Origin of the sequence: Streptomyces atratus, from assembly GCF_900119365.1 — a bacterium.
GTDB classification, from domain to species: Bacteria; Actinomycetota; Actinomycetes; order Streptomycetales; family Streptomycetaceae; genus Streptomyces; species Streptomyces atratus_B.
Window position 1 is genome coordinate 462,499 of record NZ_FPJO01000001.1, and the last position, 225,974, is coordinate 688,472.

Sequence of the window (225,974 nt, forward strand, 5' to 3'; positions counted from 1 at the left end):
GGCGCACAGACCGGCCAAGGCGGCGGCAACGTCCTGCAACAGGGCGCACAGACCGGCCAAGAAGGCGGCGGCGGCAACGTCCTGCAACAGGGCGCACAGACGTGACCTCTGTCGCGTGCTGACCACGCCGAACCTGCCGACCGAAATCGGTAGCGCGAACCCGCCACTGGACAGTGGCGGGTTCACCGACTCCGCGAACTCGCTCACGGCGTAGTCGGGTGGCGGTGTCCGTTTGGTCTGGCCCCTGCGGTGCAAACCACGCAGGGGCCAGACCGGGTTCAACGACGGGAACCCACAGCTACGGGCAGCTACGGGGATCCGTTACCAGGGCGCGACTGCTGCAGTTCGGACACCAGCCGGCGCAGCCGCGGTGTGGGCCGGAGTCCCAGCTCGTCGCGGAGGTGCTGCTCGTAGCGTTCGAAGTCGTACAGCGCCTCGGACCGATTGTCCTCCGCCAGGTGGGCGCGGATCAGCGAAGCCTGACTGCTCTCCCGCAGCGGATCCGCCTGGACGGCCGCGTGGGCGGCGGTCACGGCCCAGGCGAACTCCTTCGTGTCGATGAAAGCTCCCGTCATTGCCTCAAGGGCATGAAGTCGAAGCTGCCGCCACTGTTCCGCCTCCGGCAACATCCACTCGTCGTACCAGCCGGGCAGCAAATCGGCGGACAGCTGGTCGACGGCCGCCGCATTGAGGTCGAGCTCCTCGGCCGGGACATGGGGATCGAGTATGCGCTGGGCCAACGACCGGGCTCGGAACAGGTCGACGGTGACCTCCCGCGCGAGGCGCACCTCGGCGGGGCAGATGTTCAGTGCTTGCTTCCCGAGGCTCTGGAGGCGTGACAATGCCGACCGCAGGTTCGTGTTCGCGCCTTGCTCGGATGCTTCGGGCCAAAGGCTCCCGGCAACCAGAGTTCGAGGGACAGCGGCCCGGTATTGTAGCGCGATAAACGCCAGTAGTCGCTTCGAGCCGACTGGGACGGTCACTGGTTCGTCGCCGACTACGATGTCGAAACCGCCGAGAAGAGAGATCCTCACGGACGGCCCGGACCTGGTGGGCGGCGGAGAGAAAGCGAGATCATATGCGCTCATGGCCTTGTGATCGCGTAGGGTCCGTCTACCCGGCGCCCGTCGACTGGCCGCGCCGTCTTTGCTGGGGGCCAGCGATCTGTACACCTCCCGCATAGCCATGCTGCTCTACCCGCCAAGAGATGTCGAATTGTCCTGATCGGGGCCAAGAACTGGTGCCCTCGGCCGAGCTTCCGCGGTTATGGCGCACGGGTTGAACCGACGGACGGTGGGCACGGTCGCCGTGCCGGGAGCGGCTGCGGCCCAGGACGTGGGCATCTTCATGAGCGCGACGAACGGCGGGAGCGGGCAGCGCGGCACGGCCGGGTTCAGCGGGTGGCAACTGCGCTGAGGCGGCGGCCCGTTGCGCCGCAAGCGGACGGGCCGGGGTGACCATCGCACGATTCGCTCGTTCTGCTGAACGTGCGTCCACTGCCAGAAGTACCTTCCGCAGCCGCCCCGGCCGACGGGGAGCAGGCCGCGGCGGCGCTCGTCGAGCACTATCCGCGGCTGGTCCGGCTCGGCTATCTCGTGCTGCCGCCGACCCTCGGCAGCCACCGCCGGGTGCTGAAGGCGCACGCGCTGGCCCAGCGGTGCCTGCTGTCCGGACGCCGGGCGGGGTCCCGGGGCGGGGTCCCGGGGCCGCGTTGGCCCGGCGGTGCGGCGGCGGTTGATCCGTCCTATGCGCTCGCCCGCCGGCGGGTGCTGCGTGCGGCGCTCGCGGCGGACCGGCCGCGGCGCGGCTTCGGCCGCGTCCAACTGCCCCCGCTCCTCCCGCTCGTGTGGGGGCTGCGGCTGTTCCCGCACTCGGGCGGATCGAACGGGCTCGCCCTGGAGAACGCCCTGGCGGCGCTCTCCGGTCCGGGGCGCGCCGCCCATGCCCTGCGCGGCCTGGAGGGGCTGGCCGCCGCGGAGGTGCGGCGGGTGCTCGCGGACGCCGGGGTCGCGGACCCGCATGCGGCGCTCGCGGCGGCTCAGGACGCTCCGACTCCGTACGCGCTCCTCGGCTCCCCGGAGTTCGACCCCTGCTCGCTCCAGGCCCGGTCGCCGGACCTGCTGCGCCGCAGACAGCACGCGAAGGCGGCGCTGGCGGCCGTCGCGGCGCTGCTGGTGTGCGGGGCGCTGCTGGGGCTGCCGGGCAACGGCTGGGGGCGCGACGCCCGGACCACGTCGTCGTACACCCATGACGCCGCTGTGGAACAGTCCCTGGATCCGGACAGGTTGAGCCGGGTGTCCGCGGACTTCTGGCGGCGCTCGCCGCGTACCGACTTCACCGCCTGGCCCACCCGCGGCAACCGCGCCGAGGACACCGGGCTGCTGCGCCGTGCGCTCGCCGGCTGGGCGCACCCGGACGGCGAGGTGCGTATCTCGGCGACGCCGGAGACCCCCATCGGGCCTCCGATGGGTGCGCCGCAACTGCTGTACGCGGGCGAGGTGGACCGGGTGGCGGTGGTGCTGTTCTACGACGGGCTGCGCGTCGTGCGGTACGCGGAGCCCGGTGCCGCCGGCCGGGACGGGGGTGTCGCGCTGGACTTCGCCCGGGCCGACGGTGCGGACATGGCGTCGGCCGCCGCCCTGATCGTGGCGCGCGCCGACGACCGGGTCCGCTATCTCACCGCGCCCTGGGTGACCTCGGTGTCGGTGCGGGACCTGCTGGCACCGGACGGCGCCCCGCGGCCGCTGCGGCGCGGCCCCGACGGGGTGACCACCGCGCTGACCAGCCCGGCGACGGCCCGCGACTGCCGTGCCTGGCAGGCGATCGAGATCCGCGACGGCTCGGCGGCCCGGCTGATGGCGGACCTCGGTGAGCTGGCCCCGGCCCGGCTGACCTCGGGCCCGCCGTCGGCGCCGCACGACGTCGCCGGGCGGGCGGAGCGGGACAGTTGGGCGCGGACCGCCTGTCTGCTGCCAGCGGTGCGCTCGCGCGGGGTGCGGTCGGTGAACTCCTGGCAGTACGCCGAGCAGCCGCTGCCCGAGGGCAATGGTTCCGCGCGCTGGCTCTGCACCAGGGCGGAGACCTGGCGGGGTACCGGAAGCCGGGTCCTCGCCCAGTTCCAGGCCCCGTCGGCGCCGGCCGTCGCGACGGGCGGGCCGCCCGGGGCGGTCGCGGCCAGGGCCGAGGACTCCCCGGCCTGCGGGGTGCGCGACCCCCGGGTACTGGCCGGGGTGCTCTGGAAGTCGCAGGGCGGCCGTTGGTACGTACTGGCGGCGGGCAGTGAGCAGTTCGCCTCGCTGACCGCGTCGGGCGGGGTGGAAGGGCGCTCCGACAGCCGTCTTCTCGCCGTGCCGGCCAGAGCGGGCGACCGGGCGCGGCTGAACGGGACGCTGGTGGACGGCAGTCGGGTGGGCGGGCTGCGCTGACGGCCCGCCCTCGTGGGCGTCAGAAAGTCGCCGCACGCCCCCTGTTCCCGCGATTTACCTCTCAGTACATTGACAGCATGTCTAATACGCAGCCAGCGCCGGTCGCGTCGGAGCGGACGCCCCTCAAGGCGCGCAAGGTCTCCTTCGCCTGGGAGAAGACTCCTCTGCACTGGGTGCCGGGTGATCCGTTCACCACGCACACCATCAATGTGCTCCACCTCCTGCTGCCCGCCGGGGAACGGTGGTTCATCCACGTGTACCGGCAGGTGCTGCCGTACATCCACGACGAGCAGCTGCGCCAGGACGTCATCGGCTTCATCGGTCAGGAGGCCGTGCACTCCCAGGCGCACGACGACGTCCTGCCCCGCCTGAAGGAGCTCGGTCTCGACCCGACGCCGTACACCGCGCAGGTCGACTGGTTCTTCGAGAAGCTGCTCGGCGACCGGACGCTGCCGCCGGGCAGGGCGCGCACGTGGTGGCTGATGGAGCGGGTGGCGCTGATCGCGGCGATCGTGGTCCACGAGCGGCTCCGCGAGGGCGAGGAGGTGGAGGTCCGCGACCCGCGCAACCGCTTCCCGCTCGCCGAGGCCCCCGCGTACCTGTTCGTCGCGGGCGGCATAGGCATCACTCCGATCCTGCCGATGCTGCGGTCGGTCGCCGCCTCGGGCGCCGACTGGCGGCTGCTGTACGGCGGGCGGAGCCGCGCCACGATGCCGTTCCTGGACGAGATCGAGAAGCTGGGCGCCGAGGGCGGCCGGGTGACGGTCGTCGCCGAGGACGAGGCGGGCCACCCGGACGCCGCCGCGGCCCTGGCGGACACGGTGGAGGGCACGGCCGTCCACTGCTGCGGCCCCGAGCCCCTGATGGACGCGGTCGGCGCCGCACTCCCGCCCGGCCGCACCCTCCATCTGGAACGCTTCACCGCGGCGGCCGCGGCGTCGACCGGCTCCGCCCCCTTCGAGGTCGAGCTGCGCCGCTCCGGCCGTACGGTCCGGGTGCCGGCGGACCGGTCGGTGCTGGCGGCGGTGCGCGACGAGCTTCCGTACGTCTCGTACTCCTGCGAACAGGGCTTCTGCGGAACGTGCCAACAGCGCGTCCTGGAGGGCGAGATCGACCACCGCGACGAGCTCCTGACGGACTCCGAGCGGGACGACTCGATGCTGATCTGCGTGTCCCGGTGCCGGGGCGAACGGCTGGTACTGGACCTTTAGTGCCTCCCGCCCGAGTCCGGAGCGGCGGGGCCGGGGCCGCCCGCCGCCCCTCCCCCGCCGCTCCACTCGGTACGCTGTCCACCATGACGACCGGGGTGCGGCGCAGGATGGGCGTCGAGGAGCGCAGACAGCAATTGATCGGTGTCGCGCTGGAGTTGTTCAGTCACCGCGCCCCGGACGAGGTGTCGATCGACGAGATCGCGGCCGCCGCGGGAATCTCGCGGCCCTTGGTCTACCACTACTTCCCGGGGAAGCAGAGCCTGTACGAGGCCGCGCTGCGACGGGCGGCCGACGAGCTGGCCGCCCGGTTCGTGGAGCCCCGCGAAGGGCCGCTCGGGGCCCGGCTGTTGCGGGTGATGCACCGGTTCTTCGACTTCGTCGACGAGCACGGGCCCGGCTTCTCGGCGCTGATGCGGGGCGGGCCCGCGGTGGGGTCCTCGACCGCGAACGCGATGATCGACGAGGTGCGGCAGGCCGCCTGCGAGCAGATCCTGGCCCATCTGGGGGTCGAGAATCCCCCGGCACGGCTGGAGCTGGTCGTGCGGTCGTGGGTGTCGCTGGCCGAGTCGACGGCGCTGATCTGGCTGGACGGGCGGCGGATTCCGCGCGAGGAGCTGGAGTTGCAGCTGGTGCACGACTTCGCCGCACTGGCGGTGGTGAGTGCCGCGTACAACACGGAGATGGCGGGCGTCGTGCTGCGGGTGCTCGGCCAGGAGCCGGCGGACGGGCCGTTCGGCGAGCTGCTGAACCGGCTCTCCGACCTGGCCCCCGCCGTACCGGCCGTTCCCCCGCAGCGGCTGGCGTAGAACCGGCTCCGGGAGGTACGGGCCGGGTCGCGCTACATGAGCAGCTCGCCCTGGAGTGCGGCGGCCAGGCCCACTTCCGCGTTGTCCGCCCGGCCCCGTTCGAAGGCCCGCTGGTAGGCGGCGTCGCCGACGGCCTCGCGGGCCTGGCGTTCGCATGCCTCGCGCAGCGGTTCCAGTTCCGGGGTGCCGCGTTGCGGATGGCCGACCATGCGCCAGTACACCTGTCCCGTGCCGTACACCCGGGCGGCGCGGGCGCCCGCGCCCTGGGCGGCGATCGCCGCGGCCAGGATGTCCAGGCCCAGCGCGATGCCGAAGCGGTCACGCATGCGGTGCTTGCCCGCGAGCATCGAGCGGGCGTGGGCGGCGGAGGTTTCGGCGTCCCCCCGGAGCAGGGCGATCAGGGCGAGCTGGTAGTCGACGTAGCTGCGGGTCCAGCACTCGTCCTGGGCCTCGCAGACCGCGCGCAGGACCGCGGCCGCCTCCGCCGCCTCGTCCAGCCGGCCGAGCCCGGTCAGGGCGAAGACCGTGATGAGCCGGCACCGCAGCCGGTAGGCCTTCTCCAGCGGGGTGGCGGTGCCGGTCGAGCGCAGGACCCGGTCGACCCCGCGCAGGCCCGCCTCGGGGCGGCCGGTCATCAGATCGGTGAGGCCGCACAGATAGGCAGCGGCGAGGATGCCCTCGTCGGTGCCGTCGCGCGCCGCTTCCCTGGTGCACTCCCGGCCCAGCCGGCGGGCGGCCGGGTAGTCGCCCTGGAGCATGACGGTGATGCCCAGCACCCACAGGGCGCGGGTGCGGTGGGGTCCCTCGGCCGGTCCGGCGGCCAGGGCGCGCCGGGCGTACTCGCGGGTCTGCGGAAGGTGGCCGCAGCAGCACCAGAAGAAGCCGGTCCGTCCCGCCATCTCCTGGGCGGCCACGGTGTCGTGGGCCAGCAGGTGGTCGAGGGCGGCGCAGAGGTCGGCGTGCGCCTCGGCGATGCGGTGGTACCAGCTGATCTGGTCGTCGCCGGTCCAGCCGGCGTGGGCCTTGCGGGCCAGGCCGAGGAAGCAGGCGGCGTGCCGGTCGGCGGCGGCCCGTTCCTCGCCGAGCTCGGCGAGCCACATCCGTCCGTACTCGCGGATGGTGTCGAGCATGCGGTGCCGTGCGCCGTCCCGGCCGACGACGGACTTGGCGACCAGGCCGTTCAGCGCCCCGGACACCCCGTCCGCGGTGAGCGGTCCCCCGGCGCAGACCTCGCGGGCGGCCGCCTCGTCGAAGTCGCCGCGCAGGACGGTCAGCCGGGCCCAGAGCAGCCGTTCCGGCGGAGTGCACAGCTCATGGCTCCAGCCGATGGCGGTGCGCAGGGTGCGGTGGCGCGGCGGCCAGAGCGAGGCGTCGGCGGGTACGTCGAAGCAGGACCTGATCCGTGCGGCGACCTGCTGGACGGTGTCCCGGCCGAGGGCTCCCGCCGCGAGTTCGATGGCGAGCGGAATGCCTTCGAAGCGGCGGCAGATCTCGGCGGCGGCCTCCGCGTTGCCCGGCTCGTCGAGGGCGAGGCCCGGGGCCGCCGCGGCCGCCCGGTCCCGGAACAGCGTCAGGGCATCGGCCGCGCCCTCGACGGGCAGCGGGTCCACCTCGACGACCTGCTCGCCCCTGATGTCCAGGGGCTGCCGGCTGGTGGCGAGCACGGTGAGGCCGGGGGACGTGGTGAGGATCTCGCCGAGCAGGTGCGCGCAGGCGGAGCGCAGATGCTCGCACGAGTCGAGGACCAGCAGCAGTTCCTTGTCGACCAGCCATTCGCACAGCGCGTCGATGGGCATGCGCAGGGTGTGGTCGGAGAGCCCGACCGCGTCGGAGACGGTCGCGATGAGCAGTCCGTCGTCGTGGAGCGGTGACAGGTCCGCCCACCACGCGCCGTCGCGATGCGCGGCCGCCGACTGCCGGGCCGCGCGGACGGCGAGCCTGGTCTTGCCGACGCCGCCGCTGCCGGTGAGCGTGGTCAGCCGGTGCGTGGCGAGTGTGTGCTCCAGCCTGGCAAGTTCCGCTTTCCGTCCGACAAAGCTGCTTGTCTCCTCGGGGATGTTGCTCGCCATGGTCACCGTCGCCGAAACAGGTGGACCGGCCGGTCCCGGCCCCTGGTTCCCGCACGGAGCAGGCATACGAGGACGCCTGGCGTACCGGAGAGGGGCCGGGCCCGGCCGGGGGGTGGGAGAGCGCGCCGGGGGTGCGGTGCTGCGGCATTCCCCGACGGCTGCTGCCTCCCAACGTAGTCCCGTCATGGCTCAGTTCAGGGAAAACACCGCCACGGTACGACCCGGGACGGTGAACCTTCCCGAACTCCTCTCGTACGAGGACTTCTTGACAGTAGAATCCGCGCCCGCAGCCTGGACCGGGTGCAGTGCGTACTCCTTCCCCGCCAGCGCGGGGACCGTCTGGGTCTCGGTGCCGGGGGCCGCGTTGAGGACGACCACCAGCTTCCCGAGCCGCATGGTGATCACGCCCGGTGTCTCGTCCTTGCCGGAGAGCGGGAAGGACAGGGCGGACTGCGCCTGCTCGGTGGTGGAGAGGCCGAAGTCCTGCTCCGTGGAGCGGATGGTGAGCAGGTCCCGGTACGCGGCGGACGCGCCGTCGATCTGCGCGCAGCCGGGGCGGAGCGCGGCGTCGGCCAGCAGCGGCTTCGCGTAGGACCACTTGGACTCGTTGTCGGCGGCCGGCGGCAGTCCGCGGCCGAAGCCGTTGCCGTCGCGGCAGTCCCAGTGCAGGGCGTTGAACCAGTCGCCGCTGTCGTACGAGTTGCGGTCCAGGGACTTGGAGCGCAGCAGGTCGGTGCCCGCCTGGGAGAGCGAGGGCCCCTGCGAGAGGGTGGCCGTCGCCATGGCCAGGACCTGCATGCGGGCCCGGTCGGCCGCCGGGGTGCCCGCCGGGAGTTTGAAGGCGAGCGCGTCGTAGAGCGACTCGTTGTCGTGGGCGTCCGCGTAGGCGAGGGCGTCGCCGGGGGCGGCGGCGTATCCGGCGGGGGCGCCGTTGTAGTCGACGCCGGAGCCCTTGACCGTGTTCCCGGCGGAGTCGGTGAAGGTGTAGTCGGCGAGGTTGCCGGTGAGACCGACCTTGATCAGGTCCTGGTAGTGCAGCAGCCGGGCCTTCTGTTCGGCACGCGTCCCGTTGGCGGCCGAGGTGTTGGGGTCGGTGTAGAGGCCGGTGGCGAAGCCCTGCACGCCCGGGTCCTCGTCGAAGGGGCTGCCGCCGCGGACGGCGTCGCGGGCCCGGTCGGAGAAGGTGGCGATGCCGGTGCCGGCCATGTTCTTCTGGGTGGCCTGGACGAAGCGGGCGTCGTCGGCGATCTCGCCGAAGTTCCAGCCCTCCCCGTACAGGATGATCTTCTTCCCGTCCACGCCGTCCTTCGCCGGGGTCAGCGCGTCCAGCGCCTTGCGGACGGCGAGGATGTTGGCCTTGGGGTGGTGGCCCATCAGATCGAAGCGGAAGCCGTCGACCTTGTACTCCTTGGCCCAGGTGACGACCGAGTCGACGACCAGCTTGCCCATCATGGTGTTCTCGGGCGCCGTGTTGGCGCAGCAGGTGGAGGTGGCCACGGTGCCGTCGTCCAGCAGCCGCTGGTAGTAGCCGGGCACGATCCGGTCGAGTACGGACTTGTCGTCCTGGCCGGAGGCGACGGTGTGGTTGTAGACCACGTCCATGACCGTGCGCAGCCCCGCGCCGTTCAGCCCCTGCACCATCTGCCGGAACTCGACGGTGCGCCGGGTGCCGTCCGGGTCAGAGGCGTAGGAGCCCTCCGGAACGGTGTAGTGCAGCGGGTCGTAGCCCCAGTTGAAGCCGTCCTTCGCCGCGGCCTTCGCCACGCAGGCCTGCTGCTCCTCGGAGTCGGGGGCGTACGCGGACAGGTCGCAGGCCGGTTTCTGCTGTGCGGACTTCTTCTCGGGGATGGTGCCGATGTCGAAGGCGGGCAGCAGATGGACGTAACTCGTGCCGGAGTCCGCGAGCCGCTTGAGGTGCTTCATCCCGTCGGAGCCGGTGTCGGTGAAGGCGAGGTACTCGCCGGGGTGCTTCGAGGTGCGGTCCGCGATCGAGAAGTCACGGATGTGCAGCTCCTGGATCCGGGCGTCGCGCAGCGGGACGGCGGCGGGCTTCTTCAGCCCGGACCAGCCCTTCGGGGCGAGGGCCGGGGCGTCGAGGTCGACGACGAGGCTGCGCGCGGAGTCCGTGGTCAGGGCGGTGGAGTACGGGTCGGTGACCTTGTTGGTGACCATCTTGCCGACGGTGGGCGCCCAGACGTCCACCACGTAGCGGTAGGGCTTGCCCCTCCACTGCTTGGTGCCCGTGACGGACCAGACACCCGTGCGGTCGTCGCGCCGCATCGGGATGTTCTTCCCGTCGAGTTCGAGGGCGACGGTCCGCGCGGTGGGGGCCCAGACGGACAGGGTGGGACGGCCGCGGTGGTCGAAGACCGGGCCGAGCGAGGCCCCGGCCGCGTTCTTCCCGTACAGGTCGTCGAGCACGCCCGCGCTCTGTACGCCGGTGGCCGCGAGCAGGGCGCCGTTGGCGGCGCGCTGGGTGGCGATCAGCTGGCCGCGCAGCGCGTCGCGGACCCGGTCCCGGTCCCGGACGTCGACGGTGAACGCCGGGTAGTCCTTGAGGTTCGGATGCTTCGCCTTCTGTGCGCCGGTCAGCGCGGAGGGGGTGAGCCGCAGCCACCGGCCCTCGTCGGAGAGCGCCCCGTCGACGACGGAGATCCCGCCGCGCGGTGCGTGGACGAGTTGCTGGCTGGTGGCCGCGGTGGCCTTCACCTTCCATACGACGGTGTCGGCGTCGATCCACTGTGCCTCGGCCCTGCCGAGGTCGGGGGTGGGTACGCCGCCGGCCTGGGGCAGCAGGTAGCCGGGCGTGGCGCCGAGCATCCAGACCTCGTGCCCGTAGGTGGCGATGTCGAGCGACTGGTCGCTGGGGAGGTCCTTCTCGTCGCCCTTGTGCAGGATGTAGCCGAGCGAGGTGGCGCCGTCGGTGAGCGGCACCTCGAAGGTGACGCCGGAGGCGTCCTTCTTCACCGGCTGGAGCGGCCTGGCCCAGTCGGTGGGGTCCTTGGCGCCGGTCCAGGTGTGCAGCCCCCAGCCGTCGTAGTCGCCGTCGGGCCGGTAGTAGTGCAGTACGGCCTTGGTGGTGTCCTGCGGCGGGTAGGCGCCGTCGGGGGCCGTGTCGGCCTGGCCGTCCTTGCCCTGCTCGATCCAGACCTGTCCGGTCCTCGCGAGTTCGACGGTGCGCTGCGGCCCGTCGGCGGTGCCGTCCTTCTCGACGGTGTACGTGACGGTGGACGCGTCCTCGTCGAGCTTCAGCCAGGCGAAGGCCCCGTAGGCGTCGCGCCCGGTGAAGCCGGCCGTGGTGTCGCCGGACCTGAGCTTCCAGCCGTCGTAGTCGCCGTCCGCGCGCTTGTAGTGGACCACGGCGTAGTCGCGCTGGACGGCCACCGGCTTCGTCTCGGCGGGGGCCTGCCCCGCGGTGGTCGCGGCGAGGGCGCTCGCGGTGCGGCCGGCGCGGTCGACGACGACCGCCTTGTAGCGCAGCGGTGTTCCGGTCGCCACCTTGCCGTCCAGGTGCTGGGTGACCTTGTACGGGGCGTGGTCGGCGGAACCGAGCGTGACCCACTTGCCGTTGCCGGTCTGCGCGGCGAAGACGACGCGGTTCAGCTGTCCGCCGTCGACGTCGGCGGAGAGCTCCACGGTGCCGGTGGCTCCGGCGGCGGGTGCCTTCAGGGTGATCGAGGGCTTGGTGGCGGGGGCGCCCATCGGCTTCTCGGCGCGCAGCACGAGGCTGGAGAGGGCGGGCACGGTGACGGTGATCTTCTTGTCGGCGCCGCTGCGGAGGGTCGAAGAACCGCCGTACAGGGTACGGAAGTTCATGCCCCCGGATGCGGTGGGAAGCTCGACGGTCTTCGGGGCGGTGCTGTTGTTGGTGGCTACGAGGTACTCGTTGGGCTTCTCGGGGTCCGTGCGGGAGAAGGCGTGGACGGAGTCCTGCGCGTACCGCTCGGTCTGGACGCCGTCGCGCAGTGCCGGGTTCTTCCGGGTGAGTTCGGAGAGCGCGGCGATGTTCCGGTACAGCGGGTGCTTCGTGTCGTACGCGTCGGCGGCGTGGGTGCGGTCGGTGCCCAGTTCGTCGTCGTCGAGGTAGTCGGCGGTCTTCGAGGCGAACATGGTCTGCCGGGCGTCCCGGTCGCCGCCCGCGCCGGTGAAGCCCTGCTCGTCGCCGTAGTAGACGACGGGGTTCCCGCGGCCGAGGAACATCAGCTCGTTGGCGAGCTCCGCGCGTCGGACGAGTTCCGTGTCGCCGGCCTTCGGGTTGTCCTGCTTCAGGAATGCCCCGATGCGGCCCATGTCGTGGTTGCCGAGGAAGGTCACCTGCTCGTAGGCGTTGGCCTTGTCGGTGGTGTAGCGGTAGTCGTCACCGAACACCGCCGCGAGCTGCGCGGCCGGGGCGCCCTGCGAGGCGTACTGGCGTGCCGCTTCCTGGAAGGGGAAGTCGAGCGTGGCGTCGAGCCGGCCCCGGGTGACGTAGGGCGAGGTGACGGCGGTGTCGGCGGAGTAGACCTCGCCGAACATGAAGAAGTCCTTGCGGCCGCGCTTGGCCGCGTAGGTGTCCAGGGCCGTCGCCCACTGGGTCCAGAAGTCCAGGTCGACGTGTTTGACGGTGTCGATCCGGAAACCGTCGATGCCGAAGTCCCGGACCCATTTCTCGTAGATCTTCTCCATGCCGGCGACGACCTCGGGCCGCTCGGTCCACAGGTCGTCCAGCCCGGAGAAGTCGCCGTAGGTGGCGGACTCGCCGGCGAAGGTCGAGTCGCCGCGGTTGTGGTACATCGTCGGGTCGTTGAGCCAGGAGGGGACCTTGGTCCCGGTGTTCTTCGGGGTGTACGGGAACGAGTCCGCGTCCACCTTCGCCAGGCCCTTGGCGTCGTCGAACGGGCGGCCGTCCTTGTCCAGGTACGGGTAGGCGCCCTTCGGCCGGTAGCCGTAGGCCTTCTCGGCGTAGTCGACGGTGTCCGCGGTGTGGTTGGTGATGACGTCGAAGAAGACCTTCATGCCCTTGGCGTGGGCCCTGTCGATCAGCTTCGACAGGTCGGCGTTGGTGCCGAAGTGGGGGTCGACCTGGGTGAAGTCGGTGATCCAGTAGCCGTGGTAGCCGGCCGAGGCGTCCTTGCCGGTGCCCTGGACGGGGCGGTTCTTGAAGATCGGGGCGAGCCAGATGGCGGTGGTGCCGAGGCCTTTGATGTAGTCGAGCCGGTCGGTCAGGCCCTTGAGGTCGCCGCCCTGGTAGAAGCCCTTGTCCGTGGGGTCGTAGCCGGTGTCCAGGCGCGAACCGGTGAGCCCGCCGCGGTCGTTGGCGGTGTCGCCGTTGGCGAACCGGTCCGGCATGACGAAGTAGAACTGTTCGCGCGTCAGGTCGTGACGTGCGGGTTCGGCGGCCAGCCGGGCATCCGAGGGCGGCCCCGGAGGTCTCGGCGCGGCGGACGCGGATGCCGCCGGGACGACGGGGAGGAGCGCCGCGCAGAGTGCGGCGACGGCTCCACGTCTGAGGGTGGAACGGGACACGGGCTGGGTCTCCTTGTGTGCGGGTGGGGGTTCTCGGGGGTGGGCGGGCTTGTCGGGTGGCGGGTGGGGCGGGGGCCCGCCAGGGCGTCTCCTCGGACGGCGCGGACTCGTCCGGCACCGCGGGTGAGCCGTTCCATTACTGCGTCGTCCTGCGGGGATCGCCCCGGTACGCCCCCGCCCCGGTCGCCGCGCATCATGGGCCGGGGCACCACGATCGGGTGGCGGTGCACCGGGAGGGGACGTATCGGGGTGATCCCCGCAGGGTGTGTGCGGCGCGTCTGCGTCACCCGAGGAGACGCCCCGGTACGCCCCCGGGCCCCGGGGCACTGCCGGACCGGGCGCCGAAGGTCAGCCGGTGGACGCGCAGTTACGGGCGTTCACCTGGAGCGCCACCGCCGTGTTCGCGCCCAGGGTCGCGGTGAACTGGCCCGAGCCGTTCACCGTGACGCCGTTGCCGGACTGGATGTCGCAGTAGTCGCCGGCGGGCAGCGAGGTCTGGAACGTACGGGTCAGCGAGGAGCCCTCGTGGTTGATCGCGACGTACGCCTTGGAGCCGCGGCCGAACGCGATCCGGTCCCCGCCGTCGTCCCACCAGTCGGTGACGGACTCGCCGCGCGCCGTGTTGCGGAAGCCGACCATGGAGGAGATCTCGCGCCAGGCGTGCTGGCACTTCCACCCGTCGCTGTAACAGGCGTTCACCGTGCCGCCGTTGGGCGGGCCCGCGTCCTTGTCGGACCACTCGTAGCCGGAGTGGACGTCGGGCGAGCCGTACGGCCAGGCCAGCATGAAGACATTGGCGAGGGTGTAGTTCGCGCCGTCCTTGTAGTTCAGCGTGTCGCCGCCGCGCTCGGTGTCGTGGTTGTCGACGAAGACCGCGGCCTTCGACGAGGGCATGAAGCCCCAGCCCTCGCCGTAGTTCTTCAGATAGGCGAGGTTCTCGTTGTTGAAGATCTGCTTGAGGCCGCGGGCGTAGCGGAATTCCTGGACGTCCCCGGTGCCGGTGTACTCGTCGGGCTGGACGGCCTCGCCCGCCCCGTGGATGGCCTCCTGCTTCCAGTAGGCACCGGGGTTGCTCAGCCGCGACTTGATGTCGGCGAGGTCGGCCGCGGGCATGTGCTTGGCGGCGTCGATGCGGAGACCGTCGACGCCCAGGGAGAGCAGGTCGTTGAGGTATCCGGCGATCCTGCCGCGTACGTAGTCCTCGCCGGTGTCCAGGTCGGCGAGGCCGACGAGTTCGCAGTTCTGGACGTTGACGCGGTCCTGGTAGTTGCTGATCTGCGCGGTGCAGTCGTCCATGTCGGCGGCGGAGTAGACGCCGGGGTAGTCGTACTTGGTGTACGAGGAGCCGCCGGTGCCGGTGCCCGATCCGGCCGACATGTGGTTGATGACGGAGTCGGCGACCACCTTGACGCCCGCGCCGTGGCAGGTGCTGATCATGTTGGCGAAGGAGGCGCGGTCGCCGAGCCGTCCGGCGATCCTGTAGCTGACGGGCTGGTACGAGGTCCACCACTGGCTGCCCTGTATGTGCTCCTGGGGCGGCGAGACCTGTACGTAGCCGTAGCCGGCCGGGCCGAGCGAGTCCGTGCACGCCTTGGCCACGGAGTCGAATTTCCACTCGAAGAGGACGGCGGTGACGTCCTTGTCTCCGGGGGCGGCGGCCTGAGCGGTCGAGGTGGGGGCCACGAGGGCGGCGGCGCCTGCTGCCAGGACGAGCGCCGCGGACAGTGGTCTGCGTGCCATGTTTCCTCCTGCTGTGGGGGAAATGCGGGTGACGGTGCAGCCTCACATGGCAACGCGCCCTGCCTTCAAGGCTCCTGAAGGTTCTTGCTGCAAGAATGCAAACCTTGCCGCGACGCCGACCGTACGAGCCTGTCAGTCCCCGGTCAACCCTTTGGACACCGTCCGCTCACATCCAGGAAATACGGCAGTTTTCTTCCTGTAAGGACTTACGCAAAACATTGCAGCGCTGTTAAGTTTCTCCCGACTCCGGTCCGGTCGGCCGGGGTTCCGGCGACCCCGGACCCCACGCGCCCGGCCGGCCGGTCCGGTCACGGACAAGAGAGGCACCCGGAGTCGCTCACTCCCCGCCGGCCCATTCAGGGCCGACTCCCGGTGCCTCTCCTGTACGCCCGGACCGGCCACTCGGCTCTCAGACTCCCCGGACCGCCGCGGTGGATCCCCGTACCACCAGCTCCGGCTGGAACACGTACTCCGTACGTTGCACCGGGCTGCCGCCGATCTCCTCCAGCAGGGCGCTCACCGCTGCCGCCGCCATCGCCTGCACGGGCTGGCGCACCGTCGTCAGCGGCGGATCGGTGAACGCGATGAGCTGCGAGTCGTCGAAGCCCACCACCGACACGTCGCGCGGCACGCCGAGCCCGCGTTCCCGGGCCGCGCGCACCACGCCCAGCGCCATCAGGTCACTGCCGCAGACGATGCCCGTACACCCCTGGTCGAGCAGCGCACCCGCGGCGACCTGGCCGCCCTCGACGCTGAACAGCGTGGGACAGACGAGGAGTTCGGCCTCGGCCCGGTCCAGGCCCAGCAGGTTCACCGAGGCGTCCAGGAAGCCCTCGCGCTTGCGGCGGGACGGCACATAGCGCTGCGGCCCGATCGCCAGACCGATCCTGCTGTGGCCGAGCTCGGCGAGGTGCCCGACGGCCATCCGCACGGCGGCGGAGTCGTCGGGCGAGACGAACGGCGCGCTGACCCGTTCGTTGTAGCCGTTGATCAGGACGAACGGCACGCCGCGTTCGGTGAGCGCGGCATACCGGGCCGGGTCGGCCGACATGTCGGCGTGCAGCCCGGAGATGAAGACGATCCCGCCGACGCCGCGCTCGACGAGCTGCTCGACGAGTTCGTCCTCGGTGGCACCGCCGGGCAGCTGGGTGCAGAGCACCGGGGTGTAGCCGTGCCCGGCCAGCACCTGCTCGACGGACTGCGCGAACGCCGGGAAGATCGGGTTGGTGAGCTCGGGCGTCACCAGTCCGATCAGCCCGGCGCTGCGCCTGCGCAGCCGCACGGGGCGTTCGTAGCCGAGGATGTCCAGCGCCGCGAGCACCCGCTGCCGGGTGGGGTCCGCGACGCCCGGTTTCCCGTTGAGCACCCGGCTGACGGTCGCCTCGCTGACCGCTGCCTGGCCGGCGATGTCCGAGAGCCTCGGCGCACCGCCGGTCCTGGGCAGGGGGACGGTCACACCGTCCACCACACCGTGGTGTCCGCGGGCAGCTCGATCCCGGCGCCGTCGGTGACGACCGGGCTGCTGGACACCAGGACGGTGCCGCGCACCGGGATGCGCACCGGGCGGCCCGTCGTGTTGACGGTGCAGACGAAGCCGGGGCGGGCGAAGATCAGCAGCCCGTCGGGGGACCCCAGCCACTCCACCGCCGTTCCGGCGCCGAGCCCCGGGTGCGCCCGGCGGGCGGCGATCGCGGACCGGTAGAGCTCCAGCGTCGAGTCGGCGTCGCCGGTCTGCGCCTGGACGCTCAGCTCGCCCCAGCCGTCGGGCTGGGGCAGCCAGCTGCCGCCGTCGCCGAAGCCGTACGAGCTGCCGTCGCGGGTCCACGGGACCGGCACCCGGCAGCCGTCGCGGAAGCCGTCCTGGCCCTCCGCGCGGAAGAACGACGGGTCCTGGCGGACCTCGTCGGGCAGGTCGGTGACGTCGGGCAGGCCGAGCTCCTCGCCCTGGTAGACGTAGGCGGAGCCGGGCAGCGCCAGCATCAGCAGGGTGGCGGCGCGGGCCCGGCGCAGGCCCAGCTCGCGGTCGCCTGCCTCGCGGATCTGGGTGCCGAGGCCGGGCGGGTTGGCGAACCGGGTGGTGTGCCGGGTCACGTCGTGGTTGGAGAGCACCCAGGTGGCGGGGGCGCCGACCGGGCGCATCGCGTCGAGCGAGGTGTCGATGACCTTGCGGAGCTCGGCCGCGTCCCAGGCGGTGGAGAGGTACTGGAAGTTGAACGCCTGGTGCATCTCGTCGGGGCGTACGTAGTTGGCGGTGCGCTCGACGGTGGGGGTCCATGCCTCGGCGACGGCGATGCGGTCGCCGGGGTACTCGTCGAGGATGGTGCGCCAGGAGCGGTAGATCTCGTGCACCCCGTCCTGGTCGAAGAACGGCATGACGTCGTTGCCGAGCAGCTTGAGCTGATCGTGGCTGCCGAGGTCGGGCAGGCCGGCGGCCTTGACGAGGCCGTGGGCGACGTCGACCCGGAAGCCGTCGACGCCCATGTCGAGCCAGAAGCGCAGGATCGAGCGGAACTCGTCGGCGACGGCCGGGTGTTCCCAGTTGAAGTCGGGCTGCTCGGGTGCGAAGAGGTGGAGGTACCAGTCGCCCGGGGTGCCGTCCGGGTCGGTGGTCCGGGTCCAGGCGGGGCCGCCGAAGACGGACTCCCAGTCGTTGGGCGGCAGTTCGCCGTCAGCGCCCTTGCCGGGGCGGAAGTGGTAGCGCTCGCGCAGCGCGGAGCCGGGGCCCTCGGCGAGTGCGCGCTTGAACCAGTCGTGCTGGTCCGAGGAGTGGTTGGGCACCAGGTCCACGATGATCCGCAGGCCCAGGTCATGGGCGTCCCGGATCAGCCCGTCGGCGTCCAGCAGGGTGCCGAACATGGGGTCGACTGCACGGTAGTCGGCGACGTCGTAGCCCGCGTCGGCCTGCGGGGAGGCGTAGAACGGGCTGAGCCAGACCGCGTCCACACCGAGGTCCTTGAGGTACGGGAGTCTGCCGCGTACGCCTGCGAGATCGCCCATGCCGTCGCCGTTGCCGTCGGCGAAGCTCCGTGGATAGACCTGGTAGATCACCGCGTCCTGCCACCAGCGGGTCTGGTGGGCCGGAGCGGCGCCGGACGTGCCGGTGGAGGGGGCAGCGAGGTGCTGGGTCATGTCGTCCCTGAGGTGTCGGGGTGGGAGGCGGCGCCGGGACCGGGTCGGGACACCGGCGGCCGCCGTGACTTGGTGCGTGCGGGTCGTGCGGGGGTGCGCCGGCTCAGCCCTTGACGGCTCCGGCGGACATGCCGGTGACCAGGTGGCGCTGGGCGAAGAGGAAGACCAGGGCCGCGGGTATCGCGATCAGCACGGACGCCGCGGTCATCGGCCCCCACTGGGCGCCGTACCGGTTGACGAAGAGCTGCAGTCCGCCCGCGAGGGTGAGGTTGTCCTCGCCGACCATGAAGGCGGAGGCGTAGGCCACTTCGCCCCAGGCGGTGATGAAGGAGTAGAACGCGGTGACGGCGAGTCCGGGCTTGGCGAGCGGCAGGACGAGCCGCCAGAAGGTGCCGAACGGGGTGAGGCCGTCGACCTGGCCCGACTCGTCGATCTCGCGCGGAATGGTGTCGAAGAAGCCCTTCATCATCCAGGCGCAGAACGGCACCGAGATGGTGAGGTAGGTGATGACGAGGCCGGCCGGCTGATTCAGCAGCCCCATGCCCGCCATGATGTTGTAGATCGGCACGATGAGGACGGCCACCGGGAACATCTGGGTGACCAGGAGCGTCCACATCAGCCCGCGCTTGCCGGGGAAGCGGAAGCGGCTGACGGCGTAGCCGGTGGAGGCGGAGATGATGACGCCGAGGAGCGTGGTGAGCCCCGCGACGAGCAGGGAGTTGCCGAACCAGGTGAGGAACTTCGTGTTCTGGATCAGGTTCGTGTAGTTGTGGAACGTCGTCTCTTTGAAGAAGTCCGTGGTGGTCGCGTACGCGGCGGGCTTCAGCGAGGTGAGCAGGACCCACAGCACGGGGAAGACGGCGATCACGGACGCCACGATGAGCGTGAGGTGCAGCGCGGCGGAGGCGATCGGCGAACGCTCGCCGCGCAGCCGGACCTTGCGTGCGGCGGGGGCGGTGGGTGCGGGGGCGGTGGTCACCAGTCGTCTCCCTGGGTGCGCAGGACTCGTCGGTAGACGGCGGCGAAGATCAGCAGGAGCACGAGGATCAGTACGCCCCAGGTGGAGGACTGCGCGAAGTCGCGCGGGCTGATCTCGAAGGAGAACTTGTACGCCTGGGTGACCAGGATCTGGGTGGCCTCGCCGGGTCCGCCGCGGGTCAGCAGGAAGATCACCGGGAACATGTTGAAGGTCCAGATGGTGGAGAGCAGGATCACCGTGGTGGAGACCGGCCGCAGTCCGGGCAGCGTGATGTGGCGGAAGCGCTGCCAGGCGGTGGCGCCGTCCATCTCGGCGGCCTCGTAGTGCTCGCTGGGGATCGACTGCAGTCCGCCGAGCAGGGCGACCATCATGAACGGCACACCGAGCCAGACGTTGACGGCGATGACGGAGAACTTCGCCCAGGTGGGGTCGTTCAGCCACGGTATGGCGTCGATCCCTCCGCCGGAGAGGATCTTGTTGAGCAGCCCGCGGTCCTCGTTGTAGAGGAAGCGCCAGGCGAAGACGGAGACGAAGCCGGGGATGGCCCAGGGCAGGATGAGCGCCATCCGGTACGCGGAGCGGCCGGCGATGCGGCGGTTGAGGATGTTGGCGAGGGCCATGCCGAGGCAGAAGGTGATGGCCACACAGGAGACCGTCCACACCAGGGTCCAGCCGAGCGTGCCGAGGAACTGGTCGCCCGTGAGGGCGTCGGTGTAGTTGTCCAGGCCCACGAACTCGTACGTGGCGGGCATGTGGTTGACACCGATGGACCGTTCGACGTTGCGCTCGTTGGCGTCGGTCATCGACAGGTAGATGCCGCGGACCAGCGGATACCCGATGATCACGCCGATCACGACGATGACCGGGGCGACCATGGTCCAGGCGTACCAGTGGGTCGACAGGGCCCGTCGGATCCTGCTCGGCGGCGGGGGGTTGCCAGTACCGCGGCTCCGGCCGCGGGCGACGTCGTCGCCCGCGGCCTTCGCCACCGACTGGCTGGTGTGGACAGCCATCAGCCGGCCTGCCTTCCTGTTACTTCCAGCCCTTGAGGAGCTTGCGGTAGGAGTCGCCGGTCGTCTTGACGGCCTTCTCCGGCGAGGTCTGGCCGGTGAGGACCTTGGTGTACTCGGTGACGAGCGGGGCGAAGAGGCTGCCGGTCTCCGGGATCCAGGGGCGCTCGACGGCGGTCTCGACGACGGGCTTGAAGAAGCCGACGATCTCGTTGTCGACGACGTCCTGCCGGGCGTAGGCGGAGGTGCGGGTCGGCAGGAGGCTCAGTTCCTTGGTGACCTTGGCCTGGGTCTCCGCGGACGTCATGTAGTCGACGAAGGCGTAGGAGGCGTCGAGGTTCTTGGAGCCCGCGTAGACGGCGAGGTTGTGACCGCCCTGCGGGGCGCCCTGCGCGGCGGAGCCGGCCGGGACCGGGGCGATGCCCAGGTTGGCCTTGTCCTTGAACTCCTTGCCGGAGTAGGTGTCGGCGACGGCCCAGGGGCCGTTGATCATCATGGCGACCTTGCCGTCCTTGAAGGACGCCTGCATGTTCTCCCAGCCGTCCGTGGCATCGGTCTTGGCGGCACCCGAGTCGACGAGGTCCTTGACGACCTTCATCGCCTTGACGCCCTCGGGGTTGTCGATGGTGACGGACTTGGTGGAGGCGTCGACCATGTCGCCGCCCTCGCCGTACAGGAAGGAGAGGAACCAGTAGGCGTCGTCGCCGCGCAGGTACATACCGGTCTTGCCGGTCTTGTCCTTGATCTTCTTGGAGACGGTCTTCAGCTCGTCGACGGTCTCGGGGACCTCGACACCGGCCTCCTTGAAGATCTTCTTGTTGTAGAAGATGCCCATGGAGTCGATGACCTGCGGCACCGCGTACGTCTTGTCCTTGTACTTGGTGGACGCGGCGGCCTGCTTCAGGAAGTCGTCCGAGTTCTTCAGCGCGGCGGTGTCGTCGAGCGGGGCGAGGTAGCCGAGGTCGGCGAACTCGGGGGTCCAGGCGACCTCGGAGCGGATGACGTCGGGGGCGTCGGAGCCGGCCTGGGCCGCGTTCTTGAACTTGTTCTGCGCGTCGCCGAAGGGGACGTTGACGTACTTGACGTGGACCTTCGGGTGCTTCTTGGTGAAGTCCTCGGCGATCTTCTTGAAGACCTTGTCCTCGCTGCCCGCGGTGGAGGTGTCCCACCACGTCACCGTGCCGGAGAGCTCGCCCGAGCTCTTGCTCGTGCCGTCGGACTCGCTGTCGCTGCCGCAGGCGGTCGCCGCGAGCGCCAGGGCCGCGACCAGGGCGGTGGCCGTTATGCCACGTCGCATCTGAACTCCTTCAACTGCCGTACCGCTCCGTCGCGGCGCCGGGTCGACGAGAACGTAACAAGGATGAAAGAACGCCGAAAGAGTTTGCGGAAGATTTCTGCAAGAGCCGACGATCGTTACATTCGCGTGTCCTCACGGTTGCCGTCAAGCCTCTTGACGCCCGGCGTCGCTCCCTGGCAGCAGCAGGCCACAGCCCGCAACCCGCGCGGTGCGACGATCGGACCGCTGTCCGCGAACCCGGTCCGCAAGAGCTTGCAAGAGGTTGCCGGGAATCCACCGCGGGCCGCCGCAGGAGTGCGGTCGTCCGATTCATGCGCATGGTGGGCAATCCGACATACGCCCGGTACAGTCCACTCCCATGACCGCACGGCTTGCCGATATCGCAACTCAGGCGGGGGTCAGCGAAGCGACGGTCAGCCGCGTACTGAACGGCAAGCCCGGTGTTGCAGCGGCCACCCGCGAATCCGTTCTCGCCGCGCTCGACGTTCTCGGCTACGAACGGCCCGTACGGCTGCGCAGGCGCAGCGCGGGGCTGGTCGGGCTGATCACGCCCGAGCTGGAGAACCCCATCTTTCCCGCCCTGGCCCAGGTGATCGGCCAGGCCTTGACACGGCAGGGCTACACACCGGTACTGGCGACCCAGACCCCCGGCGGCTCCACCGAGGACGAGCTGACCGAGATGCTGGTCGACCGCGGTGTCTCGGGCATCATCTTCGTCTCCGGGCTGCACGCCGACACCTCGGCCGACATGCAGCGCTATGAGCAACTGCGCGCCAAGGGTGTCCCGTTCGTCCTGGTCAACGGCTTCTCGCCCAAGGTCCAGGCACCGTTCATCTCTCCGGACGACCGGGCGGCGATGCGGCTCGCGGTGACGCACCTGGTGTCGCTGGGACATCAGCGGATCGGTCTGGCGGTCGGCCCGAAGCGGTTCGTGCCGGTCCTGCGGAAGATCGAGGGATTCCGCGCCACGATGCAGGAGCAGTTGAACCTCGCGCCGGACGAGGCGGAGGAGCTGATCCAGCATTCGCTGTTCACTCTGGAGGGTGGACAGGCCGCGGCGTCGGCACTGATGGAGCGGGGCTGCACGGCGGTGGTGTGCGCGAGCGACATGATGGCGCTCGGCGCGATCCGGGCCGCCCGCCGGCTGTCGATGGAGGTGCCGCGCGATCTGTCGGTGGTCGGCTACGACGATTCGCCGCTCATAGCGTTCACCGATCCGCCGCTGACCACGATCCGTCAGCCGGTGACGGCGATGGGCCAGGCCGCCGTGCGTACGCTCCTGGAGGAGGTCGGCGGCACGCCCGCCCCGCACAGCGAGTTCGTCTTCATGCCCGAACTGGTCGTTCGCGGTTCAACGGCCGCCGGCCCCGGGCCCGCTCCGGCCGTCACCGCCTGACCCGCCCAGGATCCCACGCCCGTTCCCGGCGCGCAGTTCGGGCCCTCGTTCCCGCCGCTTGTGGTGTGCGGCCCGGACTCGGCCGGAGGATCATCGGGCGGAGGGGCAATTTCTGGCAGACTCTGTGCCTATGGGTGAATTGAGCGTGACGTCACAGGAAGGCCGGTCGGAGGCCACCCCGTCACCCATCGTGGACGAGGCGGCCCCCGCGGCGAACCCGAAGCGGAACACCGGACGGCGCAACAGCGGCCCGGCGAGAATGCGTTCCCTGCGCTGCCCCCGCCGACCGCGCATCTGGTTCGAAGTCCTGCTCGTGGCGGCCAGTTACTGGGTGTACTCGCTGGTGCGCAATGCTGTCCCGGAGCAGCGGACCGCGGCCCTGCGCAACGCCGACTGGATCTGGTCGGCCGAGCGGTACCTGGGCATCGCTGTGGAACAGACGGTCAACCACGCGGTGAATTCAGTGACATGGCTGATCGTCTCGATGAACTACTACTACGCGACACTGCACTTCGTCGTCACCGTCTGCGTGCTGGTGTGGCTGTTCCGCTACCACCCCGGCCGTTACACGGCGGCCAGGCTGGCCCTGTTCGCGACGACCGGTGTGGCGCTGCTCGGTTACTATCTGTATCCGCTGGCGCCGCCCCGTCTGATGAGCGGCGGCCACTTCATCGACACCGTCCTGGTCCATCACACCTGGGGTTCGATGGCCTCGGGCAACTTCAAGAACATGTCGAACCAGTACGCGGCGATGCCTTCGATGCACATCGGCTGGTCGCTCTGGTGCGGCCTGACCGTCTTCGCGCTGGCCTCCGCGCCCTGGGCGCGCATCCTGGCCCTGCTCTACCCGACGCTGACCCTGGTCGTCATCGTGTCGACCGCCAACCACTTCTGGCTGGACGCGCTGGGCGGCATGGCCTGCCTGACCTTCGGTTACGCGGTGTCGTACGCCTGGTACGGCTCGCTGCCGCACCACCTCCCGAAGCGGGTGCCGCTGCCGGGCGGGAGTGCGCGGCTGGCCTGCCTGTCCGCGGGTGCGCCGGTCCGGACGCGGCACCCGGCGGCGGACGCGGCGGCGGGCCGCCGCTGAGGCAGCGCCCGGCCCGCCCGCCCGGCCCGCTCGTCGCCGGGCCCAGGTCCGTCTCCTCCACGGCGGCCAGCAGTTTCGGCCCGCCTCACGCCCCGTAGAACCGCTCCTCCACCACCGCCCGCGCCCGCCGGGTGATCCGCCGGTAGTCGTCCAGCATGTCTCCGACATGCCCCGGCTCGTACCCCAAGTACCGCCCCACCGCGGTGAGTTCACGCGGACCCGACGGGAAGGTGTCGCCCGGCCGGCCGCGTACCAGCATCACCGCGTTGCGCACCCGGGTCGCCAGCACCCACGCCTCGTCCAGCGTAGCCGCGTCCTCGCCGGAGATCAGCTCCGCGGCGCAGGCCGCGGCCAGTGCCTCGCGGGTGCGGGTCGTCCGCAGCCCCGGTTCCGCCCAGCCGTGCTGCATCTGCATCAGCTGGACCGTCCACTCGACATCGCTCAGCCCGCCGCGCCCCAGCTTGGTGTGGAGCGTCGGATCGGCGCCGCGCGGCAGCCGCTCGGACTCCATCCGGGCCTTCAGGCGCCGGATCTCGCGGACCGCGTCCTCGCCCAGGCCCTCCATCGGGTAACGCAGCGGATCGATCAACTCGATGAACTCACGGCCGAGTTCGATGTCGCCCGCGACCGGCTCGGCGCGCAGCAGCGCCTGACTCTCCCAGACCAGCGACCAGCGCCGGTAATAGGCCTCGTACGACGCCAGCGTCCGCACCATCGGTCCGCTCTTGCCCTCCGGGCGCAGATCCGCGTCGATGATCAACGGCGGGTCGGCAGTGGGCAGTTGGAGCAGTCGGCGCATCTCGGAGACCACCGCGTTCGCGGCCCGGGCCGCCTCCTGCTCGTCGACGCCCTCGCGCGGCAAGTGGACGAACAGCACATCGGCGTCGGAGCCGTAGCCGAGCTCGTGGCCGCCGAATCGGCCCATGCCGATGACCGCGAACCGGGTGGGGAGGGTGTCCCCCCACTGCTCGCGCACGGCGGCACGCAGGGCGCCCGCGATCGTGACCGCGTTCAGATCGGTGACCGCGCTGCCCACCCGGTCGACCAGGGCCCCCGGGTCTTCTTCGGCGGGGTTCTCCTCCGTGCCGTACGAGCCGATGAGGTCCGCGGCCGTGGTCCGGAACAGTTCGCGCCGACGTACCGCGCGCACCACCGCGACGGCGGACTCGGCACCGTCCGCGCGCCCCACCGCGGCCAGCACCTCCTGCTCCAGGTGCTCCCGGGTGCGCGGCTTCAGCCCCTGCGGGTCGCCGAGGAGCGCCACCGCCTCCGGGGCGCGCAGCAGCAGGTCGGGGGCGAGCCGGCCGGCCGACAGGACCCGGGCGAGGTTCTCCGCGGCGGCGCCCTCGTCCCGCAGCAGCCGCAGGTACCAGGGGGTCTTGCCGAGGGCGTCGGACACCTTGCGGAATCCGAGCAGCCCGGCGTCCGGGTCCGCGGAGTCGGCGAACCAGCCGAGCAGCACCGGCAGCAGGGTGCGCTGGATGGCGGCCTTGCGGGACACCCCGGACGACAGCGCCTCCAGGTGCCGGAGCGCGGCGGCCGGGTCGGCGTAGCCGAGCGCTTCGAGCCGGTGCCCGGCCGCCTTCGCGCTGAGCCGGGACTCACCGGGCGCGAGCTGGGCGACGGCGTCGAGCAGCGGCCGGTAGAACAGCTTCTCGTGCAGCCGCCGCACCACGGACGCGTGCCGCTTCCACGCCTGGTTGAGCTCGGTGATCGGGTCCGTGCGCATCCCGAGGGAGCGCCCGAGCCGCCGCAGGTCCGGGGCGGACTCCGGGACCAGGTGGGTGCGGCGCAGCCGGTAGAGCTGGATGCGGTGCTCCATGGCGCGCAGGAAGCGGTAGGCGTCGTCCAGTTGGGCGGCGTCCACCCGGCCGACGTAGCCGCCCTCGGCGAGTGCGCGCAGGGCCGCCAGCGTGGTGCCGCTGCGCAGGGTGGCGTCGCTGCGGCCGTGCACCAGCTGGAGGAGCTGTACGGCGAATTCGACGTCCCGCAGCCCGCCGGGGCCGAGCTTGATCTCGCGGTCGACGCGGTCGGCGGGGATGTTGTCGACGACGCGGCGGCGCATCTTCTGCACGTCGGGCACGAAGTTCTCGCGGTCCGCGGCCTGCCAGACGAGCGGCGAGACGGCCTCGACGTACTCCGCGCCGAGCTCGGGGTCGCCGGCCACCGGCCGGGCCTTGAGCAGCGCCTGGAACTCCCAGGTCTTGGCCCAGCGCTGGTAGTACGCGAGGTGCGAGGACAGGGTGCGCACCAGGGGGCCGCTGCGGCCCTCGGGGCGGAGGTTGGCGTCGACGGGCCAGATGGTGCCCTCGACGGTCGTGTCGGAACAGATCCGCATCATGTGTGCGGCCAGCCGGGTGGCGGCCCGCACGGCCGCGCTCTCCTCGAAGCCGTCGATCGGTTCAGCGACGAAGATCACGTCGACGTCGGAGACGTAGTTCAGCTCGTGACCGCCGCACTTGCCCATCGCGATGACGGCGAGCCGGCACTGGGCGGCGTCGGCGGGTGCGGCCGTACGGGCGATGGCGAGCGCCGCCCGCAGGGTCGCGGTGGCCAGGTCGGCCAGTTCGGCGGCGGCCTCGGCGACGTCCGTCGTACCGCACACGTCACGGGCCGCTATGGCCAGCAGGCAGCGGCGGTAGGCGACGCGCAGCGAGTCGGGGTCGTCGGCCCCGGCGAGGCCCTGCTCGAACTCGGCCAGGCCGGGGTGGAGGTCGGCGGCCTCGTAGGTGACGAGGGCCTGCCAGTCGCGGGGGTGGCGGGCGAGGTGGTCGCCGAGCGCCTCGGAGGCCCCCAGCACCCCGAGCAGCCGGTCCCGCAGCGGTTTGGCGGTGACCAGCGTGTCCAGCAGGATCTGGCGCTCGTCCGCCTCCTCGGCCTCCACCAGCCGGGCGAGCCCCCGCAGGGCCAGATCGGGGTCGGCGGTGGCGCCGAGGGCTTCGAGCAGGACCGGGTCGGAGCGTACGGAGGACAGCTCGGGCAGGTCGAGGAGCCGCTCGGCGGCGGAGGGGTCGGTGAAGCCGTGCCGCAGCAGTCGGGTGAACGTGCTGCTCCTGCGCCCCGGCACCGTCGTCATTCCGTGCTCTCCCGCTCGCCGCTCACACACCATTCAGCGTTCCGAGCCTAGCCCCGCTCCGGGGAATCCGGAGCGGGTGTGCGGTCCGCGCTTCGCGGGCACGATCATTTTCAGGAGCAGACCGGGAGGCCCACATGTCCGGATTCGAACCCTACGCCGAGCTGGACGGCGACTACAGCGACAAGAACGCGACGGCCTGCCCGTGGTCGGCGGCCAGGGACCTGCTGACCAGGGCGGAGCTGTACTGGCTGTCCACGGTCCGCCCGGACGGCCGCCCGCATGTCACTCCGCTGATCGGGGTGTGGGCGGACAGCGCGCTGCACTTCGCCACCGGCGCCGAGGAGCGCAAGGCCCGGAACCTGGCCGCCAACCCCGAGGTGGTGCTGACGACCGGCAACAACACCATGTCGGAGGGGCTCGACGTGGTGGTCGAGGGCCGGGCGGAACGGGTGACGGACGAGGACCGGCTGAAGCTGCTGGCCACGGCCTGGGAGGCGAAGTACGGCCCGGAGTGGCACTTCGACGTCCGGGCCGGCACGTTCGTGAACGCGGGGCACTCGGCGCTGGTGTTCCAGGTGCGCCCCCGCAAGGCCTTCGGCTTCGGCAAGGGCGCCCGCTACAGCCAGACGCGGTGGCGGTTCAGCTGACCGTGTCGCCCCCGCGAGGGGCGGCCGGGCCGGGTCTGGTGGCGATGACGACGGTCGCGTAGAGCTCCTCGGAGCGGACCACACGCGGGATCAGGCCGCTGCGGGCGACGGTCTCCTCGGCCCGTGCCGCCTGCCGTTCGCTCGTCTCGACCAGCAGATGCCCGCCCGGTGCCAGCCATCGCGGGGCCTCGGCGGTGACCCGTCGCAGGACGTCGAGACCGTCGAGGCCGCCGTCGAGCGCCACCCGCGGTTCATGGATACGGGCCTCCGGGGGGAGCAGCTCGACGTCGTCCGTGGGCACGTACGGCACATTGGCGAGCAGGATCTCCACCCGGCCGCGCAGCGATCCGGGCAGCGGCCCGAAGAGGTCGCCCTCGTACACCTCGCCCGCCTCGCCGATGTTGCGGCGGGCGTACCGCACGGCGGCGGGTTCGACGTCCGCGGCGTGCAGTTCGACCCGGCCCCGTCTCGCGGCGAGCGCGGCGCCGAGCGCTCCCGAACCGCAGCAGAGGTCGACGACGACCGCTCCGGGCCCGGCGAGGGCGGCGGCCTGCCGGACCAGGAACTCGGTGCGGCGGCGGGGTACGAAGACGCCGGGGCCGACGGCGATCCGCAGACCGCCGAACTCGGCCCAGCCGAGGACGTGTTCCAGGGGGAGGCCGGCGATACGCCGTTCGACCATGGCGGCGACTTCGGCGGGGCCGGTGGCCGTGGAGAAGATGAGTTCCGCCTCGTCCTCGGCGAATACGCAGCCTGCGGCGCGGAGGGTGGTGACGACGGTGGAGACGGCGAGCGGTGTGGTGGGAACCGGCATGAGCGGAGCCTTTCGGAGAAGCCGATGGGCGCTCCGCAGCCGCACAGACCCTATGTCGGGTCGACCACGCGGTCGCGAGGGATGAGCACCCAGCCTGATACAGCGGTAATGGGTCTCACCTCCTCGGTCGGTCCCCGTGCGGGGATGCGTCACACTACACCGGTCGCCGGACGGGCACCGGCCCGCCTCCCCACTCAGCGCGCGGGCCCCGCCACCGCCACCGGTGACGACCCTCCCTCCACGGCCACGCGGGGCGTTCCCGTCCCGTCCGCCGGGACGGTCCAGACGTCGCTCCCCCGGCCCGACCCGCCCGGCAGCGCGTAGGCGAGCGTGTCGTCGTCCACCCAGGCAGCCTGGTCGTCGACGCTGTGCTGTTCCGCGAGCGGGGTCTCGCGCATGGTCCGCAGGTCGAGTACGTACAGCCGCCAGGGCGCCGCCGCGTCGTCGGAGACCTTCTTCTTGAAGGCGAGCCGGGTGTTGTCGGGCGACAGGGAGGGGCACTCGACGTTCTGCCGCAGCGCCTTCGCCGTCCAGTCCCGCATGTTCCCCTCGACGAGGTAGGTGCGGCCCTTGGTGGAGACGGTCGCGTAGAAGCGGTTGTCGTCGCGGGCGAAGGTCACGCCCCAGTAGTTGACGTCGGGGGCGTGGTAACGGGCGCCGTCGATGGTGAGCTGGATGTTCTCGATGGACTTGATGAGGTAGCCGGTGCGCAGATCGAGGATGGCGGTGCGGGTGGAGAAGGAGGTGGTGGCGTACGAGTCGCCGGTCGCGAACACCGTCCAGGACAGCATCCGTCCGGAGGCGGAGACCCGGGCGCGGGTGGGCACGCCCGGCACGATGATCCGGCGTTTCTCGCGCAACTGCCGGTCGAGGACGATCGCGTACGTCTTCGGCAGCACCCCGGGCCTGGCGCGCAGACAGAGCGCGCCGTCCTCGGAGGCGTAGAACCGGTCGCAGGTGGGCCCGCCGGTGGTGCGGGCCGCGGAGGTACGGGCGCCCGCGGTACGGACTCCGGGGGCGCCGGCCAGCGGCTGACGGGCGACGCGTCCGCTGGCCGTGTCGCGGAAGTACAGCGCGGGCCCGGTGAGGGCGAACGAGGCGTCGGCCTCGGTCCGTTCGCCCTTCGTCCGCTGCTGCGCGTGCATCACGTACCCGACGGAACCGCCCGCGAGGAGCAGCACCGCGGCCACCACGACGGCGATCCGGGCCCGGGGGCCCAGCGGGTTCGCGGTTCCGGGGAACCTGGCACTCATGCGGTCCGCCTTTCGGGGATCTGGGCTCCCGGCTCTTCGGGAGCGGGGGCGCCGGACGGGTTGCGCGGCAGCAGCGCCCAGCCGCCCGCGAGGGCGAGAAGCAGGGCCGAGACCGCCGCCCACAGTGCGGGGCCGGGCCCCCACAGGGTCCAGGCGGCGCCGAAGCCCGCCGCGGCGAGCATCCGGGCCAGCGCCTGACCGGTCTGGAGCACGGCGAGTCCGCCCGCCCGGCCGTCGGCGGGCAGCACGGGTCCGGCGAGGGCCATCAGCACTCCGTCGGTGGTGGCGTAGAAGACGCCGAGCAGTGCGAGGACGGGCACCAGGAGCAGCAGGGCCGGTCCGCCGACGGGGGCGAGGAGCGTGGCGTACACGCCGAGCAGCGCGAGGTGTCCGTACAGGAACGGCAGCCGCCGGCCGACCCGGTCGGCGATCCGGCCTGCCGGGACGGCCAGCAGCAGGTAGCAGGCGGCGGCGCCGAGCGGCAGCAGCGGGAACCAGCTGACGGGGAGGTCGAGCCGGCGCTGGAGCAGGAGGTAGACGAAGGCGTCGCCGACGGTGGCGGCACCGAGCAGGGAGGCGGCCGCGAGGATCCGCCGGAAGGCGGGGTCGCAAAGTGCCGTGAAAGCCTTGCGTCTGCGGGGCGCCTGGATCGGGGGTGCCGGTGCCGGCTGGTGCCCGGGGACGTACAGGACGAGGAGCAGCACCCCGAGCAGGCCGACGCAGAAGCTGACGACGAACACCGCGTCGTAGGCGTCGGCGGTCGCCCAGAGCAGGGCGAACGCGGCGAGCGGGCCGAGCAGGGCGCCCGTGGTGTCCATCGCCCGGTGCACGCCGAAGGAGCGGCCGAGCGCCTCGGGCGGGCTGCTCAGGGTGATCAGCGCGTCGCGGGGTGCCGTGCGGATGCCCTTGCCGACCCGGTCGGTGGCGAGGGCGGCCGCGATCCCGGCGGTGGCACCGCCCGCGAGCAGCAGGCCGATCCGGGAGAGGGCGGAGAGGGCGTAGCCGAGCCCGGCGACCCGTTTGTGGCCGCGGCCGCGGTCGGCGGCGTACCCGCCGAGCAGCCGTACGACGGCGGCGGCGCCGTTGAACAGGCCGTCCAGGAAGCCGAATTGGAGGGGTGAGAGACCGAGTCCGAGGACGAGGTAGAGCGGCAGCACCGCGGTGACCATCTCGGAGGAGATGTCGGTGACGAGGCTGACCGCGCCGAGTGCGAGGACGGTGCCGGGGACCCGCCGGCCCGCCCCGCCGGTGCGGGGCGGGGCCGGCGTGTCCCGGCGGCCTGTGGTCGCCAGGTACATCAGTGGCAGGTGTACTTCGGGCTGGTGTCCTTGTTCTTGCCGTCGGTGCCGACGTAGTTCCAGCTGTAGCCGGAGTCGGTGAAGTCCATCTTCAGGACGCCGTATTCGCCGCTGATCCGCTTCTGGCTGTTGGGCTGGACCTCTTCGATGGGGTAGGGCTCGGCGCCGCCCATCCCGCCGACGATCTCGGTGATCCCGTCGGCGACGGCCTTCCCGTCGGGGTTCTGCGGGGCGAACCGCTCGTAGTGGTGGTCGTGTCCGTTGAGCACGAGGTCGGCCTTGGCCCCGTAGAGGATCTTCCAGACCGGCCTGCTGACCGGGTCGTTGCCGTGTCCGCCCGAGGAGTACAGCGGGTGGTGCCAGTAGGCGGCGATGCACGCCTTGCTGTTCTTGGCGAGGTCGGCCTTGAGCCAGTCGATCTGCGCGCTCTGGTCGAAGGAGTTGGAGTCGAGGGCGATGAAGTGCCAGTTGCCCTCGTCGTAGCTGTAGTAGCTCTTGCCCTGGGGGTACGCGATGGCCCCGAAGTACGCCTTGTAGCCGGCCAGCGCCCCGGCCGGGTCGTACGTTTCGTGGTTGCCGGGCACCGGGCGCGTCTTGTCCTTGAAGGCGCCCCAGGTCTTGTCGTAGTAGGCGCGGAAGTCGGCGATCCGGGCGTCGTCGTACTGGTTGTCGCCCATCGTCAGATAGAACTTCGGGTTGATCTTCTGGGCCAGCGCCGCGGTCTTGGGGTGGGCGCAGTCGCTGTCGGACGCGGTGCACTGGGCTGCGATGTCACCGGCGGCGACCGCGGTGAAGGCGCCGGTCTGCGGGAGCTCGCTGCCGGGGGTGCCGTACACCTCCACCTCGTAGAGCGAGTACCCGTAGGCGGTGCCGCGCGCGGTGCCGTACACGCGCAGGTAGCGGCCCTTGCCGGAGAGGGAGGCCCAGTCGTCGGTGCCGCCGTTCCCGGCCGTCTCGTCGGCGAGCCGGGTCCAGCTGGTGCCGTCGGCGGAGATCTCGATCCGGTACGCCTTGGCGTACGCGTCCTCCCAGCTCAGCTTGACCCGCGTGACCTCGGCACCGGCGCCGAGGTCGACGCTCAGCCACTGCGGGTCCTTGCCCTCGACGCTCGCCCAGCGGGTGGCCGGGTCGCCGTCGAAGGCGTTCTGCGCTCCGAAGCCGGAGCCTTCGTCGGAGGAGGAGGTGGCGGTCCTGCCGCGCGAGATGAGGGGGTCGGCGGCGGCCCCGGCCCGTTCGGGGTAGGCGAGCAACAGGCCGCCGATGAGGACGAGTACGGCGGCGAGGACCACGCCCACCGTACGGCGCCGCGTGGGCGTGAGGAGCAAAGCTGAGCCGTTCGGATGCATCCCTGGACTCCTGGCCTTGTGGGGGTGGCGAGAGCTGTGCATCGGTACGTGTGACCCCGCACTCCCGAGTACAGGCAAGTGGCGGGGACCCGGTGGCCGGGCCAGAGCTCTCACTGAGCGCGTCATGCCCGCACGACGGACACCGCGCCAGGCCACCGCCGGGAATGCTAGCGAACAGTAAACTTTCCTACCAGTCCCCCAACTTGCTTCATTCCACGCTCTGTTCGGTACTCCGTTCGACTCTTGCCGACGGCTGGACGCGATCCGGGCCGGAGGCATGCCGCCTCCGGCCCGGATCGTCGTCGCGTCGCCGCGAAGTGGCTACAGCACCGGCAGCAGTGCCTTCAGCTCGAAGGCGGTGACCTCGCTGCGGTACTCCTCCCACTCCTGCTTCTTGTTGCGCAGGAAGAAGTCGAAGACGTGCTCGCCGAGCGTCTCGGCGACCAGTTCGCTCTTCTCCATCAGCGCGATCGCCTCGCCCAGGTTCTGCGGCAGCGGCTCGATGCCCATCGCGCGGCGCTCCGCGTCGGACAGCGCCCAGACGTCGTCGTCGGCGCCGGCCGGGAGTTCGTAGCCTTCCTCGATGCCCTTGAGGCCCGCGGCGAGGAGCACCGCGTACGTCAGGTAGGGGTTGGCGCCGGAGTCGATGGAGCGGACCTCCACCCGGGCGGAGCCGGTCTTGCCGGGCTTGTACATCGGGACGCGGATGAGCGCGGAGCGGTTGTTGTGGCCCCAGCAGATGTACGAGGGGGCCTCTCCGCCGGCTCCAGCGGCGCGGGAGGAGCCGCCCCAGATGCGCTTGTAGGAGTTGACCCACTGGTTGGTGACGGCGGAGATCTCCGCCGCGTGGGTGAGCAGGCCGGCGATGAAGGAGCGGCCGACCTTGGAGAGCTGGTACTCGGCGCCCGACTCGTAGAAGGCGTTGCGGTCGCCCTCGAAGAGGGAGAGGTGGGTGTGCATGCCCGAGCCGGGGTACTCGGAGAACGGCTTCGGCATGAACGTCGCCTGCACGCCCTGTTCCAGCGCGACCTGCTTCATCACCAGGCGGAAGGTCATGATGTTGTCGGCGGTGGAGAGCGCGTCCGCGTACCGCAGGTCGATCTCCTGCTGGCCGGGGGCGCCCTCGTGGTGGCTGAACTCGACCGAGATGCCCATGGATTCGAGCATGGTGATCGCCTGGCGGCGGAAGTCCATGCCGACGTTCTGCGGGGTGTGGTCGAAGTAGCCGGAGCTGTCGGCCGGGGTGGGGCGGCTGCCGTCCACCGGCTTGTCCTTCAGCAGGAAGAACTCGATCTCCGGGTGGGTGTAGAAGGTGAAGCCCAGGTCGGAGGTCTTGGCGAGGATGCGCTTGAGGACATAGCGCGGGTCGGCGAAGGACGGCGAGCCGTCGGGCATGAGGATGTCGCAGAACATCCGGGCCGTGCCGGGGGCCTCCGCGCGCCACGGAAGGATCTGGAACGTGCCCGGGTCCGGCTTGGCGATCATGTCGGATTCGTACACCCGGGCGAAGCCCTCGATGGCCGAGCCGTCGAAGCCGATGCCCTCGTCGAACGCCTGTTCCAGCTCGGCGGGGGCCACGGCGACGGATTTGAGGTAGCCGAGGACATCGGTGAACCACAGCCGTACGAAGCGGATGTCGCGCTCCTCAAGCGTCCTGAGGACGAATTCCTGCTGCTTGTCCATAGCCACATCCTTGCAGTTCAGACGGTCCGTGCACCACCGCCCGGGGTAGGGGAGAAGCTCCAGTATCACGACCCGGGATTTCACCCAGATTACGCACACGAAGTGAGATGGAGCACTCGGCCACCCACTACGATCGGCGGCCATGGCGCACCGGGGGTGGAGCGGCTTCGCGACGGCCCCGCGCACGCCGGTTCTCCCAGGGTCTCCCCTTCGGATCCGGCCGGATCCGAATGTAAGGGCCCCGGTCTCCCGCCAGCCGTTCCCGCCCCTTCCCAGAAGGACCTGACGACATGAGCTTCGACCCCAGGACCCCCATGGTTCGGCAGCACGACACCCACCGCGCGCGGCAGCGCCGCGACCGTGCCCTGGCCATAAGCCTGAGCGTGCTCGTCGTCGTGGGCCTGGTCGGCTTCGGCTCCTACATGGTGCTGGAGAAGTCCGAGGCGTCCGAGCTGAAGCGGGCCGCCCCGACGGCGGACGCCAAGGCGCCCTCGGCGGAGCAGAAGAAGCCCGCCGACGGGTCGATCGCGGGGCTGCGGACGTGGGACGCGACGAAGCTGACCCGCAACCACGTCACCGGGACCGTCGCGTACCCGATGAAGCCGCCGGTCGGCGGTGACCACAACCCCGTATGGATGAATTGCGACGGCGAGGTGTACACCAAGGCCCTGCCCGATGTGAACGCCGTGCACTCGCTGGAGCACGGATCGGTGTGGGTGACGTACACGGACAAGGCCCCGGAGGCCGATGTGGCGAAGCTCGCCGAGCGGGTCGGCCGGACGCCGTACTCGCTGATGAGTCCGTACGAGGGCCAGTCCGGGGCGATCATGCTGACCGCCTGGGGCAAGCAGGTGACGGTGGACGGCGCCGACGACCCGCGGGTCGACCAGTTCTTCTCGCAGTTCGTGCAGGGGCCGCAGACGCCCGAGCCCGGTGCGACCTGCACGGGCGGGCTGGGGGCGCAGTGACCGGTGTGAAACGTGTCCGGCGCGTGCGGTGGGCGGCCGGCTCCGCCGTGGCGCTCGCGCTGCTGGTCGCGGGGGTGGCGACGGTCGCCTCCGCGCGCGAGGGCGGGAGCGGGGCGGACCGTGCCGCGGCCGCGCCGCGCACGCCCGCGGTGGAATCGGCGGACGCCGGGTTCGCCCGCGACATGGCGGTCCACCACCAGCAGGCCGTGGAGATGTCCTTCATCGTGCGTGACCGTACGAAGGACGAGGAGGTGCGCCGGCTCGCGTACGACATCGCCAATACGCAGGCCAATCAGCGCGGCATGCTGCTCGGCTGGCTGGACCTGTGGGAGCTGCCGAAGGTGGCCGCCGGACAGGAGCCGATGGGCTGGATGGCGGCCGGGCACGCAGGGCACTCGATGAAAGGCATGGACGGGATGAAAGGCATGGGGACCGGCTACCGGGCCCATGACGGCTCCCTCATGCCCGGCATGGCCACCAGGACCGAGCTGAACCGGCTCCGTTCGGCGAGCGGCAGAGCGGCCGAGGTGCTGTACCTCCGGCTGATGACCGCGCACCACAAGGGCGGCGTCGACATGGCCCGCGGCTGCGCCGGGCTGTGCACGGTGCCGGCGGAGAAGCGGCTCGCCCGGGGAATGGTCGAGGCCCAGCAGTCGGAGCTGGACGCGATGGCCCAGATGCTGGCGGCGCGAGGCGCCGGACCCCGGTCCTGAAAGATTCCCTCCGGGCCGCAGGTGCACCCGAACGGGTGACAGCGGTCGCGTCCCCCGAACGGGCCCATGACGATGGGTTCGCTCGGGGTCGTACAGCATGCCCATCGGCACGCAGGAGGAATCCCTCATGACCACTGCCAAGGACATCATGCACACCGGGGCCACCTGGATCCCCGCGCACGAGACGCTCGACCGGGCCGCGCAGCTGATGCGCGACCACAAGGTCGGCGCGCTGCCCATCTCGGCCAAAGGCGAACGGGACCGGATGATCGGCATCCTCACGGACCGGGACATCGTGGTCGGCTGTGTGGCCATGGGCCACGATCCGTCGAAGATGACGGCGGGCGACCTCGCCCAGGGAACCCCTCGCTGGATCGACTCGGAAGCGAATGTGGAGATGGTTCTGGAGGAGATGCAGACCCATCGGATCCGCCGGCTTCCGGTGGTCGAGAACAAGATGCTGATCGGCATGATCAGCGAAGCCGACCTGGCGCAGCACCTCACCGAGGAGCAGATCGCCGGCTGGGCGGAGAAGGTCTACGCGCGCGGCTGACGCCCGCGCCGACCCGGTCCGCAGTCCCGCGCCGATGGCCCGGTGCCCCCTGCACGAGGGGTGCCGGGCCATTGCGCTGCCCTCCCCCGCCGGAGCCCGTACCGCTGCGGCGAAACGTCTCCGCGCGCGCCGGATACCCGGCGGGGGTAGGGTGCTCGACATGACCCTGAGTGGATGTGCGACATACGGACAGTTGTTGCTGTGTGTCTCGCTGCTCATCGGGATCCTCCACCTTCTCAGGGGCGTCGCGGTCCGGGTCGCTCCCCGGCCGGGGCCGGGTCACCGGCCGGGCGCCGTCCGTCCCGCCCCGTTGTCGGTGCTGCGCATATAGAGGGGGCGCGCCTCCCCCTCTCCCAGCAGACCGAAATACCGACAACACCCCGAGGTGCACTCCGTCATGCGCACTCCACCCACCCGACGCGCCGTGCTCGGCGCCGCTTTCGCGACCGCCGGTTCGGCGGTGCTGGCCGCCTGCTCCGACGAATCCGAGACCGGCCACGGCGGCAAGAAGACCGGCAGCGCGAACGCCGGTGACACGAGCCACGGCAGCGTGAACCACGGGACCTCCCCCCGCAGGAAGTCCGATGGCGAATACGTCTCCCCCGACGGGAAGGAGGTCGCGGCCGCCGAGGCCAAGCGGGGCTCCGGCCCCGTACGGAGGGTCGACCTCGTCGCCACCCCGTCCCGGCTCGATCTGGGCGGCGGGCTCACCGTCGGCTCCTGGGCGTACGACGCCCGGCTGCCCGGAAAGGAGCTGCGGGTCACGATGGGTGACACCCTGGCCCTCACCCTCGCCAACCGCCTGCCTGCGGAAACGACTCTGCACTGGCACGGGCTCAATGTGCGCAACGACATGGACGGGGTGCCCGATCTGACCCAGGCGCCCATCAAGCCCGGTGCGGAGTTCGCCTACCGGTTCAAGGTTCCGCACGCGGGGACGTACTGGTTCCACCCGCACACGGGCGTCCAGCAGGACCGCGGACTGTACGCACCGCTGATCGTCGAGGACCCCAAGGAGCCGCTCAAGTACGACAAGGAGTGGGTCGTCGTCCTGGACGACTGGGTCGACGGGGTGGACGGTTCGACGCCGGACTCGGTGCTGTACGAGCTCAGCAAGGGCAGAGGCGGCATGGACCACGGCGGCGGCTCGCACGGAGCCCCCGCCAAGCCCTCCAAGGGCCGCACCGGCCCCTCGCGACTGGAGAAGGACTCCTTCAGCGAACTGCTCAACAGCCACGGGGGCGATGTCGCCTACCCGTACTACCTGATCAACGGCCGCGCCGCGAAGTCCCCCACGTCCTTCGCCGCCAAGCCCGGCGACCGGATCCGGCTGCGCATCATCAACGCGGGCGGCGACACCGCCTTCCGGGTGGCGCTCGGCGGCCACCGGATGACGATCACCCACACCGACGGCTACCCCGTCCGGCACAGAACGACGGACGCCCTGCTGCTGGGCATGGGCGAGCGGTACGACGTGATGGTCACCGCCGGCGACGGGGTGTTCCCGCTGACGGCGCTCGCGGAGGGCAAGCGGGCCTCGGCGCTGGCCCTGCTCCGTACCGGCATGGGGAAGGCGCCCACCGCGTCCGTACGGCCCGAGGAGTTGTACGGAGAGCTGGTGGAAGCGTACGAACTGATGCCGGACAGGTCCGTGGAGCTGTCCTCGCGCAAACCCGACCGGACCATCCGGTTCAGGATGACCGGCAGCATGAAGGCGTACGACTGGGCCTTCGACCACGAGCCCTACAACCCCCACCAGCGCCATCCGGTGCGGGCGGGCGAGCGGGTCAGGCTGGAGTTCTTCAACGTCACGGAGATGTGGCACCCCATCCATCTGCACGGGCACTCGTTCGGCCTGGTGGGACCGGTGGGGCCGTCCCACCGGGCCACCCGGCGGGGCAGGGCCCACTGGGCGCACAAAGACACCGCGATCATCCGGCCCAACAGCTCCCTGGCCGTCGAGTTCGACGCGGACAACCCGGGGCTGTGGATGCTCCACTGCCACAACATCTACCACTCGGACGTGGGCATGATGACGGTCCTCGGCTACCGCCGCTAGGCACTGTCCGACCCGGTCGCTGGCGGGCCGCGGCCTTGATTCCGCGGCCCGCCAGGACATTGCGTCAGTCAGACGATTACACTGGTGCGCGTGCCTCAACTACGTCTCGCACTGAATCAGATCGACTCGACCGTCGGTGATCTCTCCGGCAACTCCGAGGCGATCGTCCACTGGACCCGCCACTCCGCCGAACAGGGCGCCCATCTGGTGGCGTTCCCGGAGATGGTGCTGACCGGCTACCCCGTCGAGGACCTGGCCCTGCGCCCGTCCTTCGTCGAGGCCTCGCGGCAGGCGCTGCGCGCGCTCGCCGCCCGGCTCGACGCGGAGGGCTTCGGGGAGCTGCCGGTCGTGGTCGGCTACCTCGACCGCTCCGAGACGGCCCAGCCCCGCTACGGCCAGCCCGCCGGCTCCCCGCAGAACGCCGCGGCGGTGCTGCACCGCGGGCAGGTCGCGCTGGCCTTCGCCAAGCACCACCTCCCCAACTACGGCGTCTTCGACGAGTTCCGGTACTTCGTGCCGGGCGACTCGATGCCGGTCGTGCGGGTCCACGGCGTGGACGTGGCGCTCGCGATCTGCGAGGACCTCTGGCAGGACGGCGGCCGGGTGCCGGCCGCGCGGGCCGCCGGCGCCGGGCTGCTGCTGTCGATCAACGCCTCGCCGTACGAGCGGGACAAGGACGACACCCGGCTGGAACTGGTCCGCAAGCGGGCCCAGGAAGCCGGCTGCACCACCGCGTACCTGGCGATGATCGGCGGCCAGGACGAGCTGGTCTTCGACGGCGACTCGATCGTGGTCGACCAGGACGGCGAAGTGATCGCCCGCGCCCCGCAGTTCGCCGAGGGCAGCGTCGTACTCGACCTGGAGCTGCCGGCCGCCGCCGCCGAGCCGCCGTCCGGTGTCGTCAACGACGGGCTGCGGATCGACCACGTGGTGCTCTCCGAGGAGCCCCTCGCGGCATACCCGGCGGAGCTGACCGGCGGGTACGCGGAGCGGCTGGACGACGACGAGGAGCTGTACTCGGCGCTGGTCGTGGGCCTGCGGGCGTACGCCGCCAAGAACGGCTTCAGCAGTGTGCTGATCGGGCTCTCCGGCGGGATCGACTCGGCGCTGGTCGCGGCGATCGCCTGCGACGCGCTGGGCGCGCAGAACGTGTACGGCATCTCGATGCCGTCGAAGTACTCCTCGGACCACTCCAAGGGCGACGCGGCCGAGCTGGCCCGCCGTACCGGGCTGAACTTCCGCACCGTACCGATCGAGCCGATGTTCGACGCGTACATGGGCTCGCTGGGGCTCACCGGTCTCGCCGAGGAGAACCTGCAGTCCCGGCTGCGCGGCACGATGCTGATGGCCGTCTCCAACCAGGAGGGCCAGATCGTCCTCGCGCCGGGCAACAAGTCCGAGCTGGCGGTCGGCTACTCGACGCTGTACGGCGACTCGGTCGGGGCGTACGGCCCGATCAAGGACGTCTACAAGACGTCGATCTTCCGCCTCGCGAAGTGGCGCAACCGGGCCGCCGAGGAGCGCGGGCAGACCCCGCCGATCCCGGAGGCGTCCATCACCAAGCCGCCCAGCGCCGAGCTGCGCCCGGGCCAGGTCGACACGGACTCGCTGCCCGACTACGACGTACTGGACCGGATCCTGGAGCTGTACGTCGACCGGGACCAGGGGCTGGACGAGATCGTCGCGGCCGGGTTCGACGCGGCGCTGGTGGCGAAGACGCTGCGGATGGTGGACACGGCGGAGTACAAGCGGCGGCAGTACCCGCCGGGCACGAAGATCTCCCCGAAGGGCTTCGGCAAGGACCGGCGGCTGCCGATCACCAACCGGTGGCGCGAGTCGGGCTGAGCGGGGCGTGGACGCGGTGACCGGGCGGGACGGGGCGCGGCCGGACCGGCACCATCGCCGGACGCCCTTGGTTCCTGAACGGAGCAAATGCTCTCGGACGGTTTGTTCCGGCGGGTGAACGGACCGTTCCGTCAGCGTCCGCACCCGGTGGCGGAACGGCTCACCGCGTCACAGCTCCACGCGCGCCACGATCGGCAGGTGGTCGCTCTCCGTCGCCGCGAGCGTCCACGAGGACATCGGCTCGACGCCCTTCACCAGGATCTGGTCGATCCGCGCCATGGGGAACGAGGCCGGCCAGCTGAAGCCGAAGCCGTCGCCGGCCGCGCCCTGGGTGGAGCGCATCTGGGCGCTGACGCCGTTCAGCGCGCGGTCGTTCATCGTGCCGTTGAGGTCGCCGAGCAGGATGACCCTGCCGAGCCGTTCGTGGGCGATGGCCTCGCCCAGGGCGTCCGCGCTGTCGTCGCGCTGGTTGGCGGTGAATCCGGCGTGCAGCTTGACCCGTACGGACGGCAGATGGGCCACGTAGACGGCGACCTCGCCCTTCGGGGTCGTCACCGTGGAGCGCATCGCCCGGGTCCAGCCCATCTTGATGTCGACCGGCCCGGTGTCGCTCATCGGGTACTTGCTCCACAGGCCGACGGTGCCCTGCACCGAGTGGTACCGGTAGCGGTCGGCGAGGGCCGCCTCGTACGCCGCCACCTTGCCGCTCGGCAGCTCCTCCAGGGCGATGACGTCGGCGCCGGAGGCCGCGACCTTCCGGGCGGTGCCCGCGGGGTCGGGGTTGTCGGCGTTGACGTTGTGGGTGGCCACGGTGAGGTCGCCGCCGCTGCCGGACTTGTCGGTGGGCAGGCCGCCGAAGACGTGGAACCAGACCACGACCGGCAGCAGCAGGGCGATCAGTGCGGTCGCCGAGCGGCGCACCAGGCCGAGAACCAGCAGCAGCGGGACGAACACCCCGCACCACGGCAGGAACGTCTCGGAGAGGCTGCCCAGGTTGCCGATGGCGTTCGGGATCTCGGCGTGGAAGGCCATCACGAGGGTGAGCAGGACCGAGCAGAGGGCGAGGACGATGCCGCGCCGCCAGATGCCCGGGTCCCGGGTCCACCTGTCGCGCAGGTCCCGGAAGCGGGAGCCGGGCCCGGCTCCCGCCGGCTCCGGGCCCCGCTCCGCACGGTCGTTCCCGGTGTCCGCTCCGTACGCCTGCACCATCGCGCTGTCCTCACTGCCTTGCCGTGCATGTCGCCGCGTCCACGACCCTAGGCGATGGGCGGCGGGTTTCCTGCCGTCGACGACGGCCGTACTGCCACGAGGACGAAGGGCGGGGTCCGGAGGGTTCCGGCCGGGCGGGGTCCGGAGGGGCTTGTGACAGAACGATCACAATCGGGCGGGTCCGGTTCCGGTTCCGGAATTGTCGGGTGTACGGGGGTGCCGGGCGCCCGGGTGTGTCAGGCGCCGGCGGCCGGGCGGGGCGCCAGGCCCTCGACCAGGATCTGGACGATGCGGTCGGCGAGGTCCTCGGGCAGCGGCGCGTCGGGCCGGTGGATGGTGCGTACGAGCATGGGCCCCAGGAACAGGTCGTCCATCAGCCCCACGTCCAGGTCCGCGCGGAGTTCCCCGGCGTCGACCGCGCGCTGCACGGCGGCCAGCATGGCGACGCGGCGGGGCGCGATGACATTGCAGTGGTACTCCGCCCACAGCTTGGGGTGGCTCTTCATCTGCGCGAACACGTTGTGCAGCAGGACCGAGGAGCGCTGGGCCAGGCCGCGCCTGCGCAGCGACTCCAGCAGCAGCCGCAGGTCGTCGAGTCCGGCGGTGCCGGAGACGGCGGGCTCCGGCGGTTCCATGTCCCTCAGGACGTCGACGAAGAGTTCCTCCTTGCCGCTCCACCGCCGGTAGATGGTCGCCTTGCCGACGCCGGCGGTCCGGGCTATCCGCTCGATGGACAGGCCCGCCAGGGGCTCACCGGCCTCCAGCAGTTCGACGACGGCATCCAGGATCGCCCGCTCGGCCGCCGCGCTGCGCGGTCGGCCCCGTCGCGGTTCCGGTTCCTCCCGGACCGTCCGGTTCCGGCCTTCCGCCTGTGCCTGTACCCGCACGTCGCTCCACTCCTCAGTTCTTCCGGGCCGCCGGTCTCACCGGCCCGCCCCCGCCGCACGCACCGAGCGGTCGTCCTCGCCCGATCCGCCGGGCCCCTGTCCGGCGGGCGGCTTCCCCGGCAGGAACAGCGCGACGACGAGGGTGCCCACCAGGGCGACGCTCGCCGAACCGGCGGCGGTGACGTGCATGGCCTTCAGGAACGCGTCGTTCGCCGCGGCGACCAGCGGGGCGCCCGCCGGTCCCAGCTTGTCAGCAATGCCGAGCGTCGCCTCGATCGATTCCCCCGCCGCCTGTCTGGCACCGGCCGGGACCGCGCCGAGGTGCCCCTCGATGTCGCCCCGGTAGACGGTGGAGAGCACCGAGCCGAGCACGGCGACCCCGAGTGCCCCGCCGACCTGCCGGAAGGTGTTGTTGACGGCCGATCCGGAGCCGGCCTTCTCGCGGGGCAGCGCCTGCATCACCGAGACGGTGACCGGCGTCATCACATGGGCCATGCCGGTGCCCTGGACGAAGAAGAGCAGACACAGCACCCAGACCGGTGTGGTGCCGTCGAACAGCGCGAACGCCGCCAGCCCGACCGCGACCAGCAGCATGCCGCCGGTGCAGGTGGCGCGGGCGCCGAAGCGGTCGACGAACAGCCGGGCCCGGGGCGCGAAGATCATCTGGGCGGCGGCCAGCGGCAGCAGCATCAGACCCGCCTGGAGCGCGCTCCAGCCGCGCACGCTCTGCATGTAGAAGGCGGAGAAGAAGGTCACCCCCATCAGCGCGAAGAAGACCAGCGCTATGGCGGCGACGGCAGCGGCGAACGACGGCTCCTTGAAGTACGAGATGTCGAGGGCCGGGTGGGTGCTGCGCTTCTCGTGCCAGACGAACCCGGCCAGGACGAGCAGGCCGCCGAGGCTCGACAGCAGCACGACGGGGTCGGCGAAGTCGGCGAGCTGGCCGCCGCGGATGATGCCGTACACCAGCAGCACCAGGCCGACGATGGAGAGCGCGACGCCGAGCGGGTCGGTCCGGCCCGGGTTCGGGTCCCTGGAGTCCGGCACCAGCAGCATCATCGCGATCAGCGCCACGACCACCACGGGCACATTGACCAGGAAGATCGAGCCCCACCAGAAGTGTTCGAGCAGCAGCCCGCCGGTGATCGGGCCGATCGCGATGGCCACACCGACGCTGCCCGCCCAGATGCCGATGGCCCTGGGCTGCTCCTCGCGCTCGAAGACGTTCATCAGGACCGCGAGGGTGGCCGGCATGACGAACGCGGCGCCGAAGCCCATCACAGCACGCCAGGTGATCAGCTGGGCGGGCGAGCCGGACATGGCGGCCAGCGCGGAGCCGGCGCCGAACAGCAGGATGCCGAAGAGCAGCACCTTCTTGCGGCCGATGCGGTCGCCGAGCAGGCCCGCGGTGAACAGGAGTCCGGCGAAGACGAGCGTGTAGGCGTTGATCGCCCACTCCAGCTCGCTCTGGGTGGCCCCGAGGCCCGTGGGTGCGGGGCTGGCGATGGTCTTGACCGCGACGTTCAGGATCGAGTTGTCCAGCACGACGATGAGCAGGCTGAACATCAGGACGACCAGGATCGCCCAGCGGCGGCGGTGGACCGCCTCCGGGATCTGGGGCACGGCAGCGCGAGCACCGGACGGCATCGACATGACAAGGAGCTTATCCGATTTCGATACGGAACCGTCTCGTATTGCAAACACATGACCGTTCGGGGTCGCCTTCCGGCCATGCCCGCACGGGCGTGTGCGGACCCACTTCCCGTGGACCGCGGGGGGATGCCACCATGGAAGGGATCCGGGGACGCCGTCAGGGCGCCTCGAGATGACGAAGGAGCCGTTCGCAATGTCGCTTCAGGCTGCGCGGAATCAGTCCGCACCATCCCCCGCGGGAGCCCCCGCCGACAGCAGCAAGGCGCTGTACGGAGGCAAGAGCACCCGCCGCATCTCCGTCCATGACATCGCCGCCGCCACCGGGCGCGGCGAGAAGTGGCCCATGCTCACCGCCTACGACGCGATGACCGCGTCCGTCTTCGACGAGGCCGGGATCCCGGTCATGCTCGTCGGCGACTCCATGGGCAACTGCCATCTCGGCTACGAGACCACCGTGCCCGTCACGATGGACGAGATCGCGATCCTCTCGGCCGCCGTCGTACGGGGCACCAGGCGTGCCCTGATCGTCGCCGACCTGCCCTTCGGGGCGTACCAGGAGGGCCCCGTCCAGGCCCTGCGCAACGCCACCCGGCTGATCAAGGAGTCCGGCGTCGGCGCGGTCAAGCTGGAGGGCGGCGAGCGCAGCCACGAGCAGATCAAGCTGCTGGTAGACGCCGGTATCCCGGTCATGGCCCATATCGGCCTGACCCCGCAGTCCGTCAACGCGATGGGCTACCGGGTGCAGGGCCGCGGCGAGGAGGCCGCCCAGCAGATGCTGCGCGACGCCAAGGCCGTGCAGGACGCGGGCGCGTTCGCCGTCGTCCTGGAGCTCGTACCGGCCGAGCTGGCCGCCGAGGTCACCCGTACCCTGCACATCCCGACCGTCGGCATCGGCGCCGGTCCCGACACCGACGCCCAGGTGCTGGTGTACACCGACATGGTCGGGCTGACCGGAGGCAAGGTGCCGCGCTTCACCAAGCAGTACGCGAACCTGCGCCAGGTGCTGGGCGACGCGGCGAAGGAGTTCGCGGAAGAGGTCGTGGGCGGCGCCTTCCCGGCCGCCGAGCACACCTTCCACTAGCTCTGCCGGTTCGTTCCGCCTGAACCACTGCCCGCACCACCGACAGCCCGCCGACATCCCCCATCGGCGGGCTGTCGGCCTGCTGTCGGCGGGCTGTCGGTGGCGGCTGGTCCCATGGTGGACATGACGCGAATCGACAAGAACCCCAGGAGCGGCTCGAACGCCGTGGAGGTCCGGGGACTGGTCAAGCACTACGGCTCGACCAAGGCGCTGGACGGCGTGGACCTCGATGTCCGCGAAGGCACCGTGCTCGGTGTCCTCGGCCCCAATGGAGCAGGCAAGACCACGCTCGTACGCTGCCTGTCCACCCTGATAGTTCCCGACGCCGGACACGCCACCGTGGCGGGCTACGACGTGGTGAAGCAGCCCCGGCAGCTGCGCCGCACCATCGGTCTGACCGGGCAGTACGCCTCGGTCGACGAGAAGCTCTCCGGCTGGGAGAACCTCTACATGATCGGGCGGCTGCTCGATCTGCCCCGCAGGACCGCCCGGTCCCGGGCCGACGAGCTGCTGGAGCGGTTCTCGCTCACCGAAGCGGCCCGGAAGGCCGCGATGGACTACTCCGGCGGCATGCGGCGCCGGCTCGACCTGGCCGCCTCGATGATCGGCAGCCCGGCCGTGCTGTACCTGGACGAGCCGACGACGGGGCTGGACCCCCGGACCCGTAACGAGGTCTGGGACGAGGTGCAGCGGATGGTCGCGGAGGGGGCGACCGTGCTGCTCACCACCCAGTACATGGAAGAGGCCGAGCAGCTCGCCAGCGAGCTGACCGTCATCGACAAGGGGAAGATCATCGCCCGCGGCGGGGTCGACGAGCTGAAGGCGAAGGTCGGCGGCCGCACCCTGCAGATCCGGCCCTCGGACCCGGCGCAGCTGCCCGCGATGGCGCAGGCGATCCGCGAGGCGGGGCTCGACGGGGTCTCGGGCGCGCAGGCCGTCCCGGACGAGGGACTGCTGTACGTACCGATCCTCAGCGACGAGCAGCTGACCGCTGTCATAGGCCTGCTCGGCACCCGGGGCTTCTCGCTGGCGCACGTCGCCACCGCGCTGCCCAGCCTGGACGAGGTCTTCCTGGCCATCACCGGCGAGAAGTCCGCTTCCGCCGCCGACACGATCCCCGAGGAGGTCGCGGCATGAGCACGGCGACTCTGACACCCACGCCCACGCCCACCGAGTCCGCCCGGGCGAAGACGGTCCACGACGAGGGCCGGATAGGGCTGCGGAACAACCTGCGCCACATCGGGGCGCTGGTGCGGCGCAACATGCTCCAGATCAAGAAGGATCCGGAGTCGATGTTCGACGCGCTCCTGACGCCCATCATCTTCACGCTGCTGTTCGTGTACGTCTTCGGCGGATCGGTCGGCGGCAGCATGGGCGGCGGCCGGCAGGAGTATCTGAACTACCTGATCCCCGGGCTGATGGCGATGATGGGCATGAACATCGCCATGGCGGTCGGCTCCGGTGTCAACGACGACTTCCGCAAGGGCGTCATGGACCGGTTCCGGACGATGCCGATCGCCCGTTCCTCGGTGCTCATCGCCAAGATCGTGGTCGAGCTGGGCCGGATGATGGTCGCCACCCTCATCCTGCTGGCCATGGGCTTCGCGCTCGGCATGGAGCTCCAGGAGTCGGTGCTCGGGCTGATCGGGGCGATCGCGCTGTCGGCCGTGTTCGGCGCCGCCATCATGTGGATCTTCATCCTGCTCGGGCTGACCATGAAGACGGCCCAGGCGGTTCAGGGAATGGGGATGCTCGTACTGATGCCGCTCCAGTTCGGTTCCTCGATCTTCGCCCCGACGAAGACGATGCCCGGCTGGCTCCAGACGTTCACCGACTACAACCCGCTGTCCAACCTGGCCGACGCCGCGCGCGCCCTGATGATGGGCGGCCCGCTCGCCCACTCGGTCCTGGTGACGCTCGGCTGGACCGTGGTCATCACCGCGGTGATGGCCCCGCTCGCGGTCTCCAGGTTCCGCAAGAAGTCCTGACCGCCGGGGTCATTCCCGGTACGCGTCCACGAGGGCGGTGGCCTCCTCCAGGGAGAGGCCGCCGCCCTCGGCGTACGCGGTCTCGTAGGCGGCCCGGCCGAGCACGGCGACGGCCAGTGCCTCCGCCCGGGCCCAGTCGTCCCGCTCCATCGACGTCGGCACGTGACCCCGGGGCAGCAGCCCCCGGCCCGCCCCCAGCAGCCGGGCCGCGGTGGCGGCCCGCCGCTCGCCGCCGATGCCGGCCAGCGAGCGGGCGAGGGAGACGAGCTGGATGACGGACATCTGCGGCGCCACCAACTGCGACAGCCGGTCGTGGGACCGCTCCAGCGCCACCAGGCCCCGGGGCAGCGCCTCCGCGTACAGCCCGTCCTGGTTGTCCAGCCAGGACAGCGCGCCCAGCACCACCCCTTCGAAGATCGCCATGGTCTCGGGGTGGAACTCCTCGCGCAGCACGGCCAGTTGCTCGCGCGCCTCACCGGTGCGGCCGCCGCGCCCCAGCCACATGGCCAGATGGAGCCGGGCCATGGACCTGGCGTCGTGCCCCTCGACGACCACCTCGCGCAGGATCTCCTCGCCCTCGGCGCCGCGGTCCATCTCGGTGAGCACGGCCGCGTATCTGGTGCGCAGGACCGCCACCTGGGAGGGTGCGCCCAGCTCCTTCGCGTAGCCGATGGCGACCTGGTAGTCCTCGGCCGCGCGCGCGTGCTCGCCCCTGCGCTCGTTGGCCTCGGCCCGTGCCGAGAGCGCTTCCGCGACGCCCCAGTCGTCACCGATCCGGCTGAAGAGCTCCAGGCTCTCGTCGGCGTCCGTGCGCGCCTCGCCCGCCCATTCGGGCCGGTTGGCCAGCACGTTGGCCCGCGTCTGGAGGGCCCCGGCGAGCTCCCATTCGTAGCCGAAGTCCCGGCAGGCGCGGACCGTTTCGTCCAGCAGCTCGCGCAGCCTGCCGGTCTCCCCGACGAGCATGACCGCGAAGAACCAGAGCGATGCCGGGACCCGGCAGGTCTGCGGCTGACCGGCCCGGTAGGTGTTCGCGATGACCCGCAGCCGGGCCATGCTCGCCTCGTCGGTCCACCTCTCCGCGGCGTGGTCCATGCTGACCAGCCGGATCAGGCCCGCCTGGCGGCGTGCCTCCTGGAGCAGCTCGGGCCCCATGGGCGGCGGTGCGTCGGTGCAGCGTTCGTGGATGGAGGGCGCGGGCTCGGCGGGCGGGGCGAAGGGGTCGGGGCCCAGCGCGGCGGCGGCGTCGGCCCAGTGCAGCGCGTCGCCGCTCAGGTTGCGCATCTGCCAGTACCAGCACAGCGAGAGCACCATGCAGAGCGCCTCCTGCTCGTCGCGGGCGGCGACGGCGCTGCGCAGGGCGGTGCGGATGTTCTCGTACTCGCGCTGGAGGAGTTCGATGGCGGACCGCTGTCCGGCGCCGCGGAGCCGGGGCTCCGTGGTGCGGACCAGTTCCCGGAAGAACACCAGGTGGCGCCGGACCACGGGGTCCCGCTCCGCCGCCTCGTCGAGCCGGGCGGCGGCGTACTCGCCGACGGTCTCCAGCAGCCGGTAGCGCATCTCGCCGTCCTCGGCGGGCGCGGCCACGACGAGCGATTTGTCGACGAGGGAGCCGAGCAGCCCGGCGACCTCGCGCGCGCCCTGCGGCCCGTCCGCGCAGACCGCCTCGGCGGCGGTCAGGGTGCAGCCACCCGCGAAGACGGAGAGCCGGCGCAGCACGGCGCGTTCGGGTTCGTCGAGCAGGTCCCAGGACCAGTCGACGACGGCACGCAGGGTCTGCTGCCGGGGCAGGACGGTGCGGGCACCGCTGGTGAGCAGGCGGAACCGGTCGTCGAGCCGGTCGGCGATCTGGCGCGGGGTGAGCATCCGCAGCCGGGCGGCGGCGAGTTCGATGGCGAGCGGCAGTCCGTCGAGGCGGCGGCAGATCTCCGCGGCGGCGGCCGCGGTCGCCTCGTCCGCGTCGGTCCAGAAGCCCGGCCGGGCGGCGGCGCCGCGTTCGGCGAACAGGCGCAGCGCCATCGGGTCGGGCAGCGGTTCGACGGGGCGGACGAACTCGCCCGGCACGCCGAGGGGTTCACGACTGGTGGCGAGCACGGTGAGGTGCGGGCAGTGGGCGAGCAGGTGGTCGGCGAGCGCGGCGGCGGCCCCGACGAGGTGTTCGCAGTTGTCCAGGAGCAGCAGCATGCGGCGCCGGGAGCAGTGCTCGGTGAGGCGTACGAGGGGGTCGTTCGCGATTCCCTCGGCGGCCCTGAGCTCCTCGGCGCCTGCACCGCGCAGCACGGTCTCGCGGGCGCCGAGCGCGGTCAGTACGGCCTCCGGCACCGCCTCGGGGTCGTCGACGGGGGCGAGTTCGGCCAGCCAGACGCCGTCCGGCCAGGCGGGCGCGGCGGATTCGGCGGTCTCCTGGGAGAGCCGGGTCTTGCCCGCGCCGCCGGGGCCCAGGAGGGTGACGAGACGGGCGTGCGAGAGGTCCTCGCGCAGGGTGTCGATGTCGCCCTCGCGCCCGACGAAGCTGGTGAGCCGGGCCCGGAGGTTGCCCTGCCGTGCGGTGCGGGCGGGCGGGGCGGGCGGGGCGGCCGGTGCGGGCGGGCGCGCCGGGTCCTGGCGGAGCAGCTCGGCGTGGAGCGAGCGCAGTTCGGGTCCGGGGTCGGTGCCGAGGCGGTCGGCGAGCACGGTGCGGACCTCGTCGTAGGCGGCCAGTGCCTGGGCCGTGCGCCCGGCGTCGCGCAGGGCCCGCATCCGCAGCGCCTGAAGGGGTTCGTCGATGGGGTGCTCGGCGCACAGGGCGACCAGTTCGGGCAGGGCCTCGTCCGCGCGGCCGAGCGCGAGGGCCGCGCGGAGCCTGTTGCGGCGGGCTTCCAGGCGCCGGGCCTCCCAGCGGGCCGCGACCGCGTCGCGGTCGGGCAGATCGGCCAGGACCGGCCCGCCCCACAGGCCGAGCGCGTCGTCGAGCACGGCCTTGGCCTTCGCCGGGTCGTCCTCCTCCAGCGCCCGTGCGCCCTCCCCCGCGAGCCGTTCGAAGCGGTGGAGGTCGATGGCGTCCGGCTCGGCGGCCAGTCGGTAGCCGCTGTCCGCGGAGAGGACCGCGTCGTGGCCGACGGCGCGCCGGAGCCGGCCGACGAGCGCATGCAGGGCGCCCACCGCGTCGGCGGGCGGTTCGCCGTCCCACACCTCGTCGACGAGCACGGCGGCGGGGACGGTGCGTCCGGGGCGCAGCGCGAGGACGGTGAGCAGGGCGCGCAGCCGCGCCCCGCCGAGGGCGATGGCCGTGCCGTCGTCGCGGAGTGCCCGGGTCGTTCCGAGGATGCAGTAGCGCACCGGCCTATTCTCCGTGACCGGGACCGGGATGGGCACACGTGTCCGGCCGCACCCCTGTGCGCCGCGTTCCGGGATCGCTCGTCATGCCCCCACCCTTTCCGGAACCACCGCCCCGGCGCGAGACGTTTGTGACGTGTCGGCGGTACGGTCGGGCTCGCCGCCCGCCGCTCGGTCCCCCTTCCGGCCGCCCGTCAGGAGTTCGCCGATGACCACCGCAAGCGCCCGCAGCGACCGGCGGATCAGCCCGGTCTTCCTCGGGATCGTCGCCGTGGCGGCGGTGTCGGGCTGGGCGGTGTGGACGGGCACCGGATATCCGTACGGGCTCGCGGTCTTCGTCTTCGTCACGGCGGCATGGGTGGTCTCGCTCTGCCTCCACGAGTACGCGCACGCCCGTACCGCGCTGCACAGCGGGGACATCTCGGTCGGCGCGAAGGGGTATCTCACCCTCAATCCGCTCGCCTACACGCACGCCCTGCTCAGCATCGTGCTGCCGGTGCTGTTCGTGATCATGGGCGGGATCGGGCTGCCCGGCGGCGCCGTCTTCATCGAGCGGGGGCGGATCCGGGGGCGCTGGAGGCACAGTCTGATCTCGGCGGCGGGCCCGCTGACGAATGTGCTGTTCGCGCTGGTGTGCACGGCTCCGTTCTGGCTGCACGCGCTGGACGGCGTCCCGAGGGAGTTCCGGTACGCGCTGGCGTTCCTGGCCCTGCTCCAGGTCACCGCGGCGATCCTGAACTTCCTGCCGGTCCCCGGGCTGGACGGGTACGGGCTGATCGAGCCCTGGCTGTCGTACCGGATCCGGCGCCGGGTGGAGCCGTTCGCGCAGTTCGGACTGCTCGCGGTGTTCGGCGTGCTGTGGATCCCGGAGGTCAACCATGTCTTCTTCGACCTGGTCCACGGCGTGCTGGACTCACTGGGCGTGAGCGGCCTGGAGACGGAGTGCGGCCGCGCCGCCTACCGGTTCTGGGAGAACTGGAACGAGGAGTATCCGGTCTGCGCGGTCAGCCCGTAGGAGCCACCCGCCTCATTCGGCGGTCCGCGCCCGCTGCCGGCGCAGGTAGAACCACGCCATGTTGGACGAGAGCCCGGCCAGCAGCACCCAGACGATCCCGAGCAGGCTGCCCTGGACGAACGAGATCACGGCCGCGACGACCGCCAGGACACAGACGGCGATGGCGTAGAGAGCGAGTCGGGGCATGGCGGGCGGCTCCTGTCGGGGGTGATGCGCGGTCCCGTCCAGTGTCCCCCATGCCCCTTTTCGCTCGCCGCAGGGTGGGTCCGCGAGCGGGCCCGGCCCGGACGCCGGTGGTGGCCGGTCCGGCTCAGACGTCGGTGGTACGGAGCCCGGCGTGCGCCTTGTAGCGGCGGTTGACCGAGATCAGGTTGGCGACCAGCGACTCGACCTGGTGCGCGTTGCGCAGCCGTCCGGCGAAGATGCCGCGCATGCCGGGGATCCGGCCCGCCAGCGCCTGTACGAGGTCGGTGTCGGCGCGGGCCTCGCCCAGCACCAGCACATCGGTGTCGATCTCCTCGACGGTCTCGTCCTGCAGCAGCACCGCCGAGAGGTGGTGGAAGGCGGCGGTGACCCGGGACTCCGGCAGCAGGGCGGCGGCCTGCTCGGCGGCGCTGCCCTCCTCGGGCTTCAGCGCGTAGGCGCCCTTCTTGTCGAAGCCGAGCGGGTTGACGCAGTCGATGACGAGCTTGCCCGCGAGTTCGTCCCGCAGCGACTCCAGGGTCTTGGCGTGGCCGTCCCACGGCACGGCGACGATCACGATGTCGCTGCGGCGGGCGCACTCCGCGTTGTCCGCGCCCTCCACGCCGTGGCCCAGCTCCTCGGCGGCGCCGCGCGCGCGGTCGGCGGCCCGGGAGCCGATGATCACCTGCTGCCCGGCGCGGGCGAACCGGTAGGCGAGGCCGCGTCCCTGGGGTCCGGTGCCACCGAGCACGCCGACAGTCAGCCCGGAGACGTCGGGGAGGTCCCAGGGGTCCTTGGCGGGGGGCTTGGCCGCGCTGTCACTGCCATTCGTAGTCATGGCTCCGACATTACTGCCCGCCACGGAGCGGGCCCCGGTGTCACCCCTCTTTCCCCGTTCGGCTGGTCCGGAGCCGTTCTCCGGTGCCGGGCGGGGCTCCTCGGGCATGATGCCGGGCCATGGATGCCGTACGCGTGGCCCTGCTCCGTGAAGTACTCGCCGGGACCGAGTGGCCCGCCGCGACCCGGCGGTTCGCCGGGGCGCTGAGATCCTCCGTCGTCCCGCACGGCGGCGGTCTGCTGCTGGTGGGGACGGCGGCGTACGAGCCGTGGCACCTGGCGGCCCATCTGGTCGACGAGTCCACCTGGTCCGGGCTGCCGGAGCTGGCCCCCACCCTGGTACGCCACCGGGTGGAGCCGGGCGGCCCCGCGCATCTGGCCGTCGGTCTGGGCCGGATCGAGGCGGCCGGGCGGGGCGAGACGCTGCTCCTGGTGGCCCCGGAGCGGCCCGGCGCGGGGCTGCTGGAGCGGGTGCACGACGCGCGGCGCGCCGGGGCCACGGTGCTCTCGCTGAACGACGGCGACCCGGAGGTGCGCGGGCTCGCCCACGAGACGCTCACGGTGACCGGCGGCGACGACGTGGACCTGGACACCGTGCAGCATCTGGTGAGCGCGGCGGCCGGGGAGAACAGCGCCCCCGCGCCGCGCGGCCGCCGCGGCTTCCGGGACCGGCTGTCCCGGCTCGCCGATCAGCTGACGGCGCCGCCTCCTGCCCGCTGGTGACAGCCCGGGGCCGGCCCGCCGCGGAAATTCCGTTGCGACGGCCCCCGCGGCGCCGGAGCATGGCCTTCCGTGACTTCTGCCCCGTCCCCGGCCTCCCGGCTGGCCGCCCTGCTGCCCGATCTCTCGCCCCTGCGCTCCTCCACCGACTTCCGGCTGCTGTGGATCCAGGGCGTGGTGACGTACTTCGGCAGCTTCATGGCGATGATCGCGCTGCCGCTCCAGATCAAGGAGCTGACGGGTTCGCCGCTGGCCGTCGGTGTGATGGGCGCGGTCGAGCTGGTGCCGCTGGTGGTCTTCGGCCTGTACGGCGGGGCGCTCGCGGACGCCGTGGACCGCCGCAAGGTGATCCTGGCCACCGAGGCGGGGCTGGGGCTGCTCGCCCTGGTGCTCCTGGTCAACGCGGCGCTGCCCACCCCGATGCTCTGGCCGCTCTACCTGGTGGCGGCCGGGGTCTCCGCGCTTGCCGGGCTCCAGCGGCCCGCGCTGGACTCCCTGATGGCCCGGATCGTGCCGCACGAGCAGCTGACCGCGGCCGCCGCGCTGAACTCGCTGCGCTGGCAGTTCGGCGCGATCACCGGCCCGGCGGTGGCGGGGCTGGTGGTCGCCTACGCCGGGCACGCCACGGCGTACACGGTCACGGTGGCCACCTTCGCCGTCTCCGTGCTCCTGTGTCTGCGTCTGGCGCCCGCGCCGCCCGCCCGGGACAACGCGAAGCCGTCGCTGCGCGGCATCGTGGAGGGCGCGAAGTACGCCTGGAGCCGGCCGGTGCTGCTGGGGACGTACGCGGTCGACATGGCCGCGATGTTCTTCGCCTTCCCGAACGCGATCTTCCCGTTCCTGGCGGACGACCTGCACGCCGACTGGTCGCTGGGCCTGATGTACGCCGCGGACTCGGTCGGATCGCTGGTGCTGGGGCTGACCAGCGGCTGGACGTCGCGGGTGCGGCGGCACGGGCTGTTCGTGGTGTTCGGGGCCGCGGTCTGGGGGCTGGCGATCGCGGGGGCCGGGTGGTTCGGCAATGTGTGGCTGGTGCTGGTCTGCCTGGCGGTGGCGGGCGCGGGCGACATGCTCAGCGGACTGGGCCGCTCCACGATCTGGAACCAGACGATCCCGGAGGAGCTGCGGGGCCGGCTGGCGGGCATCGAGGTGCTCTCGTACAGCGTCGGCCCGCAGCTGGGTCAGGTGCGGGCCGGTGCGATGGCGGGCTGGACGGGGACCCGGTCGGCGATCTGGAGCGGCGGCGTGGCCTGCGTGGCCTCGGTCGCGCTGCTCGCGGCAGCGCTTCCGAAGCTGCTCACCTACGACTCCGAGACGGACGAGGACGCGCTGCGCAGACGGGAGTCCAGGGGGTCCAGCCCGTCCGCGGCCTGAGAAACGGGCCCCCGGGAGGCGGGAGCCCGGGGGCGGGTGGCCCCGGTCAGGCCTCCGGATCGCGCGGTGTGCCCCCGTCGTGCCACTTGGGGTCGTTCTCCCACTCCAGGTTCCGCTCCCGTGCGGTGTCCATGGCGTGCTGGGCCTCCTCGCGGGAGGTGTACGGCCCGAAACGGTCCTTGGCCGGGCACTCGGGGCCCTCCTCGACCTTGTGATGCTCCAGGCAGTAGTACCACTCGCCCGGCTTGCCGACCGTGCGCTTCTTGAACAGGGCCATCAGCGGCTCCTTCCCTCGGGGCCATGCTGCCCCAAGCGCGCTGGTTAGACTCGCTGACATGTCTGGCCAGTCGCTGCTCGCACCCGGGGAGATCACTCCCATCCGCTCCGTGCCCGGAAGGATCCGCCGCCCCGAATACGTGGGCAAGCCGGGCCCCACCCCGTACACCGGTCCGGAGATCCAGGACACCGACACCGTCGAGCGCATGCGCATCGCGGGCCGGATCGCCGCGCAGGCGATGGCGGAGGCCGCGAAGCACATCGCCCCGGGCGTCACGACGGACGAACTCGACCGGGTCGCCCATGAGTTCATGTGCGATCACGGCGCGTACCCGTCGACGCTCGGCTACCGCGGATTCCCCAAGTCGCTCTGCACCTCGCTCAACGAGGTGATCTGCCACGGCATCCCGGACTCCACGGTGCTGCGCGACGGCGACATCGTGAACCTCGACGTCACGGCGTACATCAACGGTGTGCACGGCGACAACAACGCCACGTATCTCTGCGGAGACGTGGACGAGGAGTCCCGGCTGCTCGTGGAGCGCACCGAGGAGTCGCTGAACCGGGCCATCAAGGCGGTCCGGCCGGGGCGGCAGATCAATGTGATCGGGCGGGTCATCGAGTCGTACGCCAAGCGCTTCGGCTACGGCGTGGTGCGGGACTTCACCGGGCACGGGATCAGTTCCTCGTTCCACTCCGGCCTGATCATCCCGCACTACGACAGCCCGCACGCGACCACCGTGATGCGGCCCGGGATGACGTTCACCATCGAGCCGATGCTGACGCTGGGCAGCCATGACTACGACATGTGGGACGACGGCTGGACCGTGGTGACGAAGGACCGCAAGCGCACCGCGCAGTTCGAGCACACGCTGGTGGTGACGGAGACGGGCGCCGAGATCCTGACGCTCCCGTAGCCCCCACCCGGACAGTTCCTCCCCGAAGCGGCCGCCCCCGAAGCGGCCGCTTTCGCGTGCCCGGCTGTTCTCACACACCTGTTCTCACGCACCCGGCGCGGAGGCGGAACCAGGCGTATCGTTTTTACCGACAGAGTGTCGGGAAGTCATTGACTTAGGTAAGCCTAAGCAGGAAGATCGGAGTTGCCGACAGCAATCGCCGCGATACGCGGTGGCTGCCGACATTTCTTTCTCTTCCAGGACTTTTCCGTCCCCTCGGTCCCCGGAGGCCCGCTTTGGACGCAACCGCCGCCACCACGCCCTTCTCGACGCTCATCCGCACCGCGTCGCACGAGCAGCACACCGAGGCGGAGACCTCGACCTTCATGAGCGACCTGCTGGGCGGGCGGCTCGGAGTGGACGCGTACACGCGCTACACCGAGCAGCTGTGGTTCGTGTACCGGGCGCTGGAGGACGGCGCGCAGGCACTGCACGGCGATCCGGTCGCCGGTCCCTTCATCCGGCCCGAGCTGATGCGCACCGCCGAGCTGGAGCGCGATCTGGCCCATCTGCGGGGTGCGGACTGGCGCGAGGGCCTGGAGCCGCTGCCCGCCACGGCCGCGTACGCCGCCCGGGTCGCCGAGTGCGCCCGCAGCTGGCCGGCCGGCTACGTCGCGCACCACTACACCCGCTACCTCGGCGACCTCTCCGGCGGCCAGATCATCCGCGACCGGGCGGAGCGGACCTGGGGCTTCGCGCGCAAGGGCGACGGGGTCCGGTTCTACGTCTTCGAGGAGATATCCAACCCCGCCTCGTTCAAGCGGGACTACCGCGAGCTGCTGGACGCGGTGGACGCGGACGACCTGGAGAAGCAGCGGATCGTCGACGAGTGCAAGCGCGCGTTCGCGCTGAACACGGCGGTGTTCCTGGAGCTGGGCGAGGTGTTCCCGCTCAGCGCGTAGTGCCCTCGGCCCGGTTCAGTACCGGGCCCGGACGGCGGCGAGTGCCACGCGGCCCCCGATCTCCACCGTGCCGTCGGGTGCGGGAGCGGTGAGGATCTGGGAGCCGCGTCCTTGCGTGATATTGAGGGCGCGCCCCAGCTCCGCGCTGAGCAGCAGCGCCGCCGCGCCCGTCGCCTCGTCCTCCACGATGTTGTCGTCGCGCCGTGGGAAGGCCCGCGCCCTGACCCGGCCGGCCGCCTCGTCCTCCCAGGCCCATACGTACAGCCGGCCCTCCCCCGGCGGCGGCCCGGTGAGCTCCTCGACCTCGGCGGCCGAGCCGTACCGCTCCAGCGTGCGCGGGGGCGCCCACTCCGGGCGGGCGCCGATCCAGCTGAGACCGACCGGCAATTGGGGGGTGGGTGAAGGAGCGGGGCTGGGTGCGTGCAGCTGCAAGGCGGAGGATTGAGGCAACGCGGAGCGTTGTTGATTGACGACAACGCGGCAGATGTGCGTGCCCAGCCCCGCGACGCCGCCCCCCTATTGCCGGTCGGTCTGAACTCGCCGTCCTGGCGGGCGAAGACCTCCCCGACCGGAAGCTCCAGGATCTCCAGGTCGAGCAGCCAGGCCGTGCCGACGAGCGGATGCCCGGCGAACGGAAGCCGCTGTCCCGGGGTGTAGATGTCGACGTGCCCGCGCTCGGGGTCGTCGACGAACACCGTCTCGCTGAAGCCCAGCCGGCGGGCCAGCTCCTGCCGGGAGGCCCGGTCCGGGTACGTACGCCCGTCGCGCACCACGCCGAGGGCGTTGCCGTGCCGGCCGTCGGGGCCGCAGAACACGCGCAGTACGTCGATGCCGGCGGGTACGCCGAAGTCGCTGTCGCTCACATGGGCATTCAAGCACCGCCCGGACGGCGGCCGTTCGGCCGGTTCGTCCGGGCGGTGCTGTCGTGGGACGCGGACGCGTCAGGCGGTACGGCGGCGGGCCACGACCACGGCTCCGGCGCCGGCCCGCTCCCGGCAGATCCGCAGCGCTGACCGCCGGTCTGCCCGCCGCCGGCGGCGCGGTGTCGGGGCCGCCCGCCGAGGTGTTCACCGGCGAACTGCTCGGCGAGGTCTACCGGCAGCCGGTCGAGGTGTTCCCGCATCCGCGGACCGGGGCGCCGCTGGTCGCGCCGGAACGAGGGGCTTGACCATTGCTTGACCTTTCCATGGGGCACCCATGGGGTGCCCGTGATCACCCCGTTCCCGGAGGCCCGGGATGAGAGCTGAATCACTGCGCAAGTGGGTACTGCTCAGGTAAGCCTCGGTTAAGTTAGGTCCGCCTCACCTGCTTTTGTCCGAATCTTCACCCGCTTCTCCTTCGTCCTCATGTGGAGCCCGTATGCGAGCCGTTCGTTTCTCCGTCGTCACCGCTGCCGCCACCGTGGCCGCTCTGACCGCCGTCACGGGCTGCGCAGAGAAGAGCGACGGCAAGGGCGACGGTGCCGTGCAGGTCGTCGCGAAGGACGACTCCTGCGAGGTGTCGAAGAAGAAGCTCCCGGCCGGTCACATCGAACTGGCCGTGCAGAACAAGGGCTCCAAGGTCACCGAGGTCTACGTGCTCTTCCCGGACGACCGCATCGTCGCCGAGCGCGAGAACATCGGCCCCGGCACCAAGGCCAACATCACGGCCGAGATCAAGGCCGGTTCGTACGAGATCGCCTGCAAGCCCGGCATGAAGGGCCACGGCATCCGGCAGAAGCTGGAGATCACCGGCGCCAACGCGGCCAAGCGCAGCCCCGAGATGGACAAGGCCGTCGCGGAGTACCGCACCTACGTCCAGGCCCAGGCCGACGAGACGCTGCCGAAGGCCAAGAAGTTCACGGACGCCGTCGCCGCCGGTGACATCGAGGCCGCCAAGAAGTTCTACGCCGACTCCCGCCTCGGATGGGAGCGCACCGAGCCGGTCGCCGAGTCCTTCGGCGACATCGACCCGAAGGTCGACATCCGCGAGGACGGCCTGGAGGACGGCCAGAAGTGGACCGGCTGGCACCGCCTGGAGAAGGCGCTGTGGCAGGACAAGAAGCTGGGCGCCGAGGAGAAGGCCCTCGCCCCGCTGCTCCACAAGGACCTGCTCGACTGGCAGAAGCGGGTCGGCACGGCGGAGATCACCCCGACCTCGATGGCCAACGGTGCCAAGGAGCTCCTCGACGAGGTCGCCACCGGCAAGGTCACCGGTGAGGAGGAGCGCTACAGCCACACCGACCTGGTCGACTTCAAGGGCAATGTCGAGGGCGCCGAGAAGTCCTACGAGCTGCTGAAGCCGATCGCCTCGAAGAACGACGCGGCTCTGACCGCCACCCTGGACAAGCGGTTCGCGGAGCTGAACACGCTGCTGGACAAGTACCGCAAGGACAAGAGCTCCTACGAGTTCACCTCGTACGAGAAGGTCGGCAAGGCGGACCGCAAGGAGCTTTCGGACGCGGTCAACGCGCTGGCCGAGCCGCTGTCCCGGCTCGCCGCCGCGGTGACGAAGTAACGGGCGGGAGGGCTTCGGTCATGTCCGATCAGACACAGGTGAGCGAAACCCCGGCGGAGACCTCCGGTCCCGCCCCGTCCCGCCGGGCGCTGCTCGGCTGGGGCGGCGCGGGTCTCGCGCTGGGCGCCGTCGCGGCCGGCGGCGCGGTCGCCGCGGTGCGCACGCAGAGCGACCCGGTGCCGGCCGCGGACAGCGGTGCGGCCGTGCCGTTCCACGGTGCGCACCAGGCCGGTATCGCCACCGCCGTACAGGACAGGCTGCACTTCGCCGCGTTCGACGTGACGACGAAGGACCGCGGCGAGCTGATCGCGCTGCTCAAGGAGTGGACGCGGGCGGCGGAGCGGATGACGGCCGGTCACGCGGTCGGCGACGGGGCGTACGGCGGTCTCCCCGAGGCCCCGCCGGACGACACGGGCGAGGCTCTGGGGCTCAAGCCGTCCCGGCTCACGCTCACCATCGGCTTCGGGCCCTCGCTCTTCGCCAAGGGCCGGTTCGGCCTTCAGGACAAGCGGCCCGAGGCGCTCGTCGACCTGCCGAAGTTCCCCGGCGACAACCTCGACGCGGCCCGCAGCGGCGGCGACATCTGCGTCCAGGCGTGCGCGGACGACCCGCAGGTCGCGGTGCACGCCATCCGCAACCTCGCCAGGATCGGCATGGGCCGCACCGCGATCCGCTGGTCCCAGCTGGGCTTCGGCAAGACGTCCTCGACCACGCCGGACGCCCAGACCCCGCGCAACATGTTCGGCTTCAAGGACGGCACCCGGAACATCTCCGGCACCGACACCGCCGCCCTGGACAAGCACGTATGGGTGGGCGAGAAGGACGACGCGGGCTGGATGGCCGGGGGTTCGTACCTGGTGGCCCGCCGCATCCGGATGCACATCGAGACCTGGGACCGTACCGCGCTCCAGGAGCAGGAGGACGTCTTCGGCCGCGACAAGGGCGAGGGAGCTGCGGTCGGCAAGTCCAAGGAGCACGACGAGCCGTTCCTGAAGGCGATGCTGCCGACCGCGCACGTGCGCCTCTCCCACCCGGACAGCAACGGCGGTGCGACGATCCTGCGCCGCGGTTACTCCTTCACCGACGGCACGGACGGCCTCGGCCGGCTCGACGCCGGACTGTTCTTCATCGCCTACCAGAGCGACGTCCGCAAGGCGTTCATTCCGCTCCAGCGGCGCCTGGCGGCGCACGACGCGCTCAACGAGTACATCCAGCACGTGGGTTCGGCGCACTTCGCCGTCCCGCCGGGCGTCCGCGACAAGGACGACTGGTGGGGCCGGGCACTGTTCTCGTAACGGGCCGAAGCAGAAAAGGAGAACGGAAACGTGTTCAGCAACTTCCTGATCGGCCTGCGCGAGGGCCTTGAGGCCAGCCTGGTCGTCTGCATCCTCATCGCCTATCTGGTGAAGACCGGCAACAGGAACAAGCTGGTGCCGATCTGGACCGGTGTCGGTATCGCGATCGTCGTCAGCCTGGCGTTCGGCGCCGGGCTCGAATTCGGTTCGCAGGAGATGACGTTCAAGGCCCAGGAGGCGCTGGGCGGTTCGCTGTCGATCGTCTCCGTCGGCCTGGTCACCTGGATGGTCTTCTGGATGCGGCGCACCGCGAGGCACCTGAAGACGGAGCTGCACGGCAAGCTCGACGCGGCGCTCGCGATGGGCACCGGCGCGCTGGTCGCCACGGCGCTCCTGGCGGTGGGCCGGGAGGGCCTGGAGACCTCGCTGTTCGTGTGGCGTGCGGTGCACGCGGCGGACGACGGCTGGCATCCGATGATCGGCGCGCTCCTCGGCATCGCCTCCGCCGTCGTGCTGGGCTGGCTGTTCTACCGGGGCGCTCTGAAGATCAATCTGTCGAAGTTCTTCACCTGGACCGGCGGCATGCTGGTGATCGTCGCCGCGGGCGTGCTCGCGTACGGCGTCCACGACCTCCAGGAAGCGGAGTTCATCGGCGGCCTCCACAACCAGGCGTTCGACATCAGCGCCACGATTCCGCCGGACAGCTGGTACGGCACGCTGCTGAAGGGCACGTTCAACTTCCAGCCCGACCCGACCGTTCTCCAGGTCACGGTGTGGGCGCTGTATCTGGTCCCCACCCTCGCGCTGTTCCTCGCCCCGGTAGGGTTCGGACGGTCAGTGGGGGCGACGGATCGGAAGGCGCGGAAAGCAGCGGATGAGAAGCCTGAGGCCGGTTCGGCTGATGACGGGGCTCGCGACGGCGACGGTGCTGTCCGTGACGGCGAGCGGCTGCGTGACGGTGCACGGCGAGCTGGAAGTGGTGCCGGGGGCAACCAGGTCTGAGGCCGCGAAGGCCCTGGCGGACTTCACCACCTCGTACAACGCGGCGGACAAGGCCTACGATCCGGCCCTGGACGCGGACCGGGTCACCGGTTCGCTCGGTGCGATCAACCAGGCCGGGCTGAAGGCGCGGCAGAAGAACCATCCGGACGGCAACCCGGACCATTCGCCGCTGGAGCTGACCGACGCCAGGTATGTCATCCCGAAGAAGGCCGGCTGGCCGCGGTGGTTCCTCGCGGACACCGACTCCAACCGCGACCAGGACGGCGGGAAGCTGGACACCCGCTGGCTGGTCGTCTTCGTCAAGTCCGGGCCCGACGCCGGGTGGAAGGCCTCCTATCTGTCGGTCGTCGCGCCCTCCCGGATGCCCGCCCTCGCGAAGGACGGCGACGGCCGGGCCAAGCCGGTGGCCGTCGACAGCACGGAACTGGCCGTGGCGCCGGAGGACTTGAGCACCCAGTACACGCAGTACCTGCAGAAGGGCACCCCGGACGTCTTCGCCCCCGGCTCCGCCACCTCGGGCTGGCGGGAGGCGCGCCGGACCACCCGGCGGGCGGGGTTCTCGTACCAGTACATCGACCAGCCGCTGGACAGCGGTACGTTCGGCCCGCTCGGCCTGGAGACGGACGACGGCGGGGCGCTGGTCTTCTTCAGCAGCAAGCACTTCGAGCGGCAGACCGCGGCGAAGGGGTTGCGCCCGCCGGTCGACCAGGACGTGGAGGCACTGCTGACCGGTGAGGTGCGGTCCACCCTCACCAAGGAGCGGATCTCCAGCGAGATGGTGTACGTCCCGAAGAAGGGCTCGACGAAGGACGGCGGCAAGGTGGTCGTGCTGAACCGGCTGCCGGGTCTGACGGCGGCGAAGGGCTCGTGACAAAACCGGGGCCGCCCCGCGTTCGGGAACGGCCCCGGCATGATCCGAGAGCCGGCCTCATGGCCGAGTACATCTAGCGGCTGAGCGGCCAGGCCACCGAGTCGTGGTCGAGATCGCTCTGGTCCGCCTCGTCCGCGTACTGCGCGCACGCATCGGTGAGCGTCTCCAGCAGGGTCAGTGGATCGGGCAGCGGGTTCTCCGGCCCGCGCACCCATCGCACGTCCAGTTCGCCGGGGAGCCGGGCCGGCGGCAGCAGCACATAGCTGCCGCGGCAGTGCCACCGCAGCCCCGGATGCTCGTCCATGGTCTCGGGGTGGCAGTCGAGCTCGCACGGCCACCATTCGTCCTCGTCCTCGGGCGTGCCTCGGGTGGCGGTGAAGAAGAGCATCCGGTCGTCGCCGGACCGGGCGACCGGGCCGACGTCGATGCCGGCGGCGAGGAGCCGTTCCAGTGCCTGGGCGCCCGCGGACAACGGCACGTCGAGCACGTCGTGGAGCATGCCGGTCGCGGTGATGAAGTTGGCCTGCGGCTGGCTGCGGGCCCAGCGCTCGATCTGGGCCCGGTCGGTGGTGGACTGCGTCTGCCAGGCGAAGGAGATCGGGTGCCGGGCGGGGGTGGGACAGCCGATGCGTTCGCACGAACATCGGTATCCGACGGGGTGTGCGGCCGGCGCAATCGGCATTCCGGCCTCGGCGACGGCCAGGAGCAGTGCCTCCCGGGCGGTGTCGTCGACCTCGCTCTGGTGCGGTTTGGGTCGGCGGCGAAGCCATTGGGAAAATTTGCTCTCTGAGCCGCGATAACGGCCGAAATCGGCGCCCATCTATCCCCTTACCTCAGCGTTGCCCCAACCCATGGTCCCACCATCCTGCGCCTCGGGTGGCCGGAGTTCCGAAGCGGGGTACGGGCGACGATGCCGTGAGCTGGGCACTATGCCACTTCTTGTCAAGAAATGACGGGTGCGTCTCAAGGTGCCAGCCCGCGCAGGGCGTGGTCGACGATCGCATCCGCGTACTCATGGGTGAGCGGGAGGGTACGCAGCAGCCAACGGTGGTACCAGCGGTAGATCGTCTGCTTGCCGACACCGGCCCGCGCGGCGATGGCATCGATGGTGGTCCTGGGGTAACCCACCTCCGCGACCAGGGCGAGCGCCGCGTCGTGGATCGCGCGGCGCGAGCGCTCGCTGCGGCGGCCGGCGTCGGGCGACCGGTTCTCTGCCATGCCGGCCAATCCAGCAGCCGGACGAGGCGGTACGTATCGTCTCCCGGTCGCACGGAACCACCCGATCGGATCACTGCGCGCGGGCTCCGGGAAGCGGACCATGGGCTCACGCACACACCCGTGCGATGTCCCGGCAGGCAACCCCTGCCTTTCGTGAGGAGCCTTCCTTGCCTCGTGAAGCCGCACCCCGCCGCTACCTGATGTGCGCGCCCACGCACTTCAGGGTGACGTACTCCATCAATCCCTGGATGGACCCCAGCAAGCCCGTGGACCTCCCCCTGGCCCAGACGCAGTGGGAGGACCTGCGCGACCGGTACCGCGCCCTCGGGCACACCGTGGAGCTGATCGCCCCCCGCCCCGAGCTGCCCGACATGGTGTTCGCCGCCAACGGCGCCACCGTCATCGACGGCCGGGTGCTGGGGGCCCGCTTCGCGTACCGGGAGCGGTACGAGGAGGCCGGGGCCCATCGCGAGTGGTTCCGGGCGAACGGCTTCACCGAGATCCATGAACCGGACCATGTCAACGAGGGCGAGGGCGACTTCGCGGTGACCGCCTCGTACGTCCTGGCCGGCCGGGGCTTCCGGTCCAGCCCGCTCTCGCACGGCGAGGCGCAGGAGTTCTTCGGGCGGCCGGTGATCGGGCTCGATCTGGTCGACCCGCGCTACTACCACCTGGACACGGCGCTGTCGGTGCTCGACGACGCGGGCGACGAGATCATGTACTACCCGGGCGCCTTCTCGCCGGGCAGCCGGTCGGTGCTGGCCCGGCTCTTCCCCGGTGCGCTGATCGCCGAGGAGGCGGACGCCGCGGCGCTCGGTCTGAACGCGGTGAGCGACGGTCTGAACGTACTGCTGCCGCAGGCCGCGACGGGGCTCTTCGACCCGCTGCGGGCGCGGGGCTTCGAACCGGTGCCGATGGACCTGGGCGAGCTGCTCAAGGGCGGCGGCAGTGTGAAGTGCTGCACGCAGGAGCTGCGGGGGTGAGCGGGCCGGCCGCCCTCAGGTGTCCTGGCCGGGCGGCCACTCGTCGCCCCACGCGACGTCCCGGGCAGCCCGGTACAGCTCGCCGTGCCGCTTGGTGACCGTGGCACGCCGCAGGGCCTCGTCGCGGGTGCACAGGTCCAGCAGCACCTGCCCCTTGCGGATCTGCGGCTTGCGGGTGACCCGCGCCGAGACGGGCTCCGTCCCGAAGCGGGTCGCCACGACATAGCTGAACTTCTCGTCCTCGTACGGCAGCGAGCCGCCCTTGACCTGCCGGTGCAGCGAGGAGCGGCTGACCCGGGCCGAGAAGTGGCACCAGTCCGTGCCCGGCTCGATCGGGCAGGCCTCGCTGTGCGGGCAGGGCGCGGCGACCTTCAGCCCGGCGGCGATCAGCCGGTCGCGGGCCTCGATGATCCGGGCGTAGCCGTCGGGGGTGCCGGGTTCGACGACCACGACCGCCTGCGCCGCGGCCGCGGCGGTGTCGACGAGGGCGGCGCGGACGTCCGCCGTCAGTTCCTTGAGTACGTAGGAGACGGTGATCAGGTCGGTGGGGGCGAGTTCCTGGCCCGCGCCGATCCGGGCCCGGCGCCACTCGGCGGCGCGCAGGGCGGGGACGCCGGAGCGCTCCGCCAGTTCGCGGCCGAGGGCGAGTGCGGGCTCGGCCCAGTCCAGCACGGTGGTGCGCGGCCCCTCCCAGGTCCCTGCCACGGCCCAGCTCGCCGCTCCGGTGCCGCCGCCGATGTCGGTGTGCGTGACGGGCACCCAGTCCGGGGCGGCCTCCCGGAACGCGGCGAGGGCGGCCCGTACCGCTTCGAAGGTGGCGGGCATCCGGTACGCGGCGTACGCGGCGACGTCGGAGCGGTCGCGGAGCACCGGAGCGTCGGTCGGGGTGGTCCCGCGGTAGTTGGCGATGAGCCGTTCGACGGCCTGGGCGGCCTGCTTGGGCGGCAGCCCGTCGAGCAGTCCGGCCAGCGCCGCGCGCAGGTCTTCCGCGGTGGGGAGGGTGGCGTTCACCGACGAATTGTAGGCAAAGGCGGACCACCTGCTTCCGCCCCGGCTTCGGCACCGAACCGCAACCCTTCCGAACTGCCGCAGCACCTGCGCAAGTTGCTACGCTGACCGCCGCGAGGTCGGGATTGCCCATCGAGGGAAGCCATGAGACAGAAGATCGTGCGCCTGGTTCTGGTCGGCGGAGTGCTCGTGCTTGTCATGCTTCTTCTGCTCGCCACGTGCGGCAGCGGTAAGGAGCACAAGGACGGGCCCGAGAAGCAGACCAGGAAGAGCCCGACCCGGGTGACTCAGCTCACCGTTCCCTCCGCGTACGCGACGGAGCACGGCTGGGAGCTCATCGGGACCTCGCCCGACTATGCGATCTCCCGGACGACGGGCCGTCTCGCCTATCTGGTGCGGGAGTCGGAGACCAAGTACCAGCTGCGGACCATCGACGCCAAGACGGGGCAGGCGGGCTGGCACGGCGAGAGCTGGCGGCCCCCGTCCCCGCACCAGTTCCCGAAGCTCCTCCAGGTCACCGTCGACGACCACGAGTACTTCGTGACATGGGCGTACGGGAAGGTCGGCGAGAACGCGCTGACCCCCGCCGACACGATCGTCTCGCTGGACGTCTACGACGTGGAGGACGGCTCCCGGCGGCGCGTCGAGGTGCCGTGGAACTCCGTGCCCACGGTCTCGACGACCGGCCCCGGCATCCTCATCAGCGACGGCCGGACGAACAGCGCGGTGGTCGACCCGGTGACCGGCCGGGTGTCGAAGGTCGAGGCTTCCTCGCTCAAGTACCCGAAGGGCTGCAAGACCTGCAAGCAGCTCACCGAGGTGCGCGGGCTGACACAGAAGGGCCTGCTGGTCAGCGGGTCCAAGGAGTTCTGGGTGCAGGGCGGCTGGTTCAGCCGCAATATCGCCCCCAAGGGCACGGACAAGCAGAGCGGGATCCCGACGTCGGTGATCCCGGGGCTGTTCCTGGCGAAGTGGCAGCTCGCGAAGGGCGCCAAGCGCGCCACCACCCACGACATGTGGGCGGTGCACGACATGGAGACGGGCAAGCCCCTGGCTTCGGTGGAGTGCAGCAAGCCCGCGATAAAGCCGGGCCAGTACCCGCAGCTCGTCTCCGCGCCCTCGGGCTCCTACCTGGTGGCCGGTCCGCTCGCCTTCGACCTGGCCACGAAGCGGGGCTTCTGCTTCGAGGGCGCGGACGGCACGAAGCCGCTGACCCTGGCCTCCGTGAACGACGAGGGCACCGCGTACGGCGCGGCGAGCGCCCGCAACGCGGCGGACGTCCTGGCCGGCGGCGGCGCCCCGGTCGCGGTCGCCGTCAGAAGCGGTTCGACGGGCGCCCTGCCCTCGAACGTCCGGGTTCCGGGCATGGAGACCGCGGACGGTGTGGGCCTGTTCCGCTGGACGGACGAGAAGAACCGCCCGCACCTGATCGGCTACCCGAGGTCGTCGTAGCGTCGTGGGGCGGCGGGGCCATGATCCGGCCCCGCCGCCCCACGTCACGAGCCCCGAGTCACGACGCGCACATCACGCCGTTTGCCGCCAGGGCCGGCACAGGCCGAGGAAGCAGGCCATCGCGCCGACCGCGCAGACCAGCTGGACGACGGCCATCGGGACGGCCGTGTCCTCGCCCGCGATCCCGACGAGGGGCGAGGCGATGGCTCCGATCAGGAAGGACGAGGTGCCGAGCAGCGCGGAGGCGGAGCCGGCGGCGTGCTTCGTGCGCATCAGTGCCTGCGCGTTCGTGTTCGGCATCGCCATGCCCATCGCCGACATCAGCACGAACAGCCCGGCGGCGACCGGGGCCAGGCCCACCTCTCCGAAGACGCCGGTCGTCATCAGCAGCAGCGCGAGCGCGGCGAGTGTGATGACACAGAGCCCGAAGGCGAGCGCCTTGTCCAGGCTGACCCGGCCGACCAGGATCCTGCCGTTGATCTGGCCGACGATGATCATGCCGACCGAGTTGATGCCGAAGAGCAGGCTGAACGTCTGCGGCGATGCCCCGTAGATCTCCTGCACGACGAACGGCGAGGCGCTCACGTACGAGAAGAGGGTGGCGAAGGCGAGGCTGCCCGCGATCATGTAGCCGGTGAAGACCCGGTCGGCGAGCAGTCCGCGCATGGTGCGCAGCGCGTCGCCGAGGCCGCCGGTGTGCCGGTCCTGCGGGGGCATGGTCTCGCCCAGCCACTTCCAGACGACGAGGGTGAGCACCAGGCCGACGACGGTGAGGACGGCGAAGATTCCGCGCCAGTCGGTGAACCGCAGCACCTGGCCGCCGATCAGCGGGGCGACGATCGGCGCGACGCCGGAGATGAGCATCAGGGTGGAGAAGAACCTGGCCATCTCCACGCCGTCGTACATGTCGCGCACCACGGCACGGGCGATGACGATGCCCGCCGCACCGGCCAGGCCCTGGAGGAGGCGGAAGCCGATGAGGAGCCCGGTGGTGGGCGCGAAGACGCACATCGCGGTGGCGACGACGTAGATCATCATCCCGAGGAGCAGCGGCCTGCGCCTCCCCCACCGGTCGCTCAGCGGTCCGATGACGACCTGTCCGAGCGCCAGGCCGGTCAGGCATGCGGTGAGGGTGAGCTGGACGGTGGCGGCGGGCGCGTGCAGGGACTCGGTGACCGCGGGCAGGGCGGGGAGGTACATGTCCATGGAGAGCGGCGGAACCGCGGTGAGACCGCCGAGGACGAGGGTGACGAGAAGTCCGGTGCGCCGGGCCGCCGGGGCGGCCGGTGCTTTGGGTGGGGTGCCGGTGGTTCCGGGCTCCGTGGCCCCTGCTCCGGCGGTCGGTATGTGTGTGCGTTCCTGCTGGGCCCGGCTTGCGCCGCTCTCCGGCATTCTCATCTCCATGTCGTTGAATCCGCATCTATGCTCTCAGCTCAGCCGGACTGGTCGAGACCTCTTGGGGAGCAGGCATGACAGGCATCAGCGGCACTGTGCGGTGGGGTGTACTGGCGACCGGCGGTATCGCCACGGCGTTCACCGAGGATCTCCGGTCGATGCCGGACACGGAAGTGGTGGCCGTCGCATCTCGGACAGACGCCTCGGCGCAGGCGTTCGCCGAGCGGTTCGGGATACCCCGGGCGTACGGCAGCTGGGCCGCTCTCGCCGCCGACGACGAGGTCGATGTGGTGTACGTCGCGACGCCGCACTCGGCGCACCGGGAGGCGGCGGCGCTCTGTCTGGAGGCCGGGAAGCACGTGCTGTGCGAGAAGGCGTTCACGCTCAACGCGCGGGAGGCGGACGAGCTGGTGAAGCTCGCCCGGGACCGGGGCCTCTTCCTGATGGAGGCGATGTGGACGTACTGCAACCCGGTGATCCGGCGCATGACGGAGCTGGTGCGGGACGGTGCCATCGGCGAGATCCGCACCGTGCAGGCCGACTTCGGGCTCGCGGGCCCCTTCGGCCCCGAACACCGGCTGCGCGACCGGGCGCTGGGCGGCGGCGCGCTGCTGGACCTCGGGGTCTATCCGGTGTCGTTCGCGCAGCTGGTGCTGGGTGAGCCGGACCGGGTGCAGGCCGACGCGGTGCTCTCCCCCGAGGGCGTCGACCTGCACACGGCGATGCTGCTGGGCTGGTCGGAGGCGGGCGCCTCGGCGCTGCTGAACTGCTCGATCGTCGCGGACACCCCCCAGACCGCGGCGGTCACGGGCTCGAAGGGCCGGATCGAGTTCCCGCGCGGCTTCTTCTACCCGGAGCGGTTCGTGCTGCACCGGCCCGGACACGAACCCGAGGAGTTCACCGCCGGAACCGGAGGCGGTGTACTGCGCGGCCTGCAGTTCGAGCAGGCCGAGGTGATGCGGGCACTGCGGGCGGGCGAGACGGAGTCGCCGCTGGTGCCGCTGGACGGCTCGCTCGCCGTGATGCGGACGCTCGACGCGGTACGTGACCGCATCGGCGTCCGATACCCGGCGGACGGCCTCACGCAGGGGTGAGGCCCTGGTTCCCGACCTCGGTGACGAACGACGCGGCCGTCGCGAGGGGCGCGCCGGGCGAGGTGACGGCGGACACCGTGCGGTAGTCGGCGCGCGCCTGCTCCCGGCCCAGCGTGACGACGGCGTATCCGCGCCGGCCGTTGAAGAACTTCATGTGCGGGTTGGCCTGCATCTGGTTGTTCCAGCTGCCGGGCCGGTCCGAGCCGTCCTTGCCGCTGGTGATGGAGGTGGCGACGATCTCCGTGCCGACGGTGCGGGAGGCGGGGTCGTCGAAGTTCTTCTTCAGATCGAAGCCGTAGCCGACGTGCACATCGCCGGTCAGCACCATCAGGTTGTCGACCCCGGCGGCCTCGGCGCCCTTCAGGATGCGGCCGCGGGAGGCGGGGTAGCCGTCCCACGCGTCCATGGACAGCTTGAAGGCGTCGGTGGGCACGTCGCGCCGCTGGGCGAAGGTGACCTGCTGCGGCACGACGTTCCAGGTGGCCTGCGAGGCGTGCCAGCCGTCGATCAGCCAGCGCTCCTGGGTGGCGCCGGTCATGGTGCGCGACGGGTCCTGGGACTCCGGTCCGGGCGTCTGCCAGCCGTCGCCGTACGCCTGGTCGCTGCGGTACTGGCGGGTGTCGAGGATGTCGAACTGGGCGAGCCGGCCGAAGCGCAGGCGCCGGTAGAGCTTCATGTCCGGGCCGGTGGGGCGCTGCGGGGCGCGCAGCGGCTGGTTCTCCCAGTACGCGCGGTACGCGGCGGCGCGGCGCAGCAGGAACTCCTCCGGCGGGACGTCGTTCTCGGGGGTTTCGCCCGCGTAGTTGTTCTCGGTCTCGTGGTCGTCCCAGGTGACGACGAAGGGGTGTGCGGCGTGGGCGGCGCGCAGATCGGGGTCGGATTTGTAGAGGGCGTACCGCAGCCGGTAGTCCTCCAGCGTGACCGTCTCCCGGTTGAAGTGGGCGGGGAGCCTGCGGTCGGTGTGGTTGCGGGCGCCGCCGGTCGCGTTGACGGCGTACTCGTAGAGGTAGTCGCCGAGGTGGAAGACGACGTCGACGTCCTCCTGGGCGAGGTGCTTGTACGCGGTGAAGTAGCCGTCGTGGTACGCCTGGCAGGAGACGGCGGCCAGGCTCAGCGAGTTGTTGCGGGCGCCGCGGGCGGGTGCGGTGCGGGTCCGGCCGACGGGGCTGGTCCAGCTTCCGGTGCGGAAGCGGTAGTAGAAGACCCGGTCGGCTTCGAGGCCCTTGACCTCGACGTGGACGCTGTGGTCGAACTCCGGGTGAGCGGTGGCCGATCCGCGCCGTACGACGCGGGAGAAGCGCTCGTCGCGGGCGAGTTCCCAGCGCACCTGCACCCGGGCCCGGGGCAGTCCGCTGCCGGGCTCGTAGGGGCGCGGTGCGAGTCTCGTCCACAGCAGGACCGAGTCGGGAAGCGGGTCGCCGGAGGCGACGCCGAGGGTGAACGGGTCATCGCCGATCCTCTTCGCGTCCAGCTCGGCGGCGCTCGCGGTACCCGCGGTGGGCAGGTTGACCGAGAAGGCGAGCGCGGCGGCGGCGCCGGTGACGGTGAGGAAACGGCGGCGCCCGACCTGCTTCGCGGCGTCGCGCATCTCCTGCTGGTGCGATGAGTCTGTCATCTGGCCCTCCCCTGGCTGGTGGTGTACGTGGGCAGTTCACCGGCTCAGCACATCGAGCGGCTGTCGTGTTCGCGTCGCTGGGGCGTCGTGTGGATGAGGAATGCGGCAGCAATGGGTCCACGGAGACAAAGCGCGCATCCACGACAGGGCAGTGATCATCTTCTGCGGCCGACCGGAGCGCGAACGCGCCGCCCCACGCGCCGTCTTGACCCCATGTGGCCTCACGCGCCCCCCGGGAGGGAAGGGCGTACGCTGCGGCCCCATGAGCAACAAACTGTTGAATTCCGCTGCGAAGTCGGCGGTCGTGACGGGCGCGGGTTCCGGGATCGGCCGCGCGGTGGCGCTCGCCCTGACCGACGCCGGCTGGTCGGTGGCGCTCGCGGGCCGGCGCCCGGAACCCCTCGCCGAGACCGCCGCGCTGGCCGGGGAGCACGCCCGGGTGATCACCGTCCCCGCCGACGTGTCCCGCCCCGACGACGTGACCGCGCTGTTCTCCTCGGTACGGGAGTGCTTCGGCCGCCTCGATCTGCTCTTCAACAACGCCGGTGCGTTCGGCCCGCGTTCCGTCCCGGTGGAGGACCTCTCGGTGGCGGACTGGCACTCGGTGGTGGACGTGAACGTGACGGGCGCGTTCCTGTGCGCACAGGCGGCGTACCGGCTGATGAAGGACCAGGACCCGCAGGGCGGCCGGATCATCAACAACGGCTCGGTCTCCGCCCACGCGCCGCGCCCCCACTCGGTCGCCTACACCACGACCAAGCACGCGATGACGGGGCTGACGAAGTCCCTCTCGCTGGACGGTCGTCCGTACCGGATCGCCTGCGGGCAGATCGACATCGGCAACGCGGCCACGGACATGACCGAGCAGATGCGGACCGGCATCCTCCAGGCCAATGGCGAACTCGCGGTCGAGCCGGTGATGGCGGCGGCGGATGTGGCCCGGACGGTGCTCCACATGGCGGAGCTGCCGCTGGAGGCGAACGTGCAGTTCGCGACGGTACTGGCGACGGCGATGCCGTACGTGGGACGCGGCTGACGGAGCGCGGTCGGCCGGACATTCCGACGAGCACCCCGGCGCGGGCGCTCACCCCCGCGCGCCGGGATGCCGTGCGCTGCCCTTATGCTGACACTCCTTCACCAAAACTCCACACAAGGAACACGACATGCGCATACGCACCGCGGCCCCCCTCGCCCTGGCAGCCGCCACCGCCCTGGCCGGCTCGCTGCTCGTCGCGGCCCCCGCCTCGGCCGCACCGCACCAGGGCGGGCTGCACCTCGGCAAGATCCAGTACGACAGCCCCGGCAAGGACACCCGGAGCAACTCGTCCCTCAACGCCGAGTGGGTGGACATCCACAACAACAACAAGTCGAAGCTCCAGCTCAAGGGCTACAAGCTCAAGGACAACACCGGTTACACGTACACCTTCGGCAGCTACACGATCGGCGCGGGCAAGACCGTCAGGGTCCACACCGGCCGGGGCAAGAACGCCTCGGGCAACGTGTACTGGAACCGCGGTTCGTACGTCTGGAACAACACCGGCGACAAGGCCCGGCTGATCAAGCCGAACGGCAAGCTCCAGGACTCCTGCTCCTGGACGAAGTCGGGCAAGGGCGCCAAGAACTGCCACTGAGCCGGGCGACCGCGGCCCGGGCACATCTCTGGCCGACGAGGGGAATGCCCCGGGCCGCGGCAGGGTTGACCTGCGGCATGAGCCAGATTCCAGGTATCGAGGTCCGGCGCGTCTCGAAGCCCCGGTGCACCGACTGGACCTGACGACCCTTCAGCTGGTGTGGCGGGCGGCGCCGGCCGTCTTCCATGTCCGTGACCCGTTCCCGGTCGGCGGAGTCGTCGAGGACCCCGCCACCGGCGCGGCGGCGGCCGCCTTCGGCGCCTGTCTGCGCGCCGGGGGCCTCGTCCCCGACGCCGCGGTCCTCACCCTCCACCAGGGCGAGGACATGGGCCGCCCCGGTACCCTCACGGTCGAACTGCGGGCGGGCGACGCCCGCGTGCGGGTGAGCGGGACCGGAACCCGCATCGGGGGCTGACAGGCCCTGGCAGGCTGAGCACCATGGACCAGCAGAGCACCCACGGCCACGAGGACCGGGACCACGGCACCTGGCGGACGATCGACGAGCTGCACGGCTGGCTCGAAGCGGAGACCGGTATCCCGCCCGAGCAGGATCTGCTGCTGCGGATGCTGAAGCTGTCGGAGGAGGTGGGCGAGGTCGCCCAGGCCGTCATCGGGGCGACCGGCCAGAACCCGCGCAAGGGCGCCACCCATTCCTGGCAGGACGTGGAGGCCGAGCTCTGCGACGTCATCGTGACGGCGATGGTCGCGCTGCGCACCCTCACTCCCGACGCGGCGGCCGTCTTCGACCGGCACGTACGGCGCCTCGCGGCACGCCCGCGCACCCCGCTCCCCCCACCCCCGCAGGCCCCCGGCACCGCGCCCCGGACGAGGGCCACGGGGCATGGCGGGGCGGCAACGGGTGGCTGAACAACGGGCGACCATCGCTTGGGGCTACGATCACGGGCACCGCAGCGAGACCAGGAGTGCCGACCGTGTCCGAACCGCGCATCGCCGTTTCCATCGTCACCATGGGCGATCGCCCGCAGGAGGTCGAGGCCCTGCTGGCCTCGGTGGCCGGGCAGGACGTCCGCCCGGCCCGCCTCGTCGTCGTGGGCAACGGATCGCCCCTCCCGGACTTCGCCGCGTTTCCCGGCCTGTCCGATCTGCCCGGCGGTGTGACGACGATCGAGCTGCCGGAGAACCTGGGCTGCCCCGGCGGCCGCAACGTCGCCCTCGCCAAGCTGGCGGAGTTCGGCGACGTGGACGTCGTCATCGAGCTCGACGACGACGGACTCCTGGTCGACAACGGGGTGTTCCGCAAGGTCCGGGAGCTGTTCGCCGCCGACCCGCGGCTCGGCATCATCGGCTTCCGGATCGCCGACGAGCGCGGCGAGACCCAGCGCCGTCACGTACCGCGGCTGCGCGCCGGCGACCCGATGCGGCGCGGACCGGTCACCGCGTTCCTGGGCGGCGGCCACGCCTTCTCCATGAAGATGCTCGCCCAGACGGGGCCCTGGCCCGCGGAGTTCTTCTTCACGCACGAGGAGACGGACCTGTCCTGGCGGGCGCTCGACGCGGGCTGGAAGATCCTCTACGAGCCCGATCTGCTGCTCCAGCACCCCAAGACCTCCCCGGCCAGGCACTCCGTCTACTACCGGATGACGGCCCGCAACCGGGTCTGGCTGGCCCGCCGGAACCTGCCCCTCCCCCTGGTCCCGGCCTACCTGGGCACCTGGACCCTGCTCACCGTGGCCCGCACCCGCTCGGCGACGGGCCTGCGCGCCTGGGCCGGCGGCTTCGCCGAGGGAGTCCGTACTCCGTGCGGGCGAAGGCAGCCGATGCGCTGGCGCACGGTGTGGCAGATGACCAAACTGGGACGGCCGCCGGTCATCTGACCCGCGCCGGGTCCGGCGACGACGGGTGGCACGGAGTCAGTCCCGTGACAGGAGTTGCCGATGTCCGTCCGCAGAATCGTCCCCAACATCCGGACCGCGGGCGGCCCCGCCGCCGAAGGGATGGAGCGGAGCGCGGAGTTCTACGGTCTGCTGGGCCTGGAGGAGGTCATGAACCACGGCTGGATCGTGACGCTCGCCTCCGCCTCCCACCCCTCGGTCCAGCTCAGCGTCATGGGGGCCGACGCGACCGCCCCGGTCGCACCGGACCTGAGCATCGAGGTCGAGGACGTGGACGCGGCGCACACGGCCATGCGGGAGAACGGCGCGGAGATCGTGTACCCGTTGCGCGACGAGGAATGGGGCGTACGCCGCTTCTTCGTCCGCGACCCGAACGGACGCGTCGTCAATGTGCTGGGCCACCGCTGACGGCCCCCTCCCGGCCGGCACCGTTCCCGTCGTCGCCCTCGCCGTCGTACGGAAGGATCTGCCGCAGCAGGCCCCTGGGGTGGCCGCGCTTGCGCCACTCCCTCGGGTAACCGAGGGAGACCTCCTCGAAGCGCACTCCGTCGTACCAGGTCGTACGGGGTATGTGCAGATGGCCGTAGACCACGGCCGCCACGTTGAAGCGCCGGTGCCAGTCGGCGGTGAGCCGTGTACCGCACCACTGGGCGAACTCGGGGTACCACAGGACGTCCATCGGTTCGCGCACCAGGGGCCAGTGGCCGGCGATGACCAGCGGGATCTCCGGATCGTGTGCCTCCAGGCGCCGTTCGGTCTCCGCCACCCGCGCCCGGCACCAGGCCTCGCGGCTCGGGTACGGGTCGGGGTGCAGCAGGAACTCGTCGGTGCACACCACCCCTGTCCGGCGCGCGTACGCCAGGGACTCCTCCTTGGTCGTGGTGCCCGGCGCCCGGAAGCTGTAGTCGTACAGCACGAACACGGGCGCCACGGCCACCGGCCCGCCGGGTCCGGGCCACAGGGGGTACGGGTCCTGCGGGGTGCTCACCCCGAGGCTCCGGCACAGCTCGACCAGGTGCTCGTAGCGCTCCTGGCCCCGCAGCCGGACCGGATCGCGCTCGGGCGTCCACAACTCGTGGTTCCCCGGGGCCCAGACCACCCGCCTGAAGCGGCCCGCGAGCAGCCGCAGCGCCCACTCCACGTCCGCCATCCGCTCCGCGACATCACCGGCGACGATCAGCCAGTCCTCGTCCGATCCGGGCCGCAGGGACTCGATGAGGGGACGGTTGTCCGCCATCCCCGCATGAAGGTCACTCACCGCCAGCAGGGCGCCGGGGCTTCCATCGGTTCGATCGGACATCCAGAACCTTCCCGCGGGTCGACTGAACGAAATAGTGCCTCACCGCGGACCGCCCCGGTCGAGGACGGCCCGAACCGGGCCCCGCGACCGGCTCGCCGGAACTGGCGGGCGGAACGAGCGGAGGGATGATGGAGACGTCCGTGGACACGGCGCGGGACCGTCGGCAGGGCCGTGAAAGGGAGCTGAGAACGAGGTGGACGGCATGACCCTCCCGGGCGCACCCGGGCACAACGGGCTCCCGTTCGCGGACAGCGCGGCCGGGGCCCTGCTCGATGCGGACGGACTGATCATCGGCTGGACACCCGCGGCGGAGGAGCTGTTCGGGCTTCCGGCCGAGCAGGTCTGCGGCCGTCCCGCCCTGGAACTGCTCGCGGACCCGGCCGCCGGTCCCGAACCGCCGGCCGGATATCAGGAGACCGCCTGGTCCGGCGAGGCCGTGGTGCGCACCGGCCGGGGCAAGGACATGGGCATCGTCTTCCACGCGCTGCCGCTGGCGACCGCCGGCGGCACGGCCCGGTACTTCGTGCTCTGGGCCCCGGTCGGGACGGTCGACCGCTGGCGGCAGGACCAGGCGTTCACCCAGGAGCTCTTCCTGCAGGACCGGCTGGGTCTCGCCGTGTTCGACGCGGAGCTGCGACTGGTCAGGACCAACACCCATCTGCTGCCGTACACCGGCCTCCTGCCGGATCTGCGCGGCCTGCGCCTGGGGGACTTCCTGCAGGCCGAGGGCGCCGCGGCGGTCGAGCGCCGGCTGAGCGAGGTGCTGCGGACCGGCCGGCCGCTGATCCTGGCGGAGGAGACGGTACGGACCATCGAGGACCCCGGCGGCGGGGTGGTGATGGCCGTCTCGGCGTTCCGGCTCCAGGCACCGGACGGGCAGGTCTTCGGCGTCACCGCGCTGTTCACGGACGTCACCGAGCAGCGCCGCTCGGACGAGCGGCTGGCGATTCTGCATCACGCCACCGCGGGCGTCGGCGGATCGCTGTCCGTCTCCGGCACCGGTGAGGAACTGGCCGCCGTGCTGGTGCCCGAACTGGCCGACCTCGCCGTGGTGGAGATCGCGGAGGCGGTGTTCACGGGCGAGGAACCGGCTCCCGGCGAGGACGGGCTGCTGCCGCTGCGCCGGACCGCGACGGCCGGCGAGAGCGCGGCGGAACCGCCGGCCGGCGCCGTGGTCCCGGCCGATGCCGACTGTGCCCCGGCCCTCGGCCACTCCCCCACGTCGATGACCGCCCCGCTGCGGGCCCGGGGCATCTTCCTCGGCCGGGTGACCGTCCGGCGCGGCCCCGGCCGGCCCGACTACGCACCGGCCGACCTGGACCTGCTCTGCGAGATCGCCGCCCGCTCGGCCCTCGCCCTGGACAACGCCCGCCGCTACACCCGCGAACACCGGGCCGCCGTCGGCCTGCAGCGCAGCCTGCTGCCGCCCGCGCAGGCCGAGACCGTCGCCGTGACCACCTCCGGCTTCTATCTCCCGGCCGACACCGCCACCGGCGTCGGCGGCGACTGGTTCGACGTGATCCCGCTGTCCTCCGCCCGGGTCGCCCTGGTCGCCGGGGACGTGGTGGGCCACGGGCTGGCGGCCACCGCCACCATGGGCCGGCTCCGTACCGCCGTCCGCACCCTCGCCGACCTCGATCTCGAACCGGACGAGCTGATGGTCCATCTCGACGACCTGGTCTCCCAGCTCCGCGACGAGCCCGACGAGTCCGGCCGGCCGGGCGGACCCGTTCGGCCCAGCCGCCTCACCCGGGCGGACGAAGGCGGGGCAGACGGCGACCACCGGGCCGACCCGGTCGGCGCCACCTGTCTGTACGCCGTCTACGACCCGGTCTCCCGGTGCTGCGCGATGGTCTCCGCCGGACACCCGCCGCCCGCCGTCGCGGATCCGGACGGGACCGTCTCGTACGTCCCCCTGAACCCCGGCCCGCCGCTGGGTGTCAACGGTCTGCCCTTCGAGGTGACCGAGGTCGAACTGGCGCCCGGCAGCCTCCTCGTGCTCTACACCGACGGGCTGATCGAGGGACGCGACAGCGACCTCGACGAGGGCATGGCCGAACTGAGCCGCCGGCTGGCCCGGCCCGGCGCCACCACCGCACCGCTGCGGGAACTGGGCCAGGAGATCATCTCCGCCCGTCCCCCGCACCAACTCGCCGACGACGTGACGCTGTTGCTCGCCCGCACCCATGCGGTGCCGCCCGCGAACACCGCGGTCTGGCCGGTGGACGCCGACCCGGTCGCCGTCGCCCAGGTCCGGCGGGAAGCGGCCCGGCAACTGCGCGAGTGGGGGCTGGAGGAGCTCGTCTTCACCACCGAACTGGTGCTGAGCGAGCTGGTCACCAACGCCATCCGCCATGCCGGCGGCCCGGTCGAGGTGCGGCTGATCCGCGCCGGACAGCTGACCTGCGAGGTCTCCGACCCCAGCGCCACGCAGCCCCGCATGCGCCGGGCCCTCCTCACCGACGAGGGCGGCCGCGGCCTGTATCTGGTCGCCCAGCTCACCAGCCGCTGGGGCAGCCGCTACACCCGGCGCGGCAAGACGATCTGGGCCGAGCAGCCGCTCCCGGACGCCCCGCACGCCCAAAGCGGCTGATCCGCCCGCGCTCCCTCTCCCTCAGGACCCCGGCCGCGCGCTCGCACCAGTCGCGGTTGCCCTCCTCGAAGGCCAGGCCGCGGGTGCAGGCCGGACAGGGGCCTACGCGGTCGCCGTGGAGCAGGAACTCCTCCTCCGCGCGGTCGCCCCGCATGGTGCGCAGCAGATTCCCGAACAGGTCGATCCTGGCCCGGGCGGTGGCGGCCCGCTCGGTGAGCTGCGCGATCAGGGTCCGGGCGTCGACGTGGTCGGCGGCCTGATCGCGGACGGACTCGTTCCGGCACCGGCCGATCAGCAGGGGCAGCCCGCCTGCCCGTCCTCGTCCAGGACTTCGCACTACCGCCTCGGAGGGGTGGACCAGGGCTCGGGCGACCCCTTGAGTACCCCAACGCCCCCATGCTAGAAAACGCTTACCACGCTGGCATTCCCGCACTGGTTCACTCTTCCTCCGGAGCTTCGATGACAACTGCCTGGTCCCGTCGTGCCCTGCTGGCCACGGGCGGCGGTGCGGCGCTCGCCCTCGGCCTGCCGACCGCCGCGTCCGCATCCGACTCCGCCTCCCGCCCGGCCGCCTCGCCCTCCGCCGCCGACGACGAGTTCGCCGCCCTGCGTGCGAAGTGGCGCGATCTGTACCTGGGAACGGGATTCAGTCCGACCGCCGAGCCCTTCAAGTCCAAGCTCGCCGACCTCGGCACCCGGGCAACCGGTTACCTCTCCACGATGGCCCCCACGCGCGGCTCCCTCTGGCCGGACCTGGTCCATCTCGACCCCGAACCGGACACCGACACCGAATCGTTCAACTTCTCCGCCAACATGAACACCGGCTACAACCGGCTGCGCACCATGGCGGAGGCGTACGCCCAGCCCGGCACCGGAGTCACCGGCGACACCGGCCTCCGGGACGCGGTCATCACCGGCCTCGACCACCTGTACGCCGATGTCTTCAATGAGACGACCACCCGTTACGGGAACTGGTGGAACTGGCAGATCGGCGCGCCCCAGGCCCTCATGGACACCTGCGTGCTGCTCTACGACGCCCTGTCGGAAACCCAGAAGGCCAACTACTGCGGGGCCGTCGACAAGTTCCTGCCCGACTCGGCCGTCGATTCGTACACCGGCACCAGCACCGGCGCCAACCGCGTCGACCTGTGCCGGGGCATGATCCTGCGCGGCATCGTCGGCGCCAGTACCGCCAAGATCGCGCGGGCGGTCGCCGCGCTCTCGCCGGTCTTCCCGTACGTCACGACCGGCGACGGCTTCTACGCGGACGGCTCCTTCGTCCAGCACACCTCCATCCCGTACATCGGTGGCTACGGCGCGGTCCTCAACGACGGGCTCGGCCGGCTCTTCGCCCTGCTGCGCGGCTCGACCTGGGAGATCAGCGATCCGGGCAGCCGGCAGTTCCTCGACACCATCGACGCGGCCATCGCCCCGTTCATCTACGACGGCCTGATGATGGACAACGTATCGGGCCGCGGCATCACCCGCGTCGGCTCAAGCGACCACACCCGCGCCCATGGCGTCATGGCCTCCATCGTGCTGCTCGGCATGGGCGCCGGCCCCGAGGAGAACGCCCGCTGGCGCGCCATGGTCAAGGGCTGGCTCCAGCGCGACTACTACGCCCCGGCGCTCAAGGCCGGCTCCCTGAGCCTGGTCAACACCGCCCGGCTCCAGTCCCTGCTGGACGACACCACCGTCACCGCGTCCCCGGAGCCGTCCGCGCACCGCGTCTTCCACAACATGGACCGGGTCACCCACCGCCGCCGCGGCTGGGGCGCCGGTCTCTCCATGGCCTCCGAGCGGATCGCCCACTACGAGTTCGGCAACGGGGAGAACAAGCGCGGCTGGCACACCGGCGCGGGCTGGCTCCAGTGGTGGGGCGACGGCGCGCGTCTCGACCAGTACTCGGACGCGTACTGGCCGACCGTCGACCCGTACCGGCTGCCCGGCATCACCGTCTCCCGGAAGCGGCTCGCGGACGGGCAGGGCGGCGCCTGGGCCAACCCGAAGCCGGGCACGGGGTGGGTCGGCGGCACCGGCGACGGCGAGTTCGGCACCACCGGCCAGCACCTCCAGGGCCTGGCGAGCACGATGCACGCCCGCAAGTCGTGGTTCTGGCTGGACGACTGCGTGGTCTGCCTCGGCTCCGGCATCACCTCCGCCGACGGCGCGGGCGTGGAGACGGTCGTCGACAACCGCTGCCTCGGCGCGGGCGGCACGCAGCGGCTGCTGCTCGACGGCGTGGCACAGCCCACCGCCCAGGGCTGGACCACCACCCGCACCACCACCTGGGCCCACCTCGACCGGCATGCCGGATACGTCTTCCCCGGCGGCACCGAACTGCACGCCCTGCGCGAGGAGCGCACCGGCGCCTGGAAGGACATCAACGACGGCGGCACCGACACGGCCAACACCCGCCGGTACCTGACCCTTTGGCAGGACCACGGCACCGACCCGGCGGACAGCTCCTACGCGTACATCCTGCTGCCGGGCGCGAGCAGCAGGCGCACCGCCGACCGCGCCAAGGACACCGGCTGGCTGCAGATCCTCGCCAATGACGCCCGGCGCACCGGCATCCGGGTCCCCTCCCTCGGTTTCACCGGCGTCAACTTCTGGGCGGCGGGCACGGCGGGCAAGGTCACGGCGAGCGCGCCGGTCTGCGTGCAGATCCACGAGAAGCGCGACGGCACCGCGACGATCTGCGTCTGCGACCCGTCCCGGACCGTCACCGGGCTCACCCTCACCTGGCAGCGGCCGGTCAAGTCCGTCCTGTCCAAGGCGGACAGCGTCAGCGATGTCCGGACCGGCTCGTCGGTGACCGTGACCTACGGCGATCTGAGCAAGAGCCGGGGCGCCACGCACACGGTGCGCGTCCGGGTGCGGTGATCGCGGGCCGGTCCGGCCGGCCGCGGGCGTGCCCGCGTACCGGCGGAATGCCATCGAGGCGTACGTCACGGCCCGGCTGAGCCGAGCCGTACGGGGGGTGCCGTCGCGGGAACGGATCCGCGGCGGCACCCCCCGTGCCCCGTACCGGCATGGAACGGTTACGAGGGGATGTACTGGGCCACCCACCAGGCCCGTTGGGACAGTGTGAACGCGGGATTCCGGCCGTGGCCGTCGGCGGACCGCCGCCCCTTTCAGGCCGCGGCCTTTTCCGGCATGTCGCCGCTGCCCGCGTCCCCGGCGGGTGCGGTGCGCAGGGTCAGCAGGGCGGCGAGGGCGCCGGCCACGGCGAGGGCCGCGGCTCCGAGGAAGGCGGCGGAGAAGCCGTTGGTGAGGGCCACCGGGTCCCCGGGTTCGCGGGCGCCGTGCGCGGCGGCGATCGCGGTCATGGCGGCGAGGCCGAGGGCGGAACCGACCTGGTAGCTGGTGTTGACGATCCCCGAGGCGAGGCCGCCCTCCTCCGGGCGGGCGCTGGAGAGCGCGGTGCCGAGCGAGGGGATGAACGCCAGCGACATGCCCACCGCCGAGAGCAGCGAGGCGGGCAGGACGTCGACGAGGAAGTTTCCGTCCGGGCGGGCGAGCGAGAGCCAGAACATGCCCGCGCCGAGCGCGAACAGCCCGATGACGATGAGGGGCTTGGGTCCGAACCGGGAGATCAGGCGCGGCGCCAGGACGATCATCATGATCATGATGGCGACGGTCATGGGCAGCAGCGCGGAGCCGGAGGCGAAGGCGCCCAGTCCCAGGACCTGCTGCAGGTAGAGGTTGAGGAAGAACCACATGGGTATCCACGCGGCGGCCATGAGCAGTTGGGCGATGTTGGCACCGGCCAGGTTGGGCGCCCGCCAGATCCCCAGCCGCATCAGCGGTTCGCGCCGCCTGGACTGGATCGCGACGAACGCGGCGATCAGCGCCACGCCGGCCAGGAGGACCAGCCAGGTCTCGGCGGAGCCCCAACCGGTCTCGGGAGCACGGACGATGGCGTAGACGGCGGCGGCGAGACCCGCCGTGACGGTGACCGCGCCGGCCAGGTCGATGGAGCCGCGCCGTCCCGCACCCGAGGGCATGACGGCGGGCGCGGCGGCCAGGACGATCAGGGCGACGGGGATGTTGATGTAGAACACCCAGGGCCAGCTGGCGTACTGGGTGATGACCCCGCCGAGGAAGACTCCGGCGGTACCGCCGGCCGGGGCGGCCGCACCGTACAGTGCGAAGGCCTTCCCCAGCTCCTTGGGCCGGGAGCCGAACAGCGTCATCAGCAGGGTGAGGGCCGACGGGGCGATCAGCGCGGCACCCACGCCCTGCAGGGCCCGCCCGGTCAGCTCGACCCAGACCTCACCCGCGAGGCCCGCGGTCAGGGAGCCCGCGGCGAGGACGACCCATCCGGCACTGAACAGGCGCCTGGCGCCGAGCAGGTCCGACAGCCGTCCACCGAGCAGCAACAGCCCTCCGAAGGCGACGACATAGGCGTTGAACACCCACGACAGGTTCTCCTGGGAGAAGCCCAGGTCGGCCTGCATCTCGGGCAGGGCCACGCCGATGATCGACGTATCCATGATGACGATGAACTGGGCCAGGGCGATCAGCGCGAGCGCGGACCATCTCCGCGAATCGGTTGACGCGGTTGGTGCGGCTGACACGGTCATTGCAAGCACTCCTATACGGGAGGGGGGTATCTACACATCGAGAAGTTACCCCCTAGGGGTATATATGGCCAGTGCCGGCGGCACGAAGACGAGTGGCGGGATCCAGCCGGAGCCGAATGACCCACCGGGTCTTCGCTCGATAGCTTGGGCACGGAAGTTGACTGATCGTCACGGATCCTGATCAACCAGATGGAACCCGCACGGAAAGGAGCAAAAATGACAGAGACGTATCGCGCGGTGGAGTTCTCGGAGTACGGAGGTCCCGAGGTCTTACGCGTGGTGGACCGCGAGCTGCCCCACCCGGGTCCCGGGCAGGTACTGGTGGAGGTCCGCGCCGCCGGGGTGAATCCGCTGGACTGGCAGCTGCGCAGCGGGGCCGTCGCGGCGATGATGCCGGTGGAGTTCCCCTCGGTGCCCGGCGGTGACGTCGCCGGTGTCGTCGCGGAGGCCGGTGCGGACGTGACCGACTTCGCCGCGGGCGACGAGGTCTTCGGTTCGATCGGCTCCGGCGGCTACGCCGAGTTCGCGCTGGCGCCCGCGGCACAGCTCGCGCGGAAGCCCGGGGGCCTGTCCTGGGAGGTCGCGGCCGGACTGCCGGTGGCCGTCAACACGGCGTACCAGGTGCTCGCGGACCTCGGGGTGAAGGCCGGGGAGACCCTGGTGGTGGACGGGGCGGCCGGTGGCGTCGGGTCCGTGGCCGTGCAGATCGCCAGGCATCTCGGCGTGACCGTGATCGGTACGGCCGGCGAGCACAATCACGCGTATCTGCGCTCGCTCGGCGCCGAGCCCGCGACGTACGGCGAGGGTTTCGCCGAGCGGGCCCGTGCCGTCGCGGTGAAGGGCGTGGACGCGGCGTTCGACGCCGCCGGAAAGGGATCGCTGCCGGCTCTCGTCGAATTGACCGGCGACCCGGCGCGCGTGGTCACCATCGCCGACCATCGGGCGGCGGAGCACGGCGTGCGCTTCGCCTTCGCCGGCCCCGACACCGTCCGCGAGCGCCTGGAGCAGGCAGCCGCACTGACCCTGAGCGGCGAGCTCGGCCTGTCCGTGGCCCGGACGTACTCCCTGTCACAGGCGGCAGACGCCCACCGGGAGAGCGCGGGCGGCCATGTGCGCGGCAAGCTGATCATCGTGCCGGACTGACGCCTGGACGCCACGCGCCGGGGCGGCACTTCGCCTGCGCTTTACGGGCACCCGGCGGCCGGCCTCGCCGTCATCGCCCCGGCCGGTCCCGCAGCCCCGCCCCGCCAGGATCCACCCCCACCGGCGGGCCGATCGAAGCCGGAGGTGCGTGCGCGTGCGCATCTCCTGTCTCCTTCTGCGGCCATCGAGCCTACTGTTAAAGGATGAGTAAAGCCGAGCATGAGACCGGTCCTCAAGGGGTGCTTGTCTGCCCGGTCTGCAAGCAGCCCGTGACCGCGACTGTGAAGAGACGGCACAAGAGTCTCGGAATCTTCGTGCCCGTGTGGCACCCCGGCCCCTGCCGTAACCCCGAATGCCCTGCATACCTGGAGGCCCCGGAGCAACCCGACCACCAGGACACCTGACACGGCCGAGTCCGGGGTGTCGCCCACCTGTGCCCTCTCCCCCGGCGTTCGCACCCGTGCCGAACCTGAGCGTCTACGCCGCCACCAAGGCGTTCGTGACCGGCGAGGCTCTCCACGAATCCACTAATTGCGAAATTCTGCAATTCACTACATGCTGGGTTGACCGTGTCCACAGGTAGCCGTGGGCACGGCCATCAGGGCATCCCGGGACGTCGGGGTGGTGAAGGGAGTCGAGGACCGTGCCGGTTCCGCTGTACCAGGCCAAGGCCGAGTTCTTCCGGATGCTCGGACACCCGGTCCGTATACGCGTACTGGAGCTGCTGCAGGAAGGCCCGATGCCGGTGCGGGATCTGCTGAGCGCGATCGAGGTGGAGCCGTCGACGCTGTCCCAGCAGCTGGCCGTGTTGCGCCGCTCCGGCATCGTGGCCTCGGCCAGGGAGGGCTCGACCGTGGTGTACGAGCTGTCCGGCGGGGACGTGGCGGAGCTGATGCGGGCCGCGCGCCGGATCCTGACCGAGATGCTGGCCGGGCAGAACGAGCTCCTGGCCGAGCTGCGGGGAGCCGAGGTCGCGGCGGAGTGAGTACCGTGCTCTCCCGGTCCTGGGGCCGGGTCGCCTCCCTGCTGCCCGCCCGCGCCGACTTCGCGGTCATGGGCCGCAACCCGCGTCGCGATCTGCTCGCCGGGCTGACCGTCGCGATCGTCGCACTGCCGCTCGCACTGGGCTTCGGCGTCTCCTCCGGGCTCGGTGCCGAGGCGGGGCTGGCGACCGCCGTGGTGGCGGGCGCGCTGGCGGCGCTGTTCGGTGGCTCCAACCTCCAGGTGTCCGGGCCGACCGGGGCGATGACGGTGGTGCTGGTGCCGATCGTGGCCCAGTACGGGCCGGGCGGGGTGCTGACGGTCGGGCTGATGGCCGGCGTGCTGCTGATCATGCTCGCGCTGCTGAAGGCCGGCCGCTGCATGCGCTACATCCCGGCGCCGGTGGTGGAGGGCTTCACGTTCGGTATCGCGTGCGTCATCGGTCTCCAGCAGGTGCCGAACGCGCTGGGAGTGGCCAAGCCGGAGGGCGACAAGGTCCTGGTGGTGGCCTGGCGCGCGGTCGAGGAGTTCGTACGGACCCCGAACTGGACGGCCGTCGCCCTCGCGGCGGGCGTGGCGGCCGTGATGCTGCTGGGTGCCCGGTGGCGGCCCACCGTCCCGTTCTCCATCGTCGCGGTGATCGCCGCCACCCTCGCGGCTCAGCTCTTCCACCTGGACGCGGCCGTCCCGATCGGCGACCTGCCCTCCGGGCTGCCCGCGCCCTCCCTCGGCTTCCTCGACCTGTCCGCGCTGGGGTCGCTGCTCGCTCCGGCCGTCGCGGTCGCGGCGCTGGCCGCGTTGGAGTCGCTGCTGTCGGCGACTGTCGCGGACGGCATGACGGTGGGTCAGCAGCACGACCCGGACAAGGAGTTGTTCGGGCAGGGCATCGCGAACCTGGCGGCTCCGCTGTTCGGCGGGGTCCCCGCCACCGCGGCGATCGCCCGTACCGCTGTCAACGTCCGGACCGGCGCGGGCTCGCGGCTCGCCGCCCTCACCCACGCCGCCGTCCTGGCCGTGATCGTCTTCGCCGCCGCCCCGCTCGTCTCCAGGATCCCGCTGGCTGCGCTCGCCGGGGTGCTGTTGGCGACCGCGATCCGAATGGTGGAGGTCGGTGCGCTGCGGGCGATGGCCCGTGCGACCCGCTCGGACGCGATCGTGCTGGTGCTGACCGCCGTCGCCACGCTCGCGCTCGACCTGGTCCACGCGGTGATCATCGGCCTGGTCGTGGCGGGCGCCCTGGCGCTGCGGGCGGTCGCCCGTCAGGCCCGGATGGATCAGGTCGACTTCAGGGCGGACCTGCCCGGCGAGCACAGCGAGGAGGAGCACGCGCTGCTGGCCGAGCACATCGTCGCGTACCGCATCGACGGGCCGCTCTTCTTCGCCGGTGCCCACCGCTTCCTCCTGGAGCTGAGCGAGGTCGCCGACGTCCGGGTCGTGATCCTGCGCATGTCGCGGGTCTCGACGATGGACGCCACCGGTGCCCTGGTCCTCAAGGACGCCGTGGAGAAGCTGAACCGGCGCGGCATCGCCGTGATGACCTCCGGGGTACGCCCCGGCCAGCGCCGGGCCCTGGAATCGGTCGGCGCGCTGGACCTGCTTCGGCGGGAGGGCCGGGAGTACGCCACCACGCCCGAGGCCATCGCCGGGGCCCGCGCCCACCTGCACCGGGCCGGAGTCCTGCCTGCCGCCCCCGATACCGCCGAGGCCGTCCGGTGAGCGCCCGGCTCGACGCCCTGCCCCTGCGGCACGTCCTGACCCTGCCCACGATGGGTTCGGCCGTGCGGATCGCCCGCGAGACCACCGAGCAGGTACTCGCGGAGTGGGGCATCGGCCGGCGCCATCCCGCCGCCGATCCGGCGCTGCTGATCCTTTCCGAGCTGGTGACCAACAGCGTCCGGCACGCGGCCCCGACGTCCCCGAACGTCACCGTGATCTACGCGGCCGGCCAGGACACGTTCGCGTTCGCCGTCCACGACCGCCACCCGTACCGGCCCCCGCTCTTCCCCCCAGTCGCCGGGACCGGCGGCGGACTGGGCACCGTCATGGAACTCACGCTCGGCCTGGGCGGCACCGCCGTCGTCCGGGGCGACGCGGACGGCCGGGGCAAGAGCATCTGGATCACCCTCCCCCTGCAAAGCCCCTCACATGAAGCCTGATGCACATCAGGCACAGTAACGAACGAACGAGGCAAGGAAAGACCATGAGCGATGTGACCGAGGCGCTGCCTCCGTGCCCCGAGTGCTCCGGCGTGTACACCTACGAGATGGGCGCACTCCTGATCTGTCCCGAGTGCGGCCATGAGTGGTCGCCCGCCTCCGCCGAGCCCGCGGGCGACGGCGAGGGCGCGGCCGGAGGGATCAGGGACGCGGTCGGGAACGTACTCGCCGACGGCGACACCGTCACCGTGATCAAGACCCTGAAGGTCAAGGGCAGCCCGAGCGGCATCAAGGCCGGCACCAAGGTGCGCAACATCCGCCTCGTGGACGGCGTGGACGGCCACGACATCGACTGCAAGGTCGACGGGTTCGGCCCCATGCAGCTCAAGTCCAGCGTGGTCAAGAAGGCCTGACCTCGCACTTCGGGCCGCCGCGGGCTGCCGAGGACGGCTTTCGCGTTGCTAATCTTGGCAATTCCCGAAGTCATCACGTCGGTGTGAGGGCGCGAGGATGTCCTCATGGTGAAGAGTCTTGGGTGGATGCGATGCACGGTGCACGCACGACAGCGGCCGTCCGTCGTCCCGGCGGCCGCTCCGGGCGCGGGGCGGGCACGGTGAGCGCCCCGCTGTACCAGCTGAAGGCCGAGTTCTTCAAAACGCTGGGTCACCCGGTGCGGATCAGGGTGCTTGAGCTCCTGAGCGAGCGTGAGCACGCGGTCTCCGAAATGCTGACCGAGATCGGCGTGGAGGCGGCTCACCTCTCCCAGCAGCTGGCCGTCCTGCGCCGGGCCAACCTCGTCGTCCCCCGCCGGGAGGGCTCGGCCGTCTACTACTCGCTGGCCAATCCGCAGGTGGCGGAGTTGCTGCGGGTCGCGCGGAGCATCCTGTCCGGTGTACTGGCCGGGCAGGCGGAGCTGCTGGCCGACCTCAAGGCCGCCGAATCCGCCACCGCGCCCAGGCACCGCAAGCCGTCCTAGACGTCCCGCCCCCCGAAAGACCGGAAAGGGCCTCCGACCCGAGTCGTAGGCCCTTTCCCGCGCAGAGCCGTAGGTGGCGGCAGCCGAGTCGGGCGGTACGCCGACTCGGCGCACCGCTCGAACAGGTGCGGGTTGGCCGGCCCCGCGAGCGACTCCCGCAGGGCGGCGTCGGCGGAGCGCCGACTCTCCGGCCCGGGCTGACGATCCGGCATCTTCCCGATGAAGTGCTGCAGGACGGCAGCGCCCGGCTCTCGTTGAAGCGGAGCCCGTGCTGGTGAACCGCCGCCCGCCCGCCGCCCGCCCGCGCGGGGCCGGCCGGCCGGCTCGCCGGAAAGCAGTTGCGTCGAACCTCTTGCCGGGCCGACCCGATCTCCCTAATGTGAACCTTCAAATTCCCGGAAAGCACATACGGCAAGCTCCGTTAGGGCAAATTTTTGAACGATCAAATTGACCAGACGTCCGAGGCCACCACCCCCGCGGCCCCCGGTCCGGCTCCCGCCCGTGGTCCGATGGTGGGCTACCTCGACTACGCCAGGGTCGGCCCGCTCTCCCGCCCGGCCGCCGCCGCACTCGCCGACGCGACCGCGCTCGCCACCCGCGTCGACCCTGCCGACCTCGACCGGCTGTTCGCCCTCAGCGACGCCGCCCTGGCCTCGGCGGCCCGGCTGCTCGACGCCCGTCCGCACGAAATCGCCCTCGCCCCGTCGACCAGCAACGGCCTGTTCACCGTGGCCGCCGCGCTCCACGGCCCCGGCACCGTCCTGGTGCCCCGTGGCGAGTTCCCCGCCAACCTCTACCCCTGGCTCCGCTTCGCCGGCCGCGGCGGCCCCGCCGTCCGTCTCGTCGACCCGGCCGGGCAGCGGCACATCACCCCCGACCTCCTGCGCCGCCACCTCACTCCCGATGTCACCGCCCTCACCGTCAGCGCCGTCGACTCGCTCACCGGCCACCTGGCACCGCTCGCCGCCCTCAAGGAGGTCCTCGGGCCCGGCCGGCTGCTGATCGTCGACGCCATCCAGGGCCTGGGCGCCGTCGCGCTCGAAGCGGATGCCGCCGACATCCTCGTCAGCGGCGGCCAGAAGTGGCTACGGGCCGGCTGGGGAGCCGCACTGCTACTGATCCGCGACCGGTGCGCCGAGCGCCTGGCTCCCGGGCTCGGCGGCTGGGCCGGCGTCGCGGAGCCCTTCGCGCCGCGGCATCCGGCGCCGCCGCTGCCCGGGGCCGCCGCCCACCTCGCCACCAACCCGGACTTCCCGGCCGCCGCGGCCATCGGCGCAGCCATCGACGACCTGGTCGGCCAGGGCGGACCGGCCGTCGTCGGCGGTCGCATCCGCGCAGTCCTGGACGAACTGCTCGATCGGGCACGCCAGGCCGGTGGCGAGGTCCTGCTGGACGGGCTCGGGCCCCAGGAGCGCGGCGGCATCGGCGCCTTCCGGCTGCCCGGTCGTGATCCCGCCTCCGTCCACCGGGCCCTCGAAGCGGGCGGAGTCATCACCACCCGCCGCGACGAGTGGATCCGGCTGTCTCCCCACGCTTCGACCCCCGACGCCGCGGCGGACCTGCTCACCGAGGCGCTGCACGCCTTCACCCGCCCCACGTCCCACTCCACGTCCCACTCCCAGGAGCCCATATGTCCCACCGACTGAGCCGCCGCCGTCTGCTTCAGCTCGCCACCGCCTCCGCCGCCGGACTCGGCCTTGCCGCCTGCGGCGACAACGGATCGGGAGGCGCTGGAGGCGACAGCGACAGCGGCAAGATCACCGTCTGGAGCTGGACCACCGCGGCCGAGGGCCTGCGCAGCGTCGTCCCCTCCTTCGAGCGGGACAACCCCGGCATCAAGGTCGACGTCCAGGATGTCGGCAACCCGGCCATCTGGGACAAGATCACCGTCGGCCTCGCCTCGGGCGGCAAGGGCCTCGCGGACGTCCTGCACATCGGCGTCGACTACCTGCCCGGTTACCTGGACAAGTTCCCCGACGGCATCGCCGACCTGTCCAGGCTCGGCGCCGACAAGTACAAGGACGCCTTCGCCAAGGGTCTGTGGCCGACCGTCATGGGCAAGGACAAGGCCGCCCACGCCCTCCCGTGGGAGGTCAACCCGCTCGGTCTCTTCTATCGGCACGACCACTTCGAGAAGGCCGGTGTCGACCCCGACGGCATCAGCGACTGGAACGACATGATCTCCGCAGGGTCGAAGATCCTCGACGCCACCGGTGTCCGGCTGCTCGGGCTCGACAAGACCGGCGCCACCCAGGACATGGACTTCTTCCAGAACCTGATGCAGCTCCAGGACGTCTTCTACTTCGACCAGGACGGGAAGATCACGCTCGCCTCCCCGGCCGCCGTCAAGGCCCTCACCATCATCAAGCGGCTCAACGACGCCGGTCTGATCGCCGACACCGCGGGCCAGGGCACCGAGAAGCGCCTGCTCAGCCAGGGGAAGCTCGCCACCTACGCGGAGGCGGCCTGGGCCGTGGAGTATCTGGCCTCCACGTTCCCCGAGCAGAAGGGGAAGTGGCGCTCCATGCAGCCGCCTGCCGCCGTTCCCGGGGGCAAGCGCAACGCCATCGTCAACTCCACCTACCTGACCGTCTCCGGCTCCAGCACGCGCCGCAAGGCCGCCTGGCAATTCATCGAGTACGCGCTCACCAAGCCCGCCCAGATCAACCGGATGTTCGCCTCCGGCGGCGTCTTCCCCGCCCTCAAGGCGGCGTACGACGACCCGAAGTTCAGCGCGCCGCACCCCTTCTACGGCGGCCAGAAGGTGCTGAAGCCCTTCGTCGAATCGCTCTCCGCCGATGCCCGGGCCACCAACTTCACCGGCGACTACGCCCGCGCCCTCAAGTTCGCCAGCGACGCCCAGAGCCAGGTGCTGCTCAAGGGCGCCGACCCGGCCGCCGCCCTCAAGAAGGCCGCCGAGCAGCTTGCCCAGCAGACCGGTCGGCAGCAGGCGGTCTGACCACCATGTCCCTCGCCCCGTCCGAACACGCTCCCGCCACCGCCACCCCGGCCGGCCGCGGCGCCACCGGCCAGACCGGCCGCACCCGCCCGGGCCACCGCCGGCTGCTGACCCGAACCTCCGTCCCGTACCTGCTGATCATGCCCGCCGTGCTGGGCTTCGCGGTCTTCAAGGCGTACCCCATCGTCGCCTCGCTCTGGATCAGCCTCACCACCGGCAACGGCGCCGGTCGGCACTTCACCGGGCTCGACAACTACCAGCGCCTGCTGAACGACCCGCTGTTCTGGACCGCGCTGAAGAACACCGCGCTGATCCTGGTCGTCCAGGTGCCGCTGATGCTCGGCCTCGCCCTGCTCGTCGCCCTCGGCCTCAACTCCACCAAGGTCTGGCTGCGCCCGCTCTGGCGGCTCGGCGTCTTCATCCCCTCGCTGACCGGTCTGGTCGCCGCGGGCGTGATGTTCTCCGTGATCCTCAACCGCGACGCCGGACTGTTGAACTGGGTCCTCTCCCTGTTCGGCATCGACCGGGTGAACTGGCTCGGCAGCCCCTTCTGGGCCCGCGTCGGCGTCGTCCTCGTCATCACCTGGCACTACACCGGCTACAACGCGGTGATCTACCTCGCCGGCCTGCAGGGCATTCCCCAGGAGCTGTACGAGGCCGCGAAGGTCGACGGCGCGGGACCGATCCGCCGCTTCGTCTCCATCACCCTTCCCCAGCTGCGCCCGATCCTGCTTCTCACCGTGGTGCTCTCCACCATCGGCACCCTGCAGCTCTTCGACGAGCCGTACGTCCTCACCGGCGGCGGCCCCGACAACGCCACCTTGACGGTCACCATGTACCTCTACAACAACGGCTTCAAATACTTCGACTTCGGCTACGCCTCGGCTCTCGCCTACGCGCTCGCGCTGATCGTGGCCGTGCTCGGCTTCCTGCAGGTCCGCCTGATGGGAGAGCGCAAGTGAAGCGCCGCAGCCTCCTCCTCACCCTGCTCCTCGCGGGCGCCTTCGGGCTCTGCGTCGGTCCGTTCTACTGGCTCGCCATGGCCGCCACGCAGGAGAACAGCGACGTGTTCTCCTGGCCGCCGAAGCTGCTGCCCGGCGGTCACCTCATGGAGAACCTCCAGGGGCTCCAGGATTCCATCGGACTCACCCGCGTCCTGTTCAACACCGTGCTGGTGGCGGGCGTTCAAACGGTCGGCGCGGTCGTCGTCTCGGTCCTTGCGGGATACGCCTTCGCCAAGTTCGAGTTCCGCGGGCGCAATCTGTTCTTCGTCCTGCTGCTCAGCACCCTCGTCCTCCCCGACACGGTGATGCTCATCCCGATCTTCGAGATGATGATGAAGCTGGGCCTGATCGACTCCTACCAGTCCGTCATCCTCCCCGGCCTGGTGACCCCGTTCGGCATCTTCCTGATGCGGCAGGCACTGCGCTCCATGCCCGACGAACTCCTGGACGCGGCCCGCGTCGACGGCGCCGGCGAACTGCGGGTGCTGTGGCGGATCGTCATCCCGGTCAACCGGCCGGTGATCGCGGCGCTCGCGCTGTTCGTCTTCCTCGGCGGCTGGAACCAGTTCGTCTGGCCGCTGATCGCGCTGCGCAGCCCCGACATGTACACGCTGCCCGTGGCCACCGCCACCCTGCAGGGCCTTGCGACCACCAACTACGCGCAGGTCCTGCTCGCCGCCGCCATCGCCGCCGTCCCCGTGATGGCCCTCTTCCTCGTCCTGCAACGCCAGTTCATCTCCGGCCTGCTGGCCGGGGCCACCAAGGAGTGACCACCGTGACCACCGAAGCACCCGAGGTCCCGCAGCAGCCCGTCCCGGTCTGGCGCCCCAACACGCCGGCCGACGCGACCCCCGACACCGTCGTCCACCAACAGCTCGCCACCGGGCTGCTCCACGGTGCCGACGCCCCGCTCACCGTCCACCTCACCGGGCTCGGCTGCGACCGGCTGGAGGCCGCCGTCACCCCGGCCGACGACGGCGTGGCCCTGATCGAGGTCACGGCGTCGGCCGCGGCCACCGTCCGCGCCGAATGGCGGATCCCCTGCGTCGGGGCCACCGCCTACTGGACCCCGGACACCAACGCCTCCCGCTGGCTGCCGCCGTCCTGGGGCGCCCCCCGGACCGTCTCGCTCGCCCTGGGCGCCCCCGTCGCCAGTCTGATCGGCGCCGACGACCGCGCTCTGTGCACCGCAGCCGCGGGCGAGACCTCCGCACCCGTGCGCGTCGGCGCCGGCGTGGTGGAGGAGAGCGGCGAGTTCACCTTCACCGTCGAACAGGACCTCACCCCGGACGGGCCGCCGCTGCGGCTGCGGATCGACCTCAGCGGCCGCCACTTCGCCGCCACCCTGCAGGCCGTCACCGCCTGGTGGGCCGAGGGCCTGGACCACCCCGGCATCGCCCCCGCCGCCCGGATGCCCGCCTACTCCACCTGGTACAGCCTCCACCAGAACGTCGACACCGCCGCCGTCGAACGCCAGGCCGCCCTCGCCTCGGCCGTCGGCTGCGAGAGCATCATCGTCGACGACGGCTGGCAGACCACCGACCGCGCCCGCGGCTACGGCCACTGCGGCGACTGGGAGCCCAACCCGGAGGCCTTCCCCGACCCCGCGGCCCACGTCGCCGAGGTCCACCGGCTCGGCCTCGCCTACCTCCTCTGGTACGCATTGCCGTTCATCGGCCGGCACAACGACGCCTGGGACCGCTTCCAGGGCATGATCCTGCGCGAGGAGCCGCACCTGGACGCGGCCGTGCTCGACCCCCGTCACCCCGAGGTCCGCGCCTACCTGGTCGAGAAGGTCTCCCGCGCCGTCGAGCAGTGGGACATGGACGGTCTGAAGCTCGACTTCATCGACCGCTTCGCCGTCACCGACCCTCCGCCCGCCCCGGCCGGCGCCGACCGCACCACCGTCCACGAGGGCGTGCTCCAACTGCTCGCCGACCTCTACGCCCGCCTGCGCCGCACCCGGCCGGACGTGATCGTCGAGCACCGCCAGCCATACGTCAGCCCAGGGCTGTGGCCGTACGCCACCATGGTCCGCGCCATCGACTGCCCTCTCAGCCCCGCCGAGAACCGCCAGCGCACCGTCGACTGCCGGCTCACCGCGGGCCCGCTCGCCGTCCACGCCGACATGATCACGTGGAACTCCGCCGAGACGCCCGAGTCCGTTGCCGTCCACCTCGTCAACGCCCTGTTCTCGGTGCCGCAGATCTCCGTCGACCTCGCCGCCCAGAGCCCTGAGCAGCTCGCCGCCCTGCGCTTCTGGCTCGGCGTCTTCCGCCGGTACGCCGATGTCCTCCAGCTCGGCGCCCTGGAACCCGCGCGACCGGACCTCGGCTACCCCCTGGTCCGCGCCCGCGACCACCACACCACCGTGGTCGCACGCTACGCGCCGCTGCCCGTCGCCCTCCCGGACCGGAACGCCGCGGACGACCCGCAGACCCTGCTCGTCGCCAACGCGGACCGCGACCCCATGGTGCTCCTGACCGCCACCCGACCGGAACAGACCCTCGCCCGCGTCCAGGACTGCCGTGGTGAGATCCTGTCGGAGACCGTTCTCGACCTCGTCGCCGGGGTGAACTCGGTGACCGTGCCGACCGGTGGCCTGCTCACCCTGACCCGCGAGCACTGACGACCGGGGGCCGGGGGCGGCCACCCGCCGCCCCCCAGCCCGCCGACCACAGAGGAACGATGACCGCTCGACAGGTGACCATCGAGGACGTCGCGCACGCGGCCGGAGTCTCCCGCCAGACCGTCTCGAACGCCCTCAACGCCCCCCACCGGCTGCGCGCCACCACCCTCGCCCGGGTCACCGCCGCCATCGACGAACTCGGTTACCAGCCCGACCAGTCCGCCCGCAGCCTGCGCACCGGCACCCGCAAGGTCATCGGCTATCCCGCCCCCGCCGACAACCCCGCCGACCCCAACCCCCTGATGGGCGGCTTCCTCCAGGCGCTGGTGACCGCCGCCGATGCCGTCGGCCATCGCATCCTGGTGTTCCGCTCCGACCCCCAGCAGGGCGCCGGAGCAGTCGCCAGGTCCTTCAACGGCCTGATCGCGGCCCGCCAGGTCGACGGATTCGTCCTCTCCGACGTCGTCCACGACGACCCCCGCGTCGACGTGCTCACCGAGGCCGGTTTCCCCTTCGCCGCCTTCGGCCGCACCGCCCCCGGCCGCCCGCAGAACTGGGTGGACATCGACTCCACCGCCGCCACCGCCGCCCTGACCGGACTCCTGCTCGACCAGGGCCACCGCCGGATCTGCTACCTCAACTCCGCCGCGTCCCTGCCCTGGCTCGCCGACCGCAGGGCCGGCTTCCTGCAGGCCGCGGCCGCCGCTCCCGACGGCGCCTTCGAGGTCGGCGTCCCCGACGACGACCCGGCCGCGCTCTCCCACGCCGTGGAGCGCCTGCTCACCGGCCCCGACCGCCCGACCGCCCTGGTCTGCGCAAACGACTGGCTCGCCCTGTCCGCCTACCAGGCCATCCGCGCCGCAGGCCTCGCCGTCGGCGACGACGTCGCCGTCACCGGCTTCAACGACATCCCGCTCTGCACGCTGCTCCAGCCCGCCCTCACCAGCGCCCGCCTGCCCCTGGCCGCCATCGCCCACACCCTCGTCGACCGGCTGATCACCGCCGTCGAGGACCCCGCCGCCGTCCCGGCGAGCGGGCTGCTGCTTCCCGCGGAGCCGGTCGTGCGCGGCAGCACGCCGGAGCGGTAGCGGCGGCCGTCACACCGGCTCGGCGGCCCTGCGCGGCAGGACGGCCGACCACTCGCTGAAGCCATTCGGAGCCGTGCGAGGTGCTCGCGGGGCATCGTCGAGGAAGGCCGCCATGACCCATGTGATCGAAGCCCCCCACGCCGAGGACGCCGAGTCCCTGGGGTCTGTGCAGCTGAGGGCCTGGCTGCAGACGTATCCCGACGAGGAGGCGGGGATAGACGAGAGATGGATACGCGAGCACCGGGGCTCCTCCGCCACCGCGGCAGGGATCGCTCAGTGGCGGGAGTTCGTAGTGGCAGCGGAGCAACGGCCGGACCTGCTGTTCTGCCGTGTCGTCCGCTCCGGTACGGAGATCGTCGGTTTCCTCTGCGGCCGCCGGGACGACGTGGTCACCCTCGGGCCGATGTATCTGCTGAACGAGGCCCAGGGCGAAGGTGTCGGGGGGCGGATGATGAGCGAATTCCTGGCCTGGGCAGGAAGCACGCCCATGCGCCTATGGGTCACCGAGTACAACGAGCGCGCGATCCGCTTCTACGAGCGTCACGGATTCAGGGCCACGGGTGAACGAGAGATCTGGCGGGGAAGGCTGCCCAACGTGCGCATGATCCGCAGCTCCACGTCGAGTGACGACCTCGGCTGAGCCGAGGGCGAGCAGCGGCCGGTCGGAGAACACCATGCGCGCCGTTGCCCGGTCACGGTCACCGCGCCGCTTCCTCCCGGGGCTGCCCCCGGCCGGCGTCCTGCCACGGGAAGGGAGAGAGATCGGGCTCGATCCAGTCTGTCTTCGCCTGTGAGGAGGCCGGCGTCGACGGACGGTAGAAGCGGGCTGTCAGGAGTCGCTTGTCGAGCAGGGCGGGGTGGTGGTCGGCGAACGCATTGAAGTCTTCTTCGCCGTGTTCGGCCACGTGGTGACCGACCAGCTCCACCCAGGCCCGGCTGACGGTCGCGTGGTACTTCTGGGGCGCCCCCGCATAGCGGGCGGTGCGCTGAATGCCGTCGCTGACCAGGCCGAGTGCCGCGCGCACACCGACCCGCCGCACGGCCAGCCACGTCAGATGGACATGTTCCCGGTGGCCGAACCGCTCGGCGGTCGCCATCACTTCGGCCAGCAAGGCTTCGAAGTCGGGCGCGTCGGCAGCGTGCCGGGGACGAGCGGTCATGAGGGCACCTCCGTCAGGGCTTGCAGGGCAGCGCGCAGGCCTGCGATCGCGTTCGCCGGCAGGCCATCGAGCGCGCGATGCTCCAGACCGGCGATGGCCTGTCGGATCGTGGTGGCGGTCAGCTATCCGGAGGAGGTGAGTTCGATGAGCACCGCGCGGCGGTCTCCCGGGCTGGCGCCACGGGTGATGTGGCCGCGTCGTTCCAGGCGGTCCAGGACGCTGGTCAGCGTAGTGGGGCGGGTACCCACGGCCGCGCCGAGTTCGGACACGGTCCGGCCCCGGCCGTCGGCCAGGTTGGCCAGTGCGTTGATCTCGGAGGCGGTCAGGTCCAGGTCGACGAGCTCTGCGGCGAGCACTTGCAGGGTGGCGTGGGTGACCCGCTGCAGAGCAAGCAGGGCCGACCACTCAGATGACACGGATTCCGACTTCACGATTTCGAACTATGCGATTTCGTACTACCTGCCGCAAGCGAGACCGAAACCGCGTCCGGTCTCAAGCGCTCCCCACGTCGCAAGATCGAGGCACTTGAGTCCTCGGTGGCCGCGCTGCCCCGTGGGCCGACGGCCTTCCTCGCCACCTCCGACCCGACGAAGCGTGGCTGCCTCGGTGGCTGCCTTCGTAGTCGTGAGGTCCGGTACGGACCGGGGTCGAGTTCGACCCGCCGATCCACGAAAAATGGCCCCTGACCTGCGATTTCGCTGGCCAGGAGCCCGAAGGGGCAGACGAGTCGGGCTGTACGCCGGGGAGAGCTACCGCAACGCTATGACCTGTGCAAACGCGCAGAGAGGGCGCTTCTGTGGCTACCTTGATGGCTACGTGAGGAGACGCCCCCGCCCCGGAGCGGCCCGGACGGGGGCTTCGTCGTTCTCAGGGTTCAGACGGTCTGCTCGATGCGCTCGAAGATGTCCGAGTCCGTCTCCTGCTGCCAGGTCGGCAGGTCATCCCAGTCAGCGACGTATCCGGGCTTCGGGTCCTCGAAATGCTTGAACATCTGGGCGGTCCAGCAGATCGCGACGAAGCGGCTCTTCTGCTCGCGGGTGAGCCGTGTGGCGTGCCCTTCGCTGATCCTGATGAAGTCGCGCACCTGTCCGTATACGGCGGCGGCAGCCTCGCGCTCCCACTCGGGCGTCTCGTCCCACGGAGTGACGTAGCCGGGCTTCGGCTCACCAGGGTAGTGCTTGTTCACACTGGCGATCCACGCCTCGCGGAAGATCCGACCGTCACTCATGCACGTGTCCCTCTCGTCATGCGGTGCGCGAAAGCGCCGCGATTCGGTGATCCAGATCCGAGACTCGACCATTGGGCATGAGCGGAGCAAGACGCCCTCGAAGTCCGTCCAGTTTCTTGCCGATGAATCCCGAGTTCGACCGGTCGGCCAGGCCAAGCACTACCTCCGCGTACTGCACGACCTGATCGACGTCACCCCGGTGGGCCCCGAGGACGGCAAGGTCGCTCAGTACGGCGGCGCGACGGCGCAGGGACAGCGGTTGGGCGAGGGCTGTGGTGAGGACATCTTCCGCGAGGTCGGGACGGCCGAGCTGGAGGTAGCAGGCCCCTCGTTCCTCGGGGAGGCGGGAACCGTCGAAGCGGAGCCAGCCGCCGTTGTGGGAGTGGCCGTCGAGGGAGTGCACCTTCTCGGCTTCGTCGAGGGCCCGGGCGCAGCCGTCGATGTCGCCCATGGCCGCGCACACCTGGGCCTGGACGACGGCGACCCAGTGGCGGGTGGACAGTGCACTGTCGCCCCGCCGGGCGATCCGGGAGGCCACCGCCAGCAGGGGCTGGGCAGCGGGCGCGCGGCGCGCGTACAGCTCGACGTAGGCGTGGCGGGTCATGGCACAGGCCCAGAGGTCGTGGTCGCCACCGGCATGGGCAGCGTTGGCAGCCAGCGTGTAGCACTGGGCGGCGTCGGTGTACCGGTTGGCGTCGAAGAAGAGTTCGCCGGCGAGCTGGTAGAGGTCGGCCGTCATCGTGCACAGCCGGGCCCGGTCCGCTGCGGTACGCGCCTCGGCCAGGCCCTTCGTCAGGACGTCGAGCTGCTTGCGGACCGCCGGGAAGACGGTCGGCTTGGAGTCCGAGAGGGTGAAGACCTGCCACAGACTGCGGTGCAGCTCCTCCCCTGTCTCCAGGAGCGCCGCCACTGTGTGTCCTCGGGGGGCCTCGTCCGAACCGGGCAGGGTGACCAGCGCGCCCGTGACGGCGAGCAGACCCAGGACATCGCGGCGCTTCATATCGTCATCATCACCGTGGAGGAGGGGTGGGGTGTCAGGAAGCACGGCGGTTTCGGCCGGCTGTTCTTCGAAGAGAAGCCCTTCCAGCTCGGAGAGGGTGGCTCCTAACAGGCTGGCGATCTTGGGCCGTTGGTGCGGTTGTGGGGTGGCACGGCCACTTTCCCAACGGACCACGGTGGACGCGGCCACCATAAGCGCTTCTGCGAATTCCTCCTGAGAGTAACCCTTTGCCACCCGCCGCTCGGCAAAGCGCCTACGCCTTAAAGCCATTGGACTCCCCTCACGAAGAGCACCTTCCTCACTCGCAACACCCGATGCCCGGAAAAAGCCTGGGCAATGCGCGGAGTCCGCTCTGGGAGACGGTAACGGATCGTCGTTCACTGGTCACACGCCGCTCGGAGGTTGAAGGACCCTCCGGGCGGCTCCCCTGAGGCAGCGGGCCGCGCGCCCCGTCCCGTCCCGGCTGCGGCCAGCTGCTGCTGCCCCATCAGAGAGGAGCGACCGCGTGACAACATCCGAACTGCCCCGTAGGAACCCCGGCGCCAGTGGCCGTACGTACACGCCGCCGGAGCCCCGACCGGGTGCGCCGAGCCGAGCTCTGCGGAAACGTGCGGCCATCGGCTGGGAGAAGTTCATGCGCCGCAGCGAGACCCGGCAGGAGACGAAGACGTGAACCCGGTCGGCCCCGACGGCTACGAGCAGCACCCGCTGCTGAACATGAACGTCCGCGACGTCGCCTCGCGCGGGGAGGGTGTGCTCGTCGCCGTCACGCACGAGCTCCACAGCCACGGCACTGTTCGGGTCGCGCACATCCGGCCCGAGAGTGGCGTCGAGTGGACGACCTCAGCCGACAACATCCAGACCGCTCGCCTCTGAGCCGGTGCCCACGGACCGTCGTTCGCACCCTGCCGGCGCGGGTGGAGAAAAAAGCGCCCGACCCCTCCCCCTCACCACTCAGCTCGACGGCCACCTCACCGCCGACCAGAGCGGTGAACCCGTCGCGGGCGTGCCCACGTCGTCGTCGACCGACCCGACCACGGTCGTCGGCATGATCGAGGCCCTGGACCTCAAGGCGGAACACCATGTCCTGGAGATCGGCACGGGCACCGGCTACTCCACGGCCCTGATGTGCCACTACCTCGGCGAGGACAACGTCACCACCATCGAGGTCGACCCTCAGGTGGCAGCACGCGCGGATGCCGCCCTGGAAACCGTCGGCTACTCGACGTGGACGGTGACGGGCGACGGGCTTCTCGGCCATCCGCACCGGGCGCCGTACGACCGGGTCATCGCCACTTGCGCGGTCCGCCGCATCCCGTACACATGGGTCCGGCAGGCGAAGCCCGGTGGCATCATCCTCGGCACGGTCGGTTCCTGGCCCTGGGGAACCGGCCTCGCGAAGGTCACCGTCGGCGAGGACGGTACCGCCGAGGGCACGATCATCGGACGCTCCTGCTTCATGCAGGCACGGGCCCAGGCGGTGACGCCCGTGGCGGGCGACCTCTCCGCCCGGACCGCCTATGCGGACAGCGAGCGGACCGCCCTGGTATCTCCTCTCGTCCTGGAGGAGTGGATGCCCGCCTTCCTCACTCAACTCGCGGCGCCCGGTGCGCAGTTCGTCCGCGCCACCCACGGCGACGGCTCGCCCTTGCGGTACCTGTTCGACCCTGAGCGGGAGTCGTTCGCCGCGTTCCTCCCCTCCGGCGCGGCCTGGACCGTCCGCCAGGGTGGTCCCGTGGCCCTGTGGGACGAAGTCGAGCGTTCCCTCGTGGCCTGGCAGGACGCGGGGACGCCGGACGTCGACTCCGTCCGGCTCCACGTGACGCCCACATCCCACCTGTACTGGATCGACCGGAACCCGTCACTGCGCTGGGAGCACCGGATCGCCTGAGCCGCTCAGCCTTCGTTCATGGACGACGAACCGCTGTCCAGGGGGGTCTACGTAGCCGTGCGGTCCGGTTCGAACCGGGACGGAACGGGGTGGGACGAGGCCCGTTGCTCCCTGCCAAAAGGCCCCTGACCTGCGGTTTCGCTGGTCAGAAGCCTTAGGCGGCAGACGAGTCGGGCTGTACGCCGGGTTCTGTCGCCCGGTCGCCTCGCGGCGGCCGGGGAGACGGCCATCCATCTAGGACCGGCATTGCTGCCGGTCTCGTGCGGTCTACCCGCGAACTCGGGCGGGCAGCCCTCGATCATTCGCGCAGGGCCGTCTTGCGGCGGCCCCTCTTGACCTTGCTCCGGGTGGGGTTTACCTAGCCGCCTGAGTCACCTCAGGCGCTGGTGGTCTCTTACACCACCGTTTCACCCTTACCGAGGGCCGAAGTCCCCGGCGGTCTGTTTTCTGTGGCACTGTCCCGCGGGTCACCCCGGGTGGCCGTTAGCCATCACCCTGCCCTGTGGAGCCCGGACGTTCCTCGGGGAGATCCGGGGATCCCCACGCGGCCGTCCGCCCGGCTCGTCTGCCGTGCCGACCATGCTACCCGTCCGGAGAGGGCCACCGATCGGGGCCGGGTTCAGATGAGTTCCTCGGTCTCCAGGTCGAAGGCGAACGGCACCGGGAGAGCGAGCCGCTTACCGAACGGGATCGTGCAGTGCTGGCGGTAGTCGTCGCCCTCCGGGTCGCTGAACAGCGTCAGCGAGGACTGCTCCCGGTCGACCAGGAGGTAGAGCGGGATGGGGCCGCGGGCGTAGCAGTGACGCTTGTCCGTGCGGTCGGCCCGGGGCTTGGTCGAGGTGACCTCGACGACGAGGGCCACTCCCTCGCACGGCATCCAGGGGTCGGCTCCCCGGTACAGACGCAGTTCGGTGGGGGCGAAGGTGCCGTCGGGAATGACATGGTTCTTGGGGCAGCGTCCGCCGCTCGCCAGCTTCAGCCCTTTGTTCCCGGAAAAGTCCATATCGGTCCGGGCCAGCCTGATCACCTGCTTCATGATCAGGCTGATGTAGTCCTCGTGGTCCCCGTCCGGCGGCGGCGTCACGACAATCTCCCCCTCGATCAGCTCGGCGCGGAAGCCCTCCGGCGTATCCAGCGCCAGGAAGCCCTCCAGCAGGACGTCCGCCTGCGTGAGCGGTTCATGCGGCATGGCTGTCATGTCACGCCCCTTCCTCGGTCGCTCGCCAGATTGGGACATCGATGGACCCGCCCGTCCGTGAGATGGGAGTACGCCCCTCGATCGTGGCACAGGCGGGTGCGGAGTTGTCGGACACGGAGGGGTGCGGTGCGCGCTTGACCCTGTCGCAGCGTCAAGGTTTCTACTGGCCTCATGCGCATCGGAGAGATAGCCGCGCTCGTCGGGGTCACCTCGCGGGCGATCCGGCACTACCACCACGTCGGGTTGCTTCCCGAGCCCGGTCGCCGGTCCAACGGCTACCGCGTCTACAGCGTGCGCGACGCCGTGGTGCTGGCCCGGATCCGGCGGCTCACCGAGCTCGGGCTCGGGCTGGACGAGGTGCGGGACGTGCTCGCCGATGCGGCGGGGCGCGAGCTCATGGACGTGCTGGCTGAGCTGGACGCGGATCTGGCCCGGCAGGAGAGCGGGATCCGGGAGCGGCGGCGCCGGCTGGCCCGGCTGCTGGACGGGCCGGTCTCCGCCGAGGAGCCCGTGTCGCCGGCCCTCGCCGAGCTGCTGGGTACGGTGCCGACGACCGGCTCCCCCATGGCCGCCAAGGACCGTGAGCATCTCGTACTGCTGGACACCACGGGCGTCGGCGGCGAGATCTACGCCGCGCTGGCACCGCTGGCCGAGGACCCGGCCGTGCACGCGCTGTACGAGCGGCTGGACGCACTCGACGGGGCGGCCGTGGACGATCCCCGGATTCCCCCGCTCGCCGCCGATCTGGCGGCTGCCGTGCCGGACGGGGTGCTGGCGGCGATCCCCTCGGACGGGCCGGTCATGACGGGGCTCGGTGAGGCGCTGCTCGACGACTACGCGCCCGCGCAGGCCGAGGTGGTGCGCCGGGTGATGGCGGCCCTGGCGGCCCGCGTGGCGGAGAGGGGAACAGGATGAGCGTGCGGATTGCACGGTATGCCGTGGGGGCTGTGCCGGCTGTCGAATTGGGTCTGGGCGGCTGCCTGCTGGCGGGGGTCCGGATACCGGGTGCGGTTCTGCTCGGTGCCGAGGCCCTGGTGGTCGCCGCGCTCGGGTTCGAGGGCGCGGTCCTGTGGCGGCTCTGGCTCGTGGGCCGGCGCGCGGGTGCCGGGCGGCGGGAGGCGATGGGTGCGGCGCTCCGTACCGTCGTGCCCGAGAAGGTGCGCCGTCTCGTCGCCCACGAGGTGCGCGCCCTGCGCAGTCTCGGGCTGTGGGTGCTGCGGAGGCGTCATGGCGTGCCGGAGGGTGCCCTTGCCGTCCCGTACACCGGGCCGCAGACCGCCATGATGTACGGCCTGGTCTTCGTCGCTCTGGTCGAGACGGTGATGCTGGCGCTGCTGATCCCGTGGCCGGTCGTGCACAGGGTTCTGCTCGTGCTCGATGTGTACGGGGTGGTCCTGGTGCTCGCCTTCCATGCCGCGTGCGTGACCCGGCCGCATGTGGTGGACGCCGACGGCGCGCTGCGGATTCGCTACGGCGGGCTGTTCGACCTGCGGATTCCGGCCGGTGCGGTCACCGGGGCGCGGGTCGAGCGGCGCTTCCCCGAGGGCGGGCCGGTGCGGCTGGGCGCGGACGGGGTGCTCGACCTGGTCGTGGGCGGTCAGACGACGGTGACCGTGGAGCTGGCCGGTCCGGTGGAGTTCGTACGGCCACTGGGGAAACGGGAGTGGGCGCGGGTGGTCCGGTTCCACGCGGATGATCCGGGGGCCGCCGTGGCCGCGCTCACGCGGGGGCGAAGAGCACCTTCGCCGAACCAGGATCCGCCCGGGCCAGCCTGACCCGCAGCCGCTCCCCCAGCGGGAGCTTCGCGTCGCCGCCCTCGATCCGGGCGACGACGGCCGGGTCGTCGATGTGGACGGTGCCGGTGGTGGGTTCCTGCTCCGACACGTCGACCACGTACGCCTCGAAGACCTCGCCGATCCGGTCCTTGAGCAGCGCGGCCTCGACCAGGTCGACGCACTCGCGCTCGACGGTGTTGGCGCGCCCGGTCCCGTTCGCCATCTCCTTCGGCAGGCCGGGCAGGGCGGCGCGGACCCACTCGGGCGGGTCCTGTTCCGCGACGGCGGCCAGGCACAGCTCGGTCGCGTACCGGTCGACGAGGCGGCGCAGCGGGGCGGTGCAGTGCGTGTAGAGGTCGGCGACGGCGGCGTGGACGGCGGGGGTGGGGAGTCCGCCGTGCTCGAAGACGGTGTAGCCGGCGCCGCGCAGCAGGGTGGTGCACTCCTGGAGGAACGCGGCGTGGTCGGCCTTCCGCGGGTCGAGGGAGCGGACGACCTGGGCGTACGGGACGTGGTGCGGCCAGTCGATGTGCAGCGCCTCGGCACAGCGGCGGAGCCGGGCCACGGCGCCGTCCGGGGCGACCGGCAGGGTGCGCAGGATGCCGGTGCCGGTCTCGGTCATGAGATGGGCGGCGGCCATGCCGGTCAGCAGGGAGATCTGGGCGTTCCAGCCGTCGGCGGGCAGCGGGGCGCGGTACTCCAGGCCGTAGCCGCCGTCGCGCTGGACGATCTCCTGCTCGGGCACATTGAGGGAGATGCCGCCGCGGGCGACCTCCTGCTCCTCGCGGAGCCGTCCGATGTCGCGGAGCAGGGCGAGGGGTTCCTCGGCGGTGCCGGTGTCGATCTGCCGCTGGACGCCCGCGTGGTCGAGCTTGGCGCGGCTGCGGACGAGGGCCCGGCGCACCGAGGTGGCGACGGTGCCGCCCTCGGTGTCGAGGTCGATCCGCCAGAGCACGGCGGGTCGGGTCCGCCCCGGCAGGAGGCTGGCCTCGCCCTCGGAGAGCAGGGTGGGGTGGAGCGGCACTCTGCCGTCGGGGAAGTAGAGGGCGTCACCCGGCGGTGGGCCTCGGTGTCGAGTGCGCCGCCGGGGCGTACGAAGGCGGCGGCATCGGCGACGGCGTAGTGCACCCGGTAGCCGCGTCGGCGGCGTCCGAGGTACATGGCCTGGTCGAGGTCGGTCGAGGTGGGCGGGTCGATGGTGAGGAACGGCAGGTCCGTCGCGTCCTCGTGGGCCGATACCGCCGGGTCCTTCGCCGCTTGTGCCGCTTCGGCGAGGACCTCGGGCGGGAAGTCGTCGGGAAGGCCGAGCTCGGTGCGCAGTTTGCGCAGGGACGCCCCCAGCGGAGTGTCGGGCGTCCCGGTCATTCGGAGATGGCGGCGGGGCATGGACCGAGCGTATGGCGGGGCGGGGCGGGCGGCATCCCGGGTGGCGGCCCGGCCGGTCCCGGCGTGCCCGTACGCTGGCGCGGGGGCCTGGTCCCGTCGCCCCGACTGTGCGTACGAAGGAGAACCGCCGTGCTCGTGCTGTTGCCGCCCTCCGAAGGAAAGGCCGCCTCGGGGCGCGGGGTGCCCCTGAAGCCGGAGTCGCTGTCGCTTCCGGGCCTGGCCGGGGCGCGGGCGGCGGTTCTCGACGAGCTGGTCGAGCTGTGCGCGGCGGACCAGGAGAAGGCCCGCGAGGTGCTCGGGCTGAGCGAGGGGCTGCGCGGCGAGATCGCGAAGAACGTGGAGCTCTGGACGGCCGGGACGCGTCCGGCCGGGGAGATCTACACGGGCGTGCTGTACGACGCGCTGGACCTGGCCTCCCTGGACGCGGCGGCCAAGCGGCGGGCCGGGAAGTCGCTGCTGGTCTTCTCCGGGCTGTGGGGCGCGGTGCGGGTGGGCGACCGGATTCCTTCGTACCGCTGCTCGATGGGTGTGAAGCTGCCGGGCCTGGGCGCGCTCGGGGCGTACTGGCGTGACCCGATGGCGCAGGTGATGCCGGAGGCGGCCGGGGACGGGCTCGTCCTGGACCTGCGGTCCTCCGCCTACACCGCGGCGTGGAAGCCGAAGGGCGAGGTGGCGGAGCGCACGGCGAGCGTGCGGGTGCTGCACTCCCAGCTGGTGGACGGGGTCGAGAAGCGGTCGGTGGTCAGCCACTTCAACAAGGCGACGAAGGGGCGGATGGTCCGCGATCTGCTGGTCTCCGGTGCGCGGCCGAAGGGGCCCGCGGAGCTGGTGGAGACCTTGCGCGGGCTCGGGTACGTGGTGGACGCCGAGGCTCCGGCACGGGCCGGGCGGGCGTGGTCGCTCGATGTCGTGGTGACGGAGATTCACTGAGCCGTCGACCGGCTGCGGCTGGGTCGTCGAGCTCTGCGTGTTGCATCATGTGCAACGCTCGTTGCTTACGGTGCGTACGTCGCGGCAAGATGAGCCCATGACCTCCCCTGTGCTGGACCTCGCCCCCGTCGTGCCCGTAGTCGTCCTGGAGGACGCCGCCGACGCGGTGCCGCTCGCCCGGGCCCTGGTCGCGGGCGGGCTCCCGGCCATCGAGGTGACACTGCGCACCGCCGCGGCGCTGGACGCGATCGCGGCGATCGCGGCCGAGGTGCCGGACGCGGTGGTCGGGGCCGGCACGGTCATCTCCGTACGGAATGTCGCCGACACCGTCGTCGCTGGGGCCCGGTTCCTGGTCAGTCCCGGGTGGACGGACCAGCTGCTGGACGCGATGAAGGCGTCGGGGGTGCCGTTCCTGCCGGGTGTCTCCACGACGTCCGAGGTGGTCGCGCTGCTGGAGCGCGGGGTCACGGAGATGAAGTTCTTCCCGGCCGAGGCGGCCGGCGGCACGGCATATCTGAAGGCGCTCTCCGCACCGCTGCCGCAGGCCCGCTTCTGCCCGACGGGCGGCATCTCCCTCGGCTCCGCCCCGTCTTATCTCGCGCTGCCCAACGTCGGTTGCGTGGGCGGCAGTTGGATGGTTCCGGCGGACGCGGTCGCGGCGAAGGACTGGGCGCGGGTGGAGCGGCTGGCGAGCGAGGCGTCGGCGCTGCGCGGCTGACGCCCCCGCCCGGCCCCGATCTGCGCCGGACAGGCCCTACCGCAAGTGCGACGTGTCGTTCAGCAGTCGGACCGACGCGTTCCCGTCCGCGTAGTACGCCACCGCCGAGACCGAGGCCGCCGAGAGTTCCATCCGGAACAGGGCCTCGGGCGGGGCGCCGAGTGCCAGTCGGATCAGGGTCTTGATCGGGGTCACATGGGTGACCAGGAGGACCGTGCGGCCCGCGTAGCGGGTGATGAGGCGGTCGCGGGTGGCTGACACCCGGCGGGCGACCTCGGCGAAGCTCTCGCCGCCGCCGGTGGGGGCCGCCTTCGCGGAGGCCAGCCAGGCGTCCAGGTCGGGGCCGTAGCGCTCACGTACCTCGGCGAAGGTCAGGCCCTCCCAGGCGCCGAAGTCCGTCTCGCGCAGGCCGTCCTCGATCCGGACCTCCAGGCCGAGCCGGGCCGCCACCGCGGCCGCCGTTTCGCGGCAGCGGCGCAGCGGGGAGCTGACGATCTCCTCGATCGTGGAGCGGGCGGCCAGCGACTGGGCGATGCGTTCGGCCTGGTGGCGGCCGGCCGCCGAGAGTTCGGGGTCGCTGCCGCCGCTGCCCGAGAACCGCTTCTCGGGGGTGAGGGCCGTTTCGCCGTGCCGGAGCAGTACGAAGGTGGCGGGCGCCCCGAGATCGGGCGCCGCGCCCCAGCCGACCCGGGGGGCCGCCGGGGAGGCCGCTCCCGGCCGGGAGGCCAGGGCCGCGCGGGCCTTGGCCGCGCCCGCCGCCGCGTCGCCGGGCGGACCGGACACCGGGGGGAGGTCCGCGGTGGCCGAGGGCCGGGGGACGTCGAGGGCGGCGGTGGACGCGGACGGCTGCCACTGCTTGCCGCGCCTGCCCGCGTCCATCGCCTCGTTGGCGAGCCGGTCGGCGTGCTTGTTCTTCTCGCGCGGGATCCACTCGTACGTGACGGCGGAGGCCGGCAGGATCCTGGCGGCCTCCGCCGCGAGCGGCTTCATGTCGGGGTGCTTGATCTTCCAGCGGCCCGACATCTGTTCCACGACCAGCTTGGAGTCCATCCGGACCCGCACCTGGACCGCGCCGTCCGCCGAGGCGTCCGGTACCAGCGCCTTCGCCGCCTTCAGGCCCGCGATGAGGCCCTTGTACTCGGCGACGTTGTTCGTCGCGACGCCGATGTACTCGGCGGCCTCGGCGAGGGTCTCCCCCGTCACCGGGTCGATGACGACCGCTCCGTAACCGGCGGGTCCGGGGTTGCCCCGGGATCCGCCGTCGGCCTCGATGACGAACTGGCGCGGCTGGGTCATTACAGGCCCGACTCCGCCGTACGGACCAGGATGCGGCGGCAGTTCTCGCAGCGCAGGACGGTGTCCGGGGACGCCGCCTTCACGTCGTTGACCTCGGTGATGTTCAGTTCGAGGCGGCAGCCCTCGCAGCGGCGCTGGTAGAGGCGGGCGGCGCCGACCCCGCCCTGCTGGACGCGGAGCTTGTCGTACAGCTTCAGCAGGTCCGCGGGGACCGAACCGGCGACCAGCTCGCGCTCCTTGGTGACGCTCGCGGCCTCCGCGTCGAGCTCCTTGGTCGCGGCGTCACGGCGGGCGGTCGCGTCATCGGTCTTGGCCTGGACGGCGGAGACCCGGTCGGACAGCTCCGTGACGCGCTCCTGGGCGGACTCGCGGCGCTCCATCACTTCGAGGACGACGTCCTCCAGGTCACCCTGGCGCTTGGCCAGCGAGGCGATCTCGCGCTGGAGGCTCTCCAGGTCCTTCGGCGAGGTGACCGCGCCGGAGTCGAGGCGCTGCTGGTCGCGGGCGGCGCGCTGGCGCACCTGGTCGACGTCCTGCTCCGCCTTGGTCTGCTCGCGGGCGGTGTCGCTCTCCTCGGTCTGCGAGGCGACCAGCAGGTCGCGCAGTTGCGCGAGGTCGCTGGTGAGCGACTCGATCTCGGCGTGCTCGGGCAGCGACTTGCGCCGGTGGGCGAGCTGCGACAGGCGTACGTCGAGGGCCTGGACGTCGAGAAGTCGGATCTGGTCGGCGGGCGCGGCGTTCAGTTGGGGGCTCCAGAAGAGTGGTGGGTGGTGGTGGTCCAGGGGTCGGTGACCTGCTTCGAGACGTGGACCCGCAGGTCCCATCCGTGGCGGTCGGAAATCGCGTCGAGCTGCGCCGCGGCCTGTTCGCACCAGGGCCACTCGGTGGCCCAGTGCGCGGCGTCGATCAGGCCGAGCGGGGAATGCTGGATGGCCTCGGAGGCCGGGTGGTGGCGCAGGTCGGCGGTGAGGAAGGCGTCGACGCCCGCGGCGCGCACCGCGTCGAAGAGGCTGTCGCCGGAGCCGCCGCTGACGGCGACGGTGCGCACGGTCGCCGACGGGTCGCCGGCGAGCCGGATGCCCTGCGCGGTGGCGGGCAGCCGGGCGGCCGCGCGGGCGGCGAACTCGGCCAGGGTCTCGGGGTGGTCGAGCACACAGATCCGGCCCAGGCCGCGCCGCCCCTCGGGGTCCGCCGGGTCCGGTACGAGCGGGCCCTCGACGCGCAGGTCGAGCGCGCCGGCCAGCGCGTCGGAGACGCCCGGGTCGGCGGTGTCGGCATTGGTGTGGGCGACGTGCAGCGCGATGTCGTGCTTGATGAGGGTGTGCACGACCCGGCCCTTGAAGGTGTCGGCCGCGACCGTCGTCGTACCCCGCAGATAGAGCGGGTGGTGGGTGACGATCAGCTGGGCGCCGAGCCGGATCGCCTCGTCGACGATCTCGTGGACGGGGTCGACGGCGAAGAGCACCCGGTCGACGACGGCGCCGGGGTCTCCGCAGACGGTACCGACCGCGTCCCAGCCTTCGGCCCGCTCGGGCGGCCAGAGAGCGTCGAGCTCGGCGAGGACATCAGACAGACGGGGCACAAGCAAAGGCTACCTGCCCTCCGTGCCCCGTCGCCCATGGCTGTGGCGGTCCGTGCGGACCGCCACGGTCTGCGCGGAGATCGTTACTTCACGAGGTCGGCGCGGAGGTCGTCGAGGACCAGGTTCGCCGCCGTGACACCGAGGCCGAGGTACCAGGTCTCGTCGGAGACGTCCTTGGCCCGGCCCTCCTTGACGGCCTTCAGGTTCTTCCACAGCGGGTTGGCCTGGGTGGTGTCCCGCTTGGTGGCCTTCACGTCGCCGTAGACGCCGGTGAAGATCCAGTCGGCGTCGGCCTCGTCGATCTTCTCCGGGCTGATCTCCACGGCGAGGTCGTTGATCTGCTGGTTCTTGGGCCGCGGCAGACCGGCGTCGTCGAGGATGGTGCCGATGAAGGACGCCTTGGCGTAGAGGCGGATCCGGTCCGGCATGTAGCGGACCATGGAGATGGCCGGCTTGTCCGGGCCGATGTCCTCGCCGAGCTTCTTCGCCTTGGCCTCGTAGGCGCCGAGCTCGCTCTTGGCCTTGGCCGTCCTGTCCAGCGCCGCGGCGTTGAGGAGGTAGTTCTCCTTCCAGGTGAAGCCCGGACGGATGGAGAACACGGTCGGCGCGATCTTGGAGAGCGCGTCGTACTTGTCGGCCGCGCGCAGCTGGCTGCCGAGGATCAGGTCGGGCTTCAGACCTGCGATGGCCTCCAGGTTGAGGTTGTTGATGGTGCCGATGCTCTTCGGGGTGCCCGCCTCCTTCTTCAGGTACGAGGGCATGGCCGCGCCACCCTCGGAGGGGGCGTAGCCGACCGGCTTCACACCCAGCGAGACGACGTTGTCGAGCTCACCGACGTCCAGCACGACGACGCGCTTGGGAGCGGACTTGATCTCGGTCTTTCCCATCGCGTGGGTGACGGTCCGGGGGAACTGCCCGGCCTCGGCGTCGGTCCCGTACTCCGCCGTCTTCTTCGCGGCGTCGGCGAAGTCCTTGCCGCCCGTGGCGACGGCCGCCTTCTTGTCGCCGCCCTCGGACTTGGCCGAGCCGCCCGACCCCCCGTCGTCGCTCCCGCAGGCCGAGAGGGTGAGGGCGGCAGCCACCGCCAGGCCGACTGCGGCGGTGCCGCGGCGACGAAGGGACATCACTTGCTCCAGTTGTAACGAACACACCAATAACGCTTAGGGCTGCCTAACCTTACTCATTCGCACCATGCCCAGCACAGCTGCCCCCTCCCCCTCAGGCAAACACCTCCATCGCCACCCTTATGTGTGAAGTGACAGATCTCGTGTTGTTCGGCAGGAAGTGCGAAAACTAGCTTCAGTTGCCGGAGGTGACCATTCCATGACTGTCTGTGCCATCGAGAACAAGACCGTGGGCGCGACCGGGGCCGCCGAAGACCACGGGGACGCGGCCTTGGAGGACAGCGAGCCGGAGGCGCCCGGTGCGACGGACGACCCGCCGGACGGAGCGGACGGAGGCGGCGCGCCGCTCGGCGCGACCCCTGCCGCGCCCGCGTTCACGATCGCCGCGGACGGTTCGTACGCGGCCCGGCTCGCGCTCGCGGAAGTGGCGGCGGAGGGGCCCGGAGAGGCCGGCGGGGCGTGGTTCGTGGAGCGCTGGACGCTCGACGGGCCCGAGCCGTACGCCGTACCGCTCCCCCTCGACCAGCCGGAGGAGCCGGACTCCGAGGTGCTGCCGCTGGCCGACGGGCGGGTGCTGATCCGGCGCCGGGTCGCGGACCGGCACGCGGTGTCGCTGCTCTATCCGACCGGCCCCGGGACCGGTGAACTCCCGCTCGGCGCCGTGGAATGCGCGGAGCTGACCCTGCTGCCGCCCACACCGGACGGTGTGAGTGCGTACGCGTTGTCGGCCGGTGCTCACTCCACCTCCGTCTGGCTGGTGGCGGGCGGCGTCCACGGCCCCGAGCCGGTCGCGGAGGTCCCGGGGCGCTGTTCCGGCGGCGTCTGGCTGGACCGGACGGGCCGGATGCTGGCCCTGGACCGGGAGATGCCGGGCGGCGGCCCGGTCAAGGCGGTCGCCGTGGACCTGGAGCGGGGCGGCGAGGTGACGCCGCTGCTGCAGATCGCCCCGGCCAGCAACGACCGTCTGCTGCTCGCCGACCCGGACAGCGGACTGCTGCTGATCCGCTCGGACGCGCCGGGACACGACCGGCTGGGGTGGGGCGTGCTCGGCAGCTGTCTGCCGGTGCGCTTCCCGGAGTGCCTGCGCCCGGCCGATGTGGCGGTGACGCCGTTCGCCGTGCAGCCGGGCCAGGTGCTGATGCCGGAGAGCTGTGCGGTGGCGCTGCGGATCGACGGGGCGGCGGGCAGCTGGGTCGGGGTGTGGCGCCCGGCCGGGCGCCGGCTGCATCAACTCGCCGCCCCCCAGGGGTGGCAGGCCGGCCGCGGGGTGTGGACCCGGGAGGGCGTGCTCAGACTTCCGTACGCCGACGGGAACGTGGCGTGCGGTGTGGCCCTGCTGGCGGCACCGGCGGACGACGGGTACGGCGTACGGCCGTCGGCGGAACCCGGTGCGGAAAGCGGTATGCAACCGTCCGCCGCCGCCGCGCCTCTACCCGTGTGCAAGCCGATTCCACTGGGGCAGGCGCCTCTCACCGGGCGCATGGTGCCTGGTTAAAATCTGGGCCCGGGCTACGCAGCCGTATCCGGCGGTCGCCCACGGTGACCGCGCCGTGTTGCGGTTGGCGTGATCGGCCTGGTGACACACACGTAAGCGATCACAACGGGGTGACTTCCCACATGTCTGAAGCCCGAACCGACACGACCCAGACGCGTCCGGCGGACGCGGACCGGGCCGAAGCCGGCGGCGCCGGAAAGCACCGAGGGGGTGAGTCGATGGACGACGCGTCTGCACAGCCGCACGGCCGCCACCGCCGCCCCTCCGAGGGGGACAGCCGGGCGGCCTGACCGCGCGGAACAGCAACGAGGGACGGGTGGGCCCCGGCAGCCGGAGACGGCTGCCGGGGCCCACCCGTGTCCGTGGTGGCCGGACTCCTGTCCCGTCAGCCCCGTTTCAGGCCGAGCACCTCCGCCGCGGCGAAGGTCTCGTTCGGCGGGCGGTCCTCGTAGTACGGCGAGATCAGCTCGTCCAGCTCGCCGAAGGAGAACGTCTCCTTCGAGGAGTCGAACTTGGCCGCGACCCTGGGGCGTTCGACGATCGCGACCATCCCGCCGTGCACTACGAGCAACTGCCCGTTGACCTTGGCGGCGGCCGGGGAGGCCAGATAGCCGACCAGTGGCGCGACGTGTTCGGGGGCGAGCGCGTCGAGTCCGCCGTCCGTCGGTTCCTGGAAGCCCGCGAAGACGTCCTCGGTCATCCGGGTGCGGGCCCGTGGGCAGATGACGTTGGCGGTGACTCCGTACCGGGCCAGGGCCAGGGCCGTGGAGGTGGTGAGGCCGACGATGCCGCCCTTGGCCGCCGCGTAGTTCGGCTGGCCCGCCGAGCCGGCCAGGAACGCCTCCGACGAGGTGTTGACGATCCGGCCGTGGACCGGGCCGCCGGACTCCTTGGAGCGGGTGCGCCAGTGCGCGGCGGCGAAGTGCGTGGTGTTGAAGTGGCCCTTGAGGTGGACCCTGATGACGGAGTCCCACTCGTCCTCGGTCATCGAGAAGATCATCCGGTCGCGCAGGATGCCCGCGTTGTTGACCAGGATGTCGAGCTTTCCGTAGGTTTCGACGGCCAGTTCCACCAGGGCGCGGGCCTGCTCGTGGTCGGAGACGTCGCCGAGGTGCGCGACCGCCCGGCCGCCCGCGGCCCGGATCTCCTCGGCGACCTCCTCGGCGGGCGTCGCGGACGCCTCGCCGGAGCCGTCGCGGCCCGGCTGCCCGTAGTCGTTGACGACCACGGCCGCGCCCAGCCCCGCCAGTTCCAGCGCTTCGGCGCGTCCGAGGCCGCGGCCCGCGCCCGTGACGATCGCGGACATGCCGTCCAGGGGAAGTGACATCGGAATCTCTCCAGTCCTCTCGGGAGGGGCGGGCGGTGGTCAGAGCTCGACGCAGGTGCGCAGCGACTCGCCGGTCCGCATCTGGTCGAGCGCGTCGTTGATCCCTTCGAGCCGCACCCGGTGGGTGATCATCGATTCGAGGTCGATCCGGCCGGCCCGCCAGAGCGCGATGGCCCGTTCGTACGAGCGGAGCACATCGCCTCCCCCGTACATGGAGGGCAGGATCCGCTTCTCGTCGAAGAACAGCTCGAACATGTTGACCTGGAAGTTGTCGTCCATCGCGCCCGCGCCGACGACGCACAGGGTGCCGCCGCGCCGGGTGTTCTCGTACGCGGTGCGCGCGGTGGCCGACTTGCCGACGACCTCGAAGACGTAGTCGAAGCCCTCGCCCGCGGTGATCCGCTGCTTGGCGTCGGCGAACTCGTCGGGCGACACCGCCTCGGTCGCGCCGAACCGCAGCGCCGCCTCGCGCCGGGAGGCGACCGGGTCCACGGCCACGATCTGGGCGGCGCCCTGCACCCTGGCGCCCTGGATCGTGGAGATGCCGACGCCGCCGCAGCCGATCACGGCGACCGACGAACCCGCCTCCACCCGCGCGGTGTTGATGGCGGCGCCGAGTCCGGTGGTCACCCCGCAGCCGATCAGCGCGGCGATCTCGAAGGGTACGTCGTCGGGGATCGGCACCGCGCAGCCGGCGCCGACGACGACCTCCTCGGTGAAGGTGCCGGTGCCCGCGAAGCCGAATACATCGCCGCCGGGGCGCTTGAAGTTGGGGGTGCCCGCGTTCATGAAGCCGGCCAGGCAGAGCTGGGTCTGGCCGCGCCTGCAGGACGGGCACGCCCCGCAGGCGGGCAGCCAGCAGACCAGCACCCGGTCCCCCGCGCTCAGTCCGGTGACGCCGTCGCCGACGTCCAGGACCTCGCCGGCGCCCTCGTGGCCCGGGATGAACGGGGCGGGCTGCGGCAGCACCCCGTTCATCGCCGAGACGTCGGAGTGGCACAGTCCGGTGGCCCTGATGCGGAGCCTGACCTTGCCGGGGCCGAAGCCCACCGCCTCGACGTCGTCGAGGACCTCCAGTTTGTCCTGGCCTATCTCGTGCAGTACGGCTGCGCGCATGGTGCGGCTCCCCTCGTGGGCGTGTGGAACGTGGGCCTGCGGTCCTCTTGGAGTCGGTCCGGGTCGGGTCAGGAGTGTTCGACGAAGGTGTCGCCGAGGACCATGGCGTTGTCCCGCTCCACGGCCCTCACCTCGACCCGCACCTGGTTCGCGTCGGTCCACATCTCGATGCGGAGGGTCTCGCCGGGGAAGACGACGCCGGCGAACCGGGTGCGGTAGGAGCGGATACGGGTCACATCGCCGCCGAGGACCGTGTCGGTGACGGCCTTGAGCGTGATGCCGTAGGTGCACAGTCCGTGCAGGATCGGCCGGTCGAAGCCGGCGCGCGCGGCGAACTCGGGGTCGGCGTGCAGCGGGTTCCAGTCCCCGGAGAGTCGGTACAGCAGCGCCTGGTCCGGCCGGACGGGCCGCCGCACGATGTGGTCCGGGGCGGCCTCGGGATACGCGACCCGCTCGGACGGGCCGCGTTCACCGCCGAAGCCGCCCTCGCCCCGGACGTAGATCTGGGCGTCGTTGGTCCACAGCGGGCCCTGTTCGTCGGCGGCCTCGGTGCGCAGCACCAGCACGGCCGCCTTGCCCTTGTCGTACACCGCGGCGACCTTCGAGGTCTGTACGGCGCCGCCCCGTACCGGGATCGGCCGGTGCACCCGTACGCTCTGCCCGCCGTGCAGGACGGCGGCGAGGTCGATGTCGATGCCGGGCGAGGAGAGTCCGCCGACGACGCCCGTGCCCGCGACGGTGGCGAAGGAGGGCAGCACATGGAGCCGGGACTCCAGTGTGTAGCGCAGCTCGTGGGGGTCCACGGCGAAGTCGGCACGGTCGGGGTCGAAGCCGGCGCCGATCCCGAGGTGGTAGAGCTGTACGTCCTTGTGGTCCCAGCCGATCCGGGTGGAACGAGGTTCGGCGGCGAGAGCCTTTTCGGCATCAATGGGCATGGGAGAGCTGCTCCTTGATGGTGGGAAGACCTCGGCGCGGCCGTCCGCACCGTCGGCCGCACCGAGGTCGCGCGGGACCGGCCGCCACGCCCGTTCTAGAACGCGTTCTAGCCGATGAACCCATGTATAACGCAGCGCCCAGCAGTTGTGAAGACCGCTGCTGACGTAGCGTCAGATTCATCCGTGGGCGGGCGCCCGGTCATGACATATGTCATGGCGAAGTCCGTACACACACATCTGCCGGGGCCCGGCGGCGGGCTGCTCAACGGGGTGCGGCTGGACGCCTGGCAGTGGATCGCGTTGGCGCTGCTGCTGTGGATCGGCGCGCTGCCGTTCACCCTGCTCGGCCTCGGCAACGGCTACCGGCTCACCCCGCAGGGCACCGGGGTGGTCAACGTGGCCTGTCTGATGGGCTTCGCGATCGTCGGCGGGCCGAGCCCGCTGACCGCGCGGGAACGGGACGCACCGAACGCCTCGGTGGACGGGGCGACGGTCGCCGACATCGCGGCGAAGCTGCATCTGTCCGAGTCGACGGTGCGGGACTATCTGTCGTCGGCGATCGGCAAGACGGGTACGCGCAACCGGATGGAGGCGGTGCGGGCGGTGCGGCAGCAGGGGTGGCTGTAGCCCGCGTCTCAGCGCCGGGCCGCCCGGTGGCGGGGCAGATCGGTGAGCACCCCGCCGATCAGTCCGCCGGCCGCGCCGCCGCCCGCGCCGACGGCCATCCAGGTGCCTATCACCCTCGTCCTGGCCGGGCCCTCGGGGACGGTGGTGGTGAGCAGGGTCAGGGTGGCGGGGGCGAGCACGGCGGCGCCGAGTCCCTGCGCGGCGCGGGCGGCGATCAGCTGCCAGCCCTCCTGGGCGAGCCCGCCGGCCAGGGAGGCGGCGGTGAACAGGCCGAGGCCTGTGAGGAACATCCGCTTGCGGCCGTAGATGTCCGCGGCGCGCCCGCCGAGGAGCATGAATCCGGCGAAGGCGATCGAGTAGGCGTTGAGCACCCACTGGAGTCCGGCGGAGCTCGTCCCGAGGTCGGAACGCATGGACGGCAGGGCGACGTTGACGACGGACACGTCGAGCACGACGAGGAACTGACCGACGCAGGCGGCGAGCACCGCCGCCCGGGTGTGAGTACTGGTCCGCTCCCGCGGCGGCACGGGCGTCTTGACGTCAGCCATGCCCGTCATACTCGCACCCGTGCTGCGCCCCGTACATCGGAATTCGGGCCTACCTCCGCAGCAGCGTCACCACCGCCGCTCCACCGAGACCGATGTTGTGGGCCAGGCCGACCCGGGCGTCCTTCACCTGCCTGTTCCCCGCCTCGCCCCTGAGCTGCCAGGTCAGTTCGGCGGTCTGGGCGATTCCGGTGGCGCCGAGCGGGTGCCCCTTGGAGATCAGCCCGCCGGACGGGTTGACCACCCAGCGGCCGCCGTACGTGGTGGCGCCGGACTCGACGAGCTTCCCGGACTCGCCCTCGCCGCACAGCCCGAGCGCCTCGTAGGTGAGGAGTTCGTTGATGGAGAAGCAGTCGTGCAGTTCGATGACGTCCAGGTCGGCGGCCGAGAGTCCGGAGGCCTCGTAGACCTGCCGGGCGGCGGCCCGCGACATCGGCAGGCCCACCGCGTCGATGCAGGTCCCCGAGGCGAAGGAGTCGCCGGTGTCGGTGGTCATGGCCTGGGCGACGATCTCGACCGCCCGGTCGCCCAGGCCGTGGCGCTCGACGAAGCGCTCCGACACCACGACGGCGGCGGCCGCGCCGTCGGAGGTGGGTGAGCACTGGAGCTTGGTCAGCGGGCTGTGGATGGGCTTCGCGGCGAGTATCTCCTCGACCGTGCAGGGGTCCTGGAACTGGGCGTACGGATTGTTCACCGAGTGCCGGTGGTTCTTGGCGCCGACGGCGGCGAGCTGTGCCTCGGTCGTCCCGTACCGCTCCATGTGCTCGCGGGCCGCGTTGCCGAAGATCTGGGCCGTGGGCGGGCTCATCTCGAAGCCGTGGGCGGCGGCCATGATCCCGTAGTGCCGGGCGACGGGTGACGTCTTGAAGTCGGCGGCACCGCCGTCCGCGCCGCCGCCGCCGAGGGCGCCGCGCGTCATCTTCTCGAAGCCGAGCGCGAGGACGCAGTCGCTGCCGCCGCCCTCGACGAACTGCCTGGCCGTCATCAGGGCGGTGGAGCCGGTGGCGCAGTTGTTGTTGACGTTGTAGACGGGGATCCCGGTCAGGCCGAGTTCGTACACCGCGCGCTGGCCGGCGGTGGAGGGCTGGAAGCAGTAGCCGACGACGGCCTGCTGGATCTGCTCGTACGCGAGGGAGGCATCGGCGAGCGCGGCCGTGCCGGCCTCCTTCGCCATGTCCCAGTACTGCCAGTCGCGTGTCTCGGGCTTCTCGAACTTCGTCATTCCGACACCGACGACGTACGCCTTCATGAGCTTCATGGGCTTCGCGTGCTGCGCGGGCTTCATGGCAAGTCCCTTCAATCGCGCGGGAGGCCGAGGATGCGCTCGGCGACGACATTGAGCTGAACCTGGGTGGTGCCGCCCGCGATGGTCAGACAGCGGGACATCAGGAAGCCGTGCAGGGCCCGCTCCGCCGGTCCCTCGCCGGCCGCGCCCGCCGGGCCGAGGAGTTCGAGGGCGAGTTCGGCGACCTTCTGCTGGTGGGTGGTCTGGACGAGTTTGCGGACGGAGGCTCCCGCTCCGGGTTCAAGACCGGAGACCTGCCGCATCGTGGTCCGCAGTCCGATGCAGCCGAGGGCGTGGGCCTCGGCGGCCAGTGCTCCGATGCGGGCCCGGCAGGCGCCGTCGAGTTCGCCGGAGCGGGCGATCAGCGCCTCCAGGCCGGTGTCGAAGGTCATCTGGTCGGCCATGTGGACGCGTTCGTTGCCCAGGGTGTTGCGGGCGACCCGCCAGCCGCCGTCGGGCTCGCCCACGACGGCGTCGGCGGGCAGCAGGACGTCGTCGAAGTACACCTCGTTGAAGAGGCAGTCGCCGGTGATCTCCTTCAGCGGCCGGATGTCGATGCCCGGGGTGTTCTTCATGTCGACGAGGAAGTAGCCGATCCCCTCGTGCTTGGGGGCGTCCGGGTCGGTCCTGGCGAGCAGGATCCCGTGGTCGGCCCACTGGGCGGCGCTCGTCCACACCTTCTGGCCGTTGATCCGCCAGCCCTCCTCGGTCCGCTCCGCCTTCGTGCGCAGCGAGGCGAGGTCGGACCCCGCACCGGGCTCCGAGAACAGCTGGCACCACAGGAGTTCGCCGCGCAGGGTGGGCAGCAGATAGCGCTCCTGCTGCGCGGCCGTGCCGTGGGCGATGAGCGAGGGCACCACCCAGGTGGCGATCCCGAGATCGCTCAGCTTCACTCCTTGTTCCGCCAACTCCTGCTGGATGGCGAGTTGTTGTACGGGGCCGGCGCCCAGGCCGTGGGGGGTGGGAAGGTACGGGGCGGCGTAGCCGGTCGGCGCGAGGGCGCGGCGGGCGGCCTTCGGGTCGAGGCCGCGGGCGGCGGCGACGGCCTCGCGCGCGGCGGCCCGGTGGGCGGCGGCCCCGGCGGGGAGTTCGAGGGCGAGTCCGCGGCGCGCCCCGCCCTCGGCCAGCCGGACGGCCCGCAGCCGGTGGGTGTCGCCGGTCCCGAGCAGCTGCCGGGCCACCAGGGCCCGGCGCAGATACAGATGGGCGTCGTGCTCCCAGGTGAAGCCGATGCCGCCGAGGATCTGGACGCAGTCCTTGGCGCAGCCGTACGCGGCGTCGAGGGCCTCCGACGCCGCGAGGGCGGCGACCATGGACCGTACGTCCGGGTCCGTCTCCTCGTCGGCGGCGCGGGCCGCGTCCCACGCCAGCGCACGGGCCCGCTCGACGCGTACGAGCATGTCGGCGCAGAGGTGCTTGACGCCCTGGAACTGCCCGATGGGGCGGCCGAACTGTTCGCGGACCTTGGCGTGTTCGGCGGCGGTGTGCAGGGCCCTGGCAGCGGTTCCGCAGGCTTCCGCGGCGAGGAGGACGGCGGCGAGGTCGCGGACGCGCGTGGTGTCGGTCCGTACGAGCCGGGCGGCGGGGACGAGCACCCCCTCGGCGTGGATCCGGGCGGTGGGCCGGGTCGGGTCGGCGCCGTGGTGCGGGCGGGCGGTCAGCCCCTCGGTGGCGGCGTCGACGGCGAACCAGAGGGTGCCGGTGGCCGATTCGGCGGGCAGGAGGAGCAGATCGGCGTCGGCGCCGGAGAGGACGGGCGGTGCGGTGCCGTCGAGCAGATGCCCGTCCTCGCTCTCGACGGCGGTGAGGGTGCCGGGGCCGAGGGCGACGGCGCCGATGCGCGTACCGTCCGCGAGCCCGCGCACCAGCTCGTGCGACCCCGCCGTGCGCAGTACGGCGGAGGCGAGGGAGCTCGACAGGTACGGGCCGGGAAGCGCGGCCCGGCCCGCCTCTTCGAGGACCACGGCCAGATCGAGGAGCCGGCCGCCGCCACCCCCGTGCTTCTCGGGCAGATGGACGGCGAGCAGGCCCTGTTCCGCGAGCCCGTCCCAGTACCCGGGGCGCACGCCGGGGGCATGGGGGGCGTCCGCGTCGAGCAGCTTGCGGATCTCCTGCGGCGGTGCGGCGCGCGCCAGCCAGCCTCGTACGGCTTGCGCCAACTCCCTGTGTTCTTCGGTGATTCCGATGCCCATGCGGATCCTCGCCGGTCGCAGCCACTGGAACGGCGCAAGAGTAGAACACGTTCCATTCTGACGGAAGGTCAGATGCCGGCCGGATCTCCGCACGCGCCGATCCGAGTGCGCCGTCGTGCCCCGTTCGCACCTCGTTCACCGGAATACCGCGGACACCCGGAAGGTTTCAGCCTGCACGCAGTTGGCGGTCGGCGCTGCCCGCCCGCCGCACCCGCATGCCTCTTCAGACCCTCGATCACGCCGCCCGGAGGCCGCACGCATGCCAGAGACGACGAACGGACAGCCCGCCGGGGAACTCCCCGATCCGCGGACGCGCAGGGCGGGCGGCGGTGTCGTCCCCGTGCTCGCCTTCGCGGGCATCACCGTCGCGGTGATGCAGACCCTGCTCGTCCCCGTCATCAAGGACCTGCCCGCCCTGCTGCACACCGACCCGTCGAACGCCACCTGGGTGATGACCGCGACACTGCTCGCGGGAGCCGTCGCCACCCCGATCATGGGGCGGCTCGGCGACCTCTACGGCAAGCGGAAGATGCTGCTCGCCAGCCTCGCCGTCATGGTGGTCGGCTCCTTGATATGCGCCTTCACCGACGCACTCGTGGTCATGATCGTGGGCCGTGCGCTCCAGGGCTTCGCCATGGGCGCCATCCCGCTGGGCATCGGCATCATGCGCGACGAACTGCCGCGCGAGCGGCTCGGCTCGGCGATGGCGCTGATGAGCTCCTCGATCGGGGTCGGCGGTGGACTGGCACTGCCCGCCTCCGCGCTGGTCGCCCAGCACTCCGACTGGCACACCCTGTTCTTCGGCGCGGCCGGGCTCGGTGTGCTGTCGATGGCGCTCACCGTCCTGGTCGTACCGGAGACCACGCTGCGCGCCCCCGGCCGGTTCGACCTGGCCGGCGCGCTGGGGCTCTCGCTCGGACTGGTCTGCCTGCTGCTGCCGATCACCAAGGGCAGCGACTGGGGCTGGACCTCGGGCAGCACACTCGGGCTGATCGCCGCCGCGCTGGTGATCCTCGTCCTGTGGGGCCTGTTCGAGCTGCGCAGCCCGGCCCCGCTGGTCGACCTGCGGACCACGGCCCGGCGCGAGGTGCTGCTCACCAACCTCTCCTCGATCATGGTCGGGGTCGCCTTCTACGCCGTCTCACTGGTCCTGCCGCAGCTGCTCCAGCTGCCGGCGTCGACGGGGTACGGCCTCGGGCAGTCGATGGTGGTCGCCGGGCTGTGCGTGGCGCCGCTCGGTCTGACGATGATGCTCGTCGCCCCGCTGTACGCCCGGCTGTCCGCCCGCCGGGGCCCCAAGGTCTCGCTGATGCTCGGCATGCTGGTCATCGCGATCGGTTACGGGGCGGGGCTGGGGCTGATGAGCGCCGCCTGGCAGACCGTGGTGATCGCGGTGATGCTCGGCGCCGGCATCGGGCTCGCGTACTCCTCGCTGCCCGCGCTGATCATCGGGGCCGTCGATCCGTCGGAGACCGGTGCGGCCAACGGCCTGAACACCCTGATGCGTTCGATCGGCACCTCGGTGTCGAGCGCCGTGATCGGCATGGTGCTGGCGAACACCTCGGTGCGCACGGGCGGGGTGCCGCTGCCCTCGATGGAGGGGTTCCGCATCTCGTTCCTGATCGCGACGGGCGCGGTGGTGATCGGACTGGTGCTGGCCTCGTTCCTGCCGTCGCAGCGCGAGGCGATGCGCCCGGCGCTGCTGGCGAGCAGCGCCGGGGACGCCCAGGACCCGGCGCCCACCGCCACCCGCCCGGTCGCCGGTTCGGGCGGCTTCCGCGGCCGGGTGCTGGACGCGGACGGCGCCCCGGTGGCCCGCGCCAATGTCACGCTGATCGACCACCGGGGCCGTCAGGCCGGTCTCACCGTGGCGGACGAGGACGGCCACTACGCGCTGGCCGCCCCGTCCGGCGGCAACTACGTGCTGGCCGGTTCGGCCGCGGGGTACGCGCCGCGCGCCTGCCCTGCGGCCTGTCCGGGCGACGGCCTGCCGGTCGATGCCGATCTGGTGCTGGGCGTCAGCGCACCGGAGCGTCGAACCGCGGTGTCGTCGTGAGCAGATGAGAGACGTCCGAGCCCGCCGGGAGCTCCTGCGGCTGCGCGCCGCGGGTGAACAGCCGGGCGGGCCGGGCGCCCTGCACCCGGGCCTGGCGTCCGTCGACCCGCAGCCACGATCCCTCGCGCAGGCCGAGCACCGGCACGTCGTTCTCCTCCAGGAATTCGGTGAGCCGCTCCTCGCGGGTCTCGCCCTTGTGGGTGCTGGCCGGGTCCGGGTCCAGGTAGTGCGGGTTGATCTGGAACGGGACGAGGCCGAGCGTCTCGAAGGACGGCGGCTGCACGATGGGCATGTCGTTGGTGGTGCGCAGGGTGGGCGCCGCCATGTTCGTCCCGGCGCTGGCCCCCATGTACGGCAGCCCGCTGCGCACCGCCTCGGTCACGGCGTCCCGCAGACCGGTCCGGTACAGGGCGCTCAGCAGCCGGAAGGAGTTGCCGCCGCCGATGAACACGGCGTCGGACGCGGCGAGTTCGGCGACCGGGTCGGCGTTCTCGTGGACCCCGCGCACAGTGATCCCGGACGGCGTGAGGGCCTCGCGGACGCGTGCGGTGTACGCGGTGTAGTCGGCGAGCGCGTAGGGGACGAAGGCCAGCCGGGCGCCGGAGGGCAGGAACGCGGTGACGGTGTCGAGGGCGTGTTCCAGGTAACCCCGGCCGTACTGGGTGGAGTTGGAGAGCAGCAGCAGATTCATGGGGTTCCTCTTGGTTCTCTTCCGGATCATCAGGTGGTGCGGGGACGACGGGTGCGGGGTTTCGGGCGCTGCGGAGGGTGGGTGAGCCGCTTCTCCAGCAGCTGGGCCGCGTGGCGCAGCGCGTCGAGCCGGTCGTGCGGCGCGCCCGCGAAGAGTTCCTCGGCGCCGCCGAGGCTGAGGCTGCCGTACGGCTCGCGGCCGAGGAAGACCGGTACGGCGACGGTCGCGATGCCGGTGTCGTACTCGCCGACCGTCCAGGCGTACCCCTGGGCGCGGACCTTGAGGAACTCCGCCTCCAGCCGGTCCGGGTCGGTGACCGTCCGGTCGGTGAACCGGGCCATCGGGCGGCCCCGGAAGAGCCGGTGGCGCTGCTCGTCGGGGAGGTACGCGTAGTACGACTTGCTGGTCGCCCCGGCGTGCGCCGGGTAGAGCTCGCCGACCAGCGGGTAGTAGCGCAGCGGCCCGGCCACACCCTCCTCGGCCGCGACGCACCGCATGTGGAAGCTGTCCGGCAGGCAGAAGAGCACGGTGTCGCCGGTGACCCGGCACAGTTCCTCCAGGACCGGCCCGGCCAGCAGCTCCAGCGATCCGGAGCGCTCCCAGAGCCTGCCCAGGCGCAGTACGGCGGGGCCGATGCGATAGCGGCGGGTGACCGGGTCGGAGACCAGGAAGCCGCGTCCGGCGAGGGTGGCGAGCAGCCGCTGGGCCACCGAGGTGTCCCAGCCGAACTCCTCGGCGACCTCGGTGACGCCCCAGTCGGGCCTGGTCCGCTCGAAGGCGAGCAGCACGAGGAGCGCCCGGTCGACGGTTTGCAGGGCTCCGGCGGGGGTGCGCCGGTCCAGATCGAAGTCCGCCATCGTCATCTCACCATTCAGACCTGAATTGCAAATAACGGGAAACAGTTGCGTTCAACGCTATCCGATCCCGAATGTGGCCTCAGCACCCCGCCCCGCGCTTCCCCCGTCGAGCGCCGGCCCGGGTGCCTGGATGAGCGAGAAAGGCCCCCCATGTTGAAGTACGTGCTGGACATCGTCGATCTGCTGGACGATCCCCAGGTCAATGGCAAGACGGTCGTCGAGTACCTCGACTCCGTGAGCGGGACCGAGGGCTCGTCAGCGAAGGTCACCACGGTCGCCGGCGAGCAGGGCTCGACGGACTTCGTGATGGTCCGTATCCCGGGCTCCCACGGGCGTACGTCGGGTGGCAGCGCCCGCACGCTGGGCGTGGTGGGCCGGCTCGGCGGCATCGGCGCCCGGCCCGAGGTGACCGGCCTGGTCTCCGACGCCGACGGCGCCGTCTCGGCGATCGCCACCGCCGCCAAGCTGCTCGCCATGCGCCGCCGCGGCGACGTGCTGCCCGGCGATGTGATCGTCGCCACCCACATCTGCCCGAACGCGCCGACCGAGCCGCACGACCCGGTGCCGTTCATGGGCTCGCCCGTGGACATCGCCACCATGAACCGCCACGAGGTGACCGGCGAGATGGAGGCCGTGCTCTCCATCGACACCACCAAGGGCAACCGGATCATCAACCACAAGGGACTCGCCCTGTCGCCCACCGTCAAGGAGGGCTGGGTGCTCCGGGTCAGCGAGCAGCTGGGCGAACTGCTGGCCGTGGTGACCGGTGAGCCGTTGGTCACGTACCCCGTGACCACGCAGGACATCACCCCGTACGGTAATGGGGCACACCACATCAATTCGATCCTGCAGCCCTCCACCGCGACGGCCGCCCCGGTCGTCGGTCTGGCCATCACCTCGGCCGCCGCGGTGCCGGGCTGCGGTACGGGCGCGAGCCACGAGACGGACATCGCGTCCGCCGCCCGCTACGCCGTGGAGGTCGCCAAGGCCTACGGCAGCGGCCAACTGGACTTCCACGACGCGGTGGAGTTCGACAACCTCGTCAACCGCTACGGGTCGCTGGCTCACCTGCAGACCTTCGGCCGCACACCCCAGGAGTCCTGATGGCAGCCACCCCGCAGGCCGAGGCCGTGGCCCACGAGGCCAAGGCCATCGGCAGCGACGACTACTCGCTGTCCCGCGTCCCGCGCGACAAGCGGTTCGGCTTCTGGTCGATGCTGCTCCAGTGGCTGGCCCAGTCCGGCTCGATCTCGCAGTTCACCCTCGGCGCCACCATCGGTGTCGGCATGACCTTCGGGAACGCCTTCCTCGCCTTCACGCTCGGCGCGGTGATCCTGGAGGTGGTGATCTTCGCGATCGGTCTGGCCGGTATGCGCGAGGGTCTGGCGACGCCGATGCTGACCCGCTGGGTCGGCTTCGGCCGCAACGGCTCCGCGCTGGTCAGCTTCGTCATCGCGGTCAGCCTGGTCGGCTGGTTCGGCGTCCAGAACACGATCTTCGGCAACAGCGTCTCGGCGCTGGTCGGCGGCCCGTCCTGGATGTGGTGCGTGCTGGCCGGCATCGCCATCACCGCCCTGGTGATCTTCGGCTTCAAGTACATGGCCGTCTTCGCCAAGATCGTCACGCCGCTGTTCTTCGCCATGGTCGCCTGGTCGATCGTCTCGACGCTGAAGGACCACTCGATCAGCGAGCTGATCAACTCGCCGGCTCCCGGCCAGACGATCCCGCTCGCCGTCGCCGCCACCGCCATCGCGGGCGGCTACATGACCGGCGCCATCGTGTCCCCGGAGATGACCCGGTACAACAAGAAGGGCTCGCACGTCTTCCTGCAGAGCGCCTCGTCGATGATCCTCTCCGAGTACATCGTCGGCATGACCGGTGTGCTGCTCGGCCACCTGGTGAAGAGCAGCGAGGTCTCCAGCATCGTGCTCTCCACCTCCGGCGCCTTCGGCGTGATCGTGGTCCTGATGTCCACCGCCAAGATCAACGACTGGAACCTGTACGGCTCCTCGCTCGGTGTCGTCAACTTCTTCCAGGTCGTCTTCGGCAAGCGGGTCCACCGCGGCGCGGTCACGATCGTCCTCGGCGTCGCGGGCACGGCCCTGTCGGCGGTCGGGATCATGACCCACTTCACCGAGTTCCTCTCCGTTCTCGGCGTCGCCATCCCGCCGATCGGCGGCATCATCGTGGCCGAGTACTGGGTCGTGAAGCGGATGCGCAAGCCGCTGGACGAGACCCGCGAGTCCGAGACCCTGCCGAAGACCTCGCCGACCTGGGTGCCGATGTCCATCGCCATCTGGATCGCGGCGTTCTGCGTCGGCAAGTTCTACGACGGCGGTATCCCGGCCCTGAACTCGCTGGCCACCGCCTTCATCCTGTACAGCGCCCTCGGCCTGCTGGGCTGGGTGAAGCCGTACGGCACCTCCACCCTGGACGACGAGGACGACACCGCCGCCCCCGCCGCCCGCGCGACAACCCCTGTGGGAGCAGCATGACCACCGTCGACCCCACCGCCCCGCTCGTCCCGGCGTCCGCTCTCGTCCCGGCGTCCGCCGAGGCCCAGGACGAGGTCATCGAACTCTGCGCCGAGCTGATCAGGTTCGACACCTCCAACCCCACCAGCAACGAGCGCGCGAGCGCCGACTGGGTGGTGGGCCGCCTCGCCGAGGTGGGCATCGAGTCCGAGCTGGTCGAGTCCGCCCCGGGCCGCGCCAATGTCATCGCCCGGATCGCGGGCGCCGACCCGGAGCGCGGCGCCCTCCTGGTCCACGGCCATCTGGACGTGGTCCCCGCCGACGCCTCCGAGTGGCAGGTCCCGCCGTTCTCCGGCGAGATCCGCGACGGCTATCTGTGGGGCCGCGGCGCGATCGACATGAAGGACACGGTGGCGGTCATGCTGGCCACCGCCCGCCACTTCGCCCGCACCGGCACCAGGCCGTCCCGCGATCTGGTCCTGGCCTTCCTCGCCGACGAGGAGGCGGGCGGCAAGTTCGGCGCCCACTGGCTGGTCGAGCACCGCCCGGAGCTGTTCGCCGGGGTCACCGAGGCGATCGGCGAGGGCGGTGGCTTCTCCTTCGCCATCGACGACACCCGCCGCCTCTACCCGATCGAGAACGCCCAGCGCGGCATGGCCTGGATGGAGCTCACCGCCACCGGCCGGGCCGGCCACGGCTCGTCCCCGAACGACGAGAACGCGGTCACCGACCTCGCCGAGTCGTTGACCCGCATCGGCCGCGAGACCTTCCCGATCCGGCTGATCGAGCCGGTCCGCGCCCTGCTGGAGGAGGCGGCCCGCCTCTACGGTGTCGAGTTCGACGAGAACGACATCGAGGGCAGCCTCGCGAAGCTGGGCCCGGTCTCCGACTTCATGCAGGTGGTGCTCCGCAACTCCGCGAACCCCACCATGTTCAATGCCGGCTACCAGACCAACGTCATCCCCGGAAAGGCGACCGCCCGGGTGGACGGCCGCTTCCTGCCCGGCCACGAGCAGGAGCTGATCGACACCATCGACAAGCTGCTGCTCCCCTCGGTCACCCGCGAGTGGGTCAACCACGACATCGCGCTGGAGACGACCTTCGACGGCCCGCTGGTCGACGCCATGTGCGAGGCCGTACGCGCCGAGGACCCGGACGGCCACCCCGTCCCGTACTGCAACCCGGGCGGCACCGACGCCAAGGCCTTCACCCACCTCGGCATCCGCTGCTTCGGCTTCAAGGGCCTCAAGCTCCCGCACGACCTGGACTACGGCCGCCTCTTCCACGGCGTGGACGAACGCGTCCCGCTGGAGGGCCTGCGCTTCGGCGTCCGCGTCATGACCCGACTCTGGCAGAGCTGCTGACCTCCATATCGCAGCCCTGCCGGGGGCGCCCGACCCGGGCTCACCCCTCGTACGCCCCCGCCGGACACGCATCGCGTCCGGCGGGGGCGTACGTCATCGCGCCCGGAGCCGGTGCTGTCCCGCTGCTCGCGCATCACGCAGAGGCTGCGCCGCGCAGAACTCGTTGCCCTCCGGGTCTCCCAACACACGGAACCAGTAGTTCTGGAGTGTCGGCATGGTGGCATCAGTCCTGGTCAAGGGTGGTAGCGGGAACTCGGCGCTCTCTGCGGAGAGCATGACGACTACACCGCGGAACCCTGTCGCGGGCACGGTCCACAAAACCGAGACCCCGGGGGTGTGCGGTGTGTCCGTCTATCCGTGCTCACGGACGAGACCACCAGCCCCGAGCGTCTTCGGGGCGTGGCGGGGCTTTCGTCATGCGGGAATCAGCTCGGGTCGGACGATCGTCCGTGCGCGCTCGTACAGCGCTTGGGGTCGCGCCAACTAGCCTGCCGGTCAGAGCAGCGTTCAGAATCGCTTCACCACCGGACCGAAGCCCGATGCACTGCGATTAGTCCCGGTAGCGGGACATCAGGAGGCGTGCAGCAGTGCGATCAGAGCGGGATCGGGGTTGTATTTCCCCGCTGCGTGGTGGCGGAGGGCAACGTCCAGCCGGGTCAGTTCGGCACGGGCCATGGCGGCACCGGTGAACGATACGAGGATTCGCGCCGCGCGGGAATGGCCCTTGACACGGAACGGCTTGGGCACCTGATCAGCTGGGTTCCAGTTTTCGCCCCAAGTAGCCTTGACCTCCCAATAGGTTCTATCGATTTCGGGATACCGGAAAGGGGCCAGGGTCACTGACTGGATTTCCTCCCAAAGACCCTGCCAATTCCAATGCAGATGGACATAATTCAGGCCCTGTCCAGTGACCTCGATTATGGTTTCGCGCGGATGCCGGGCCGCCCATAAGCACAAGCTAGCGCCCGGGATAAACGAAAACAGCACCGGCACCACGAGCGATTCCCAGAGTCCATCATCTCCGGAGAGCAGATGATATAAGATGATTCCGGCACTCATCAGTAGACCTATCGCAATAAAGATTTTTCCGCCCTCGAAATTGCCCCAGGTGGGATGTGAGACGCGGGCGTCCGCGGCTGGGGTGGCCCCCGGCGTGGTCTGGGCGGGAGACGTTGCCGTGGTGGCTTCGCCTCGCTGCATTGGGCGTGTGGGTGCCAGAAGGCTTGCGCCGTTGAACCGGTCGAGCAGTTTGCCCGGGGTCGGCCGCCGTTCGGCCGCCTTTTCCAGGCAGGCGGCGAGCACGTCCTGGAGCCCTTCTGGAACCCCGCTCAGGCTGGGGGTGTCGTGAACCACGCGGTACAGCATGGCGGGGATGCTCTCTGCGTCGAAGGGGCCTTTCCCTGTGGCGGCGAAGACCAGCACGGCACCCAGCGAGAAGATGTCGCTCGACGGCCCGACGGGGCCTCCCGATGCTTGTTCGGGGGACATGAAACCAGGGCTGCCGATGATGAGACCGGTGTCGGTAAGGGTGGTGAGACCCTGCACTGCCTTGGAGATTCCGAAGTCGATCACCCGTGGCCCGTCGTCTGTTGCCAGGATGTTCGACGGTTTGAGGTCACGGTGCACCAGGCCGACGCGGTGAATAGTCTCCAGGGCCTCAGCCAGGCCGACAGTGAGCGAGAGTAGCTCGTCCTCGTCGTAAGGCCCGTATTCGTTTACGCGTTCGGCGAGGTTTGGCGCGGCGATGTAGTCGCTGGCAACCCAGGGTGTAGCTGCGTCGGGGTCCGCGTCGACGATGGGCGCGGTCCAGAACCCTCCGACGGCTCGCGCGGCCTCTACTTCGCGGCGGAACCGTTCGCGAAAGCCGGGGTCCGCCGCGATCTCCGGACGTACGACCTTCACCGCTACACGTCGTCTCCCGCGCGACTGGGCCAGGTAGACCTTCCCCATACCGCCCTCGCCCAGGCTGCCAGTAAGCCGGTATGGTCCTATTGCCGCGGGGTCCTCGGGCGCTAAGTCACGCATGCGAGCCCCTCGCTGTCGCGACGCCACCGCAGCTGCGATAGCCGGGCAGGAACCATTTCAGGGTGCGGTTCATCGTTGCTCTCCTGCCGAGCACTTGGTGATTTCAGGATTAGACGGAACCAGGCATCTGCGATCGATCCTCCCACGATCCAGGGTTTACCGTCGCCCCTTTTGACAGGTCCGGATTGCCTGAGCAGTGATGATCTGCAGTTCTTTGCCGATGGTGATTCAGCATCGTGATGTCAGGTCGGTGGCGCGCTGTCTGTGTTGTTCAGCTGGTCGCGGTGAGTGGTTGCGGGCGAGAACTGCCCGGCGTGCATGAAACCGATCATGTCTCTCGAACCAGTACGCCGGGGTTTCATGAACCGTCATTCCGAACCGCCCGTGGTCGTCTATCGGCACACCGCATGCGAACGCAAGGTGCAGCGGTGAGCACGCCCGACTCCGAGCTGTTCGCGCCGGGCAGTCCGTGCGCGGACTCTCCGGCGGGTTGGTGGACTCAGTACGGCGGGGCTCTGAACATGGACTCGGGAGCGGTCTACCTGCCGCCGGGAGCCACGCCTCCCCCGTGCCCGTTCCCGTGCGCCAAGTGCGTGGCCAAAGGGCGCCAGTAGGTCGGCCGGACGCGGGGGCGGGCGGGCTGCTTGCCGCCCTGTGGCTCACCCTCCCCGCCAAGGTCGCGGACGAATGAGCCCATGAAGGGACCGCACTGCGCGCCGCTGACAGTCGGGCGCATGGCCGTGCGGAGAGACCCGAAGGCATTCAGCGTCCATGCACCGGCCCCGGGTCCTCCGTCGGGCCGGCACACCGGTCGTCGTGCTCTCGGCCGCCGCCCGTCGGTGCCTCAGTCGTCGAGCAGGTCGCCGACCCGCTGCTCGTAGTCCGTGAGCGCTTCGAGTACGGCCGGCACGTCGTGGAATTCCGACCGGGCCGCGTCCAGGTACTGCCGCATCTCGGGGCCGAAGTGCTGCTCGCCGATCTCGTCGTCGCCGGGGATCGACCAGGCCAGTCCGCGGGAGTCGAGGAAGCCGTTCACCGCGGACAGTTCCTCGATGTGCCGGGCGAGCTCCCGAATCAGGTCGCGGTACATTTCCTCGGTCTCGGCGGACTCGGCGAAGAGCTCCTCGTACCAGGTCTCATACGTCCCGCCGTCCGGAGCGAACGCGGGCGCCAGGGCGGTCCACACAGGCCGCGCGACGAGCGTCGAGAAGACGCGCCGGCCGAACAGCGTCGCCGCCGGGTGCTCCTCGGACGAGTCGCTGACGTTCCGCTCGAAGTAGGCCAGCAGCTTCTCGATGTCCCGCGGCGGATTGCCGTAGTCGTCCGCGTACCCCGGGTCCATCACGAAGTCACCGGCCCGTGCGCGGCGGTGAAAGTATTCCGCGACCAGATCGGTGTGGGGGTCTTCCTCGATACGGTCGATCGAGCCGAGCCGGTTGTACTTTCCGGCGATGCCGAGGGTGAGCGGCCGGTACCGGTCACCGACCGGTCGCAGCCCGACGAGTACCGCGTCGATCCCGCGCAGGCTGATCCCGGTGACGGCGCAACGAAAATCGTAGAAACCCATGCGGGCACCCTAATCAGCGGCAAAGGCCCCTGCCGCACGCGGCAAGGGCCTCCGTTCAGGAAACATCAGGCAACGGTGTCGCCGGACTTGACCTCATCGACGAACGCCGACCAGGCGACGGCAGGAAAGACACAAGCGCCCTGCCCCGGGTCCTTGGAGTCGCGAACGGCCATCCGGTGCCCGTCGAGCCGTGCGCCCTCGACGCATTCGCCGCCCTGGTTGTTGCTGTAGCTCGACCTGAACCAGTGGGCACCGGCGGGCTCATGAGTGGTCATGTAAATCAATGCTCCTTGATCGCTTCTCTGATCATGCCGAGAGACTCCCGTGGTCCCACGGCAAGAATCTGGAGGTCGTTGAACGCCTCTTCGTACAGGGCCCCATCGGCGCGCCTCCGTGTGACCGACGCCCCGCCGAGGTTCTCCAGGTAGGCGATGGATGGTGCGTCGTCGAACCGGAGCAGCGTGAAGGCGCCGTTCATCCCGGGGTGTACGCCCGCCCTGAACGGGATGACTTGCACCCGCACCGAGGGCAGCTCGGCCACCTCCGCCAGATGCTCTATCTGCGCACGCATGACGGCCGGACCGCCGACCAGGCGGCGGAGAACCGCCTCGTTGATGACCGCCGCGAACTTGAGCGGCGCCAGCTTCGACGGGCTGCAGATCAAGGTGCGGACGACCTGGGTCGACGTGAGTCCGGCTGCCTGCCGGAGCTGTCGGAGTTCGCGACCTAACTGAAGGCGGCAGAGTGCGGGCGTCGCCGACTCCACATCCGTGATCATCTTCATGGCTCCCAGGGCCTGTTACCCAGTGTGACTGAGAATGTCCCGCTGTCGCAAGGCGCATTCTGCGTCACGGCAGAAGGCTCCATCCGGAAGCGTGAACGCGCTGCCGTGGCACAGATCTTCACGCGGAAACCTGCTCGTAGAAAACCGCAGCAGCAGTTCCACACTACCGCCCGCGCTGTCACGATTACTCAAGGTTGCCAAAACGGTGTGCAGCCCAACACCGAGGCGCAGCCCTTCCGCCTGCACCCCAGGGCCAGGAGTCCCCATGACAGACCCCACGCCTACCCGGCCATCGGAACCGGCCGCGAAAGCCGAGGTCCCCCACGCCGCCGACCTCCCTTTGGACGTCGAAGCCGCGGCACAAGCCGCTGACGACGCCCTCCGGCTCCGGCTCGGCACCACCACCCGCCGAGAGATCGACACGTGGACGGCCGAACTGCGAGGGCGCATCAGCCTCTTCGCCGAAGAGGTCCTCAACCACCCGCAGACCACCGCAACACGCGCCGCTCTATGGGAGGTTGACCAACTACTCGCCTCCGCGCCGAAGGACGACATCCTCGTCTTCAGCTCCTACCAGTACCTCTGCGACCTCGCCCGGATGCTGCGCCGACTGGTCGCCGAGCATCGCAAGCGGACGGAAACAGCCCTCGTCGGCTCCACACCGGAGCACATGACCATGTCGAGCGAGAGCGGGAACAGGAACGGGACATGACCAGAATCCCTCGATCCGTGCCCGAGCCGGCCAGGACCTCCCGCGCGGACGCGCGACAGTGGGAATACACAACATTCGCCCCCTCGGGAGAGACGTGCCCCGCGTGCATGAAACCGATCGAGAGCCTTGAGTGCTGCCGGCGCGGTGAGATCGAGCGCGCGTCCGGAAGCCCGGTCACGTTCTACCGACACGTCGATTGCGAGAACCCGCAGGGGTTCAGAAGACGGCCCCGGCGATGACAACCTGGCACGCCCCCGCCGACGCCTTCGGCGGGGGCGTACGGCACGATGGGGCGCCGTCGAACACGCACCCCCGCCGAACCGTCCCACCAGGAGGAACCCGTGCCCGCCGAGTCCGCCGTCGAGCCGTCGCCCGAGATTCTCGCCGCCTTCCAGGCCGCCAAGGGCTTCATGCCGGTGGGCGAAGGGCTCGCCCTGTACGCGGCCGCCACCGAGGCCGCCGCGCTGGGGCTGCCGGTCCTGGAGGTCGGCACGTACTGCGGGCGCTCCACGATCCTGCTCGCCGACGTCGCGCGGGCGGCCGGTGTGACGGCCCTCACCGTCGATCACCACCGCGGCAGCGAGGAGCAGCAGCCCGGCTGGGAGTACCACGACCCGACCGTCGTGGACCCGGAGGTCGGGCGGATGGACACGCTGCCGACCTTCCGCAGGACCCTGCACGCGGCGGGCCTGGAGGACCACGTCGTGGCGCTGGTCGGACGGTCTCCGCAGGTCGCGGCGGTCTGGGGCGGGAAGCTCGGGCTCGTCTTCATCGACGGGGGTCACACCGACGAGCACGCGAACGGTGACTACGAGGGCTGGGCGCCGCATGTCGCCGAGGGCGGGCTGCTGGTGATCCACGACGTCTTCCCGGACCCCGCGCACGGCGGCCAGGCGCCGTACCGCGTCTATCTGCGGGCGCTGGAGTCCGGTGCCTTCACCGAGGTCTCGGTGACGGACTCGCTGCGGGTGCTGCGGCGCACGGGCACGGATTTCTGAGGCGGGCCGTCCGACCGCCCGGATAGCATCGCGTGGTGCCGTACGACGAGAGTGTTCCCCCCACCCGGCGCCGCCGGTCCCTGCTCGCCGCCACCGCGCTCGCGACCGTGTGCCTGAGTGCCGCGGGCTGCGGCGCGGGCGACGCCGGTGCCGGAGCGCCGGCCCGGCCCGGCCCGGGCGGCAGTGCCGCCGCCACATCACCGTCGACTCCGCCCTCGGCTTCGCCTTCGAAGAGCGCTCCTGCGCCGAAAAAGACGTCCCCCTCCCCCACCCGGTCCGCCCCGCCCGCCGGCGGCAACTCCGGTCCGCTGTCCGGGAAGACCGTCGTCATCGACCCCGGCCACAACCCGAACAACCACCTGCACACCCGCGAGATCAACCGCCAGGTGGACATCGGCACCACGCACAAGGAGTGCGACACCACCGGGACGTCCACCAACTCCGGTTACGCCGAGGCCCGGTTCACCCTCGATGTGTCGCACCGGCTGCGCACCCTCCTCCAGAAGCAGGGCGCGAAGGTCGTGCTGACGTACGACAACGACCGCACGTACGGTCCGTGCGTGGACGAGCGGGCCCGGATCGGCAACGAGGCGCGGGCCGATGCCGTGGTCTCGGTGCACGCGGACGGTTCCGCGGTCGGCAACCGCGGTTTCCATGTGATCCTCCCCGGGCCGGTGCGGGGCGGGGCGGCGGACACCTCGAAGATCGTCGAGCCCTCGCGCGACCTCGGCACCCGGATCGCGGGGCTATTCGTCCGAGCCACCGGAAGTGCGCCTTCCAATTACGTCGGTGGCAATACCGGATTGGACGTTCGCAAGGACCTGGGCGGACTTAATTTGTCGACCGTGCCCAAAGTGTTCATCGAATGCGGCAATATGCGTGATCCGAAGGATGCCGCCCTGCTCACCAGCGCGGGCTGGCGCCAGAAGGCGGCACAAGGCATTGCCGATGGCATCAGCAGCTACCTCAATGGGTAGCAAGAGGTAGTTCTGAGGCGAAATTGGGGGGATGTGCGTCCGGCGTCCGGGCAGGGACACAACCCGCCCGGGCAGACGATAGATTCATCCGTACGATGGGGGCCGCCCCCCGAGCTTCGTGCCGTGCCCGCCTTACCCGTGCAGGCGGCAGCGACGACCGCCCCGACGAGACGATCGACTAAGGACCTTCACGTGAATATCCGCTCCCTCACTCGAGGCGACGGCGTGGTGATCGGAGCAGCGGTCGTGCTGTTCATCGCCTCTTTCCTCGACCTCTTCGGCTTCGACTGCCCTGCGGGCATCAACTGCTCCAACGCCCCGAACGCCTGGGACTCGCTCGGGCTCCTGATGAGCGTCTACCTGGCCGGAATCATCGGAGCGGCGCTGGTCATCGTGGGCCGCGCCACCCCGGGCCGCAAGATCGTCGGCTTCGACCTCGGTCAATTCGGTGCCGCTTTCAGCATCTTCGCGGTGTGGACGGCCTTCTGGTCGATCATCGACGCCAGCAACGCGGGCGCCGGAATGATCCTCGGCCTGCTCGCCGCGATCGTGCTCGCGGGCGGCGCGGTCGCCACCCCGCTGGTCCCCGCGCTGAAGGCCCCTCTGGTGAGCGCCTCGGGCCCGAGGGGCGTGCAGCAGCCTCCGTACGGCGGTCAGCCGCAGCCCGGCCAGGGGTACGGATACCCCGGTGCCCAGCAGCCGTCGTACGGCGGTCAGCCGGGTCAGCAGCAGCCGTTCGGCGGCCAGCCGCAGCCCGGTCAGCCGGAGCCGCAGCCGCAGCCGCAGGCCGCGGCCCAGCAGGCGCCCGCCGCGGGTGCGCCGGCCGGTGACTTCACGCCGTTCTGGTTCGCGGTGCCGGTGGCCCGCCCGCTTTACGGGGAGGACGGTTCGCCGTCGCCGATCGCCGAGCTGGCGCCCGGCACCTGGTACCTCGCGGTGGAGCAGCGCGGTCCGGGCCTGATCGCCCAGACCCAGGACGGCCGTCGCGGTGTGCTCCAGGACACCACGGGCATCCAGCGCGGCTGACCCCGCGCCCCACAGCAGTACGAGAGCGGCCCTCCGCCCCTTCCGGGCGGGGGGCCGCTGTCGTACCCTCCGTCGTGCGTCACATAACTGACGCTACGTCAGAAATGCTGGGAGGCAGCGGAGATGAGGCTCGGACTCGCGCTCGGGTACTGGGGCCGCGGCCCGGACCCCGCCCATCTGGAGCTCGCCAGGCAGGCCGAGGCGCTGGGGTACGCGTCGGTGTGGACGGCGGAGGCCTGGGGCTCGGACGCGTTCGCCCCGCTGACCTGGATCGCCGCCCACACCTCCCGGATCCGACTGGGCACCGGCATCGCGCAGATGGCGGCGCGCACCCCGACCGCGACCGCCATGCACGCCCTCACCCTGGACCATCTCTCCGGCGGCCGGATGATGCTCGGTCTCGGGCTGTCCGGGCCGCAGGTGGTGGAGGGCTGGTACGGGCGGCCGTTCCCGAGCAGCCCGCTGACGGCGACCCGGGAGTACGTCGACGTCATCCGCCAGGTGCTCCGCCGCGAGGCCCCCGTCGAGCTGGACGGCCGGTTCCACTCCCATCCGTACGACGGTCCGGACTCCACCGGTCTGGGCAAGCCGCTGAAGCCGATCACCCATCCGCTGCGGTCCCGGCTGCCGGTGCTGCTGGGGGCGGAGGGGCCGAAGAACATCGCGCAGACGACGCGGATCGCCGACGGCTGGCTGCCGCTGTACTGGTCACCGATGCGCACCGATGTGTACGAGGCCTCGCTCGCCGGCCTCCCCGACGGGTTCATGATCGCGCCGATGGCCCGGGCGCGGGTCTGTGACGATGTCGCCGAGGGGCTGCTGCCGGTGAAGGCGATGCTCGGCTTCTACATCGGGGGGATGGGCCACGCGGCCCGTAACTTCCACGCCGATCTGATGGCGCGGATGGGGTTCGAGGAGGAGGCCCGGCGGATCCAGCGGCTCTTCCTCGAAGGGCGCAAGCAGGAGGCGGTGCTCGCGGTGCCCGACGCGTTCGCGGACGAGATCTCGCTCGTCGGTCCGCGCGAACGGATCGCGGAACGGCTGGAGTTGTGGCGCAAGGGGCCGGTCACCGATCTCCTGGTGACGGCACCGGACCCGCACACCCTGCGGGTGCTCGCGGAGCTCAACTAGGGGAAGGCCTGGCAGGGTCGGTCGGCCAGGTGCCGGCCGGCCGGGTGCTCCGCCGTGGCGTGGTGCGCTGCCAGGGCTGGGGGTCGGGGTACGTGAGGAGTTGCAGGGTGCTGCCCCACGGGGTGCGCAGATAAGCGAACCGGTTGTGCTCCCCCGCCTCGGGGCCCGGCAGCGGCTGCGCCTCGGCGAGCAGCGAGGCGCCCGCGGCCACGCAGTCCCGTACGGCCGCGTCCAGGTCGTCGGCGTACAGCGCCACATGCTGCCAGCCGAAGTCGCAGGGCAGCGCCGGGGGTTCGCGGCGGGGGCCCTGGAACTCGAACAGCTCGATGCCCGGACCGCCGCCGGGGAGCGCCAGCATCCTGATCGCCAGCTGCTGGGTGCCCGCCGGGACGCCGAGCCGCTGCTCGACGTCGTGTCCGCCGTTCGGTCCGTCCTGGCGGCGCAGGGTGTCGTAGAGCACCTCGGCGCCGAAGGCCCTCTTGAGGAAGAGGGTCGCGGTCTCCAGATCGGGGACGGTGACCCCGATGTGGTCGATGCCTCGCACGCTTGTGGCCGTCATGGCTTCACCGCTCCTGTCCCGGGGCCGCGCCGACGGCCCCGTCCGCCCCGGAGCGGGCCCGCTCCGGGGTCGTGCCCTCGCGCGACCAGGCCAGGAGTTCCTCGGCCGGCCACGTGGTGACGACGCGTTCCGCCGGGACCCGGCACTCCTCGGCGCGGGCGCAGCCGTTGATCTGCCAGTCCAGCTGTCCGGGCGCGTGGGCGTCGGTGTCGATGGCGAAGAGGGTGCCCGCCGCGACGGCGCGGCTCAGCAGCCGGTGGGGCGGGTCGAGCCGTTCCGGCCGGCTGTTGATCTCCACCGCGGTACCGGCCTCCGCGCACGCGGCGAAGACCTCGTCCGCGTCGAACCGGGACTCCGGACGCTTCCGGTCCGCGAGCAGCCGCCCCGTGCAGTGCCCGAGGATGTTCGCCCGGGGATGGCGGACGGCCGCGATCAGGCGTCTGGTCATCGGGGCCGGGTCCATCCGCAGCTCGGAATGGGCGGAGACCACCACGACGTCCAGCTGTTCCAGCAGCTCCTCGTCCTGGTCGAGGGAGCCGTCGGGGAGGATGTCGCACTCGATGCCGGTGAGCAGCCGGAACGGCGCCCACCGGGCGTTGAGCTCGGCGACCTCCGCCAGCTGCCGGAGCAGCCGGTCCGGGGAGAGCCCGTTCGCCACGGTCAGCCGGGGCGAGTGGTCGGTGAGGGCAGCCCATTCGTGGCCCAGCTCCGCCGCGGTGCGGCCCATCTCCTCGATCGGGCTGCCGCCGTCCGACCAGTCGGAGTGCAGATGGCAGTCGCCGCGCTGGAGGGCGAGGAGGTGCTCGCCGCCCTCGGCGGGCCGGGCGGCGGCCTCCTCCTCCAGGCGTTCCAGATAGCCGGGCACTTCCCCGGCCACCGCCTCCCGGATCACCTGCGCGGTCTTCGGTCCGATGCCGTTGACCGCCTCCAGCGAACCGGCGGCCGCGCGCCGGGCGGCCTCGCCGGGCGGCATCGCGGCCACCGCGTCGGCGGCGGTGCGGAACGCGTGCACACGGTAGGTGTCGGCCCTGCCGCGTTCGAGCAGGAAGGCGATCCGTTTCAGGGCGCGGACGGGCTCCATCGGCACCTCCACGGGGCCGCCGGACTCTGCGTACTGTCCCCTCCAGCTTCGCTCAGCCCGGCCCGGCCCGCACAACGGCACCGGGCGACCGCTCAGCCGAACACGGCGCGCTCCAGCCAGAAGTCCAGCAGCTCCGCGTCACCGAGCACCTCGACCCGGTCGCTGTCCGGCGCCAGGCGCCGGTTGAAGACCAGCATGACGTCGGTGAGCGGGCCGCGCAGCGCCACGGTCGCCTTTTCGTGGGCGCGCCGCCAGGCGAAGCCGTCCTCGCCGAACTCGATCAGCCACTCGGCGTCCGGCGCGTCCGTGGCATGCAGATGGATGGAGCGCCCGGCCCCGGTCAGCCCGGCGGCCCGCTTGTCACCCACGGACCGTACGAAGGCGACGATCTCCAGCCACTCCTCGATGGTGTCGGCGGCGAACTCCGGCGCCACCTCGTACCCGGTGCTCGCGGTGAGCGCCGCGTCGGCGTGGTGGACGATCGTCTCGTGTACCATCCGGCGCGCCCAGAAGCCGGTGCTCCCCTCCCAGCCCCAGGACCACACCTTCAGTTCCGGGCCCGCGGCCCGCAGCGCCTCGACGGTCCCGGCCGCGCCGTCCACCAGCCAGGCGTCGAGCGCGGCGGGGTCGTCGCTCCCGGGGGCGGAGTCCGGTACCTGCTCCGGCGGGACCACCTCGGTGGCCCGGGTGCGTACGATCTCGCCGACCCAGCGATGGGCCCGGCCGACGTGGAGTACGAGCTCGCGCAGGGTCCAGTCGGGGCAGGTCGGGACGGTGGCGCCGAGGTCCGCGCCACGGATCGTGGCCCTCAACGCATCGGTGCGGGCGATGATTTCGTCACAGTAGCGGTCGTGCGTCAGTCGGCTCATGCCACGCACCCTAGGGCCTTTCGTCCGGATCATGCCGGGCTCGTGCCCCGGTCCCTGATCCGGCCTGATCCAGACGAAAGGCCCTAGTTCGATCACGAGTCGAACCCCACCGATTACCCGCCGAGTTGGGAGGCGCTGGGCACCTCGTCCTTCACCTCGGCGCCCGCGCTGCTGCCGGCCGACTTGATGCCGTTGATCACGCTCTCGAAGGCGCCGATGTCGCCCGCGCCCACCTCGCCCTTGCGAAGCTTTTCGCCGAGCCCCTTGAGCGACTCGATGCCCGCCGTCAGCGGCGCGATCGCCTTGGACAGCAGCGGGTCGCCCTTGGCGTTGGCCACCGCCGCCTTCAGCCGGTTGTAGGTGAAGCCGCCCGCGAGCCCGGCCTTGACCAGGGCGAACGTCCGCCCGTCCGCGCCCTTCTTGAACTTGCCCGCCCGGTACGGTTTCACGATCCACTGGTACGTCGCACCTGCGGCGAGCCCGGCGTTGGCGACGAACCGCGTCTTGGCGAACTTCTGCTGCTCGGCCGACGACGTACCGCTCGGGGACGCGGAGCTGCTCGCGCTGTTGCCGTCACCCCCGCCGCACCCGGTGGCGCCCACCACCAGGGCGCAGCAGAGCAGCAGCGGGACGAGCAGACGGCGGAGCGGCGCGGAACCGGTCACGGCGGATCTGGGCACAGCGGGCCTCCCTGGCCGGGAACATCGGGGCGATCTCTACGGTGAGTGACGATCTTGGCCACTCTCGGTAAGGTTCGCCCGGCCCGGAACGGCGTGCCACTCGGGAAACGCCGTCCGGGTCTACCGCTGCCGGTCAGCCGCTAGCGGCAGCAGTCCGGCTCCAGCCCGCGCGGCAGGTGCTCGCCGCCGAAGACCGCCGTGGTCGCCTCGTCGCCGCCGAGCGCGGCCACGGCGAGCAGCAGCGATCCGGCCGTCCAGGTGGTGAGTTCCTGGGGCCAGAAGGCCCGGTCGCCCTCGAAGACGTATCCGGTCCAGTACATGCCGCCCTCGGCGCGCAGGTGCTGGATGGACTGGAGGATCTCCAGCGCCCGGTCGGACTCGCCCATCACCCAGAGCGCCAGGGCGAGTTCGCAGCTCTCGCCGCCGGTCACCCACGGGTTGGGCAGCACGCAGCGCACCCCGAGGCCAGGGACCACGAAGCGGTCCCAGCCCTCCTCGATCCGCTCCTTGGCGGCCGCTGCGGTGAGCGCGCCGCCGAGAACCGGGTAGTACCAGTCCATCGAGTAGCGGCTCTTGTCCAGGAAGCGTTCCGGGTGCTTGCGGATCGCGTGGCTCAGCGCGCCCGTCGCCAACTCCCAGTCGGGCTGCGGCTCCTCGCGCCGTTCGGCGATGGCGAGCGCGCAGCGCAGCGCCTGGTGGATGGAGGAGCAGCCGGTCAGCAGCGCGTCGTCGACGGGGGTTCCGTCGGCCTCGCGCTTCCAGCCGATCTGGCCGCCGGGCTGCTGGAGCCGCAGCACGAACTCGACGGCGGCGAAGACGGTCGGCCACATCCGGTCGACGAAGGCGTCGTCGCCGGTGGCGAGGTAGTGGTGCCAGACGCCGACGGCCACGTACGCGCAGAAGTTGGTCTCCAGCGAGCGGTCGGTCGGCCGGTCCGGGTCCCCGTCGTGGTACGCGGCGTACCAGGAGCCGTCCTCGTTCTGGTGGCGGGCCAGCCAGTCGTACGCGCGTTCCGCGGCGGCGTGCTCACCCGCCGCGTCGAGGGCCATGGCGGCCTCGGTGTGGTCCCACGGGTCGAGGTGGTGGCCGCGGAACCAGGGCAGGGCGCCGTCCTCGCGCTGCACGGCGAGGAGGGCGGCGACGGTCTCGGCGGCCTGCTCGGCGGTGAGGACTCCGGGCAGTATGAGGTGTTCGGTCTGCTCGGGAACGGTCACGCCTCGGCCTTGGTGAGGTCCTCGGCGGCGGCCACGGGCAGGTGCGGCTTGGTCGCGTACGCCACGAAGCTCTTGCCGACGACCGGGTTCAGCAGCTGCTCGGCGACCCGGGTGGCCATCGGCTTCTTCATGATGTCCCAGACCAGCAGCTTGTGGTACGCGCGGACCGGCAGCGCCTTGTCGTTGTCCACGCCGAAGGCGCACTTGAGCCACCAGTACGGCGAGTGCAGGGCGTGGGCGTGGTGGGTGCCGTACGGCTTGAGGCCGGCGCCGCGGATCTTGGCGAGCAGTTCGTCGGCCCTGTAGATGCGGATGTGGCCGCCCTCGACCTCGTGGTAGGCGTCGGAGAGCGTCCAGCAGACCTTCTCGGGGCCGTAGCGCGGCACGGTGATCGCGATCCGGCCGCCGGGCTTGAGGACCCGGACCATCTCGGCGAGGACGCCCTTGTCGTCGGGGATGTGCTCCATGACTTCGGAGATGATCACGACGTCGAAGGACTCGTCGGGGAACGGCAGGTTGAGCGCGTCGCCCTCCATCGCGGTGGCGGTGGCGCCCTCGGGGGCCTCGCCGGCCTCCTTCATCGCGGCGAACCACTTCGCGACCTCGCGGATCTCCTCGCCGTTCTGGTCGAGGGCCACGACCTGGGCGCCGCGCCGGTAGCACTCGAAGGCGTGGCGTCCGGCGCCGCAGCCCAGGTCGAGCACTCGGTCACCTGCGGCGAGCGGGAAGCGGGTGAAGTCCACGGTCAGCACGAATGCCTGCTTTCGCGGTCGGGGGGTCAGAGGGCGGGGACGACGGGAACGGGCGGCGGGGTCAACGACGGCTGCCCGGGCGCGTGGCGCCGGACCGGGCGGCGATCGCTTCGCGGTAGAGGGCGGCGGTGCCGATGGCGGCCTGCTTCCAGGTGAAGCGGGAGAGCACCCGCTCGCGGCCCGCGGCGCCGAGCCGGGCACGCAGCTCCGGGTCGCCGAGCAGCCGGGCGAGGGCGTCGGCCAGTGCCCCGGCGTCGGCGGGCGGGACCGCCAGGCAGGTCTCGCCGTCCGGGCCCGCGACCTCGGGGATCGCACCGCCGGTGGTGGCGACGAGGGGGGTGCCGGTGGCCATGGCCTCGGCGGCGGGCAGCGAGAAGCCCTCGTACAGCGAGGGGACGCAGGCGATCTGGGCGCCGCGCACCAGGTCGACGAGTTCGGCGTCGCTGATGCCCTTGACGAACTCGACGGCGCCTTGGAGTCCGTGCCGCTCGATGGCCTGGGCGACCGGTCCGTCCTCGGCCCGCTTGCCGACGACCACGAGGTGCGCGTCCGGGTTCCCGGTGCGGAGCTTGGCGAGTGCGTCGACGAGGTGGACGAGGCCCTTCAGCGGTACGTCGGCGCTGGAGGTGGTGACGATCCTGCCGGGCACCTCGGCGACCGACGGATCCGGCGACCAGAGGTCGGTGTCCGCGCCGATGTGCACGACGTGGATGCGGTCCCGGCGCACCCCGAGGTGGTCGACGATCTCCTGCTTGGAGGAGCCGGAGACGGTGAGCACCGAGGGCAGCCGGCGCGCGACCCGCTTCTGCATGCGGGTGAAGCCGTACCAGCGGCGTACGGAGGCGCGCCGGCGGCGGGTCCCGGCGGCGTCCAGGTCCAACTGCCGGTCGACGGTGATGGGGTGGTGGATGGTGGTGACGAGCGGGGCGCCGAGGTCCGCCAACAGCCCGTAGCCGAGGGTCTGGTTGTCGTGGATGACGTCGAACTCGCCGCGCCGGGCGGCGAGATGGCGCCGGGCGCGCAGGCTGAAGGTGAGCGGTTCCGGGAAGCCGCCGGTCCACATGGTGGCGACCTCGGCCGCGTCGATCCAGTCCCGGTACTCGCCGCGCTTCGGGGTGCGGAACGGGTCGGGCTGGCGGTAGAGGTCGAGGCTCGGCAGTTCGGTGAGCGGGACGCCCTCGTCGAGCACCGGATAGGGCTGGGCGCCGATCACCTCGACGCCGTGGCCGAGCCGGGCGAGCTCGCGGGCGAGGTGGCGTACGTAGACGCCCTGGCCGCCGCAGAAAGGATTGCCCTTGTAGGTGAGGAGTGCGATGCGCAACGGACGGTCGTCGGCGCTGCCGGACGGGTCGCCGCCCGTGCGGGGGCCCGACTCTACGGCCTCAGCGGTCACACTCGGCCCCCTTCTCACTGCGTGTTCGCCGGAGCGTAACCGCTCACGCTAATCTAGAACAAGTTTCAGACTGGATCGTTCAATGAGCTACGAATCTACCGGCAGGTAGCGTCGGTGCAACGGCCGGATCAGGTGATTCGCGCCACGACCGGGCACGCTGGCATGCTGTGCGCCCGCGGGAGACCGAGCGCCTCCCGCCGGTCGCGGACAGAAGCCATGGATGGGGACACATGACAGCGGAAGCCAAGCCGGCATCGCCGCCCCTGACCGAACGACAGGAGGCCCGTCGCCGCCGCATCCTGCACGCCAGCGCCCAGCTCGCCGGCCGGGGCGGCTTCGAGGCGGTGCAGATGCGTGAGGTCGCGGAGGAGGCCGGGGTCGCCCTGGGCACGCTGTACCGCTACTTCCCCTCCAAGATCCATCTGCTGGTCGCGACCATGCAGGACCAGCTCCAGCACATGCACACGACGCTGCACAAGCACCCCCCGGCCGGTCAGGACCCGGCGCAGCGGGTCGCCGACACCCTGATGCGGGCGTTCCGCGCGCTCCAGCGCGAGCCGCATCTGGCGGACGCGATGGTGCGGGCGCTGACCTTCGCGGACCGCAGCGTCAGCCCGGAGGTGGACACCGTCTCGCGGATCACGACGGCGATCATCCTGGACGCGATGGGGCTGGAGCATCCGACGCCGGAGCAGCTGTCCGCGGTCCGGGTCATCGAGCACACCTGGCACTCGGCGCTGATCACCTGGCTGTCGGGGCGGGCATCGATCGCCCAGGTGAAGATCGACATCGGTACCGTGTGCCGGCTGATCGACGTGACGAAGCCCACGGAAGCCCCATAGCACACCCGGACCCCGTTTCGTGGCGTTTTCAACACACTCCTCTCACCGTTCCGACCGGAAGGGCCACAAGCCGCTCCTTATCATGGTCATGACCAGCACCGATCGAGAGGAAGACATGGCTGACCAGTCAGGCATTGCAGGCGGCGCGAACGGGACGCAGGCCCCGGGCGGACCGGGATACGACGCCCAGCCGCCGGCCGGCTACGGATACCCCGGTGGCGCCCCGCTGCCCAGCGGCAAGGCCACCGCCTCGATGGTTCTCGGCATCCTCGGCCTGGTGCTCATCCCGATCATCCTGCCGATCATCGCGCTGTGCCTCGGCATCTCGGCCAAGCGCATGGCCGACCGCGGCCAGGGCGGCGGCCGCGGCCAGGCGGTCGCCGGCATCGTGATGGGCAGCGTCGGCATCGCGTTCGCCGTGCTCGGCATCACCGTGGCCACGATCCAGGGCATCAGCGCGATGTGACGGGCCACCGCCCAGGACCCGCGCACCGCGCACCGGCCGCGCCGGGGAACCGTACGATCCGGTTCCCCGGCGCGGCTTTCGCTTTCCGGGCCCATGTGCGGCCCCCACATGCGCATGGCTTCAGCTGGGGCGTCCTGCACCATGTCGACGGCGGCACGGTGTCCATACGGTTCGGCGACATCACATGAACACGCCGAGGAGCCGGTCACCATGCGTCGCAGAGCCACGGGCACCGCCCGTCACCGCAGATCCCTCTCCACCGCCGCCGTGCTGACCGCCGCCGGTCTCGTGCTGGCCGGGTGCACCGCCGCCGGGAAGGCGGGCGGGAGCGACTCCGGCGGGGACTCGAAGGACCGAACCGTCAAGGTGGGACTGGTGTACTCCCGTACCGGGCTCCTCGCGGACTACGGGAAGCAGTACCGCGACGGGTTCATGGCGGGCCTGGACCACGCCACGAAGGGCACCCGCGAGGTGGCCGGGCACCACATCGAGGTCACCGAGCAGGACGACGCGGGCGACCCGGGCAAGGCTGTCTCCGCGGCCAAGAACCTGATCGGCAAGGGTTACAAGGTGCTGGCCGGCACCACCGATTCCGGCGTGGCGCTCCAGATGGCGCCGCTCGCCGCCCAGAACAAGGTGCTGTACATCAGCGGCCCGGCCGCCACCGACGCCGTGACCGGCATCAACGACTACACCTTCCGCTCGGGCCGGCAGTCCTACCAGGACATCCTCACCGCCGGGACGATGCTCGGCGACGCCAAGGGCAAGAAGGTCACGGTGCTGGCCCAGGACTCCACCTTCGGCCAGGCCAATGTCGCCGCCGTGAAGGCCGTCCTCGGTACCAGAGGAGCGAAGGTCGGCTCCGTACTGGCTCCGCCCAGCGCCACGGACCTGACCCCGTTCGCCCGGCAGGTGAAGGCGGGCGGGCCCGATCTGGTCTTCGTCGCCTGGGCCGGCTCGACCGCGCCGGCGCTGTGGACCGCGCTGGACCAGCAGGGCGTACTGGAGGCGGGCAAGGTCGTCACGGGCCTCGCCGGAACGGCCTCGTACCCGGTCTTCGGCGACGCCGGTTCCAAGGTGTCGTTCCTGGCGCACTACTTCCCGGGCGCGGGCGGCGGCAACGCCGTGGAGAAGTCCATGCTCGACTCGGTCACCAAGGCCGGCGGCACCCCGGACCTGTTCACCCCCGACGGCTTCACCGCCGCGCAGATGGTGGTGCGCGCGATCGAGAAGGGCGGTGCCACCGACACCGCCGCCATGGTGAAGGCCCTGGAGGGCTGGAGCTTCGACGGGGTGAAGGGCAAGGAGCAGGTCCGGGCCGAGGACCACGCCCTGGTGCAGCCGATGTTCGTCGCGAAGCTCAAGGGGAAGGGCGCCGCTGCCCGGCCGGAGCTGGTGACCACCGCGCCGATGGACGAGGTGGCACCGCCCGCGAAGCCCTCGGCGGGCTGACCGGTGGCTGCAGAGGAAACCACCGCACGGCGCACGGCCGGGGCGCGGAGCACCGCCCCGGTGCTCCAACTGACCGGTCTCGGCTGGGGCGTCGGCGGCGCGACGATCGTCGAGGACGTCACACTCGGCGTCCACGAGGGCGAGTTCCTGGCCTTCATCGGCCCCAACGGGGCGGGCAAGACCTCCCTGTTCAACCTGATCAGCGGGCTGACCACGGCCACCTCCGGCACCATCGCGCTGGACGGCACGGACATGACGGCCGACCCCGCGCACGCACGGGCGCGGCGCGGCATCGGCCGCACGTTCCAGACGTCCAGCCTCTGGCCGGCGATGAGCGTGGCCGACCACGTCCGGCTGGCCGCCCAGGCCGCCCGGGGCGGCTCCTACCGGCTGTGGCGGCGCGCCTCCCGGTACACCGCCGAGGTGGACGGCGTACTGGAGCGCACCGGTCTCGGCCACCGGGCACGGGCGACGGCGGCCGAGCTGTCGCACGGCGAGAAGCGGAAGCTGGAGCTCGCGGTGCTGCTGGTGGGCGAGCCGCGGCTGATGCTGCTCGACGAGCCGATGGCCGGGGTCAGTGCGGAAGAGGTTCCCGCGCTGACCGAACTGATCCGCACCCTGCACCGGGACGAGGGCCGCACCGTCCTGATGGTCGAGCACCACATGGACGTCCTGCTGGGGCTGGCCGACCGGCTCGCCGTGATGCACCACGGAAGGCTGCTGGCGCTGGACACCCCCGAGGCAGTGACCGCCGACCCGACCGTCCAGCAGGCCTATCTCGGGGAGGGACTGTGACGACCGGGCCCCTGCTCGCCGTACGGGACCTGCGGGTCCTGATCGGCGGCCGGCACATCCTGCACGGCGTCGACCTGGACGTCGCCCGGCACGGAGTGACCGCGCTCCTCGGCCGCAACGGTGCCGGGAAGACCACGACCGTGCGCGGTGTGCTCGGTCTCGTCCCGCGCACCGGCAGCGTACGGCTGGACGGCGAGGAGACCGTGTCGCTGCCCACCCACACCGTGGTGCGCCTCGGCATCGGTTACGCACCCGAGGACCGCGGCATCTTCGCCGGGCTGACCGTCGCGGAGAATCTGCGGCTGGCCGAGCGGCGCGGCGCGGACGGGCCCGCGTACGGACTCGTCCATGAACTGTTCCCCGAACTGAAGCGCCGGGAGAGGCAGTTGGCGGGGACGCTGTCCGGCGGGCAGCAGCAGATGGTGGCGATCGGCCGCACGCTTCTCAACGGCAACCGGCTGATCATCGCCGACGAACCCACCAAGGGCCTGGCGCCCAAGGTGGTCACCGAGGTCGCCCAGGTGCTGGAACGGGCCGCCGAGGCGGTGCCGGTGCTGCTCGTGGAGCAGAACCTCGCCGTCGTGCGGCGCCTGGCCGAGCACTGTGCGGTGCTCGCCGACGGCCGCACGGCCCACCAGGGACCGGCCGCCGAGCTGCTGGGCGACGCGGAGACGGCACGGCGACTGCTGGGTGTCGGACACGGCCCGGTCACCCGAGCATCTTCCGTGGAGGCGGATTCCTGATGTCCACCGTTGTTCTGCTCACCATGACCGGACTCGGTCTGGGGGCCCTCTACTTCCTGATCGCGTCGGGACTCTCGCTGATCTTCGGCCTGATGGACGTGCTGAACTTCGCCCACGGGGCGCTGCTGTCCATCGGCGCGTACGGCACCTGGTGGGCGGCGTCCGGCCATCTGCCCGGTGCCGGTCCGGGCGGGGCGGGCTTCGTCCTCGCGGTCCTGTTCGGTACGGCGGTGGGCACCGCGGCCGCCGTGCTGCTGGAACTCGCCGTCGTCCGCCCGCTCTACACCCGGCCGCGCGAGCAGGTGCTCGCCACGGTCGGGGTGGGGCTCGCCGTCCCGGCCCTGCTGTCGGGCATCTGGGGGTCGGACGCCCGTACCTTCCCGGGCCCGAAGGCGCTGTCCGGCACCTTCGGCCTGTTCGGCGCCCAGGTGCCGGTCAACCGGCTGGTCCTGGTCGCGGCGGCCCTCGTCGTGCTCGTGGCGCTGCGGCTCTTCCTGGGCCGTACCCGGCACGGACTGGTCGTACGGGCCGGGGTCGAGGACCGCGCGATGGTCACCGCGCTCGGCATCGACGTACGGAAGGCCTTCACTCTCGTCTTCGCGATCGGCGGCTGCGTGGCCGCGCTCGGCGGGGCGCTCGGCGGCCTGTACTTCGGCTCGGTCGACCCGCGCCAGGGCACCTCGCTGCTGATCTTCGCGTTCGTCGTGGTGGTCACCGGGGGCATGGGATCGGTGAGCGGCGCCGCCGTGGCGTCCGTCGTCATCGGCCTGGTCCAGCAGTTCGCCAACTACTACACCGCAGCGGGCCTCGGCGACCTGGCCGTCGTCGTCCTGCTCGCCGCGCTGCTGCTCGTACGGCCGCGCGGACTGACCGGGAGGCTCGCGTGAGCACCGCCACCGAGACACACCAACGCACCGGCGAGGACCGCACGGCCGCACGGGCCCCCGGGAACACCGCCCGGCTGCTGCGCCGCTGGTGGCCCGCCGCCGCTCTGCTGGTCCTGGCCCTCGCCCCCTTCAGCGCACTGCCGCTGCCGGGGCTCCTGGACGGCCCGCTGGGCAGCCCCGGGAGCCTGCAACTCCTCGCCACCTGCCTGCTGTTCGGCGCGCTGGCGACCGGTTACGACCTGCTGCTCGGCCGCACCGGGCTGCTCTCCTTCGGGCACGCGCTGTACTTCGCGGCGGGCAGCTACGCCACGAACACCCTCCTGCTGGAGGCGGGGCTCCCGTTCGCCGTGTCCGCCCTGCTCGGTGTCTGCTGCGGGATCGTGCTCGCGCTGGTCCTGGGGTCGGTGAGCCTGCGGGTCACCGGCATCGGCTTCTCCATGGTGACGCTGGCGTTCGCCCAGGCGGGATCGATCCTGGTCTCCCGCAACCCCGGCGGTCTGACCGGCGGCGAGGAGGGCCGGGCCGCCCCCGCCGAACTGCTGCCGTCCGGGCTGGTGGGCATCGAGAACACCGCGAACCTCTACTGGCTGGCGCTCGCCTACCTCGTCCTCACCCTCGCCGTCGTCCACCGGGCGGTCAACTCCCCCACCGGACGCGTCTGGGAGGGCATCAAGGAGAACGAACGCCGGGTGGAGGTGCTGGGTCTGAAGCCGTACGGGTTCAAGCTCACCGCCTTCGTCCTGGCCGGTGCCCTGGCCGCGCTGGGCGGTCTGGTGCATCTGCTGCTCACCGGTGGCTCGACCCCCCAGACGACCACCTCCGACTTCACCCTGTCCCTGCTGGTGATGGTGGTGCTGGGCGGATCCGGCACCCGGTGGGGGCCGATGGCCGGCGGCATCCTCTACACCTGGGCCGATCACCGGCTCGGTGATCTGGCCGGATCGGGCGCGGTCGCCGAACTGCCCGCGGTACTGCGGGTGCCGCTCTCCCAGCCGCTGTTCCTGCTCGGTGTGCTGTTCGTGGCCGTGGTACACCTGCTGCCCGGCGGCCTGGCCCGGCTGCCGTCCCGGCTGGCCGCGGCACGCCGCGGACCGGCCGGCCCCGAAACACCCGCGAAGAGCAAGTCCCGGAAGGAGAACGGACGCCCGTGATCGCTTACGAAGAGGTACGAGTCCCGGTGGCCGACGGCGAGCTGGCGGCGCTGCGGTGGCCGGCCCGGGAGCCCGGGGCGCCGGTCGTCGTCGCCCTGCACGGCATCACCGCCAACGCCCTGTCCTGGGGTCCGGTGGCGAGGCTGCTGGACGGGCGCGTCACCCTGGTCGCGCCGGATCTGCGCGGCCGGGCCGGGAGTTCGGCGCTGCCCGGTCCGTACGGGATCGCGGCGCACGCCGACGACGCGGCCGCCGTGGCCGCGGCACTGGGCTCGGGCCGGGTGGTGCTGGCGGGCCATTCGATGGGCGCGTTCGTGGCGGCGCTGGCCGCCGTGCGGCACCCGGAACGGTTCGGGCCGCTGCTGCTGGTCGACGGCGGCATCGGTTTCCCCGCCCCCACGCACCTGTCCCCGGACGAGCTGATGACCGCCGTGATCGGCCCGGCGATGGACCGGCTGTCGATGACCTTCGCCGACCGGGCCGCGTACCGCTCGTTCTGGCAGGCGCACCCCGCGTTCGCGGATTCCTGGTCGGACGAGGTGGACGCGTACATCCAGCGCGATCTGACCGGGGACGAGCCCGCCATGCGTTCCACCTGCCGGATCGAGGCGGTGCGCACCGACGGCATCGGCCTCTTCGACGAGGAGGTGCTGACGGCGGTACGGAAGCTGCCCGTTCCGGCGACGCTGCTGTGGGCGCAGCGCGGACTGATGGACGAGGAGCAGGGCCTGTACGACGAGGCCCGGCTGGCGGCGGCGGATCTCGGGGGGACCCGGGTGACGCCGGTGGCGGTCCGGGACGTCAACCACTACACGGTGCTGACGGGGGACGCGGGCGGCAAGGAGATCGCGCGCCGGCTGGTGGACCTGTCCGGCGCCTGAGGACTCGCTGCCGCCCGGGGCGGCCGGACGGCCTTCACCGGCCCCGGCCGCCCGTCAGCAGGTGGAGCCGCAGGGCGAGTTGCAGCTCCAGGGCCCGGCCCGGCTCGTTCCAGTCGCGGCCCAGCAGCACCTGCACCCGGTCCAGCCGCTGCACCACCGTGTTGACGTGCACGTGGAGTTCGTCCTTGGCGCGGACGAGACTGCCGCCGGACCCGAAGTAGGCGCCGAGGGTGCGCACCAGGTGGGTGCCGCGCTGCGCGTCGTACTCCAGCAGCGGCCCGAGCGTCGCCGAGACGAAGCCGTCGACGTCCTGCGCGTTGCCCAGCACCACGCCCAGGAAGCCGAGTTCCTCGACACAGGCCCCTTCCCCGGTGCGCCCGAGGACCCGCATCGCGCGCAGGCAGCGGGCGGCCTCCTCGTACGCGGCGGCCAGCTCCCGGGCGCCGCGCGCCGGGCCGGTGGCGGCGACGGTGACGGGGGTCTGGGCGAGCTGGCCGAGCTGGGCCGCCGCCGTGCGTGCCGCTTCGCCCGCGGCCGGTCCGCGGTCACCGGCCGCCACCAGCAGCACCACGGTCCCGGCGTGTTCCGCGCTCACCCCGCGGATGTCTCCGCCGAACAGATAGCGCACCGCGGCGGGGGCCAGCCGCTCCCGGGGCCCGCCCTCGGCCACCAGCAGCAGATGCGGGCGGTCGAGGTCGATGCCCAGGCGCCGGCCGCGTTCGGTGAGTCCGGCCGGGTCGCGGTCCGCGTCGGTCAGCAGATCGGTGATCAGCTCGCCACGTATCCGGTTCTCGGTCTCGGCGACGGTGCGCCGCAGCAGCAGAAGCAGTCCGGTGACCACCGAGGCCCGCTCGAACAGCCGCCGGTCGGAGTCGTCGAGCTGTCCGCGCCGGTGCAGGACCAGCCCGGCCAGGAGCTCCCGCCCGGCGAGGACCGCGCAGATCCACCGGCCGTCGCGGTGCACGGCGCGGGCGCCGGTACGGGATTCCTCGGCGGTCTCGGCCAGCCATCCGGCGTCCATGCTGTCGGCGGCGAAGTCCGTGCCGTCGGGCCGGACTGCCGCCAGCAACCGCCCGCCCGGGTCGTGGATGGTCAGCGGGGAGTCCAGCAGTCCGGCGACCGCCGCCGCGACGTCCGTGACGTCCCGGCCGCGCAGCACCAGATCGGTCAGCCGGTCGTGGGCCTCCTCGGCCCGCCGCATGGCCGCCGAGTGCGCGCGTACCGCCGCGTTCGCCTCCGCCAGCTCGGCGTTGGCCCCGGCCAGTTCGTCCAGTGCGGACCGGGTGTCGGCGAGCGCGCGGGCGGTGTCGATGGCGATCGCGGCGTGCGCGGCGAGCGAGCAGAGCAGCGCGACCTCGTCGGGGCTGAAGACGCGGGCCGCGCGGTCGGCGGCGAAGAGGACGCCGATGACCTTTCCGGTGCCGCCGCGGCTGGAGCCGAGGAGCAGCGGTACGCCCAGGATGGCGACGAGCCCCTCGTCCAGCACTCCGGCGTTGATGTTGCGGGTGTGGTGGAAGCGGTCGTCGGTGCGGTAGTCGGGGGTCGCGTACGGGCGTGCGGTCTGCGCCACCAGGCCGCCCAGCCCGTGGCCGAGCTCCAGCCGCAGCCGCTGGAAGACCACCGACACCGATCCGTCGGTGACCCGCATGTAGGTGTCCCCCGCCTCCTCGTCGGGGAGGGTGAGATACGCCGTGTCCGTGCCGAGCAGCATCCTGGCCCGGCGGACGATCGCCTTGAGCACCTCGTCCAGGTCGCGGGAGGCGGCCAGGTCGCCCGCGGTGTCGAAGAGCGCGGTGAGCTGGAGCTCGCGGCGGCGGTGCTGGCGCAGGGCGCCCCTGATCCGCAGGGCGGTGGCGGTGGCCCGCTCCACCTCCGCCAGGTCGCCGGCGGGCACCCCGGCGGCACGGGCCTGCGAGGAGACGGCGCCCAGCGCCTCGGCGGGGGCGTCGTCGGCCAGCAGGTCGAGCAGGCGCCGCAGATGGGGCGCGGCGGAGGCGGACGGTTCAGACATGGGCGGGCCGGCAATCGTAGGGGGCGGGGATCAATTGGCGGTCCAGCCGCCGTCCATGGAGAGCGAGGTCCCGGTGATGTGCCCGGTGCGCGGCCCGCAGAGCCACAGCACGGCCTCGGCGACGTCACCGGGCTCGATCAGCCGCTTGATCGCGCTGCGTTCCAGCATGACCCGGCCCACCACCTCCTCCTCGGAGATGCCGTGCGTGCGGGCCTGGTCCGCGATCTGGTTCTCGACCAGCGGGGTGCGTACGTAGCCGGGGCAGACGCAGTTGCTCGTCACCCCGTGCCCCGCCGCTTCGAGCGCCACCACCTTGCTGAGTCCCTCCAGTGCGTGCTTGGCCGTCACATAGGCCGATTTGTAGGGGCTGGCCCGCAGTCCGTGCACGGACGAGATGTTGACCACGCGCCCCCAGCCGCGTTCGTACATGCCCGGCAGGGTCCGGCGCAAGATGCGGAACGGGGTCTCCACCATGACGCGCTGGATCAGCGCGAAGCGCTCCGGCGGGAATTCGTGCACGGGTGCGACGTGCTGGAGCCCGGCGTTGTTGACCACGATGTCCGCGTCGTCGGGCAGGGTGTCCACCGCGTCGGGGTCGGAGAGGTCGACCACCCACGCCGTCCCGCCGATCCCTTCCGCCAGGCTCTTCGCGGCTTCGGCGGCCTTGTCCACCACGTGCACATGGGCGCCGGCCGCCGCCAGGGCCTGGGCGCAGGCCCGCCCGATCCCGCTCGCGGCGCCGGTCACCAGGGCGGTGCGCCCGGCGAGCAGCGGGTTCGCGGGCGGCGGGACGGTGAGCGGGGCGGGCCCGGGGTCCGGGCGCTGAGGAGTCTCCATGGCCGTCACCGTAAGGAGGCCGGGGCGCTCGTCACACGGGGCCGGTGCCCATACCTTCGTACCCAGGCATGGTGGCGGCCCACATGGTGCGGGTTTGGCGGCGGGCCGTCAGTGTGCCGCGGCGGGCGCCGCCCGCTGCTCCGCGGTCAGCTCCAGGTCCACCGCGGCCAGGCTCTCGCCCAGCTGCGCCACCGAGGAGGCACCGACCAGCGGGCCGCGTACCCGGACGTGTTCGCGGACGGCTCCGTGGCCTCGGGCCCGGGAGATTTCCCGGGTACGGAACGGCGGGAGGGCCCACAGGCCTCTCCCGCCATCCACGACCGACCGGCTACCCCCCGCCTCCGCCTAATCCTCGGGCGGGAAGACGACTTCCCCCGAGTCGGTCAGCGTGATCGTGATCGCCTCGACCGGGCATCCCTCGGCAGCCGCGAGGACCTTCTCGTCGGCATCGGTCTCCGGGGCCGACGGGCGGGACTGCCGGGCGGAGTCCAGCGCGAAGCGGCCCGGTGCGTGGTTCAGGCACATCCCGGAGCCGATACAGATCCCCCGGTCGACCTCCACCGCCCAGCGGTCCCCCATCACGCCTCCCCGTATCCGGCCGGCAGGTGGATCATCTTGTGCTCGAAGTACTCGCCGTACCCCTCGGGGCCGAACTCCCGCCCCAGACCTGAGTTCTTGTACCCGCCGAACGGGCCGAGCATGTCGAGGCTGAAGGTGTTCACGCTGTACGTGCCGGTCCTGACCCGGCGGGCGATGTCGATGCCGCGTTCGGTGTCGGCGGTCCAGACGCTGCCGCTGAGGCCGTAGTCGGAGTCGTTGGCGATCCGTACGGCCTCGTCCTCGTCGCCGTACGGCAGCAGGCAGATGACGGGGCCGAAGATCTCCTCGCGGGCGATGCGCATGGAGTTGTCGACGTCTCCGAAGAGGGTCGGCTCGACGTACCAGCCCCGCTCCTGGGACGCCGGACGGCCGCCGCCGGTGAGGATCTTGGCGCCTTCGTCCTGCCCGATCCGGATGTAGTCGAGCGAACGTTGTTGCTGGCGCCGCGCGACCAGCGGGCCCAGTTCGGTGGCGGGGTCGAGCGGATCGCCGACCTTCAGCGCGCTCGCCGCCGCGGCGAACGCCTCGGCCGTCTCGTCGTAGCGGGAGCGCGGTACGAGGATGCGGGTCTGGGCCACGCACGCCTGGCCGTTGATCATCCAGGCGAAGGGCACGATGCCCGCGACGGCGGCGTCCAGATCGGCGTCCGGGAGGATCACGGCGGCGGACTTGCCGCCCAGCTCCAGCGTGACCCGGGTGAGGTTGCGGGAGGCGACCTCCATCACCCGGCGCCCGGCGGCCACGGAGCCGGTGAACGACACCTTGTCGACGCCGGGGTGCCCGACCAGGTACTCGCTGACCTCGCGGTCGGCCGGAAGGATCGACAGCACCCCCTCCGGCAGCCCGGCCCCGGCGGCGATCTCGGCCAGGATGTAGGCGTCCAGCGGGGATTCGGGCGAGACCTTGAGCACGGCGGAGCACCCGGCCAGCAGTGCGGGCGCGAGCTTGGCGGCGGCGGTGAACTGCGGAACGTTCCACGGCACGACGGCCGCGACCACCCCGACCGGCTCCCGGCGCACCAGCAACGGCCCGAGCGCCCCGGCCCGCCGCTCCTCGTACGGGAAGTCGCGGGCGACGGTGATCGCCGAGTCCCACACCATCATCGCGGCGAGCGCCTGCACCATGACGCTCGACGTGTACGGGGTGCCGTTCTCCGAGCTGATGACCCGGGCGATCTCCTCGTACCGCACGGCGAACCCGTCCTTGATCCGGGTCACCACCGCGATCCGCTCGTCCAGGCCCATCCGCGCCCAGGGCCCCTCGTCGAACGCCCGCCGCCCGGCCTCGACGGCCCGGTCCACATCCGCCTCGCAGGCGTGCGGCACCCGGCCGATGACCTGCTCGGTGTGGGGCGAGACGACCTCGATCGCGTCCCGGCCCAGCGGATCGACCAACTCCCCGCCGATGAACAGTTTTCCGTGTTCGACAAGCTCGGTCATGACTGCTGCCTCCCGCGGCCCGGCGCGTTGCCCGACTCAGTATCCGACCCGGCATCTGACTCTGTGTCAGAACTGATACCAGTTCCGGTTCCAGGAGTCCACGGCCGCGACAGCGCCCCCGACGAGATGGTCGACCAGGGCTACTACTGGAACAAGTTCTCGTTACAGTGGGGCGACGCACCGGAGTCGCAATTCCGCACGCTGTCTGGAGAGATGGGGACCTCATGACGCAGGTGACCGACCACGGCGGGGGCGTGCACAGCATCAAGGTGCCCATCCCGGACAATCCACTCGGCCATACCCTCGTACACGTCCTGGACACCGACCGGGGGCCGGTCCTGATCGACACCGGGTGGGACGACCCCGAGGCGTGGGACACGCTCGGTGCCGGGCTCGCCGCCGTCGGTACGGAGATGGCCGACATCCACGGGGTGGTCATCACCCACCACCATCCCGACCACCACGGGCTCTCCGGGCAGGTGCGCGAGGCCTCCGGGGCCTGGATCGCCATGCATGCGGCGGACACCGCGATCGTGCGGCGCACCCGGGAGTCCCGGCCCGGCACCTGGCTGACGTATCTCGCGGCCAAGCTCGCCGCGGTCGGCGCGCCCGAGGAGCACCTCGCGCCGTTGCGGGCCGCCGCGGCCGGCGGAGGGCGGGCGCGAGCGCTGCCGGGGTTGCGGGCCGCGCTGCCGGACCGGGAGGTCGTCCCCGGTGAGCTGCTCGATCTGGCGGGGCGCAGGCTGCGGGCGATCTGGACGCCGGGGCACACACCGGGGCATGTGTGCCTGCACCTGGAGGAGGAGCATCCGGGGAATCTGCCGGGCCGGGGGCGGCTCTTCTCGGGGGATCATCTGCTGCCGGGGATCAGTCCGCACATCGGGCTGTACGAGGGCCCGGACGACGCTACGGTCGGTGATCCCCTCGGCGACTACCTCGACTCGCTGGAGCGGATCGGCAGGCTCGGGGCCGCCGAGGTGCTGCCCGCCCATCAGTACGCCTTCACCGATGCGGCGGGACGCGTACAGGAGCTCCTCGGTCATCACGAGGAGCGGCTGACCGGGCTGCTGGGGCTGCTGGCACAGCCGCTGACGCCGTGGGAGCTGGCCGAGCGGATGGAGTGGAACCGGCCCTGGGAGCAGATCCCGCACGGCTCCCGGAACATCGCCGTCTCGGAGGCGGAGGCGCATCTGCGGCGGCTGGTGAAGCTCGGGCGCGCGGAGGCGGTGCCGGGGAGCGAGCCGGTGACGTACATCGCGGTGTGAGTGCGGGGCGGGCCGCCCCGCCCCGCACCGTTCAGCTCACCGGCCGGGCCTCACTGGCCCACCCTTCCGTCGATGCACTCGCGCAGCAGGTCGGCCTGCCCGCAGTGCCGGGCGTACTCCTCGATCCTGTGCACCAGCAGCGACCGGACGGAGATCCTGTCCTTCCCCAGCCGCTCGCCCAGGTCCGGGTGCCCGGCCAGCGCGGCGTCGGTCGCGGCCTGCTCGCGCTCCAGATCGGCGTAGGCGGAGTCGACCACGGCCTGATCGGCGACGGCTCCGTCGAAGTCCGCGTCACGCTTGCCGTACAGCTTGGGCAGCGGTTCACCGTCGGTGATCCAGTTGCGCCAGTCCCGTTCCACCTCGGCGAGGTGGCGCAGGAGGCCGAGCAGCGACATCGTCGACGGCGGGACCGACCGCCGGGCCAGCTGCTCCGCGTCCAGGCCCTCGCACTTCATCCGCAGGGTCAGCCGGTAGTCGGTCAGGTAGTCCTGGAGCGTCGGGAGCTCGCCGTCCGGACCGGCTCCTTCCGAGTTGCGGGGGTCGTCGTCCGGGTCGGCCCACATATCGGGGTAGACGGTGGCCTGGCTCCAGCGTGCGGGTTGATCACTCATGCGGGACATGGTCGTCCGTTCTGGGCCGAACTCGCCAGTGGGTTTCCCGCGTTGCCGGAGAGCCGAAGCCGCCCCGGGCCCGTCCGGGCCCGCCCGGTAGAGTGTGCGGGTCGTCATCATGCCCGTTCAGGGGGAAGCCGGTGGGAATCCGGCACTGACCACGCAGCCGTGAGCCGTCGTCGCAGACGGTGAGTCGGAATGCCCTGTCCGCGGTCGTGACCGGCTCGGACCACCGGACCCACCGGTGGTCGGCACCGTCGAGGTATACGGAGCCGGAGCCTGGTGCCTGAGCGTGCCTGTGCCCGGTTCACCCCGCAGGAGAGGCCCCGCCCGCCATGACCGTACGCCGCAGCGCAGCAACGCTCGCCGCCACCGCCGCCGTGCTCTGCTCGGCCGCTGCGCCGGTCGCGGTCGCAGCGCCGTCCCCCTCGCCCTCGCCGTCCGCCGCACTGCCCGCCGGGCTGTACGGCACGAAGGACCCCACCTACGACGGGGTGTGGCGGCAGTCGACGTCCTTCCTCGCCCAGCGGGTCGAAGGGGTCACGCCGGCCGCGAAGTCGGTGGACTGGCTGGTCTCCCAGCAGTGCGCCGACGGCTCCTACGCCGCGTTCCGGCCCGATGTCTCCAAGCCGTGCGACGCGAAGACGGTGCGGGACACCAATGCCACCGCGGCCGCCGCCCAGGCGCTGGTCGAGGTCGGCGGGCACCGGGAGACCGTGAACAACTCGGTGCGCTGGCTGAAGTCCGTGCAGAACGAGGACGGCGGCTGGGGCTACACCGCCGGCGCGCCCAGCGACGCCAACTCCACCTCCCTGGTGATCGGCGCCCTCGCCCGGCAGGGGCAGCGGCTCGCGGACATCACGACCCCCGGCGGGAAGACCCCCTACGACCCGCTGCTCGCGCTCGCGATCCCGTGCGGCGGCAAGGACGGCGGTGCCTTCGCGTACCAGCCGGACAAGAAGGGAAAGCTCGCCGCGAACGGGGACGCCACCGCGGCCGCCGTGCTCGGCACGATGGGCAAGGCGATGGCCGTCGGGAACAACGCCGGGGGCAAGGCGCCCAGCTGCCACCCGGGCTCCGGCCTCACGCCCGAGCAGGCCGCCCAGAACGGCGCCCACTACCTCGTCGGCGCCCTCGCCGGCAGCAACCACCTGAACCAGGCGCCGATGCCCGGTGCCACCGACACCACCCCGCAGCCCGACTTCGGCAACACCGCCGACGCGGTCGTCGCGCTGTCCGCCTCGGGCCACCAGGACAAGGCGGCCGGGGCCATCGGCTGGCTGAAGAAGAACTCCGCGGACTGGGCCGCCCAAAGCGGCCCCGCCGCCTACGCCCAGCTGATCCTGGCCGCCCACTCGACCGGCAACGACGCCCGGGACTTCGGCGGCGTCGACCTGGTCGCCCGGCTGAACGCGGCCGGCCCCGAGCCCGCCGCCGTCGTGACGCCCGATCCGTCCGCCGACACCGGGTACGAGGCCACCGAGAAGGACCAGGTCCACAGCGGCGACGACGTGATCGGCGGCGTGTGGTGGTACATCGGCATCGGCCTCGTCCTCTCCGCGATCGCGTTCTTCCTGATCAGCGGCCGCCGGAAGAACAGGCAGCCGTGAGGCGCGCGGGACGGGCCACCGCGCTGCTGGTGGTCCTCGGCGCCGTCCTGGCCGTGCTCGGCGCGGGACCGGCCCAGGCGGCCGGCTACCGGTACTGGTCGTTCTGGGAGAGCTCCGGCTCCGGCTGGACGTACGCCACCCAGGGCCCGTCCCTGGTCCGGCCGGACGACGGGGCGGTGCAGGGTTTCCGGTTCTCGGTGAGCGAGGACTCCCAGGACTCGGCGAAGCCGCGCCGCACCCCCGACTTCACCAAGATCTGCGCCGGCACCCCGGCCAAGGACGGCACCAAGCGGATCGCGCTCGTCATCGACCCGGGCACGGCCGCGGACGCCCCGGCCGGTGAGACACCGCCCGCGCCGCGCACCGCGTGCGCGCGGGTGAGCCCCGACGCGAGCGCCGCGGAGGCGCTCGCCGCGGTGGCGAAGCCGCTGCGGTACAGCAGCGACGCGATGCTCTGCGCGATCACCGGCTACCCGGCCTCGGGCTGCGGCGAGCAGGTCTCCGGCGACGGGCAGGGCACGCCTGCCGGATCCGCCTCCGCCTCGGCCGCACCGGCCGGGTCCGCCGCCTCCTCCGCCTCCTCCGGCTCGGGCGGCTCGGGCGGCTCCTCCGGCCCGTCCGCCGGGGTGCTCGTCGGGGTCGGCGCCGTTCTCCTCCTCGGCGTCGCCGCGGTCGTGCAGTCCCGCCGCCGCCGCGGATGACCGCCCCGACCGGCTCCGCTGTCCTGGCGCGCAGCCGTCCGCTGCGCGCCCCCGAGGCGAACCGGAGCAACGCCCTGCCCGCCGGGGCCTGGTGGCTGTGGGCGCTCGGCCTCGCCACCGCCGCGTCCCGGACCACCAATCCACTGCTGCTCGGGCTGCTGGTGGGGGTGGCCGGTTACGTCGTGGCGGCGCGCCGTACGGACGCGCCGTGGGCGCGTTCGTACGGGGCGTTCATCAGGATCGGGCTGTTCGTCGTCGGTGTGCGGCTGGTCTTCTCCGTCTTTCTCGGTTCACCGATCCCCGGTACCCACACGGTGTTCACGCTCCCCGAGGTACCGCTGCCCGACTGGGCGAAGGGGGTCAGGATCGGTGGCCGGGTCACCGCCGAGCAGCTGGTCTTCGCGCTGTACGACGGGGCGAAGCTGGCCACCCTGCTGATCTGCGTCGGTGCGGCGAACTCGCTCGCCAACCCGGCCCGGCTGCTGAAGTCGCTGCCGGGCGCGCTGTACGAGGCGGGCGTCGCGGTCGTCGTCGCGATGACGTTCGCGCCGAACATGGTCGCCGACGTGATGCGGCTGCGCACCGCACGGCGACTGCGGGGCCGTCCGACCGGCGGCGTCAAGGCGGTCCTCCAGATCGGGCTGCCGGTCCTGGAGGGCGCGCTGGAGCGGTCGGTCGCGGTGGCGGCGTCGATGGACGCGCGTGGATACGGGCGCACCGCCCAGGTCCCGCCCGCCGTCCGGCACACCACGAACGTCCTCACCCTCGGCGGGCTGCTCGGGGTGTGCGCCGGTACGTACGGTCTGCTGGCCGCGCAGGGTGCGGTGTACGGGCTGCCGCTGCTGATCGCCGGGCTCGTCGCCGCGGCGGCGGGGCTGCGGCTCGGCGGGGCCCGTTCGGTGCGTACCCGCTACCGGCCCGACCGGTGGGGTGCGCGGGCCTGGCTGGTGGCGGGCTCGGGGGTCGCGGTGGCGGTGGCGATGATCTGGGCGGGCAATGTCGACGAGGCGGCGCTGCACCCCGGGGTCGTACCGCTGATCGCGCCGGTGCTTCCGCTGTGGCCCGCGGCCTCAGTGCTGATCGGGCTGCTGCCCGCGGTGGTGGCGCCGGTGCCGCCGTCGGCGGGCGCCCCTCGTTCCAAGGAGATCCAGTGATCCGGTTCGAGCAGGTCTCGGTGCATTACGAAGGGGCGGCGCGTGCCACCCTCTCCGGGGTCGATCTGACCGTTCCCGAAGGCGAGTTGGTGCTGCTCGTCGGCCCGTCCGGAGTCGGCAAGTCGACGCTGCTCGGTGCCGTTTCGGGTCTGGTGCCGCACTTCACCGGCGGCACGCTGAGCGGCCGGGTCACGGTCGACGGGCGCGACACCCGTACCCACAAGCCGCGTGAACTCGCCGATCTGGTCGGCACGGTGGGTCAGGACCCGCTCTCCCACTTCGTCACCGACACGGTCGAGGACGAGCTGGCGTACGGCATGGAGTCGCTGGGCCTGGCCCCCGACGTGATGCGGCGGCGGGTCGAGGAGACCCTGGACCTGCTGGGGCTCGCCGGGCTGCGCGACCGGCCGATCGCCACGCTCTCCGGCGGGCAGCAGCAGCGGGTCGCGATCGGTTCCGTCCTCACCCCGCACCCGAAGGTCCTGGTCCTCGACGAGCCGACGTCCGCGCTGGACCCGGCGGCGGCCGAGGAGGTCCTCGCCGTGCTGCAGCGGCTGGTGCACGACCTGGGGACGACGGTCCTGATGGCGGAGCACCGGCTGGAGCGGGTGGTGCAGTACGCGGACCAGGTCGTCCTGCTGCCGTCGCCGGGCGCCGCCCCGGTCATGGGCGCGCCGGCGGACGTCATGGCCGTCTCCCCGGTCCACCCGCCGGTCGTCGCGCTGGGCCGGCTGGCGGGGTGGGAGCCGCTGCCGCTCTCGGTCCGTGACGCCCGGCGCCGGGCGGCGGGCCTGCGTGAGCGGCTCGCCCCGGTGCGGCCGCCCGCTCCGGAGCCGGTGACCGCCCCCGCCCTGCCCGCCCTGGCCCCCTCCCCCGTGCGGCGCGGCGCCCTGGCCCGGCTGCTGGGTCGCGGCGCGCGGACGCCCGACGTGCCCGAGCCCGTCGCCGACGTCACGGCCCGGGTCGAGCGGCTCGGCGTACGGCGCGGCCGGGTCGAGGCGCTGCGCCGGGTGACGCTCACCGTCGCCCCCGGCGAGGCCGTCGCACTGATGGGCCGCAACGGCGCGGGCAAGTCCACCCTGCTGGCCACGCTCGTCGGCATGGTCGAGCCCACCACCGGCACCGTCCTGGTCGGCGGCCGGACCCCGCACCGCACCGAGCCCCGCGACATGGTGCGCCGGGTCGGACTCGTACCGCAGGAGCCACGGGATCTGCTGTACGCGGACACCGTCGCCGCCGAGTGCGCCGCGGCCGACAGCGACGCGGGGGCCGCCCCCGGCAGCTGCCGGGCCCTGGTCTCCGAACTGCTGCCGGGCGTGCCGGACGACACCCATCCCCGCGATCTCTCCGAGGGCCAGCGCCTCGCGCTCGCCCTGGCGGTCGTGCTCACCGCGCGGCCCCCGCTGCTGCTCCTGGACGAGCCGACCCGCGGCCTGGACTACGCGGCGAAGGCCCGGCTGGTCGGGGTGCTCCGGGGCCTCGCGGCCGACGGTCACGCGATCGTGCTGGCCACGCACGATGTGGAGCTCGCCGCCGAGCTGGCGCACCGGGTGGTGATCCTCGCCGACGGGGAGACCGTCGCGGACGGCGAGACCCGGCAGGTGGTGGTCTCGTCCCCGGCCTTCGCGCCGCAGACCGCGAAGATCCTCGCCCCGCAGAAGTGGCTGACCGTGGCGCAGGTGCGCGCCGCGCTGGGAGAGCCGTCGTGAGCGGGCGCCAGGTGCGTCCGGTACGGCTCGGGCCCCGTGCGATCGCCGCGCTCGTCATCGTCAGCGCGATCGGGGTGGTCGCTTTCGGCTGGCCGCTGCTGGCCGGCCCCGGTGCCGGTCTGGCGCACTCGCAGGACGCGCCGTGGCTGTTCGCCGCGCTGCTGCCGCTGCTGGTCGGAGTGGTCGTCGCGATGATCGCGGACTCCGGTCTGGACGCGAAGGCGGTGGCGATGCTGGGGGTGCTGGCCGCGGTCGGCGCCGCCCTGCGCCCGCTGGGGGCGGGCACGGCGGGGCTGGAGCCGATGTTCTTCCTGATGGTGCTGAGCGGCCGGGTGCTCGGGCCCGGCTTCGGCTTCGTGCTCGGCTCGGTGACCATGTTCGCCTCCGCGCTGCTCACCGGCGGGGTGGGGCCGTGGATGCCGTTCCAGATGCTGTCGATGGGCTGGTTCGCGATGGGCGCGGGCCTGCTGCCGGGCCCGGACCGGCTGCGCGGGCGGGCCGAGCTGCTGATGCTGGCGGGGTTCGGCTTCGTGGCGTCGTTCGCGTACGGCACGGTGATGAACCTGTACGGCTGGACGATCGTGCCCGGTCTCGGCTCGGGCATCGCCTTCCACCCGGGCGATCCGCTGGCGGACAACCTGGTCCGCTTCCTCGCGTACTGCCTGGCCACCTCGCTCGGTTGGGACCTGGGCCGGGCGGTGCTCACCGCGGTGCTGACGCTGGCGGTCGGCCCGGCGCTGCTGAAGGCGCTGCGGCGGGCCACCCGCCGCGCCAACTTCGAGGCCCAGGTCACATTTGACGCTCCCCGCGAGTGAGGGCTCCCACAGGACCTCGGTCCACCACTACCGGGGGCAGTGGTCGCCCCGGGGCCGGACCCTCGCCCCGGCGCCCGCGCCGACCTGCCGCGACGCCCACCGGGCGGCCGGGGCGGTCCGGGTCCTTCGGGTCCGGGTGCCGGGCGGGCTCGTACCCGGGGTCGTTGCGGTGGTTGAAAGCCGCCGCCGACACTGGATGAGTCGCCGAGCACCGCAGGGTCCGCCGAACCGGGCCGCGGTCGACGAAGACCGGTCGGGGCCTTCGCCGTGCCCGCGTCCGTACCCTGCCACCCGCCGGGGTGATTAGTGCACTTGATATCACTTGGCCAACTTAATTACTCGTTAGTCCATCTAGGCGCATTTGACTCGCCCGTCCATTCCCGGCGGCCATCCGCGCGTTGTGAATCTCGTGGAACCACGAGACTTCTGGGAGCGGAACACCGTCCTGGCGGAAGCTTTCTGCGCCAGCGACGAACGCATGCGCCGGGCACAGGCGTTGCTGGACGAGACGCAGGCGGAGCGAAGCAGAACGCTGGCCGCCTTCGCCGTCACGGTCGGTGACGACGGATCGATCGCTGACCTGATGGGCCTGAACGAGCGCGAAGTGCGATTAGCTCGACGCACTGTCGGCCGCACCGACGCACGGTCCCTCGCCGAGAAGCTCCTGAGCCGGTTCTCGTCCCGGGCGGGCGAATCGGCGGCGGAGCCTGCCGCCGCGCCGGAGAACCCCCTGCCGCGCCCGGCCGACGAGACCCCTCCACCGCCGCCCAAGGCCCCGCAGCCCGCCCCACCACCGACTGCGCCCCCGGCCCCGGTCTCGGCCCCCGCACCGGCCACGACCGGGACCCTGGCCTACATCCCGTCGCAGTCTCCGCCCGTCGAGGTGGAGAACACCGTCATCTGGTCGCCGAGCATGGACTCCGTGCTGCTGTGGAGCTGGGAGTCCGGTCTCGATCTGCAGACGGTGGCCGCCGAACTCGGCCTGGAGGTACGCACACTGCTGATGCGCGTACAGGAACTCGCCAACGACGGGCTGCTCACTCTCGCAACCCCGGTCGCGGACGTCGGCCGGTCCGGGCGGCACCGACGCCACCACCACGAGGAGGGATACGCGGCGCTGTTCAGCCCCACCGCCACCTTCCCCACCCACGTGTCGTACTGAGACACACCCCCCGTCGCCCCGGCGACGCGGGCCCCGGCCGGACGACCGGCCGGGGTTCCCTGCCCTGCGCGGTGCCCTGGCGCTGCGCCCCCGGTGTCCCGGCGGGCTGTTGTGCCACGGCCGGCGCGGCGCCGAGGGAGGCGAGGACCAGCGCGGCGGCGGCCGTCGTCCGGCGGGCGATGCACCGGTCCCTGCGCGAAGTCTGACGCCCCGTACTGCTGTTGTCGCTTTCCATGACGGCGACGCCAGGCGGCCGGGCGCCGCACCGGCATCGGCGTGGGCCCCGGCCCAAGGTGCACCTGACAACACCCCGGACCAGGAGCCAACCTGCCCCTCAGAGCCGCTGGATGATCGTCCCGGTCGCCAGGGCGCCGCCCGCGCACATCGTGATGAGGGCGAACTCCTTGTCGCGGCGCTCCAGTTCGTGTAAGGCCGTGGTGATCAGCCGGGCCCCGGTGGCGCCCACCGGGTGGCCGAGCGCGATGGCACCGCCGTTGACGTTGACCTTTTCCAGGTCCTGCCCGAAGACCTGGGCCCAGCTCAGCACCACGGACGCGAAGGCCTCGTTGATCTCGACGATGTCGATGTCCTTGAGCGACATCCCGGCCTTGCCGAGCACCGCGCGGGTCGCGTCGACCGGCCCGTCGAGATGGAAGTGCGGGTCCGAGCCGACCAGGGCCTGGGCGACGATCCGGGCACGGGGCTTGAGCTTGAGGGCGCGCGCCATCCGCTTGGAGGCCCACATGATCGCGCAGGCGCCGTCGGATATCTGCGAGGAGTTGCCCGCGGTGTGGATGGCGGTGGGCATGACGGGCTTGAGCCGGCCGAGCCCCTCCATGGTGGTGTCGCGCAGCCCTTCGTCCCGGTCGACCAGGCGCCACATGCCCTGTCCGGCCGCCTGTTCCTCCTCGGTGGTCGGCACCTGGACGGCGTACGTCTCCCGTTTGAAGCGTTCCTCGGCCCAGGCGACGGCGGCCCGCTCCTGCGAGATCAACCCGAGCGAGTCGACGTTCTCCCGGGTCAGTCCGCGCTTGCGCGCGATGCGCTCGGCGGCCTCGAACTGGTTGGGCAGGTCGACGTTCCACTCGTCGGGCCAGGGCTTGCCCGGTCCGTGCTTGGAGCCGCTGCCCAGCGGCACGCGCGACATGGCCTCGACACCGCAGCTGATGCCCACGTCGATGACTCCGGCCGCGACCATGTTGGCCACCATGTGGGAGGCCTGCTGCGAGGAACCGCACTGGCAGTCCACGGTGGTGGCGGCGGTCTCGTACGGAAGGCCCACGGCGAGCCAGGCGTTGCGGGCCGGGTTCATGGACTGTTCGCCGGCGTGGGTGACCGTGCCGCCGACGATCTGTTCGACGCAGTCGGCGTGAATGCCGGTGCGGCCGAGGAGTTCTCGGTAGGTCTCGCCCAGCAGATAGCCGGGGTGCAGATTGGCGAGCGCGCCTTGGCGCTTGCCGATGGGGGTGCGTACGGCTTCGACGATGACGGGTTCCGCGGCCATGAGCTCGTCCTCTCCTCGCACTTCCGCAGGGGCGTCCCGGCGCCCGCGGATGGAACTAGTACGCGTTCTAGTTCTTTAGCAGTCTTATGAGGCTTACCCCCGGTACGCAAGAGTGCTGCACGCTCCTTGCGTCCGCTTCATACCGACCCCACTCACTCTTCACGCAACAGAACGGACCGCCACTCTTGCCAGTTGTAGAACTCGTTACTACCTTTCCTTCATCATCTGATGGGTCGTCAGGCACCTTCCGGGCGGCCCTCGGACCGACCTGGAGCTGCCGATGTCCTGCCCCCATCTGCCCGAAGGGTTCGACTTCACCGACCCCGATCTGCTCCAAGCCCGTATTCCGCACCCGGAGTTCGCACAGATGCGGCAGACCGCACCGGTCTGGTGGTGCGCCCAGCCGGCCGGCATCTCCGGTTTCGACGACGAGGGCTACTGGGTCGTCACCCGGCATGCGGACGTCAAGTACGTCTCCACCCACCCCGAGCTGTTCTCCTCCCACACCAACACCGCGGTCATCCGCTTCAACGAGTCGATCAGCCGGGACCAGATCGAGGTCCAGAAGCTGATCATGCTGAACATGGACCCGCCCGAGCACACCCGGGTCCGCCAGATCGTCCAGCGGGGCTTCACCCCCCGGGCGGTGCGCTCCCTGGAGCAGGCACTGCGCGACCGCGCCCGCTCGATCGTCGAGACCGCGCTCGCCGCGGCCGACGACGACGGCTCGTTCGACTTCGTCACCAACATCGCCGTCGAGCTGCCGCTCCAGGCCATCGCGGAGCTCATCGGCGTACCGCAGGAGGACCGGTCCAAGATCTTCGACTGGTCCAACAAGATGGCCGCGTACGACGATCCCGAGTACGCGATCACCGAGGAGGTCGGCACCGAGGCGGCCATGGAGATCGTCTCGTACTCGATGAATCTGGCGGCCGCCCGCAAGGAGTGCCCGGCCCAGGACATCGTCTCCCAACTGGTCGCCGCGGAGGGCAAAGGGAACCTCAACTCCGACGAGTTCGGCTTCTTCGTGATCCTGCTCGCCGTCGCCGGCAACGAGACCACCCGCAACGCCATCAGCCACGGCATGCACGCCTTCCTCACCCACCCCGACCAGTGGGAGCTCTACAAGCGCGAGCGCCCGGAGACGACCGCCGAGGAGATCGTCCGCTGGGCCACCCCCGTGGTCTCCTTCCAGCGGACCGCCACCCAGGACACCGAACTGGGCGGGCAGCAGATCAAGAAGGGCGACAGGGTCGGGCTGTTCTACTCGTCGGCCAACAACGACCCCGAGGTCTTCGAGAACCCGGAGACCTTCGACATCTCCCGTGATCCCAACCCCCACCTCGGCTTCGGCGGCGGCGGTCCGCACTTCTGCCTCGGCAAGTCCCTTGCCGTGATGGAGATCAACCTGATCTTCAACGCGATCGCCGACGTACTGCCCGATCTGCGGCTGGTCGGCGATCCGCGGCGGCTGCGCTCGGCGTGGCTCAACGGGATCAAGCAGCTCCAGGTCAGCACCGCCGCGAGCTGACCGGCAGGTTCCGGACGGCGGGGGTCCCCATCCTCACGCCTCGACCTCCGCCGTCCGTACCGACACCCGGCACCGCGCCCCGCCGAACCCCCGCGCGGGAGGCGCACAGCGGCGCGAGGATCATGACGGGCATGCACGCCCTGCTCTCCGCCTTCGCCCCCATCTGGATGCTCACCGCCATCGGTTACGCGGTCGGCCGCAGCGGTCTGCTGGGCGGCCGGGCGGAGGCCGTGCTCGGCCGGTTCGTCTTCCATGTGGCCATGCCCGCCGCCCTGTTCACCATGGTGTCCGGGGCGCGGCTGGGCTCCTTCGCCAACTCCTCGATGGTCGCGTTCGCCGCGGGCACCGCGCTGGTCTGCGGTCTCGGGTTCCTGGCGGCCGGCCGGCTCTTCGGCCGGGGCACGGCCGACCGGGCGATCGGCAGCATGGCGTCGGGCTACGTCAACTCCGCCAACCTCGGCATTCCGGTGGCGGTCCAGGTGCTCGGTGACGCGTCGTTCGTCGCCCAGATCATCCTGTTCCAGGTGTTGTTGGTCTCCCCGGTGATCCTGACGCTGCTGGACACGGGGACGGGAGCGGGGACGGGGGCGCGCTCCGGGAAGGCCGTGGTGTTCCGGCGGATGCTGACCATGCCGGTCCGCAACCCCGTCATCATGGCCTCGTTGCTCGGGGTGGCCGTGTCCGCGCTCGGGCTGCGGCTGCCGAACGTGCTCGCCCACTCCTGCGACCTGCTCGGCGCCGCCGCCGTGCCGACGGCCCTGATCACGCTGGGGCTGTCCCTGAACGCCCGCCCGGCCGCCGCCGGTCCGGCGGAACCCGCGCCGGACCCGGCACAGCCGGTACGAACGCAGGGCACGGGACGCACGGCGCGTGCCGAGGTCGCCGTGGCGGTGGCGCTGAAGACGCTGGTCCAGCCCCTGATCGCGTTCGCCGTCGGCGGCCCGCTGCTGCATCTGCCGGAGCACCAACTCCTTGCCGTGGTGCTCTGCTCGGCGCTGCCGACCGCTCAGAACGCCTTCATCTACGCCCAGCAGTACGGACTGGACACCCGGCCGGCCCGCAATGCGGTGGTGGCCTCGACGGTGGTCTCCATGGTGACGCTCTCACTCGCCACATGGGCCCTTGGGGCGACCGGCTCCTGAGAGCCTGTCGGGCGCGTGCCGGGGCGTGGCCGCCCGGTCGGAGGTCACCCGACGGACTCCGAGCCGTTCGAGTGGCGGACCGGCGCCGGAGGGCGGATGCTGGTCAGGCGGCGATCCACGCCGAAGGGGTGCCAGGACGAGGTGTTCGTCCCGGCACCCCTTCGGCCCTCTCCCGGTCTCAGAGCTGCTTGCTGCCCAGCGCCTCGTCCGTCGTTCTGGGTTCCGGCACCGGCGTCGGCCGCTCCAGGCCGTCCCGCTGCTCCGGACCGTCCTGTGGCTCCGCCGCCGCCGGTGCGGTCACCGGCGGCGGCCTCCGCGGCCCCGCCAGCAGATGGGTGAGCCCGAAGCCGAGCGTGACCACGACCGCTCCGCCCACCGCGTCCAGCACCCAGTGATTGGCCGTGGCGACGATCGCGGAGACCGTGAAGAGCGGGTGCAGCAGCCCCAGCGCCTTCATCCACACCTTCGGGGCCAGCGCGACGACGACCACCCCGCACCAGAGCGACCAGCCGAAGTGCAGCGAGGGCATCGCCGCGTACTGGTTGGTCATCGCGGTCAGGCTTCCGTAGTCCGGCTTCGCGAAGTCCTGGACGCCGTAGACCGTGTCGACGAAGCCGAGCCCCGGCATCAGGCGCGGCGGGGCCAGCGGGTAGAGCCAGAAGCCGACCAGCGCGAGGAGCGTGGCGAAGCCGATGGTGCTGCGGGCCCAGCGGTAGTCCGCGGGGCGCCGTACGTAGAGCACTCCGAGGATCGCCAGCGGGACGACGAAGTGAAACGTCGAGTAGTAGTAGTCGAAGAAGCCCCGCAGCCAGCCGATGTCCACGACCGCGTGGTTGATCCGGTGTTCGATGTCGATGTGCAGCCACTGCTCGATGGAGTGAATCTGGCGGCCGTGGTGCTCGGCGGTGGCGCGGCCGGCGGTCGCCGCGAGCCTGACATGGGCGTACGCGGAGTACACGACCCTGATCAGGAGCAGTTCCAGCAGCAGGTTGGGCCGGCTCAGCACCCGCCGCCAGAACGGCAGCAGCGGGACGCGGCTCCAGCGGGCCGGGACGGGGGCCGCGTAGTCCGTGGGGATCGGATGCTGCCAGTACTCCGAGGTGCGCGGCAGGAACGGCACGGCGCAGGCCGCGGCGAGCGCGGCGATCAGCAGCACGTTGTCGCGGACGGGGAAGAGCGCCTCGGTGTTCGGCAGCAGCATGTTCCCCGGCAGGGTGAGCACGAGGACCACGACCACGGGCCAGACCAGCCGGTCGGAGGCCCGCTTCCCGACCCGGCCGACCACGGCGAGCAGCACCCACAGCAGCTGGTGCTGCCAGGCGACGGGCGAGACGGCGACGGCGACGCAGCCGGTCACGGCGACGGCGAGAAGCAGCTGCCCGTCCCCCGCGTACCGTGCGGCGCGACGCAGCCCGAAGAAGCAGACGGCGGCCGCCAGCACCACGAAGAGCGCGATCTCCAGCGGGCCCGTGAGCCCGGACCGGAGCAGGGCGCCGTGCAGGGACTGGTTGGCGAGGCTGTCCGCGTTGCCGCCGAGCCCGGTTCCCGCGACGTGGTGCACCCAGTACGTCCACGAGTCGCCCGGCATCGCGGCCCAGGCGAGCGCCGTGCAGGCGGCGAACGCGGCGGCGCCGGTCAGCGCGGCCTGCCGGCGCCCGGTCAGCCGGAGCAGTACGGCGAAGAGCAGCACGGTCGGTTGGAGTGCGGCCGCCAGTCCGATCAGGATGCCCGAGGCGCGTCCCCCGCGGACCGCGAAACAGCCCAGCAGCACCAGCAGGACCGGCAGGATGCTGGTCTGCCCCAGGTGCAGCGCGTTGCGGACCGGCAGCGAGAGCATCAGCAGGCTGATCGCGACGGGCGCGGCCAGCAGCGCGGTGCGGCGGGAGACCGGTCCCGGCAGCGCGCGGGCGGCGACGACACCCAGCGCGGCCACCAGCAGCAGCGAGCCGAAGGTCCAGGCGACGCCCAGGCTCTGTTCGGCGGTACGGGTCAGCGGTTTCAGCACCAGTCCGGCGAACGGGGTGCCGGTGAACCGGTCGCTGTCGTAAAGCGAGCCCGTCACATGCAGGACCCCGTTCTCGCCGATCCAGGTCTCCAGATCGGTGAGCCGTTCGCCCGGCGGCTGTCTCAGCACCACCGCCATCTGCCGTACAGCCAGAGCGGCCACGACCAGCCAGAGCAGAGCTCGGGCAGTCCCGGTCCTCGCCCCCGTCACCGCGCCTGTGCGCACATTGTGCTCCGCATCCGCCACGCTGCGCCGACCCTCCCGCCGTTCCGGTACCCGTTCCTCGATCCGGGCGTGCCGAGAAACCATCGCATTGCACTACGAGATAGGCCCAATCAACCCTCTCTTCGCCTGACTGTCATCCCGCTTTCGCCCGAAAGGATGTCCGATCGGGCGGGCGTGCCGGGCCGCCGGAAACGGAATCGTGGCCGGAACCGGAACTCCGGTTCGTACGTCCCTTCCCGTGTTGTCGATCACGGGGGAGGCAGACGGACATGCGGCACACGAGGGTGAAGCGGAGTGTGCGGGGTGAGGGGCGCGCGTGGACGACACGTGCGCTGTCTCTGCTGCTGATGCTGGTGTCACTGCAGCTGGGGTCGCTGATCAGTCCGGCGTACGCCTGTGGCTGCGGGGCGATGGTCCCGAGCAGGGAGTCGCAGGTCGCGGTCGACCGGGAGACATCGGTGGTCGACTGGGACGGCCGGACCGAGCAGATCGTCATGCGGCTCACGGTCCGCGGGAACGCTCCCGAGGCGGCCTGGATCATGCCGGTGCCGCACCGCGCGACCGTGGAGCTCGGTGATCCCGGCCTCTTCTCCGAGCTCTCCGTCCTCACCGAGCCCGAACTGGTGACCAGGCACTACTTCTGGCCCCGCTCCCACGACTGGCCGTTCTCCGGCTCCGGCAACGTCGGGGACGGGGCCGCGGCTCCCTCGGCCGGGGCCCCGGCGGTCGAGGTGGTCGGCAGGGAGCGGCTCGGCCCCTTCGATGTGGCACGGCTGGCCGCGACCGACCCGGACGCGCTGCAGAAATGGCTGTCGGACAACGGCTTCGAACTGCCCGACCGGCTGGCGACGGCGCTGAAACCCTATGTCGACCAGAAGTGGGAGTACGTCGCGATCCGCCTCGCTCCCCGGGACACGGGCAATCCGCTCGTCGGCACTCTCGAACCGCTGCGGCTGCGCTTCGCCAGCGAGCGGCTGGTCTACCCGATGCGGCTGTCGAAGCTCGCCTCGACCCCGCAGCAGCTGGGCCTGTACGTCCTCGCCGCACACCGGATGGAGCCGAGCGGCCCGATCGGCGGCGACGCACCGGAGGTGACGTACGCGGGCCGGATCGATCCCCGGTCGGTGGCGGAGGACACGGTCTACCTCGAAAGGCTGACGGGCGGGAAGCCGGTGTACCTCACCGCGATCGAGCAGTCGTTCCCGCACCCGGAGCGCATCGACGGCGATCACGAGCTGCGCGCGGCCGACGCCGACACCCCGTACCGGAGGCACGTGTACGAGAACGAACTGCTGACCGTGGGCGGCGTCCCCGTCTGGGTGCTGTCGCTGCTCGGGGCCGTGCTGGTGGCGGTCGTCGCCGCGGTGTTGCTGGTGCTTCTGGTACGGCGGAACCGACGGCTGCGGACGGTGCCGCCCGCGGCGGCAGGTGTCCGGTGAAATCGTTGGCCCGCTTGATCGTGCTCAGGTCAGAATGACCGGCATGACCTGGACGTTGGCCCCCGAACCGTTCGACTCCCCCGACGCCTCGTCGCTGCGCCGCGACTACTACGACGAGGTCGCCGGCCGCTACTGGGGGCGGCCCGCCACCGCCCAGGAGATCGACGAGGGGCTCACCGACGACGGGGCCGACCTGCTCGTCCCGCCCACGGGGCAGTTCGTCGTCGGCCGGTTCGACGGGGCGGCGGCGGCCTGCGCCGGGCTGCTGGTGGTGGACGCGGACACCGCGGAGCTGACCCGGGTGTTCGTACGCCCCGAGCACCGCGGCACGGGCGGCGGCGGGCTGCTCCTGGCGGCCGTCGAGAACGCGGCGCGCGCCCTCGGCATCCGCACGCTCCGGCTCGACACCCGCAACGACCTGGTCGAGGCGCGGGGGCTGTACGCCAAGCACGGCTACCGGGAGGTCCCGGCGTTCCACCGGCGGCAGTACGCGGAGCACTGGTTCGCGAAGGAACTGCCCGCGGCGGCCTCGACGTCCGCGAGCTCGTAGCAGAACCCGTCGGACTCAGACCGACCGGCAATAGGGGGCGGTCTCAGGCCGCATGGTCCCGCTTCGGTTCGGGGCTGTGCGGCCGTTCCTTGCTCGACCCGCTCGTCTCGGCGGTCAGTTCCTCCACGAGCCTGACCAGATCGGTCGGGCGGTCCGGGCCCCACCAGTCGCCCAGCAGCTCGGCCATGGACTCCTCGCGCGCCTCCGCGAGCTTCACCACCGCTTCCGAGCCGGCTGCGGTGAGCACCAGTTGCACGCCTTCGCGCCGCACCAGTCCGCGTTCCTCCAGCTGACGGGCCGCGTCGCTGATCACCCGCAGCGGCACGGGGGTGGCGTCGGCGAGCATGGCCGGTTCGACCGTGCCGTGCCGTCTGATGCGCAGCAGCATCCAGCTCGCCGCGGGCAGCAGGTCGTACCCCGCCCTCTTGGTGATCTTCACGTAGATCTCGCGGCGCCCCGCACGCGTGGCGAGCACCGAGAGGGCGCGGGCGCATTCGTCGTACGAGGACCGCTCGACCGGGTTCGACGCCAGGGTCTCGGTGGGCTCGGGGGCGGTCACCGAGCCGCGCAGCTTGTCCTCCTTGAGGAACCAGGCGAAGACGAAGGCGATCAGCACGACGGGAGCCGCGTACAGGAACACGTCCGTGATCGACGTCGAGTACGCGTGGAGCACCGCGGGCCGCAGCGCGGGCGGCAGTTGTCCGATGGCGCGCGGGTCGGAGGCCAGCCCGTCCACTCCGACCCCGGGCGGGAGCGGGTGTCCGGCGAGCGCGGCGGCCAGTTTGTCGGTGAGCCGGCTGGTGAAGATCGTGCCGAAGACGGCGACGCCGAACGAGGCGCCGATGGAACGGAAGAAGGTGGCTCCGGAGGTGGCGACGCCGAGGTCCTCGTACGTGACGGCGTTCTGCACGACCAGCACCAGGACCTGCATCACCAGGCCGAGCCCCGCGCCGAAGACGAAGAAGTAGCTGCTCATCTGCCAGGTGCTGCTGGTCTCCGTGAGCCGGTGCAGGAGCAGCAGACCGATGGCGGTGAGGCCGGTGCCGGCGATCGGGAAGACCTTCCAGCGGCCGGTACGGCTGACGATCTGGCCGGACGCGGTCGAGGTGAGGAGCAGGCCCAGCACCATCGGGAGCATGTGCACACCGGACATCGTCGGCGAGATGCCGTGCACCACCTGGAGGAAGGTCGGCAGATAGGTCATCGCGCCGAACATCGCGAAGCCGACGACGAAGCTGATGACGGCGACGAGGCTGAAGGTCCTGATCCGGAAGAGGTTCAGCGGGATGACGGGTTCGGCGGCCCGGCGCTCGACGTGCACGAAGGCGATCAGCAGCAGCACGCTCAGGACGGCGAGACCGATGATCTGCGCCGAGCCCCAGGCCCAGGTGGTGCCGCCGAGCGAGGCGACGAGGACCATGCAGGTGGCGACGGAGGCGATGAGGAAGGTGCCGAGGTAGTCGATGGTGTGCTTCGTGCCGCGGACCGGGATGTGCAGCGCGGCGGCGATCACCAGGAGCGCGACGACACCGATCGGCAGGTTGATGTAGAAGACCCATCGCCAGCTGAGGTGCTCGGTGAACAGACCGCCGAGGAGCGGTCCGAGGATGCTCGTCGCACCGAAGACCGCCCCGAACAGGCCCTGGTACTTGCCCCGTTCGCGCGGCGCGACGATATCGCCGACGATCGCCATCGAGAGCACCATGAGGCCTCCGCCACCGAGCCCCTGTAGCGCCCTGAAGCCGATGAGCTGCGGCATGTTCTGGGCGACGCCGCAGAGCGCCGAGCCGATGAGGAAGATGACGATGGCGGCCTGGAAGAGCTTCTTGCGGCCGTACTGGTCGCCGAGCTTGCCCCAGAGCGGGGTCGCGGCGGTCGACGCCAGCAGATAAGCAGTGACCACCCAGGAGAGATGTTCCAGCCCCCCGAGGTCGCTGACGATGGTCGGCAGCGCGGTGGAGACGATGGTCTGATCGAGTGCGGCCAGGAGCATGCCGAGGAGCAGCGCACCGATGGCAACGAGAACCGACCGCGTGGAGCGCCCTTCACCGGGGGCCGGGGCCGGGGCCGGGGGGCTCAGATGCTGGGCCATGGAACATCTCCTCGGGTCCGCTACATCCCCATCCTTGCCTTTCCGTACGGTTATGGCCTGCCGAGCAGGTACGGACCGGAAGCGAGCTGCATAATCGCAGGGCAATCAAGGGGAGGGGCCCACAACGACCGGGCATATATGCCCGGAGTGCGGTATCGGCAGCAGACCTGACGGAGCGCCCGGCACCGGGCCGACCCCTCGGGCGTGTACGGACCCAACACCCGCCGCGCACTGGAGCGGAGACGACGGGCCGGGGACCCTCCTGACCCCGGGGACGAGCACGACGACCACCCCGAAGACCCCGGACGGAAGGGGCCGGACCACCCGGAACGGAAGGGATTGGCTTTCTCGGACAGGTTTTTGTATCGTGATGGAACAAAGTAGCCTCCGCCCGCCACCCCCTGACCGGCGGGCGAGGCTGCTTGTTCCTTTCTTCGCTTCCCCGCGCCCTGGAGCCCGCCCATGCCGGCCACCGCCCTCACCGCCCACGCCCTCCTCCTGGACATGGACGGCACCCTGGTGAACTCCGACGCCGTCGTGGAGCGCTGCTGGCGGCGCTGGGCGCTGCGCGAGGGTCTGGACCCGGAGGCCACACTCAAGGTCGTCCACGGGCGGCAGGGGTACGCCACCATGGCGGTACTCCTCCCGGACCGCCCGATGGAGCAGAACTACGCGGACAACCGGGTCATGCTCGCCGAGGAGACCGCCGACACCGACGGCGTCGTACCGATCGGCGGCGCGCCCGCCTTCATGGACGCGATCGCCGCGCTCCCGCACGCCCTGGTCACCTCGGCCGACGAGGCCCTGGCCCGCGCCCGGATGACCGCGTCGGGCCTGCGGATGCCGGAGGTCCGCGTCACCGCCGAGAGCGTCGGCGCCAGCAAGCCGGACCCGGAGGGCTTCCTCAAGGGCGCGGCCGAGCTGGGCTTCGCCGCGGCGGACTGCGTCGTCTTCGAGGACTCGGAGGCGGGCATCGCGGCGGGCCGGGCGGCGGGCATGCGGGTCGTGGGCGTCGGCCCGCGCGCCGGGGTGCTCTCCCCCGACGCACACGTCGAGGACCTGACGCAGATCCGGGTGGAGGCGGCACCCGACGGCTCGATCCGGCTGCACATCGGCGCGCGATAGCCGCACCCCGGCGGCACACGCCCCGGCCTCAGCCCCGGTGCAGCCGCCCCCGCGCCACCAGTTCGAGCACCGTCGCGACGGCCACCGCCTGCACGACCATCAGGGCTACCAGTACGAACAGTTGCACGGCCCCCGCCTGCACCGGTGAGGCGCCGCCCAGCAGCATGCCCACGAAGGCACCCGGCAGGGTCACGAGCCCCACCGTCCGGGTCTGATCGAGCCCCGGCAGCAAGGCGTCCGACGCCGCGGGCCGGGCGATCTCCATCCTCGCCTCACGGTCGAGCAGCCCGAGCGCCATCCCCGCCTCCACCTCCCCGCGCCGGGTCGTCAGCTCGTCCAGCGCCCGTCGCCCGCCGAGCACGGTCGCGGTCAGCGCACCGCCGATGAGGATGCCGGTCACCGGGATCAGCGCGATGCCCCGGACCGGGACGAGTCCGGTGAGCAGCAACAGGGCGACCACCGGCGCGACCCCCGCCGCGATCGGCAGCGCCGCCCACCACCAGGTGTGATTGCGGGTGACGCGGCGGCCCGCGGTCCGCACCGCCACGGCGTACATCAGCGCCACGAACACGAGCAGCGGCCCCACCGAGTGGACCACCCAGCCGATGAGCAGGGAAACCGCGGCGAGTTGGACCGCCGCCCGCAGTCCGGCGAGCAGGATCTCGCGCGACCGGCCGAGCGAGGCCAGAGCGGCGACCGTGGCCGCCGCCGCGAGCAGCACGGCGAGCACGACCCCGAGCGTGATGTTGACCGGTAGCAGCACGCCGCAACCTTACGACCGGCCCGCCCCGGACCACTCGCGCGAACCGTCCCTCCATGGCGCCGACTTGTCGCCGCGTCAGCCCGTGCGCCCGCGCAGATGGGGACGTACGCCCCCATGCTCCAGACCTGTTCGCCAAAACCCTTGATGTGACGTGCCCATGTCGCCACCCTGTTACCTGGTGCCCACCCCACGGAAACCTGGCACCGCCACGATGGCCGGGCCCCACGGGTCACCCGTCCAAGGTCCCCCCACATCAAGGGAGTTCGCATGTCTGGTGTCTACGCGCGTCGCATAGCCGTCGTCGCCGCATCCGCCGCCTTCGCCGCAACCACCGGCCTGCTCACCGCCCCCACCGCCCAGGCGGCCATGCCCACCCCGGTCTCCGCTTCGACCGCCCGCACCTACCTCAGCGAGCTGACCGTCGCCGCGGAGGGCTCGTCGACCGGCTACAGCCGCGACAAGTTCCCGCACTGGATCACCCAGTCGGGCGCCTGCAACACCCGCGAGGCCGTCCTGGAGCGCGACGGCACCAACGTGACCCAGAACTCCAGCTGCGCCGCCGTCAGCGGCACTTGGTACTCGGAGTACGACGGCGCGACCTGGACCGCCGCATCCGATCTGGACATCGATCACATGGTTCCGCTCGCCGAGGCCTGGCGCTCGGGCGCCAGCAGCTGGACGACCGCCGAGCGCCAGGCGTACGCCAACGACCTGACGCGCCCGCAGCTCATCGCGGTCACGGACAACGTCAACCAGGCCAAGGGCGACAAGGACCCGGCCAAGTGGATGCCCTCGCGCACCGCGTACCAGTGCACGTACGTACGGGCCTGGGTGCACGTGAAGCACTACTACGACCTGACCGTCGACCCGGCCGAGAAGAGCGCCCTGCAGTCCGTCCTGAACAACTGCTGATCCCCGCAACGGACTTGGGGTCCCGAGCCCCCACACACTCGCTCCACACCGTACGGAGCCGTGCATGGCGCACGGCTCCGTACCCATGTGCACGGGCCGGCGCAGGAGCGGCACCTCGCCACCACTCCGCCCCCTGACCCCACCCCGAAATCATCGGCATGTTTTCGGCCGAGTACGGCCGCTCACGGCCGACACCCGCACGGCCCGCGCGCCCGACAGGAACGACAGTCGGCACCCGACGCCGGGAAGGCCCACCGGGCCCGCGAGGAGACCCCGGCCGACCCCGGTCCGTACGGCCGTCTCCCGATCGCCACCTCGCCGCCGCGACTCCTGCCGCCATTGGTCCACCACGCGGAGCGATGGGACGTGACGCCGCACCCACCCCCGGGCCGGGCGACGCCCCCGAGTCCCACACCGCACGGCCGACCTGCTCACCCGCGCACAACGCGCTCCCCGGTCCGCCCAGGGCCGGCTTCCCGCCCCGGCCCGAGCCGGGCAGGGCGGCGGCGAGTGGTTCAGCAACCAGCTCACACCCCTACCCCGCGCGGCCGGAAAGCTGCGCCGCCATTGGTTCAGGCCACGGTGACCAAGGGAGGTTCGCAGATGAAGAGGGTGCCGGGCCGAAATCCGACCACCACCCGTAGGGCGATTTTCAGCCCGGTCGACAGAATGTTGAACTTGCAAGCATTGGTGAGGTTTCCCTAATCTGAGGCACTCAATCGGTTCACGTCCCCACAGACCGAAGGAGCCCTCCCCCCATGCAGACACGCTTGAATCAGGCTCAGCCCTACGCACTCGGCCTCTTCCGGATCGTCATCGGCCTGTTCTTCGCCTGCCACGGCGCCGCCTCGCTCTTCGGCGTCCTCGGCGGCGCGATGAACGGCGGCTCCATACCCGCCGGCACCTGGCCCGGCTGGTACGCGGCGGTCATCCAGTTCGTCGGCGGCATCCTCGTGATGCTCGGACTCGGCACCCGTATCGCCGCCCTGATCTGCTCCGGCTCCATGGCCTACGCGTACTTCAAGGTCCACCAGCCCGAGGCGCTGTTCCCGTTGCAGAACGGCGGTGAGCCCTCGGCCGTCTTCTGCTGGGCGTTCCTCCTGCTGGTGTTCACCGGCCCAGGCGCACTGGCCCTGGACCGGCTGTTCAGCCGGAGTGGCGCGGAGCGCGACAAGGACCGCGCAGCCGAGCCGGCACCGCCCGTGACGGTCTGATCCGTACGCGACCGCTCCCCCGTTCCCGGACCGCTCCCGGACCGCTCCCAGCGGGCCGACGCGGGCCGTTCCTCACGTACATCCGGGCATGCGCCCGGAACCGAGGCTTCCCATTTCCGGGTGTACGTGAGGTTCCCAACATCGCTCGTATTTGTGGATCACCGGACGAACGCCAGGCGTACGCTGTACAGCTGACCCTGCCGCTCCTGCCGCTCCCCTGCGACGTCGCGGCGTTGTTCCGAATCGGGGAGTAGTAGGTGCTTGAGAGTATGGGCGCGCTGACCGGCAGCCCATGGATCTACGCCGTGGTCGCCCTTTCGGTGCTCCTGGACGTCTTTCTGCCCCTGCTGCCCAGCGGGGTCCTGGTGATCACCGCTGCCACGGCTGCCGCCGCCGGTTCGACGACCGTCGCGGGCGCCGGCGCCGCCGGGCAGGTGCCCGAGGTCCCCTCACTGCTCGCCCTGATCCTCTGCGCGGCCACCGCCTCGGTGCTCGGCGACCTCGTCGCGTACCGGCTGGCCTGGCGCGGCGGGGAACGTCTGGACCGGGCCATCGCCCGCTCCCGCCGCCTCACCTCCGCACAGGAAAGCCTCGGCGCCGCCCTCGCCCGGGGCGGCGGCATCCTCGTCATCATCGCCCGCTTCGCCCCGGCCGGGCGCTCGGTGGTCTCCCTGGGCGCCGGCGCCGCGCATCGCAAGGTCAAGGAATTCCTGCCCTGGTCGGCCCTGGCGGGCGTGGCCTGGGCCGGCTACAGCGTGGGCCTCGGCTACTTCGGCGGCCAGTGGCTCGGCGCGACGTGGGTGGCCACGGCCGTCTCGGTCCTCGCCCTGTTCGTGGCAGGCGCCCTGGCCGCGTACCTCGTGCGCCGCCCGGCGGCGGAAGCGGCCGCCACGGCATCGGCGAGCGCGACGGCCACTACGGCGTCCTGACCGCGCCCCGGATCTCCAGCCCGTCCAGAAGTCTGACGGTCGCCTCCGTGATCTCGTCGACGGCCCGGTCGAACACCTCCTGGTTGTGCGCGGCCGGAGCGCGGAAGCCGGACACCTTGCGCACGAACTGCAGGGCGGCGGCCCGGATCTCCTCCTCGGTGGCCTCTTCGGGAATGGCGGGCGGACGAAGGGTCTTGATGCTGCGGCACATGTCTCCAGTGTGAACCGCACCACTGACAACCGCCCCGCCTCCGCCCGGTCCGGCCGCCCTCGCCCTCCTCACCGAGTCCGTTCGACGGCGGGGATCGCGTACGTCCCGTCGAGCATTCCGGCTCCCGGCGCGCAGAGCCTGAGCACGAGCCGGAAGTCCCCGTCGGGCGCGGACAGCCGGTTCGCGTCCGCCGATTCCGCCGCGTCCGGCCACACCCGCCCGATGCGGACAGCCGGCGAACCGTCCTCCTCCCCGTACACCGGACCGCGACCCACCAGGGCCTGGCCGATCCGCTGACCGGCCAGGTCGTACACGGCCAGGGACCAACCCGCCCCGACCGGCGGTGGGCCCTCGAAGCGCAGCACGTAGGAGTGGGCCCCGTTCAGCCGCTCGCCCCCGGCGTCGCTGAGGGTGTGGGCGTACACCGCCTCGTAACCGTGCACGCCCCACAGCGAGCCCCGCGCCGCCACCGCCCTGGTCCGGTAGGACGCCTCCCGGTCGGCGATCCGCCACTGAGGGGAGTCGATGGTTCCGACGCCGTAGTGGTCGAGGTTGTAGTCGAAGAGATGCGGATCCAGCACCCACCCCCCGCGCGCAGCCGCGGCCCGGCTCGCCTCCTCCACCCACGCCCTCCCCCGCGCCAGCCCCCCGGTCAGCGCTCGTACGAGGGCGGGGTCGGCGCGGGTGTACGGCGAGGGCCCCTCCTCCAGCAGCCCCAGCGGCTGGAACCGGTCCTGGTACGCCTGGTCGGGCGCGGACGGCGGGAAGTCGGCCATCCACACCCTGAGCCGCTCGAAGAACCGCAGCGCCTCCGGTACGTCGGGGTCGGGCGCGGGCAGTCCCGTACGGTGCGTGCCCGGTTCGACGTACGTGACGCCCGGCTGCTCCCGGAGCGCGCGGCCCCGCTCGGGGTCTTCGGAGTCGGAGGAGTCGGCGCAGATATTGCGCCCGATGACGGAGACGACGGAGGTGGGTGCGTCGACGACCCCGAGCACACCGTCGGGCACGCTGCCCGCCCAGCCCGGGGGAACGACGAGCCAGTCCCCGGCCCGGGCGCCGGCGGCTCGTCGCCCGACGTACGCGAAGCTATTGGTCCAGGCATCGACGAACTGGAACACGCAGTACGCACCGTCCGCTCCGTCCGTGCCGGGAAGGCGCAGCAGCACCGGTCCACCGGAGAGATCGAGTTGGACGACGGAACGGACGGTGTCGTCGGCGGACATGAACGGCATGTCCGCCGACGACGGCCGACCCGCGTGCGCGAAGTGGTTGAAAGGCGTGGGCGGCAGCGAACCGAAGCCCGTGTGCATGAAGCCCTCGACCACCGACAGGTCACGGACCAGCGGATACCCGTAGACGTACGCCTCGACGGCAAGAGCGGCGAGTTCCACCTCAACCTCCGGCCATGGGCACCGTCCCCGCTCAGATGAACGCCTTCGATTCGCCCGTGCACAGGGCCCAGATCACGAACCCGTCGATGGCGACGGAGACGAGCGCCCAGACCGGCTGGTACGGCAGCCAGATGAAGTTGATGATCAGGTTGATCGCGGCTATCACCACACCCGTGGCACGGGCCCAGTCGGCGCCCTTGAGGATGCCCCAGCCGACGACTCCGAGCACGATGCCGAGAACGAGGTGGATCCACCCCCAGGAGGTCACATCGAACTTGAAGGTGTAGTTCCTGACGTGCGCGTACACGTCGTCGGAGGCGATGCCGGAGATGCCCTTGATCACTCCGAGGACACCGTCGACGAGCAGCAGGACACCGGCGAACATGATCCCGCCGGCTGCCCAGGGGTTGACGTCTCCCTGGCCGGCGGAACCTGCCGGGACCGGACCGGGCGCGGGCGCTGAGTGTGCCATCGAAACTCCTTGGCCGGAACGGGACTGCGGACAGAACCGACCTTGCGTGGCGCTCTCCCGTGCGACCACTCGGACGCGCCCATCCGGGTGATGCCGCGGACGGCGGCGCACGGTGGGCTTGCGCCTGACCGGACACCGCCTCCGCATCAGCCGCTACGACGAAGGAAGCCGCGTCACCTTCGCGACCTTGCAGGTCATCTTGCCCGGGACCTTGCCCAGCCCCTGGGCCTTCTGCACCGACTTCTGCCCCGCCGCCAGGTCGGTGGCCGTCGCCAGCCCCGAGGCCCGGCGCGTACCGTCGCCGTCCACGAACTCCACGGACACGATGTAGGACGCCTGGGTGTCGGAGTGGTTCACGACCTCCACGTCCGCGTCCGGCCACTCGGTCAGCGAATCCACCTCGCACCGGGTGATCCGCACATCGCCCTCGGCGTCCGTACCTTCGAGAGCCGGCAGCTCGGTGGGCGCGTCGGAGGCCCCGCCCGTCGCGGGCGCCTCGCTCTTCGCGGACTCCCCCGCCGACGGCCTCGACTTGGCCGTGGACGACGAGCCGCCCCCGCTCGTCACGGCGATCAGCACACCGACCGCCAGCAGAAGGACCACCCCGCCGATCACGGACAAGGTGACGATCAGCCCGGTACGGGACTTCTGCGGCGGCTGGGGGTAGCCGTACGCCCCGGGGGCGGGCTGCGGCCACTGCGCATACGGCGACGGCGGCTGCTGGGGCTGCTGACCGGGCTGGGGCTCCTGGCCGGGCTGGGGCGGCGGATAGCCGTACGACATGTATCCCCCCTGGGATGGTGCTGACGTGAACAAGACACGTTACGGCGACCCCTGGCTTGACTCTCCCGCAGGGGGAGGCTTGAGGGTTACGGAGCTGATGCGGCCGGGACGGCCCGAACCTAAACTGGCGGAGGCCCGAAAACCCCAGGTGAGGGAGGCAGGTCATGGCCAAACGAGGAAACAAGCGCCGCGCCCGCAAGAAGAAGAACGCCAACCACGGCAAGCGCCCCAACGCCTGAACGGTGCCCTGGGAAGCACCCATGCCTCCCAGGGCACCGAAAGACAGCGCGCAGCGCCTCGCAGAAAAGAGCCGACCGCGTCCAGAGCGAGACGCCAGGGGTACCCCTCCGGCCGACGCTCGCCCGGCTGGTTCGGCCCAAAGCCGCCCTCCCCGTACAGCACCGTCACCCCGGCGTGCCGCAGCGTCTCCGAGGACCGGTCGAACTGCGGATGCTGCACACAGGCTGCGTTCACGCACGGCATCGTCACCGTAGGACGAGGAACGATGCTCAACGCGCGGTAGTCGTATCCGTCCTGCTTGAAGCCGGGGGCAGAGAACCGCCGCGACCGTTGGTGTCCGCTGACGTCGATGTCAGCCTGCCCCTCGATGCCTGTGGTCGGTCGTATTGCTCGTTCGGGTGCGTATCTCGTGCAGGTTCTGGCCCGGATGTCCAGGCTTGGACGCACGATGTGTCTCCTCGTGAAGGTGAAAGAACATGCCGACGTACGTCACCTTGCTGAGCTGGACCGATCAAGGGGTCCGAAACTACAAGGACACCGCAAAGCGCTCCGAGGCCTTCGGGTCAGCGGTACAGAAGCTCGGGGCGAAGCTCCTGAGCATCTACTGGACCGTCGGACCGTACGACCTCGTGGCCGTCGTCGAGGCGCCCGACGACGAAACTGCCACGGCAGCACTCCTGCAGCTCGGCGGGGTGGGCAACGTCCGTTCCACGACCCTGCGGGCCTTCGGCCCGGAGGAGATGGAGCGCATCGTCGCCAAGGCGGCCGGCTGACGACCCACGTCGTCCAGGACACCCGACGCGAGGCCGTGAGTCACCTCGACCGCATGCTGAAGCGGCAGCGCCCCGACCGTGAGCATCTGCACCCGTTGATGTTCAGAAGTAGATGTCAAAGGCCCCCGACCATGATCGGTCGGGGGCCTTCGCACTGGTGGGCGCGGACGGTTTCGAACCGCCGACATCTGCTTTGTAAGTTCGACCGTCGCGCCTCTACCAGGAGCGGACTGCTGCTCACCCCTGCCACGGCAAGCCGCATGCGACCGCGGTCATCCGCCGCCGTTGATGTCAGCTGTGGATGTCAGACCGCCCTGACATCCTGCCCCCGTGAGAATGACATGGGCCGAATTCTGGGCGCTGATAGACACCTTGAACGGCGAAGCAAACCAAGCAAGCTGCCAACGCCTCGCCAAGGAGCTGAGTCGCCGCCCTATCCCTGACATCATCGGCTTCGCCGAACGCCATGCCGAGGCGCTCTACCGCTTGGACCAGGAGAAGTTCGGCACCCTTCCCGTCGCTGACCTGACGGACCGGGATGGCAGCCCCTTCCCTCAGTCGGCCGACCAGTTCCTGTACACGCGTTGCGCTGTTGTCGCTGCGGGTCAGACCGTCTGGGAGGGCGTCTTTTTCGACGTCGACAAGTTCGCCCCTTACGCCTCGACCGAGTACGACGGTGAATGGTTGCTGTACGTACCGGATCAGGCGTACGAGTTGGCCACGGGCGAGGAGTGGGACCGCCCGACCCGTTACTGCTTCGAGACCTTCTCGAACAGGGACGGCTGGCCGCACCTGCGGGACTGAAGCGATCTACCGTCCAGTCGGAATCTCGTAGACGATCTCGCACAGAGCCGCAGGAACGATGATGTCCGCGGTCTCCACAGGCCGCCCCTGGTCGCTGTAGTACGTCCGCCGGATGTGAGTGACAAGAGCGGCCTGCTGGATACCGAGCAGCGATGCCTCCTCCGCGGTCGCCCGCCGCGGCTCCGGCTGCTCGACGGCGTGGCTCACCGTGATGCCGATCTCGGCCATGCGGTTCACGACACCGGCCCCGGCGTGCGGCCCACCCTCGGGCAGAACGACAAGTGAGCCGGCGGTGAGGTCGTACGGCTCCCAACTCGTCGACAACTGCACCGGCCTGCCATCGGCCAGGAACTCATACGCGGTCCGGACGCACAGGTCACCTTCGGTGATACCGAGGCGCGTCGCGATCTCAACCGGAGCCGGAACCTTGGCCTCGGTCCGGCTCTCCCAGTCCCCGTACTTGCCCACAGCCTTCATGTCCGCACGGAACGGGGAATCGTCGCGCTGCTCGCGCGCCGAGGAGCGGACCACCCGGACGCGCCGACGAGGTTCGGCGACATAGGTGCCGGAACCCGCGCGGCCTTCCAGAATGCCCTGAGAGATCAGCAGCTCCTGAGCCCGGCGAACCACATTCTCGCCGACGCCACACTCCCGGGCGATCTGGGCGCGTGAGGGCAGCCGGTCCCCCGGCCTCCACTCGTGCTCCGCGATCCGTTGCCGAAGGACGTCCGCGATGCGGAGATAAGGCGGCTGCTCAGGCATATGGAAAATCTAGTCCACTAGCCCTAATCTGGTTAACCAGCTTCACGTAATGTGATCACTTGGCGACGGAGACACCTGTGCCCTCTTCCAAACTGAGCGCCGATGACATCGCCGCCCGGTTGTCCGCCGCCGGTCTCACCACACGCGTGGAACAGCACGCCCAACACACATCGATCGAAGCGGAGGTGCCGGACACCTTCCCCGCCGAGTCATGGCGGGAGGTCTTGGAAGTGGTGGCAGAGGCCGATCGATTCGGGCTTCTTGCCAGCAACGTGAACGGCCGCACCTTATGGGCCGCCGTACACAAAGCGGCCCCCGCGACGGGCGACGTCCGGGGACCTGGCCATCAGCGATAGGAGCTGATCAGCGTGTTCAACCGTATCCGCCGTGCCGTCTCACGCACCAGTGAGCGGTACCTCCCGAAGGGCCGGCACCGCTGCCCCTCAACGCCTGTCCGATCCACGGTCGTTCACCTCGGACACTCCGACTGGCCCACGCTGTTCATGGGGCAGCACCGAGTCCGCATGGACGTTCTCGCAGGCGAAGAGACCGCGCTCGTCCGCCCGTACGTGCTGGCCAGCGAGGAACGTACGAAACGGCGCTCGACAGCCGTACCTCACGATCCCTTCGCGCACACCTGGTTCGCACCGGCGGAGGCCCTCTGATGCCTCCTCGTCAGCAACCACGTGTGACGCGCGCGAAAGCCGATCCCTACAGGTCGAGCTCGTGCCTGATCGGCACACACCGCGAGTGCGCGCACTCCTCCCCCGCCGTGGCACCGGTCGGCGTCCCCGTGATCTACGAGGCATGCAACTGCCCCTGCCACCCGGCGGTCGCTCCCATCGCACCGAGGGAGGTGGCCCAGTGAGGAGATGGGCACCCAGCGGCGCGCTGGCCGCCAACGTCGAGATCACCTCGGCCAGCGTGCAGCGTGGCGACGTCATCCAGATCGGCGGTCAGCCGTGCCGCGTGGCCGACCTCTTCCAACTGCCCGGTGAGGCAAAGCGACTTCTTTTCGAGTCGGGCGAACTGCTGACCATGCACTCCCGGACCCGGCTCGTCGCCCTGCGGATGCTGAGAAGGCGGTGATCCAATCCGTGGCTTCCCGCCGTCACGTCATCGCCGACGACCTTCGGAAACAGATTTCGACCGGCCGAATCAAGGCCGGCGAACGCCTCCCTTCCGAGGCCCAACTCGCCTCCCACTACACGGTCAGCACGCCGACGCTGCGGAACGCCCTCGCAATCCTCCAGGGCGAAGGGCTCGTCGAGAAGATTCACGGCAGGGGAAACTTCGTCTGTCACCCCCTCCGCAGAATCACGTACGTAGGCGGTGGCCGCACGCCCGACGCGCAGACCACGGCCGATGCGGCTCTGCGCGTCAGTGTCCGCACCACCAATCTCCGGGCGCGAGGACATCTGACCGCTCTGCTGAGGGTGTCGGCGCACAGCCCACTGACCGAACTCCTCTGCCTCAGCCACGAGGGGAAATCACCGCACAGCCTGGCCCGTATCTACGTCCCTCGCGACCTGGCGCCGGCCGACCTGCCCTGCGAGTCGCTTTGGTGCGAGGGGGTGGAGGCGCGGCTGGCAGAGCTCCGCCCGCCACTGGCCAAGGTTCGAGAGAAGGTCAGCGCACGCTTCCCGACACCAGAAGAAGCAATAACCCTTCGGATCAGCACGACCCTAGCCGTTCTCGCGATCACCCGCGTGGCGACCGGCACCACTGGACGCGTGGTCGAGGCGGCGCTCCTGGTACTCCCCGGCGACCGCGCCGATGCCGTCTTCACCAACCACACGATGCCCGAAGAGAGGGGGACGGAAGGGTGACGGCCCACAACGAGCTGCGGCTCCTCCCATGGTCGGGACCCGAGGGCAAGCCCTGCTTTCTGAGTACCGACGACAGCAGCGGCCACCTGTCCCGCCTGGCTGACAACACCGAAGCGGTGCAGCTCGGCATGGCGACCAAGCTCCTGGAGCAAGCGTCAGAAATCCTCGGCGAAGAGGAGGCGGAGCCGGAAGAACTACGGCTCCTGGCGACAGACCTGACCGGAGCCCTGCGGGACGTACTCCGTGTAGCAACAAGCCGCGGTCACCGCCTGCCGGTACCAGATCTCGCCGCACGCGAAGGAGGCAACGAGGGCCCTCAACTGCCAGCGGCCGCCTTCGGTTAGCGCACATCCAAGCAGAGAAGCCCCAGACCCAGCCTGGGGCTTCCCTGCTGACATCCGGTCAAGCCCGACAATGCGACCATGTTTGCGCTCGACACATGCAGCTCCGGAGGGCCCTTGACACCCGAGGAACGCAGCACGCCATGGGCTCACCCGTGGTAGATCAGACAGATCCAGCCCGCAGCTGGTCCACAGCCTGCCGAGCACCGAGTTAAAGGTTCGGCCACCGTCGATCCCGGTCAGTGAAGGCGTCGCGACGCTGCCCCGATTCACCTAAGTTTGGCGTGGTTCACGGTCGTTGATGTCAGCTCCGGAAGAGCTCCAGGACCGGGCAGACCTCCAGCGGAGCGCTCGGCTGATCGACTCACTTCCACCACAGGTTCCGTCCGGAGCACAGCCACAGCACGCGGCACGACCGCTCGCCGTCGTCGCCCGTCCCGAGCCGGCGAAGCCGCAGGCCTTCATCGGCTGCTCGCGCACAGGGCAGGTGGGAAGGTCACCCACCATGCGGCGCAAATATCACGGAAGTCCATCCGAGACGTACTGACCTTCGACATGAGAGCCTCTCGTGCCAGATTTTCCTTCCTGTTAGCTCTAGGGTTGCAGTGGTCGATCGCTGTATTCTGTTCGGTGAGCCCATTTTTTAACGAGAGAATAGAGGGTGTCGAGTGGCGATCGGCATGACAGCCCGGAAGGCGTTGTGGGCGCGTTCTGCGAATTATTGCGCATTCCCTGATTGTGGACTGCAACTCACGGTTGACCTCCTCGATGGGGGTTCCGGCACTCTGCATGCTGCGGGGATTCCAGTGGGCGAGGAAGCTCACATCGTTTCCGGGAGCCCCAATGGACCGCGTGGCGGCGACGATTACCCCCGCGAAAAGATCGACTCGTATGGGAACTTGATCCTCCTGTGCCCAACCCATCATCGCCTGATCGACAAAGAAGGTGGCGTGGCGTACACCGCCGATCAGCTGCGGAAAATGAAGTCCGATCACGAAGCTTTCTGGGCGAGTCGAAAGACAGTGGCGGACAAGCGTTTCGAAGAGGTCGAGGTGAGAACCGCGGCCCTCGTTGAGACATGGTGCACCCAGGCCGATCTTCAACACTGGGAATCCTTTACATGGAAGTTGAATGCTCCGGTCGCACGCTTCAAGCATTCGGAAGTGGATGCCCTGTATGAGCAGGCCAAGTGGGTGCTTGCGAGAGTCTGGCCCGATGCGTATCCGAGGCTGCGTTGCGCCTTCGCTAATTATGGAGTCACACTCAAAGATCTTGTCAATCACATCAGGATGCACATGAACACCCCTCCGGGGAGGTCTGGCTACGTTGAAGTGCCGCGCCCCTGGAATCATGCAACAAATGGCGAGGTCGATTTCGTCAAAGCTCAGCAGGATTTCAATTTTGCCGTAGATGTACTATGTGAGATTTCCCTTGAATTGACCAAGGCTGCGAATTACATCTGCGACACTGTGCGCTCCGAATTGGACCCTCTATTTCGCTTCGATGAAGGTGTCCTGATTCATCGAGTTGGCGATGGCGTCTTCTCTGACAACTCGTCAAGGGAAGAGTACACCCCTGAGCAACGCAATAGTAATCAACTCTACCCGGGAATAGATGAATTGAAGGGTCGGGTTCGTCAGCAGGGTGGGTCTTCAGGGTAGACGGGGTCGCAGACGAGGTTGGTGGAGCGGCTTTGGCCGGTGTCCTGCCCGGGCTGGGGTCGAGCGTGATCAGGGGGCCGTACGCTGGTTGGCAACTCGGTCAGGTCTTCGGGTCTGACCGCAATGTGATCGAGTGGCCCCCTGGTCTTGTTCGACGCGGGCCCCTGACCGGGGAGGTGGCTAAAGCCGTGGAGCCAACCGCCCCAGCCACAGAGGGTGTCTCCCACTTCTATGCCCGCAGCCGCGAGCGCGCCGCCGGGCGCGGCCAGCCGGGGCGCAGACAGGAGGCAGGCCGCGCCGCAGAGGCGGCGCACGCCCGCGCCGTGCGCGGGCCTTGATGAAGTAGAGAAACTCTTACCGCACTGCGCGCCTTGGTCACTCAGAGAGCGATCGCCTTGTAGGCCATTGCCCGGTCGACGACCTTCTCGGCCATCAGGTCCGGGGCAGAGCTCCAGAAGATGTAATCGCTGATGTGGGGGCAAGCCAGGCAGCGCTGCAGGGCGTCCAGGATGTCGTCCATCTCCGCCTCGGTGGCGGTGTCGGCTTCCATGAGGCGCTGTACGAGAGGGATCACCTTCTCTCGGCTCATCCTCCGTACGCGGTCCACGCTCACCCAGCCGCGACCAGCCGGCGCCCATCGTGGCTGCGGACATGCGGGCCTGCCCCGTCCAACGCGTCCAGGAGGCGGATCGCGTAGACCTCAGCCATGCGCTCCTCGACCTCTGTGGGCGTGAGCCAGTCGACCGCTGTCGACTCGTCCGATGTCCGCTCGGCTCCGCCCGACGGCTTGCAGCGGAAAACCAGGGCGACGATGCCTCGTGTCGTGTTCTTGTAGACGCCGCTCAGCTCGTCAACCTCGACGCGGATGCCGGTCTCCTCCAGGACCTCGCGGACGACGCCCGCTTCCGGTGCCTCAGTGAGTTCGAGGACCCCGCCAGGAAGTTCCCAAGTCCCGTTGTCGGCTCGACGGATCGCCAGGAAGGAGGCCTGATGGCCACAACGATGTTCTCGAAGGCTTTCTGGGCGGCCACGGCGGAGCGCACCGTACGGACCGCGGCACAGACCCTGATCGCGACGCTAGGTCTCGATACCGCGGGCGTCCTCGATGTCGACTGGGGGCAGGGGCTCTCGCTGACCGGGAGTGCTGCGTTCCTGGCGGTGCTGACCGCGATCAGTGCGTCCGGCGCCGGGGGGGCGGCCCGGGGCTCACCGAGACCGTTCGGGAGCGGCAGTGACCCCACAGCCGGGAAACGACCGGGTGGCCGTCGAACTCGCGGAGTTGCGCGGTGAGATCTGGACGGCCTTTGCCGAGTTGAACGGCAGGCTCGACCTCGCATTGCAGCGGACTGAGGCAACCGAGTCCGACATCAGCGCCCTGGAGGGCCGGGTGGCGTCCCTGGAGCGTAAGCAGTGGCCGCTTCCTACGATCGGGGTACTTGCCGGGGCGGCCGGCGCCACTACCGGAGCACTCGCGCTCCTGCGATGACGCCATCGGGATGCCCTGGTCTCTTCGGGCCGCACCACCCTCCGCCGCTCCTGACACCGCCTCCTCCCGCGTTGTGCTGGAGGAGGCAGTTTCTTATGCCCGAGGTCAACCGTTGTCGTCCTCGGCCGGGTGCCGGACGGCCCGCTTCAGCGCGGCCTCGACCTCGTACCGGGACTGCCCAGTCGCCTCGGCGTGCGCAGTGATCGCCGCCTGCACCGCCGCTGCGGTCTCCACCGTCAGTGCATTGACCTGCTGCTCAGCCCACGCCGCTCATTCCAGCTCGATCAGCTCGTCGTTCAGTTCGATTGCCACATGGCCGGATACTAGCGGCTGATTGTTGTCGCCTGATGACGCCGCACGGCACGCATAGGATGCGGCCATGATTCGCGCAGTGGTGTTCGATGTCGGTGAGTGTCTGGTGGACGAGACCCGCGAGTACGGCACCTGGGCCGACTGGCTCGGCGTACCGCGGCACACGTTCGCCTCCATGTTCGGCGCCGTGATCGCACAGGGGCGGGACTACCGAGAGGTCTTCCAAGAGTTCCAGCCGGGCTTCGACCTCTACGAGCAGCGCCAGGCCCGCGCAGATGCTGGCCAGCCCGAGATTTTCGACGAGACCGACCTCTACCCGGATGTCCGCCCGACCCTCGCACAGCTCCGGGCCGACGGTCTGTGGCTCGGCATCGCGGGCAACCAGACCGTCCGCGCCGGCGGCATCCTTCGGTCGCTGTTCTCCGACGACGTCGACCTGATCGGCACGTCGGACGACTGGGGCGCCAGCAAGCCCGACCCCGCGTTCTTCGTCCGAGTTGCCGAAGTCGTCCCGCATGAGCCCGGCGAAATCTTGTACGTCGGCGACCGCGTCGACAACGACCTGCGCCCGGCGGTGGCTGCTGGGATGCACACCGCGTTGATCCATCGCGGGCCCTGGGGAACCATCCAGTGGAACACCGCCGAGGCGCGCGACTTGCCTACGTTCCGCATCGAGTCCCTGGCCGAACTGACGCCGGCCATCGCGAAGTTCAACGAGCGAGCGCGCTCACAGTCGTAGCCCACCCGTACAGCCGCTCGTCCAGGTCCCGCACGCATTGGTCGTGCTGGTGCGGGGCCAGGGCGCGGCGCACCTCACGCACCCGGTCCATACCCATGGCGTACCAGGTGATCTCAAGCTGGTCGAGCGCCCGGCACGCGTACTCGCACGCCTGCTCAGGGTTTCCGGCTGCCGCCTCAACCGCAGCGAGATCGCCGTAGATCACTGTGCGCTGCTTGTCTTCGGTACGGGGCAGGTCGTCGAGCACACCGAGGAGAGTGGTGCGCGCCTGCGGAAGGTGCCCCGCCTTCAGCTGCGTGTTCCCCTTGAACGCGGCGAGCCGGACGGCGGTGAACCAGTCGAGCCAGGCCGGACTCATGTGCTCGGTACCTGCTGCGAGGACATCCTCGGCGTGCCCGATCAGGTGCAGGGCTGTCCGCACGTTCCCGCATCGGGTCTCGCACTCGGCCTCGACAGCGTCAAGCCAGGCCAGCAGGTCGGCGGAAGCGGGGCCGCGGCGGGCGTAGGTCCGGGCGGCCACCATGCGCTCCACCGCCGCGTCCCGCTCGCCCGCCCAGGCTGGGATGAACGCGGTGTGCGCGAGGATCGCGCTGCCGATCAGCGGATCGTCGGCTTGGCCGGCCGCCTGGAGCGCGAGCAGGAGCGTCTTCGCCGCCCGGTCGCCGTCACGGAGGTCGAAGAACTCGATTCGTCCGGCCAGGAGGTACGACTCGGCCAGTGCCGCGGCGACGGTGCGGCGGGTCTGCCCAGCCGTCTCGGTCAGCAGCGCGCACCCGAGAGTGGCGTGGGCGACAGCCGCAGGGTGCAGGGTCGCGGGGGCAACCGACCAGTACAGGTGCCGGTGCGACCGGGTCACCGCCTCAAAGTCTGCTGCAACGGACGTGGGCTGCATGGCAGTTGCGGCCTGCATCGGCACAGCCGCCAGTCCGACAGCGGCCACGGAGGCACCGACCAGTGAGCGCCGCACGGGGTCGGGCCGGTCGCGGCCAGCCGGAGGGGTGAACCCGAGCGATTCCATGTCCTGCCCAAGCAGCTCGGTGAGAGCCTGCTGGAGGTCGGGGTGAGGCCACGGCGGGTTCTCGGACTCCCAGCGCCGGACCTGCCGGACACCGACTCCGAGGGCGGTAGCCAGCTCTTGCTGGGAACGGTAGCCCGCGGCATGACGGGCTGACCTGAGACGGATGTTGCTTGCGGGCTGCGACATGCGGGGCCTCCATGACGGCATCTCAAGTCAGTGTCACAGCAGGTCCTTTCGGTGGCTAGTCGTCACCCGTACGACGGCATGAAAGTCCTCTTTGATGCCGCAAAAAGACCTCTGGAAGTCCTCGATACGTATCCCTGTGAGGGCCAGTCTTGGCGCACTGCCCAGCACGGTGCCCCGAGGAGCCGCAGCGATGAGCCCACCCAGCAGCATCCGCACCATCAGAGCGTGCCGCCTCGAAAGGGCCGGCCAAACATGGGCCGCGATCCGCGTGCCCCGCAGCGTCGGCCTCGATGCACTCGCCATCCTCGGTGGCCGATCCGGAGCCGTTCTTGAAGACCCGCTCAGCGCCGCCCTGTACTGGTTCATTCCGCCGGGTACCGCCGCCGATTGGGACGTGGCTGGTACCCGCGTGCTTGAGGAGGATGCCCATTTGGTCATTCCGCCGGTTAGGCGTACGCAGGGTCCTGGTCCGCATTGGCGGGTGTGCCCTGCCGATGAGACGTGGACGACGGAGGCCGCTGCTCTACGGGCCGCGCTTGAAGATGCGGCCGGTCCCCGAGGGGCGGTGCGATGACCGCCTCCGCTCCGAGCCAGGCCTCGGCGCCCGACGCCGAGTACCGCACGCTGCTCGGCCACACCTTGAACTGTGCGGCCTGCCGGGCTGGGTCGGCCTGCCCCACGGTGGTACGGCTCGGCCGCGCGTGGCGGGAGACCCGCGGCCCGGCGCGGGAGGCCCGCGGCCCGGCGCGGGAGGCCCGCCGATGAGGGACGAGGCGTCAGACATCATCCCCTGCTACTGCTGGGACGTGCACCCGCAGACGAGTGCCCGGTGCACGCGGGAGCCGGGGCACCGGGGCGACCACCACGACCCGTATGCCCGGCCGTCGTGGGACCGCCCCGGCACGTCGTGGCCTGCCGAGTCGGCGGCGAGCAGCCGTCCCTGATCTCCCGTCCGCGGCTGCATCCGCCGGCCAGCCGCGGGCGGGCCCAACCGCCCCGGCCAGCCGTACCCCGTCGGCTGGCTGGGGCTTACTCCTCGCGCACAAGGTCAGCGAGCGGGACGCCAATCGCGTCGGCGACGCGGATCAGGGTGTCGATGCGTGCCGCGGCGTGGCCTTGCTCGATGCGGTTGTACGGGCCGAGCGTGATGCCAGCCCGAAGTGCGACCTCCTCCTGGGAGAGGTTCGCCCAGAGGCGGGCGGCGCGGATCTGGTCGCCGATGGCCCGGCGCCGAGCATGAACGCGTTCGGGCGGCATGGGCTGGTGGTGCACGTGCCCACGCTCGCCGGAGCATGATCGTTTTGTCTTTACGGTCAACCGTAAAATGAGTGATCAAGCTCTCGCGGGGGTATGACCTCCGCTTCTACTTGCGCATCGGCGTTCGCGCGTCCGCCGGATGGCGCCGGATGACGCCACGACTCAGTCAAGGCGTCCCGCCCCGCACCCATATCTGAGTGCGGGGCGGCTACCGTGTTGGCACAAGAAGACCCCCACCGGTCTGTGCGGTGGGGGTCTTCTGTTCTGCGGCCCTGGCCTCCCCGCCGGGGGCGCGCAGGTGGTGGGAGGCGCGCGTCAGGCGCACGCGGGGAGGCACACCTGCCCCTCCCATGCGCCGTACTTTACGCGGTCAGCACCCCCACTCCACCTCCTCGAACGAGTAATGAGGGCCGCTCACCTTTTGGGGATGTGGACTCTATGTGGACTCTAGGAACGAGAAGACCCCCCAGCCGATCATGGTTGGGGGGCCGAAAACAGGCTCTCACCTGCTATTTATCCTCGGTGGGCGCGGACGGTTTCGAACCGCCGACATCTGCTTTGTAAGAGCAGCGCTCTACCCCTGAGCTACGCACCCGTGGATGAGGCAACAGCGTACATGGACTACGGCCCGTGGTCACAAACGATCCCCGGCGGCAGCGGACGGGGCGCCGGTCGGCGAGGGTACGGCGGGGTAGAAAGGGCCCGTGCGGGGGTTATCCCCACCCCGCGTACGGTAGCCGTCCGGATTCCGGCGGGGCGGGCGCATACGTACGGTGAAGGTCGCAGCATCGGGAGCATCCGCCGTACGACCTGGGGGAAAGATCATCGTGGCAGTCCGTACCCGCACTCTCATCGCGTCCGGTGGGGCCGTGCTTCTGGCTCTTGTTCTTTCCGGTTGTGGCAGTACGGATGTGAGCGGCGCGCCTGCCGAGCACAAGTCGTTCGCGTTCAGCGGGAAGACGCTGACCATCCGTTCCGGGCAGTCCTCGCTGGAACTCGTGCCGGCCGATGTGCAGAAGGTCGAGGTGACCCGCCGTGTCGATGGGTGGGTGGCGTTCGGGAACGGGCCCGAGCCGCAGTGGGGGATGCAGGACGACACGCTCACGCTCGGGGTGAAGTGCGATGCGTTGATCAGCAACTGTGCCGCGGAGCATCAGGTGAAGGTGCCGCGCGGGGTGGCGGTGGTCGTGGAGGGGGACGACGGGGAGGTCGTCGCTTCCGGCTTCCGTACGCCGCTCACGCTCACCGCCGACAACGGCAGGGTGACCGTCCGGGATTCCACCGGGCCGCTCGAGCTGGCCAGTGACAACGGGGCCATCGTCGCCGAGGGGGTCTCGGGCAAGTCCGTGTCGGCGCGGTCGGACAACGGCAGCATCCGGCTGGGGTTCGCGGCGGTGCCGGATCTCGTGGACACCGTGAGCGACAACGGGGGGATCACCATCGATCTGCCGGGCGGCTCCGTGGCGTACGCGGTGGACGCCGCCGCCGACAACGGGCACACCTCGGTGGACGTGCCGCGCAGCGACGGCAGCAGTCATGTGGTGAAGGCCCGGAGCGACAACGGCCAAATCAAGGTCCGAAGCGCGAACTAACCGGCCCGTGTGTTCGTCCTTACCTGGTGGGAGAATGTACCGGGCAGGGCGAATCGGCACGGGAGAGGGATGTGACGGCGACACACGCGCGGCCGCGGGCGAGAGCGGGTGGGAGTTCCGCCGTCAGGGATGTCGTCGTGCTGATGCTGTTGCCGGTGCCGCTGCTCGCCGCCGCGTTGCCCGCCGCTTTCGCGGGTGGTGGTACGAGGCGCTGGTTCGGCGGGCGCGGGGAGAGTCAGCGCGCCGAGGCGCAGGCCGCGAAGGATGCCGCCGCGTCGGCCTTCTACGAGCTGGACACGGCCCAGCGCGATCTGCGGATCTCGATCGAGACGATCACCGCGGTGGACAGCTCGCCCGCCGCACGCAAGGCCGTGGACGACTTCGCCGCCCTGGGGCGGCGGATCGACGAGGTCAGTCACACGTACATCACCGCGGTCGACGCGCACGACCTGGACCGGGACGATCTGGAGCCGTCGGTCGCCGCCCGCGCGCGGTCGGAGCTGGCCACGGCCAAGGACGAGCTGGTACGGGTCAAGGCCGAGCTGGACCGGTTCGCGCAGGGGCTCGGTCCGCTGCTGGGCAGCGCGGAGACGCAGCTCGCCCGGCTCGCGCCCGCCGTGGAGCGGGCCCGGCAGGCGCTGCTCGGCGCGAGCAACGCTCTCGACGCGGTACGCGCGTCCGGGCTGCGGGCGGATGCTCTTGCCGCCCGGCTGGCGGCCCTCGCCCCCGAGCTGACCAAGCTCAACCAGGGCGCCGGCCGGCACGGCGTCACCGAGACCCTGCAGCGTGCCGACCGGGTGCTGCGCGATGCCGAGGCGGTGCGGTCCGAGGCGGACAAGCTGCCCGAGCGCGCCGCCGAGATCGACCACCGGCTGGTGTCATTGCGCACGCGCGCCCAGGCGTTGACGACCCGGGCGGGCTCGGTGGAGCCGGTGCTGAGCGAGTTGCGGCGGCGCTTCTCCGCGGTGTGCTGGCAGGATCTCCAGCCCGTGCCCGAGCAGGCGGCCGTCAATGTGCGGCAGGCCGAGGAGAAGCTGAAGGAGGCCGCCCAGGCCCGGGACGAGCAGCGGTGGGCCGATGCGACATCCCGGCTGAGCACGGTCCGCGCCCTGCTGAACGCCACGGACGAGGCGGTGTCCGCGGCCGGTGACCGGCTGCACCGGCTGGACGATGTGGCCAAGGACCCGCAGCAGGAGATCCAGCGGACCCGGTTCGCGGTCCGCGACGCGCAGCGCCTGGCCATGGACGGCCGCAGCACGCCCGATCCGCGCCATGCCCGTCCGCTGGACGATGCCGTGGCCCGGCTGGACCTCGCCGTCGCCGCGCTCGACGGGCGTCACCCCGACTACTGGCGCTTCCTGACCGAGACCGAGGCGGTGCGGCGGACGGCCGCGCGGGTGGTCTCCGAGATCCGTGAGGAGCGCGGGGCGGGCGCCTGAGCCGTACCGGCTGCGCGCCATGATCTCCCGGGGTTCTGGTGTGCGGTGACATCGCCTCGGGCGGATCCTGGTAGTACGTGCGAAGGAGGCCGACATGGCCACCCATGTACTGCATGCCGGCGGACGAGGGACGCCGCGCCGCCGCAAGGCCACACAACTCGACAAGCATCTGCCGGTCGATCACCGGCTGAACAGCGTCTACCGGGTCGGGGCAGGGCTGATGGGTCTGGTGCTGCTCGCCTTCGGTGTCCTGGGGCTGATCAACAAGATCGGCTTCTTCAGCACCGGCGGAGCCACCGTCGCGGGCCTCAACACCAATGGTGCGCTGAGCGTCCTGTCCATCTGTGTCGGCCTGCTCCTGTTCATCGGGATGCTGATCGGCGGCAACTTCGCCTCGACGCTCAACATGATTCTGGGCATCGCCTTCATCCTCAGCGGCTTCGTCAATCTCGCGTTGCTGGAGACCGATTACAACTTCCTCGCCTTCCGCATCCAGAACGTGCTGTTCAGCTTTGTGGTCGGTCTGATGCTGATGGTCTTCGGGATGTACGGAAGGGTCAGTGGCGGCCTTCCGCACGACAATCCGTACTGGCGGGCCCGCCACCCCGAAGAAGCGGCGCGGGAGATGCGGCTGAGCCGGCGGGCGACCACGCCGCCGATGCCGGTCGTCCGGCGCAGTCCCTGAGCCCTCGGTCGCGGTTAGCCTGGGGCCATGCCTCGTTACGAATTCCGCTGCCGCTCCTGCGGAGACACGTTCGAACTCAGCCGCCCGATGGCTCAGTCCTCCGACCCGGCCTCCTGCCCCGCCGGGCACTCCGACACCGTGAAGCTGCTCTCCACCGTGGCCGTCGGCGGGTCGTCCGCCAAGTCCGCGCCCGCCGCCCCGTCGGCCGGTGGCGGAGGCGGGGGCGGAGGCGGGGGCGGCTGCTGCGGAGGGGGTTGCTGCGGCTGAGGAGCGGGTGGCCCCGGGCCACCGGGGCCGCTACCGCTTGCGGGAGAGCGTCAGGCCGTCGGACACGGTCAGCAGCACGCTGTCCATCCGCGGATCGGCGGCCACATGGTCGTTGAACTCCTTGATCGCCGCCGCTCCGCCGGTCGCCTGCGGGTCGGTCACCCCGCCGTGGAAGAGCACGTTGTCCGTGACGACGAGACCGCCCTGCCGCATCCGGGGCACCAGCTCCTCCCAGTACGGGATGTAGTTGCCCTTGTCCGCGTCCAGGTAGGCGAGATCGATGTGCGGCTCGGCCGGCATCGCCCGCAGGGTGTCGAGCGCGGGGGCGATACGGAGCTCGATCCGGTCCGCGACGCCCGCCTTCTCCCAGGCCTCCCGGCCGTAGGCGGTCCACTCCTCCGAGATGTCGCAGGCGATCAGCCGCCCGTCGGCGGGCAGTGCCTGCGCCATCGACAGGGCGGAGAACCCGGTGAACGTCCCGACCTCCACGATGTGCCGGGCCCCGGTCAGCCGGACGAGGAAGGCGAGCAGCGGTCCCTGCTCCTCGGCCGACTGCATGCCGGCGTGCTCGGGGAGGCGCGCGTACGTGGTCTCCACGAGCTCGCGCTGCACCGCGTCGAGCGGTGGATTGTGCGCCAGCATGTACGCGTACAGCTCGTCCGTGATCTTGGTTTCGTTGCCCTTGGTCATCCTGCGCTCCTCACAGCGTCGATCGGCCGGTGCGCCTGCGCCCGGTGTCAGGACGATCTTGCCTCGCCGGCGGCCCGGAGGAGGTGCCGGAGGATCTCCTCGCCCGCCGCCACGCCGTGCGCGACCGTCGCCTCGGCGTGCGGGGCGCTCCAGCCGCTGTCGGCCAGTTCGCCGTGGGCCGGGCGCCAGGCGCGGTCGGCGGCGAGGAGCAGATCGGCGTCCAGGAGGCTGTCACCGGCGGCGAGGGTGAGCGTGGCACCGGTGCGCCGGGCCACCTCCTCCATGGCGGCGCTCTTGGTCAGCGGGCCCGGAACGGCGTAGATCTTGCGGCCCTGGAGGGAGACCGTCCAGCCGCGTGTCCGCGCCCACTCCCCCAGCTCCTCGACCCAGCCCCCGGGCAGCAGCGGGCGTTCCACGACGAGGTAGGCGAAGAGGTCCTCGGCGACCCGTTCCTTGAGCAGCCAGGCGGGGTCGGCCGCGGCCAGGAGGTGGGCGCGGACCTCGGCGAGGGAGGCGCATTCGTCGGCGAGCCTGCGGGCCACCTGCCGCCGCCAGCCGGGGTCGGACTCGCCGTCGACGAGCAGGTGCCCCCCGTTGGCGCAGATCGCGAACCTCGGTGCGGGGCCGGGGAGGTGGATGCGTCCGTACTGTTCGCGGGTGCGGGTGGTGGTCGGGACGAAGACCGTGGTGCGGGCCAGTTCACCGAGCAGCTCCGCGGCCGTCTCCGTCAGGTAGGAGAGCGGCTTGCGGTCGTAGACCTCCACGCACAGCAGCCGGGGGGCCTCGGCGTCCGGCACGGCGAGTCGGAGCGCCGCCGCGGAGTAGATCAGGGTCCGGTCGAGGTCACTGGCGACCAGCGTCACGGGCGCGCCGGCCCCGGCCTCCGTCGGGGCCGCGGGGGTGGTCACTTCGACTCCACCGCCTTGCCGTCCGCGCCCGTCGCGCCCCTGGTGTACTTCGGGTGGATCAGTCCGACGCAGGTGTACGGGAGTCCGTCGGCCTCCTCCACCGGTACGCCCCGCTGCTCGGCCAGCAGCCGGATGTGGTCGAGGTCCGCGCCCGCGCCGCGCTTGGCGAGGATCTTCCACGGGACGCGGCGCAGCAGGACCCGGGTCGTCTCGCCGACGCCCGGCTTGACGAGGTTGACGTCGTGGATGCCGTACTCCTCGCTGATGCGTTCCACGGCGGCCCAGCCCTCCCAGGTGGGTGCGCGGTCGGCCGCGAGCAGCTCCTTGACCTCGGCGTCCACGGCGTCGACGACCTCGCCGAAGTGCGCGGCGACGGTGTCGAGGAAATGGCCGGACACATCGGTGTCCGCGAGCTCCCGGTAGAACTTCGCGCCGTGGAAGTCCTCGGGGCCCACCAGGTCGGAGCGGAGGACGGTACGCGAGATCAGCCCGGAGACGGTGGAGTTGAGGCAGGCGGACGGGATGAGGAAGTCCTCGCGGGTGCCGTACGTGCGGACGCAGCCGCCCGGGTCGGCCAGTACCGCGATCTCGGGGTCGAAGCCCTCGAACCCGGCGAGTGCCGCGGAGAGTTCACGGGTGATCGCGCCCTTGCCGGTCCAGCCGTCGACGAAGACGACGTCCGCCGGGTCGTGGTGGGCGGCCAGCCAGCGCAGGGCGTTGGCGTCGATGCCGCGGCCCCGCACGATGGAGACGGCGTAGTGCGGCAGGTCGATGCCGTGCCGGTGCCTGGCCCAGCGGCGCATGAGTACGCCGACGGGCGTGCCGGCCCTGGCGAGCGAGACCAGGACCGGACGGGGGCCGCGCTCGGCGAGGACCGTCTCGGTGACGGTGCCGACGGCGCGGGCGACGCGGGCGGCCGACAGCTCCAGCGCCGCCTTGAACAGCTCCTGGTACCGGTCGGACGGCTGGTACTCGACGGGCAGCGACTCGGCGTAGTGCGCGCCACCGCTCTGTATCGCCTCCTCGCGCTCCTCGGTGGGCGCCTCCAGCTCGGTGTCCGAGAGGTCCTGGAGCAGCCAGCCGACCTCGTCCGGCGCGTAGGAGGAGAAGGCGGGGCCGCGGAGGGGCTCGGGCAGCATGGGGGGTTCCTGCCGTTCGGGGACATACGTGTGGGGGCGCGACGGGACGTACGAGGGGACGACTGCGAGCAGGACGTGGTCGGTGTGGGCGGCGAGCTGCGTCAACAGGCCGTCGGGGGCGTGGAGTTCGGGGGTGTCGGCGGCGGAGTCGACGGCGAGCACCACGGCGTCGAAACCGGCGCCCGCGACGTTGTACGCGTACCGGTCGCCGGGCCCGTCGGCCGGGTTGTCGTGGGCCGGGAAGACCAGCCGGGTCCGTATCGCGTAGCCCGGGTCGTCCACGGCGAGGACGGGGGAACGCGTGGTGGTGGAGTAGCGCACCTCGGCGTCGGTGCGCTCCTCCAGGGCCGTGCCCAGGCGCAGGGGGGCGTACATCAGCTCCTCGAAGCCGAGGATCAGTACGCGGCGGGCGTCGCCCAGCGCTTCGGCGATGCGGGCGGCCATGGCGGGGAGGGCCGGTTCCAGGATCGCCCGGTGGGCGGGGGTGAAGCCGTGCCGCCCGCCGTCGGGCACACCGGCGGGCCACCGGAGGTCCACCCGGGTGCAGGGCCGGGGGCCGGGGGCGTCGGCCGCTCGCGGACCGGGGGAACCGGCCGCTTCGTGCGCGGCGGAATCCGCGGGCTCCGGCTCGTGCGCGGCGACCAGTGCCTGGCCCTTCTCCAGGACGCCCTCCGGGAGGGTGACCGTGCCCGAGCCGTGCGCCACCAGGTCGACGCGGGCGCCGATCTCCGCGGCGAAGTCGGTCAGCCTTCCCCGGTCGGCCGGGGACCTCATGTCCACCAGGGCGACGATGACGTAACGGCTCCGCGGATACCGCTCGTGCAGTGCGCGGACGGTGTTGAGCACGGTGTTGCCCGTGGAGAACTCGTCGTCCACCAGCACCAGCGGCGCGTCGGCGCCCGCCGGGCCGCGGTCGCCCGCCAGCAGGTCCGGGTCCTCCGGGAGCAGCAGGTGCGAGGTGGCGTGCGAGTGGGACTCCTCGAAGCCGCCCGCCCGCGCCACGCCCTCGACGGGGCGGCGCGTGGAGTGGAGATACGGTGCCGTGCCGAGCCCGTCGGCGACCGCGTGACCGAGGCCGGTGGCCGTCTCCGCGTAACCGAGCACCACGGCCCGGCGCGCCTCGGCGTCACCGAGGAGTTCGCGCACCCGCCGACCGAGCTCGAATCCGGTGCCGTAGACCACGGAGGGCTTCTGCGGCACGTGCTTGCCGAGGACGTTCGACACGAGGAGGTGGGCCCGCTTGGGGTTGCGGCGCAGGGCGAGGCCCAGCAGCTCTCTCAGCTCCCGGACGCCCTCGGGCGTCCCGTCACCGACGAGCTCGACGCCCAGCCGCTCCGCCACCCAGCTGCCCGACCACACCACGTTCGCCGTCTCTTTCTCTTTCACTGTCCCTGCCGGGTGCCCGCTCATTCCGCGAGGCCCGCGGCCAGCAGTTCCACGAAGCCGACGTCCTGCCTGGCCACACCGAAGACCTCGGCCCTCAGCAGGGTCCGCTCGGCCCAGGCGCGGTGCGGCTTCACTTCGTTCATCTTGTTCGTGTACGCGGAACGCATCACGCCGCCGCCGCCGCGCTCCGGCCGCAGGATGTCCTCCGCGTCGCTGAACTCCTCGTGGCTGACCACGGACAGCGCGTGCACGGGCGCGACGTGCGACGGGTGGATGCAGGTCTTGCCGAGCAGGCCGTTGGCCCGGTCGAGCCCGATCTCGCGCAGCAGACCGTCCAGATCGTGCTCGATCAGTGCCGTGCGCAGCTCCTCGGCCCGGCCCTCCAGGAAGGGGCTGCGGCGCAGCTGGGGCTTGAACATGCGCTCCTGGAGCCGGAAGTACTCCCACACCGGGCCGGTGATCGTGAAGCCGGTGCCGTCCGCGCGGCCCAGCACATTGACCACGTCGGCGATCACGGCGCCGACGATCTGTACGTCGTACGCCGTCATGTCGGGTGCCCTGCGCAGTCCGTACGCCGAGCAGAAGTCGGTGACGCCGAGCCGCAGCGCGAGCACCCGCTCGCGGTACTTGTCGACGGTGCGGGCTATTCCCTGGAGCGTTTCCCCGCGGGTCTCCAGGTACAGCAGCTCGGGCGATTCGAGGACGGGCATCGCGAAGAGGCGCCGCCCGCATGCCTTCTCGGCCTTGGTGAGTGCTTCCATGAAGGGCACGCCACGCTCTTCGGTGAACTTCGGAAGTACAAAACCAGACAACATCCGGACAGCGGCGCCGAGCCGGTGCACCAGGTCGGTCATCTGGCCCGGCTCCCGGACCCGGATGAAGAGCAGCGGCACCTCGGCGCCGCGCGCGTCGAGCTCGGCGAACTGTCTGACCAGGTTCTCCTCGGCACCGGCGACCTCGGAGTCGTCGATCGAATCCTCCAGGCACAGCACCATCGAGACGACACCGCGCCCGGCCTGCTTGATGACGTCGTCAGCAAGTCTCGGCCGGGTGGCAGGGCTGTACAGGGTCGCTCCCAGGGCGGCCGAAAGCACGCGGGCCGACGATTCCGGACCGAACTCGCACGGCTCCTGGAAGAACAGACCCTCCCTCGCGGCGGGCGCGATGTGCCCGAAATGACGCATGTAACTCCCCCGAACTGGCAGACCGGCCATGCAACACATGGCCGGTAATAGTACGTACGGACGGGTGTCGACAGTTCCCCACGTGCATGAATTCCGGGTAACTCGTCCATTTCCCGACGGGTCGGAGCGCCGCGGACCACGCGCTTCCGGCATACCGCCGGGACACCTGGTACGACCCCCGCGTTGTCCGCGCGGGCAGCCAACAGGCAGGATGACGGGCATGACGCACGCGATGGTGAAAGGCTCGAACGTCCCTCTGGACGCCATGGCCGTACGGGCCGTGCTGCGCTGGACCCCCGGCACCGGAGTTCCGGATGTGGACGCCTCGGCCCTGCTGCTCGGAGCCGGGGGCCGCGTGCGCTCGGACGAGGACTTCGTCTTCTACAACCAGCCCCGCCACCCCTCCGGCCTGGTGCGACGGCTGCCCAAGCGCAGCGTCCCCGAGGGACTCACGGACACCATCGAGGCCGATCTGGGCGGGCTCGACGCCTCGGTCGAGCAGGTGGTCGTCGCCGCTTCCTCCGACGGCGCCGCATTCGCACAGGTGCACGATCTGCGCATCCTGCTGTACGACGCGGCCTCGGCCGACGGGGATCCGCTCGCGGTCTTCGACGTGCGGCCGGAGACCGGCGAGGAGACGGCGATCATCTGCGGCGAGCTCTACCGGCGCGGCGATGGCTGGAAATTCCGGGCCGTGGGGCAGGGCTATCCGACCGGGCTGGTCGGTCTGGCGACCGCCTTCGGCATCTCGGTCGACGAAGCCGCGGCCGAGCCTGACCCGGCACCCGTGGCGGCTCCCTCGCCCGGACCGGCGCCCGGGTTCCCGCCCGCGCCCGACTTCCCTCCGGCAGCGCCGCCCGCCCCCGACTCGCAGGTCACGGTCCAGCACCAGCAGCCCGCGTACGGCTATCCGCAGCCCGCGGCGGCCCCGGCCGCGCCCCAGCCCGCGTACGGGTACCCACAGCCCGCCGCCGCCCAGCCGGCCTACGGCTATCCGCAGCCCGCCGCGGCAGCCGCGCCCGCCCCGGACCCGAACTTCGTGCTGCCGCCGCAGGGACCGCAGTTCGTACGGTCCTGAGGGGCGCCTCCCGGGCGGGCGCGGGTCCGGTACGGGGCCGGGGCCGGCTCAGGTACGGGACTTGTAGCCGCGTCCCCACTGCATGCCGAAGCCGTACAGCCGGTCCAGCTCCGACTGGAATCCGTACACGAACTTCACCTCGCGCCGCACGATCAGCTCGTCCTTGATGTTCTCCACCGTGAACACGGCGCAGGAACGGGCATCGGGGGCGTGCTCGTCGAGTTCGATCTCGATCCGCGGGCCGTTGCCCGGGTAGAGCGTCACCTTGGCGTGCGTACGGTCGAAGGCCGGCGTCTGGTCGTAGATGTAGACGAAGAACAGCAGCCGTTTGATCTGGTCGCGCTGGTCGAGATTGACGTAGACGGTCTCACCCGACGGCGCACCGAAGCGGTCGTCCCCGCTGAGCCGGACGTACGGCGGGCCGTTCAGGTCGCCGATGAGGTTGCCCAGCGGCTGGACGACGCCCTTGGTGCCGTCCTTCAGCTCGTACATGCAGCCCAGGTCCAGGTCGACGTTGACCATGCCCTGGGTGTGGGCCTGGACCGCATCGGGCTGGAAGAGCTTCATCGGCCGCAGCAGCCGGCCGCTCTGCCGCGAGCGGCCCATGATGTCCGACGTACGCATCTGCCAGGAGAGATTGACCCGCAGATTGCCGGTCAGCGCCCCCTGCTTGGTGAGCGAGACCGTGGCGTGCCGCCGGGAGAGCAGGATGGAGCTGGTCGCCGCGCTGCCCGACTCGAACTGTGCCTCCCGCCGCGGCCACAGGCCGTCCCAGAACGCCATCCCCAACCCCCATGCTTCTCGGTAGAAAAGTGCCCCGTCCCACGGCTGTCCCGCGCCCGGGCGCGGGACGCCCACATCGCTGCGGGGCGGCCGTGGGGCCGGGTCCGGATGTCTCCGGAGAACCGTTGCCTCACGGACCGCCCCGCTTGAGAGCGTTCCTCAATCCCTACCGGGTCACACCCCGGACGGGACTTCCGCCTTGGAACCCTCGCCGTCGCCGCCTTCGGCCTCCAGCGCCTTGTTGCGCCGGACCGAGGACCAGAACGACCAGGCGATCAGCACGACGCCGGTCAGGCCGGTGATGAGCTCGTTGATCTGGTACTGGATGGTGACGAGCAGGAGCACGGCCAGCGCACCGATCGCGTAGTGGGCGCCGTGCTCCAGGTAGACGTAGTCGTCGAGCGTGCCCTGGCGGACCAGGTAGACCGTGAGCGAACGGACGTACATGGCGCCGATACCGAGGCCGAGGGCCATCAGCACGATCTCGTTGGTGACGGCGAAGGCGCCGATGACACCGTCGAACGAGAAGGACGCGTCGAGCACTTCCAGGTAGAGGAACATGAAGAACGCGGCCTTGCCGGAGAGCGCGACGGCGGAGATCTTCTTGCCGGTCCGCTTGGCCTCTTCCTCCTCCTCGTGCTCGCGCTCTTCCTCCTCCTCCAGCTTGCTCTCGAAGAACCCGGAGAGGCCGCCGACGATGAGGTACGTGATCAGACCGGCGACACCGGCGAGCAGGACCGTCTCCGCCTTGTCCGCGTGACCGCCACCGTGCTGGTGCGCGTTGGTCGCGACGGTCATGGCCGCGACCAGCAGCACGATCAGCGAGATGCAGACCGACAGCATGTCGACCTTGCCGAGCTTGGCGAGCGGACGCTCGATCCAGCGCAGCCACTGGATGTCACGGTCCTCGAAAATGAAGTCGAGGAAGATCATCAGCAGGAACATGCCACCGAAGGCGGCAATCGCCGGGTGGGCGTCGGTGACGAGTTCCTGGTAACGCTCGGGCTGGCTGAAGGAGAGATCGACCGCCTCGATCGGACCGACCTTGGCGGTGATGGCCACGATCACGACGGGGAACACCAGCCGCATACCGAAGACCGCGATGAGCACACCGATCGTGAGGAAGATCTTCTGCCAGAAGGCATTCATCTTCTTCAGGATTCCGGCGTTGACCACCGCATTGTCGAAGGACAGCGAAATCTCCAGGACGGAAAGAATCGCGACGATCCCGAAGGCTTCCCACCCCCCGTAGATCACAGCTGCGACCAAGCCGAGCGCGGTAACCGCGAACGACCAGCCGAAGGTTTTCAGAAGCACTGGCTACCCCATCGTGTTTATGTAACGGGTCTCCCCCGAGGTGTACGGGGCTCCCCCGCGCCGTGCGCGGCTTTACGAAACGTTGACCCCGAAGTCTAGAGCGATGCCGCGCAGCCCGGACGCGTACCCCTGTCCCACTGCACGGAACTTCCACTCGCCGTTGTACCGATAGAGCTCACCGAAGATCATCGCGGTTTCCGTCGAGGCGTCCTCACTGAGGTCGTAACGCGCGAGTTCCTGACCGTCCGCCTGGTTCACCACGCGGATGAACGCATTGCTGACCTGGCCGAAGGTCTGGCCCCTGTTGTCGGCCTCATGGATCGAGACCGGGAAAATGATCTTGTCGCAGTGCGCCGGCACCTGAGTGAGGTGCACGATGACCGACTCGTCGTCGCCCTCGCCCTCGCCCGTGAGGTTGTCGCCGGTGTGCTCCACGGAGCCGTCGGGGCTCGTGAGGTTGTTGTAGAACACGAACCATTCGTCGCCGAGAACCCGGCCCGACTGGCACAGCAGCGCACTGGCGTCGAGATCGAAGTCGGCACCCGTGGTGGATCGTGCGTCCCAGCCGAGCCCGACCAGCACCTGGGTGAGGTTGGGTGCGGCCTTGGAGAGGGAGACATTGCCTCCCTTGGCGAGCGTGACGCCCATGGTGTGTGTCCTCCCCGAGTCGATGAACCGTCTGCTGGGCCCGGTGGGCCGAGAAGCCCCCCCCGGGCCGTCTGTTGAGCGCGTCCGGCGCCGCACAAGGGTGCGGCGCCGGACGGGGTACTGCCGCGTGACCGGGGCCGCGCCTCGGCGGCACGGCCCGGTCGCGCATTCTCAGACGTTGACGCCGAAGTCCTGCGCGATGCCGCGCAGCCCCGAGGCGTACCCCTGACCGATGGCACGGAACTTCCACTCCGCCCCGTTGCGGTACAGCTCGCCGAAGACCATGGCGGTCTCCGTCGAGGCGTCCTCGCTGAGGTCGTAGCGGGCCAGCTCGCTGTTGTCGGCCTGGTTGACCACGCGGATGTACGCGTTGCGCACCTGGCCGAAGCTCTGCTGGCGGGTCTCGGCCTCGTAGATCGAGACCGGGAAGACGATCTTGTCGACGTCGGCCGGGACACCGGCCAGGTTCACCTTGATGACCTCGTCGTCGCCCTCGCCCTCACCGGTGAGGTTGTCACCGGTGTGCTCGACGGAGCCGTCGGGGCTCTTGAGGTTGTTGAAGAAGACGAAGTTTCCGTCGCTGCCGACCTTGCCCTCGGCGTTCGTCAGCAGGGCGCTGGCGTCGAGGTCGAAGTCACCACCGGTGGTGGTGCGAGCGTCCCAGCCGAGACCGACGATGACCGCGGTCAGGTTCGGCGCGGCCTTGGTCAGCGAGACGTTGCCGCCCTTGCTGAGGCTGACTCCCACGAGTCCTCCCATTGGTTTCCTTGGGGGCCGGCACACGCCGGCGCCTCCACGTTGCGTTGGCATCCGATCAACGACTGGATCCTAGTGACCGGTTCCCGGCGAAGCAGGCTTTTCACCGGGTCGCATGCGGATCCGCCGGTGCCGGATCAGAGCGCGTCGAGCGCCTTGACGTAGTCGTTGAGGTCACGGGCGTCGGGCAGACCGTTGACGACGGTCCAGCGCACCACGCCCTCCTTGTCGATGATGAAGGTGCCGCGCACCGCGCAGCCCTTCTCCTCGTCGAAGACGCCGTACGCCCGCGAGGTCTCGCCGTGCGGCCAGAAGTCCGAGACCAGCGGGTATTCGAGACCCTCCTGCTCGGCGAAGACGCGCAGGGTGTGGATGGAGTCGTTGGAGACGGCGAGCAGCTGCGTGTCGTCGTTCTCGAACTTCGGCAGCTCGTCGCGGAGCGCGCAGAGCTCACCCGTGCAGACGCCCGTGAAGGCGAACGGGTAGAACAGCAGCACGACGTTCTTCTCGCCGCGGAAGTCGGAGAGCTTCACGGTCCGGCCGTGGTTGTCCTTCAGCTCGAAATCCGGGGCCTTGGTACCGACCTCGATCGCCATGAAAAGCGTCCCTTCGCTACGTTCACCGGGCTGGGCCGTCCGGGTGGCTCCCACCCTACGCAGAGCCCGCAGCGGGCCACGCAGCGCCCGCACGGGGGCACGAAGGCCCCCGACGGCTGTACGAAGGCCCCCGGGCGGCTCGATGCCGTCGGGGGCCTTCATGTCGCATGCGTGGCGAGCGTGGTTCAGCGCTTGGCTTTGGCCGCCTTCGGCGTGACCAGACGGCTGCCCGTCCAGTCCTTGCCCGCGTTGATGCTCCTGGTCTGGGAGAGACCGGCCGTCTGTGCGGCCTCGTTGATGTCGCTCGGTTCGACGTACCCGTCACGGCCGGTCTTCGGCGTCATCAGCCAGACCGTACCGCCGTCCTCGATCAGACCAATGGCATCCACCAGCGCGTCCGTAAGGTCGCCGTCCTCGTCGCGGAACCACAGCAGGACGACGTCTGCGACGTCGTCGTAGTCCTCATCGACGAGATCCTGGCCGATTGTGGCCTCAATGCCCTCACGGAGCTCCTGCTCGACGTCGTCGTCGTAGCCGATCTCCTGGACCACCTGTCCGGGCTCGAACCCCAGGCGTGCTGCCGGGTTGGTCCGCTCCTCCGCGTGGTCCGCGGTCGCGCTCACGGGTTGCCTCCTGATCATGTTTCGGAAAATGCTGCAGCCACGCGCGTGCGCGGGGCGTTGGCCGTAGTCCACACGGGAGCGGCGGATCGCGCAAGTACCCGGCGTCCGAGACCGCCTAAACGGTGACGTTCCCTGCCACGTCGCCGCACTGTCGGCAGATCCCCTCCGGGGCCCGGCGCTACCGTCCACACCCTTTACGTCCTTCCACAGCTTATGCCGTTTCGGTCCGTCATTCGGAGTCGAACATCCTTTGGGAACGCTTGGACGGCTTGGGCGTATGGTTGCGGTTTGGCCCGGACCATCCCCGCACACCGGACGCGAAGTCTCACAACACGGCGGTTACCCCTCGGTAGAGATGACGTTTGCGCCCTCGCGGTACACGATGGTGATGGCGTACTTGCATACATCCCGGGGGCATGTTCTCCCTCGATCAGGCCCCGTAGAGCACCACCGAACAGCGAAGGAACAGCGTGGCTTCCGGATCCGATCGCAACCCGATCATCATTGGCGGCCTGCCGAGCCAGGTCCCGGACTTCGATCCCGAAGAGACCCAGGAATGGCTCGACTCGCTCGACGCCGCGGTCGACGAGCGAGGCCGTGAGCGGGCCCGTTATCTGATGCTCCGGCTCATCGAGCGTGCGCGCGAGAAGCGTGTCGCCGTACCGGAGATGCGCAGTACGGACTACGTGAACACGATCGCCACGAAGGACGAGCCGTTCTTCCCCGGCGACGAGGAGATCGAGCGCAAGGTCCTCAACGCGACCCGCTGGAACGCGGCCGTGATGGTGTCGCGCGCCCAGCGTCCGGGGATCGGCGTCGGCGGCCACATCGCCACCTTCGCCTCCTCGGCCTCGCTGTACGACGTGGGCTTCAACCACTTCTTCCGCGGCAAGGACGACGGTCTGGGCGGTGACCAGATCTTCTTCCAGGGGCACGCGTCCCCGGGCATCTACGCCCGCGCCTATCTGCTCGACCGGCTGAGCGAGGCGCAGCTCGACGCCTTCCGCCAGGAGAAGTCGAAGGCGCCCAACGGCCTGTCCAGCTACCCGCACCCGCGGCTGATGCCGGACTTCTGGGAGTTCCCGACCGTCTCGATGGGCCTCGGCCCGCTCGGCGCGATCTACCAGGCCCGGATGAACCGCTACATGGAGGCGCGCGGCATCGCCGACACCTCCAAGTCCCATGTCTGGGCGTATCTGGGCGACGGCGAGATGGACGAGCCCGAGTCGCTCGGCCAGCTCTCCATCGCGGCACGCGAGGGCCTGGACAACCTCACCTTCGTGGTCAACTGCAACCTCCAGCGGCTCGACGGCCCGGTGCGCGGCAACGGCAAGATCATCCAGGAGCTGGAGTCGCAGTTCCGCGGCGCCGGATGGAACGTCATCAAGCTGGTCTGGGACCGCTCCTGGGACCCGCTGCTGGCGCAGGACCGCACGGGCATCCTGGTCAACAAGCTGAACACCACGCCGGACGGCCAGTTCCAGACGTACGCCACCGAGTCGGGTGCGTACATCCGTGAGCACTTCTTCGGGGACGACCCGCGGCTGCGCGACATGGTCAAGGACATGACCGACGACCAGATCCTGCACCTGGGCCGCGGCGGTCACGACCACAGGAAGGTCTACGCGGCCTATGCGGCGGCCAAGGCCCACAAGGGCCAGCCGACGGTGATCCTGGCGCAGACGGTCAAGGGCTGGACCCTGGGGCCGAATTTCGAGGGCCGCAACGCGACCCACCAGATGAAGAAGCTCACGGTCGAGGACCTCAAGCGGTTCCGCGACCGGCTGCACATCCCGATCGCGGACAAGCAGCTGGAGGACGGCCTGCCGCCGTACTACCACCCGGGCCGTGACTCGGAGGAGATCCAGTACATGCACGACCGCCGCAAGGGTCTGGGCGGTTACGTCCCGACCCGGGTGGTGCGTGCGAAGCCGCTGGCCCTGCCTGAGGACAAGACGTACGCGACCGCGAAGAAGGGTTCGGGTCAGCAGTCGATCGCCACCACCATGGCGTTCGTCCGCATCCTGAAGGACCTGATGCGGGACAAGGAGATCGGCAGGCGTTTCGTGCTGATCGCGCCCGACGAGTACCGCACGTTCGGTATGGACGCCTTCTTCCCGAGCGCGAAGATCTACAACCCGCTGGGTCAGCAGTACGAGGCGGTGGACCGCGATCTGCTGCTCGCGTACAAGGAGTCGCCGACCGGTCAGATGCTGCACGACGGCATCTCGGAGGCCGGCTGCACGGCGTCGCTGATCGCCGCCGGTTCGGCGTACGCCACGCACGGCGAGCCGCTGATCCCGGTGTACGTCTTCTACTCGATGTTCGGTTTCCAGCGCACCGGTGACCAGTTCTGGCAGATGGCCGACCAGCTCGCGCGCGGCTTCGTGCTGGGTGCGACCGCCGGCCGTACGACGCTGACCGGTGAGGGTCTCCAGCACGCGGACGGCCACTCGCAGCTGCTCGCCTCGACCAACCCGGGCTGTGTCGCGTACGACCCGGCGTTCGGGTACGAGATCGCGCACATCGTCAAGGACGGTCTGCGCAGGATGTACGGCGAGAACAGCGAGGACGTCTTCTACTACCTCACGGTCTACAACGAGCCGATCCAGCACCCGGCCGAGCCCGAGAACGTGGACGTGGACGGCATCCTCAAGGGTGTCTACCGCTTCAAGGCCGCCGACCGGGGCGAGATCCCGGCCCAGATCCTGGCGTCCGGTGTGGCGGTCCCGTGGGCCCTCGAGGCGCAGCGGATCCTCGCCGACGAGTGGAACGTCCGGGCGGACGTCTGGTCGGCGACCTCCTGGAACGAGCTGCGCCGCGAGGCCGTGGACGTGGAGCGGTACAACCTGCTGCACCCGGAGGAGGAGCAGCGCGTCCCGTACGTCACGCGGAAGCTCTCCGGCTCCGAGGGTCCGTTCGTGGCGGTCTCGGACTGGATGCGTTCGGTGCCGGACCAGATCGCGCGCTGGGTGCCCGGTGCGTACCAGTCGCTGGGTGCGGACGGCTTCGGCTTCGCCGACACCCGTGGCGCGGCCCGCCGGTTCTTCCACATCGACGCGCAGTCGATCGTCCTCGCGGTGCTCACCGAGCTCGCGAAGGAGAACCGGATCGACCGTTCGCTGCTGAAGCAGGCCATCGACCGGTACGAGCTGCTGGATGTGACCGCGGCCGACCCGGGCGCGGCCGGCGGCGACGCGTAGGGCCGAGGAGTACGTACGAAGGGCGGCGGGACCGGGAGGTCCCGCCGCCCTTCGGCGTCCGCGGCCGATCCCTCGTACCCCGGGCCGCGGTCAGTTCTCCCAGATCTTGAAGGCCCTGACCTGGTACGGGGACCGGGGAACCCAGGTGCCGCCGCCCGGGTAGGTCTCGAACTCGCCGGTCTCGGCGCATTCCGCCGACTGGTACGTGGTGACGGGGCGGCCGGTGCGGTTGGCGAGTGCCTGGACCTTGCTGCCCTTCGGCAGCGGGACACAGCTCTCGATGTCGGTCGTGGACAGCTCATGGGTCCGGCGGGTGCCGGTGAAGTCCGGCTCGTCCCAGAGGCAGAGCTGGCCGGCGGCGCAGGAGCCGAGCCCTACGGGCGCGGAGTGGGCGGCGGTCTGCGGGATCAGGGCGGTGGCTGCCAGGGCGGCGGCGGCCAGGGCGGTGGCAAGAACGGTCGTACGCATGGAAATCGTCCCCCGTGGTGGTGCGGATCAGTTGTACGCACCCTGACCTGCGGCCAAGCGTCCGGGAAAGGGGCCGCGGACCACACCACCCGGATAGGCGACAGCCCCGCCGGACGGGTCCGGCGGGGCTGTTGTACGCACTGTGTTGACGCGTGGGCGCGGAGCCCGGGAGCCGTCGTGGGTCCGGTCAGATGTGACCGGCGCCCGCGCCCGCCTCGGCGTTCGCACCGCGCTTGGTGAGCGTGGCGACCAGCGCGGCGGCCACCGCGACGACGCCTGCGACCATGAACGCCGTGCTCATCCCTGACACGAAGGTGTCATGGGCGACGCCCGCGATCTTCCCCGCGATCTCCGGCGGGACGTTGCCGCCCACCGGCGGGATGCCGACCTCGACGGCCGAGGACGCCTGGTCCAGCTGCTGCGGGCTGAGCGGCGGGAGCTGTGCCGCCTCCCAGTTGTCGGCCAGCTTGGAGTCGACCTGGGAAGCCATGACGGCGCCGAGCACCGCCGTGCCGAGGCTGCCGCCGACCTGCATGGCGGCCTGCTGGAGACCGCCCGCGACGCCGGAGAGCTCCATCGGGGCGTTGCCGACGATGACCTCGGTGGCGCCGACCATCACCGGGGCGAGGCCGAGGCCGAGCAGGCCGAACCAGATCGACATGGTCAGGGTGCCGGTGCCGATCTCCAGCCGGGACATGCCGAACATGGCGACCGCCGTGCACACCATGCCGCCGACCAGCGGAACCCGCGGGCCGAACTTGGTGATCATGGCGCCCGCGAGCGGCGAGGCGACGATCATCATGCCGGTCAGCGGCAGCAGGTGCAGGCCGCTGTCGACGGGGCTCAGACCGTGCACGTTCTGGAGGTAGAAGGTGACGAAGAACAGGCCGCCCATGAACGCGAAGGCCATCAGCACCATCAGGACCGCGCCCGCGGACAGCGGCACGGACCGGAACATCGCGAGCGGGATCAGCGGTTCCCTGACGTTCTTCTGGGAGAGCGCGAAGACCACGAACAGGGCCACGGCGGCGCCCAGGAAGCCGAGCGTCTTGTAGTCGCCCCAGCCCCACTCGGAGCCCTTGATGAGCGCCCAGATCAGGCAGAACATCGCCTGCGACAGCAGCACGATGCCGCCGATGTCGAAGGAGCGCGGCGCGTTCTCGGCGCGGTGGTCCTTGAGGATCACCAGGCCCAGCACCAGCGCGATCACACCGACCGGCACATTGATGAAGAAGACGGACTGCCAGTTGACGTGCTCGACGAGCACGCCGCCGAGGATCGGACCACCGGCGGTCGAGGCGCCGATCACCATGCCCCAGATGCCGATCGCCATGTTCAGCTTCTCGGCCGGGAAGGTGGCGCGCAGCAGGCCGAGCGCGGCGGGCATCAGCAGGGCGCCGAAGAGGCCCTGGAGCACCCGGAACACGATCACCAGGGCGACGCTGTCGGAGAGGCCGATGGCCCCGGATGCCGCGGCGAAGCCCACGACACCTATGAGGAAGGTCTGGCGGTGACCGAACCGGTCACCGAGTTTGCCCGCGGTGATCAGGGAGACCGCGAGGGCGAGCATGTAGCCGTTGGTGATCCACTGGACGTCTGCGAGCGAGGCGTTCAGATCCTGCTGGATGGCGGGGTTGGCGATCGCGACGATCGTGCCGTCGAGCGCGACCATCATCACGCCGATGGCCACGGAGAAGAGCGTCAGCCAGGGGTGGCCGCGCAGCCCCTTGGCAGGTACGGGAGCGGCAGCTTTCCGCGGCTCCCGCGACGCCTTGTCGACGGTGGTCTGACTAGTCATGCCCGGGACATTAGTGTCAGCCTCTGACAGTTGACAAACCATTTCACAAGTCGGTAACTGTCACGTAGCTCACAGATACGCTGAGCTGGACGAAGCAGGAGAAAGAAGGCCAGTCAAGTGACCGATGGGCAGCGGGCCGCGCACCCGACCGGACTGCGCGAGCGGAAGAAGCGACGCACCCGGGACGCCCTGCTGCACGCCGCCCTCGATCTTTTCACCACCCAGGGGTACGAAGAGACCACCGTCGACGAGATCGTCGACGCCGTGGAGGTCTCCCAGCGCACCTTCTTCCGCTACTTCGCCTCCAAGGAGGAAGCCGCCTTCGCCATCCAGGAGATGGTGGAGTCGCACTTCCTCACGCAGCTGCGCCGACGCCCCGACGACGAGGCCCCGTTCGAGGCGATGCGCAACGCGGTCCTCTGCGCCTGGAACAGCCTCGGCGAGGTGATCGAGGAGATCATCACGGTCGAACTCCACATGCGTACGTACCGGATGATCGAGTCGACGCCCTCGCTGCTCGCCGCCCATCTGCGGCGGTGCAGCACGCTGGAGAACCATCTCGCGCTGCTGATCGCCGGGCGCGAGGGGCTCGACGTGGACGAGGACCCGCGGCCGAGGGTCGCCGTGGCCGCGTTCTGCGGGGTGATGCGGGTGACCGGCCAGCTCTGGGGGCGGAGCCGGGACGGCGACGTCGATTCGCTGCGCGCCCTGACCGAGTCGTACCTGGACCAGCTCGGACCGGCACTGGCCGGCAACTGGCGGGCGGACGCCGGGCCGGCCTGACGGCGGAACCCCCGTCCGATGTGCCGCACGCCTCACCGCCTCGGCATGACCGACTTCACAACAGCCGCTCCCCGGCGGCCACATGTGACATCCCGGAGGCGCTCCGCGCGCCTGAGCGTGCGTGTGACAACCACACAGCGTGAAAAGCACACACTCGAATTCCCCGCAGCCGAGTGATGTGCGTCACCCTCTTCACGGCTGCCGTCGCGCGTCTCCTAATGTGGGCCGGAGTGACTTCCTTCGACTCCTCCCCCACGCTCACCGCATGGCGCGCGCTGCTCGCCGTCGCGGTCGTGTTCGTGATGCTGGCGACCACTGGCTGGACCGCCGTACGTCACCAACCCTCCGACGAGCCACGCACGATCGCACTCGCCGCCTGGGCGCGGGGCCGGGTGGCGGGTCATGCGCTGCCGGACGCCGACGCCCCGCCGTACCGGCTGGCCCAGTTCTTCGCCATACTCACGGCCGCGCAGCGCACCGCGCTGGCCGACAAGTACCCCTTGGTCGTGGGCAATTTGAACGGCGCCCCGGTCACCCTGCGCTACCGCGCCAACCGGCGGGCCGTCGCACAGGCGCGGCAGGTCGAGCGGCGCCGCATGCACGATGTGCGGCTCTCCCCGGACGGCCGCGCCGAGGCGGTCCGCCGGATGCACCGCTTCGATTCGATGCTCGCCCGGGGCCGCCACTTCCTCACCTTCGACCCGTCCGGGAAGGGCCGGGCCGCCGAGGTGTTCGGCAGTCTCGACCGGGCCGACCGGATCTCCGTGATCGTCCCCGGCGTCGACACCAATCTGCTGACGCTGGAGCGGTCCGCGCCCAAGGTGAACGCCGCCCCGGTCGGCATGGCGAAGTCGCTGTACGCGGCGGAGCGCGCCGCGCGCCCCGGCATCCGTACCGCCGTCGTCGCCTGGGCCGACTACACCACGCCCGCCGGGATCGGCATGGACGCGGCCCTGGGCAACCTCGCCGGGCGCGGGGCGGTGCGGCTGAAGGCGCTGGTGGACGCGTTGCCCGGTCATGCCCCGGTCTCGCTGTTCTGCCACAGCTACGGCTCGGTGCTCTGCGGGGTCGCCGCGCACCAACTGCCCTCCAGGGTCGGTGACATCGCGGTGGCCGGCAGCCCCGGCATGCGGGTGGAGAACGCCGCGCAGCTGCGGACCGGGGCCAGGGTGTGGGCGATGCGTGATCGCGACGACTGGATCGAGGACGTACCGAACCTGGAGCTCGGCGGGCTGGGCCACGGCGCGGACCCGGTCGACCCGGGCTTCGGCGCACGCATCGTCTCGGCGGGCGACGCGGTCGGGCACAGCGGCTATTTCGAGCCGGGTACCGAGAGTCTCGGCAACTTCGCCGCCATCGGCGTGGGCGCCTACGAATCGGTGAGCTGCGCGGTCTCCGACGGCGACTGCCGCGAACGAATCACCAGAAGCCAGGGCATCTGACGGGCGCGGGGGCCCTGGCTGACCATCGACCGATGCCTGCGCCGAGGGGGGACGTACGAGGCAAGTGCCGCATACGATGAGGCACATGGGTGATGTGCTGGCCGGAATTCATGCCACCTGGGAGTTCGACACCGACTCCGTGCTCATCCGCTTCGAACGGGGGATCCGCACACCGAAGCTCTTCCAGAGCCTTCGTGAACGACGCGTACCGCACGCGGCGCTGTCGTCGGTGACGCTGACCCCGGGCAAGCGGGGCACGGTGGTCCTGCGTGCCGTGCCCAGACGCGGCGCCGATCCACTGGTCGAGGCCGCGGCCGGGCAGCTGAAGGACGGCTGCGATCCGTACCGGCTGGTGCTCCCCGCCGAGCGCGAGACGCTGGCCGAGTACTACGCGGACGAACTGCGCGCCCGGCTCGGCCCCGACGCATCGGAGCCCGCCGACCGGTTCCTGGTCGCGGCGCCCGAGGCGCCGATGCGGTTCAAGGCGTACGACGGCCGGGCCGGCTTCGACGGGGACCGGGTCTCCTTCCGCTGGTTCTGGACGGGCGCCTCCACGGCGAAGTGGAAGGCCGGCGACCAGACGTTCCCGGTGACGGAGCTGAGCGGTGTCGAGTGGCGCTCGCCGGAGGGGTTCGAGGGCTATCTGCGGCTGGTGCCCAGGGGCCTGGAGAACGCGGTCCCGGGACCGGGCGCGGGTGCGTGCCCCGACCGGGGCAGTGGTGCGGGCATGGTCGCGGATCCGGGCACGGTGCCCGGCCCGCAGCCGGTGGCGTCCCGCCCCGCCCGGGCCGACCAGGACCCGGCCGCGGTGGTCTTCGGCCTCGGCTACGGCCCGGTGCACGAGTCGCTGCCGTTCGCCGCGGCCGTGCTGGAATCGGTGCGCAGGAACCATTCCTCGGCCGCCGTGCCCGCGGCCGTCCTGGCGGGCGCCGGGCGGCGCGACCCCGCGGACATCGCGGAACGGATCCGGCACCTCGGGGAACTGCACCAGGCCGGTCTGGTGACGGACGACGAGTTCAGCGCCAAGAAGGCCCAGCTGCTCGCCGAGTTGTAGGCCCTGCGGCCGGTCGGCCCGACCGGCCGGTAGTACCCCCGTACGAGAGGCCCGGCGGCGAACCGGAACCCAGGTATGACGCCACCGGGCAGGTCCGCTCCCTAGGCTGATCCCGCCATGACCACTTCCCCGACCGGGGCGCCGCCGCGCCCGCAGCCCGCCGCCGACGGCCTGGTGAGCGCCGCCCGCCGCAATCTGCGCGAGATCGCCCACGACCTCTCGCATCCGTCCCATCCCCCGGTACCGCCGCTCGCGAACGCGTCCAAACGGTGGCGGAGGCTGCTGCCTTACGTGGTCGTCTTCGCCCTCGCGGCGATCTTCGTCCCGGTCACGCTCAATGTGCTGACCAACGAATACGGTATGGCCGAGGGACTGGCGGGCCTGCTGACCGTCGCCCAGACGGCGCCGCTGCTGATGCTGGCACACCGCCCGCTGCAGGCGTGGTGGATCATCTTCCCCGCCGACATCGTGGGGGCGCTGGTACTGCTGGTGTACCCGGAGCCGCCGATGGGCATCTGGCCCTGGCCCCCGCCCACGCTGATCTGCTACCTCTTCGTGATGCTGGCGGTGGCCCTGCGCGAGACCCGGCGGACCGTCGTCTCCGTCTGGGCACTGACCGCCGCGGCGAGCCTGGTCCTGCACCTGACCGCCACTGACCGCAGCACCTCGGCGCTGCTCCCGGCGTTCGGCGCGGTGATCACGGTGATCGGTGCGGTGATCCGGGAACGGGGCGACGCACAGCGCCGGCTCGCCGAGCAGGAGACCATCAGCGAGGCCGAGCGGGCGCAGCGCACGCTGCTGGAGGAGCGCGCCAGGATCGCCCGTGAGCTGCACGACGTGGTCGCGCACCACATGTCCGTGATCACGGTCCAGGCCGACTCCGCGCCCTACCGGATCAGCGACCTGCCCGAGCAGGCGCGCGAGGAGTTCGGGGCGATCGCGGCGAGCGCGCGGGAGTCGCTGACGGAGATGCGGCGGCTGCTCACGGTGTTGCGCAGCGAGGGCGCGGAGGGCGAGCGGGCACCGCAGCCGGGGCTCGGCCGGGTGCAGCAGCTGGTGGAGGCGACGGTACGGGCGGGGCTGCCGGCCGAGCTGTCGCTCCCGGCCCGACTGCCCGACGTACCGCAGGCGGTGGATGTGTCGGCGTACCGGATCGTGCAGGAGGCGCTGGCCAATGTGATCCGGCACGCGCCCGGTGCGCGGACCCGGGTGTCGATCACGTCCGACGGCGCGCACTTGACCGTCCTGGTGGTCAACGACCGTGCGGAGCAGCCCGATTCGCCGCTGGAGACGACCGGCACGGGGCATGGCCTGGTCGGTATGCGCGAACGCGTACGGTTGACCGGCGGCACGCTGGACACCGGACCGCTGCCCGACGGCGGCTTCCGGGTGGCCGCGCGACTGCCCCTGGCCCCTGTCACGCCCACTGCCCCGGAGGACTCTTGACCATCCGCGTGATCATCGTCGACGACCAGGCCATGGTGCGGGCGGGGTTCGCGGCGCTGCTCTCGGCGCAGAGCGACATCGACGTGGTCGGTGAGGCGCCGGACGGACGCCGGGGCATCGACGTCAGCCGGAGCGTCCACCCGGACGTGGTCCTGATGGATGTCCGCATGCCCGAGATGGACGGTCTGGCGGCGGCCCGCGAGCTGCTCAACCCTCCGGTGGGGGTGGTGCACCGGCCGAAGGTCCTGATGCTCACCACGTTCGACGTGGACGACTACGTGTACGAGGCGCTGCGCGCCGGGGCGTCCGGCTTCCTGCTGAAGGACGCGCCGCCCGCGGACCTGATCTCGGCGGTGCGGGTGGTCGCGGCGGGCGAGGCGTTGCTCGCACCGTCCGTGACCCGCCGGCTGATCGCCGACTTCGCCCGGCAGGGCCCGACCGGGGCCACCCGGAGCGGCCAGTCGCTGCGGCTGAACGGGCTGACTCCGCGCGAGACGGAGGTGCTCGAACTGATCGCGCGGGGCCTGTCCAACCAGGAGATCGCGGGGAAGCTGGTGCTGGCCGAGCAGACGGTGAAGACGCACATCGGCCGGGTGCTGGCCAAGCTGGACCTGCGGGACCGGGCGCAGGCGGTGATCTTCGCGTACGAGGCGGGGGTGGTGGTGCCGGGCGAGGGGTGAGGGTGTTGTTCCCCTGCCCGGAACCGGAAGGTCCGCCGCCCCCCGACGGCGGACCCTGGCGCCTACGCCTTGGGGTTCTTGTGCCACTTGCCCTTGACGCAGGTGTCGCCGGTCCCCCAGGCGTCGTTCTTGCAGACCACTACACGGGCCTTCTTCACGTTGAAGGTGTCCGTGTAGGCGGGGAACGTCGTCGTCCTGCCCTTGCCTACGCAGTCCGAGTTGTAGTTCCAGGCCCGGCTCTTTCCGGTGGTGACCGTCTTGCCCCACCTGCCCCCCAGGAACTGCATGAACGCGAATGTGTCGTAACCGTCCTTGCAGCTCTGGTCGTTGACGTAGACCTTGACCTTTCCGGTCTTGCCTGCGCCCGACCACTTCCACGTGGCGTGTGCGTATCCGAACTTCGCGTCGGCCTTCGACGATCCGCTGGTGCTGAGGATCTTCGCGCTCGGCACGGCATCCGCATCCGCCTGCGCGGCCGTGGCCGTGACACCGCCTGCGGCGAGCAGCGCGGCGGCCCCCATGGCGATGAGAGTGGTCTTCGTCCTGAACATCATTTCTCTCCGTTCTGCATCTGCCCCCCGTGGGCGGATGCTGTGCAGTACGGGCTGTCCAGAACGAGTTGAGCACTCCGTCCAGAGGACCAGAAGCACCGATTTGTGTGCACGCTGCCCAATTTCCGCACTCGTGCTGTGCACGCTGCGCAACCTGGGGCCGAGGCAGGGCGTGATGCACAGGCCGGGTTCCGGCCGACTGCGCATGGCGCACGGTCAGAGCGGGGTTTCGCCCGAGAGATGGAGTGCGTGGACGAGGTCGTGGACCCCCGAGCCCGTGCTCAGCAGATCCCGCGTCAGCCGGCGCTCGGCGGTGCGGAGATGTGCGGCGACGGTGGTGCGGCTGCATCCCAGGCGGCGGGCGGTCTGCTGGGCGTCGGCGTTGGCCTCGATCCAGGTGCGCAGGGTCTGGTGCACGGGGTGGTACCGGGCGTCCCGGAGGGGCTCCAGGAACGTACGGCCCCACTCCGCCGCAGGTCGCGTGTGCAACAACTCTTCCAGAGCAGGTGGGTCCGGCTGCGCGGGAATACTCCCGACTTCTCGGTGCAGGGCGGCAACGCCCAGGGCCAGAGCCAGAGTTGCCCGGCAGCGGACGTCGCGGAGGTCCAGGCCGAGCGCCGACTGCGCACGGCCGAGGTGGGCGGTGACCGTGTTGCGGCTGACGTTCAGCATGCGCGCCACACCCGAGCGGTGGAAGTGCATCGCGAGACGGGTGATCTCGGTGGTGAGTTCCGGTAAGGCGGTCAACGGTCCGAGGACGGATCCGGCCCACTCGATGGCCTCGGCTCGGGGCAACAGCCGCTCCAGAGGTTCCTGGCCGTGGTAACCGGCCACCCGTCCTGGGGTGTTGGAGGCCACGGCCAGGGCGTGCCGGGCCTGCCCGTACGCCTCGGCCGTCGCGGGGAGCGGATGGGCGCTGCTGATGCCCAGCGCGTAGTGGGGGTTGTCCGCGACGAGATCGCGGAGCACCGCGGCCAGGCCGTCGGCGGCTTCGGCGCCGCTCCCGTCCCGGTCGGCGATCAGGCAGACGAGGTGCTCGTCGTAGACGGGGCACCGCACCATCAGACCGTCGCCGTGGTATCCCGACGGGTCTTGGTAGGCCTGGGCGATCCGCTCGCGTTCGTCCTTCTCGCACCGCAGGATGTGGACGCGCAGCCGGTCGCAGTCGAGCAGTTCGGGGACGGCGCCGGTCGTCATCCGGCGGGCCAGAAGGGGGTCCCCCGCCTGAAGGGCCATGAGGACGGCCATCCGCAGCTGGTGCGCCTTCTGCTGGTAGCCGCGGGTCATCCGGTCGGTCTCCCGGGCGCGGTGCAGGGCCGCGAGGATCCCGCCGGTGTGGGAGGCCAGGGCAGCGGCCCGGCGTGTCAGCGGGGCGGAGCCGACCAGCACCAGCACCCGGCGCGGCAGCTCCGAGCCGACCGCTTCGAGCCGTACCTGCGCCGTCCCGACGTCCATGGCGGCCGAGGCCACCCGCCCGGTGGCCAGCCGCATGAGCATCGGTTCAAGGTGTTCCAGAACGCGCTCGGAGAATCCGGACGTCGACAACTCCACTGTTTTCATCGCGCCGTTGACGATCGCCACTTCCGCACCGAGCTCACGCGGCAGCCACTCGGCGATCGCCTGGAGATCGGCGTCCGGCTTCCAGGCCGTCTGCCCGACCAGGGACAGGAACTCGTCGAGCTGCTCGGCGGGCCGGTGCGTCATGGGGTCCGTCATGCTCAGGTTCCTCTTGAGTCGTCCTGGGGCATGTCGCCCCGGGGGGCCGAACCGGCAGGCGTTCGGGTCTTCTGATACCCGTTTGCCCGAAGCACATACGCCCTACCCCGGTATGACCTCGCACTTGCCCCTCTGGTGTGACGCCCCCGGACCCGCCTTCTCCCTACCTTCCTCCCCGTGCGCCGCACGGCGCACGGGAGCCGGATCAGCCGGAGAGGGAGGACGACGGGATGCGCCGCTACGCGAGGACTCTGGTCGCGTTCGCACTGGCCACCACCTTGGTGGCGGGGTCGGCCGGGTGGGCGTCCGGGAACGCCCAGCAGGCCCTCACCGGGCCGCCCCCGGGCACCGCGGCCTGGCACGCGGATCATGCGCTGGGGCAGGAGCTGCCCGATCCCGGGCGGCGCACACCGGCCGAAGTGGCCCGTTTCTTCCGGGGGTTGACCGAATCGCAGCGACAGGCCCTGGTCGTACGCCATCCGCTCGTCGTCGGCAATCTGGACGGCGTCCCCATCGAGCTGCGCTACCGGGCCAACGCCCTCTCCCTGCAAGCCAGTCACGACCCCAGGTACGCGCATCTCGAAGAGGACCGGAGGCGGCAGATCCTCGCGTTCGACCCGCGCGGACGCGGCCAGGTCGCCGAGGTCTTCGGGGACCTGCGCACCGCGCGCCATGTCGCGGTCGTGGTGCCGGGCTCGGACATCGACGCCGGGACCTTCGACCGTACGAACGATGTGTACGGCACCCCGGCCGGCATGGCGAAGGCGCTGTACGCCCGGACCGGTCCCGGCAGCGCGGTCATCGCCTGGGCCGGGTACACCACTCCCGTGGGCCTCGGCATCGACGCCGCGACGGGCTCGCTCGCCGAGGCGGGGGCCGGCCGGCTGAAGCGATTCGCGGACGGTCTCGCGGCCGACGGTGCGCCCGCGCCCGCCGTGTTCTGCCACAGTTACGGCTCCGTCGTGTGCGGGCTCGCCGCGCCCCGGCTGCGCGCCCGGGACCTGGTCGTCCTCGGCTCGCCCGGGATGCGCGCCGACGACGTCGCCGACCTGCACACCGACGCCCGGGTCTGGGCCGCGAAGGACGCCACGGACTGGATCGGCAACGTGCCGAACGTCGAGGTGGCGGGGCTCGGCCACGGCCCCGACCCGGCCGCCCCGGAGTTCGGCGCGCGCCGCGTCCCGGCCGACGACGCCCGCGGCCACACCGGCTACTTCGCCCCGGGCACGGACTCGCTCCGCGCCTTCGCCGCGATCACCGAGGGGAAGGCGCGGTGAGCCCCGGGACGGAAGGCGCGGTGGGCCCCGGGCGGCTGCCCCGCCCCGTACCGGCTACTCGCGCGCGGCGGACGTCGAGCTCATGTCCGAGTACCGGTCCCCGGCCACCAGCCCCGCGATCGGCTCCAGCTGCGCCAGCTCCCCGTCGGTCAGCGTGAGCCGGGTGGCGGCCACGTTCTCCAGCAGCCGGCTGCTCCTGCGGGTGCCCGGGATCGGCACCACGGTCAGCCCGTGCACCTGGGCCCGCTGCTGCACCCAGGCGAGCGCGACCTGCGCGGCCGACGCCCCGTGCGCCGCCGCGATCTTGTGGACGGGCTCCAGCAGAGCGGCGTTCTTCTTCGCGTTGTCCCCGGTGAAGCGCGGCTGGAACTTACGGAAGTCACCGTCCGACAGCTCCTTGGACGCGTCCGTGAACGCCCCGGTCAAAAAGCCCCGGCCGAGCGGCGAGTACGGCACGAGAGTCACCCCGAGCTCGACGGCGGCCGGTACGGCGCTGCGCTCGACGTCCCGGCTGAAGAGCGACCACTCCGACTGCAGGGCCGCGATCGGGTGCACCGCGTGCGCCTCACGCAGCTCCGCACCGGTCACCTCGCTCAGCCCGAGCTGCTTGACCTTGCCCTGCTGGACCAGCTCGGCCATCGCCCCGACGGACTCGGCCAGCGGGACGGACGGGTTGCGGCGGTGCATGTAGTAGAGGTCGATGACGTCCGTGTTCAGCCGTCGCAGGCTGTCCTCGACGGCCTTGCGGATGTACGCGGGGTCGTTGCGCACGCCCCGGTGGTGCGGGTCGTCCTCCTTGCGCTCTATGGCGAACTTCGTGGCGAGCGTGATCTCGTCCCGGTGCGCCCCGACGAACGGGGCGAGGAAGGTCTCGTTGGCGCCGAGACCGTACACATCCGCGGTGTCGAAGAGGGTGACGCCCGCCGCCAGCGCCGTCTCCAGCGTCTCGCGGGCCGCGGACTCGTCGGTGTCGCCGTAGAACTCGCTCATGCCCATGCAACCGAGCCCCTGCACGCCGACCTGAGGGCCGCCGTTGCCGAGCTCCACGGTAGTGATCTTGTCGTCAGTCATCAGGCACTGGGCCTTTCCGGCGCCCGCCGGGCGCTCGCATAGAAGTCGATCTTGTAGTCGAGCACAGCGAGGGTGTCCTGGAGCTCCGCGATCCGCGTCCTCACGTCGCGGCGGGTCGCCTCCAGCAGCTCCTGCCGTTCCTCGAAGGTGTGCTCGCCCTCGCGCAGCAGCTCCGCGTACCGGACCATGCCGGCGACCGGCATCCCGGTCAGCCGCAGCTTGCCGACGAAGGACAGCCAGTCCAGGTCGCGGTTGGTGAAGCGGCGCTGGCCGGTGTGGGACCGGTCGACGTGCGGCATCAGCCCGATCCGCTCGTACCAGCGCAGGGTGTGCGCGGTGAGCCCGGTGAAGGCCGCGACCTCGCTGATGGTGTACCGGTCCTGACCCTCGGGGCGCGGATGCGCCGGAGGGGCCGTGGCGCAGGCGTCCACCTTCACGGAAGTGCTCTCCATCACCGTCATGCCCTACACGCTAGAACCTTGGAGTGCACTCGAAGCAAGCGCAGTCGGGGACGGATCCCGATCACGGCCCCCGTCGGACGGACGCCCCGTCCGCCCACGGGCCGGATACCTCCGCCCGTTACGCTCGTACGCATGCAGAGCCTGGCGATGATCGACAACTGGCCCGTCCCCACCGCGGCGGCTGCCGTCGTACGAGCGGACGGCACCGTTCTCGGTACGCACGGCCCCACCTCGCACCGTTTTCCGCTCGCCTCCGTCACCAAGCCGATCGCGGCCTACGCGGCGCTGGTGGCGTACGAGGAGGGCGCGGTCGAGCTCGACGAGCCGGCCGGGCCGGAGGGGTCCACCGTCCGGCACCTGCTCGCGCACACCAGCGGGCTCGCCTTCGACGAGCACCGTACGACGGCCGCGCCCGGCACCCGCCGGCTCTACTCCAACGCGGGCTTCGAA

At 71.1% G+C, this 225,974-nt stretch carries 204 protein-coding genes, 1 tRNA gene, 1 other RNA gene, 11 pseudogenes and 1 riboswitch (1 of these 218 running past the window's edge); of the genes and pseudogenes, 117 read left to right on the plus strand and 100 right to left on the minus strand.

The features are described from left to right. Positions 1-308: 308 nt before the first annotated feature. Positions 309-1,034, minus strand: a complete 726-nt coding sequence (locus BT364_RS02155) for an AfsR/SARP family transcriptional regulator (RefSeq protein WP_256259553.1) — start codon at positions 1,032-1,034, stop codon at positions 309-311. 244 nt (positions 1,035-1,278) lie between these two features. Here BT364_RS02155 and BT364_RS41285 point away from each other — a divergent pair, with 244 nt between their 5' ends. The 4 genes from BT364_RS41285 to BT364_RS02175 all read left to right on the plus strand — a co-directional run bounded on the left by BT364_RS41285 (position 1,279) and on the right by BT364_RS02175 (position 5,442). Continuing rightward, positions 1,279-1,416, plus strand: coding sequence for a hypothetical protein (locus tag BT364_RS41285; RefSeq protein WP_177328000.1), 138 nt, complete (start codon positions 1,279-1,281; stop codon positions 1,414-1,416). A 71-nt stretch (positions 1,417-1,487) separates the two neighbouring features. Beyond that, a complete protein-coding gene (locus tag BT364_RS02160) occupies positions 1,488-3,425 on the plus strand; it encodes a hypothetical protein (protein WP_072483327.1) in 1,938 nt (645 codons plus the stop codon). 77 nt (positions 3,426-3,502) lie between these two features. Then, positions 3,503-4,636 carry a metal-dependent hydrolase gene (locus BT364_RS42485; RefSeq protein ID WP_079179279.1) on the plus strand — a complete coding sequence of 378 codons (1,134 nt, stop codon included), beginning with the start codon at positions 3,503-3,505 and terminating at the stop codon, positions 4,634-4,636. 83 nt (positions 4,637-4,719) lie between these two features. Next, positions 4,720-5,442: a TetR/AcrR family transcriptional regulator gene (locus BT364_RS02175; protein ID WP_072483682.1), complete on the plus strand. Its 723-nt coding sequence runs from the start codon at positions 4,720-4,722 to the stop codon at positions 5,440-5,442. Between the two features lie 32 nt (positions 5,443-5,474). On the opposite strand, the gene BT364_RS02180 is transcribed toward BT364_RS02175, so the two are convergent. The 8 genes and pseudogenes from BT364_RS02180 to BT364_RS02215 all read right to left on the minus strand — a co-directional run bounded on the left by BT364_RS02180 (position 5,475) and on the right by BT364_RS02215 (position 21,171). Then, positions 5,475-7,511, minus strand: a complete 2,037-nt coding sequence (locus BT364_RS02180; protein WP_072483328.1) for an ATP-binding protein — start codon at positions 7,509-7,511, stop codon at positions 5,475-5,477. Between the two features lie 189 nt (positions 7,512-7,700). After that, positions 7,701-13,016, minus strand: coding sequence for a pullulanase-type alpha-1,6-glucosidase (gene pulA, locus BT364_RS02185; RefSeq protein ID WP_072483329.1), 5,316 nt, complete (start codon positions 13,014-13,016; stop codon positions 7,701-7,703). A 351-nt stretch (positions 13,017-13,367) separates the two neighbouring features. Further along, positions 13,368-14,756, minus strand: a pseudogene (locus tag BT364_RS02190) (alpha-amylase); the annotation flags it as partial. Between the two features lie 409 nt (positions 14,757-15,165). Then, entirely contained in the window at positions 15,166-16,224 is a 1,059-nt protein-coding gene (locus tag BT364_RS02195) for a LacI family DNA-binding transcriptional regulator (protein ID WP_072483330.1), read from the minus strand. Next, positions 16,209-17,885, minus strand: a complete 1,677-nt coding sequence (locus BT364_RS02200) for a glycoside hydrolase family 13 protein (RefSeq protein WP_072483331.1) — start codon at positions 17,883-17,885, stop codon at positions 16,209-16,211. Before BT364_RS02200 ends, BT364_RS02195 begins: the two co-directional genes overlap by 16 nt. Positions 17,886-17,988: 103 nt before the next feature. After that, entirely contained in the window at positions 17,989-18,864 is an 876-nt protein-coding gene (locus tag BT364_RS02205) for a sugar ABC transporter permease (RefSeq protein WP_072483332.1), read from the minus strand. Further along, positions 18,861-19,877: a carbohydrate ABC transporter permease gene (locus tag BT364_RS02210; RefSeq protein ID WP_072483333.1), complete on the minus strand. Its 1,017-nt coding sequence runs from the start codon at positions 19,875-19,877 to the stop codon at positions 18,861-18,863. Before BT364_RS02210 ends, BT364_RS02205 begins: the two co-directional genes overlap by 4 nt. 19 nt (positions 19,878-19,896) lie before the next feature. Continuing rightward, positions 19,897-21,171, minus strand: coding sequence for an extracellular solute-binding protein (locus tag BT364_RS02215; RefSeq protein WP_072483334.1), 1,275 nt, complete (start codon positions 21,169-21,171; stop codon positions 19,897-19,899). Between the two features lie 358 nt (positions 21,172-21,529). Here BT364_RS02215 and BT364_RS02220 point away from each other — a divergent pair, with 358 nt between their 5' ends. Further along, complete coding sequence (locus tag BT364_RS02220; protein WP_072483335.1) at positions 21,530-22,567, plus strand: LacI family DNA-binding transcriptional regulator; 1,038 nt, start codon at positions 21,530-21,532, stop codon at positions 22,565-22,567. A 130-nt stretch (positions 22,568-22,697) separates the two neighbouring features. Continuing rightward, the gene (locus tag BT364_RS02225) at positions 22,698-23,657 is read left to right on the plus strand and encodes a phosphatase PAP2 family protein (RefSeq protein WP_107408146.1); all 960 of its coding nucleotides are present in this window, start codon (positions 22,698-22,700) and stop codon (positions 23,655-23,657) included. Positions 23,658-23,742: 85 nt separating this feature from the next. On the opposite strand, the gene BT364_RS02230 is transcribed toward BT364_RS02225, so the two are convergent. Beyond that, complete coding sequence (locus tag BT364_RS02230; protein WP_072483337.1) at positions 23,743-26,733, minus strand: bifunctional [glutamine synthetase] adenylyltransferase/[glutamine synthetase]-adenylyl-L-tyrosine phosphorylase; 2,991 nt, start codon at positions 26,731-26,733, stop codon at positions 23,743-23,745. A 134-nt stretch (positions 26,734-26,867) separates the two neighbouring features. On the opposite strand from BT364_RS02230, the gene BT364_RS02235 reads away from it, so the two are divergent. Then, positions 26,868-27,380: a pyridoxamine 5'-phosphate oxidase family protein gene (locus BT364_RS02235; RefSeq protein ID WP_072483338.1), complete on the plus strand. Its 513-nt coding sequence runs from the start codon at positions 26,868-26,870 to the stop codon at positions 27,378-27,380. Here the strand turns inward: BT364_RS02235 and BT364_RS02240 are convergent. From BT364_RS02240 to glnA, 5 genes are all read right to left on the minus strand, one after another. Then, complete coding sequence (locus BT364_RS02240) at positions 27,373-28,194, minus strand: putative protein N(5)-glutamine methyltransferase (protein WP_072483339.1); 822 nt, start codon at positions 28,192-28,194, stop codon at positions 27,373-27,375. The two genes, BT364_RS02235 and BT364_RS02240, sit on opposite strands and share 8 nt — an antisense overlap. A gap of 194 nt (positions 28,195-28,388) precedes the next feature. Beyond that, entirely contained in the window at positions 28,389-29,447 is a 1,059-nt protein-coding gene (locus tag BT364_RS02245) for a TolB family protein (RefSeq protein ID WP_072483340.1), read from the minus strand. Next, on the minus strand, positions 29,444-30,745 hold the full coding sequence (locus tag BT364_RS02250) for an MFS transporter (RefSeq protein ID WP_072483341.1): 1,302 nt from the start codon (positions 30,743-30,745) through the stop codon (positions 29,444-29,446). The genes BT364_RS02245 and BT364_RS02250 overlap by 4 nt, the downstream gene beginning before the upstream one ends. Beyond that, entirely contained in the window at positions 30,745-32,091 is a 1,347-nt protein-coding gene (locus BT364_RS02255) for a discoidin domain-containing protein (protein ID WP_072483342.1), read from the minus strand. Before BT364_RS02255 ends, BT364_RS02250 begins: the two co-directional genes overlap by 1 nt. 321 nt (positions 32,092-32,412) lie before the next feature. Beyond that, positions 32,413-33,774 (minus strand): type I glutamate--ammonia ligase, encoded by a 1,362-nt coding sequence (glnA, locus tag BT364_RS02260; protein WP_072483343.1) that lies wholly within the window; start codon positions 33,772-33,774, stop codon positions 32,413-32,415. Between the two features lie 290 nt (positions 33,775-34,064). Between glnA and BT364_RS02265 the strand changes: the two genes are divergently transcribed. From BT364_RS02265 to BT364_RS02285, 5 genes are all read left to right on the plus strand, one after another. After that, the gene (locus BT364_RS02265) at positions 34,065-34,742 is read left to right on the plus strand and encodes a DUF3105 domain-containing protein (protein WP_072483344.1); all 678 of its coding nucleotides are present in this window, start codon (positions 34,065-34,067) and stop codon (positions 34,740-34,742) included. Positions 34,743-34,765: 23 nt separating this feature from the next. Then, positions 34,766-35,455 (plus strand): DUF305 domain-containing protein, encoded by a 690-nt coding sequence (locus tag BT364_RS02270; protein ID WP_079179306.1) that lies wholly within the window; start codon positions 34,766-34,768, stop codon positions 35,453-35,455. A gap of 127 nt (positions 35,456-35,582) precedes the next feature. After that, positions 35,583-36,008, plus strand: coding sequence for a CBS domain-containing protein (locus BT364_RS02275; protein ID WP_072483345.1), 426 nt, complete (start codon positions 35,583-35,585; stop codon positions 36,006-36,008). Between the two features lie 397 nt (positions 36,009-36,405). Continuing rightward, positions 36,406-38,067: a multicopper oxidase family protein gene (locus BT364_RS02280; RefSeq protein WP_072483346.1), complete on the plus strand. Its 1,662-nt coding sequence runs from the start codon at positions 36,406-36,408 to the stop codon at positions 38,065-38,067. Between the two features lie 90 nt (positions 38,068-38,157). Next, positions 38,158-39,912 carry an NAD+ synthase gene (locus BT364_RS02285; RefSeq protein ID WP_072483684.1) on the plus strand — a complete coding sequence of 585 codons (1,755 nt, stop codon included), beginning with the start codon at positions 38,158-38,160 and terminating at the stop codon, positions 39,910-39,912. A gap of 168 nt (positions 39,913-40,080) precedes the next feature. On the opposite strand, the gene BT364_RS02290 is transcribed toward BT364_RS02285, so the two are convergent. From BT364_RS02290 to BT364_RS02300, 3 genes are all read right to left on the minus strand, one after another. Next, positions 40,081-41,121: an endonuclease/exonuclease/phosphatase family protein gene (locus BT364_RS02290; RefSeq protein ID WP_079179281.1), complete on the minus strand. Its 1,041-nt coding sequence runs from the start codon at positions 41,119-41,121 to the stop codon at positions 40,081-40,083. A 236-nt stretch (positions 41,122-41,357) separates the two neighbouring features. Next, positions 41,358-42,008: a TetR/AcrR family transcriptional regulator gene (locus tag BT364_RS02295; protein ID WP_072483347.1), complete on the minus strand. Its 651-nt coding sequence runs from the start codon at positions 42,006-42,008 to the stop codon at positions 41,358-41,360. Between the two features lie 36 nt (positions 42,009-42,044). Beyond that, positions 42,045-43,661 (minus strand): MFS transporter, encoded by a 1,617-nt coding sequence (locus BT364_RS02300; RefSeq protein ID WP_072483348.1) that lies wholly within the window; start codon positions 43,659-43,661, stop codon positions 42,045-42,047. A gap of 193 nt (positions 43,662-43,854) precedes the next feature. Between BT364_RS02300 and panB the strand changes: the two genes are divergently transcribed. The 3 genes from panB to BT364_RS02315 all read left to right on the plus strand — a co-directional run bounded on the left by panB (position 43,855) and on the right by BT364_RS02315 (position 46,730). Then, on the plus strand, positions 43,855-44,742 hold the full coding sequence (gene panB, locus BT364_RS02305) for a 3-methyl-2-oxobutanoate hydroxymethyltransferase (protein ID WP_072483349.1): 888 nt from the start codon (positions 43,855-43,857) through the stop codon (positions 44,740-44,742). Positions 44,743-44,856: 114 nt separating this feature from the next. Next, the gene (locus BT364_RS02310; protein ID WP_072483350.1) at positions 44,857-45,879 is read left to right on the plus strand and encodes an ATP-binding cassette domain-containing protein; all 1,023 of its coding nucleotides are present in this window, start codon (positions 44,857-44,859) and stop codon (positions 45,877-45,879) included. After that, positions 45,876-46,730: an ABC transporter permease gene (locus tag BT364_RS02315; RefSeq protein ID WP_072483351.1), complete on the plus strand. Its 855-nt coding sequence runs from the start codon at positions 45,876-45,878 to the stop codon at positions 46,728-46,730. Before BT364_RS02310 ends, BT364_RS02315 begins: the two co-directional genes overlap by 4 nt. 9 nt (positions 46,731-46,739) lie before the next feature. Here BT364_RS02315 and BT364_RS02320 read toward each other — a convergent pair whose 3' ends face one another. After that, on the minus strand, positions 46,740-50,045 hold the full coding sequence (locus BT364_RS02320) for an ATP-binding protein (protein ID WP_072483352.1): 3,306 nt from the start codon (positions 50,043-50,045) through the stop codon (positions 46,740-46,742). A gap of 205 nt (positions 50,046-50,250) precedes the next feature. On the opposite strand from BT364_RS02320, the gene BT364_RS02325 reads away from it, so the two are divergent. Next, positions 50,251-51,057, plus strand: a complete 807-nt coding sequence (locus BT364_RS02325; RefSeq protein WP_072483353.1) for a site-2 protease family protein — start codon at positions 50,251-50,253, stop codon at positions 51,055-51,057. A gap of 12 nt (positions 51,058-51,069) precedes the next feature. Here BT364_RS02325 and BT364_RS41290 read toward each other — a convergent pair whose 3' ends face one another. Beyond that, positions 51,070-51,243, minus strand: coding sequence for a hypothetical protein (locus BT364_RS41290; RefSeq protein WP_176729203.1), 174 nt, complete (start codon positions 51,241-51,243; stop codon positions 51,070-51,072). Between the two features lie 124 nt (positions 51,244-51,367). Further along, positions 51,368-52,078 carry an NADPH-dependent F420 reductase gene (gene npdG / locus BT364_RS02330; RefSeq protein WP_072483354.1) on the minus strand — a complete coding sequence of 237 codons (711 nt, stop codon included), beginning with the start codon at positions 52,076-52,078 and terminating at the stop codon, positions 51,368-51,370. A gap of 119 nt (positions 52,079-52,197) precedes the next feature. Between npdG and BT364_RS02335 the strand changes: the two genes are divergently transcribed. Together BT364_RS02335 and BT364_RS02340 are read left to right on the plus strand one after the other, a co-directional pair. After that, complete coding sequence (locus tag BT364_RS02335) at positions 52,198-52,800, plus strand: hypothetical protein (RefSeq protein WP_072483355.1); 603 nt, start codon at positions 52,198-52,200, stop codon at positions 52,798-52,800. 69 nt (positions 52,801-52,869) lie between these two features. After that, positions 52,870-54,171: an MFS transporter gene (locus tag BT364_RS02340; RefSeq protein WP_072483356.1), complete on the plus strand. Its 1,302-nt coding sequence runs from the start codon at positions 52,870-52,872 to the stop codon at positions 54,169-54,171. Positions 54,172-54,217: 46 nt separating this feature from the next. Here the strand turns inward: BT364_RS02340 and BT364_RS02345 are convergent, their stop codons facing one another. Next, positions 54,218-54,448, minus strand: coding sequence for a hypothetical protein (locus tag BT364_RS02345; protein WP_072483357.1), 231 nt, complete (start codon positions 54,446-54,448; stop codon positions 54,218-54,220). Positions 54,449-54,506: 58 nt separating this feature from the next. Here BT364_RS02345 and map point away from each other — a divergent pair, with 58 nt between their 5' ends. Both map and BT364_RS02355 read left to right on the plus strand, forming a co-directional pair. Further along, a complete protein-coding gene (gene map, locus BT364_RS02350) occupies positions 54,507-55,364 on the plus strand; it encodes a type I methionyl aminopeptidase (RefSeq protein ID WP_072483358.1) in 858 nt (285 codons plus the stop codon). A 275-nt stretch (positions 55,365-55,639) separates the two neighbouring features. Beyond that, entirely contained in the window at positions 55,640-56,305 is a 666-nt protein-coding gene (locus BT364_RS02355) for a biliverdin-producing heme oxygenase (RefSeq protein ID WP_072483359.1), read from the plus strand. Positions 56,306-56,320: 15 nt separating this feature from the next. On the opposite strand, the pseudogene BT364_RS02360 reads toward BT364_RS02355, so the two are convergent. Together BT364_RS02360 and BT364_RS02365 are read right to left on the minus strand one after the other, a co-directional pair. Next, positions 56,321-56,677, minus strand: a pseudogene (locus BT364_RS02360) (PhzF family phenazine biosynthesis protein); the annotation flags it as partial. Between the two features lie 161 nt (positions 56,678-56,838). Next, positions 56,839-57,180: pseudogene (locus BT364_RS02365) on the minus strand (PhzF family phenazine biosynthesis protein); the annotation flags it as partial. 164 nt (positions 57,181-57,344) lie between these two features. Between BT364_RS02365 and BT364_RS39770 the strand changes: the two are divergent. The 5 genes and pseudogenes from BT364_RS39770 to BT364_RS02390 form a co-directional block, all read left to right on the plus strand. Beyond that, positions 57,345-57,473: pseudogene (locus BT364_RS39770) on the plus strand (hemin ABC transporter ATP-binding protein); the annotation flags it as partial. Between the two features lie 191 nt (positions 57,474-57,664). Beyond that, complete coding sequence (efeO, locus tag BT364_RS02375; protein WP_072483361.1) at positions 57,665-58,801, plus strand: iron uptake system protein EfeO; 1,137 nt, start codon at positions 57,665-57,667, stop codon at positions 58,799-58,801. Positions 58,802-58,821: 20 nt separating this feature from the next. Beyond that, complete coding sequence (gene efeB / locus BT364_RS02380) at positions 58,822-60,096, plus strand: iron uptake transporter deferrochelatase/peroxidase subunit (RefSeq protein ID WP_072483362.1); 1,275 nt, start codon at positions 58,822-58,824, stop codon at positions 60,094-60,096. A 30-nt stretch (positions 60,097-60,126) separates the two neighbouring features. Further along, positions 60,127-61,098 carry an iron uptake transporter permease EfeU gene (efeU, locus tag BT364_RS02385; protein ID WP_072483363.1) on the plus strand — a complete coding sequence of 324 codons (972 nt, stop codon included), beginning with the start codon at positions 60,127-60,129 and terminating at the stop codon, positions 61,096-61,098. Further along, positions 60,998-61,969: an SCO2278 family lipoprotein gene (locus tag BT364_RS02390; protein ID WP_072483364.1), complete on the plus strand. Its 972-nt coding sequence runs from the start codon at positions 60,998-61,000 to the stop codon at positions 61,967-61,969. The genes efeU and BT364_RS02390 overlap by 101 nt, the downstream gene beginning before the upstream one ends. Before the next feature lie 73 nt (positions 61,970-62,042). Here the strand turns inward: BT364_RS02390 and BT364_RS02395 are convergent, their stop codons facing one another. Both BT364_RS02395 and BT364_RS02400 read right to left on the minus strand, forming a co-directional pair. After that, positions 62,043-62,789, minus strand: coding sequence for a bifunctional DNA primase/polymerase (locus BT364_RS02395; RefSeq protein WP_072483365.1), 747 nt, complete (start codon positions 62,787-62,789; stop codon positions 62,043-62,045). Between the two features lie 230 nt (positions 62,790-63,019). After that, a pseudogene (locus tag BT364_RS02400) lies at positions 63,020-63,187 on the minus strand (TetR/AcrR family transcriptional regulator); the annotation flags it as partial. 125 nt (positions 63,188-63,312) lie between these two features. Here BT364_RS02400 and ddaH point away from each other — a divergent pair. Then, positions 63,313-64,170 (plus strand): dimethylargininase, encoded by an 858-nt coding sequence (ddaH, locus tag BT364_RS02405; RefSeq protein ID WP_371267966.1) that lies wholly within the window; start codon positions 63,313-63,315, stop codon positions 64,168-64,170. A gap of 15 nt (positions 64,171-64,185) precedes the next feature. On the opposite strand, the gene BT364_RS02410 is transcribed toward ddaH, so the two are convergent. Continuing rightward, complete coding sequence (locus BT364_RS02410) at positions 64,186-65,181, minus strand: small ribosomal subunit Rsm22 family protein (RefSeq protein ID WP_072483367.1); 996 nt, start codon at positions 65,179-65,181, stop codon at positions 64,186-64,188. A gap of 141 nt (positions 65,182-65,322) precedes the next feature. On the opposite strand from BT364_RS02410, the gene BT364_RS02415 reads away from it, so the two are divergent. Then, positions 65,323-66,630, plus strand: coding sequence for a hypothetical protein (locus BT364_RS02415; protein ID WP_072483368.1), 1,308 nt, complete (start codon positions 65,323-65,325; stop codon positions 66,628-66,630). A 72-nt stretch (positions 66,631-66,702) separates the two neighbouring features. Here the strand turns inward: BT364_RS02415 and BT364_RS02420 are convergent, their stop codons facing one another. Beyond that, on the minus strand, positions 66,703-68,022 hold the full coding sequence (locus tag BT364_RS02420; RefSeq protein WP_072483369.1) for a multidrug effflux MFS transporter: 1,320 nt from the start codon (positions 68,020-68,022) through the stop codon (positions 66,703-66,705). A 77-nt stretch (positions 68,023-68,099) separates the two neighbouring features. Between BT364_RS02420 and BT364_RS02425 the strand changes: the two genes are divergently transcribed. Further along, a complete protein-coding gene (locus BT364_RS02425; RefSeq protein ID WP_072483370.1) occupies positions 68,100-69,119 on the plus strand; it encodes a Gfo/Idh/MocA family protein in 1,020 nt (339 codons plus the stop codon). Here BT364_RS02425 and BT364_RS02430 read toward each other — a convergent pair. After that, on the minus strand, positions 69,106-70,734 hold the full coding sequence (locus tag BT364_RS02430) for an alkaline phosphatase D family protein (RefSeq protein WP_072483371.1): 1,629 nt from the start codon (positions 70,732-70,734) through the stop codon (positions 69,106-69,108). The two genes, BT364_RS02425 and BT364_RS02430, sit on opposite strands and share 14 nt — an antisense overlap. A gap of 262 nt (positions 70,735-70,996) precedes the next feature. Here BT364_RS02430 and BT364_RS02435 point away from each other — a divergent pair, with 262 nt between their 5' ends. The 6 genes and pseudogenes from BT364_RS02435 (at position 70,997) to BT364_RS02460 (ending at position 74,626) form a co-directional block, all read left to right on the plus strand. After that, complete coding sequence (locus tag BT364_RS02435; RefSeq protein ID WP_072483372.1) at positions 70,997-71,770, plus strand: SDR family oxidoreductase; 774 nt, start codon at positions 70,997-70,999, stop codon at positions 71,768-71,770. 127 nt (positions 71,771-71,897) lie between these two features. After that, positions 71,898-72,365: a lamin tail domain-containing protein gene (locus BT364_RS02440; protein WP_072483373.1), complete on the plus strand. Its 468-nt coding sequence runs from the start codon at positions 71,898-71,900 to the stop codon at positions 72,363-72,365. Between the two features lie 106 nt (positions 72,366-72,471). Further along, a pseudogene (locus tag BT364_RS02445) lies at positions 72,472-72,780 on the plus strand (PhzF family phenazine biosynthesis protein); the annotation flags it as partial. Positions 72,781-72,803: 23 nt separating this feature from the next. Further along, the gene (locus tag BT364_RS02450; RefSeq protein WP_072483375.1) at positions 72,804-73,232 is read left to right on the plus strand and encodes a MazG-like family protein; all 429 of its coding nucleotides are present in this window, start codon (positions 72,804-72,806) and stop codon (positions 73,230-73,232) included. A gap of 65 nt (positions 73,233-73,297) precedes the next feature. Beyond that, on the plus strand, positions 73,298-74,200 hold the full coding sequence (locus BT364_RS02455) for a glycosyltransferase family 2 protein (protein WP_072483376.1): 903 nt from the start codon (positions 73,298-73,300) through the stop codon (positions 74,198-74,200). 60 nt (positions 74,201-74,260) lie between these two features. Then, positions 74,261-74,626, plus strand: coding sequence for a VOC family protein (locus BT364_RS02460; protein ID WP_072483377.1), 366 nt, complete (start codon positions 74,261-74,263; stop codon positions 74,624-74,626). On the opposite strand, the gene BT364_RS02465 is transcribed toward BT364_RS02460, so the two are convergent. Continuing rightward, the gene (locus BT364_RS02465; RefSeq protein ID WP_072483378.1) at positions 74,604-75,518 is read right to left on the minus strand and encodes a metallophosphoesterase family protein; all 915 of its coding nucleotides are present in this window, start codon (positions 75,516-75,518) and stop codon (positions 74,604-74,606) included. The two genes, BT364_RS02460 and BT364_RS02465, sit on opposite strands and share 23 nt — an antisense overlap. Before the next feature lie 202 nt (positions 75,519-75,720). Between BT364_RS02465 and BT364_RS02470 the strand changes: the two genes are divergently transcribed. Then, the gene (locus BT364_RS02470) at positions 75,721-78,111 is read left to right on the plus strand and encodes a SpoIIE family protein phosphatase (RefSeq protein ID WP_072483686.1); all 2,391 of its coding nucleotides are present in this window, start codon (positions 75,721-75,723) and stop codon (positions 78,109-78,111) included. Here BT364_RS02470 and BT364_RS42490 read toward each other — a convergent pair. After that, entirely contained in the window at positions 78,017-78,340 is a 324-nt protein-coding gene (locus tag BT364_RS42490) for a virulence activator alpha C-terminal domain-containing protein (protein ID WP_371268080.1), read from the minus strand. The genes BT364_RS02470 and BT364_RS42490 overlap by 95 nt on opposite strands. Between BT364_RS42490 and BT364_RS44040 the strand changes: the two genes are divergently transcribed. Then, complete coding sequence (locus tag BT364_RS44040) at positions 78,227-78,514, plus strand: hypothetical protein (RefSeq protein WP_371268094.1); 288 nt, start codon at positions 78,227-78,229, stop codon at positions 78,512-78,514. The two genes, BT364_RS42490 and BT364_RS44040, sit on opposite strands and share 114 nt — an antisense overlap. 56 nt (positions 78,515-78,570) lie before the next feature. Further along, positions 78,571-80,997, plus strand: a complete 2,427-nt coding sequence (locus BT364_RS02480; protein ID WP_072483379.1) for a polysaccharide lyase 8 family protein — start codon at positions 78,571-78,573, stop codon at positions 80,995-80,997. A 251-nt stretch (positions 80,998-81,248) separates the two neighbouring features. On the opposite strand, the gene BT364_RS02485 is transcribed toward BT364_RS02480, so the two are convergent. Next, positions 81,249-82,700, minus strand: a complete 1,452-nt coding sequence (locus BT364_RS02485) for an MFS transporter (RefSeq protein WP_072483380.1) — start codon at positions 82,698-82,700, stop codon at positions 81,249-81,251. A 216-nt stretch (positions 82,701-82,916) separates the two neighbouring features. On the opposite strand from BT364_RS02485, the gene BT364_RS02490 reads away from it, so the two are divergent. The 13 genes from BT364_RS02490 to BT364_RS02555 all read left to right on the plus strand — a co-directional run bounded on the left by BT364_RS02490 (position 82,917) and on the right by BT364_RS02555 (position 96,276). Further along, entirely contained in the window at positions 82,917-83,843 is a 927-nt protein-coding gene (locus tag BT364_RS02490; protein ID WP_072483381.1) for an NADP-dependent oxidoreductase, read from the plus strand. Between the two features lie 643 nt (positions 83,844-84,486). Beyond that, entirely contained in the window at positions 84,487-84,828 is a 342-nt protein-coding gene (locus BT364_RS02500; RefSeq protein ID WP_072483383.1) for an ArsR/SmtB family transcription factor, read from the plus strand. Between the two features lie 68 nt (positions 84,829-84,896). Continuing rightward, entirely contained in the window at positions 84,897-86,540 is a 1,644-nt protein-coding gene (locus tag BT364_RS02505; protein ID WP_371268082.1) for a SulP family inorganic anion transporter, read from the plus strand. A 50-nt stretch (positions 86,541-86,590) separates the two neighbouring features. Next, positions 86,591-86,980, plus strand: a complete 390-nt coding sequence (locus BT364_RS02510; RefSeq protein WP_371268084.1) for an ATP-binding protein — start codon at positions 86,591-86,593, stop codon at positions 86,978-86,980. Between the two features lie 53 nt (positions 86,981-87,033). Continuing rightward, on the plus strand, positions 87,034-87,393 hold the full coding sequence (locus BT364_RS02515) for a zinc ribbon domain-containing protein YjdM (RefSeq protein ID WP_072483687.1): 360 nt from the start codon (positions 87,034-87,036) through the stop codon (positions 87,391-87,393). A 200-nt stretch (positions 87,394-87,593) separates the two neighbouring features. Next, positions 87,594-87,956, plus strand: a complete 363-nt coding sequence (locus BT364_RS02520; protein ID WP_079179307.1) for an ArsR/SmtB family transcription factor — start codon at positions 87,594-87,596, stop codon at positions 87,954-87,956. A 434-nt stretch (positions 87,957-88,390) separates the two neighbouring features. Further along, the gene (locus BT364_RS02525; RefSeq protein WP_256259554.1) at positions 88,391-89,602 is read left to right on the plus strand and encodes an aminotransferase class V-fold PLP-dependent enzyme; all 1,212 of its coding nucleotides are present in this window, start codon (positions 88,391-88,393) and stop codon (positions 89,600-89,602) included. Next, positions 89,587-90,915 carry an extracellular solute-binding protein gene (locus BT364_RS02530; RefSeq protein WP_072483388.1) on the plus strand — a complete coding sequence of 443 codons (1,329 nt, stop codon included), beginning with the start codon at positions 89,587-89,589 and terminating at the stop codon, positions 90,913-90,915. Before BT364_RS02525 ends, BT364_RS02530 begins: the two co-directional genes overlap by 16 nt. A 5-nt stretch (positions 90,916-90,920) precedes the next feature. Beyond that, a complete protein-coding gene (locus BT364_RS02535; RefSeq protein WP_079179284.1) occupies positions 90,921-91,877 on the plus strand; it encodes a carbohydrate ABC transporter permease in 957 nt (318 codons plus the stop codon). Continuing rightward, positions 91,874-92,689, plus strand: coding sequence for a carbohydrate ABC transporter permease (locus tag BT364_RS02540; RefSeq protein ID WP_072483389.1), 816 nt, complete (start codon positions 91,874-91,876; stop codon positions 92,687-92,689). Before BT364_RS02535 ends, BT364_RS02540 begins: the two co-directional genes overlap by 4 nt. A 5-nt stretch (positions 92,690-92,694) precedes the next feature. Beyond that, on the plus strand, positions 92,695-94,548 hold the full coding sequence (locus tag BT364_RS02545) for a glycoside hydrolase family 36 protein (protein ID WP_079179285.1): 1,854 nt from the start codon (positions 92,695-92,697) through the stop codon (positions 94,546-94,548). A gap of 59 nt (positions 94,549-94,607) precedes the next feature. After that, entirely contained in the window at positions 94,608-95,636 is a 1,029-nt protein-coding gene (locus tag BT364_RS02550; RefSeq protein WP_072483390.1) for a LacI family DNA-binding transcriptional regulator, read from the plus strand. Between the two features lie 112 nt (positions 95,637-95,748). Further along, on the plus strand, positions 95,749-96,276 hold the full coding sequence (locus tag BT364_RS02555; RefSeq protein ID WP_072483391.1) for a GNAT family N-acetyltransferase: 528 nt from the start codon (positions 95,749-95,751) through the stop codon (positions 96,274-96,276). Between the two features lie 58 nt (positions 96,277-96,334). Here BT364_RS02555 and BT364_RS02560 read toward each other — a convergent pair whose 3' ends face one another. From BT364_RS02560 to BT364_RS42495, 5 genes and pseudogenes are all read right to left on the minus strand, one after another. Next, a complete protein-coding gene (locus BT364_RS02560; RefSeq protein WP_072483392.1) occupies positions 96,335-96,796 on the minus strand; it encodes a hypothetical protein in 462 nt (153 codons plus the stop codon). Between the two features lie 122 nt (positions 96,797-96,918). Beyond that, a complete protein-coding gene (locus BT364_RS02565) occupies positions 96,919-97,212 on the minus strand; it encodes a MarR family winged helix-turn-helix transcriptional regulator (protein WP_218172405.1) in 294 nt (97 codons plus the stop codon). Between the two features lie 458 nt (positions 97,213-97,670). Continuing rightward, entirely contained in the window at positions 97,671-98,024 is a 354-nt protein-coding gene (locus tag BT364_RS02570; RefSeq protein ID WP_072483393.1) for a hypothetical protein, read from the minus strand. A gap of 16 nt (positions 98,025-98,040) precedes the next feature. Next, positions 98,041-99,024, minus strand: a complete 984-nt coding sequence (locus BT364_RS02575) for a trafficking protein particle complex II-specific subunit 120 (protein WP_256259571.1) — start codon at positions 99,022-99,024, stop codon at positions 98,041-98,043. A 141-nt stretch (positions 99,025-99,165) separates the two neighbouring features. Further along, positions 99,166-99,294: pseudogene (locus BT364_RS42495) on the minus strand (helix-turn-helix domain-containing protein); the annotation flags it as partial. A gap of 235 nt (positions 99,295-99,529) precedes the next feature. Between BT364_RS42495 and BT364_RS41295 the strand changes: the two are divergent. From BT364_RS41295 to tgmC, 3 genes are read left to right on the plus strand one after another with little or no spacing between them, the layout of a single operon-like run. After that, positions 99,530-99,697 carry a hypothetical protein gene (locus tag BT364_RS41295; protein WP_177328003.1) on the plus strand — a complete coding sequence of 56 codons (168 nt, stop codon included), beginning with the start codon at positions 99,530-99,532 and terminating at the stop codon, positions 99,695-99,697. Beyond that, on the plus strand, positions 99,694-99,900 hold the full coding sequence (locus BT364_RS02580; protein WP_072483395.1) for a hypothetical protein: 207 nt from the start codon (positions 99,694-99,696) through the stop codon (positions 99,898-99,900). The genes BT364_RS41295 and BT364_RS02580 overlap by 4 nt, the downstream gene beginning before the upstream one ends. A 4-nt stretch (positions 99,901-99,904) precedes the next feature. Further along, on the plus strand, positions 99,905-100,915 hold the full coding sequence (gene tgmC / locus BT364_RS02585; protein ID WP_256259555.1) for an ATP-grasp peptide maturase system methyltransferase: 1,011 nt from the start codon (positions 99,905-99,907) through the stop codon (positions 100,913-100,915). Between the two features lie 162 nt (positions 100,916-101,077). Here tgmC and rnpB read toward each other — a convergent pair. Next, positions 101,078-101,479, minus strand: an RNA gene (rnpB, locus tag BT364_RS02590) — RNase P RNA component class A. A gap of 55 nt (positions 101,480-101,534) precedes the next feature. Next, positions 101,535-102,104: a Uma2 family endonuclease gene (locus BT364_RS02595; protein WP_072483690.1), complete on the minus strand. Its 570-nt coding sequence runs from the start codon at positions 102,102-102,104 to the stop codon at positions 101,535-101,537. A gap of 180 nt (positions 102,105-102,284) precedes the next feature. Between BT364_RS02595 and BT364_RS02600 the strand changes: the two genes are divergently transcribed. Beyond that, positions 102,285-103,028: a MerR family transcriptional regulator gene (locus BT364_RS02600; protein ID WP_072483396.1), complete on the plus strand. Its 744-nt coding sequence runs from the start codon at positions 102,285-102,287 to the stop codon at positions 103,026-103,028. Next, positions 103,025-103,888 carry a hypothetical protein gene (locus BT364_RS02605; RefSeq protein WP_177328004.1) on the plus strand — a complete coding sequence of 288 codons (864 nt, stop codon included), beginning with the start codon at positions 103,025-103,027 and terminating at the stop codon, positions 103,886-103,888. Before BT364_RS02600 ends, BT364_RS02605 begins: the two co-directional genes overlap by 4 nt. Here the strand turns inward: BT364_RS02605 and BT364_RS02610 are convergent. Then, positions 103,833-105,274 (minus strand): annotated as a pseudogene (locus BT364_RS02610) (RNB domain-containing ribonuclease). The gene BT364_RS02605 and the pseudogene BT364_RS02610 overlap by 56 nt on opposite strands. Positions 105,275-105,403: 129 nt before the next feature. Here BT364_RS02610 and yaaA point away from each other — a divergent pair. Both yaaA and eda read left to right on the plus strand, forming a co-directional pair. Next, complete coding sequence (gene yaaA, locus BT364_RS02615) at positions 105,404-106,204, plus strand: peroxide stress protein YaaA (RefSeq protein WP_072483397.1); 801 nt, start codon at positions 105,404-105,406, stop codon at positions 106,202-106,204. Between the two features lie 97 nt (positions 106,205-106,301). Then, positions 106,302-106,922 (plus strand): bifunctional 4-hydroxy-2-oxoglutarate aldolase/2-dehydro-3-deoxy-phosphogluconate aldolase, encoded by a 621-nt coding sequence (gene eda / locus BT364_RS02620; RefSeq protein ID WP_072483398.1) that lies wholly within the window; start codon positions 106,302-106,304, stop codon positions 106,920-106,922. Positions 106,923-106,958: 36 nt separating this feature from the next. Here the strand turns inward: eda and BT364_RS02625 are convergent, their stop codons facing one another. From BT364_RS02625 to BT364_RS02640, 4 genes are all read right to left on the minus strand, one after another. Further along, positions 106,959-108,218 carry a bifunctional RNase H/acid phosphatase gene (locus BT364_RS02625; protein WP_072483399.1) on the minus strand — a complete coding sequence of 420 codons (1,260 nt, stop codon included), beginning with the start codon at positions 108,216-108,218 and terminating at the stop codon, positions 106,959-106,961. Next, positions 108,218-108,961, minus strand: a complete 744-nt coding sequence (locus BT364_RS02630; RefSeq protein WP_218172406.1) for a zinc ribbon domain-containing protein — start codon at positions 108,959-108,961, stop codon at positions 108,218-108,220. The genes BT364_RS02625 and BT364_RS02630 overlap by 1 nt, the downstream gene beginning before the upstream one ends. Next, positions 108,958-109,800, minus strand: coding sequence for a Nif3-like dinuclear metal center hexameric protein (locus BT364_RS02635; RefSeq protein ID WP_072483401.1), 843 nt, complete (start codon positions 109,798-109,800; stop codon positions 108,958-108,960). The genes BT364_RS02630 and BT364_RS02635 overlap by 4 nt, the downstream gene beginning before the upstream one ends. Before the next feature lie 83 nt (positions 109,801-109,883). Beyond that, positions 109,884-110,924 (minus strand): ABC transporter substrate-binding protein, encoded by a 1,041-nt coding sequence (locus tag BT364_RS02640; RefSeq protein WP_072483402.1) that lies wholly within the window; start codon positions 110,922-110,924, stop codon positions 109,884-109,886. A gap of 199 nt (positions 110,925-111,123) precedes the next feature. On the opposite strand from BT364_RS02640, the gene BT364_RS02645 reads away from it, so the two are divergent. Further along, positions 111,124-112,419: a hypothetical protein gene (locus tag BT364_RS02645; protein WP_072483403.1), complete on the plus strand. Its 1,296-nt coding sequence runs from the start codon at positions 111,124-111,126 to the stop codon at positions 112,417-112,419. A gap of 385 nt (positions 112,420-112,804) precedes the next feature. On the opposite strand, the gene BT364_RS02650 is transcribed toward BT364_RS02645, so the two are convergent. The 3 genes from BT364_RS02650 to BT364_RS02660 all read right to left on the minus strand — a co-directional run bounded on the left by BT364_RS02650 (position 112,805) and on the right by BT364_RS02660 (position 115,797). Then, positions 112,805-113,746 carry a 3-oxoacyl-ACP reductase gene (locus BT364_RS02650; RefSeq protein WP_072483404.1) on the minus strand — a complete coding sequence of 314 codons (942 nt, stop codon included), beginning with the start codon at positions 113,744-113,746 and terminating at the stop codon, positions 112,805-112,807. 39 nt (positions 113,747-113,785) lie between these two features. After that, a complete protein-coding gene (locus tag BT364_RS02655; RefSeq protein ID WP_072483405.1) occupies positions 113,786-114,862 on the minus strand; it encodes a Zn-dependent alcohol dehydrogenase in 1,077 nt (358 codons plus the stop codon). 68 nt (positions 114,863-114,930) lie between these two features. Beyond that, entirely contained in the window at positions 114,931-115,797 is an 867-nt protein-coding gene (locus tag BT364_RS02660; RefSeq protein WP_072483406.1) for a MaoC/PaaZ C-terminal domain-containing protein, read from the minus strand. A 378-nt stretch (positions 115,798-116,175) separates the two neighbouring features. On the opposite strand from BT364_RS02660, the pseudogene BT364_RS39780 reads away from it, so the two are divergent. Further along, positions 116,176-116,424 (plus strand): annotated as a pseudogene (locus BT364_RS39780) (response regulator transcription factor); the annotation flags it as partial. A gap of 38 nt (positions 116,425-116,462) precedes the next feature. Here the strand turns inward: BT364_RS39780 and BT364_RS02670 are convergent. From BT364_RS02670 to BT364_RS02680, 3 genes and pseudogenes are all read right to left on the minus strand, one after another. Continuing rightward, positions 116,463-116,981: pseudogene (locus tag BT364_RS02670) on the minus strand (MFS transporter); the annotation flags it as partial. 40 nt (positions 116,982-117,021) lie between these two features. Further along, entirely contained in the window at positions 117,022-118,218 is a 1,197-nt protein-coding gene (locus BT364_RS02675; RefSeq protein WP_072483692.1) for a lipid-transfer protein, read from the minus strand. Positions 118,219-118,265: 47 nt separating this feature from the next. Then, on the minus strand, positions 118,266-120,446 hold the full coding sequence (locus BT364_RS02680; protein ID WP_072483407.1) for an acyl-CoA dehydrogenase family protein: 2,181 nt from the start codon (positions 120,444-120,446) through the stop codon (positions 118,266-118,268). Between the two features lie 259 nt (positions 120,447-120,705). On the opposite strand from BT364_RS02680, the gene BT364_RS02685 reads away from it, so the two are divergent. Further along, positions 120,706-122,502: an MFS transporter gene (locus BT364_RS02685; protein ID WP_072483408.1), complete on the plus strand. Its 1,797-nt coding sequence runs from the start codon at positions 120,706-120,708 to the stop codon at positions 122,500-122,502. On the opposite strand, the gene pepE is transcribed toward BT364_RS02685, so the two are convergent. Continuing rightward, positions 122,465-123,193 carry a dipeptidase PepE gene (gene pepE, locus BT364_RS02690; protein ID WP_072483409.1) on the minus strand — a complete coding sequence of 243 codons (729 nt, stop codon included), beginning with the start codon at positions 123,191-123,193 and terminating at the stop codon, positions 122,465-122,467. The two genes, BT364_RS02685 and pepE, sit on opposite strands and share 38 nt — an antisense overlap. A gap of 29 nt (positions 123,194-123,222) precedes the next feature. Continuing rightward, a complete protein-coding gene (locus tag BT364_RS02695; RefSeq protein WP_072483693.1) occupies positions 123,223-124,050 on the minus strand; it encodes an IclR family transcriptional regulator in 828 nt (275 codons plus the stop codon). Positions 124,051-124,200: 150 nt separating this feature from the next. Between BT364_RS02695 and BT364_RS02700 the strand changes: the two genes are divergently transcribed. The 3 genes from BT364_RS02700 to BT364_RS02710 are packed head-to-tail and all read left to right on the plus strand — an operon-like array spanning position 124,201 to position 127,888. Next, on the plus strand, positions 124,201-125,154 hold the full coding sequence (locus BT364_RS02700) for a DUF1177 domain-containing protein (RefSeq protein WP_072483410.1): 954 nt from the start codon (positions 124,201-124,203) through the stop codon (positions 125,152-125,154). Continuing rightward, the gene (locus BT364_RS02705; protein WP_072483411.1) at positions 125,154-126,545 is read left to right on the plus strand and encodes a cytosine permease; all 1,392 of its coding nucleotides are present in this window, start codon (positions 125,154-125,156) and stop codon (positions 126,543-126,545) included. Before BT364_RS02700 ends, BT364_RS02705 begins: the two co-directional genes overlap by 1 nt. After that, positions 126,542-127,888 carry a M20/M25/M40 family metallo-hydrolase gene (locus tag BT364_RS02710; RefSeq protein ID WP_072483412.1) on the plus strand — a complete coding sequence of 449 codons (1,347 nt, stop codon included), beginning with the start codon at positions 126,542-126,544 and terminating at the stop codon, positions 127,886-127,888. Before BT364_RS02705 ends, BT364_RS02710 begins: the two co-directional genes overlap by 4 nt. Positions 127,889-128,458: 570 nt before the next feature. Here the strand turns inward: BT364_RS02710 and BT364_RS02715 are convergent. The 4 genes from BT364_RS02715 to BT364_RS02730 form a co-directional block, all read right to left on the minus strand. Further along, entirely contained in the window at positions 128,459-129,913 is a 1,455-nt protein-coding gene (locus BT364_RS02715) for a serine/threonine-protein kinase (protein ID WP_079179287.1), read from the minus strand. Positions 129,914-130,757: 844 nt separating this feature from the next. Beyond that, entirely contained in the window at positions 130,758-131,480 is a 723-nt protein-coding gene (locus tag BT364_RS02720; protein WP_072483414.1) for a hypothetical protein, read from the minus strand. 65 nt (positions 131,481-131,545) lie between these two features. Then, entirely contained in the window at positions 131,546-131,755 is a 210-nt protein-coding gene (locus BT364_RS02725; protein ID WP_107408149.1) for a DUF397 domain-containing protein, read from the minus strand. A 5-nt stretch (positions 131,756-131,760) separates the two neighbouring features. Next, the gene (locus BT364_RS02730) at positions 131,761-132,258 is read right to left on the minus strand and encodes a DUF5753 domain-containing protein (protein ID WP_072483695.1); all 498 of its coding nucleotides are present in this window, start codon (positions 132,256-132,258) and stop codon (positions 131,761-131,763) included. A gap of 271 nt (positions 132,259-132,529) precedes the next feature. On the opposite strand from BT364_RS02730, the gene BT364_RS02735 reads away from it, so the two are divergent. From BT364_RS02735 to BT364_RS02760, 5 genes are all read left to right on the plus strand, one after another. Then, on the plus strand, positions 132,530-132,976 hold the full coding sequence (locus tag BT364_RS02735) for a DUF6415 family natural product biosynthesis protein (RefSeq protein ID WP_072483415.1): 447 nt from the start codon (positions 132,530-132,532) through the stop codon (positions 132,974-132,976). 341 nt (positions 132,977-133,317) lie between these two features. Next, positions 133,318-133,974: a class I SAM-dependent methyltransferase gene (locus tag BT364_RS02745; protein ID WP_072483416.1), complete on the plus strand. Its 657-nt coding sequence runs from the start codon at positions 133,318-133,320 to the stop codon at positions 133,972-133,974. Between the two features lie 35 nt (positions 133,975-134,009). Further along, positions 134,010-134,951 (plus strand): N-acetylmuramoyl-L-alanine amidase, encoded by a 942-nt coding sequence (locus BT364_RS02750; RefSeq protein ID WP_072483697.1) that lies wholly within the window; start codon positions 134,010-134,012, stop codon positions 134,949-134,951. Positions 134,952-135,143: 192 nt separating this feature from the next. Then, the gene (locus BT364_RS02755; protein ID WP_072483417.1) at positions 135,144-135,977 is read left to right on the plus strand and encodes a DUF5336 domain-containing protein; all 834 of its coding nucleotides are present in this window, start codon (positions 135,144-135,146) and stop codon (positions 135,975-135,977) included. Between the two features lie 123 nt (positions 135,978-136,100). After that, positions 136,101-137,108 carry an LLM class F420-dependent oxidoreductase gene (locus tag BT364_RS02760; RefSeq protein ID WP_072483418.1) on the plus strand — a complete coding sequence of 336 codons (1,008 nt, stop codon included), beginning with the start codon at positions 136,101-136,103 and terminating at the stop codon, positions 137,106-137,108. Here BT364_RS02760 and BT364_RS02765 read toward each other — a convergent pair. The 7 genes from BT364_RS02765 to BT364_RS02795 all read right to left on the minus strand — a co-directional run bounded on the left by BT364_RS02765 (position 137,101) and on the right by BT364_RS02795 (position 143,656). Beyond that, positions 137,101-137,667, minus strand: coding sequence for a VOC family protein (locus BT364_RS02765; RefSeq protein WP_072483419.1), 567 nt, complete (start codon positions 137,665-137,667; stop codon positions 137,101-137,103). The two genes, BT364_RS02760 and BT364_RS02765, sit on opposite strands and share 8 nt — an antisense overlap. A 4-nt stretch (positions 137,668-137,671) precedes the next feature. After that, positions 137,672-138,748, minus strand: a complete 1,077-nt coding sequence (locus BT364_RS02770) for a PHP domain-containing protein (protein WP_072483698.1) — start codon at positions 138,746-138,748, stop codon at positions 137,672-137,674. A 92-nt stretch (positions 138,749-138,840) separates the two neighbouring features. After that, a complete protein-coding gene (locus BT364_RS02775; protein ID WP_072483420.1) occupies positions 138,841-139,617 on the minus strand; it encodes a maleylpyruvate isomerase family mycothiol-dependent enzyme in 777 nt (258 codons plus the stop codon). A 113-nt stretch (positions 139,618-139,730) separates the two neighbouring features. After that, a complete protein-coding gene (locus BT364_RS02780) occupies positions 139,731-140,282 on the minus strand; it encodes a hypothetical protein (protein WP_072483421.1) in 552 nt (183 codons plus the stop codon). 155 nt (positions 140,283-140,437) lie between these two features. Then, the gene (locus tag BT364_RS02785; RefSeq protein ID WP_072483422.1) at positions 140,438-141,511 is read right to left on the minus strand and encodes a prenyltransferase/squalene oxidase repeat-containing protein; all 1,074 of its coding nucleotides are present in this window, start codon (positions 141,509-141,511) and stop codon (positions 140,438-140,440) included. Next, complete coding sequence (locus BT364_RS02790; RefSeq protein ID WP_072483423.1) at positions 141,508-142,263, minus strand: class I SAM-dependent methyltransferase; 756 nt, start codon at positions 142,261-142,263, stop codon at positions 141,508-141,510. Before BT364_RS02790 ends, BT364_RS02785 begins: the two co-directional genes overlap by 4 nt. A gap of 61 nt (positions 142,264-142,324) precedes the next feature. Next, a complete protein-coding gene (locus BT364_RS02795; protein ID WP_072483424.1) occupies positions 142,325-143,656 on the minus strand; it encodes a glycosyltransferase family 4 protein in 1,332 nt (443 codons plus the stop codon). A 230-nt stretch (positions 143,657-143,886) separates the two neighbouring features. Here BT364_RS02795 and BT364_RS02800 point away from each other — a divergent pair, with 230 nt between their 5' ends. The 8 genes from BT364_RS02800 (at position 143,887) to BT364_RS02835 (ending at position 150,873) form a co-directional block, all read left to right on the plus strand. Then, positions 143,887-144,498, plus strand: a complete 612-nt coding sequence (locus BT364_RS02800; protein ID WP_072483425.1) for a TetR family transcriptional regulator — start codon at positions 143,887-143,889, stop codon at positions 144,496-144,498. 88 nt (positions 144,499-144,586) lie between these two features. After that, entirely contained in the window at positions 144,587-144,964 is a 378-nt protein-coding gene (locus tag BT364_RS02805) for a DUF4190 domain-containing protein (RefSeq protein WP_256259557.1), read from the plus strand. A 210-nt stretch (positions 144,965-145,174) separates the two neighbouring features. Continuing rightward, positions 145,175-146,416, plus strand: coding sequence for a substrate-binding domain-containing protein (locus BT364_RS02810; RefSeq protein ID WP_072483427.1), 1,242 nt, complete (start codon positions 145,175-145,177; stop codon positions 146,414-146,416). Between the two features lie 3 nt (positions 146,417-146,419). Further along, positions 146,420-147,211, plus strand: a complete 792-nt coding sequence (locus BT364_RS02815) for an ABC transporter ATP-binding protein (RefSeq protein ID WP_079179288.1) — start codon at positions 146,420-146,422, stop codon at positions 147,209-147,211. Continuing rightward, positions 147,208-147,954 carry an ABC transporter ATP-binding protein gene (locus BT364_RS02820; RefSeq protein WP_072483429.1) on the plus strand — a complete coding sequence of 249 codons (747 nt, stop codon included), beginning with the start codon at positions 147,208-147,210 and terminating at the stop codon, positions 147,952-147,954. The genes BT364_RS02815 and BT364_RS02820 overlap by 4 nt, the downstream gene beginning before the upstream one ends. Then, positions 147,954-148,841: a branched-chain amino acid ABC transporter permease gene (locus BT364_RS02825; protein WP_072483430.1), complete on the plus strand. Its 888-nt coding sequence runs from the start codon at positions 147,954-147,956 to the stop codon at positions 148,839-148,841. Before BT364_RS02820 ends, BT364_RS02825 begins: the two co-directional genes overlap by 1 nt. Continuing rightward, the gene (locus BT364_RS02830; RefSeq protein ID WP_072483431.1) at positions 148,838-149,992 is read left to right on the plus strand and encodes a branched-chain amino acid ABC transporter permease; all 1,155 of its coding nucleotides are present in this window, start codon (positions 148,838-148,840) and stop codon (positions 149,990-149,992) included. The genes BT364_RS02825 and BT364_RS02830 overlap by 4 nt, the downstream gene beginning before the upstream one ends. Beyond that, positions 149,989-150,873, plus strand: a complete 885-nt coding sequence (locus BT364_RS02835; RefSeq protein WP_072483432.1) for an alpha/beta hydrolase — start codon at positions 149,989-149,991, stop codon at positions 150,871-150,873. The genes BT364_RS02830 and BT364_RS02835 overlap by 4 nt, the downstream gene beginning before the upstream one ends. A gap of 34 nt (positions 150,874-150,907) precedes the next feature. Here BT364_RS02835 and BT364_RS02840 read toward each other — a convergent pair whose 3' ends face one another. From BT364_RS02840 to BT364_RS02860, 5 genes and pseudogenes are all read right to left on the minus strand, one after another. After that, complete coding sequence (locus tag BT364_RS02840; protein WP_072483433.1) at positions 150,908-152,884, minus strand: helix-turn-helix domain-containing protein; 1,977 nt, start codon at positions 152,882-152,884, stop codon at positions 150,908-150,910. A 30-nt stretch (positions 152,885-152,914) separates the two neighbouring features. Further along, a complete protein-coding gene (locus BT364_RS02845; protein ID WP_072483434.1) occupies positions 152,915-153,721 on the minus strand; it encodes a 3-hydroxybutyrate dehydrogenase in 807 nt (268 codons plus the stop codon). A 108-nt stretch (positions 153,722-153,829) separates the two neighbouring features. After that, positions 153,830-153,934: pseudogene (locus BT364_RS39785) on the minus strand (aldo/keto reductase); the annotation flags it as partial. A 132-nt stretch (positions 153,935-154,066) separates the two neighbouring features. Next, the gene (locus tag BT364_RS02855; protein WP_072483436.1) at positions 154,067-154,300 is read right to left on the minus strand and encodes a ferredoxin; all 234 of its coding nucleotides are present in this window, start codon (positions 154,298-154,300) and stop codon (positions 154,067-154,069) included. Next, a complete protein-coding gene (locus BT364_RS02860; protein WP_072483437.1) occupies positions 154,300-155,760 on the minus strand; it encodes an aldehyde dehydrogenase in 1,461 nt (486 codons plus the stop codon). Before BT364_RS02860 ends, BT364_RS02855 begins: the two co-directional genes overlap by 1 nt. A 224-nt stretch (positions 155,761-155,984) precedes the next feature. Here BT364_RS02860 and BT364_RS02865 point away from each other — a divergent pair, with 224 nt between their 5' ends. Next, a complete protein-coding gene (locus BT364_RS02865) occupies positions 155,985-157,025 on the plus strand; it encodes an MBL fold metallo-hydrolase (protein WP_072483438.1) in 1,041 nt (346 codons plus the stop codon). A gap of 50 nt (positions 157,026-157,075) precedes the next feature. Here the strand turns inward: BT364_RS02865 and BT364_RS02870 are convergent, their stop codons facing one another. Then, a complete protein-coding gene (locus BT364_RS02870) occupies positions 157,076-157,645 on the minus strand; it encodes a DinB family protein (protein WP_072483439.1) in 570 nt (189 codons plus the stop codon). An 81-nt stretch (positions 157,646-157,726) separates the two neighbouring features. Next, a riboswitch (cobalamin riboswitch) is annotated at positions 157,727-157,861 on the plus strand. Between the two features lie 110 nt (positions 157,862-157,971). On the opposite strand from BT364_RS02870, the gene BT364_RS02875 reads away from it, so the two are divergent. The 6 genes from BT364_RS02875 (at position 157,972) to BT364_RS02900 (ending at position 164,787) form a co-directional block, all read left to right on the plus strand. Next, complete coding sequence (locus BT364_RS02875; RefSeq protein WP_072483440.1) at positions 157,972-159,246, plus strand: prenyltransferase/squalene oxidase repeat-containing protein; 1,275 nt, start codon at positions 157,972-157,974, stop codon at positions 159,244-159,246. After that, positions 159,243-159,947, plus strand: a complete 705-nt coding sequence (locus tag BT364_RS02880; RefSeq protein ID WP_072483441.1) for an SCO2322 family protein — start codon at positions 159,243-159,245, stop codon at positions 159,945-159,947. The genes BT364_RS02875 and BT364_RS02880 overlap by 4 nt, the downstream gene beginning before the upstream one ends. Further along, positions 159,944-161,101 (plus strand): energy-coupling factor transporter transmembrane component T, encoded by a 1,158-nt coding sequence (locus tag BT364_RS02885; RefSeq protein ID WP_072483442.1) that lies wholly within the window; start codon positions 159,944-159,946, stop codon positions 161,099-161,101. The genes BT364_RS02880 and BT364_RS02885 overlap by 4 nt, the downstream gene beginning before the upstream one ends. After that, positions 161,098-162,810, plus strand: coding sequence for an ABC transporter ATP-binding protein (locus tag BT364_RS02890; protein WP_072483443.1), 1,713 nt, complete (start codon positions 161,098-161,100; stop codon positions 162,808-162,810). The genes BT364_RS02885 and BT364_RS02890 overlap by 4 nt, the downstream gene beginning before the upstream one ends. Further along, positions 162,807-163,625 carry an ECF transporter S component gene (locus BT364_RS02895; RefSeq protein ID WP_072483444.1) on the plus strand — a complete coding sequence of 273 codons (819 nt, stop codon included), beginning with the start codon at positions 162,807-162,809 and terminating at the stop codon, positions 163,623-163,625. The genes BT364_RS02890 and BT364_RS02895 overlap by 4 nt, the downstream gene beginning before the upstream one ends. A gap of 409 nt (positions 163,626-164,034) precedes the next feature. After that, positions 164,035-164,787, plus strand: coding sequence for a hypothetical protein (locus BT364_RS02900; protein ID WP_107408150.1), 753 nt, complete (start codon positions 164,035-164,037; stop codon positions 164,785-164,787). 334 nt (positions 164,788-165,121) lie between these two features. Here the strand turns inward: BT364_RS02900 and BT364_RS02905 are convergent, their stop codons facing one another. After that, positions 165,122-166,291 (minus strand): steroid 3-ketoacyl-CoA thiolase, encoded by a 1,170-nt coding sequence (locus BT364_RS02905; RefSeq protein ID WP_072483445.1) that lies wholly within the window; start codon positions 166,289-166,291, stop codon positions 165,122-165,124. Positions 166,292-166,571: 280 nt separating this feature from the next. Here BT364_RS02905 and BT364_RS02910 point away from each other — a divergent pair, with 280 nt between their 5' ends. Both BT364_RS02910 and BT364_RS02915 read left to right on the plus strand, forming a co-directional pair. Beyond that, entirely contained in the window at positions 166,572-167,822 is a 1,251-nt protein-coding gene (locus tag BT364_RS02910; RefSeq protein ID WP_072483446.1) for a cytochrome P450, read from the plus strand. A 122-nt stretch (positions 167,823-167,944) separates the two neighbouring features. Next, on the plus strand, positions 167,945-168,964 hold the full coding sequence (locus tag BT364_RS02915; protein WP_072483447.1) for an AEC family transporter: 1,020 nt from the start codon (positions 167,945-167,947) through the stop codon (positions 168,962-168,964). A 178-nt stretch (positions 168,965-169,142) separates the two neighbouring features. Here BT364_RS02915 and BT364_RS02920 read toward each other — a convergent pair whose 3' ends face one another. Then, the gene (locus tag BT364_RS02920) at positions 169,143-171,146 is read right to left on the minus strand and encodes a bifunctional glycosyltransferase 87/phosphatase PAP2 family protein (protein WP_079179309.1); all 2,004 of its coding nucleotides are present in this window, start codon (positions 171,144-171,146) and stop codon (positions 169,143-169,145) included. 395 nt (positions 171,147-171,541) lie between these two features. Here BT364_RS02920 and BT364_RS02925 point away from each other — a divergent pair, with 395 nt between their 5' ends. Continuing rightward, entirely contained in the window at positions 171,542-172,633 is a 1,092-nt protein-coding gene (locus tag BT364_RS02925) for a DUF2330 domain-containing protein (RefSeq protein ID WP_072483700.1), read from the plus strand. A gap of 43 nt (positions 172,634-172,676) precedes the next feature. Beyond that, on the plus strand, positions 172,677-173,183 hold the full coding sequence (locus BT364_RS02930; protein WP_072483448.1) for a GNAT family N-acetyltransferase: 507 nt from the start codon (positions 172,677-172,679) through the stop codon (positions 173,181-173,183). Positions 173,184-173,226: 43 nt separating this feature from the next. Here the strand turns inward: BT364_RS02930 and BT364_RS02935 are convergent, their stop codons facing one another. After that, complete coding sequence (locus BT364_RS02935; protein ID WP_072483449.1) at positions 173,227-175,275, minus strand: MFS transporter; 2,049 nt, start codon at positions 175,273-175,275, stop codon at positions 173,227-173,229. Between the two features lie 462 nt (positions 175,276-175,737). Here BT364_RS02935 and BT364_RS02940 point away from each other — a divergent pair, with 462 nt between their 5' ends. Continuing rightward, positions 175,738-176,400, plus strand: a complete 663-nt coding sequence (locus BT364_RS02940; RefSeq protein WP_072483450.1) for an HAD-IA family hydrolase — start codon at positions 175,738-175,740, stop codon at positions 176,398-176,400. Positions 176,401-176,428: 28 nt separating this feature from the next. Here the strand turns inward: BT364_RS02940 and BT364_RS02945 are convergent, their stop codons facing one another. Further along, entirely contained in the window at positions 176,429-177,163 is a 735-nt protein-coding gene (locus tag BT364_RS02945) for an ABC transporter permease (RefSeq protein ID WP_072483451.1), read from the minus strand. A gap of 267 nt (positions 177,164-177,430) precedes the next feature. Between BT364_RS02945 and BT364_RS02950 the strand changes: the two genes are divergently transcribed. The 3 genes from BT364_RS02950 to BT364_RS02960 all read left to right on the plus strand — a co-directional run bounded on the left by BT364_RS02950 (position 177,431) and on the right by BT364_RS02960 (position 180,218). Continuing rightward, positions 177,431-178,075, plus strand: coding sequence for an HNH endonuclease family protein (locus BT364_RS02950; protein ID WP_072483452.1), 645 nt, complete (start codon positions 177,431-177,433; stop codon positions 178,073-178,075). 758 nt (positions 178,076-178,833) lie between these two features. Beyond that, positions 178,834-179,289, plus strand: coding sequence for a DoxX family protein (locus BT364_RS02955; protein WP_072483453.1), 456 nt, complete (start codon positions 178,834-178,836; stop codon positions 179,287-179,289). 269 nt (positions 179,290-179,558) lie between these two features. Then, positions 179,559-180,218 carry a DedA family protein gene (locus BT364_RS02960; protein ID WP_072483454.1) on the plus strand — a complete coding sequence of 220 codons (660 nt, stop codon included), beginning with the start codon at positions 179,559-179,561 and terminating at the stop codon, positions 180,216-180,218. Here the strand turns inward: BT364_RS02960 and BT364_RS02965 are convergent. The 4 genes from BT364_RS02965 to BT364_RS02980 form a co-directional block, all read right to left on the minus strand. Beyond that, the gene (locus BT364_RS02965) at positions 180,205-180,429 is read right to left on the minus strand and encodes a DUF2277 domain-containing protein (RefSeq protein WP_072483455.1); all 225 of its coding nucleotides are present in this window, start codon (positions 180,427-180,429) and stop codon (positions 180,205-180,207) included. The two genes, BT364_RS02960 and BT364_RS02965, sit on opposite strands and share 14 nt — an antisense overlap. A gap of 68 nt (positions 180,430-180,497) precedes the next feature. Beyond that, positions 180,498-181,820: a DUF1254 domain-containing protein gene (locus BT364_RS02970; RefSeq protein ID WP_072483456.1), complete on the minus strand. Its 1,323-nt coding sequence runs from the start codon at positions 181,818-181,820 to the stop codon at positions 180,498-180,500. Between the two features lie 31 nt (positions 181,821-181,851). Further along, positions 181,852-182,292 carry a DUF7144 family membrane protein gene (locus BT364_RS02975; RefSeq protein WP_072483457.1) on the minus strand — a complete coding sequence of 147 codons (441 nt, stop codon included), beginning with the start codon at positions 182,290-182,292 and terminating at the stop codon, positions 181,852-181,854. A 153-nt stretch (positions 182,293-182,445) separates the two neighbouring features. Then, complete coding sequence (locus BT364_RS02980) at positions 182,446-183,075, minus strand: hypothetical protein (protein ID WP_072483458.1); 630 nt, start codon at positions 183,073-183,075, stop codon at positions 182,446-182,448. Between the two features lie 164 nt (positions 183,076-183,239). Between BT364_RS02980 and BT364_RS44045 the strand changes: the two genes are divergently transcribed. From BT364_RS44045 to BT364_RS02995, 3 genes are all read left to right on the plus strand, one after another. Then, positions 183,240-183,314, plus strand: coding sequence for a 50S ribosomal protein bL37 (locus tag BT364_RS44045; protein ID WP_015034725.1), 75 nt, complete (start codon positions 183,240-183,242; stop codon positions 183,312-183,314). A 477-nt stretch (positions 183,315-183,791) separates the two neighbouring features. Next, positions 183,792-184,088, plus strand: a complete 297-nt coding sequence (locus tag BT364_RS02990; RefSeq protein ID WP_072483459.1) for a GYD domain-containing protein — start codon at positions 183,792-183,794, stop codon at positions 184,086-184,088. A 336-nt stretch (positions 184,089-184,424) separates the two neighbouring features. Further along, positions 184,425-184,892: a DUF4240 domain-containing protein gene (locus tag BT364_RS02995; RefSeq protein ID WP_072483460.1), complete on the plus strand. Its 468-nt coding sequence runs from the start codon at positions 184,425-184,427 to the stop codon at positions 184,890-184,892. A 6-nt stretch (positions 184,893-184,898) separates the two neighbouring features. Here BT364_RS02995 and BT364_RS03000 read toward each other — a convergent pair whose 3' ends face one another. Beyond that, positions 184,899-185,654 carry a GntR family transcriptional regulator gene (locus BT364_RS03000; protein WP_072483461.1) on the minus strand — a complete coding sequence of 252 codons (756 nt, stop codon included), beginning with the start codon at positions 185,652-185,654 and terminating at the stop codon, positions 184,899-184,901. 77 nt (positions 185,655-185,731) lie between these two features. Here BT364_RS03000 and BT364_RS03005 point away from each other — a divergent pair, with 77 nt between their 5' ends. From BT364_RS03005 to BT364_RS39790, 6 genes are all read left to right on the plus strand, one after another. Next, positions 185,732-186,010, plus strand: a complete 279-nt coding sequence (locus tag BT364_RS03005; protein WP_072483462.1) for a hypothetical protein — start codon at positions 185,732-185,734, stop codon at positions 186,008-186,010. A 168-nt stretch (positions 186,011-186,178) separates the two neighbouring features. Next, entirely contained in the window at positions 186,179-186,319 is a 141-nt protein-coding gene (locus tag BT364_RS42505; RefSeq protein WP_256259558.1) for a hypothetical protein, read from the plus strand. A 199-nt stretch (positions 186,320-186,518) separates the two neighbouring features. Next, positions 186,519-186,743 carry a hypothetical protein gene (locus tag BT364_RS38985; RefSeq protein ID WP_079179290.1) on the plus strand — a complete coding sequence of 75 codons (225 nt, stop codon included), beginning with the start codon at positions 186,519-186,521 and terminating at the stop codon, positions 186,741-186,743. 8 nt (positions 186,744-186,751) lie between these two features. Continuing rightward, positions 186,752-187,483: a GntR family transcriptional regulator gene (locus tag BT364_RS03025; protein WP_072483701.1), complete on the plus strand. Its 732-nt coding sequence runs from the start codon at positions 186,752-186,754 to the stop codon at positions 187,481-187,483. Further along, positions 187,480-187,827 carry a hypothetical protein gene (locus BT364_RS03030; RefSeq protein WP_072483466.1) on the plus strand — a complete coding sequence of 116 codons (348 nt, stop codon included), beginning with the start codon at positions 187,480-187,482 and terminating at the stop codon, positions 187,825-187,827. Before BT364_RS03025 ends, BT364_RS03030 begins: the two co-directional genes overlap by 4 nt. 665 nt (positions 187,828-188,492) lie before the next feature. After that, on the plus strand, positions 188,493-189,485 hold the full coding sequence (locus BT364_RS39790; RefSeq protein WP_107408151.1) for an HNH endonuclease signature motif containing protein: 993 nt from the start codon (positions 188,493-188,495) through the stop codon (positions 189,483-189,485). A 379-nt stretch (positions 189,486-189,864) separates the two neighbouring features. Here BT364_RS39790 and BT364_RS03035 read toward each other — a convergent pair whose 3' ends face one another. Both BT364_RS03035 and BT364_RS03040 read right to left on the minus strand, forming a co-directional pair. Further along, positions 189,865-190,074 (minus strand): hypothetical protein, encoded by a 210-nt coding sequence (locus BT364_RS03035; protein ID WP_072483467.1) that lies wholly within the window; start codon positions 190,072-190,074, stop codon positions 189,865-189,867. Positions 190,075-190,094: 20 nt separating this feature from the next. Further along, entirely contained in the window at positions 190,095-190,463 is a 369-nt protein-coding gene (locus tag BT364_RS03040) for an NUDIX domain-containing protein (RefSeq protein WP_072483468.1), read from the minus strand. A 24-nt stretch (positions 190,464-190,487) separates the two neighbouring features. Here BT364_RS03040 and BT364_RS44050 point away from each other — a divergent pair, with 24 nt between their 5' ends. Together BT364_RS44050 and BT364_RS03050 are read left to right on the plus strand one after the other, a co-directional pair. Beyond that, positions 190,488-190,775: a holin gene (locus BT364_RS44050; protein WP_079179311.1), complete on the plus strand. Its 288-nt coding sequence runs from the start codon at positions 190,488-190,490 to the stop codon at positions 190,773-190,775. Further along, positions 190,717-190,971, plus strand: coding sequence for a hypothetical protein (locus BT364_RS03050; RefSeq protein ID WP_072483470.1), 255 nt, complete (start codon positions 190,717-190,719; stop codon positions 190,969-190,971). Before BT364_RS44050 ends, BT364_RS03050 begins: the two co-directional genes overlap by 59 nt. A gap of 105 nt (positions 190,972-191,076) precedes the next feature. On the opposite strand, the gene BT364_RS42510 is transcribed toward BT364_RS03050, so the two are convergent. Next, positions 191,077-191,205, minus strand: coding sequence for a hypothetical protein (locus tag BT364_RS42510; RefSeq protein WP_256259559.1), 129 nt, complete (start codon positions 191,203-191,205; stop codon positions 191,077-191,079). 145 nt (positions 191,206-191,350) lie between these two features. Between BT364_RS42510 and BT364_RS03060 the strand changes: the two genes are divergently transcribed. Then, the gene (locus BT364_RS03060; protein WP_072483471.1) at positions 191,351-192,022 is read left to right on the plus strand and encodes an HAD family hydrolase; all 672 of its coding nucleotides are present in this window, start codon (positions 191,351-191,353) and stop codon (positions 192,020-192,022) included. On the opposite strand, the gene BT364_RS03065 is transcribed toward BT364_RS03060, so the two are convergent. Beyond that, the gene (locus tag BT364_RS03065; protein ID WP_072483472.1) at positions 191,994-193,226 is read right to left on the minus strand and encodes a helix-turn-helix domain-containing protein; all 1,233 of its coding nucleotides are present in this window, start codon (positions 193,224-193,226) and stop codon (positions 191,994-191,996) included. The genes BT364_RS03060 and BT364_RS03065 overlap by 29 nt on opposite strands. A gap of 570 nt (positions 193,227-193,796) precedes the next feature. On the opposite strand from BT364_RS03065, the gene BT364_RS40860 reads away from it, so the two are divergent. Then, positions 193,797-193,991, plus strand: a complete 195-nt coding sequence (locus tag BT364_RS40860; protein WP_143166445.1) for a hypothetical protein — start codon at positions 193,797-193,799, stop codon at positions 193,989-193,991. Positions 193,992-194,255: 264 nt separating this feature from the next. Here BT364_RS40860 and BT364_RS03080 read toward each other — a convergent pair whose 3' ends face one another. Both BT364_RS03080 and BT364_RS03085 read right to left on the minus strand, forming a co-directional pair. Continuing rightward, a complete protein-coding gene (locus tag BT364_RS03080) occupies positions 194,256-194,483 on the minus strand; it encodes a helix-turn-helix domain-containing protein (protein ID WP_072483702.1) in 228 nt (75 codons plus the stop codon). A gap of 523 nt (positions 194,484-195,006) precedes the next feature. Next, positions 195,007-195,078 (minus strand) — tRNA-Val (locus tag BT364_RS03085). A gap of 232 nt (positions 195,079-195,310) precedes the next feature. On the opposite strand from BT364_RS03085, the gene BT364_RS03090 reads away from it, so the two are divergent. The 4 genes from BT364_RS03090 (at position 195,311) to BT364_RS03105 (ending at position 198,466) form a co-directional block, all read left to right on the plus strand. Further along, on the plus strand, positions 195,311-196,075 hold the full coding sequence (locus tag BT364_RS03090) for a DUF4097 family beta strand repeat-containing protein (protein ID WP_072483475.1): 765 nt from the start codon (positions 195,311-195,313) through the stop codon (positions 196,073-196,075). Between the two features lie 71 nt (positions 196,076-196,146). Beyond that, entirely contained in the window at positions 196,147-197,514 is a 1,368-nt protein-coding gene (locus BT364_RS03095; RefSeq protein WP_072483476.1) for a hypothetical protein, read from the plus strand. Between the two features lie 94 nt (positions 197,515-197,608). Further along, entirely contained in the window at positions 197,609-198,199 is a 591-nt protein-coding gene (locus BT364_RS03100) for a DUF4383 domain-containing protein (RefSeq protein WP_072483477.1), read from the plus strand. A gap of 27 nt (positions 198,200-198,226) precedes the next feature. Then, complete coding sequence (locus BT364_RS03105; protein WP_072483478.1) at positions 198,227-198,466, plus strand: FmdB family zinc ribbon protein; 240 nt, start codon at positions 198,227-198,229, stop codon at positions 198,464-198,466. Positions 198,467-198,496: 30 nt separating this feature from the next. On the opposite strand, the gene BT364_RS03110 is transcribed toward BT364_RS03105, so the two are convergent. From BT364_RS03110 to BT364_RS03125, 4 genes are read right to left on the minus strand one after another with little or no spacing between them, the layout of a single operon-like run. Then, the gene (locus BT364_RS03110; protein ID WP_072483479.1) at positions 198,497-199,156 is read right to left on the minus strand and encodes an O-methyltransferase; all 660 of its coding nucleotides are present in this window, start codon (positions 199,154-199,156) and stop codon (positions 198,497-198,499) included. 47 nt (positions 199,157-199,203) lie between these two features. Next, a complete protein-coding gene (locus BT364_RS03115) occupies positions 199,204-200,064 on the minus strand; it encodes an HAD family hydrolase (RefSeq protein WP_072483480.1) in 861 nt (286 codons plus the stop codon). Beyond that, positions 200,061-202,613 (minus strand): phosphoribosyltransferase, encoded by a 2,553-nt coding sequence (locus BT364_RS03120; RefSeq protein WP_177328006.1) that lies wholly within the window; start codon positions 202,611-202,613, stop codon positions 200,061-200,063. The genes BT364_RS03115 and BT364_RS03120 overlap by 4 nt, the downstream gene beginning before the upstream one ends. Next, a complete protein-coding gene (locus tag BT364_RS03125; RefSeq protein WP_072483481.1) occupies positions 202,610-203,773 on the minus strand; it encodes an HpcH/HpaI aldolase/citrate lyase family protein in 1,164 nt (387 codons plus the stop codon). The genes BT364_RS03120 and BT364_RS03125 overlap by 4 nt, the downstream gene beginning before the upstream one ends. Positions 203,774-203,993: 220 nt before the next feature. On the opposite strand from BT364_RS03125, the gene BT364_RS03130 reads away from it, so the two are divergent. Next, on the plus strand, positions 203,994-204,851 hold the full coding sequence (locus BT364_RS03130) for a TerD family protein (RefSeq protein ID WP_072483482.1): 858 nt from the start codon (positions 203,994-203,996) through the stop codon (positions 204,849-204,851). A 48-nt stretch (positions 204,852-204,899) separates the two neighbouring features. Here BT364_RS03130 and BT364_RS03135 read toward each other — a convergent pair whose 3' ends face one another. From BT364_RS03135 to BT364_RS03160, 6 genes are all read right to left on the minus strand, one after another. Continuing rightward, positions 204,900-205,634 carry a TerD family protein gene (locus BT364_RS03135; RefSeq protein ID WP_072483483.1) on the minus strand — a complete coding sequence of 245 codons (735 nt, stop codon included), beginning with the start codon at positions 205,632-205,634 and terminating at the stop codon, positions 204,900-204,902. Between the two features lie 174 nt (positions 205,635-205,808). After that, positions 205,809-206,951 carry a DUF475 domain-containing protein gene (locus tag BT364_RS03140; RefSeq protein ID WP_072483484.1) on the minus strand — a complete coding sequence of 381 codons (1,143 nt, stop codon included), beginning with the start codon at positions 206,949-206,951 and terminating at the stop codon, positions 205,809-205,811. A gap of 72 nt (positions 206,952-207,023) precedes the next feature. Beyond that, positions 207,024-207,599, minus strand: coding sequence for a TerD family protein (locus BT364_RS03145; RefSeq protein WP_072483485.1), 576 nt, complete (start codon positions 207,597-207,599; stop codon positions 207,024-207,026). 171 nt (positions 207,600-207,770) lie between these two features. Next, a complete protein-coding gene (locus tag BT364_RS03150) occupies positions 207,771-208,346 on the minus strand; it encodes a TerD family protein (protein ID WP_072483704.1) in 576 nt (191 codons plus the stop codon). A gap of 146 nt (positions 208,347-208,492) precedes the next feature. Then, positions 208,493-208,951 (minus strand): peroxiredoxin, encoded by a 459-nt coding sequence (locus BT364_RS03155; protein WP_072483486.1) that lies wholly within the window; start codon positions 208,949-208,951, stop codon positions 208,493-208,495. Positions 208,952-209,136: 185 nt separating this feature from the next. Beyond that, a complete protein-coding gene (locus tag BT364_RS03160; RefSeq protein WP_072483487.1) occupies positions 209,137-209,574 on the minus strand; it encodes a DUF3052 domain-containing protein in 438 nt (145 codons plus the stop codon). 470 nt (positions 209,575-210,044) lie between these two features. Between BT364_RS03160 and aceE the strand changes: the two genes are divergently transcribed. After that, on the plus strand, positions 210,045-212,777 hold the full coding sequence (gene aceE / locus BT364_RS03165; protein ID WP_072483488.1) for a pyruvate dehydrogenase (acetyl-transferring), homodimeric type: 2,733 nt from the start codon (positions 210,045-210,047) through the stop codon (positions 212,775-212,777). A gap of 90 nt (positions 212,778-212,867) precedes the next feature. Here aceE and BT364_RS03170 read toward each other — a convergent pair whose 3' ends face one another. Next, entirely contained in the window at positions 212,868-213,245 is a 378-nt protein-coding gene (locus BT364_RS03170; protein ID WP_072483489.1) for a peptidase inhibitor family I36 protein, read from the minus strand. A 187-nt stretch (positions 213,246-213,432) separates the two neighbouring features. Further along, positions 213,433-215,043 (minus strand): MFS transporter, encoded by a 1,611-nt coding sequence (locus tag BT364_RS03175; RefSeq protein WP_072483490.1) that lies wholly within the window; start codon positions 215,041-215,043, stop codon positions 213,433-213,435. 117 nt (positions 215,044-215,160) lie between these two features. On the opposite strand from BT364_RS03175, the gene BT364_RS03180 reads away from it, so the two are divergent. The 5 genes from BT364_RS03180 (at position 215,161) to BT364_RS03200 (ending at position 220,448) form a co-directional block, all read left to right on the plus strand. Beyond that, positions 215,161-215,826: a TetR family transcriptional regulator gene (locus BT364_RS03180; protein WP_072483491.1), complete on the plus strand. Its 666-nt coding sequence runs from the start codon at positions 215,161-215,163 to the stop codon at positions 215,824-215,826. Positions 215,827-216,056: 230 nt separating this feature from the next. Further along, entirely contained in the window at positions 216,057-217,268 is a 1,212-nt protein-coding gene (locus tag BT364_RS03185; RefSeq protein WP_072483492.1) for an alpha/beta hydrolase, read from the plus strand. An 85-nt stretch (positions 217,269-217,353) separates the two neighbouring features. Then, on the plus strand, positions 217,354-218,322 hold the full coding sequence (locus BT364_RS03190; RefSeq protein ID WP_072483493.1) for a DUF4429 domain-containing protein: 969 nt from the start codon (positions 217,354-217,356) through the stop codon (positions 218,320-218,322). Between the two features lie 117 nt (positions 218,323-218,439). Beyond that, entirely contained in the window at positions 218,440-219,768 is a 1,329-nt protein-coding gene (locus BT364_RS03195; RefSeq protein ID WP_072483494.1) for a sensor histidine kinase, read from the plus strand. After that, the gene (locus tag BT364_RS03200; protein ID WP_072483495.1) at positions 219,765-220,448 is read left to right on the plus strand and encodes a response regulator; all 684 of its coding nucleotides are present in this window, start codon (positions 219,765-219,767) and stop codon (positions 220,446-220,448) included. The genes BT364_RS03195 and BT364_RS03200 overlap by 4 nt, the downstream gene beginning before the upstream one ends. 62 nt (positions 220,449-220,510) lie before the next feature. Here BT364_RS03200 and BT364_RS03205 read toward each other — a convergent pair whose 3' ends face one another. Continuing rightward, positions 220,511-220,999 (minus strand): hypothetical protein, encoded by a 489-nt coding sequence (locus tag BT364_RS03205; protein ID WP_072483496.1) that lies wholly within the window; start codon positions 220,997-220,999, stop codon positions 220,511-220,513. 216 nt (positions 221,000-221,215) lie between these two features. After that, positions 221,216-222,715: a helix-turn-helix domain-containing protein gene (locus tag BT364_RS03210; RefSeq protein WP_107408153.1), complete on the minus strand. Its 1,500-nt coding sequence runs from the start codon at positions 222,713-222,715 to the stop codon at positions 221,216-221,218. A gap of 230 nt (positions 222,716-222,945) precedes the next feature. On the opposite strand from BT364_RS03210, the gene BT364_RS03215 reads away from it, so the two are divergent. Beyond that, positions 222,946-223,992, plus strand: a complete 1,047-nt coding sequence (locus tag BT364_RS03215) for an alpha/beta hydrolase (RefSeq protein WP_072483497.1) — start codon at positions 222,946-222,948, stop codon at positions 223,990-223,992. A gap of 54 nt (positions 223,993-224,046) precedes the next feature. Here the strand turns inward: BT364_RS03215 and BT364_RS03220 are convergent, their stop codons facing one another. Both BT364_RS03220 and BT364_RS03225 read right to left on the minus strand, forming a co-directional pair. After that, positions 224,047-225,063: an aldo/keto reductase gene (locus tag BT364_RS03220; RefSeq protein WP_072483498.1), complete on the minus strand. Its 1,017-nt coding sequence runs from the start codon at positions 225,061-225,063 to the stop codon at positions 224,047-224,049. Then, positions 225,063-225,524: a MerR family transcriptional regulator gene (locus tag BT364_RS03225; RefSeq protein WP_072483499.1), complete on the minus strand. Its 462-nt coding sequence runs from the start codon at positions 225,522-225,524 to the stop codon at positions 225,063-225,065. Before BT364_RS03225 ends, BT364_RS03220 begins: the two co-directional genes overlap by 1 nt. Positions 225,525-225,656: 132 nt before the next feature. On the opposite strand from BT364_RS03225, the gene BT364_RS03230 reads away from it, so the two are divergent. Further along, positions 225,657-225,974: the start of a serine hydrolase domain-containing protein gene (locus BT364_RS03230; protein WP_072483500.1), read on the plus strand. 504 nt of this gene lie beyond the right edge of the window; the window shows 318 of its 822 coding nt (coding positions 1-318); the start codon lies at positions 225,657-225,659; its stop codon lies off the right edge, out of view.

What these genes read in the sequence shown, in the direction of transcription:
- BT364_RS03225 (WP_072483499.1), bottom strand. Translation starts at nt 225,524, where the DNA reads ATGACGGTGATGGAGAGCACTTCCGTGAAGGTGGACGCCTGCGCCACG.
- BT364_RS02800 (WP_072483425.1), top strand. Translation starts at nt 143,887, where the DNA reads ATGACAGCGGAAGCCAAGCCGGCATCGCCGCCCCTGACCGAACGACAG.
- BT364_RS02315 (WP_072483351.1), top strand. Translation starts at nt 45,876, where the DNA reads ATGAGCACGGCGACTCTGACACCCACGCCCACGCCCACCGAGTCCGCC.
- BT364_RS02420 (WP_072483369.1), bottom strand. Translation starts at nt 68,022, where the DNA reads ATGCCGGAGAGCGGCGCAAGCCGGGCCCAGCAGGAACGCACACACATA.
- BT364_RS03000 (WP_072483461.1), bottom strand. Translation starts at nt 185,654, where the DNA reads ATGCCTGAGCAGCCGCCTTATCTCCGCATCGCGGACGTCCTTCGGCAA.
- BT364_RS02775 (WP_072483420.1), bottom strand. Translation starts at nt 139,617, where the DNA reads ATGAGCCGACTGACGCACGACCGCTACTGTGACGAAATCATCGCCCGC.
- efeB (WP_072483362.1), top strand. Translation starts at nt 58,822, where the DNA reads ATGTCCGATCAGACACAGGTGAGCGAAACCCCGGCGGAGACCTCCGGT.
- BT364_RS02730 (WP_072483695.1), bottom strand. Translation starts at nt 132,258, where the DNA reads ATGATCACGGATGTGGAGTCGGCGACGCCCGCACTCTGCCGCCTTCAG.
- BT364_RS02675 (WP_072483692.1), bottom strand. Translation starts at nt 118,218, where the DNA reads ATGAAGGCGTACGTCGTCGGTGTCGGAATGACGAAGTTCGAGAAGCCC.
- BT364_RS02680 (WP_072483407.1), bottom strand. Translation starts at nt 120,446, where the DNA reads ATGGGCATCGGAATCACCGAAGAACACAGGGAGTTGGCGCAAGCCGTA.
- BT364_RS02860 (WP_072483437.1), bottom strand. Translation starts at nt 155,760, where the DNA reads ATGACCGAGCTTGTCGAACACGGAAAACTGTTCATCGGCGGGGAGTTG.
- BT364_RS03100 (WP_072483477.1), top strand. Translation starts at nt 197,609, where the DNA reads ATGGCCACCCATGTACTGCATGCCGGCGGACGAGGGACGCCGCGCCGC.
- BT364_RS03105 (WP_072483478.1), top strand. Translation starts at nt 198,227, where the DNA reads ATGCCTCGTTACGAATTCCGCTGCCGCTCCTGCGGAGACACGTTCGAA.
- BT364_RS41290 (WP_176729203.1), bottom strand. Translation starts at nt 51,243, where the DNA reads ATGCCCCGACTCGCTCTCTACGCCATCGCCGTCTGTGTCCTGGCGGTC.
- BT364_RS02560 (WP_072483392.1), bottom strand. Translation starts at nt 96,796, where the DNA reads ATGACCGCTCGTCCCCGGCACGCTGCCGACGCGCCCGACTTCGAAGCC.
- npdG (WP_072483354.1), bottom strand. Translation starts at nt 52,078, where the DNA reads ATGACTACGAATGGCAGTGACAGCGCGGCCAAGCCCCCCGCCAAGGAC.
- BT364_RS02395 (WP_072483365.1), bottom strand. Translation starts at nt 62,789, where the DNA reads ATGGGCGCCGATTTCGGCCGTTATCGCGGCTCAGAGAGCAAATTTTCC.
- BT364_RS02645 (WP_072483403.1), top strand. Translation starts at nt 111,124, where the DNA reads ATGACTGTCTGTGCCATCGAGAACAAGACCGTGGGCGCGACCGGGGCC.
- BT364_RS02265 (WP_072483344.1), top strand. Translation starts at nt 34,065, where the DNA reads ATGAGCTTCGACCCCAGGACCCCCATGGTTCGGCAGCACGACACCCAC.
- BT364_RS40860 (WP_143166445.1), top strand. Translation starts at nt 193,797, where the DNA reads ATGACCGCCTCCGCTCCGAGCCAGGCCTCGGCGCCCGACGCCGAGTAC.
- BT364_RS02855 (WP_072483436.1), bottom strand. Translation starts at nt 154,300, where the DNA reads ATGGGGGACCGCTGGGCGGTGGAGGTCGACCGGGGGATCTGTATCGGC.
- BT364_RS02595 (WP_072483690.1), bottom strand. Translation starts at nt 102,104, where the DNA reads ATGCCGCATGAACCGCTCACGCAGGCGGACGTCCTGCTGGAGGGCTTC.
- BT364_RS02885 (WP_072483442.1), top strand. Translation starts at nt 159,944, where the DNA reads ATGACCGCCCCGACCGGCTCCGCTGTCCTGGCGCGCAGCCGTCCGCTG.
- BT364_RS02915 (WP_072483447.1), top strand. Translation starts at nt 167,945, where the DNA reads ATGACGGGCATGCACGCCCTGCTCTCCGCCTTCGCCCCCATCTGGATG.
- BT364_RS02505 (WP_371268082.1), top strand. Translation starts at nt 84,897, where the DNA reads ATGGGCCGCAACCCGCGTCGCGATCTGCTCGCCGGGCTGACCGTCGCG.
- BT364_RS02275 (WP_072483345.1), top strand. Translation starts at nt 35,583, where the DNA reads ATGACCACTGCCAAGGACATCATGCACACCGGGGCCACCTGGATCCCC.
- BT364_RS02765 (WP_072483419.1), bottom strand. Translation starts at nt 137,667, where the DNA reads ATGACGGCCACAAGCGTGCGAGGCATCGACCACATCGGGGTCACCGTC.
- BT364_RS03145 (WP_072483485.1), bottom strand. Translation starts at nt 207,599, where the DNA reads ATGGGCGTCACGCTCGCCAAGGGAGGCAATGTCTCCCTCTCCAAGGCC.
- BT364_RS02600 (WP_072483396.1), top strand. Translation starts at nt 102,285, where the DNA reads ATGCGCATCGGAGAGATAGCCGCGCTCGTCGGGGTCACCTCGCGGGCG.
- BT364_RS02220 (WP_072483335.1), top strand. Translation starts at nt 21,530, where the DNA reads ATGACCGCACGGCTTGCCGATATCGCAACTCAGGCGGGGGTCAGCGAA.
- BT364_RS02710 (WP_072483412.1), top strand. Translation starts at nt 126,542, where the DNA reads ATGACCACCGTCGACCCCACCGCCCCGCTCGTCCCGGCGTCCGCTCTC.
- BT364_RS02570 (WP_072483393.1), bottom strand. Translation starts at nt 98,024, where the DNA reads ATGAGTGACGGTCGGATCTTCCGCGAGGCGTGGATCGCCAGTGTGAAC.
- panB (WP_072483349.1), top strand. Translation starts at nt 43,855, where the DNA reads ATGTCGCTTCAGGCTGCGCGGAATCAGTCCGCACCATCCCCCGCGGGA.
- BT364_RS02300 (WP_072483348.1), bottom strand. Translation starts at nt 43,661, where the DNA reads ATGTCGATGCCGTCCGGTGCTCGCGCTGCCGTGCCCCAGATCCCGGAG.
- BT364_RS02245 (WP_072483340.1), bottom strand. Translation starts at nt 29,447, where the DNA reads ATGAGTGCCAGGTTCCCCGGAACCGCGAACCCGCTGGGCCCCCGGGCC.
- BT364_RS02865 (WP_072483438.1), top strand. Translation starts at nt 155,985, where the DNA reads ATGACGCAGGTGACCGACCACGGCGGGGGCGTGCACAGCATCAAGGTG.
- BT364_RS02605 (WP_177328004.1), top strand. Translation starts at nt 103,025, where the DNA reads ATGAGCGTGCGGATTGCACGGTATGCCGTGGGGGCTGTGCCGGCTGTC.
- BT364_RS02230 (WP_072483337.1), bottom strand. Translation starts at nt 26,733, where the DNA reads ATGACGACGGTGCCGGGGCGCAGGAGCAGCACGTTCACCCGACTGCTG.
- BT364_RS02200 (WP_072483331.1), bottom strand. Translation starts at nt 17,885, where the DNA reads ATGACCCAGCACCTCGCTGCCCCCTCCACCGGCACGTCCGGCGCCGCT.
- BT364_RS02415 (WP_072483368.1), top strand. Translation starts at nt 65,323, where the DNA reads ATGAGACAGAAGATCGTGCGCCTGGTTCTGGTCGGCGGAGTGCTCGTG.
- BT364_RS02510 (WP_371268084.1), top strand. Translation starts at nt 86,591, where the DNA reads ATGGGTTCGGCCGTGCGGATCGCCCGCGAGACCACCGAGCAGGTACTC.
- BT364_RS02950 (WP_072483452.1), top strand. Translation starts at nt 177,431, where the DNA reads ATGTCTGGTGTCTACGCGCGTCGCATAGCCGTCGTCGCCGCATCCGCC.
- BT364_RS03155 (WP_072483486.1), bottom strand. Translation starts at nt 208,951, where the DNA reads ATGGCGATCGAGGTCGGTACCAAGGCCCCGGATTTCGAGCTGAAGGAC.
- BT364_RS02250 (WP_072483341.1), bottom strand. Translation starts at nt 30,745, where the DNA reads ATGTACCTGGCGACCACAGGCCGCCGGGACACGCCGGCCCCGCCCCGC.
- BT364_RS02290 (WP_079179281.1), bottom strand. Translation starts at nt 41,121, where the DNA reads ATGGTGCAGGCGTACGGAGCGGACACCGGGAACGACCGTGCGGAGCGG.
- BT364_RS02925 (WP_072483700.1), top strand. Translation starts at nt 171,542, where the DNA reads ATGCTGGTGTCACTGCAGCTGGGGTCGCTGATCAGTCCGGCGTACGCC.
- BT364_RS03210 (WP_107408153.1), bottom strand. Translation starts at nt 222,715, where the DNA reads ATGACGGACCCCATGACGCACCGGCCCGCCGAGCAGCTCGACGAGTTC.
- BT364_RS42485 (WP_079179279.1), top strand. Translation starts at nt 3,503, where the DNA reads ATGTCTAATACGCAGCCAGCGCCGGTCGCGTCGGAGCGGACGCCCCTC.
- BT364_RS02990 (WP_072483459.1), top strand. Translation starts at nt 183,792, where the DNA reads ATGCCGACGTACGTCACCTTGCTGAGCTGGACCGATCAAGGGGTCCGA.
- BT364_RS02685 (WP_072483408.1), top strand. Translation starts at nt 120,706, where the DNA reads ATGCCAGAGACGACGAACGGACAGCCCGCCGGGGAACTCCCCGATCCG.
- pepE (WP_072483409.1), bottom strand. Translation starts at nt 123,193, where the DNA reads ATGAATCTGCTGCTGCTCTCCAACTCCACCCAGTACGGCCGGGGTTAC.
- BT364_RS03205 (WP_072483496.1), bottom strand. Translation starts at nt 220,999, where the DNA reads ATGTTCAGGACGAAGACCACTCTCATCGCCATGGGGGCCGCCGCGCTG.
- BT364_RS02430 (WP_072483371.1), bottom strand. Translation starts at nt 70,734, where the DNA reads ATGACAGACTCATCGCACCAGCAGGAGATGCGCGACGCCGCGAAGCAG.
- BT364_RS03135 (WP_072483483.1), bottom strand. Translation starts at nt 205,634, where the DNA reads ATGGCGTTCTGGGACGGCCTGTGGCCGCGGCGGGAGGCACAGTTCGAG.
- BT364_RS02955 (WP_072483453.1), top strand. Translation starts at nt 178,834, where the DNA reads ATGCAGACACGCTTGAATCAGGCTCAGCCCTACGCACTCGGCCTCTTC.
- BT364_RS02490 (WP_072483381.1), top strand. Translation starts at nt 82,917, where the DNA reads ATGACAGAGACGTATCGCGCGGTGGAGTTCTCGGAGTACGGAGGTCCC.
- BT364_RS03125 (WP_072483481.1), bottom strand. Translation starts at nt 203,773, where the DNA reads ATGCGTCATTTCGGGCACATCGCGCCCGCCGCGAGGGAGGGTCTGTTC.
- BT364_RS44050 (WP_079179311.1), top strand. Translation starts at nt 190,488, where the DNA reads ATGTTCTCGAAGGCTTTCTGGGCGGCCACGGCGGAGCGCACCGTACGG.
- BT364_RS02875 (WP_072483440.1), top strand. Translation starts at nt 157,972, where the DNA reads ATGACCGTACGCCGCAGCGCAGCAACGCTCGCCGCCACCGCCGCCGTG.
- BT364_RS03175 (WP_072483490.1), bottom strand. Translation starts at nt 215,043, where the DNA reads ATGACTAGTCAGACCACCGTCGACAAGGCGTCGCGGGAGCCGCGGAAA.
- BT364_RS02700 (WP_072483410.1), top strand. Translation starts at nt 124,201, where the DNA reads ATGTTGAAGTACGTGCTGGACATCGTCGATCTGCTGGACGATCCCCAG.
- BT364_RS02960 (WP_072483454.1), top strand. Translation starts at nt 179,559, where the DNA reads ATGGGCGCGCTGACCGGCAGCCCATGGATCTACGCCGTGGTCGCCCTT.
- BT364_RS02440 (WP_072483373.1), top strand. Translation starts at nt 71,898, where the DNA reads ATGCGCATACGCACCGCGGCCCCCCTCGCCCTGGCAGCCGCCACCGCC.
- BT364_RS02240 (WP_072483339.1), bottom strand. Translation starts at nt 28,194, where the DNA reads ATGCCGGTTCCCACCACACCGCTCGCCGTCTCCACCGTCGTCACCACC.
- map (WP_072483358.1), top strand. Translation starts at nt 54,507, where the DNA reads ATGTCTGGCCAGTCGCTGCTCGCACCCGGGGAGATCACTCCCATCCGC.
- BT364_RS02425 (WP_072483370.1), top strand. Translation starts at nt 68,100, where the DNA reads ATGACAGGCATCAGCGGCACTGTGCGGTGGGGTGTACTGGCGACCGGC.
- BT364_RS03130 (WP_072483482.1), top strand. Translation starts at nt 203,994, where the DNA reads ATGACGCACGCGATGGTGAAAGGCTCGAACGTCCCTCTGGACGCCATG.
- BT364_RS02930 (WP_072483448.1), top strand. Translation starts at nt 172,677, where the DNA reads ATGACCTGGACGTTGGCCCCCGAACCGTTCGACTCCCCCGACGCCTCG.
- BT364_RS02995 (WP_072483460.1), top strand. Translation starts at nt 184,425, where the DNA reads ATGACATGGGCCGAATTCTGGGCGCTGATAGACACCTTGAACGGCGAA.
- BT364_RS02485 (WP_072483380.1), bottom strand. Translation starts at nt 82,700, where the DNA reads ATGACCGTGTCAGCCGCACCAACCGCGTCAACCGATTCGCGGAGATGG.
- BT364_RS02225 (WP_107408146.1), top strand. Translation starts at nt 22,698, where the DNA reads ATGGGTGAATTGAGCGTGACGTCACAGGAAGGCCGGTCGGAGGCCACC.
- eda (WP_072483398.1), top strand. Translation starts at nt 106,302, where the DNA reads ATGACCTCCCCTGTGCTGGACCTCGCCCCCGTCGTGCCCGTAGTCGTC.
- BT364_RS03195 (WP_072483494.1), top strand. Translation starts at nt 218,440, where the DNA reads ATGACCACTTCCCCGACCGGGGCGCCGCCGCGCCCGCAGCCCGCCGCC.
- ddaH (WP_371267966.1), top strand. Translation starts at nt 63,313, where the DNA reads ATGTCCCGGCAGGCAACCCCTGCCTTTCGTGAGGAGCCTTCCTTGCCT.
- BT364_RS42505 (WP_256259558.1), top strand. Translation starts at nt 186,179, where the DNA reads ATGGACGTTCTCGCAGGCGAAGAGACCGCGCTCGTCCGCCCGTACGTG.
- BT364_RS03110 (WP_072483479.1), bottom strand. Translation starts at nt 199,156, where the DNA reads ATGACCAAGGGCAACGAAACCAAGATCACGGACGAGCTGTACGCGTAC.
- BT364_RS02910 (WP_072483446.1), top strand. Translation starts at nt 166,572, where the DNA reads ATGTCCTGCCCCCATCTGCCCGAAGGGTTCGACTTCACCGACCCCGAT.
- BT364_RS02655 (WP_072483405.1), bottom strand. Translation starts at nt 114,862, where the DNA reads ATGCGCGCAGCCGTACTGCACGAGATAGGCCAGGACAAACTGGAGGTC.
- BT364_RS03170 (WP_072483489.1), bottom strand. Translation starts at nt 213,245, where the DNA reads ATGCGTACGACCGTTCTTGCCACCGCCCTGGCCGCCGCCGCCCTGGCA.
- BT364_RS02345 (WP_072483357.1), bottom strand. Translation starts at nt 54,448, where the DNA reads ATGGCCCTGTTCAAGAAGCGCACGGTCGGCAAGCCGGGCGAGTGGTAC.
- BT364_RS02715 (WP_079179287.1), bottom strand. Translation starts at nt 129,913, where the DNA reads ATGCGTGACTTAGCGCCCGAGGACCCCGCGGCAATAGGACCATACCGG.
- BT364_RS02705 (WP_072483411.1), top strand. Translation starts at nt 125,154, where the DNA reads ATGGCAGCCACCCCGCAGGCCGAGGCCGTGGCCCACGAGGCCAAGGCC.
- BT364_RS02280 (WP_072483346.1), top strand. Translation starts at nt 36,406, where the DNA reads ATGCGCACTCCACCCACCCGACGCGCCGTGCTCGGCGCCGCTTTCGCG.
- efeO (WP_072483361.1), top strand. Translation starts at nt 57,665, where the DNA reads ATGCGAGCCGTTCGTTTCTCCGTCGTCACCGCTGCCGCCACCGTGGCC.
- BT364_RS02550 (WP_072483390.1), top strand. Translation starts at nt 94,608, where the DNA reads ATGACCGCTCGACAGGTGACCATCGAGGACGTCGCGCACGCGGCCGGA.
- BT364_RS02735 (WP_072483415.1), top strand. Translation starts at nt 132,530, where the DNA reads ATGACAGACCCCACGCCTACCCGGCCATCGGAACCGGCCGCGAAAGCC.
- BT364_RS02870 (WP_072483439.1), bottom strand. Translation starts at nt 157,645, where the DNA reads ATGTCCCGCATGAGTGATCAACCCGCACGCTGGAGCCAGGCCACCGTC.
- BT364_RS02980 (WP_072483458.1), bottom strand. Translation starts at nt 183,075, where the DNA reads ATGTCGTACGGCTATCCGCCGCCCCAGCCCGGCCAGGAGCCCCAGCCC.
- BT364_RS02965 (WP_072483455.1), bottom strand. Translation starts at nt 180,429, where the DNA reads ATGTGCCGCAGCATCAAGACCCTTCGTCCGCCCGCCATTCCCGAAGAG.
- BT364_RS02625 (WP_072483399.1), bottom strand. Translation starts at nt 108,218, where the DNA reads ATGACCCAGCCGCGCCAGTTCGTCATCGAGGCCGACGGCGGATCCCGG.
- BT364_RS02975 (WP_072483457.1), bottom strand. Translation starts at nt 182,292, where the DNA reads ATGGCACACTCAGCGCCCGCGCCCGGTCCGGTCCCGGCAGGTTCCGCC.
- BT364_RS03120 (WP_177328006.1), bottom strand. Translation starts at nt 202,613, where the DNA reads ATGAGCGGGCACCCGGCAGGGACAGTGAAAGAGAAAGAGACGGCGAAC.
- BT364_RS03215 (WP_072483497.1), top strand. Translation starts at nt 222,946, where the DNA reads ATGCGCCGCTACGCGAGGACTCTGGTCGCGTTCGCACTGGCCACCACC.
- BT364_RS02460 (WP_072483377.1), top strand. Translation starts at nt 74,261, where the DNA reads ATGTCCGTCCGCAGAATCGTCCCCAACATCCGGACCGCGGGCGGCCCC.
- BT364_RS02175 (WP_072483682.1), top strand. Translation starts at nt 4,720, where the DNA reads ATGACGACCGGGGTGCGGCGCAGGATGGGCGTCGAGGAGCGCAGACAG.
- BT364_RS02210 (WP_072483333.1), bottom strand. Translation starts at nt 19,877, where the DNA reads ATGGCTGTCCACACCAGCCAGTCGGTGGCGAAGGCCGCGGGCGACGAC.
- BT364_RS02640 (WP_072483402.1), bottom strand. Translation starts at nt 110,924, where the DNA reads ATGTCCCTTCGTCGCCGCGGCACCGCCGCAGTCGGCCTGGCGGTGGCT.
- BT364_RS02535 (WP_079179284.1), top strand. Translation starts at nt 90,921, where the DNA reads ATGTCCCTCGCCCCGTCCGAACACGCTCCCGCCACCGCCACCCCGGCC.
- BT364_RS02435 (WP_072483372.1), top strand. Translation starts at nt 70,997, where the DNA reads ATGAGCAACAAACTGTTGAATTCCGCTGCGAAGTCGGCGGTCGTGACG.
- BT364_RS02845 (WP_072483434.1), bottom strand. Translation starts at nt 153,721, where the DNA reads ATGGAGACTCCTCAGCGCCCGGACCCCGGGCCCGCCCCGCTCACCGTC.
- BT364_RS02310 (WP_072483350.1), top strand. Translation starts at nt 44,857, where the DNA reads ATGGTGGACATGACGCGAATCGACAAGAACCCCAGGAGCGGCTCGAAC.
- BT364_RS02215 (WP_072483334.1), bottom strand. Translation starts at nt 21,171, where the DNA reads ATGCGACGTGGCATAACGGCCACCGCCCTGGTCGCGGCCCTGGCGCTC.
- BT364_RS02840 (WP_072483433.1), bottom strand. Translation starts at nt 152,884, where the DNA reads ATGTCTGAACCGTCCGCCTCCGCCGCGCCCCATCTGCGGCGCCTGCTC.
- BT364_RS02335 (WP_072483355.1), top strand. Translation starts at nt 52,198, where the DNA reads ATGGATGCCGTACGCGTGGCCCTGCTCCGTGAAGTACTCGCCGGGACC.
- BT364_RS02940 (WP_072483450.1), top strand. Translation starts at nt 175,738, where the DNA reads ATGCCGGCCACCGCCCTCACCGCCCACGCCCTCCTCCTGGACATGGAC.
- BT364_RS02450 (WP_072483375.1), top strand. Translation starts at nt 72,804, where the DNA reads ATGGACCAGCAGAGCACCCACGGCCACGAGGACCGGGACCACGGCACC.
- BT364_RS02325 (WP_072483353.1), top strand. Translation starts at nt 50,251, where the DNA reads ATGACCACCGCAAGCGCCCGCAGCGACCGGCGGATCAGCCCGGTCTTC.
- BT364_RS02390 (WP_072483364.1), top strand. Translation starts at nt 60,998, where the DNA reads ATGACGGGGCTCGCGACGGCGACGGTGCTGTCCGTGACGGCGAGCGGC.
- BT364_RS02825 (WP_072483430.1), top strand. Translation starts at nt 147,954, where the DNA reads ATGTCCACCGTTGTTCTGCTCACCATGACCGGACTCGGTCTGGGGGCC.
- BT364_RS03220 (WP_072483498.1), bottom strand. Translation starts at nt 225,063, where the DNA reads ATGACTGACGACAAGATCACTACCGTGGAGCTCGGCAACGGCGGCCCT.
- BT364_RS02935 (WP_072483449.1), bottom strand. Translation starts at nt 175,275, where the DNA reads ATGGCCCAGCATCTGAGCCCCCCGGCCCCGGCCCCGGCCCCCGGTGAA.
- BT364_RS02760 (WP_072483418.1), top strand. Translation starts at nt 136,101, where the DNA reads ATGAGGCTCGGACTCGCGCTCGGGTACTGGGGCCGCGGCCCGGACCCC.
- BT364_RS03060 (WP_072483471.1), top strand. Translation starts at nt 191,351, where the DNA reads ATGATTCGCGCAGTGGTGTTCGATGTCGGTGAGTGTCTGGTGGACGAG.
- glnA (WP_072483343.1), bottom strand. Translation starts at nt 33,774, where the DNA reads ATGGACAAGCAGCAGGAATTCGTCCTCAGGACGCTTGAGGAGCGCGAC.
- BT364_RS02650 (WP_072483404.1), bottom strand. Translation starts at nt 113,746, where the DNA reads ATGTCACTTCCCCTGGACGGCATGTCCGCGATCGTCACGGGCGCGGGC.
- BT364_RS02695 (WP_072483693.1), bottom strand. Translation starts at nt 124,050, where the DNA reads ATGGCGGACTTCGATCTGGACCGGCGCACCCCCGCCGGAGCCCTGCAA.
- BT364_RS02660 (WP_072483406.1), bottom strand. Translation starts at nt 115,797, where the DNA reads ATGCCCATTGATGCCGAAAAGGCTCTCGCCGCCGAACCTCGTTCCACC.
- BT364_RS02180 (WP_072483328.1), bottom strand. Translation starts at nt 7,511, where the DNA reads ATGGCGAGCAACATCCCCGAGGAGACAAGCAGCTTTGTCGGACGGAAA.
- BT364_RS02720 (WP_072483414.1), bottom strand. Translation starts at nt 131,480, where the DNA reads ATGGGTTTCTACGATTTTCGTTGCGCCGTCACCGGGATCAGCCTGCGC.
- BT364_RS02555 (WP_072483391.1), top strand. Translation starts at nt 95,749, where the DNA reads ATGACCCATGTGATCGAAGCCCCCCACGCCGAGGACGCCGAGTCCCTG.
- BT364_RS02235 (WP_072483338.1), top strand. Translation starts at nt 26,868, where the DNA reads ATGTCCGGATTCGAACCCTACGCCGAGCTGGACGGCGACTACAGCGAC.
- BT364_RS03035 (WP_072483467.1), bottom strand. Translation starts at nt 190,074, where the DNA reads ATGAGCCGAGAGAAGGTGATCCCTCTCGTACAGCGCCTCATGGAAGCC.
- BT364_RS02255 (WP_072483342.1), bottom strand. Translation starts at nt 32,091, where the DNA reads ATGCATCCGAACGGCTCAGCTTTGCTCCTCACGCCCACGCGGCGCCGT.
- BT364_RS02770 (WP_072483698.1), bottom strand. Translation starts at nt 138,748, where the DNA reads ATGGAGCCCGTCCGCGCCCTGAAACGGATCGCCTTCCTGCTCGAACGC.
- BT364_RS03065 (WP_072483472.1), bottom strand. Translation starts at nt 193,226, where the DNA reads ATGTCGCAGCCCGCAAGCAACATCCGTCTCAGGTCAGCCCGTCATGCC.
- BT364_RS02805 (WP_256259557.1), top strand. Translation starts at nt 144,587, where the DNA reads ATGACCAGCACCGATCGAGAGGAAGACATGGCTGACCAGTCAGGCATT.
- BT364_RS02530 (WP_072483388.1), top strand. Translation starts at nt 89,587, where the DNA reads ATGTCCCACCGACTGAGCCGCCGCCGTCTGCTTCAGCTCGCCACCGCC.
- BT364_RS02905 (WP_072483445.1), bottom strand. Translation starts at nt 166,291, where the DNA reads ATGGCCGCGGAACCCGTCATCGTCGAAGCCGTACGCACCCCCATCGGC.
- BT364_RS02480 (WP_072483379.1), top strand. Translation starts at nt 78,571, where the DNA reads ATGACAACTGCCTGGTCCCGTCGTGCCCTGCTGGCCACGGGCGGCGGT.
- BT364_RS03190 (WP_072483493.1), top strand. Translation starts at nt 217,354, where the DNA reads ATGGGTGATGTGCTGGCCGGAATTCATGCCACCTGGGAGTTCGACACC.
- BT364_RS03080 (WP_072483702.1), bottom strand. Translation starts at nt 194,483, where the DNA reads ATGCCGCCCGAACGCGTTCATGCTCGGCGCCGGGCCATCGGCGACCAG.
- BT364_RS02465 (WP_072483378.1), bottom strand. Translation starts at nt 75,518, where the DNA reads ATGTCCGATCGAACCGATGGAAGCCCCGGCGCCCTGCTGGCGGTGAGT.
- BT364_RS02575 (WP_256259571.1), bottom strand. Translation starts at nt 99,024, where the DNA reads ATGAAGCGCCGCGATGTCCTGGGTCTGCTCGCCGTCACGGGCGCGCTG.
- BT364_RS02470 (WP_072483686.1), top strand. Translation starts at nt 75,721, where the DNA reads ATGACCCTCCCGGGCGCACCCGGGCACAACGGGCTCCCGTTCGCGGAC.
- BT364_RS02810 (WP_072483427.1), top strand. Translation starts at nt 145,175, where the DNA reads ATGCGTCGCAGAGCCACGGGCACCGCCCGTCACCGCAGATCCCTCTCC.
- BT364_RS02725 (WP_107408149.1), bottom strand. Translation starts at nt 131,755, where the DNA reads ATGACCACTCATGAGCCCGCCGGTGCCCACTGGTTCAGGTCGAGCTAC.